Annotated in this window: 148 protein-coding genes, 5 tRNA genes and 1 pseudogene (1 of these 154 running past the window's edge); 68 read left to right on the top strand and 86 right to left on the bottom strand. The window is 69.2% G+C overall.

The features are described from left to right. Positions 1-100, top strand: a pseudogene (locus tag ABZ027_RS06345) (IS481 family transposase); the annotation flags it as partial. 191 nt (positions 101-291) lie between these two features. Here ABZ027_RS06345 and ABZ027_RS06340 read toward each other — a convergent pair. Next, positions 292-1,272, bottom strand: coding sequence for an NAD(P)H-quinone oxidoreductase (locus tag ABZ027_RS06340; protein ID WP_356764897.1), 981 nt, complete (start codon positions 1,270-1,272; stop codon positions 292-294). Positions 1,273-1,585: 313 nt separating this feature from the next. On the opposite strand from ABZ027_RS06340, the gene ABZ027_RS06335 reads away from it, so the two are divergent. Both ABZ027_RS06335 and ABZ027_RS06330 read left to right on the top strand, forming a co-directional pair. After that, complete coding sequence (locus tag ABZ027_RS06335; RefSeq protein WP_356764895.1) at positions 1,586-2,653, top strand: ATP-binding cassette domain-containing protein; 1,068 nt, start codon at positions 1,586-1,588, stop codon at positions 2,651-2,653. Continuing rightward, positions 2,650-3,498 carry an ABC transporter permease gene (locus ABZ027_RS06330; protein ID WP_356764893.1) on the top strand — a complete coding sequence of 283 codons (849 nt, stop codon included), beginning with the start codon at positions 2,650-2,652 and terminating at the stop codon, positions 3,496-3,498. Before ABZ027_RS06335 ends, ABZ027_RS06330 begins: the two co-directional genes overlap by 4 nt. Positions 3,499-3,512: 14 nt before the next feature. Here ABZ027_RS06330 and ABZ027_RS06325 read toward each other — a convergent pair whose 3' ends face one another. The 6 genes from ABZ027_RS06325 to pdhA form a co-directional block, all read right to left on the bottom strand. Beyond that, positions 3,513-4,610, bottom strand: coding sequence for a potassium channel family protein (locus tag ABZ027_RS06325; protein WP_356764891.1), 1,098 nt, complete (start codon positions 4,608-4,610; stop codon positions 3,513-3,515). Then, entirely contained in the window at positions 4,607-6,004 is a 1,398-nt protein-coding gene (locus ABZ027_RS06320; protein WP_356764889.1) for a molybdopterin molybdotransferase MoeA, read from the bottom strand. The genes ABZ027_RS06325 and ABZ027_RS06320 overlap by 4 nt, the downstream gene beginning before the upstream one ends. Next, the gene (locus ABZ027_RS06315; RefSeq protein ID WP_356764887.1) at positions 6,001-6,900 is read right to left on the bottom strand and encodes an NTP transferase domain-containing protein; all 900 of its coding nucleotides are present in this window, start codon (positions 6,898-6,900) and stop codon (positions 6,001-6,003) included. The genes ABZ027_RS06320 and ABZ027_RS06315 overlap by 4 nt, the downstream gene beginning before the upstream one ends. A 189-nt stretch (positions 6,901-7,089) precedes the next feature. Next, positions 7,090-8,472: a dihydrolipoamide acetyltransferase family protein gene (locus tag ABZ027_RS06310; RefSeq protein ID WP_356764885.1), complete on the bottom strand. Its 1,383-nt coding sequence runs from the start codon at positions 8,470-8,472 to the stop codon at positions 7,090-7,092. Then, positions 8,472-9,476 carry an alpha-ketoacid dehydrogenase subunit beta gene (locus ABZ027_RS06305; RefSeq protein WP_356764883.1) on the bottom strand — a complete coding sequence of 335 codons (1,005 nt, stop codon included), beginning with the start codon at positions 9,474-9,476 and terminating at the stop codon, positions 8,472-8,474. The genes ABZ027_RS06310 and ABZ027_RS06305 overlap by 1 nt, the downstream gene beginning before the upstream one ends. Beyond that, the gene (pdhA, locus tag ABZ027_RS06300; RefSeq protein WP_356764881.1) at positions 9,473-10,609 is read right to left on the bottom strand and encodes a pyruvate dehydrogenase (acetyl-transferring) E1 component subunit alpha; all 1,137 of its coding nucleotides are present in this window, start codon (positions 10,607-10,609) and stop codon (positions 9,473-9,475) included. Before pdhA ends, ABZ027_RS06305 begins: the two co-directional genes overlap by 4 nt. Positions 10,610-10,798: 189 nt before the next feature. On the opposite strand from pdhA, the gene ABZ027_RS06295 reads away from it, so the two are divergent. After that, entirely contained in the window at positions 10,799-11,284 is a 486-nt protein-coding gene (locus ABZ027_RS06295) for an Lrp/AsnC family transcriptional regulator (protein ID WP_356764927.1), read from the top strand. A 10-nt stretch (positions 11,285-11,294) separates the two neighbouring features. On the opposite strand, the gene ABZ027_RS06290 is transcribed toward ABZ027_RS06295, so the two are convergent. Together ABZ027_RS06290 and ABZ027_RS06285 are read right to left on the bottom strand one after the other, a co-directional pair. After that, positions 11,295-11,885, bottom strand: coding sequence for a TetR/AcrR family transcriptional regulator (locus ABZ027_RS06290; RefSeq protein ID WP_356764879.1), 591 nt, complete (start codon positions 11,883-11,885; stop codon positions 11,295-11,297). Next, positions 11,882-13,408 (bottom strand): 3-hydroxyacyl-CoA dehydrogenase, encoded by a 1,527-nt coding sequence (locus tag ABZ027_RS06285; RefSeq protein ID WP_356764877.1) that lies wholly within the window; start codon positions 13,406-13,408, stop codon positions 11,882-11,884. The genes ABZ027_RS06290 and ABZ027_RS06285 overlap by 4 nt, the downstream gene beginning before the upstream one ends. Before the next feature lie 160 nt (positions 13,409-13,568). Here ABZ027_RS06285 and paaN point away from each other — a divergent pair, with 160 nt between their 5' ends. Beyond that, positions 13,569-15,275, top strand: a complete 1,707-nt coding sequence (gene paaN, locus ABZ027_RS06280) for a phenylacetic acid degradation protein PaaN (protein ID WP_356764875.1) — start codon at positions 13,569-13,571, stop codon at positions 15,273-15,275. Between the two features lie 69 nt (positions 15,276-15,344). Here the strand turns inward: paaN and ABZ027_RS06275 are convergent, their stop codons facing one another. The 3 genes from ABZ027_RS06275 to ABZ027_RS06265 form a co-directional block, all read right to left on the bottom strand. Continuing rightward, a complete protein-coding gene (locus ABZ027_RS06275; RefSeq protein ID WP_356764873.1) occupies positions 15,345-16,133 on the bottom strand; it encodes a TrmH family RNA methyltransferase in 789 nt (262 codons plus the stop codon). A 124-nt stretch (positions 16,134-16,257) separates the two neighbouring features. Then, the gene (locus ABZ027_RS06270) at positions 16,258-17,583 is read right to left on the bottom strand and encodes an HTTM domain-containing protein (RefSeq protein ID WP_356764871.1); all 1,326 of its coding nucleotides are present in this window, start codon (positions 17,581-17,583) and stop codon (positions 16,258-16,260) included. After that, positions 17,580-18,374 (bottom strand): DUF5819 family protein, encoded by a 795-nt coding sequence (locus ABZ027_RS06265; RefSeq protein WP_356764869.1) that lies wholly within the window; start codon positions 18,372-18,374, stop codon positions 17,580-17,582. The genes ABZ027_RS06270 and ABZ027_RS06265 overlap by 4 nt, the downstream gene beginning before the upstream one ends. Positions 18,375-18,678: 304 nt before the next feature. Here ABZ027_RS06265 and paaA point away from each other — a divergent pair, with 304 nt between their 5' ends. From paaA to ABZ027_RS06235, 6 genes are all read left to right on the top strand, one after another. Beyond that, on the top strand, positions 18,679-19,713 hold the full coding sequence (gene paaA / locus ABZ027_RS06260; RefSeq protein ID WP_356764867.1) for a 1,2-phenylacetyl-CoA epoxidase subunit PaaA: 1,035 nt from the start codon (positions 18,679-18,681) through the stop codon (positions 19,711-19,713). Continuing rightward, positions 19,710-19,997, top strand: coding sequence for a 1,2-phenylacetyl-CoA epoxidase subunit PaaB (gene paaB, locus ABZ027_RS06255; RefSeq protein ID WP_356764865.1), 288 nt, complete (start codon positions 19,710-19,712; stop codon positions 19,995-19,997). Before paaA ends, paaB begins: the two co-directional genes overlap by 4 nt. Then, positions 19,994-20,728, top strand: coding sequence for a 1,2-phenylacetyl-CoA epoxidase subunit PaaC (gene paaC / locus ABZ027_RS06250; protein ID WP_356764863.1), 735 nt, complete (start codon positions 19,994-19,996; stop codon positions 20,726-20,728). Before paaB ends, paaC begins: the two co-directional genes overlap by 4 nt. Further along, positions 20,722-21,339: a 1,2-phenylacetyl-CoA epoxidase subunit PaaD gene (paaD, locus tag ABZ027_RS06245; RefSeq protein ID WP_356764861.1), complete on the top strand. Its 618-nt coding sequence runs from the start codon at positions 20,722-20,724 to the stop codon at positions 21,337-21,339. Before paaC ends, paaD begins: the two co-directional genes overlap by 7 nt. Further along, complete coding sequence (locus tag ABZ027_RS06240) at positions 21,339-22,400, top strand: 2Fe-2S iron-sulfur cluster-binding protein (protein WP_356764859.1); 1,062 nt, start codon at positions 21,339-21,341, stop codon at positions 22,398-22,400. Before paaD ends, ABZ027_RS06240 begins: the two co-directional genes overlap by 1 nt. A gap of 122 nt (positions 22,401-22,522) precedes the next feature. After that, positions 22,523-23,656, top strand: a complete 1,134-nt coding sequence (locus ABZ027_RS06235; protein WP_356764857.1) for an acyl-CoA dehydrogenase family protein — start codon at positions 22,523-22,525, stop codon at positions 23,654-23,656. A 50-nt stretch (positions 23,657-23,706) separates the two neighbouring features. Here the strand turns inward: ABZ027_RS06235 and ABZ027_RS06230 are convergent, their stop codons facing one another. From ABZ027_RS06230 to ABZ027_RS06205, 6 genes are all read right to left on the bottom strand, one after another. Continuing rightward, positions 23,707-24,036, bottom strand: a complete 330-nt coding sequence (locus tag ABZ027_RS06230; RefSeq protein WP_356764925.1) for a rhodanese-like domain-containing protein — start codon at positions 24,034-24,036, stop codon at positions 23,707-23,709. Positions 24,037-24,341: 305 nt separating this feature from the next. After that, positions 24,342-25,184 (bottom strand): J domain-containing protein, encoded by an 843-nt coding sequence (locus ABZ027_RS06225; protein WP_356764855.1) that lies wholly within the window; start codon positions 25,182-25,184, stop codon positions 24,342-24,344. Positions 25,185-25,260: 76 nt separating this feature from the next. Next, positions 25,261-26,676, bottom strand: a complete 1,416-nt coding sequence (locus tag ABZ027_RS06220) for a DUF2252 domain-containing protein (protein WP_356764923.1) — start codon at positions 26,674-26,676, stop codon at positions 25,261-25,263. A gap of 454 nt (positions 26,677-27,130) precedes the next feature. Beyond that, complete coding sequence (locus ABZ027_RS06215) at positions 27,131-27,457, bottom strand: hypothetical protein (protein WP_356764853.1); 327 nt, start codon at positions 27,455-27,457, stop codon at positions 27,131-27,133. 469 nt (positions 27,458-27,926) lie between these two features. Next, positions 27,927-28,163 carry a hypothetical protein gene (locus ABZ027_RS06210; protein WP_356764851.1) on the bottom strand — a complete coding sequence of 79 codons (237 nt, stop codon included), beginning with the start codon at positions 28,161-28,163 and terminating at the stop codon, positions 27,927-27,929. A 546-nt stretch (positions 28,164-28,709) separates the two neighbouring features. Further along, positions 28,710-28,793 (bottom strand) — tRNA-Leu (locus ABZ027_RS06205). Positions 28,794-29,193: 400 nt separating this feature from the next. Here ABZ027_RS06205 and ABZ027_RS06200 point away from each other — a divergent pair. From ABZ027_RS06200 to ABZ027_RS06165, 8 genes are all read left to right on the top strand, one after another. Then, complete coding sequence (locus tag ABZ027_RS06200) at positions 29,194-29,370, top strand: hypothetical protein (RefSeq protein WP_356764849.1); 177 nt, start codon at positions 29,194-29,196, stop codon at positions 29,368-29,370. Continuing rightward, positions 29,358-30,221, top strand: a complete 864-nt coding sequence (locus ABZ027_RS06195; RefSeq protein ID WP_356764847.1) for a DUF3662 and FHA domain-containing protein — start codon at positions 29,358-29,360, stop codon at positions 30,219-30,221. The genes ABZ027_RS06200 and ABZ027_RS06195 overlap by 13 nt, the downstream gene beginning before the upstream one ends. A 10-nt stretch (positions 30,222-30,231) precedes the next feature. Next, positions 30,232-30,744, top strand: coding sequence for an FHA domain-containing protein (locus ABZ027_RS06190; RefSeq protein ID WP_356764845.1), 513 nt, complete (start codon positions 30,232-30,234; stop codon positions 30,742-30,744). 98 nt (positions 30,745-30,842) lie between these two features. Further along, positions 30,843-32,417, top strand: a complete 1,575-nt coding sequence (locus ABZ027_RS06185) for a Stp1/IreP family PP2C-type Ser/Thr phosphatase (protein ID WP_356764920.1) — start codon at positions 30,843-30,845, stop codon at positions 32,415-32,417. A gap of 27 nt (positions 32,418-32,444) precedes the next feature. Beyond that, positions 32,445-33,887, top strand: a complete 1,443-nt coding sequence (locus ABZ027_RS06180) for an FtsW/RodA/SpoVE family cell cycle protein (RefSeq protein WP_356764843.1) — start codon at positions 32,445-32,447, stop codon at positions 33,885-33,887. Next, on the top strand, positions 33,884-35,359 hold the full coding sequence (locus ABZ027_RS06175; protein ID WP_356764841.1) for a penicillin-binding transpeptidase domain-containing protein: 1,476 nt from the start codon (positions 33,884-33,886) through the stop codon (positions 35,357-35,359). The genes ABZ027_RS06180 and ABZ027_RS06175 overlap by 4 nt, the downstream gene beginning before the upstream one ends. 171 nt (positions 35,360-35,530) lie before the next feature. Continuing rightward, positions 35,531-37,531 carry a Stk1 family PASTA domain-containing Ser/Thr kinase gene (gene pknB, locus ABZ027_RS06170; protein ID WP_356764839.1) on the top strand — a complete coding sequence of 667 codons (2,001 nt, stop codon included), beginning with the start codon at positions 35,531-35,533 and terminating at the stop codon, positions 37,529-37,531. Positions 37,532-37,748: 217 nt separating this feature from the next. Then, the gene (locus ABZ027_RS06165; RefSeq protein ID WP_356764837.1) at positions 37,749-38,789 is read left to right on the top strand and encodes a restriction endonuclease; all 1,041 of its coding nucleotides are present in this window, start codon (positions 37,749-37,751) and stop codon (positions 38,787-38,789) included. A 3-nt stretch (positions 38,790-38,792) separates the two neighbouring features. Here ABZ027_RS06165 and ABZ027_RS06160 read toward each other — a convergent pair whose 3' ends face one another. From ABZ027_RS06160 to ABZ027_RS06135, 6 genes are read right to left on the bottom strand one after another with little or no spacing between them, the layout of a single operon-like run. Next, positions 38,793-39,557: a class E sortase gene (locus tag ABZ027_RS06160; RefSeq protein ID WP_356764835.1), complete on the bottom strand. Its 765-nt coding sequence runs from the start codon at positions 39,555-39,557 to the stop codon at positions 38,793-38,795. Between the two features lie 6 nt (positions 39,558-39,563). Then, a complete protein-coding gene (locus ABZ027_RS06155; protein ID WP_356764833.1) occupies positions 39,564-40,751 on the bottom strand; it encodes a class E sortase in 1,188 nt (395 codons plus the stop codon). After that, positions 40,748-41,386, bottom strand: a complete 639-nt coding sequence (locus ABZ027_RS06150) for an aminodeoxychorismate/anthranilate synthase component II (RefSeq protein WP_356764831.1) — start codon at positions 41,384-41,386, stop codon at positions 40,748-40,750. The genes ABZ027_RS06155 and ABZ027_RS06150 overlap by 4 nt, the downstream gene beginning before the upstream one ends. Next, positions 41,383-41,580: a hypothetical protein gene (locus tag ABZ027_RS06145; protein ID WP_356764829.1), complete on the bottom strand. Its 198-nt coding sequence runs from the start codon at positions 41,578-41,580 to the stop codon at positions 41,383-41,385. Before ABZ027_RS06145 ends, ABZ027_RS06150 begins: the two co-directional genes overlap by 4 nt. 16 nt (positions 41,581-41,596) lie before the next feature. Continuing rightward, entirely contained in the window at positions 41,597-42,343 is a 747-nt protein-coding gene (locus tag ABZ027_RS06140; protein ID WP_356764827.1) for a class E sortase, read from the bottom strand. A gap of 21 nt (positions 42,344-42,364) precedes the next feature. Further along, complete coding sequence (locus tag ABZ027_RS06135) at positions 42,365-43,144, bottom strand: DUF881 domain-containing protein (protein WP_356764825.1); 780 nt, start codon at positions 43,142-43,144, stop codon at positions 42,365-42,367. A gap of 141 nt (positions 43,145-43,285) precedes the next feature. Between ABZ027_RS06135 and crgA the strand changes: the two genes are divergently transcribed. Then, entirely contained in the window at positions 43,286-43,540 is a 255-nt protein-coding gene (gene crgA, locus ABZ027_RS06130; protein ID WP_030665812.1) for a cell division protein CrgA, read from the top strand. Positions 43,541-43,819: 279 nt separating this feature from the next. On the opposite strand, the gene ABZ027_RS06125 is transcribed toward crgA, so the two are convergent. Together ABZ027_RS06125 and ABZ027_RS06120 are read right to left on the bottom strand one after the other, a co-directional pair. Next, positions 43,820-44,707: a rhomboid family intramembrane serine protease gene (locus ABZ027_RS06125; protein WP_356764822.1), complete on the bottom strand. Its 888-nt coding sequence runs from the start codon at positions 44,705-44,707 to the stop codon at positions 43,820-43,822. 122 nt (positions 44,708-44,829) lie between these two features. Then, a complete protein-coding gene (locus ABZ027_RS06120) occupies positions 44,830-45,363 on the bottom strand; it encodes a peptidylprolyl isomerase (protein WP_356764820.1) in 534 nt (177 codons plus the stop codon). Between the two features lie 371 nt (positions 45,364-45,734). Here ABZ027_RS06120 and ABZ027_RS06115 point away from each other — a divergent pair, with 371 nt between their 5' ends. Next, positions 45,735-46,448 carry a DUF5324 family protein gene (locus ABZ027_RS06115; protein ID WP_356764818.1) on the top strand — a complete coding sequence of 238 codons (714 nt, stop codon included), beginning with the start codon at positions 45,735-45,737 and terminating at the stop codon, positions 46,446-46,448. 190 nt (positions 46,449-46,638) lie between these two features. Here the strand turns inward: ABZ027_RS06115 and ABZ027_RS06110 are convergent. Continuing rightward, a tRNA-Ala gene (locus tag ABZ027_RS06110) sits at positions 46,639-46,711 on the bottom strand. A gap of 179 nt (positions 46,712-46,890) precedes the next feature. On the opposite strand from ABZ027_RS06110, the gene ABZ027_RS06105 reads away from it, so the two are divergent. Both ABZ027_RS06105 and ABZ027_RS06100 read left to right on the top strand, forming a co-directional pair. After that, a complete protein-coding gene (locus ABZ027_RS06105; protein ID WP_356764816.1) occupies positions 46,891-47,439 on the top strand; it encodes a DNA-binding protein in 549 nt (182 codons plus the stop codon). A 198-nt stretch (positions 47,440-47,637) separates the two neighbouring features. Beyond that, complete coding sequence (locus ABZ027_RS06100) at positions 47,638-49,044, top strand: serine/threonine-protein kinase (protein ID WP_356764814.1); 1,407 nt, start codon at positions 47,638-47,640, stop codon at positions 49,042-49,044. 105 nt (positions 49,045-49,149) lie between these two features. Here ABZ027_RS06100 and ABZ027_RS06095 read toward each other — a convergent pair whose 3' ends face one another. Together ABZ027_RS06095 and ABZ027_RS06090 are read right to left on the bottom strand one after the other, a co-directional pair. Further along, positions 49,150-50,430 (bottom strand): hypothetical protein, encoded by a 1,281-nt coding sequence (locus ABZ027_RS06095; protein ID WP_356764812.1) that lies wholly within the window; start codon positions 50,428-50,430, stop codon positions 49,150-49,152. Positions 50,431-50,732: 302 nt separating this feature from the next. Beyond that, positions 50,733-50,861, bottom strand: a complete 129-nt coding sequence (locus ABZ027_RS06090; RefSeq protein WP_003999697.1) for a DLW-39 family protein — start codon at positions 50,859-50,861, stop codon at positions 50,733-50,735. Between the two features lie 338 nt (positions 50,862-51,199). On the opposite strand from ABZ027_RS06090, the gene ABZ027_RS06085 reads away from it, so the two are divergent. Then, the gene (locus ABZ027_RS06085; protein ID WP_356764810.1) at positions 51,200-51,595 is read left to right on the top strand and encodes a DUF6344 domain-containing protein; all 396 of its coding nucleotides are present in this window, start codon (positions 51,200-51,202) and stop codon (positions 51,593-51,595) included. A 408-nt stretch (positions 51,596-52,003) separates the two neighbouring features. On the opposite strand, the gene ABZ027_RS06080 is transcribed toward ABZ027_RS06085, so the two are convergent. The 9 genes from ABZ027_RS06080 to dnaA all read right to left on the bottom strand — a co-directional run bounded on the left by ABZ027_RS06080 (position 52,004) and on the right by dnaA (position 64,938). Beyond that, positions 52,004-52,080, bottom strand: a tRNA-Ile gene (locus tag ABZ027_RS06080). 111 nt (positions 52,081-52,191) lie between these two features. Then, entirely contained in the window at positions 52,192-53,055 is an 864-nt protein-coding gene (locus tag ABZ027_RS06075) for a DUF3566 domain-containing protein (protein WP_356764808.1), read from the bottom strand. A gap of 18 nt (positions 53,056-53,073) precedes the next feature. After that, complete coding sequence (gyrA, locus tag ABZ027_RS06070) at positions 53,074-55,668, bottom strand: DNA gyrase subunit A (RefSeq protein ID WP_356764806.1); 2,595 nt, start codon at positions 55,666-55,668, stop codon at positions 53,074-53,076. 42 nt (positions 55,669-55,710) lie between these two features. Further along, positions 55,711-57,795 carry a DNA topoisomerase (ATP-hydrolyzing) subunit B gene (gene gyrB / locus ABZ027_RS06065; RefSeq protein WP_356764804.1) on the bottom strand — a complete coding sequence of 695 codons (2,085 nt, stop codon included), beginning with the start codon at positions 57,793-57,795 and terminating at the stop codon, positions 55,711-55,713. Positions 57,796-58,156: 361 nt separating this feature from the next. Then, positions 58,157-58,732, bottom strand: coding sequence for a DciA family protein (locus tag ABZ027_RS06060; RefSeq protein WP_356764802.1), 576 nt, complete (start codon positions 58,730-58,732; stop codon positions 58,157-58,159). Next, complete coding sequence (recF, locus tag ABZ027_RS06055) at positions 58,729-59,850, bottom strand: DNA replication/repair protein RecF (protein WP_356764800.1); 1,122 nt, start codon at positions 59,848-59,850, stop codon at positions 58,729-58,731. The genes ABZ027_RS06060 and recF overlap by 4 nt, the downstream gene beginning before the upstream one ends. Before the next feature lie 62 nt (positions 59,851-59,912). Then, the gene (gene gnd / locus ABZ027_RS06050) at positions 59,913-60,788 is read right to left on the bottom strand and encodes a phosphogluconate dehydrogenase (NAD(+)-dependent, decarboxylating) (RefSeq protein WP_356764798.1); all 876 of its coding nucleotides are present in this window, start codon (positions 60,786-60,788) and stop codon (positions 59,913-59,915) included. A 155-nt stretch (positions 60,789-60,943) separates the two neighbouring features. Further along, the gene (dnaN, locus tag ABZ027_RS06045; protein ID WP_356764796.1) at positions 60,944-62,074 is read right to left on the bottom strand and encodes a DNA polymerase III subunit beta; all 1,131 of its coding nucleotides are present in this window, start codon (positions 62,072-62,074) and stop codon (positions 60,944-60,946) included. 857 nt (positions 62,075-62,931) lie between these two features. Then, a complete protein-coding gene (dnaA, locus tag ABZ027_RS06040) occupies positions 62,932-64,938 on the bottom strand; it encodes a chromosomal replication initiator protein DnaA (RefSeq protein ID WP_356764794.1) in 2,007 nt (668 codons plus the stop codon). Between the two features lie 372 nt (positions 64,939-65,310). Here dnaA and rpmH point away from each other — a divergent pair, with 372 nt between their 5' ends. The 9 genes from rpmH to ABZ027_RS05995 all read left to right on the top strand — a co-directional run bounded on the left by rpmH (position 65,311) and on the right by ABZ027_RS05995 (position 72,231). Continuing rightward, complete coding sequence (gene rpmH, locus ABZ027_RS06035; RefSeq protein WP_005482975.1) at positions 65,311-65,448, top strand: 50S ribosomal protein L34; 138 nt, start codon at positions 65,311-65,313, stop codon at positions 65,446-65,448. A 21-nt stretch (positions 65,449-65,469) separates the two neighbouring features. Then, a complete protein-coding gene (gene rnpA, locus ABZ027_RS06030) occupies positions 65,470-65,841 on the top strand; it encodes a ribonuclease P protein component (RefSeq protein ID WP_356764792.1) in 372 nt (123 codons plus the stop codon). Then, positions 65,838-66,191: a membrane protein insertion efficiency factor YidD gene (gene yidD / locus ABZ027_RS06025; RefSeq protein ID WP_356764790.1), complete on the top strand. Its 354-nt coding sequence runs from the start codon at positions 65,838-65,840 to the stop codon at positions 66,189-66,191. Before rnpA ends, yidD begins: the two co-directional genes overlap by 4 nt. 3 nt (positions 66,192-66,194) lie before the next feature. Next, positions 66,195-67,460 (top strand): membrane protein insertase YidC, encoded by a 1,266-nt coding sequence (gene yidC / locus ABZ027_RS06020; RefSeq protein WP_356764788.1) that lies wholly within the window; start codon positions 66,195-66,197, stop codon positions 67,458-67,460. 15 nt (positions 67,461-67,475) lie between these two features. Continuing rightward, entirely contained in the window at positions 67,476-67,988 is a 513-nt protein-coding gene (locus tag ABZ027_RS06015) for a R3H domain-containing nucleic acid-binding protein (RefSeq protein ID WP_356764786.1), read from the top strand. A 123-nt stretch (positions 67,989-68,111) separates the two neighbouring features. Further along, positions 68,112-68,831 (top strand): 16S rRNA (guanine(527)-N(7))-methyltransferase RsmG, encoded by a 720-nt coding sequence (gene rsmG / locus ABZ027_RS06010; protein WP_356764785.1) that lies wholly within the window; start codon positions 68,112-68,114, stop codon positions 68,829-68,831. 290 nt (positions 68,832-69,121) lie between these two features. Further along, positions 69,122-70,195: a ParA family protein gene (locus ABZ027_RS06005; protein WP_356764919.1), complete on the top strand. Its 1,074-nt coding sequence runs from the start codon at positions 69,122-69,124 to the stop codon at positions 70,193-70,195. Beyond that, positions 70,192-71,292, top strand: coding sequence for a ParB/RepB/Spo0J family partition protein (locus tag ABZ027_RS06000; RefSeq protein WP_356764783.1), 1,101 nt, complete (start codon positions 70,192-70,194; stop codon positions 71,290-71,292). The genes ABZ027_RS06005 and ABZ027_RS06000 overlap by 4 nt, the downstream gene beginning before the upstream one ends. Positions 71,293-71,613: 321 nt before the next feature. Next, positions 71,614-72,231, top strand: coding sequence for a GNAT family N-acetyltransferase (locus tag ABZ027_RS05995; protein WP_356764781.1), 618 nt, complete (start codon positions 71,614-71,616; stop codon positions 72,229-72,231). Between the two features lie 52 nt (positions 72,232-72,283). Here ABZ027_RS05995 and trxA read toward each other — a convergent pair whose 3' ends face one another. From trxA to ABZ027_RS05960, 7 genes are all read right to left on the bottom strand, one after another. Continuing rightward, positions 72,284-72,616 carry a thioredoxin gene (gene trxA / locus ABZ027_RS05990; RefSeq protein ID WP_119101956.1) on the bottom strand — a complete coding sequence of 111 codons (333 nt, stop codon included), beginning with the start codon at positions 72,614-72,616 and terminating at the stop codon, positions 72,284-72,286. Positions 72,617-72,655: 39 nt separating this feature from the next. Then, the gene (gene trxB / locus ABZ027_RS05985) at positions 72,656-73,624 is read right to left on the bottom strand and encodes a thioredoxin-disulfide reductase (RefSeq protein WP_356764779.1); all 969 of its coding nucleotides are present in this window, start codon (positions 73,622-73,624) and stop codon (positions 72,656-72,658) included. 192 nt (positions 73,625-73,816) lie between these two features. Further along, positions 73,817-74,749 (bottom strand): hypothetical protein, encoded by a 933-nt coding sequence (locus ABZ027_RS05980; RefSeq protein WP_356764777.1) that lies wholly within the window; start codon positions 74,747-74,749, stop codon positions 73,817-73,819. Beyond that, complete coding sequence (gene sigM, locus ABZ027_RS05975) at positions 74,746-75,471, bottom strand: RNA polymerase sigma factor SigM (protein WP_356764775.1); 726 nt, start codon at positions 75,469-75,471, stop codon at positions 74,746-74,748. Before sigM ends, ABZ027_RS05980 begins: the two co-directional genes overlap by 4 nt. Positions 75,472-75,497: 26 nt before the next feature. Continuing rightward, positions 75,498-77,219 (bottom strand): serine/threonine protein kinase, encoded by a 1,722-nt coding sequence (locus tag ABZ027_RS05970; protein WP_356764773.1) that lies wholly within the window; start codon positions 77,217-77,219, stop codon positions 75,498-75,500. Between the two features lie 118 nt (positions 77,220-77,337). After that, the gene (gene murJ / locus ABZ027_RS05965) at positions 77,338-79,677 is read right to left on the bottom strand and encodes a murein biosynthesis integral membrane protein MurJ (protein WP_356764771.1); all 2,340 of its coding nucleotides are present in this window, start codon (positions 79,675-79,677) and stop codon (positions 77,338-77,340) included. A 44-nt stretch (positions 79,678-79,721) separates the two neighbouring features. Then, positions 79,722-82,082, bottom strand: a complete 2,361-nt coding sequence (locus ABZ027_RS05960) for a DUF6049 family protein (RefSeq protein ID WP_356764769.1) — start codon at positions 82,080-82,082, stop codon at positions 79,722-79,724. A gap of 257 nt (positions 82,083-82,339) precedes the next feature. Between ABZ027_RS05960 and ABZ027_RS05955 the strand changes: the two genes are divergently transcribed. Next, a complete protein-coding gene (locus ABZ027_RS05955; protein ID WP_356764767.1) occupies positions 82,340-83,782 on the top strand; it encodes a CCA tRNA nucleotidyltransferase in 1,443 nt (480 codons plus the stop codon). A gap of 47 nt (positions 83,783-83,829) precedes the next feature. Here the strand turns inward: ABZ027_RS05955 and ABZ027_RS05950 are convergent, their stop codons facing one another. The 3 genes from ABZ027_RS05950 to ABZ027_RS05940 form a co-directional block, all read right to left on the bottom strand. Further along, entirely contained in the window at positions 83,830-85,116 is a 1,287-nt protein-coding gene (locus ABZ027_RS05950; RefSeq protein WP_356764765.1) for an MFS transporter, read from the bottom strand. Between the two features lie 115 nt (positions 85,117-85,231). After that, on the bottom strand, positions 85,232-86,314 hold the full coding sequence (locus tag ABZ027_RS05945) for an inositol-3-phosphate synthase (RefSeq protein ID WP_356764763.1): 1,083 nt from the start codon (positions 86,312-86,314) through the stop codon (positions 85,232-85,234). Between the two features lie 44 nt (positions 86,315-86,358). Then, complete coding sequence (locus tag ABZ027_RS05940) at positions 86,359-87,039, bottom strand: PadR family transcriptional regulator (RefSeq protein WP_356764761.1); 681 nt, start codon at positions 87,037-87,039, stop codon at positions 86,359-86,361. Between the two features lie 375 nt (positions 87,040-87,414). Between ABZ027_RS05940 and ABZ027_RS05935 the strand changes: the two genes are divergently transcribed. Next, positions 87,415-90,090 carry a transglycosylase domain-containing protein gene (locus ABZ027_RS05935; RefSeq protein ID WP_356764759.1) on the top strand — a complete coding sequence of 892 codons (2,676 nt, stop codon included), beginning with the start codon at positions 87,415-87,417 and terminating at the stop codon, positions 90,088-90,090. Positions 90,091-90,475: 385 nt separating this feature from the next. Further along, positions 90,476-92,002, top strand: a complete 1,527-nt coding sequence (locus tag ABZ027_RS05930; protein WP_356764757.1) for a glycosyltransferase 87 family protein — start codon at positions 90,476-90,478, stop codon at positions 92,000-92,002. Positions 92,003-92,090: 88 nt separating this feature from the next. On the opposite strand, the gene ABZ027_RS05925 is transcribed toward ABZ027_RS05930, so the two are convergent. The 3 genes from ABZ027_RS05925 to ABZ027_RS05915 all read right to left on the bottom strand — a co-directional run bounded on the left by ABZ027_RS05925 (position 92,091) and on the right by ABZ027_RS05915 (position 94,808). Next, positions 92,091-93,122, bottom strand: a complete 1,032-nt coding sequence (locus ABZ027_RS05925; RefSeq protein WP_356764755.1) for an alanine racemase — start codon at positions 93,120-93,122, stop codon at positions 92,091-92,093. A 74-nt stretch (positions 93,123-93,196) separates the two neighbouring features. Further along, on the bottom strand, positions 93,197-94,318 hold the full coding sequence (femX, locus tag ABZ027_RS05920; RefSeq protein ID WP_356764753.1) for a peptidoglycan bridge formation glycyltransferase FemX: 1,122 nt from the start codon (positions 94,316-94,318) through the stop codon (positions 93,197-93,199). 178 nt (positions 94,319-94,496) lie between these two features. Next, positions 94,497-94,808 carry a hypothetical protein gene (locus ABZ027_RS05915; RefSeq protein ID WP_356764751.1) on the bottom strand — a complete coding sequence of 104 codons (312 nt, stop codon included), beginning with the start codon at positions 94,806-94,808 and terminating at the stop codon, positions 94,497-94,499. A 266-nt stretch (positions 94,809-95,074) separates the two neighbouring features. Between ABZ027_RS05915 and rpsF the strand changes: the two genes are divergently transcribed. The 4 genes from rpsF to rplI all read left to right on the top strand — a co-directional run bounded on the left by rpsF (position 95,075) and on the right by rplI (position 96,794). Next, positions 95,075-95,365, top strand: coding sequence for a 30S ribosomal protein S6 (gene rpsF, locus ABZ027_RS05910; protein WP_005482942.1), 291 nt, complete (start codon positions 95,075-95,077; stop codon positions 95,363-95,365). 76 nt (positions 95,366-95,441) lie between these two features. Beyond that, positions 95,442-96,035, top strand: a complete 594-nt coding sequence (locus ABZ027_RS05905) for a single-stranded DNA-binding protein (protein WP_356764749.1) — start codon at positions 95,442-95,444, stop codon at positions 96,033-96,035. Positions 96,036-96,092: 57 nt separating this feature from the next. Further along, entirely contained in the window at positions 96,093-96,329 is a 237-nt protein-coding gene (gene rpsR / locus ABZ027_RS05900) for a 30S ribosomal protein S18 (protein WP_003949403.1), read from the top strand. An 18-nt stretch (positions 96,330-96,347) separates the two neighbouring features. Further along, positions 96,348-96,794, top strand: coding sequence for a 50S ribosomal protein L9 (gene rplI / locus ABZ027_RS05895; RefSeq protein WP_356764747.1), 447 nt, complete (start codon positions 96,348-96,350; stop codon positions 96,792-96,794). Between the two features lie 117 nt (positions 96,795-96,911). Here rplI and ABZ027_RS05890 read toward each other — a convergent pair whose 3' ends face one another. Next, positions 96,912-98,249, bottom strand: coding sequence for an MATE family efflux transporter (locus ABZ027_RS05890; RefSeq protein ID WP_356764745.1), 1,338 nt, complete (start codon positions 98,247-98,249; stop codon positions 96,912-96,914). A gap of 462 nt (positions 98,250-98,711) precedes the next feature. On the opposite strand from ABZ027_RS05890, the gene dnaB reads away from it, so the two are divergent. From dnaB to ABZ027_RS05875, 3 genes are all read left to right on the top strand, one after another. After that, the gene (gene dnaB / locus ABZ027_RS05885; protein WP_356764743.1) at positions 98,712-100,190 is read left to right on the top strand and encodes a replicative DNA helicase; all 1,479 of its coding nucleotides are present in this window, start codon (positions 98,712-98,714) and stop codon (positions 100,188-100,190) included. A 240-nt stretch (positions 100,191-100,430) separates the two neighbouring features. Further along, positions 100,431-101,174, top strand: coding sequence for a dienelactone hydrolase family protein (locus ABZ027_RS05880; RefSeq protein ID WP_356764741.1), 744 nt, complete (start codon positions 100,431-100,433; stop codon positions 101,172-101,174). A 248-nt stretch (positions 101,175-101,422) separates the two neighbouring features. Further along, positions 101,423-102,808 (top strand): serine hydrolase domain-containing protein, encoded by a 1,386-nt coding sequence (locus tag ABZ027_RS05875; RefSeq protein WP_356764739.1) that lies wholly within the window; start codon positions 101,423-101,425, stop codon positions 102,806-102,808. 65 nt (positions 102,809-102,873) lie between these two features. Here ABZ027_RS05875 and ABZ027_RS05870 read toward each other — a convergent pair whose 3' ends face one another. After that, positions 102,874-103,326, bottom strand: a complete 453-nt coding sequence (locus tag ABZ027_RS05870) for a GNAT family N-acetyltransferase (protein WP_356764737.1) — start codon at positions 103,324-103,326, stop codon at positions 102,874-102,876. Positions 103,327-103,461: 135 nt separating this feature from the next. Between ABZ027_RS05870 and ABZ027_RS05865 the strand changes: the two genes are divergently transcribed. Next, positions 103,462-104,670, top strand: coding sequence for an MFS transporter (locus ABZ027_RS05865; protein ID WP_356764735.1), 1,209 nt, complete (start codon positions 103,462-103,464; stop codon positions 104,668-104,670). A gap of 67 nt (positions 104,671-104,737) precedes the next feature. Here the strand turns inward: ABZ027_RS05865 and ABZ027_RS05860 are convergent, their stop codons facing one another. Continuing rightward, on the bottom strand, positions 104,738-105,604 hold the full coding sequence (locus ABZ027_RS05860; protein WP_356764733.1) for a GNAT family N-acetyltransferase: 867 nt from the start codon (positions 105,602-105,604) through the stop codon (positions 104,738-104,740). Positions 105,605-105,799: 195 nt separating this feature from the next. On the opposite strand from ABZ027_RS05860, the gene ABZ027_RS05855 reads away from it, so the two are divergent. Then, positions 105,800-106,432: a haloacid dehalogenase-like hydrolase gene (locus tag ABZ027_RS05855; protein WP_356764731.1), complete on the top strand. Its 633-nt coding sequence runs from the start codon at positions 105,800-105,802 to the stop codon at positions 106,430-106,432. A gap of 418 nt (positions 106,433-106,850) precedes the next feature. Further along, positions 106,851-108,473, top strand: a complete 1,623-nt coding sequence (locus tag ABZ027_RS05850) for a globin domain-containing protein (RefSeq protein ID WP_356764729.1) — start codon at positions 106,851-106,853, stop codon at positions 108,471-108,473. A 50-nt stretch (positions 108,474-108,523) separates the two neighbouring features. Here the strand turns inward: ABZ027_RS05850 and ABZ027_RS05845 are convergent, their stop codons facing one another. From ABZ027_RS05845 to ABZ027_RS05825, 5 genes are all read right to left on the bottom strand, one after another. Then, complete coding sequence (locus ABZ027_RS05845) at positions 108,524-109,006, bottom strand: NUDIX hydrolase (RefSeq protein WP_356764727.1); 483 nt, start codon at positions 109,004-109,006, stop codon at positions 108,524-108,526. 87 nt (positions 109,007-109,093) lie between these two features. Further along, positions 109,094-110,035: a LysR family transcriptional regulator gene (locus ABZ027_RS05840; RefSeq protein WP_356764725.1), complete on the bottom strand. Its 942-nt coding sequence runs from the start codon at positions 110,033-110,035 to the stop codon at positions 109,094-109,096. Positions 110,036-110,263: 228 nt separating this feature from the next. Further along, positions 110,264-111,433: a cystathionine gamma-lyase gene (locus ABZ027_RS05835; RefSeq protein WP_356764723.1), complete on the bottom strand. Its 1,170-nt coding sequence runs from the start codon at positions 111,431-111,433 to the stop codon at positions 110,264-110,266. Beyond that, positions 111,430-111,921, bottom strand: a complete 492-nt coding sequence (locus tag ABZ027_RS05830) for a low molecular weight protein-tyrosine-phosphatase (protein WP_356764721.1) — start codon at positions 111,919-111,921, stop codon at positions 111,430-111,432. Before ABZ027_RS05830 ends, ABZ027_RS05835 begins: the two co-directional genes overlap by 4 nt. A gap of 7 nt (positions 111,922-111,928) precedes the next feature. Then, positions 111,929-112,306 (bottom strand): phage holin family protein, encoded by a 378-nt coding sequence (locus ABZ027_RS05825; protein WP_356764719.1) that lies wholly within the window; start codon positions 112,304-112,306, stop codon positions 111,929-111,931. Between the two features lie 58 nt (positions 112,307-112,364). Between ABZ027_RS05825 and ABZ027_RS05820 the strand changes: the two genes are divergently transcribed. The 4 genes from ABZ027_RS05820 (at position 112,365) to ABZ027_RS05805 (ending at position 114,863) form a co-directional block, all read left to right on the top strand. Beyond that, positions 112,365-112,682 (top strand): cupin domain-containing protein, encoded by a 318-nt coding sequence (locus ABZ027_RS05820; RefSeq protein WP_356764717.1) that lies wholly within the window; start codon positions 112,365-112,367, stop codon positions 112,680-112,682. Between the two features lie 157 nt (positions 112,683-112,839). Beyond that, the gene (locus ABZ027_RS05815) at positions 112,840-113,052 is read left to right on the top strand and encodes a DUF5326 family protein (RefSeq protein WP_003991465.1); all 213 of its coding nucleotides are present in this window, start codon (positions 112,840-112,842) and stop codon (positions 113,050-113,052) included. A 434-nt stretch (positions 113,053-113,486) separates the two neighbouring features. Next, a complete protein-coding gene (locus ABZ027_RS05810) occupies positions 113,487-114,326 on the top strand; it encodes an IclR family transcriptional regulator C-terminal domain-containing protein (protein WP_356764918.1) in 840 nt (279 codons plus the stop codon). Positions 114,327-114,425: 99 nt separating this feature from the next. Next, entirely contained in the window at positions 114,426-114,863 is a 438-nt protein-coding gene (locus tag ABZ027_RS05805) for an SsgA family sporulation/cell division regulator (RefSeq protein WP_356764715.1), read from the top strand. A gap of 90 nt (positions 114,864-114,953) precedes the next feature. Here ABZ027_RS05805 and ABZ027_RS05800 read toward each other — a convergent pair whose 3' ends face one another. Continuing rightward, on the bottom strand, positions 114,954-116,666 hold the full coding sequence (locus ABZ027_RS05800) for a YibE/F family protein (RefSeq protein ID WP_356764713.1): 1,713 nt from the start codon (positions 116,664-116,666) through the stop codon (positions 114,954-114,956). Positions 116,667-116,919: 253 nt separating this feature from the next. On the opposite strand from ABZ027_RS05800, the gene thiC reads away from it, so the two are divergent. After that, entirely contained in the window at positions 116,920-118,704 is a 1,785-nt protein-coding gene (gene thiC, locus ABZ027_RS05795; RefSeq protein ID WP_356764711.1) for a phosphomethylpyrimidine synthase ThiC, read from the top strand. Positions 118,705-118,868: 164 nt separating this feature from the next. On the opposite strand, the gene ABZ027_RS05790 is transcribed toward thiC, so the two are convergent. The 3 genes from ABZ027_RS05790 to ABZ027_RS05780 all read right to left on the bottom strand — a co-directional run bounded on the left by ABZ027_RS05790 (position 118,869) and on the right by ABZ027_RS05780 (position 122,386). Then, a complete protein-coding gene (locus ABZ027_RS05790; protein WP_356764709.1) occupies positions 118,869-119,732 on the bottom strand; it encodes a hypothetical protein in 864 nt (287 codons plus the stop codon). A 193-nt stretch (positions 119,733-119,925) separates the two neighbouring features. Continuing rightward, a complete protein-coding gene (locus tag ABZ027_RS05785) occupies positions 119,926-121,008 on the bottom strand; it encodes a metallophosphoesterase (protein ID WP_356764707.1) in 1,083 nt (360 codons plus the stop codon). Positions 121,009-121,273: 265 nt separating this feature from the next. Beyond that, a complete protein-coding gene (locus ABZ027_RS05780) occupies positions 121,274-122,386 on the bottom strand; it encodes a LacI family DNA-binding transcriptional regulator (RefSeq protein WP_356764705.1) in 1,113 nt (370 codons plus the stop codon). A gap of 452 nt (positions 122,387-122,838) precedes the next feature. Between ABZ027_RS05780 and hisC the strand changes: the two genes are divergently transcribed. From hisC to ABZ027_RS05755, 5 genes are all read left to right on the top strand, one after another. After that, positions 122,839-123,918: a histidinol-phosphate transaminase gene (gene hisC / locus ABZ027_RS05775; protein ID WP_356764703.1), complete on the top strand. Its 1,080-nt coding sequence runs from the start codon at positions 122,839-122,841 to the stop codon at positions 123,916-123,918. 183 nt (positions 123,919-124,101) lie between these two features. Then, entirely contained in the window at positions 124,102-125,610 is a 1,509-nt protein-coding gene (locus ABZ027_RS05770) for a cytochrome ubiquinol oxidase subunit I (RefSeq protein WP_356764701.1), read from the top strand. 20 nt (positions 125,611-125,630) lie between these two features. Then, positions 125,631-126,638 carry a cytochrome d ubiquinol oxidase subunit II gene (gene cydB / locus ABZ027_RS05765; protein WP_356764699.1) on the top strand — a complete coding sequence of 336 codons (1,008 nt, stop codon included), beginning with the start codon at positions 125,631-125,633 and terminating at the stop codon, positions 126,636-126,638. Positions 126,639-126,728: 90 nt separating this feature from the next. After that, on the top strand, positions 126,729-130,220 hold the full coding sequence (cydD, locus tag ABZ027_RS05760; protein WP_356764697.1) for a thiol reductant ABC exporter subunit CydD: 3,492 nt from the start codon (positions 126,729-126,731) through the stop codon (positions 130,218-130,220). A 254-nt stretch (positions 130,221-130,474) separates the two neighbouring features. Further along, the gene (locus ABZ027_RS05755; protein WP_356764695.1) at positions 130,475-131,542 is read left to right on the top strand and encodes a peptidoglycan DD-metalloendopeptidase family protein; all 1,068 of its coding nucleotides are present in this window, start codon (positions 130,475-130,477) and stop codon (positions 131,540-131,542) included. A 102-nt stretch (positions 131,543-131,644) separates the two neighbouring features. Here the strand turns inward: ABZ027_RS05755 and ABZ027_RS05750 are convergent, their stop codons facing one another. From ABZ027_RS05750 to ABZ027_RS05735, 4 genes are all read right to left on the bottom strand, one after another. Next, entirely contained in the window at positions 131,645-132,514 is an 870-nt protein-coding gene (locus tag ABZ027_RS05750; RefSeq protein WP_356764693.1) for a Cof-type HAD-IIB family hydrolase, read from the bottom strand. A gap of 80 nt (positions 132,515-132,594) precedes the next feature. Then, on the bottom strand, positions 132,595-133,506 hold the full coding sequence (locus tag ABZ027_RS05745; protein WP_356764691.1) for an LLM class flavin-dependent oxidoreductase: 912 nt from the start codon (positions 133,504-133,506) through the stop codon (positions 132,595-132,597). A gap of 110 nt (positions 133,507-133,616) precedes the next feature. Beyond that, the gene (locus ABZ027_RS05740) at positions 133,617-134,186 is read right to left on the bottom strand and encodes an RNA 2'-phosphotransferase (protein ID WP_356764689.1); all 570 of its coding nucleotides are present in this window, start codon (positions 134,184-134,186) and stop codon (positions 133,617-133,619) included. A 575-nt stretch (positions 134,187-134,761) separates the two neighbouring features. Beyond that, the gene (locus ABZ027_RS05735) at positions 134,762-136,546 is read right to left on the bottom strand and encodes an SDR family oxidoreductase (RefSeq protein ID WP_356764687.1); all 1,785 of its coding nucleotides are present in this window, start codon (positions 136,544-136,546) and stop codon (positions 134,762-134,764) included. 376 nt (positions 136,547-136,922) lie between these two features. Here ABZ027_RS05735 and ABZ027_RS05730 point away from each other — a divergent pair, with 376 nt between their 5' ends. The 6 genes from ABZ027_RS05730 to ABZ027_RS05705 all read left to right on the top strand — a co-directional run bounded on the left by ABZ027_RS05730 (position 136,923) and on the right by ABZ027_RS05705 (position 141,124). Continuing rightward, positions 136,923-137,900: an ABC transporter ATP-binding protein gene (locus ABZ027_RS05730; RefSeq protein WP_356764916.1), complete on the top strand. Its 978-nt coding sequence runs from the start codon at positions 136,923-136,925 to the stop codon at positions 137,898-137,900. Then, a complete protein-coding gene (locus ABZ027_RS05725) occupies positions 137,890-138,798 on the top strand; it encodes an ABC transporter permease (protein ID WP_356764685.1) in 909 nt (302 codons plus the stop codon). The genes ABZ027_RS05730 and ABZ027_RS05725 overlap by 11 nt, the downstream gene beginning before the upstream one ends. Next, positions 138,795-139,706, top strand: coding sequence for an ABC transporter ATP-binding protein (locus ABZ027_RS05720; protein WP_356764683.1), 912 nt, complete (start codon positions 138,795-138,797; stop codon positions 139,704-139,706). Before ABZ027_RS05725 ends, ABZ027_RS05720 begins: the two co-directional genes overlap by 4 nt. Positions 139,707-139,716: 10 nt before the next feature. Further along, positions 139,717-140,436 (top strand): ABC transporter permease, encoded by a 720-nt coding sequence (locus ABZ027_RS05715; RefSeq protein ID WP_356764681.1) that lies wholly within the window; start codon positions 139,717-139,719, stop codon positions 140,434-140,436. A gap of 94 nt (positions 140,437-140,530) precedes the next feature. Next, a complete protein-coding gene (locus ABZ027_RS05710; protein ID WP_356764679.1) occupies positions 140,531-140,770 on the top strand; it encodes a hypothetical protein in 240 nt (79 codons plus the stop codon). A gap of 269 nt (positions 140,771-141,039) precedes the next feature. Next, a tRNA-Ser gene (locus ABZ027_RS05705) sits at positions 141,040-141,124 on the top strand. 39 nt (positions 141,125-141,163) lie between these two features. Here ABZ027_RS05705 and ABZ027_RS05700 read toward each other — a convergent pair. The 9 genes from ABZ027_RS05700 to ABZ027_RS05660 form a co-directional block, all read right to left on the bottom strand. Then, positions 141,164-141,979 (bottom strand): HAD family hydrolase, encoded by an 816-nt coding sequence (locus tag ABZ027_RS05700; protein WP_356764677.1) that lies wholly within the window; start codon positions 141,977-141,979, stop codon positions 141,164-141,166. Next, on the bottom strand, positions 141,976-143,253 hold the full coding sequence (gene serS / locus ABZ027_RS05695) for a serine--tRNA ligase (protein WP_356764675.1): 1,278 nt from the start codon (positions 143,251-143,253) through the stop codon (positions 141,976-141,978). Before serS ends, ABZ027_RS05700 begins: the two co-directional genes overlap by 4 nt. A gap of 572 nt (positions 143,254-143,825) precedes the next feature. Beyond that, on the bottom strand, positions 143,826-144,758 hold the full coding sequence (pheA, locus tag ABZ027_RS05690; protein ID WP_356764673.1) for a prephenate dehydratase: 933 nt from the start codon (positions 144,756-144,758) through the stop codon (positions 143,826-143,828). A 69-nt stretch (positions 144,759-144,827) separates the two neighbouring features. Further along, positions 144,828-146,165, bottom strand: coding sequence for an iron uptake transporter deferrochelatase/peroxidase subunit (efeB, locus tag ABZ027_RS05685; RefSeq protein WP_356764671.1), 1,338 nt, complete (start codon positions 146,163-146,165; stop codon positions 144,828-144,830). Positions 146,166-146,173: 8 nt separating this feature from the next. After that, positions 146,174-148,144 carry a copper resistance protein CopC gene (locus tag ABZ027_RS05680; RefSeq protein WP_356764669.1) on the bottom strand — a complete coding sequence of 657 codons (1,971 nt, stop codon included), beginning with the start codon at positions 148,142-148,144 and terminating at the stop codon, positions 146,174-146,176. A gap of 13 nt (positions 148,145-148,157) precedes the next feature. Continuing rightward, entirely contained in the window at positions 148,158-148,619 is a 462-nt protein-coding gene (locus ABZ027_RS05675; RefSeq protein ID WP_356764914.1) for a copper chaperone PCu(A)C, read from the bottom strand. Between the two features lie 5 nt (positions 148,620-148,624). Beyond that, positions 148,625-149,278 carry an SCO family protein gene (locus ABZ027_RS05670; RefSeq protein ID WP_356764667.1) on the bottom strand — a complete coding sequence of 218 codons (654 nt, stop codon included), beginning with the start codon at positions 149,276-149,278 and terminating at the stop codon, positions 148,625-148,627. Positions 149,279-149,414: 136 nt separating this feature from the next. After that, entirely contained in the window at positions 149,415-150,143 is a 729-nt protein-coding gene (locus tag ABZ027_RS05665) for a YcnI family protein (RefSeq protein ID WP_356764665.1), read from the bottom strand. Positions 150,144-150,336: 193 nt separating this feature from the next. Beyond that, positions 150,337-151,251 carry a hypothetical protein gene (locus ABZ027_RS05660; protein ID WP_356764663.1) on the bottom strand — a complete coding sequence of 305 codons (915 nt, stop codon included), beginning with the start codon at positions 151,249-151,251 and terminating at the stop codon, positions 150,337-150,339. Between the two features lie 230 nt (positions 151,252-151,481). Here ABZ027_RS05660 and ABZ027_RS05655 point away from each other — a divergent pair, with 230 nt between their 5' ends. Together ABZ027_RS05655 and ABZ027_RS05650 are read left to right on the top strand one after the other, a co-directional pair. Beyond that, positions 151,482-151,928, top strand: a complete 447-nt coding sequence (locus ABZ027_RS05655; protein ID WP_356764661.1) for an ATP-binding protein — start codon at positions 151,482-151,484, stop codon at positions 151,926-151,928. A 224-nt stretch (positions 151,929-152,152) separates the two neighbouring features. Continuing rightward, the gene (locus ABZ027_RS05650) at positions 152,153-152,998 is read left to right on the top strand and encodes a triphosphoribosyl-dephospho-CoA synthase (protein WP_356764659.1); all 846 of its coding nucleotides are present in this window, start codon (positions 152,153-152,155) and stop codon (positions 152,996-152,998) included. Between the two features lie 252 nt (positions 152,999-153,250). On the opposite strand, the gene ABZ027_RS05645 is transcribed toward ABZ027_RS05650, so the two are convergent. The 3 genes from ABZ027_RS05645 to ABZ027_RS05635 form a co-directional block, all read right to left on the bottom strand. Beyond that, positions 153,251-154,651: a PLP-dependent aminotransferase family protein gene (locus ABZ027_RS05645; RefSeq protein ID WP_356764657.1), complete on the bottom strand. Its 1,401-nt coding sequence runs from the start codon at positions 154,649-154,651 to the stop codon at positions 153,251-153,253. 25 nt (positions 154,652-154,676) lie between these two features. Beyond that, positions 154,677-156,179 carry an aminopeptidase P family protein gene (locus tag ABZ027_RS05640; RefSeq protein ID WP_356764655.1) on the bottom strand — a complete coding sequence of 501 codons (1,503 nt, stop codon included), beginning with the start codon at positions 156,177-156,179 and terminating at the stop codon, positions 154,677-154,679. Positions 156,180-156,287: 108 nt separating this feature from the next. Then, positions 156,288-157,901 carry a PP2C family protein-serine/threonine phosphatase gene (locus tag ABZ027_RS05635; protein ID WP_356764912.1) on the bottom strand — a complete coding sequence of 538 codons (1,614 nt, stop codon included), beginning with the start codon at positions 157,899-157,901 and terminating at the stop codon, positions 156,288-156,290. A 492-nt stretch (positions 157,902-158,393) separates the two neighbouring features. Here ABZ027_RS05635 and ABZ027_RS05630 point away from each other — a divergent pair, with 492 nt between their 5' ends. Together ABZ027_RS05630 and ABZ027_RS05625 are read left to right on the top strand one after the other, a co-directional pair. Next, positions 158,394-159,059, top strand: coding sequence for a bifunctional DNA primase/polymerase (locus tag ABZ027_RS05630; RefSeq protein WP_356764653.1), 666 nt, complete (start codon positions 158,394-158,396; stop codon positions 159,057-159,059). Between the two features lie 56 nt (positions 159,060-159,115). Then, entirely contained in the window at positions 159,116-159,778 is a 663-nt protein-coding gene (locus ABZ027_RS05625) for a hypothetical protein (RefSeq protein ID WP_356764651.1), read from the top strand. Positions 159,779-160,023: 245 nt separating this feature from the next. On the opposite strand, the gene ABZ027_RS05620 is transcribed toward ABZ027_RS05625, so the two are convergent. The 3 genes from ABZ027_RS05620 to ABZ027_RS05610 form a co-directional block, all read right to left on the bottom strand. Beyond that, positions 160,024-161,013 carry a DUF5926 family protein gene (locus ABZ027_RS05620; RefSeq protein WP_356764649.1) on the bottom strand — a complete coding sequence of 330 codons (990 nt, stop codon included), beginning with the start codon at positions 161,011-161,013 and terminating at the stop codon, positions 160,024-160,026. A gap of 190 nt (positions 161,014-161,203) precedes the next feature. Beyond that, on the bottom strand, positions 161,204-161,878 hold the full coding sequence (locus ABZ027_RS05615; RefSeq protein ID WP_356764647.1) for an ATP-binding protein: 675 nt from the start codon (positions 161,876-161,878) through the stop codon (positions 161,204-161,206). Positions 161,879-162,016: 138 nt separating this feature from the next. Next, on the bottom strand, positions 162,017-162,844 hold the full coding sequence (locus tag ABZ027_RS05610) for a glycerophosphodiester phosphodiesterase (protein ID WP_356764645.1): 828 nt from the start codon (positions 162,842-162,844) through the stop codon (positions 162,017-162,019). A 256-nt stretch (positions 162,845-163,100) separates the two neighbouring features. Here ABZ027_RS05610 and ABZ027_RS05605 point away from each other — a divergent pair, with 256 nt between their 5' ends. Then, on the top strand, positions 163,101-164,612 hold the full coding sequence (locus ABZ027_RS05605; protein ID WP_356764643.1) for a trypsin-like peptidase domain-containing protein: 1,512 nt from the start codon (positions 163,101-163,103) through the stop codon (positions 164,610-164,612). Between the two features lie 64 nt (positions 164,613-164,676). Continuing rightward, positions 164,677-164,763 (top strand) — tRNA-Ser (locus ABZ027_RS05600). A gap of 116 nt (positions 164,764-164,879) precedes the next feature. Here the strand turns inward: ABZ027_RS05600 and ABZ027_RS05595 are convergent. The 4 genes from ABZ027_RS05595 to ABZ027_RS05580 all read right to left on the bottom strand — a co-directional run. Next, positions 164,880-165,116, bottom strand: a complete 237-nt coding sequence (locus tag ABZ027_RS05595) for a hypothetical protein (RefSeq protein WP_356764641.1) — start codon at positions 165,114-165,116, stop codon at positions 164,880-164,882. 128 nt (positions 165,117-165,244) lie between these two features. Next, entirely contained in the window at positions 165,245-165,784 is a 540-nt protein-coding gene (locus ABZ027_RS05590) for a DinB family protein (RefSeq protein WP_356764639.1), read from the bottom strand. Positions 165,785-165,871: 87 nt separating this feature from the next. Further along, complete coding sequence (locus ABZ027_RS05585; protein WP_356764910.1) at positions 165,872-166,303, bottom strand: hypothetical protein; 432 nt, start codon at positions 166,301-166,303, stop codon at positions 165,872-165,874. 169 nt (positions 166,304-166,472) lie between these two features. After that, positions 166,473-166,829: the end of a bifunctional DNA primase/polymerase gene (locus ABZ027_RS05580; protein WP_356764637.1), read on the bottom strand. It continues 519 nt past the right edge of the window; the window shows 357 of its 876 coding nt (coding positions 520-876); the start codon falls outside the window, past its right edge; the stop codon is at positions 166,473-166,475.

Here is a 166,829-nt window from a genome sequence, read left to right as displayed (position 1 = left end):
AGACTTCCTGCACACCTACAACCACCACCGCTGCCACACCGCACTCGGCGGCCAGCCACCCATCACCCGCGTGAACAACCCTGCGGGTCAATACACCTAGGGCCTGTCGTTTGGATCACGCCGCAGACGCGGGGTCTGGCACGCACATCTGCCGCGTTGTCGTCGGTTGCCGATGCTCCGCATCGACGCCCTCCTCCGCCTTGCAGCTGCACGCGCCAGACCCCGCTCACCGGCATCAACCAGCACCGTCAGTTTCCTGCGGCCTGATCCAAACAACAGGCCCTAGTGACGCTACGGCGTGACGAGCAGGACCTTGCCGATGTGGCCGCTCTCCTCCACCACCCGGTGTGCGGCGGCCGCGTCGCTCATCGGGAGCGCGCGGTCGACGATCGGACGTACCTGACCGGAGCCGAGCAACGGCCACACGTGCTCGCGTACTGCGGCCACGATCGAGGCCTTCTCACCGAGCGGGCGGGCCCTGAGCGAGGTCGCGCTGACGGCGGCCCGCTTGGACAGGAGCGTGGCGATGTTCAGCTCGGCCTTGATGCCGCCCTGCATGCCGATGATCGCGAGCCTGCCGTTGACGGCGAGCGCCCGCACATTGCGGTCGAGGTATTTGGCACCCATGTTGTCGAGGATGACGTCGGCGCCCGCGCCGTCGGTGGCCGCCCTGACCTCTTCCACGAAGTCCTGGTCCCGGTAGTTGACCTGGACGTCGGCGCCCAGCTCGGCGCAGCGGTCCAGCTTCTCCCTGGTGCCCGCGGTCACCACGACTTTGGCACCGACGGCTTTGGCGAGCTGGATCGCCATCGTCCCGATGCCGCTGGAACCGCCGTGCACGAGCAGCGTCTCGCCGGGGCGGAGGTGGGCGACCATGAAGACGTTCGACCAGACCGTGCAGACCACCTCGGGCAGCGCCGCGGCCTGCCCGAGGTCGATGCCCTTCGGCAGGGGCAGCAGCTGGCCGGCGGGGACGGCGACCTTCTCCGCGTAGCCGCCGCCCGCGAGCAGCGCGCACACCTCGTCGCCGACGGACCAGCCGGAGACACCGGGACCGACTTCGGCGATCCGCCCGGAGCATTCCAGACCGGGGTAGGGGGACGAGCCGGGCGGTGGGTCGTAGAAGCCCTGGCGCTGCAGGATGTCGGCGCGGTTGACAGCACTGGCCGTCACCTCGACCAGCACCTCGCCCTCGCCGGGCACAGGATCCGGGACCTCGGCCCACACCAGCGCCTCGGGCCCACCAGGTTCGGGAATCGTGATCGCATGCATGAAGGGGACGCTACCCGCAGGCCCTGGAAGCGACCCTCCGGGTCATCGACGCTTCGGTATCGCTGTGGCTGCTCCTGGTCTGGGGGCCCGTGCCAACCTCCTGGGTCTCCCGGCCGGGACCAGCGTCTCCTGGGTCTCCCGGCCGGGACCAGCGTCTCCTGGGTCTCCCGGCCCGTGCCGACTCCGTCTCCGGTCCGAGGGGGCCTGCGCCCTTCGGCCGATCCGCCACAAAAACCCTGTGCCTGACCGATGAGTTTGCGGGACGGTAAAGGTCTTCCCATGCGTCACCCATGAGCGCGGAAGGACACCCACCATGAGCCAGCACACGTCCAGCCTGGCCATCGAGACCGCCGGCCTGGTGAAGACGTTCGGCGAGACACGGGCCGTCGACGGAGTCGACCTCGCGGTGCCGGCCGGCACGGTCTACGGCGTTCTCGGCCCGAACGGCGCCGGCAAGACGACCACCGTGAAGATGCTCGCCACCCTGCTGCGACCGGACGGCGGTCAGGCCCACGTCTTCGGCCACGACGTCGTGCGCGAGGCCGACGAGGTCCGCGGCCGGGTCAGTCTCACCGGCCAGTACGCGTCGGTGGACGAGGACCTCACCGGCACCGAGAACCTGATCCTGCTGGGCCGCCTGCTCGGCCACGCCAAGAAGGCCGCGCGGGAGCGCTCCGGGCAGCTGCTGGAGGCCTTCGGCCTCACGGACGCGGGCGCGAAGCAGGTCAAGCACTACTCCGGCGGCATGCGACGCCGTATCGACATCGCCGCCTCCATCCTCAACACCCCGGACCTGCTCTTCCTCGACGAGCCGACGACCGGCCTCGACCCGCGCAGCCGCAACCAGGTGTGGGAGATCGTCCGCGCGGTCGTCGCCCAGGGCACCACCGTGCTGCTGACCACGCAGTACCTCGACGAGGCCGACCAACTGGCGTCCCGGATCGCCGTCATCGACCAGGGCAAGGTGATCGCCGAGGGGACCAAGGGCGAACTGAAGGCGTCCGTGGGCTCCGGTTCCGTACATCTGCGACTGCGTGATCCGGCTCAGCGGCCGCAGGCCGAGCAGGTGCTGCGGCTGGCCCTGGACACGGACGTGCAGCTCGAGCCCGACCCGGTGGCGCTGACGGCCCGCGTCGGGGCGGTCGCGGCGAACGGACAGGGCGCGGCCGAGCAGGCCGCCCGGGCGCTCGCCGAGCTGGCTCGCGGCGGGATCGTCGTCGACAACTTCTCCCTGGGCCAGCCGAGCCTGGACGAGGTGTTCCTCGCCCTCACCGGACACGACACCCACGAGACCAGCGGCGTCTCGAAGGACTCCGACGACATCGACGACCCCGACGACCCCGACGGCTCCAACGACTCGAAGGACGAGGTGGCCGCATGAGCACCGCGACGACCACGGAGACCAAGGACCTGGCCCCGGTCAGGGCCGAATCCCTCGCCGCGCTGCTGGTCGCCGGGGAGCGGCCGCCGCGGCCCAGCGCGCTGTCGGCCTCGCTGACCTTCGGCTGGCGGGCCATGCTCAAGATCAAGCACGTGCCGGAGCAGCTCTTCGACGTCACGGCGTTCCCGATCATGATGGTGCTGATGTACACGTATCTCTTCGGGGGCGCCCTGGCCGGGTCCCCGAAGGAGTACATCCAGTTCCTGCTGCCCGGCATCCTGGTGATGTCGGTGGTGATGATCACGATGTACACGGGTGTCTCGGTGAACACCGACATCGAGAAGGGCGTGTTCGACCGCTTCCGGACGCTGCCCATCTGGCGACCGTCGACGATGGTCGGCTATCTCCTCGGCGACGCCCTGCGCTACACCATCGCGTCGGTCGTGATGCTCGCGGTCGGCCTGATCCTCGGCTACCGCCCGGGCGGCGGGGTCGGCGGCGTCCTCGCCGGAATCGCTCTGCTGGTCGTGTTTTCGTTCGCGTTCTCGTGGATCTGGACGATGTTCGGGCTGATGCTGCGCACCGAGAAGTCGGTGATGGGCGTCAGCATGATGGTGATCTTCCCGCTGACGTTCCTGTCCAATGTCTTCGTCGACCCGAAGACCATGCCGGGCTGGCTTCAGGCCTTCGTCAACAACAGCCCGGTGACCCATGTGGCGTCGGCGGTACGCGGTCTGATGGCGGGCGACTGGCCGGCCGACGAGGTCGCCTGGTCGCTGGGCTGGGCGGGCCTGCTTCTGGCGGTCTTCGGGCCGATCACGATGCGGCTGTACAACCGCAAGTGACCGGCCCCGGGCCGTCAGTCCTGGGGAAGCGGGCGGGCGTCGGGGGCGATCTGGCTGCCCGGCGTCGCCCGCACGATAGTGATCAGCCGGTCCGTCAGTTCCAGTGTCCCGACCGCCGGATCGTCGTACCCGAGCACGCGGTGCCCCCGTACGACACTCACCACCAGGTCGTCGGTCTCCCGCGCCCGCTTGCCCACCTCGGCCTTTATGACCGGTCGTTCGATGATGTCGAGCCCGCTGCCCTGCTGGATCAGGTCCTCCATCACCATGCCGGCCGCGGGACTCAGCACGGACAGCCCGAGCAGCCGTCCGGCCGCGCTGGCGCTGGTGATCACCGCGTCGGCGCCGGACTGCTTCAGCAGCGGGGCGTTCTCCTCCTCGCGCACGGCGGCCACGATCTTCGCGCCCTTGTTGAGCTGCCGGGCCGTCAGCGTCACCAGGACCGCCGTGTCATCGCGCTGGGTCGCGATGATGATCTTCCGCGCCTTGTGTACCTCGGCCCGCTTCAGCACCTCGCTGCGGGTGGCGTCCCCGACGACACCCGCGTAGCCCTCCGCGGTCGCGGCGTCGATCGCCTTGCCGCTGGGGTCGACCACCACGACCTGCTCTTTCTTCAGGCCCGTCGCGCAGACGGTCTGGATCGCCGACCGACCCTTGGTTCCGAAGCCGACGACGACGGTGTGGTCGCGCAAGGTGGACCTCCAGCGGGTGAGCCGCCATTCCTCCCGGGTGCGTTCGGTGAGGACTTCGAGCGTGGTGCCGACCAGGATGATCAGGAACAGCACGCGCAGGGGTGTGACGACGAAGATGTTGGTGAGCCTGGCGGCATCACTGACCGGGGTGATGTCGCCGTAGCCGGTGGTGGACAGGGTGACGGTCGCGTAGTACCAGGCGTCCAGGAAGTCGACCGAGCCGTCGGAGTTGTCGTTGTAGCCGTCGCGGTCGACGTAGACGAGCAGAGCGGTCGCCACGAGGACCAGCAGGGCCATCGTCAGCCGTTTGGCCACCTGTCGGAACGGGTGCTCCACCACGGTGCGCGGGAGCTTCACCCGCTGGGTCACGAGATGTTCGTCCGCCTGCCGGGCGATCGCGTCATGGCCCGGAAGTTTCACGTGAAACACACCCCGATCCCAGCACTCGCCCAGGGCAGATCGAGGAGTTCGCTCTCCTGACCGGGGTGCGAGCCGCCGGGCGGTACGACGGCCAGGGCGTCGGCCGCCGCGATACCCCGCAGCATCGCCGGGCCGTTGTAATGCAGCGGCACGGCCCGGTCACCGCGCAGGACCACAGGGATGAGCCGGGTGTCGTACGGGTGCCCGTGCACCTCGTCCTGGAGCGGCAGCGTGTACGACTCCGGGGCGGGCCGCGCCGCGAGAGCCCGCAGCAGCGGCTCGGCGAGGGTGAGCAGGCCGGAGACGGCCGCCAGAGGGTTGCCGGGCAGGCCGACGAGGTGCTGGTTCTCCTTGGTGCGGGCCAGCAGCATGGGGTGACCGGGGCGCACCTTGACGCCGTCCACCAGGAGTTCGGCGTCGATGCGGCGCAGGGTGGGATGGACGTGGTCGACGGGGCCCGCGGCGGTGCCGCCGGTGGTGACGATCAGGTCGGCGTCGCTGGTGGTGATCGCCTTGTGCAGGGCGTCCGCGTGGTCCTCGAGTCGTCGTACGGCGATGACCTCGGCGCCCAGCGCACGCAGCCAGGGCGGGAGCATCGGGCCGAGCGCGTCACGGATCAGCCCGTCGCGCGGAGTGCCCTCGGTGAGCAACTCGTCGCCCAGGACGATGAGCTCGACACGGGGGCGGGGGACGACGGCGAGGGTGTCGTATCCGGCGGCCGCGGCGAGCCCCAGCACCGCCGGCGTCACCAGGGCGCCGGCCGGGAGGAGTTGGTCGCCGCTGCGACACTCCTGGCCACGCGGCCGGATGTCCTGGCCGTGCGCCGCCTCGCGGGTGGGGTGCAGACGGCCCTTGTCGTCGGTACGGCCGTGCTCGCTGCGCAGGACCGCGGTGGTGTCCGGGGGGACGCGGGCCCCGGTGGCGATCCGGACGGCCTCGCCGTCGGTGAGCGGCTCGGGCTCGGCGTGCCCGGCGAGGACGTTGTCGTCCCGGACGTCCCAGGGGCCGGGGCCGGCCACCGCCCAGCCGTCCATCGCGGAGGTGTCGAAGGAGGGCAGGTCGGTGAGGGCGGTGAGCGGCGCGGCCAGAGTGAGGCCGAGGGCCTCGTCGAGGAGGACCGAGACGGGGGCACGGCGTGCGCCACGGGTGGTGCGACCGGCCCTTTCGGCGATCGCGCGGGCCTCGGGCCATGGGGTGGCCCGGTGGCGGGCTCCCGGCTTGCGCCCCGGCGGGTGAGCAGCGCCGTGCGGGTCGCTCACGTGGCCGTCCTCTGTGCCGGGTGCGGGTACCTGACCTCCGGCCGAGGGGCCGTCGTGCTCGTTCACGAGGGCCAGCACCTCCTCGACGTCGAGGTCCTCGGCGTCCTCCCCGGCCCGGGTGGCCCGGGCGGTCATCCGGCGTCCGGGGCCGCGTCGGACGCGGCATCGGACGTGGCGTCGGTCCCCTCGTCGGCCCAGCGCAGGGCGAGGGCGGCTGCCTTGCGGGACGCCTCCGCCACCGCCTCTGGTCCGCCGCCGGCCCGTGCGGCCGCGTAGCCGACCAGGAAGGTGGTCAGCGGGGCCGCGGGCCGCGCCACGCCGTGGGCGGCGTCACGGGCGAGGTCGAGCAGCGCTCCGGTGTCGACGTCGAGGTCGATGCCCAGTTCGTCCTTGACTGCGGTAATCCATTCATCCAACACGTGCCCATGCTCCCTGATGCGTGCCCTGGCGGTGGCGATGTCGTCCCAGGTGTCGCAGTCGAAGGAAGCGACGGGGTCGGGGACGCGGGTGAGGTCGAGCCCGGCGGTCAGCCGGCGCAGCGGAAGCCCGGTGAGGCCGCCGCTCTCGGCGGAGCCGAGTGTGACCGGCATTCCGCCCAGCGTGGTCAGCTCCCGGCGCAGTGCGGAGGTGCGGTACGCGGCCACGAGCGGCTGGTCACGGCCGTCGGTGTCGGTGAGCAGCACGCCCTCGGCGCCGCTGGTCGCCAAGGTGGTCAGCAGTCGCCGTACCGACTCCTCGGTCAGGAACGGCAGGTCGGCGGAGAGGACCAGGACGTGCTGGGCCGTGGTGTGCCGCAGTCCGGCGTAGAGCGCGGCCACCGGTCCGCCGCCGGGCGGCCTCTCGCGTGCCCAGGTCACGGGGCGGGCGGTCGGCCGTGGATCGGCGACGACGACGGTGGTGCGGGCGCCTGCGCAGGCGGCGAGCACCCGGTCGAGCAGTGCGCGTCCGCCCACCCGCATCCCGGGTTTGTCCGCACCACCGAGCCGCCGGGCGGCACCTCCGGCGAGCACGACGGCGTCGAATGCGGTCACCCCCCGAGTATGCGTGCCGCGGCGATCACAGGGAACGCGGGGAGGCAGCGAACCAAGGCTCCGTCAGAACTCGGTCTCGTGGGTCGGGGCGAGGCGCGGACTGCGCCCGGGCACGATCACGGTGCCGTCACAGCGTGCGGAGCAGGACCGCGGTGCCGTCACAGCGTGCGGAGCAGGACCGCGGTGCCGTCACAGCGTGCGCAGCAGGACCGCGGGCTGTTCCACGCAGTCCGCCACGTACCGCAGGAACCCGCCGGCCGTGCCACCGTCGCACACCCGGTGATCGAAGGTGAGCGAGAGCTGGACGACCTGCCGCACCGCCAGCTCGCCCTCGTGCACCCACGGCTTGGGGACGATCCGGCCGACGCCGAGCATGGCCGCCTCCGGGTGGTTGATGATCGGTGTGGAGCCGTCGACGCCGAACACGCCGTAGTTGTTCAGGGTGAAGGTGCCGCCGATGAGTTCCCGGGGCGTGAGGGTCCCGGCGCGGGCCGCCTCGGTGAGCCTCGCGAACTCCGAGGTGAGGGACTCGGCGTCCCGGGTGTGCGCGTCCCGGACCACGGGGACCACCAGACCTCGCTCGGTCTGGGCGGCGAACCCGAGGTGGATCTGGTCGAGCCGGACGACTTCCCTGGCCTCCGTGTCGACCGTGGAGTTGAGCTCGGGCCAACGGGCCAGGGCCGAGGTGCAGATCCGGGCGAGCAGGGCGAGGAGGGAGATCTTCGGACCGTCGGAGGCGTTCATCGCCGTACGCGCCCGCATCAGCTCCGTCGCGTCGGCGTCCACCCAGCAGGTGGCGTCCGGGATCTCCCGTCGGCTACGGGAGAGCTTGTCGGCCACGGCGCCGCGGATGCCCTTGAGGGGGACGCGGGTCCCGGAGGGGGAGGGGGCGGAGGGGGCGGAGGGGGCGGATGCGGGGGTCGCGGCGGGGGCGGGGGTCGGCGCGGGTGCCATGCGTGCGTGCGGCTCTGCCGTCGGGGTGGCAGGGCGGGCCGTGGCGGCCGAGGCCCGCAGCGCGTACTCCACATCCGCTCGCAGGATCAGCCCGTCGGGCCCGGAACCGCTGAGTTCCCGCAGGTCCAGGCCGTTGACACGGGCCAGCCTGCGGACCAGGGGGGAGATCACGGGCACCGGCCCGTCGCCCACGTCGGGCGCACCGACCTGGCCGTCCGCCGCCCCCAAGAAGCCGGTCGGCGCCGCTGCCCGGGCTCCCGGGGCGGGCGTCGGCTGTCCCTGGCGCACCCGGCGTCGCCGCGCGGGTGCCTCGGAGGTGCCGTAGCCCACCAGCACGTTCCCGGAGCCCTCGGTCTGGACGTCGGAGGCCGACTCGCCCACCGCCACGGTGATCAGCGGCGCCCCGACGGGCAGTTCCGTGCCCTCCTCGCCGAAGCGGGCGGTGACCACACCGCCGTAGGGACAGGGCACCTCGACCATCGCCTTGGCCGTCTCGACCTCGACGACCGGCTGGTCGACGGCGACGACCTCACCGACCTCGACCAGCCAGCGCACGATCTCCGCCTCGGTGAGCCCCTCCCCGAGGTCGGGCAGCTTGAACTCCAGCACCTGTGCCATCAGCTCTCGGCCTCCCATTGCAGGCGCCCCACGGCGTCCAGGATCCGGTCCACGCCGGGCAGGTGGTGACGCTCCAGCATCGGCGGCGGGTAGGGGATGTCGAACCCGGCCACGCGCAGCACCGGGGCCTCCAGGTGGTGGAAGCACCGCTCCGTGACGCGGGCCGCGATCTCCCCGCCCGGGCCGCCGAAGCCGCCCGATTCGTGTACGACGACCGCTCGCCCGGTCCGCCGTACCGAGGCGCAGACCGTCTCGTCGTCGAACGGCACCAGGGAGCGCAGGTCGACGACTTCGAGGTCCCAGCCTTCCTCCCGGGCCGCCTCGGCGGCTTCGAGGCAGACGGGCACGGACGGTCCGTACGTGATCAGCGTGGCGCTGTGGCCCGAGCGCCGCACCACCGCGCGGCCGATCGGTTCAACGGTCGCCGGCTCCTCGGGGTTCCAGGAGTCCTTCGACCAGTACAGGCGCTTGGGTTCCAGGAAGACGACCGGGTCGTCGGAGGCGATGGCGGCGCGCAGCAGGCCGTAGGCGTCGGCGACCGTCGCGGGCGTGACGACATGGAGCCCCGGAGTGGCCATGTAGTACGCCTCGGACGAGTCGCTGTGGTGTTCGACGCCGCCGATGCCGCCGCCGTAGGGGACGCGGATGGTGAGCGGGAGCGGCATCGCGCCCCGGGTGCGGTTGCGCATCCGGGAGACATGGCTGATGAGCTGCTCGAACGCGGGGTAGGCGAACGCGTCGAACTGCATCTCCACGACCGGGCGCAGCCCGTACATCGCCATGCCGACCGCCGTGCCGAGGATGCCCGCCTCGGCCAGCGGGGTGTCCGTGCAGCGGGCCTCGCCGAACTCCTCGGCGAGGCCGTCGGTGACCCGGAAGACACCGCCGAGGGTGCCGACGTCCTCGCCCAGGACGTGCACGGTCGGGTCGGCGGCCATCGCGTCGCGCATCGCTCGTGTGAGGGCCTGCGCCATGGTGGCCGGTTTGAGGGCGACGGTGGTCATCGGTGCGGGCCTTCCTGCTCGGCCTCCAGCTCGGCCCGCAACTGGTCGCGCTGCTCGCGCAGTTGCGGGGTGGGCTCGGCGTAGACGTGGTCGAACAGGTCCATGGGGTCCAGCGCCGGGTCCTGGTTCATGCGGGTGCGCAGGTCGGCGGCCATGGTCTCGGCGGCGTCGCGCGTCGCTTGGACGCCGTCCTCGTCGAGGAGGCCGCGTTCGGTCAGCTCGTGTTCCAGGAGGGCGATCGGGTCGTGTCCGCGCCAGGTCTCGACCTCGGTGTCCTGCCGGTAGCGGGTGGCGTCGTCGGCGTTGGTGTGGGCGTCGACGCGGTACGTGATCGCCTCGACCAGCGTGGGACCGCCTCCGGCGCGGGCGTGGCGTACGGCGTCGGCGAGGACCTCGTGCACGGCGGCCACGTCGTTGCCGTCGACCAGGCGGCCGGGCATCCCGTAGCCGACGGCCTTGTGGGCCAGCGACGGGGCAGCGGTCTGCTTGGCGAGCGGTACGGAGATCGCGAAGCCGTTGTTCTGCACCAGGAAGACGACCGGGGCCTGCCAGACGGCGGCGAAGTTCAGTGCCTCGTGGAAGTCGCCCTCGCTGGTGCCGCCGTCGCCGACCATGGCGAGCGCGACCACGTCGTCGCCCTTGAGGCGGGCGGCGTGCGCGAGACCGACGGCGTGCGGCAACTGGGTGGCGAGCGGGGTGCACAGGGGGGCCACGCGATGTTCGCGCGGGTCGTAGCCGGTGTGCCAGTCGCCGCGCAGCAGCGTGAGGGCCTGGACGGGGTCCACACCACGCGCCACCGCGGCCAGGGTGTCGCGGTAGCTGGGGAACAGCCAGTCCCGTTCCTCCAGGACCAGCGCGGCGGCGACCTCGCAGGCCTCCTGGCCGGTGCTGGAGGGGTAGACGGCCAGCCGGCCCTGCTTGGTGAGGGCGGTGGCCTGCGCGTTGTAGCGGCGGCCACGCACCAGCTCGGCGTGCAGCCGGCGCAACAGCCCGGGGTCGGCGTTCTTGGCCGCCTCCGTGCCGAGGACGCGGTACGGCTCGGCGTCGGGCAGCAGCGGCGCGGGGTCCGTGCGGGGCTGCCAGGCGGGCGGCGGCGATGGCCGGTACGCGCCCCGCTGCTCCATGACCGTCATAGCGGCACCTCCTCGTGGGAGCGGCTTCAGACGCGTCACGGATGTGATGCGCCTCACCTACCGATTGTTCGGTCGTCGGCACATTTTGGCTACAGGCACCCCCAGGCTGTGGACAAACGGTTCTCCACAGCCTGTGATGGACGCAGTACGTCCACGACAGGAAGGCGGGGGGACGTGGCATCTGAACAAATGGCCGAGAGCCCGGACGGCAGCGGCCCTCGGCCGTCCCCTCGTCCCCTGGACGCCATCGACCAGGACATCCTGCAGATGCTGCAGGCGGACGGCCGCGCGTCGATACGGTCGGTCGCCGACCGGGTGCATGTCTCGCGGGCCAACGCCTACGCGCGCATCAACCGCCTCATCGAGGACGGCGTCATCCGCGGCTTCGGAGCCCGCGTCGACCACGAACGCGCGGGTCACGGCACCTCGGCGTACGTCACCCTGAAGATCGTCCAGAACTCCTGGCGTGCGGTGCGCGAGCAGCTCAGGCAGCTGCCGGGGGCCTCCCACATCGCGCTGGTCGGCGGCGACTTCGACGTGCTGCTGCTGGTGCACACCTCCGACAACCGGGCGCTGCGCGAGCTGGTGCTCACCCGGCTCCAGGCGATCCCGGAGGTGCTCAGCACCCGCACCCTGCTGGTGTTCGAGGAGGAGGACCTGGAGCCGCAGGGCTGAGCCGGGCCCCTCAGGCTGGTTTGCCCAGTCCCCCGAACACCAGCCGCACCACCGCTTCGGCGACCTCGCGCTCGCTCATGCCCCGCCCGTCCGGCCGGTACCACTCGACGATCGAGTTGATCATCCCGAAGACCAGCCGTGTCGCGAGCCGTACCTCCACGTCGCCGCGCACGTCCCCGTCCGCGGCCGCCGCCTTCAGCAGTTCGGCGACCCGGTGGTCGAAGTCGCGGCGCCGCTCCAGGGCCCACCGCTCGGTGCCGGTGTTGCCGCGCACCCGCAGCAGCAGGGTGACGTACGGCAGCTCGGCTATGAGCACCTCGACCATCCGCCGTACGACGTACTCCAGACGCTCCGCGGCCCGTCCCACGCGGGCCCGCTCCTCGTCGAGGATCTCGAAGAGGCCGTCCAGCGCCCGGTTCACGGCCCGGCGCAGCAGTTCCTCCTTGCCGGTGACGTGGTGGTAGATCGACGACTTGGAGATGCCGGCCGCCTTGGAGAGGTGCTCCATGGAGGTGCCGTCGTAGCCGCGCTCGTTGAAGACCTGGACGGCCACGGACAGCAGCGTCTGGGGGGTGTACGTGTCACGCTTGGCGGCCGTCATGAAGTGCTGCCCTCCCGCTTGTCGGTGGCGTACGCGTGGCGGTACAGCGCCAGGGAGGGCGCGTAACGCCCCGAGGGGTCACGCAGGTGCAGGTCGTCCAGGAGGGCGTAGGCCCAGTTGCGGCCCAGGCGGCGGCTCCACTCGAAGGGGCCCAGGGGGTAGTTGACGCCGAGCCGCATCGCCGTGTCGATGTCCTCCTCGGTGGCCACGCCCTTGGCGACGGCGTCGTGCGCGAGGTCGACGATCCGGGCGACCGTACGGGCGACGATCATGCCGGGGACGTCGCCGATCACGCTGACCTGCTTGCCGAGCGCCTGGAAGAGTCCGGTGGCCTCGGCGAGCGTGCGCGGGGAGGTGTCCTGGGAGGCGGACAGAGCGATCCGGGACGCCCGGCGGTAGTCCAGCGCGAGGTCGAAGTAGACGACGTCCCGGAACTCGACCGAGGTCTGTCCGTCGGCGAGGGCCAGCTGCCCGCCGCCGGGCAGCACCAGGCGGGTGCCGTGGTCCTCCTCGTCCTCGCGGACCTGGATGCCCGCCTCGCGGATCAGCGGGACCAGCTCCGCGGCGGGTCCGAGGTCGCCCTCGACCACCACGTACGCGGGTTGCCGTGCCGCATCCGCGGTGTGCGGCTCGGGGCGCTCGGCGGCCTCGCCCTCATCGGAGTAGTCGTACCAGCCCTGTCCGGTCTTGCGGCCGAGCCGGCCCGACTCGACCAGGCGCTGCTGGGCGAGGGACGGCGTGAAGCGCACGTCCTGGAAGAAGGACTGCCACACCGAGCGGGTGACGGACTCGTTGACGTCCTGACCGATCAGGTCCGTCAGTTCGAAGGCGCCCATCTTGAAGCCGCCGCACTCCCGCAGCACCGCGTCGATGGTGGCGGGGTCGGCGCCCTGGGCCTCGTAGACCGCGAACGCCTCGGCGTAGAAGGGCCGCGCGATGCGGTTGACGATGAAGCCCGGGGTGTCGGCGCAGGCCACCGGGGTCTTGCCCCAGGCGCGGGCCATCTCGTACGCACGTGTGGCCGACGACACGTCCGTGGAGAACCCGGAGACGACCTCGACGAGCGGGAGCAGCGGGGCGGGGTTGAAGAAGTGCAGGCCGACGAAGCGGCCGGGGTTGCGCAGGGCGCCGCCGATGGCCGTCACCGACAGGGAGGAGGTGTTGGTGGCGAGCAGGCAGTCCTCGTCGACGACGGCCTCGAGCTCGCGGAACAGCTCCTGCTTGACGTCCAGCCGTTCCAGAACGGCCTCCATGACCAGGGCGCAGTCGGCGAGGTCGGCGATGCTCCCGGCGGGCAGCAGCCGGGCGCGTGCCGCGTCCCGGTCGGCGGCGCCGAGACGGTCCTTCTCGACGAGCCGGTCGAGGCGCGCGCCGATCGCGTCGGCGGCCTCCCGGGCCCGTCCGGGCATGGCGTCGTACAGCCGTACGGTATGGCCCGCGACCAGTGCGACCTGGGCGATGCCCTGGCCCATGGTGCCGGCGCCGACGACGGCCACGGGGCTGCTGAGGTCGAGTCCTGTCATGTGCGCGATCCTCCCGCACGGGGTTTTCCACAGATGCGGCGGACCCCCTTGTCCCGACCGATCGTTCGGTTACTCTAACTCTGACCGCCTGTTCCCGCCCATGTTTCTGCCCAGGTCATGAGCTCGACGAAGAGTTCAGGAAACGAGGAGTTGGTCCCGCATGGCCGCCGAACTCACCGCGCACGATCTGATCGCCAAGCACCGGCCCACCCTTGACCAGGCGCTGGAAGCGATCCGCACCCGCGCGTACTGGTCCCCGCACCCCGAGCACCCCAAGGCCTACGGAGAGAACGGCAGCCTGGACGCCGCGGCGGGCAAGGCCGCCTTCGACGCCCTCCTCGGCACCCGCCTCGACCTCGGCCAGCCCGGCACGGACGACTGGGTGGGCGGCGAGGTCTCCCCGTACGGCATCGAGCTGGGCGTCACCTACCCGCACGCGGACATCGACGCGCTGCTGCCCGCGATGAAGGCCGGTCAGCGAGCCTGGCGGGACGCGGGCGCGGAGATCCGCGCGGTGGTCTGCCTGGAGATCCTCAAACGGATCAGCGACCGGACGCACGAGTTCGCGCACGCGGTCATGCACACCTCCGGCCAGGCCTTCATGATGGCGCTCCAGGCGGGCGGCCCGCACGCTCAGGACCGCGGTCTGGAAGCGGTGGCGTACGCGTACGTGGAACAGGTCCGCACACCCGACACCGCGGAGTGGACCAAGCCGCAGGGCAAGCGTGACCCGCTGGCGCTCACCAAGCGGTTCACCCCGGTGCCGAGGGGCATCGGCCTGGTCATCGGCTGCAACACCTTCCCCACCTGGAACGGCTACCCGGGCCTGTTCGCCTCCCTCGCCACCGGCAACGCGGTCCTGGTCAAGCCGCACCCGCGCGCGGTGCTGCCGCTGGCGCTCACCGTGCAGGTGGCCCGCCAGGTGCTGGCCGAGGCCGGATTCGACCCGAACCTGGTGGCGCTGGCCGCCGAGCGTCCCGACGAGGGCATCGCGAAGACGCTGGCCACTCGCCCGGAGATCCGGATCATCGACTACACCGGCTCGACGACGTTCGGTGACTGGCTGGAGGCCAACGCCCGCCAGGCGCAGGTGTACACCGAGAAGGCCGGCGTCAACACCGTGCTGGTGGAGTCGACCGGCGACTACAAGGGGATGCTGGCCAACCTGGCGTTCTCCCTGTCGCTCTACAGCGGCCAGATGTGCACCACCCCGCAGAACCTGCTCGTCCCGCGCGACGGCATCCGCACCGACCAGGGCCCGAAGACCTTCGACGAGGTGGTCGCGGACCTGGCCCGCTCCGTCGAGGGCCTCCTGGGCGACGACGCGCGTGCGAACGCCCTGCTCGGCGCCATCGTCAACCCGGATGTGAAGTCCCGTCTGGACGCGGCCTCCGGGCTCGGTGAGGTCGCCCTCGCCTCACGGGAGGTCAGCAACCCGGAGTTCCCGGGCGCGGTCGTCCGCACCCCCGTCATCGTCAAGCTGGACGGGGCGCGCAAGTACTGGGACGGGGCGGACGACGAGCCCGCCTACCTGCGCGAGTGCTTCGGGCCCGTGTCCTTCGCCGTCGCCGTCGACTCCGTTGCCGAGGCGACGGAGCTGCTGCGTCGGACCATCCGCGACAAGGGTGCGATGACGGTGGGCGCGTACACCACCGACGAGGAGGTCGAACGGGCCGTCCAGGAGGTCTGCCTGGAGGAGGCCGCCCAGCTGTCCCTGAACCTCACGGGCGGGGTGTACGTCAACCAGACGGCCGCCTTCTCCGACTTCCACGGCTCCGGCGGCAACCCGGCGGCCAACTCGGCCCTCACCGACGGGGCGTTCGTGGCGAACCGCTTCCGGGTGGTGGAGGTCCGGCGGGAGGCGTAGGGCAGCCGGCTGGTAGAGCATTCCCTGGGCGCCAGGTAGGGCGCCTCGTAGGGCGCCTCGTAGGACACCTCACAGGCGCCGCTCGTGGGGCGCCTGTGAGGAGACGCCGGGTGCGCCCCCGGTGGCGCTCCAGTGGTACAGCGTCATGGCCACACTGGTCGCGAGGTTGTAGCTGGAGACCTGGGGGCGCATCGGCAGTGCCAGCAAGTGGTCGGCCCGGGCGCGTAGTTCGGCCGACAGGCCGCTGCGTTCCGAGCCGAAGGCGAGTACGGCGTCGTCCGGGAGCTTGGTGCCGCGCAGGTCGTCGCCCTCGGGGTCCAGCGCGAACACCGGCCCGGCGGGCAGTTCGTCGACGGTCAGCCGCTCCACCGCGGTCGCGAAGTGCAGCCCTGCTCCACCGCGTACGACCGTGGGATGCCAGGGATCGAGCGTGCCGGTGGTGACCACTCCGGTCGCGCCGAAACCGGCGGCCAGACGGATCACGGCCCCCGCGTTGCCCAGGTTGCGCGGGTTGTCGAGGACCACGACCGGCGCGGTGCGCGGGGTGTGCGCCAGCCTCTCCAGATGCGACGCGCGAGAGGGACGTACGGCCAGGGCGGCCACCGCGGTGGGATGAGGGCGCGGCACCAGGGAGGTGTACGTCGTCTCCGGGACCTCGGTCAGGAGCGCGTCCAGCGTGTCCCGTACGTCGGGGGCCAGCTCGTCGGCCAGGGCGAGCGCGGCGGCCCGGTCGACGGCGACGGCCACCGGCACCTCGGCGCCGAAGCGGACCGCGTGCTTGAGGGCGTGGAAGCCGTCGAGCAGCACGGAGACGTCAGCAACCCGGCGCCACCAGCTCACAGGATCGGGGGCGGTCATGCGTGAAGCCTACGTGCGGAGGATCGAGGGTCCGGAAGGTCTTCGGGTCTTCGGGGTCATCTAGGCCTGCTTGGTCTTCCGGCTCCCGTCGAGTTCCTGAAGTTCTCGGAATCTAGGAGTGCTCCTAGGCTTCCGGGTTCTTCGGGGTCTCCGGAGTCTTCATGGCCTCACCGGTCGCCGAGGTATTCGATGCCTCCGACGCCACCGGTTTCACCAGGTTCACCTCATCCACCGGGGTGCGCTGCTCCGGTACGCCCTTCGGTACCCCCGTCCTCGTACGCCCCCTGACCGCCGACCCCGCCGTGACAGACGGCACCGCCGGCAACCGCTCACGCACGCGCGTCGCCCATCCGCCGAGCCGGTGCAGGAACGACGTCGGCAGGAACACGGCGTCGGCGGCGATCATCGCCAGCGAGAAGAACGGCAGCCCCAGGATCACCGCGATCACGGCATGCTCGATGATCATCGCGGTGAGCAGGACGTTCTTGACCCGTCGGTTGAACAGCGTGAACGGGAACGCGACCTGCACGGCGACCGTCCCGTAGGTCACCAGCATCACCATGATGCCGCTGGCCGACAGCAGGTCGGCGAGGGCGGGCCACGGCGAGAAGTAGTCGAGGTGCAGCGGGTAGTAGGCGGCGGTGCCGTCCTGCCAGCGGGTGCCCTGGATCTTGTACCAGCCGGCCGTCGCGTAGATCAGACAGGCCTCGGCCATGATCACGAGCAGCGCCCCGTTGTGGACGATGTTGCCGACCACGTCGAGCAGGATCCGCGGCTCGCCGGACCTGGCGAACCGCCCCACCGCCCACCACAGGCCCAGCGCGACCCATACGACCCACAGGAGCACCGGCACGGTCGGGTCACCGTCGAGCCGGCCGGCCAGGGTCACCGCGACCAGCGTCAGCCCGAGCCCGCTCCACAGGACCGGACCCACCCGGTCCGTGACACGCTCCCCGAGCGCCCGTGCCGCCCGCGAGAGCCGTGCCCGGCGCTCGTCCAGCGACCACACCTGGCCGCAGCGGGTGAAGACGAGGTAGATGGACATCAGGTGCAGGACGTTGTCGCCGCCGTCCCCCATGAAGATGCTGCGGTTCTGCAGCGACAGCACGCCGACCATGAAGAGCACCGACATCGTGCGGGTGCGCCAGCCCAGCAGGAGCAGGACGCTCGTCAGGACCGAAAGCGCGTAGAGGACCTCGAACCAGAGGCGGCCGTCGGACCACATCAGGGCCGTGAAGGCACCGTTCGTCGAGATCAACTGTTCGGCGAGGTCCCAGCTCCAGGGGCCGTCGGGACCGTACATCTCCTGGCGGTGAGGGAACTCCCGCAGCAGGAACAGCAGCCAGGTCGCACTGAAGCCGATGCGGATCATGGCGGTCTGGTACGGACCGAGGGCGGACTCGGTGACGCGGGCTATGCCGGACGAGACGGAGAGAGCGAACCGGTTCACTTCGCGCCCCCCGCGGCCGTGCCCGCCGTATCCGCCTCGCCTGCCCTGCCCGCCGTATCCGCTGAGTCCGCCGTGTCCGGCGGTGCGGCCGACCACCAGGGCAGCACGCGGTACGTCGGCTTGTCGGAGACCTTCTCGTCGCTCCACGCGGGCGCGGGCACGTTCGTGGTGCGGGAGCGGATCTGGACGAGGTCGACGGCGCCGCCCTTCCCGGCCGCGTTCTCGCGGTCCAGGCGCAGCGACACGATGCGGCGCAGATAGGTCTCGGACAGGGAGCCACGCAGTCCTATCGCACGGTTGTCGGTGTCGTGCGTGGAGACGAAGAAGTCCCAGGCCCGGCGCAGTTCGTTCTGCTGGGTGTGGCTCGGCAGCAGATTGCCGTCGATGGCCCGGCCGTCCTGTGCGGACAGGTCGTACCAGCCGGTGGTCCGTATCCCGCCGTCCGCGGACCGGACCTGTGCGCGGACCTGGACGGCGATGTTCTGCTGCAGCGGGTTCGGCGCGAACAGCTTCCAGTTCTGCTCGAACTCCGGGTAGATCCAGTCGTCGATCGCCTTGCCGTGCTGCTTGGTCAGCGTGTTCGACGGGGCGACGTGCAGGAACACCATGCCGATGTGGACACAGACGGCGACGGCGACGACGGCGAGGGCCACAGAGACCGCGATCTGGTACTTGAGGGAGAGCGCCCCGAGTCCGATCCGGGCGTCGGCACCGGCATCGGCACCGGCGTCCGGGGCGCTGGGCTCGTCCGGCCCGCGCGGGGGCCTCCAGCCTTCGTCGTACGCGTCCATTCCGCCCCGTCTCCCGATCCCCGGTCGTGCTCCGGTTCTGTTCCCGGCCCGCCCGCGCCGGGCACGCGGCTCCCACGACGCTCGCACGGAACGGTACTCAGGGCCGCCCTCCCGGCACAGCCCCCATCGTCCCCACCTCGACGTCACCCCGGTTGTCCACAGACCACGCCGGAGACGCCGTGAGTTGTCCACAGCGGTTGACACCTTACGGCGCCCGTCTCACCATGGAATCGCACGAACCGAACGATCGGTCGGGAGCATGCACCGGCCGGGCACCGGCAGAGTCCAGGTCGAGGGGGACTTCATGGCGACAGCAGCCGCGCATCACACGGCCCAGACGGCCGGAGCACAGACGTACGACGGACAGGGCGGTGTTCGTGAGGATCAGGCCGTCGACGCCGCCGCGTACCAGCGCGCCTTCGACGCCACCGTGGCCGCCGACGAGCGCGTGGAGCCGCGCGACTGGATGCCCGACGCCTACCGCGCGACGCTGGTCCGACAGATCGCGCAGCACGCCCACTCCGAGATCATCGGCATGCAGCCGGAGGCGAACTGGATCACCCGAGCGCCCTCGCTGCGCCGCAAGGCCATCCTGATGGCCAAGGTCCAGGACGAGGCCGGCCATGGGCTGTACCTCTACAGCGCGGCCGAAACCCTCGGCACCGGCCGCGACGAGCTGCTCGACAAGCTGCACACCGGCCGCCAGAAGTACTCCTCGATCTTCAACTACCCCACGCTGACCTGGGCGGACGTCGGCGCGATCGGTTGGCTCGTGGACGGCGCGGCGATCACCAACCAGGTCCCCCTGTGCCGCTGCTCGTACGGCCCGTACGCACGCGCGATGGTCCGCATCTGCAAGGAGGAGTCCTTCCACCAGCGACAGGGGTACGAACTGCTGCTGGCCCTCAGCCGCGGGACGCCGGAGCAGCACGCGATGGCGCAGGACGCGGTGGACCGCTGGTGGTGGCCGTCCCTGATGATGTTCGGCCCGCCCGACGACGAGTCCTCGCACTCCGCCCAGTCGATGGCCTGGAAGATCAAGCGCCACTCGAACGACGAGCTGCGGCAGCGGTTCGTCGACATCTGTGTCCCCCAGGCCGAGTCCCTGGGTCTCACCCTCCCCGACCCGGACCTGCAATGGAACGAGGAGCGGGGGCACCACGACTTCGGCGCCATCGACTGGACGGAGTTCTGGGACGTGCTCAAGGGCAACGGCCCGTGCAACGAACAACGGATCACGCAGCGCAGGCGCGCGCACGACGAGGGCGCCTGGGTACGGGACGCGGCCGCCGCGTACGCGGCCAAGCACAACAGGGGGACGGGAGTGAGCCGAGGATGACCAACACCGACTGGCCTCTGTGGGAGGTCTTCGTGCGCTCCCGCCGCGGCCTCTCGCACACCCACGCCGGCAGCCTGCACGCGCCGGACGCGGAACTCGCCCTGCGCAACGCCCGCGATCTGTACACCCGGCGCGGCGAGGGCATCTCGATCTGGGTCGTCCCCTCGTCCGCGATCACCGCGTCCTCGCCCGACGAGAAGGACCCGTTCTTCGAACCGGCCGCCGACAAGCCCTACCGCCACCCGACGTTCTACGAGATCCCGGAGGGGGTGAAGCACCTGTGACCGCGGCCGAGACGACGACCACCCCCAAATCCGCGGCCGCCCTCGCCCTCGGCGACGACGCCCTGGTGCTCTCGCACCGCCTCGGCGAGTGGGCGGGTCACGCCCCCGTCCTCGAGGAGGAAGTGGCCCTCGCCAACATCGCGCTGGATCTCCTCGGCCAGGCGCGGGTGCTGCTGTCGCTGGTCGGCGACGAGGACGAGCTGGCGTATCTGCGCGAGGAGCGCGCCTTCCGCAACCTCCAGCTGGTGGAACAGCCGAACGGCGACTTCGCCCACACGATCGCCCGCCAGCTGTACTTCTCCACCTACCAACACCTGCTCTACGCCGAACTCGCCACCGGGGGCGGCCCGTTCGCCCCACTGGCCGCCAAGGCCGCCAAGGAGGTCGCCTACCACCGCGATCACGCCGAGCAGTGGACGCTGCGACTCGGCGACGGCACCGACGAGGGTCACGAACGGATGGGGCGGGCGTGCGAGGCGCTGTGGCGCTTCACCGGTGAGATGTTCCAGCCGGTGGAGGGGCTCGAAGTCGACCGGGAGCGGCTGGAGGGGGCCTGGCTCGCCTCCGTCGAGGACGTGCTGCGCCGGGCCACCCTCACGGTCCCGGAGGGCCCGCGGTCCGGGGCGTGGCAGGCCGGCGCGGGCCGGCAGGGGCTGCACACCGAGCCCTTCGGGCGGATGCTCGCCGAGATGCAGCACCTGCACCGCAGTCACCCGGGGGCGTCATGGTGACGCTCACCGCCCTGGAGGCGGAACTCCTGGACGTGGCCGGTTCGGTGCTCGACCCCGAACTGCCCGTGCTCACCCTCAAGGAGCTGGGTGTGCTGCGCGCGGTGCACCTGCGCGGCACCGACGCGGTCGAGGTGGAGCTGACCCCGACGTACACGGGGTGCCCGGCCGTCGAGGCGATGTCCCTCGACATAGAGCGCGCGCTGCACCAGCACGGCATGCGCGAGGTCACCGTGCGCACGGTGCTCGCGCCGGCCTGGTCGACGGACGACATCACCGACGAAGGGCGCCGCAAGCTGCGGGAGTTCGGCATCGCCCCACCTCGGGTACGGCGGGAGTCCGGACCGGTCACGCTCGCGCTCGGGCCGACCCGCACCCACGTCGGCGAAACCGCGGGGACCCGCCAACCCACCACGGCCCACGCGACCGAAGCGACCGAAGCGACCGAAGCGACCGAAGCGACCGAAGCGACCGGGAAGGCTGCCCCGATCCAGTGCCCGCACTGCGGTTGCGCCGACACCGAACTGCTCAGCCGTTTCTCCTCGACGGCGTGCAAGGCGCTGCGGCGCTGCCTTGCCTGCCGTGAACCGTTCGACCACTTCAAGGAGTTGTGATGGCCCGCTTCCACACGCTCCCGGTGGCGGCGGTCGACCGGCTGACCGACGACTCCGTGGCCCTCACCCTCTCCGTGCCGCCGGAGCTGCGCGAGAAGTACCGGCACGCACCGGGCCAGCATCTCGCCCTGCGGCGGATGGCCGACGGCGTCGAGATCCGGCGTACGTACTCGATCTGCTCCCCGGCCCCCGCGACGGACGCCGAGGGTCCACGCACCCTGCGGGTCGGTGTGCGGCTGGTCGAGGGCGGCGCGTTCTCCACCTTCGCGCTCAAGGAGATCGACATCGGCGACGAACTGGAGGTGATGACCCCGGCGGGACGCTTCACGCTCGACCCCGCGCCCGGCCTGTACGCGGCGATCGTCGGCGGCAGCGGCATCACCCCGGTCCTGTCGATCGTGGCGACACTGCTGGCACGCGAGCCCGAGGCCCGGTTCTGTCTGATACGCGGCGACCGGACATCCGCCTCCACCATGTTCCTGGAGGAGGTCGCCGACCTGAAGGACCGCTACCCCGAGCGGCTCCAACTGGTGACGGTGCTCTCCCGGGAGGAACAGCAGGCGGGGCTGCCGTCCGGCCGGCTCGACCGCGAGCGGCTGACCGGACTGCTCCCGGCACTGCTGCCGGTGGAGCAGGTCGCGGGCTGGTTCCTGTGCGGGCCGTTCGGGCTGGTGCAGGGGGCCGAACGGGCACTGCGGGAGCTCGGGGTCGCCCGGACCCGTATCCACGAGGAGATCTTCCACGTGGACCCGGTCGCTCCCACAGCCGCCGTCCCCGCACCCGCGCACAGCACGGTGACCGCCCGGCTCGACGGCCGGGGCGGCACCTGGCCCGTCCAGGACGGCGAGTCACTGCTGGAGACGGTTCTGCGCAACCGGCCCGACGCGCCCTACGCCTGCAAGGGCGGGGTGTGCGGGACGTGCCGGGCGTTTTTGGTCGCCGGCGAGGTGCGGATGGATCGCAACTTCGCGCTGGAGCCGGAGGAGACACAGGAGGGGTATGTGCTGGCATGCCAGTCGCATCCGGTGACGGAGAAGGTGGAGCTGGACTTCGACCGGTAAAAAACCGAAGGCGGCCGACCGTTCCCTTCTTCTAGAACCTGTTCTATCTTGACGCCTCGTCAGACATCTGGGTCGTCGGGCCCGGCCGGTGGGCCGGGGTGCGTGCGGGAGGGGCAGGGACCGTGGACTTCACCTTCACCGAGGAGCAACAGGCGGCGGCCGAGGCGGCACGGGGGGTGTTCGCCGGGGTCGCGCCGGACACGGTGCCCAGTCCGTCCCTCACCGCGGGCGCCGTCGGCGACGACTTCGACCGCGCACTGTGGAGCAGGCTCGCCGAGGCGGATCTACTGAGCCTGACGACGGCCCCGGAGTACGGCGGTGCAGGCCTGGACGCCATCGCGCTCGGTCTGGTGCTGCGCGAGGCCGCCCAGGTGCTGGCGCGGGTGCCACTGCTGGAGCACAGCGCGGCCACGGCAGCCGTACAGGCCCACGGCGGCGAGGAGTTGAGGTCCGCACTGCTGGCGCGGGCGGGCCGGGGAGAGGTCGTGCTGACCGTCGCCGCGAGCGGCCGCACCGGCCACGACCCGGCCGAGCGCGCCGTGACCGCCCGTCAGGAGGGGCCGGAGTGGATCCTCGACGGGGTGCAGACGGCGGTGCCCTGGGCGTACGGCGCGGACCTCGTCGTCGTACCGGCACACACGGCCGCCGACCGTACCGTCCTCGCGCTGGTCCCCCGCCGCCACCCGGGCGTCGTTCTCGCCGAGCAGATCTCCACCACCGGCGAGCGGCTGGCCGAACTGCGCCTGGAATCGGCGCGGATCGCGGCCCGGGAGGTCATCGACGTCGACGGCGCCTGGGAGTGGCTGCGCGATCTGCTGGCCACCGGGACGTGCGCACTGGCACTCGGTCTGGGCGAGCGTGTCCTGCGCATGACCAGCGACTACACCAGCAAACGGGAGCAGTTCGGGTTCCCGGTCGCCACCTTCCAGGCCGTCGCCGTCCAGGCCGCGGACCGCTACATCGACCTACGGGCCATGGAGGCCACGCTGTGGCAAGCGGCATGGCGGCACGGCTCGGGGACCCAGGGGGCGCTGCCCGTCTCCGGTGATGTGGCGGTCGCCAAGGTGTGGGCGGCCGACGGTGTCCGGCGGGTCGTGCAGACGGCGCAGCACCTGCACGGAGGGTTCGGTGCCGACGTCGACTATCCCCTGCACCGCTACCACGCCTGGGCCAAGCACCTCGAACTGTCACTGGGCCCGGCGTCGGCACACGAGGAATCCCTGGGCGACCTGCTGGCAGCCCACCCACTGGGCTGACCGAACACCTCGCGACGCCTGCGTTCAGCGCCCCGAACGCTCCGGATCTCTCACAGGACGAAGCCCGGCCGGCCCTCGTTCGTCACCACGGGCCGGCCCACGGCCGCCCACACCTGCATACCGCCGTCGACGTTCACCGCGTCCACGCCCTGCTGGACGAGGTACATCGCGACCTGCGTAGAACGCCCGCCGGAGCGGCAGATCACATGCACCCGCCCGTCCTGCGGTGCCGCCTCGGTGAACTCGCCGTACCGGGCCACGAACTCACTGATGGGGATGTGCAGCGCCCCGTCGGCATGGCCGGCCTGCCACTCGTCGTCCTCGCGGACGTCCAGCAGGAAGTCGCCGTCCTTGAGGTCCGTGACCTCGACCGTGGGCACACCAGCTCCGAAATGCATGCCCCCGACGCTACCCGACAAAGAAGCCGCCGAAAGAGCCGACCGGATCGCACCCGCGACCTGGCTGGGGCCTGTCGTTTGGATCAGGTCGCAGGGAATTGAGGGTGCCTTGTCAGCGTCGGTGAGCGGGGCGTGGTGCGTTCAGCTGCAAGGCGGATGAGGGCGTCGATGCGGAGCATCGGCAACCGACGACAACGCGGGTGGGGGTCCCTCCCGCTCGAGCGAAGCCGAGAGTGGGGGAGGGCGTGCCACGCCCCGCGTCTGCGGCGTGATCCAAACGACAGGCCCTAGGCCAGGAGCTCCGCCAGCTCCGCCTCGCGCGTCGCCACGTCGGCCAGGAGCTTCTCGGCGATCTCGTCCAGGAGACGGTCCGGGTCGTCCGGCGCCATCCGGAGCATCGAGCCGATCGCGCTCTCCTCCAGGTCCCGCGCGACCACGGCCAGCAGTTCCTTGCGCTGAGCGAGCCATTCGAGGCGGGCGTACAACTCGTCGGCGGGCGTGGGCCCCTGCTCGGGTGGCTTCGGCCCGGCGGCCCACTCCTCCGCCAGCTCCCGCAGCAGCGCCTCGTCCCCGATGGCGTAGGCGCCGTTGACCCGGGTGATGAACTCCTCACGGCGCGTCCGCTCGCTCTCGTCCTGCGCGAGATCCGGGTGCGCCTTGCGGGCCAGGTCGCGGTAGAGCTTGCGGGCCTCGTCGCTGGGGCGGACCCGCTGCGGAGGCCGCACCGGCTGGTCGGTGAGCATCGCCGAAGCCTCCGGGAACAGCCCCTGGCCGTCCATCCAACCGCCGAAGAGTTCCTCGACACCGGGCATCGGCATGACCCTGGCCCGCGCCTCTTCGGCCTTGCGCCGATCCTCGGGGTCTCCGGTACGGGAGGCCCGGGCCTCAGCGATCTGGGCGTCCAGCTCGTCGAGCCGGGTGTACATCGGACCGAGCTTCTGGTGGTGCAGCCGGGAGAAGTTCTCGACCTCGATCCGGAAGGTCTCGACCGCGATCTCGTACTCGATCAGCGCCTGCTCGGCGGCCCGCACAGCCCGCTCCAGCCGTTCCTCGGGCCGGGGCGCACCGCCTTCGGACGCCTGCCGGCCCTCGCCGGCGACACCATCTTGATCAGCTTCCGGGGTCGTCACCCGACCAGCCTAGGCCACGACCGGAGGACACCTCGGAACGCACCACACTCACCCGCCGTCACGCTCTCCTCAGCTCTCACACCCCCTCCTCCGCCGCGATCCGCCCGGACCGCACCGCCGCCACCAGATCCGCGTGGTCCGCCTCGGTGCGGTCGGCGTAGGAGACCGCGAACGCGGCGAACGCCTCGTCCAGTTCCTCGTTCTTGCCGCAGTAACCGGCGATCAGGCGGGGGTCGGCGCTGTGCGCGTGGGCGCGGGCAAGAAGCGCGCCGGTCATGCGGCCGTAGTCGTCGATCTGGTCGGCCGCCAGGGCCGCGGGATCCACACTGCCCTTGCGGTTACGGAACTGCCGTACCTGGAAGGGCCGGCCATCGACCGTCGTCCAGCCCAACAGGATGTCGCTGACGACCTGCATACGCTTCTGCCCGAGGACCACCCGGCGTCCCTCGTGGTCGACCGCGGGCACCTCGAAGCCCGCCGTCACCAGGTGCGGCACCAGCGCCGACGGACGGGCCTCCTTGACCTGGAGGACCAGCGGCTCCCCTCGGTGGTCCAGCAGCAGCACGACGTACGACCGGGTTCCGACGCTGCCCGTGCCGACGACGCGGAAGGCGACATCGTGCACCGCGTGCCGGGCCAGCAGCGGGAGGCGGTCCTCGGAGAGCGTGCTGACGTACTCCTCCAAGGAAGCGGTCACCGCCGCGGCTTCCTCGTCCGGCACGCGCCGCAGCACCGGCGGGGCGTCCACGAAACGGCGCCCGCCGTCCTCGGTCAGCTCAGTCGACTTCGCGGCGAAACGTCCGCTGGTGTTGGCCCGCGCCTTCTCGGACACCCGCTCCAGCGTGCCGAGCAGGTCGTGGGCGTCGGCGTGGGAGACGAGTGCCTCGTCCGCGATGGCGTTCCACGCGTCCAGGACCGGGAGCTTGGCGAGCAGCCGCATGGTGCGACGGTAGGAGCCCGCCGCCCCGTGCGCGGCCCGGCGGCAGGTGTCCTCGTCGGCGCCCGCCTCGCGGCCGGCCAGTACCAGCGAGGCGGCGAGCCGCTTGAGATCCCACTCCCAGGGTCCGTGGACCGTCTCGTCGAAGTCGTTCAGATCGATGACCAGGCCGCCGCGTGCGTCGCCGTACAGGCCGAAATTCGCCGCGTGGGCGTCGCCGCAGATCTGGGCTCGGATCCCGGTCATGGGGGTGCGCGCCAGATCATGGGCCATGAGGCCCGCCGCTCCCCGCAGGAAGGCGAAGGGCGTGGCCGCCATCCTGCCCACCCGTATCGGCGTGAGCTCGGGGATCCGACCGCGGCCGGACTCCTCGACCGCGCTCACCGCGTCGGGACGGGCGCCGTCCAGGTCGAGGGTCGCGTGCACAGCGCGCGGGACTCGGCGCCGCAGCGCCTTCCCCTCCTCCTTGGGTGTCCCCTCAGCGGGCCACCCCGCGAAGCCACGCACCCGAGGGAGCCGACGTGCCCGCCCCGCGTCCGCTTCCACCGGCACCATGCCCGCCGCCGTCTCCGCACCGACCTCGGTCATGCCGACCGCCTCCCCCGCACCGGAACCCGTACACACACTCGCACCCACGGCGCGGCCACGGCCGCAGCCGCAGCCGCACGAACATCAACTCGTGCCGACCGTACAGCCGGTGGCCGAAAACCGTCACACCCTGTGGACAACTCAGCCGATGTGGAGATGGCACCCGCGTCACTATGCCCGCGCTCACCCGCTCCCTCTGCTCCTCCTTCCCATCCAGGACTGACAACCCCGTCGGGTAAGCGCTCCTACCAGGACGGCGATGACGATCGCCCCCGAGTCGATGACGTGCGGAAGCCGGGGGAAGAAAGCGAAGAAGGCGAGTGTCACGACAAGCCCCCCGACGAACGCGGCGACCCCAACCGCCCGCTGTCGCGCCCCCCATCTCTGGTCTCGCCCCTGCTGTTGATCAATCATGAACGGCTCACCTCGTGATGTGATGGCACTGGCTCACTCGGCGCACCCCGTTGACGTGGAGATGCGCACACGCCTTTCCATAACGAGGCAACGTCTGGGGAGAGTTGTTCCGCATCGGATCGATCTTGCACTCGGGGTGAGTTCGTCCCCGGGAGGTCCTGTACGTCTTGTTGTTGGTGTTCGCGTAGGTGAAGTCGATCCGCCAGTTACAGAACCCGCTACCGAGCGCGGCGACGAAAGCGCAGTCCACACCGGCGTTCTGATAGGTGATCTTCTTCCCGCCCCCACGGACGATGTGCGTGAACACGCAACCGGTCGGGACCTTCATTGTCATGCCTCCGACGCTGTACTCGAAGGTTCGGACTGGAGTCGATCCCACGGCGCCGGCCTGCGCCACCGAGGAACTCGTCAGTACGAGCGCGCATGCAGCAGCAAGGGCCATGAACGGCCTGGATCGACAAAGCACAGCCATGCGTGATGCCCTTCCGGGGGAGAATCTCTTCACCCCAAGAGAACTGCGCCGACTCGATCATGTTTCTGTCCGATGGGACCATTCACCGACTTGAGTGATCAAGGGATAGTGCACTGACCAGCTGGTTCGACCACAGCCACAAGATCGGCACTATCACGGCGTACTGTGAGCGAGTTGCTCGCAACAAGGGCCCCGATGCGGTGAACGAGACATGACGACTCCGCTCACTGGCGGCAGTCAGGAGTCCGCTCCGATGCAGCGTTGGGAGAGCGAAGGGGCTCGGCCGCAAGCCGCTCTCGTCCGGGGCATGCTCAGGTTCACGGTGGCACCCCTAGGTGATGGCCCTGTCGTCCGGGGCGTGCTTCCCGTCCCGACCGAACGAGGCGTGGGGAGAGTGGCCGTCTGGAACGGCTACGACATCGGGACCTCGGTGGCCTACGACCTGCCTCTGGTGGACCACCATGGCGACCACATCGCCGCCTCCGCGCTGGCAGCGGCTCTGCGGCAGGGCGTACGGCAGACGGCCGACGATCCACGGACCGCAGCGGGCCACGACCGTGACGGGCACGGCATCCCCGTCGTGGCTGCGGAGAAGTGTTCGGCCTGGCCCACTGGTAGCGCTTGGGCACGTCCTGCCCGGGCTCACAGGAGGACCGTGCGGACTGGCGCTCCGAAGCCGCCTGTACGAACGCCTAGAAGACGCCGGCACCCGCCCCATCCGCAGCATCGCCACCCGACCACCTGTTGCTGGCCTTCCAGCTCGCCCCCGCCAACCGCAAGCGGCCTGGGCCGACTCGATCGCCCTGCACGGCAACCGGCCCCACCGCCGGCCCACCCGCCGCCGCAAGACCAAGCCACTGGCCACCTGAACCCCCCAGGGGGCCACCTCACCCAGCCCTGAGACCTTCCTCACACGCCACCAGTCGCCGGCGGCAAGACAACCAGCCCGCAGGAGAGCAACCGAAGATCCGCACCTGAAAGAAAACGGACCGCCGACGACCTCAAGCCGTCGGCGGTCCACGTGTTTTCCGCCACAAACCAGAAGGGCGGCATCGTGATCACGATGCCGCCCGTTCCGTCGGTGCAACTAGAGCACTCTGTCGGTGCTCCGATGTGCGCGAGGGGGGAGTTGAACCCCCACGCCCTTGCGGGCACTGGAACCTGAATCCAGCGCGTCTGCCTATTCCGCCACCCGCGCATTGGGTGTGTCTTCGGGCTGTTCCCCCTAGGGGCTGGCGCCTTCCGACACGCAGAACATTAGCACGGTGGACGGGGTGGATTCACATCGCTTCCGGCCGGGCAGCCGCCCACCAGCACGGTCGCGCGAACCCACCGAACCGGACGGGCCTCCGACTACGTATCAACAGTGTCGCTTCACGTATCAACCTCGTACCGGTCCCGCCCGTCTCCCCAGGAGCCGGTCCGGGTCCACAGCCCGGTGCGGGACACTGGTCTGCGGCCGCCTCTACGATCCCTTCGCAGGACTACGTCCGAGAAGAGTTCGAAGAGGAGCTCCACAGGGAACCTCGACAGGCGTCGACACCCGTTCGACACCCGTCGACCGGTCCGACAGGGGGAACCAGCCGATTCACCGGCGCGTGGATACGATCAGTAAGCAGTACGAGCAGTACGAGCAGTACGAGCAGTACGAGCAGCAGCCCGAGCGGTACCAGCGGTACCGATCGCGGTATCAGCGGTACCAAGCAGGGAAGTACCCGCTCAGCGGGATGTACAACGGCAGCAGCCACGGAGGAGGTGCCCCATGGGAGTCCTGAAGAAGTTCGAGCAGCGTCTCGAAGGTCTGGTCAACGGCACCTTCGCCAAGGTGTTCAAGTCCGAGGTCCAGCCCGTGGAGATCGCCGGCGCGCTCCAGCGCGAGTGCGACAACAACGCGACCATCTGGAACCGCGACCGGACCGTCGTCCCCAACGACTTCATCGTGGAGCTGAGCACGCCGGACTTCGAGCGGCTCAGCCCCTACTCCGGACAGCTCGGCGACGAGCTGGCCGGCATGGTGCGCGACTACGCCAAACAGCAGCGCTACACCTTCATGGGCCCCATCAAGGTCCACCTCGAGAAGGCGGACGACCTCGACACCGGCCTGTACCGGGTACGCAGCCGTACGCTCGCCTCCTCCACCGACCAGCAGGCTCCCGGCAGCGCCCCGAGCCGCCCGAGCTCCGGCGCACCCGGCGGCTACGGCTACCCGCCGGCCGCGTCACCCGCGGGCGCCCCGCCCATGCCGGCCTCGCCGCCTCCCGGCGGCCGCCCCGGCGGCTACGGCTACCCGCAGCCCGCAGGCGGACAGCGGCCCGCGGCCGCGGCCGCCCCCGCGGCCGGTGGCCGCATGCGCTACTGGATCGAGATCAACGGCACCCGCCATCAGATCTCCCGCGCGACGCTGGTGCTGGGCCGCAGCACCGAGGCCGACGTGCGGATCGACGATCCCGGCGTCTCCCGCCGGCACTGCGAGATCCGGACCGGAACGCCCTCGACGATCCAGGATCTCGGCTCCACCAACGGCATCGTGGTGGACGGGCAGCACACCACCCGCGCTACGCTCCGCGACGGCTCGCGGATCGTCGTGGGCAGCAGCACCATCATTTACCGGCAAGCCGAAGGGTGAAGCGGGGGCAATGTCAGAGCTGACCCTCACGGTCATGCGGCTGGGTTTCCTAGCCGTACTGTGGCTGTTCGTGATCGTGGCCGTGCAGGTCATCCGCAGCGACCTGTTCGGTACGCGTGTCACCCAGCGCGGTTCGCGCCGGGAGAGCGGACGGCCCCAGCAGGCCGCCCGACAGGCCGCGCCCCCGCAGCAGCGCCAGCAGGCCGCCGGGGGCCGGCAGCGTCGTAACGCCCCCACCAAGCTGGTGGTGACCGAAGGCACACTCACCGGCACCACCGTCGCACTCCAGGGCCAGACCATCACCCTGGGCCGGGCCCACGACAGCACCATCGTGCTGGACGACGACTACGCCTCCAGCCGTCATGCCAGGATCTACCCGGACCGCGACGGACAGTGGATCGTCGAGGACCTGGGCTCCACCAACGGCACATACCTCGACCGAACGCGGCTGACGACCCCCACACCGATCGGACCGGGCGCGCCGATCCGCATCGGCAAGACCGTCATCGAGCTGCGGAAGTAGTGCTACATCATGAATAGGCGCGAGCGGAGCGAGCACGCAGCGGCGGCCCCCACCCCGGGCCCCGGCGCGCTCCCGACCGGAGGGTGGGCACCGTGCGGATGTACCCGGAGCCGACGGGCGAGGTGCGCATGAGTCTGTCACTGCGCTTCGCCGCCGGATCGCACAAAGGCATGATCCGGGAGGGCAACGAGGACTCCGGATACGCCGGTCCGCGCCTGCTCGCCATCGCCGACGGCATGGGCGGCGCGGCGGCCGGCGAGGTCGCCTCCTCCGAGGCCATCTCCACCATCGTCGCGCTCGACGACGACGTACCCGGCTCCGACGTCCTCACCTCGCTCGGCACCGCCGTCCAGCGCGCCAACGACCAACTGCGCGCGATGGTCGAGGAGGACCCGCAACTGGAGGGCATGGGCACCACGCTCACCGCGCTCCTGTGGACCGGCCAGCGGCTCGGCCTGGTGCACGTCGGCGACTCGCGCGCCTACCTGCTCCGCGACGGTGTCCTCACCCAGATCACACAGGACCACACCTGGGTGCAGCGCCTCGTGGACGAGGGCCGGATCACCGAGGAAGAGGCCACCACCCACCCGCAGCGCTCCCTGCTGATGCGCGCGCTGGGCAGCGGCGACCACGTCGAACCCGACCTCTCCATCCGCGAGGTCCGCGCCGGCGACCGCTACCTGATCTGCTCCGACGGCCTGTCCGGGGTGGTGTCCCACCAGACCCTCGAGGACACCCTCGCCAGCTACCAGGGCCCCCAGGAAACCGTCCAGAACCTGATCGAGCTCGCACTGCGCGGCGGCGGCCCCGACAACATCACGGTCATCATCGCCGACGTCCTCGACCTCGACACCGGGGACACCCTCGCCGGGCACCTGTCCGACACCCCGGTCGTCGTCGGCGCGGTCGCCGAGAACCAGAACCACCTGAGCGACAACGGCATCATGCAGACCCCGGCGGGCCGCGCCTCCGGGCTCGGCCGCCAGGTGCCCGGGCAGGGCGGTTCAGGCGGCGAGTTCGGCCCGCCCGGCTCCGCCGACACCACCGGCTACGTTCCCGACGGCAGCTTCGGCGACTACGGCGACGACGACTTCGTCAAGCACCGCAAGAGCCGCAGGTGGCTGAAGAGATCCGTCTACCTCGTGCTCGCGCTCGGCGTCATCGGCGGCGGCCTCTACGGCGGCTGGCGCTGGACCCAGACCCAGTACTACGTCGGCACCAACGGCGAGCACGTCGCGCTGTACCAGGGCATCAGCCAGGACCTGGCCTGGATGTCCCTCTCGAAGGTGTCCAAGGACCACCCCGAGATCGAACTCAAGTACCTGCCGCCGTACCAGCAGAAGCTGGTGGAGAGCACGATCGCCGAGGGCGACCTGAAGAGCGCCCAGAAGAAGATCACCGAGCTCTCCGTTCAGGCCTCCGCGTGCCAGAAGCAGTCCCAGCAGCAGTCGGCCGAGAGCCAGCAGAACTCCAAGACCGGCGCGGGCGAGGCCGGGGGCACCACGGGAACCACCCGCACCTCCCTCACGTCCAAGGCGACACCGACACCCAACCCGTCGGGTTCGCAGCCGTCCTCCCCGTCCCCGTCCACGACCGCACCCGCTGCTCCCAGCCCCGGCCCCACTCTCTCGGAGGAAGAGCAGAAGGTCGTCTCGCAGTGCGGTACGCAGTAGGCAAGCCGTGAGAGGCCCCGACACACGATGAGCAGTACAACCAACCCGTCGACGCACCACACGTCCACGATCGGCTCGATCGGAACGCCGAGCCGGCGCAACACCGAGCTCGCCCTCCTGGTGTTCGCCGTCCTCATCCCGGTCTTCGCGTACGCCAACGTGGGACTGGCGATCAACGACGAGGTGCCGCCCGGACTGCTGAGCTACGGCCTCGGTCTCGGCCTGCTCGCAGGCGTCGGTCACCTCGTCGTCCGGAAGTTCGCGCCGTACGCCGATCCGCTGATGCTGCCTCTGGCGACCCTGTTGAACGGGCTCGGTCTGGTCATCATCTGGAGACTGGACCAGTCGAAACGGCTGCAGGCGAGCGACGACTTCGTCGCGGCCGCACCCCGCCAGCTCCTGTACTCCGCGATGGGCGTCACCCTGCTGGTCGTCGTCCTGATCTTCCTCAAGGACCACCGCGTCCTGCAGCGCTACACCTACATCTCCATGGCCGGCGCGCTGTTCCTGCTGGTTCTGCCGCTGGTCCCCGGGCTCGGCGCGAACATCTACGGCGCCAAGATCTGGATCAGGATCCCCGGCCTCGGCACGCTCCAGCCCGGCGAGTTCGCGAAGATCGCCCTGGCGGTGTTCTTCGCCGGCTACCTCATGGTCAAGAGAGACGCCCTGGCCCTGGCCAGCCGCCGCTTCATGGGCCTGTACCTGCCCCGCGGCCGCGACCTCGGTCCGATTCTCGTCGTCTGGGTCATCTCGATCCTCGTCCTGGTCTTCGAGACCGACCTCGGAACATCCCTGCTGTTCTTCGGGATGTTCATCATCATGCTGTACGTCGCCACCGAGCGGACCAGCTGGATCGTCTTCGGTCTGCTGATGTCGGCCGCCGGCGCCGTCGGCGTCGCCTCCTTCGAATCGCACGTCCAGCAGCGCGTCCAGGCCTGGCTCGACCCGATGCACGAGTACACGCTCAGTCGACAGGGCGTCTTGGGCCACACCGAGCAGTCCATGCAAGCCCTCTGGGCCTTCGGCTCCGGCGGCACCCTTGGCACCGGCCTCGGTCAGGGCAACTCCGACCTCATCGGCTTCGCCGCCAACTCCGACTTCATCCTCGCCACCTTCGGCGAGGAACTGGGCCTGGCCGGCGTCATGGCGATCATGCTGCTCTACGGCCTGATCGTGGAACGCGGCGTGCGCACCGCGCTCGCGGCCCGCGACCCGTTCGGCAAGCTGCTGGCCGTCGGTCTGTCCGGCGCCTTCGCCCTCCAGGTCTTCGTGGTGGCCGGCGGTGTCATGGGCCTCATCCCGCTGACCGGCATGACCCTGCCGTTCGTCGCATACGGCGGCTCCTCCGTCATCGCCAACTGGGCCTTGATCGGCATCCTGCTGCGCATCAGCGACACCGCACGCCGCCCGGCGCCGGCCCCCGCCCCCAGCCCCGACGCCGAGATGACCCAGGTGGTCCGCCCGTCATGAACAAGCCCCTGCGCCGGATCGCGATCTTCTGCGGACTCCTCGTCCTGGCACTGCTCGCCCGCGACAACTGGATCCAGTACGTCCAGGCCGACACCCTGCGTGAGGACCCCGACAACCGCCGCGTCGCCATCGCGCGCTACGCCTCACCCCGCGGCAACATCATCGTCGGCGGCAGCCCCATCACCGGGTACACGACGACGTCGAAGGGCGACTTCAAGTACAAGCGCACGTACAAGAACGGCGCGATGTGGGCGCCGGTCACCGGCTTCGTCTCCCAGGCCTACGGCGCCAACCAGCTCGAGAACATCGAGGACGGCATCCTCACCGGCAACGACGACCGGCTGTTCTTCCGCAACACCCTCGACATGATCACCGGCAAGGAGAGGGAGGGCGGCAACGTCGTCACCACCCTCAACGCCGCCGCGCAGAAGGCCGCGTACAACGGGCTCAAGGGGCGCGGGAAGGGCGCCGTCGCCGCGATCGAACCGTCCACGGGCAAGATCCTGGCGCTGGCCTCGTACCCGTCGTACGACCCCTCCACGATCGCCGGCGGCGGCGAGTCGGACGCCGAGGCCTGGAAGAAGCTGGACAAGAAGAACAACCCCAACGACCCGATGCTGAACCGGGCGCTGCGCGAGGTCTACCCGCCCGGCTCCACCTTCAAGGTCGTCACCGCGGCCGCCGCCCTGGAGAACGGCCTCTACGACAACGCGGACGTCAAGACGAACTCGCCGCTGCCGTGGATCATGCCGGGCACCACGACCCCGCTGAAGAACGAGGGGAACATCCCCTGCAAGAACGCCACCCTGCGGGAGGCGCTGCGGGTGTCCTGCAACAGCGTCTTCGGCAAGGTCGGAGCCGACCTCGGCAACGACAAGATGCTGGCGGAGGCCAAGAAGTTCGGCTTCGACGCCGAACAGTTCACACCGGTCCGCTCCAGCGCCTCGGTCTTCTCCGACGACATGAACGAGTCGCAGACCGCGCTGTCCTCCATCGGCCAGTACAACACCGCCGCGACCCCGCTGCAGATGGCCATGGTCGCCTCGGCCGTCGCGAACGACGGCACCCTGATGAAGCCGTACATGGTGGACAAGCTCCAGGCCCCCAGCCTCGACCCCGTCGAGTCGACCGAGCCGGAGAAGCTGAGCCAGCCCCTGTCGCCGAAGAACGCCCAGATCCTCCAGTCGATGATGGAGACCGTCGTCAAGGACGGCACCGGCACGAAAGCGCAGATCGGCGGCGGTGTCACCGTGGGCGGCAAGACCGGCACCGCCCAGCACGGCGAGAACAACAGCAAGAACCCCTACGCCTGGTTCCTCTCGTACGCCAAGCTCGCCGACGGCAGCTCACCGGTCGCCGTGGCCGTGGTGGTCGAGGACGACGCCGCCGTCCGTGACGACATCTCCGGCGGTGGCCTCGCGGCGCCCATCGCGAAGAGCGTGATGGAGGCGGTCATCAACAGCAAGAAGTGACCCCGCTCACGTCCCCTTCACATCGGTGCACGTTGCGATACCGGTCCTGTATCGGGTGACGGGCTTGGCCAGGTCACACAGAGCCAGACGGGTACGGTAGGCCCGGACGGCAGCCTCCGGCCCGCACGAGCCGTGCGAGCCGGGACCGACGGAGAGGGCTGGTAGCAAGCTATGGAAGAGCCGCGTCGCCTCGGCGGCCGGTACGAGCTGGGCCAGGTGCTCGGCCGTGGTGGCATGGCGGAGGTATACCTCGCCATGGACACGCGCCTCGGTCGCACCGTGGCGGTGAAGACGCTGCGAGCGGACCTCGCACGCGACCCGTCCTTCCAGGCCCGGTTCCGCCGGGAGGCCCAGTCGGCCGCCTCGCTCAACCATCCCGCGATCGTCGCGGTCTACGACACGGGCGAGGACTACATCGACGGGGTCTCGATCCCGTACATCGTCATGGAGTACGTCGACGGCTCCACCCTGCGTGAGCTACTCCACAGCGGCCGCAAGCTGCTGCCGGAGCGCACGCTGGAGATGACCATCGGCATCCTCCAGGCCCTGGAGTACTCCCACCGCGCCGGCATCGTCCACCGCGACATCAAGCCCGCCAACGTCATGCTGACGCGCAACGGCCAGGTCAAGGTGATGGACTTCGGCATCGCCCGCGCCATGGGCGACTCCGGCATGACGATGACCCAGACATCCGCGGTCATCGGCACCGCCCAGTACCTCTCCCCGGAGCAGGCCAAGGGCGAGCAGGTCGACGCGCGGTCCGACCTCTACTCCACGGGCTGTCTGCTCTACGAGCTCCTCACGGTCCGCCCGCCGTTCGTCGGCGACTCCCCGGTGGCGGTCGCGTACCAGCACGTCCGGGAAGAGCCCCAGGCCCCGTCCGTGTTCGATCCCGAGCTCACGCCCGAGATGGACGCCATCGTCCTGAAGGCGCTGGTCAAGGACCCGAACTATCGCTACCAGTCGGCCGACGAGATGCGCCTCGACATCGAGGCCTGCCTCGACGGCCAGCCGGTCGCGGCCACCGCCGCGATGGGCTCCGTGGGCTACGGCGGCTACCCCGACGACCAGCCGACGACCGCCCTGCGCTCCGACGCGGGCGCCGGGGCGACGACCATGCTCCCCCCGATGAACCCGGACGACGGCGGCTACGGCTACGACGACCGCCCCGACCGACGCCGCCAGAAGAAGTCGAACACGTCGACGATTCTGCTGGTGGTGGCGGGGGTTCTGGTACTCGTCGGCGCGATTCTGATCGGGAAGTGGATCTTCGCGGGCGAAGGGGTGGCCAACGACACCACCACCGTCCCTGACTTCGTGAGCCACAACAGAACCGAGGCCGACGGGCTGGCGAAGAACGCAGAACTCAAGGTCGTGTACACGGAGAAGCCCTGCGAGAACCAGAGCAAGGGCAAGGTCTGCACACAGGACCCGGACTCCGGCAAGACGGTCAAGAAGGAGTCCACCGTCAACCTGGTGGTCTCCACCGGGGCGCCGAAGGTCGCGGTGCCGAATGTCATCGACAAGGACGTCGATACCGCGACGCAGCTACTCGAAGACAAGGGCTTCAAGGTCGAGACAAAACAGACGGAGTCCTCCCAGGAACCGAACACCGTCCTCAGCCAGGACCCTGACCCCGCCACAGAGCTGGAGAAGGGCTCGACCATCACCCTGGAGATCGCCAAGGCCGAGGAGAAGGCCACCGTCCCGGACGTCCTGGGCCAGTCCTGTGACGCCGCCAAGGCACAGATGACGGCGAACAACCTCCAGGGCAACTGCACCGACGTGGAGACCCAGGACCAGAACCAGGTCGGCAAGGTCATCGAGACCACGCCGTCGGCGGGCTCGCAGGCCGACAAGAACTCCACGGTGGAGATGAAGGTCGGCAAGGCAGCCCCGAAGAAGACACAGGTTCCCAGCGTCGTCGGCCAGACGGTCGGACAGGCCAAGCAGACCCTGCAAGCGGCCGGCTTCACCAACATCCAGTTCGCCAACGGAAGCAACCAGAGCGACACCGCCTTCGTGACCCAGCAGGACCCACAGGGCAACACCGAGATCGACGACGACCCGGCAAGCACCGCGGTCACGCTGACGACCATCGGCGGCGACGGCGGCAATGGCGGCAACGGTGGCAACGGCGGCGGAGGATTCTTCGGCGGCGGCACCGGATAGCGGCCCACACGGAGGACGGACACCACGTCCCCCTGGCACGAGCGAAGCCCCAGCACCTGTTCGCAGAGTGCTGGGGCTTTCTCGTGGTCGCACCTCAACGGACAGGTGTACCCGCATCGATCGTGTCTTCCTATCCGACGACTCGTTGATCGGTTGGGGTGGGGTGTCGGAGCTCTGCCCTGGCCGCACGGCCACGCCACGAACGGACGGGCAGAACGTGATCAACGAATCGGCGCTGCTGGAATCCAAGAGCCTGCGCGGCAGCGTGCTGGAGCGCACGGACGTACTCGACAAGGTCAAATCGCTGTCACTGCTGCCGGACGGGATGCATGTGACTACGGCGATGGTGGCGACGTACTTCGACGTCACCATCGAAGTCATCCGGCAGCTCACCAAGCGCCACCGCGAAGAGCTGGACGTCAACGGCATGACGGTTCTACGAGGCTCTGACCTGCAGAAATTCGAGAGTGACAACGTGTCACTCTCACTGGGTAGTTATCCACAAGCTCGCCGGAGCCTCACCATCTACTCCCGGCGCGCGGTACTCAACATCGCCATGCTCCTCCGCGACAGCGAAGTCGCCCGTCAGGTACGCCGGTACCTCCTCGACATGGAATACCTGGCGCGCGCACAGCCTGTGGAAAACCCCGTCGCCACAGACACCAGCTCCCTCCACGAACACATCGACCAGCGCCTCACCCACATCCTCGGCAAGACCGTCGTCCCGATGTTCAACGCCCTGATCGAAACGTCAGGTGAACACCGCCGCGAACTCATCGAGCTCCGCCAGGACATCGAGGACGTCGAACGCAAGCTGTGCTGGCACCACAGCCGCCTCCGGACCCTGGAAGGAGAAGCCCCCACAGACGCCGTGAGGGCCCAGCTCAAGGCCATGACGTGGAAGGCGTTCGAGCGCCATGTGGCCGACCTGCTGCAGCGTGACGGCTGTACGGACGTCGTCGTTCGACAGGCCCGCACCGACAGGGGCATCGACATCACGGGACACACCGCCGATGGCCGGACCCTCGCCGTGCAGTGCAAGAACCGCGCCGGTCGCTCGTCCGTCCCCAGTGCCGACATGCAGAAGTTCGCCGGCGCGGCACGTGCCGTGGGCCGTGCGGACGTCGCCCTGTTCGTCGCCACCTGCAACTTCAGCAGCGAAGCCCAGGCGATCGCCGACCTGAGCGGAGTCATCACGGTGAACCGCGACGAGGTGGAGGCCTGGAGCGCCGGTGTGCGGCTCAAGGCACTGCGCTGAGTATCAGCCCAGTTCCTTCGGCAGCGTCCGCTCGCTGTCCACCTTCTGCACCCGCTCCAACTCCCCCCACACCACGTACCGGTACCGGGACGTGAACACCGGCGTGCACGTCGTCAGGGTGATGTAGTGGCCCGGCTTTTTCTTCCCGGACTCCTTGGGGACCTTCGACAGGACCTTGACGTTGTACTTCGAGGTCTCGGGGAGGATCGCGAAGACCTTGTAGACGTACCACTCGGTCTTCGTCTCGAAGACGATCGGGTCGCCCTTCTTCACCTTGTCGATGTTGTGGAACTTCGCGCCGTGGCCGTCCCGGTGCGCGGCGAGCGAGAAGTTGCCGTCCTTGCCGGTGGTCGGCAGCGCGGACTTGACCGGGTCGGTGTAGTAACCGGCCACACCGTCGTTCAGGATCTTCGACGAGGTGCCCTTCTCGACCAGGACCTCACCGTTCTTCATGGCCGGCACGTGCAGGAAGCCGATGCCGTCCTTGGTGTCCAGCGCACCGGGCCCGGTGTCCTTGTGGGCCGCCCAGTTGTCCCGGACCCTGTCGCCCTGCCGGTCCGCCTTGCGGTCGGCGACGACGTTGGTCCACCACAGGGAGTAGACGACGAACAGGCCGAGCACCAGGCCGGCCGTGATGAGGAGCTCGCCGAAGACACTGACCGCCGTCGCTATACGGCCGGGGCGGCGACGTGCCTCGGGAGGCGCGGACGCGGGCGCGCCGGTGTGCTCTTCGTGCTCGGTGTCGTCGGTGGTCGCTGCCACGTTCATCTGCCCTTACTGGACGAGCGCATCCGGCTTGCCCTTGCTGCGCGGCCGTTCCTCGACCATCTTGCCCCAGACGATCATCCGGTACTTGCTGGTGAACTCCGGCGTGCACGTGGTGAGCGTGATGTACCGGCCGGGCCCGGTGAAGCCGGAACCCTTGGGGACGGGGTCGATGACGCTGGTGTTGCTCGGAGGCGTCACCGGCAGGATCGACGCCATCTTGTAGACGTAGTACTTGTCCTGCGTCTCCACGACGATCGGATCACCCGCCGTGAGCCGGTTGATGTACCGGAACGGCTCGCCGTGCGTGTTGCGGTGACCCGCGAGCGCGAAGTTGCCGGTCTTCGCGTCGGGCATCGCCGTCTTCAGCGCGCCCTCGCCGTAGTGACCGACCATGCCCCGGTCGAGCACCTTCTTGTTGCTGACGCCCTCCGCGATCGGCACGACCACGTCGAGCTTGGGGATGTGCAGGATGGCGAAGCCCTGCCCGGGTGCGAAGGCGCCCGGGTTGCGCTTGCCGCTCGCCCAGTCGTCCTGGAGGCTGCTCGTCTCCTTGTCCGCCTGCGCGTGCGCCCGGACGTTCGTCCACCACAACTGGTAGCTGACGAACAGCAGCATCAGCACACCGGTGGTGATGAACACCTCGCCGATCGCCCGGCTGGCGACGACGCCGGGACTCGCCTTGCGCGCCCGCGCCTGCCTGCGCGCCTCCACCCGGGAGAGCGGTTGGCCCCCCTCCGCCGTCGGCGCCGATTCGGACTCCGACTCCGGATCCTGCTCAGGCGACGAGCCGCCGTGACGCCCGTGGCGGCGCTTGGCGGCCTTTCTGCGGGCCGCACGGCCACCCGGGGTGGATCCAGTGGCGGGTGATGCGGATGAGGCGCCAGACGCGGATATGGACTCGCCGCCGACCGCGCTCGTCGGCGGCTCAGGTATCCGCAGAGCCACCGTCTCGTCATCGAGCGGCGGCACATACGGAGCGGGATCCGCGACGGGCTCGTAAGACAGCGGGTCGACTGCGGGCTCGAAAGACACCGGATCGTAAGGCGGCTGGTCGGCCGCGGGCTCGAAAGACAGCGGATCGAGTGGCGGATCGTACGCCGCCGCCTCGACCGGGGTCTCGTACGGCACCGAGCCGTAGGACTCGTACGGCGCGCCACCGTACGAGTCCTCACGCTCGGGGCGCAGCGCAGTCACGCCGTGGCCCTGCCCACCACCGGGGCGAGCCCCACCGACCTCGCCACCGCGCCGTGGTCGCCGCACTCCACCAGCCAGTTGGCCAGCATCTGGTGTCCGTGCTCCGTCAACACCGACTCGGGATGGAACTGCACGCCCTCGACAGGAAGTTCCCGGTGGCGCAGGCCCATGACGATGCCGTCGTGCGTGCGGGCGGTGATCTCAAGCTCCGCCGGGACAGTCGCGGGCTCGGCGGCGAGGGAGTGGTAGCGGGTTGCCGTGAAGGGCGTGGGCAGGCCGGCGAAGACACCTCGCCCCTCGTGCTCGACCAGCGAGGTCTTGCCGTGCAGCAGCTCGGGCGCGCGGTCCACCACGCCGCCGTACGCCACCTGCATCGACTGCATGCCGAGGCAGACGCCGAAGACGGGCACGCCGGTGGAGGCGCAGTGCCGCACCATCTCGACGCAGACACCGGCCTCCTCGGGAGTACCGGGGCCCGGCGACAGCAGGACACCGTCGAAGCCGTCCTGGGCGTGCGCCGTCGACACCTCGTCATTACGCAGCACCTCGCACTCGGCGCCGAGCTGGTACAGGTACTGGACCAGGTTGAAGACGAAGCTGTCGTAGTTGTCGACGACGAGAATCCGCGCAGTCACTGGTTGTCCACCGTCACATCGTTGAAGGGAAGCAGCGGTTCCGCCCACGGAAAGACATACTGGAACAGGACGTAGACCACGGCCACGACCAGCACGAGTGAGATCAACGCCCTCACCCACGCGTTCCCCGGCAGATGCCGCCAGATCCAGCCGTACATGCCGTCCCTTCCGTCGCACCACGGCACCAGACTCACGCCGTACCGCACCAGACTAACGGCGTAGAGCCCGAGGTTTCCCTGCCTCCACAGGCTGTGTGGAGTCCAGATGCGCCCAGACGATCAGCCGGTGGCTGTGCCCCCACTCCGGATCGCAGGTGGTCAGCGTGAGGTAACGACCTGGACGCGCATACCCCGACTTACGTGGCACAGGGTCGATCACCTCGACGTCCGAGGGAACGGTTTTGTAAGGACCTTTGTCGATCCGATACGTGAACCAGGTCACCCCGTCCGTCAGCACCACCGCGTCACCGCGACGCAGCTCGGGAAAGTCCTTGAAAGGATCGCCGTACGTGCGTCGATGGCCGGCGACCGCGAAGTTGCCCTTCTGCCCCAGCCGCGCGGTGTTCGCGTAGTGACCGAGCCCCTTCTTCAGGGTGCTGGTGGCCGTGTTCTCCAGGACCGGCTTGTTCCACGTGAAACCAAGCCGCGGGATGTACATGATCGCGAAGGGCTTCCCGCCCTTGTACGCCGTCGGCGGCGCAGGGGGCTCCAAGGCGCCGGATCCCTCAGATGTACCGGGGGTGGCCGCCCTATCGGTCGGAGTGGTCGTGTGGGGCGACGTCGTCACCGGCGGACGCACGCTGCCCCGCGACCACTGCTCCTGCAGCTGGTCGATCTGGTCATCCATGACGTGGTCGGCCTTCACGCCGGTCCAGAACAGCACATAGGCGACGAACAGCACGATCAGTGCGCCAAGGGTGATGCAGAGCTCGCTGAAAGTTCTGACGATCACCCGCACCGACACAGAGCCCCCCGGCGGCTACTCCACAGGCTTCGCGTACTGCAGATCCACTGTGCCCGAGTAGCCGGGCAGAGTCACCCGTCCGTCCTCTTCGACTTTCCATCCGAGCCCGTAGACGTTGACGTACACCATGTAGTTCTGGATCGCCGCGGACGCGGTCAGCGCCTTCTGCAGCTTCTCCGGGTCACCGACCGCCGTGATCTTGTACGGCGGCGAGTAGACGCGGCCCTGGAGGATCAGGGTGTTCCCCACGCAGCGCACGGCGCTGGTGGAGATCAGCCGTTGGTCCATGACCTTGATGCCCCGGGCGCCGCCCTGCCACAGGGCGTTCACCACCGCCTGAAGGTCCTGCTGGTGGATGACCAGGTAGTCGGGCTGCGGCTCGGGATAGCCCGGGAGCTTGGCGGTGGCGTCCGGCGGGGCGTCATTGAGGGTGACCGAGAGCCCCTTGCCCGTCAGTTTCTCGGTGCCCGCGCTCTTCTCCAGGGCGGACAGCTTGTCGTCCTGGGCCTTGGTGCTGCCGTCATCCCGCTCGGCGAGCGACTCGATGTCGTTACGCAGGGCCGCGTTGGACTCGTCGAGCTCGCCGTTCTTGCCGCTGCGCTCATGGATGAGGTCCGACAGCTTCAGCAAGGACGTGTCCGTCCGGATATTGGTGCCCTTGGCCGTGTTGAAACTGGTGAAGAAAATGAGCCCCGCGAGAGCGAAGACGCCCGCCGTGAGCACCCGCACCCCCCGGAAACCTCGTCGTCGGGCAGGACTGGGTCCCGTCCCGGGGAAGTCGGCAGAATTGCTCAACGTACCCTTATCTCCTTCGGCACCGCGGAAGCACTACGCTAACGGACGCCCGGGGGAGCACTCAGTGTCCCCTTGTACGCTGCCTCGGAGCCAGCCCCGTACCCTGCGCGGCCACGCAGCGCATCGACAGGAGAGACCCTCGTGCCGAAGTCACGTATCCGCAAGAAGGCCGACTACACGCCGCCGCCGGCGAAGCAGGCGACCGCCATCAAGCTGACCAACCGGGCCTGGGTGGCGCCGGTGATGCTGGCCATGTTCCTCATCGGCCTGGCCTGGATCGTCGTCTTCTACGTGACCGACGGTTCGCTGCCCATCGACCAGCTCGGCAACTGGAACATCGTGGTGGGCTTCGGGTTCATCGCCGCCGGATTCGGCGTCTCGACCCAGTGGAAGTAACGGCCACAGGCAGGTGAACGCACCTCTGCCCAGGGCTATCCACTGAGTTATCCACAGCCACTGTCCACACGGTGGGGAAAAGAAACGACGATCTGTGGATAACTCATCGGGTGTTGACGCCGGTGTGACTGACTGACCGGTATTCGAAAACGTGTTCACACCTCTCTGACCTGCAGAAACACCGGTCAACCGCAGAGGATGCGCGCGTTCCTGCACGGTATGCACAAGATCCGACACTCACTGTGGACAACCGGCCGCTCAGCTGCCTGGAGAGTCGGCTCAGGTGAGCTGGGCCGACCTCAGCACGGTCATGATGACGATCACGACCAGGACCAGCGCGCAGGTGCCGTACTGGACCAGGGCGCGGCGCTCGCGTGGGGTGTTGATCATGGCGTAGCCCGTGATGACACCGGCGACGAGGCCACCGATGTGGGCCTGCCAGGAGATGTTGAAGCCAGGGTTGAAGGTGAAGATCAGGTTGATCACCAGCAGGGCGATGATCGGCCGCATGTCGTAGTTGCGCCGCCGTACGAGAACGGCGGTGGCGCCGAAGAGGCCGAAGATGGCGCCGGAGGCGCCGAGTGTGGCTGTGCTGGGGGATGCGAGCAGATAGGCGAGGGCGCTGCCCGCGAGGCCGGAGATGAAGTAGACCGCGAGATAGCGGGCCCGGCCGAGGGCTGCTTCCAGCGGGCCGCCGAGCCACCACAGGCTGAGCATGTTGAACCCGATGTGCCAGTACTCCTGGTGCGTGAACATCGAGGTCACCAGTCGGTACCACTCGCCGTCGGCGACGCCCATGGTCGGCGTGTACGGTGCCGGAGGCCAGGCGCCGACGAGCACCAGGTCGTTCAGCAGCGACGGGGAGACCTTGACGGCGATGAACACCGCGAGGTTGATGCCGATCAGGATCTTGGTGAACAGGCGGGGGTCGGCCGCGATGGTGCCACCGGCGAGGGTGCGGGGCTGGGAGGCCGTGGGGGCGTGTCCTGTGCCGGAGCCGTTGCGGACGCAGTCGGGGCACTGGAAGCCGACGGAGGCGCTGACCATGCACTCCGGGCAGATCGGGCGCTCGCAGCGAGTGCAGCGGATGCCGGTCTCACGGTTCGGATGCCGGTAGCAGCCGGGCACGCTCTGCGCGCCTTGTGAACTGCTTGCCGCCTGGTCCATGACATCCCCTAAGTCGTCGTCCGCACATGCACCACCCCGCCCATCCTTACGGATGAGCGGGGCGATTGGTTCCCTTCGCGCAGGCCGGGGAGGTACGGGCCGGCTGCGCGGGTCCCGTGGTCTCAGCCCTGGCGGGTCTCGACGACGACCGATTCGATGACGACGTCCTGGACCGGGCGGTCGTTGGGACGGGTCGTCGCGACGGCGGCGATGGCGTCCACGACCTTCTGGCCGGCCGGGTCGGTGATCTCGCCGAAGATGGTGTGCTTGCGGTTCAGCCAGGCCGTGGGGGAGACGGTGATGAAGAACTGCGAGCCGTTGGTGCCCGGGCCGGCGTTGGCCATGGCCAGCAGGTACGGCTTGTTGAAGGAGAGGTCGGGGTGGAACTCGTCCTCGAACTCGTATCCCGGGCCGCCGATGCCGGTGCCCAGGGGGTCACCGCCCTGGATCATGAAGCCGCTGATGACGCGGTGGAAGATCGTGCCGTCGTAGAGCTTCTTGGTGGACTTCTCTCCGGTGGCCGGGTGGGTCCACTCGCGCTCGCCCTGGGCGAGCTCGACGAAGTTCCGGACCGTTTTCGGGGCGTGGTTCGGCAGAAGCCGGACCTCGATGTCGCCGTGGTTCGTCTTCAGGGTGGCGTAGAGCTGCTCGGCCACGATCTGCCTTCCGTTGTCTTCCTGTGCCCCACCGATCCTTGCATGGTTCGCGCGTTGCGTCGCCTGGCACCCGCCCGTGCGTCCGGCTTCGGCGGTTTCGCTTACAGAAATCCGGTCGAGTGGTTACGGGGCGGGGGCGAGGCGTGGCGATCCGTGGCATTGTCGGCATTGTCGGCGACACGTTCTTGTTGCCTGTGTTCGTCCTCTAGTACACGTGATCGGCCCTTGAGTACTTCTTGATCGGGTATGGCACGAAGTCAGCGACCATGACCCGGATGCCTGCCCGCACATGACCAGGCTCGTCCGAACATGCATGATCCGTAAAAGGGTGGAAAGTCGAAATACCGTACGCCACCGAGGAGGAGGATCCCGTGACCCGCATCGACAGCGTGCGCGCCGCGACCGGCTCGGCGAAGGACAGCGTGCTGCACGCCGCGGAAGTGGTGGCGCCCTACGCCGACACGGCCAAGGACAGGACCGCGCACTACGCACACGAGGCACGCGTACGGCTCGCGCCGAAGGTGACGCAGGCCGCCGAACAGGCTCGCGTCCAGTACGACGCTCATCTCGCGCCGCGTCTGGACCAGGCCCGCTCGCAGGCTCTCGCCCATGTCCCGCCGAAGGTCGACCAGGCCGCCCATGAGGCTGCCTCACGTACCCGGAAGGTCGCCAAACAGGCCGCTGACTACTCCCTGCCGAAGATCGGGCTGGCGGTGGCCGCGGCGGGGCCGGTCCGGAACGAGGCTGCCGCACGCAGTACCGCCGCGCTGGCCGCTCTGCGCGGTCAGGTCTCGCCGAAGCAGATTCAGAAGCTGGTCCGCAAGCAGGAGCGGCGCGCGCGGGCAGGACGGCTCGCCAAGGCGCTGGCGGTCGCGGGCCTCGTGGCAGGCGGCGCCTTCGCCGCCTGGAAGTGGTGGGACAAGCAGGCCAACCCTGACTGGTTGGTCGAGCCGCCCGCCGCGACGGAGGTCCCCGAGGCGTCCCGGCTGAACTCGGTGGACGGTAGCGGCAAGTCCGTACTCGACCCCGAGGTGCAGGCCAAGGAGGCTGAGGAGGAGGGCGCACACCGCGACGAAGGGCAGTGACGATTTCACCGACGTCCGTGCCGTGGGGCAGGAGACCGTGTGGTCTCCTGCCCCACGGCACGTTGTGCCGGGCGGACGGTTTCACGTGAAACACGAGCCGTTTCGGCGGCCGACCGACGCGCCCCGAGCACCACACCGCGCACAGAAGATCCCTCCAACCACGTTCCCGCAGGTTGGAGGGATCTTGTAGTGGAGCCTAGGGGAGTCGAACCCCTGACATCTGCCATGCAAAGACAGCGCTCTACCAACTGAGCTAAGGCCCCAAAGGTGAACAACCACCGGAACAATCACGTACCGGTAGGTGCCGCAGACCAGAGTACCGGGTCACCCCGGTGATTCCACAAAAGGATTGGGGTCCCGGCGAACAAACACTCTCCGTAAGATGCTCCGCGTGGTTCGCTACCGCGAACCGCGGTTTTTGGGGAAGCGATGGGGAGACGCAATGGACGCCGCACAGCAGGAAGCGACCGCGAGAGCGCGGGAACTGCAGCGGAACTGGTACGGGGAGCCGCTGGGGGCACTCTTCCGTAAGCTCATCGACGATCTTGGCCTCAACCAGGCTCGTCTCGCGGGGGTACTGGGACTGTCAGCGCCGATGCTGTCCCAGCTGATGAGCGGTCAGCGGGCGAAGATCGGCAATCCCGCGGTGGTCCAGCGGGTGCAGCTGCTGCAGGACCTGGCGGGGCAGGTCGCGGACGGCAGCGTCAGTGCGGCCGAGGCGACCGAGCGCATGGAAGAGATCAAGAAGTCGCAGGGGGGCTCGGTGCTCAACAACACCACACAGACGACGAACAGTTCGGGGGCGCCCACGGTCAAGCGGGTGGTCCGCGAGATCCAGTCGCTGCTGCGCTCGGTGGCAGCCGCGGGAGACATCATCGAGGCGGCTGACACCCTCACCTCGACCCACCCGGAACTGGCGGAGTTCCTCCGGGTGTACGGCGCCGGCCGCACCTCCGACGCTGTCACGCACTACCAGTCCCACCAGAGCTGAGCCCGCGGCCCGGTCGCCGAAGGGGGTTCGGCGACCGGGCCGACGGCCCAGGAGGCACGAGGGGGTCGTGTCTCGTCGGGGGAGACACGTGGGGGCGTGTTCATTCACCGAAGACGGCCCGGAGGGGTCGTTTCGCTCATCGAGGGGGAAGCAAGGGGAGGTAAGGGGGATCCGAAGGGGGAGGAGCGACGCACGGCCATGGGTGAGGTCTTCGCCGGACGGTACGAACTGGTCGATCCGATCGGACGCGGAGGGGTCGGCGCGGTGTGGCGCGCCTGGGACCATCGCCGCCGACGTTATGTGGCCGCCAAGGTCCTGCAACAGCGGGACGCGCACGCCCTGTTGCGCTTCGTGCGCGAGCAGGCGCTCAGGATCGACCACCCCCATGTGCTCGCGCCCGCCAGCTGGGCGGCCGATGACGACAAGGTCCTGTTCACCATGGATCTGGTCGCCGGCGGCTCTTTGGTCCACCTCGTCGGTGACTACGGTCCGCTGCCTGCGTCCTTCGTCTGTACCCTGCTCGACCAGCTCCTGGCCGGGCTTGCCGCGGTGCACTCGGAAGGCGTGGTCCACCGCGACATCAAGCCCGCGAACATCCTGCTCGAAGCGACCGGAACGAGTCGTCCCCGACTACGCCTGTCGGACTTCGGTATCGCGATGCGCCTGGGCGAACCCCGTCTGACGGAGACCAACCTCGTGGTCGGGACGCCCGGTTACATCGCACCCGAGCAGATGCTGGGCGCGGACCCGGACTTCCCCGCGGATCTGTTCGCGGTCGGACTGGTCGCGCTGTATCTCCTGGAGGGTGCCAAGCCGGACGCCAAGGCCCTCGTTGAGTACTTCGCGGCCCATGGCACCCCGAGCGCGCCCAAGGGCGTCCCAGAGCCGCTCTGGCAGGTCGTCGCCTCGATGCTGCAACCGGATCCCCAGGCCCGCTTTCGCACCGCCACGGGGGCCCGTAAGGCGCTCGCGTCCGCGGCGGAGCTTCTGCCGGAACCGGGGCCCGACGACGAACAGATCGAGATCTTCGATCAACTCGGGTCCCTGCCAACGGGTTTCGCCCCTGATGGGCCCCTCAAACAGGCACCGGGCGTGGACACGGCCAGCACAGGCTCAAGGACCGCCGGCACCGACCCGGGCAACGCTCACGGCCTCGGCCGTAGCGACGCCCCGGAGTCGGACGCCAGCGCTCAGCCGATCACCATGTCGGACACCGGCAGCTTCCATCTGCCCCCGCCTCAACCCACGACGTCCTCCTCCCGAACAGGCGCCCCACCCGCTCCACAACCGCATCCCGCACCCCCTCAACCCCACTCCCCCCACGACCAGACCCACGTGCTCTCCTCCCCTCGGCCGCCTGCTCCCCGGTACCCAGCCCACTCCCCAACAACGGCTCTGCACCAGCGCGTTGACGTCTCCACTGTCGCGTACACCGCTCAGGCCCAGCAGGTTCCCACTGCTGCGCGGGACACCGCGCATTTCACGCAACCGCGTCATCGAGCCGCCCGCCGCCGCTCCGGCCCACCGGCCAAGGTGGCGATCCCGCTCCTGCTTCTCGCGCTGGCCTGCTACGCCGCGGGTTTCTGGGCTCTCACTCGTATCTGACCCCGTATCCCACGCCGCTGAGCCGCGGCCCGAGCTCCGTCCGCCCTGCGGGACCGCGGAACGCCCCGCGGGGGCTTGTCACCGCCGCCCCCCCTGAGGCCCGGCCTACTGGGCTCCAGCTCTCCGCCGCCCCAGCACCGTCCACACCCCGAGCCCCATCAGCAGCGCGGTCCCCGTGCCGATCCCACCCGCCGCGAGGAGCCTCATCGCGGTGTCATCGTCCGTCGAGGTCGGGCCCTGCGCGGCCGCCGTGTCCCGGTCTCGCGCCGTGACGCCGAAGACGCCCCGTGGATCGGGCTCCCCCGCGTATCCGGGGCCGACCGTGGACGTGCCCGTGACCCGCACGCGCAGGGTCAGGTCGTAGGGCCCCTCGCCGAATCTGTCGGCCATCTGCTCCGAGAGGTGCACGGCGAGGTAGTACGAGCCCGCGAACCGCATCCGGCTGACCCGGTCGGAGACGTCGTACCGGTTGGTGTACTCGACCGGCGGCAACGGTTGGAGTTCCGCCGCGCGCTGGCTGCCGTCGTAGACCACGCTCGCGTCGTCGACGAGACCGCGCACGGGGTTGTAGAGGGACACCACCAGCGCCCTGGCCACCAGGCCGTTGTCGGCGTCGGAACTGCCCAGCTCGGCGGTGGCGTAGAGCTGCTGCCCCCAGTCCACGGGCACCGCGTAGTACAACGTCTGCCCGGGCAGGATGTCGTCGCGCCAGACTCCCTGTCCCAAGGGCGTCGCCCGGGCGAAGCCCGAGGAACCCCGTCGCGACGTGGCCTCACCGGTCACAGGGGTGGGCGGGGCGGAGTTCCAGTCCTCGGGCGCGCTCGTCGCACCGTCGTTCTTCAGGGCAGGCTCCGACGCCGTGGCGAGTTCCAGTCCCCAGGTGTCCGACGAGGACCCCGCTCGGTGAACGCGCTCGACGAGTACGTAGTACGCCCCGGCGTCCTTGCACCGGGACCCGGCTCGGGAGGTGTCCCGTGCCCCCAGAGCGGTCAGGGGGCGGGGCCGACGGTCGGTACCGACGCTGGCGGTGTCGATGGAGCAGAAGTGGCTGTCGGCGTCCTGCACCGACACCTTGATGCCGTCCGTCGCGGAGACCGTCGTACCGGAGCCGGGGACGGCGGTGACCGACACATACACGGTCGAGGAGGCGTCGAGGTCGAGGCGGTAGTAGACCGTGCCGTCGACGGGGAGGGAGCTCCGGTACGTCGAACCGGGAGCCAGGGCAGTGGCGTTGCCGGTGTCGGACGAGCCGGCGACGGACCGGCCGTTCGCGTCGAAGCCGTAGGAGTCCCATGGTCCGGCCGCATGCGCGGGCAGGGCGGACACCACCGCGGTCAGGCACAGCGCCGCACCCACGGCGGCAGCCGGCCTGAGGACGGCGGTCACTCGCCGGGCAACCGCGTGCGGAGGAGTATGCGGACGACCGTCACTGTGCCGTCTCCACCCCGTACGCCGCCCCATGACGTGCCACCCCACTCGTCGTTGCCCGGGCCCTTCGACCGTGTGACCGTCGCCCATCCTGCCCCTTCGGACGGGGCACCATCCGCTTAATCCGTACGGGCGTCCGAAACAACCCGGCGGCGGCGTGCGCGGTGGCGCGCCGAGCGCTGCCACAGGATTCGAGCCCGCGCAACACAAAACCCCGACCGCGAACGCGGCCGGGGTCTCTGTTCAGAATCGGTCGGTACTCACGAACCCGTGGGCACGGAGTCAGTCGCCTCCGTCCACAGATCCTGCTCGGCGCGATCCGCCTGGATCTGGCGGTACACGAGGAGCCCGCCGATGGCGGCCAGTGCGACCAGGAGAAGCTTCTTCACCGCGCGACCTCGTCTTTCCTTGACGTAGGGGACCTCTGGCGCCCGACTATACACACCGACCGAGACCAATCGGTGACCTGCGTGGGGCCTCAACTGCCGCGCAGAACATGGCAGTACAAGTGGACCATCACCCTCCGATCAGAGGGTGATCACACCCGTACAGACAGTGACTAATCGGCGCTTTCTGTCTGTATCGCCTCTTTCTCGTCCTTCTTGCACCCATCCGAGTGGTGTTCATCCGAAGATCGACGCGCCACGGGCGTCAGTCCACCACTTCTTCGCCCCCATACACATCATGAGGGAAGTACGCAAATCGCCCAACCCGAAAGTGAGGGGCCATGGCCCAGAACAAGGTCATGAACCTGTGGACCGCCTTCGTCACCGCCTTGCTCGCACTGTGCGCCGCGCTCGGACTCATCACGACCACCGCCGCCGCGGCCGTACCGCAGACCGAGCCGACCCGCAACAGCACGACGGAGCGGGCGACACCCACGGTGACGACTCCTGGGTACTTGCCCTGGTCCTACGCCAAGGATCTGCCCCCCACGATGAAACAGCGCATCCGAGCCGAGGCCCACGGCAAGACTCCCAGTTGCCGCCACCGGCCGCTCACGGACATCGAAGCGGCGGTTGCGGCGGCCGGCGCGACACCTGATACGGCAGCGGACGCCACCGACACGACCTGCGAGTCCGTCGCCGCCCCGGACGAGCCCGCCACGCCCCTCCAGCGCTGACAGCGCGGAGACCGCTCGCATACCGACAGCTCTGACTGTTCTGACAGCTCTGATTGTTCTCACAGCACCGTCCGCGCGGTACCCGAGGTACTCCGCGGCCCACAGCTGCTGTGTGCTGCCTTCTCTCTCACGTCCCTGACGGCACGGCGAACTTGCGTACACGCCCTGGAGAAGGAAACCCGAGACCCCCAGCCGGACATGGCTGGGGGTCTTTCTCTTCCCTGAGCCGAACCTCGGAGTCTCCGTACGGACTCGTCGACGGCACCTCTGCGCGGCCTCCCCCGCGGATCCCCTGCGGACCCCCTGCGGACCCTCGCTGAACCTGAGCCTGAGCCTGACGGCACGGCGGTCGGTGTCAGCCGTACACGTCGAAGGCCCCCAACCGTGATCGATTGGGGGCCTTCGTGCTGGTGGGGCTAACAGGATTTGAACCTGTGGCCTCATCCTTATCAGGGATGCGCTCTAACCAACTGAGCTATAGCCCCGCCGCGCTCTGCGGTGTGTGTCCCGCGCGCTGACCCCTGAAGATTAGCGCACGACGTGGGCAGTCCCAAAATCGGTTCCCGGGGGACGGTCACCGGGGGTTGGGGGTGTGGTCACTCGTCCTCGGCCAGCGTCAGCTCGACGCCCCCGACGAAGCCGGCGGAGAGGTTGTAGATGAACGCGCCGAGGGTCGCGAGTGCCGTCGCGAGAACGACGTCGATGACCGCGATGATCGCCGCGAACAGCAGGACGTTGGGCAACGACAGGAATGACTGCAGGTCGAAGCCGTTCGACTCGTTCGAGCCTGTCGCCTCCGAGATCGTGCCGCCGACCGTCGAGAACACGCCCATCGCGTCCATGACCATCCACAGCACCGCGGCCGCCACGATCGTGCAGATGCCCAGCGCGATGGAGAGCAGGAAGCTGACCTTCATCACGGACCACGGGTCGGCCTTGGCCACACGCAGACGGGCCTTGCGGGTACGGGGCGTGGTGCTCGCGCCGGTGCGCGGGCGCCGTACCCCGGCGGCCTGCGCCTGCGTCGCGTAGGCCTGCGGCGGGCGGTACGGCTCGGCGGGCTGCTGCGGCTGCCGTTCCCCGGGCAGCGGAGAGGCCGCGGCCGGTGGCGTGGGCTGGACCGGCGGCTGAGCCTGGGTGCCCGGAGCGGCCGAAGCCTGGCTCGCGGCGGTGGTCTGCCGCTGGGCCTGCGGACCTCGGGTGTCCGTCACAGTTCCCCCCTGGGATCCATGCGTGTCGGGCGAGCGCGACTCGGTCCCGGGAGACTTGATCGCCTGCAGGTTGGTCGTATGCGGGTCTGTCGCGCGGGCGTCCGTCGTGCGCGCATCCCCCGTGCGCGGATTCGCCGTGCGCGATCCTGTCGCGTTCGCGGCGGAGCCACGGCCGCCGCCGCCCGTCTCCGAACCGGTGGAAGAACCGGTAGAGGCTTTGGACGATCCGGCGCCCGTGGCTCCGCTCACGATGACTCTCTCCTCGTGCTACTCGGTCGAGGGCACCTCGCCCTCGTCCGTGCCGGTGGTCGCGGCATCCTCGGCGGTCTCGTCGACGACGATGTCGCCGTCGACCTCCTCCGCCTCGCGTCCCGCCTCGGCGTTACGTGCGATGCCCACAACGGCATCGCGCTTGCCCAGGTTGATCAGTTGGACGCCCATGGTGTCACGGCCCGTCTCCCTGACTTCGCTGACTCGCGTACGAATCACACCGCCGGACAGCGTGATGGCGAGGATCTCGTCGGCCTCCTCGACCACCAGCGCACCGACGAGAGATCCACGGTCCTCGACGATCTTGGCGGCCTTGATGCCGAGGCCGCCGCGACCCTGGACGCGGTACTCGTCGACGGCGGTCCGCTTCGCATACCCGCCGTCCGTAGCAGTGAACACGAACGTACCGGGTCGAACAACATTCATCGAGAGCAGTTGATCGCCCTCGCGGAAACTCATGCCCTTGACACCCGAGGTGGCACGGCCCATGGGGCGCAGTGCTTCGTCCGTTGCCGTGAACCGGATCGACTGGGCCTTTTTGCTGATCAGCAGCAGATCGTCCTCGGCCGAGACCAGTTCCGCTCCGATCAGTTCGTCGTCCGAACCGTCCTCCGTCTCACGGAGGTTGATCGCGATGACGCCGCCCGCGCGCGGTGAATCGTAATCTTTCAGAGGCGTCTTCTTCACCAGACCGCCCTTGGTGGCCAGCACCAGGTACGGGGCGACCTCGTACGTCCGGATCGCGAGGATCTCGGCGATCGCCTCGTCCGGCTGGAAGGCCAGCAGGTTGGCGACATGCTGGCCACGCGCGTCCCGCCCGGCGTCCGGCAGTTCGTACGCCTTCGCCCGGTACACCCGGCCCTTGTTGGTGAAGAACAGCAGCCAGTGGTGCGTGGTCGAGACGAAGAAGTGGTCGACGATGTCGTCTTCCTTGAGCTTCGCGCCTCGTACGCCCTTGCCGCCCCGCTTCTGGGCGCGGTAGTCGTCCGTCTTGGTGCGCTTGACGTAGCCGCCGCGCGTGACGGTGACGACGATGTCCTCCTCGGCGATCAGGTCCTCGATGGACATGTCGCCGTCGTAGGGCATCAGCATCGTCTTGCGGTCGTCGCCGTACTTCTCGACGATCGCGGCGAGTTCCTCGCTGACGATGCCGCGCTGGCGCACCGGGGACGCGAGGATCTCGTTGTACTCGTTGATCTTCGCCTGGAGTTCGTCGTGCTCCTGGACGATCTTCTGACGCTCCAGGGCGGCCAGTCGACGCAGCTGCATCTCCAGGATCGCGTTGGCCTGGATCTCGTCGATCTCCAGCAGGCCCATCAGGCCCGTGCGCGCGATCTCGACGGTGTCGCTGCGCCGGATCAGCGCGATGACCTCGTCGATGGCGTCCAGGGCCTTCAGCAGGCCGCGCAGGATGTGCGCCCGCTCCTCGGCCTTGCGCAGCCTGAAACGCGTACGGCGGACGATGACCTCGATCTGGTGCGTCACCCAGTGGCGGATGAACGCGTCGAGCGACAGCGTGCGCGGAACGCCGTCGACCAGCGCCAGCATGTTCGCGCCGAAGTTGGACTGCAGGTCGGTGTGCTTGTACAGGTTGTTCAGCACGACCTTGGCGACCGCGTCCCGCTTGAGCACGATGACCAGACGCTGGCCCGTACGGGAGCTGGTCTCGTCCCGGACGTCCGCGATGCCGCCGATCTTGCCGTCCTTCACCAGGTCGGCGATCTTCTGCGCGAGGTTGTCGGGGTTGGTCTGGTAGGGCAGTTCCGTGACCACCAGGCACTGGCGGTTCTGGATCTCCTCGACCTCGACGACGGCGCGCATGGTGATCGAGCCGCGGCCCGTGCGGTAGGCCTCCTCGATGCCCTTGCGGCCCACCACCAGCGCGCCGGTGGGGAAGTCGGGGCCCTTGATGCGCTCGATCAGCGCGTCCAGGAGCTCCTCGTGCGAGGCCTCCGGGTTCTCCAGGTACCACTGGGCGCCGGCCGCCACCTCGCGCAGGTTGTGCGGCGGGATGTTGGTCGCCATGCCGACCGCGATACCGGCGGAGCCGTTGATCAGCAGGTTCGGGAAGCGGGCCGGCAGGACCGTCGGCTCCTGGGAGCGGCCGTCGTAGTTGTCCGTGAAGTCGACGGTCTCCTCGTCGATGTCACGGACCATCTCCATCGACAGCGGCGCCATCTTGCACTCGGTGTAGCGCATGGCCGCCGCCGGGTCGTTGCCCGGCGAGCCGAAGTTGCCGTTGGAGTCCACCAGCGGCATCCGCATCGACCACGGCTGCGCGAGGCGGACCAGCGCGTCGTAGATCGAGGAGTCGCCGTGCGGGTGGTAGTTGCCCATGACGTCGCCGACGACACGGGCGCACTTGTAGAAGCCGCGCTCGGGGCGGTAGCCGCCGTCGTACATGGCGTACAGGACGCGGCGGTGGACGGGCTTGAGACCGTCCCGGACGTCGGGCAGCGCACGCGAGACGATGACGGACATCGCGTAGTCGAGGTACGAACGCTGCATCTCCGTCTCGAGCCCCACGGGCTCGACACGCTGGGCGATGACGCCGCCCTCTTCGGAGGTGACGGGAGTGTTCTCGTCGGCCATTGCTGGTGGGGATCCTTCCTGGTGCGGTCAGCTGAGACCGACTCAGATGTCGAGGAAGCGGACGTCCTTGGCGTTGCGCTGGATGAACTGGCGGCGCGCCTCGACGTCCTCGCCCATCAGGACCGAGAACAGGTCGTCGGCCTGGGCGGCGTCATCGAGGGTGACCTGGCCGAGGACGCGGTGCTCCTGGTCCATGGTCGTGATGCGCAGTTCCTCGGCGTTCATCTCGCCGAGACCCTTGAAGCGCTGGATCGAGTCCTCGCGGATGCGCTTGCCGCGCTGGCGGCCCATCTCGATCAGCGCGTCGCGCTCCCGGTCGGAGTACGCGTACTCGGCGTCCTCCCGGCCCCACTTGATCTTGTAGAGCGGGGGACGGGAGAGGAACACGTGACCGGCCTCGACCAGCGGGCGCATGAAGCGGAACAGGAAGGTCAGCAGCAGGGTGTTGATGTGCTGGCCGTCGACGTCGGCGTCCGCCATCAGGATGATCTTGTGATAGCGCAGCCGCTCGATGTCGAAGTCCTCATGGACTCCGGTACCGAAGGCGGAGATCAGCGCCTGGATCTCCTGGTTCTGCAGGATCTTGTCGATCCGCGCCTTCTCCACGTTGAGGATCTTGCCGCGGATCGGAAGGATCGCCTGGTACTGCGGGTTGCGGCCGGACTTGGCCGAGCCGCCGGCGGAGTCTCCCTCGACGATGAAGATCTCGCACTTGATGGGGTCGTTCGACTGGCAGTCGGAGAGCTTGCCCGGCAGCGACGCCGACTCCAGCAGGCCCTTGCGACGGGTGAGGTCGCGGGCCTTGCGTGCGGCGACCCGCGCCGTGGCAGCCTGGATGCCCTTGCGGACGATGTCCGCCGCCTCGACCGGGTTGCGGTCCAGCCAGTCGTTGAGGTGCTCGTAGACCGCCTTCTGGACGAAGGTCTTCGCCTCCGTGTTGCCCAGCTTGGTCTTGGTCTGGCCCTCGAACTGCGGTTCGCTGAGCTTCACCGAGATGATCGCGGTCAGACCCTCGCGGATGTCGTCACCCGTGAGGTTGTCGTCCTTGTCACGCAGCAGCTTCTTCTCGCGCGCGTACTTGTTGATCAGGTTGGTGAGCGCCGAGCGGAAGCCCTCTTCGTGCGTACCGCCCTCGTGCGTGTGGATGATGTTGGCGAAGGAGTACACACCCTCGCTGTAACCGCTGTTCCACTGCATGGCGACTTCGAGGGACAGGCTCTTGTCCTTGTCCTCGGCCTCGAGGTCGATCACCGTCGGGTGCACCGCTTCGCCCTTGCGGGAGTTGAGGTACTTCACGAAGTCGACGATGCCGCCTTCGTAGTGGTACGTGACGGCCTTGACCTCGTCCTTCTCGTCGGCGCCCGCCTCGTCCGCCCCGGCGGTGGCCTTCGCCGACTCGCGCTCGTCAGTGAGTTTGATCGTCAAACCCTTGTTGAGGAACGCCATTTCCTGGAAACGCCGCGAGAGCGTCTCGAAGGAGTAGTCCGTGGTCTCGAAGATGTCCGCGTCGGCCCAGAAGGTGACCGACGTGCCGGTCTTCTCGATGGCCTCGTGCTTGACGAGCGGCGCGGTGGGGACGCCCATCTTGTAGTCCTGCGTCCAGCGGTGGCCGTCGGTCCTGACCTCCACGGCGACCTTCGAGGACAGCGCGTTCACGACGGAGACACCCACGCCGTGCAGACCGCCGGAGACCGCGTAGCCGCCGCCGCCGAACTTGCCGCCCGCGTGCAGCACGGTCAGCACGACCTCGAGGGCCGGTTTGCCCTCGGAGGCGACGATGCCGACCGGGATGCCGCGGCCGTTGTCGACGACGCGGACGCCGCCGTCGGCGAGGATCGTCACGTCGATGGTGTCCGCGTGGCCGGCCAGCGCCTCGTCGACCGAGTTGTCGACGACCTCGTACACGAGGTGGTGCAGGCCGCGCTCTCCGGTCGAGCCGATGTACATACCGGGTCGCTTGCGGACCGCGTCCAGACCCTCGAGGACGGTGATGGCGCTGGCGTCGTACGAGGCGGTGACCTCGTGATTCGAGGTGTTGGCCTCGCCGTTGGCGCCGGCGTCGGTGGACGGGATGTTCTCGTTGGGGTTGCCGGAATCGGCCACGAAGCGCCCTTTCTGGCACAGCACGAGCCAGGCTCGTCGGCGGGTTGCCGGAGCGGCTGCGGCATGTTGCGTTGGTAAGCCTTGATCAGCGTTGCTCAGCTTGTCCCGACGGTCCCCACGTTTGGGGCGGGATTAGCTCCCAGTCTACCGGTAGCGCCGACACTGATGGGGGTTTGCCGGTACCTGAGTCCTCATGTGGCGCCCTGAACCGGCGTCTGCCGGGTCCCCATATACGGAGCGGGGCTCCAAGAGGCTCACAGCGGCACTCAGCGCTTTCGGCTGTCAACCCTTTGCTACTTGGGAGTCAGGTCGATGTTCGCAACCGCGTTCGGGTACCCGACGGGCGCTCCGAGGACGCCACCGATCACCGAAGATGTGAGACAGGTCACCCGTAGGTGTCGCCGGGACCGGTACTTCCGGGGGCCCGCAAGGGGCCGTAGCGACGAGGGGGACCACCGGGACCGTTCACCTTGATCAACTTCACCGCGCCATGGCCGAGATCCTCGTTAAGGCGGGCGACCAGCGTCGGCGCGAGCAGGCGCAGGTTCGTCGCCCAGGCCGTGGAGTCACACCGCACGACGAGGGTCCTCTCGTCCTCGTCGTACTTCTCCGGCTCACAGTGCTTGGCGACGTCCTCGCCGACGATCTGCGGCCAGCGGCCCATCACACCGCCCACCGCGGCCGGCGCCTCCCAACCCCGCTCGGTGATCAGCCGGTTGATGGCGGCGCCGAAGGCCATGGGGTCGCGCCGGTCGGCACGCGCGCCGGAGCGCAGCCCGCCCCGCCGCGCCTGCTTCTTCTGCTGAGCCGCGTCGCCACGCGCGCGTGCCTGCTCCTTCGCCGCCCTGAGCGCCACCCGCGCGAGGTCGACCCCGGAGGGCTCTGCCCCCTTGCCCTCGCTCGGGCCGGAGGCCTCGGCCGCGGGGCGCGCGGGCCGGGGCAGCGGCTCGTCGGTGCTCATACGCGCTCCACCGCCCCGTCGGACACGGCGAACCGCGTCCCCGCCAGGACGTGCGGCACGTCGTCGTCGACCGCCGCCGTCACCAGGACCTGCTCGCCGGGCGCGACCAGTTCGGCCAGGCGTTCGCGACGACGGGTGTCCAGCTCGGCGAAGACGTCGTCGAGGACCAGCACCGGCTCGTTGCCCTCGGCCCTCAGGAGGTCGTACGACGCCAGGCGCAGCGCCAGCGCGTACGACCACGACTCGCCGTGCGAGGCGTACCCCTTGGCCGGCAACTGACCGAGTTTCAGGAGCAGATCGTCCCGATGGGGCCCCACGAGGGTGACACCCCGCTCGATCTCCTGCTTGCGGGCCTCGGCGAGCGCCGCCATCAACTGCTCGTACAGGTCTTCCCGCGTATGGGCCTCACCCGGCGCCGACGGCTTGTAGTCGAGGGCGACCGGGCCGCCGCCGGGTGCCAGTTGTTCGTAGGCCTTGTCGGCGAGCGGCTGGATCGCGGCGATCAGATCCAGCCGCTGGGCGAGCAGTTCGGCGCCCACCCGGGCGAGGTGCTGGTCCCAGACGTCGAGCGTGGACAGGTCCATGGAGCGGCCGCCGTGCCGCCGGGCGAGCGCGGCCGACTTCAGCAGGGTGTTGCGCTGCTTGAGAACCCGCTCGTAGTCGGAACGGACGCCGGCGATGCGCGGGGAGCGCGCGGTGATCAACTCGTCGAGGAAGCGGCGGCGTTCACCGGGGTCGCCCTTGACCAGGGCGAGGTCCTCGGGCGCGAACAGCACGGTCCGCACGATCCCGAGCACATCACGCGGCCGGACCTGCGAGGACCTGTTGATACGGGCACGGTTGGCCTTGCCGGGGTTGAGCTCCAGCTCGACCAGCTGCTGCCGCTCGCCCTGCTTGACCTGGGCGCGGACGACAGCACGGTCGGCGCCCACGCGGACCAGCGGGGCGTCGGAGGAGACGCGGTGGCTGCCCAGGGTTGCGAGGTAGCCCACCGCCTCGACCAGGTTCGTCTTGCCCTGCCCGTTCGGGCCGACGAAGGCGGTGACGCCCGGGTCGAGCGGGACCTCGACCCGGGCGTACGAGCGGAAATCGGCCAGCGACAGATGCGTGACGTGCATGGTCGTTCACCGACCTCCCCCGGGATGGTGGACCGCTGAGCGGCCCTGTGGACTACGTCGGATTACTTCGTCTCGACCGCGTGGCCACCGAACTGGTTGCGCAGCGCGGCGATCATCTTCATCTGCGGAGAGTCCTCCTGGCGCGAGGAGAACCGCGCGAAGAGGGAGGCCGTGATCGCGGGCAGCGGCACGGCGTTGTCGATGGCGGCTTCCACGGTCCAGCGGCCTTCACCGGAGTCCTGTGCGAAACCCCGCAGCCTGTCCAGGTGCTCGTCCTCGTCGAGGGCGTTCACCGCGAGGTCCAGCAGCCAGGAACGGATGACCGTGCCCTCCTGCCAGGAGCGGAAGACCTCCCGGACGTCGGTCACGGAGTGGACCTTCTCCAGCAGTTCCCAGCCCTCGGCGTAGGCCTGCATCATCGCGTACTCGATGCCGTTGTGGACCATCTTCGCGAAGTGGCCCGCGCCGACCTTGCCGGCGTGCACGGCGCCGACGTCGCCCTCGGGCTTCAGCGCGTCGAAGATCGGCTGCACCTTGGCGACGTTCTGCACGTCACCGCCGTACATCAGCGCGTAGCCGTTCTCCAGCCCCCAGACGCCACCGGAGACGCCGCAGTCGACGAAGCCGATGCCCTTGGCCGCCAGCTCCTCGGCGTGCTTCTCGTCGTCCGTCCAGCGGGAGTTCCCGCCGTCCACGACGACATCACCGGGCTCCAGCAGCTCGGCGAGCTCGTCGACGGTCGACTGGGTCGGGCCGCCGGCCGGGACCATCACCCAGATCACACGCGGGCCCTCGAGCTTTCCCACAAGCTCAGAGAGGCTGTGGACATCGGCGAGGTCCGGGTTGCGGTCGTATCCGATGACGGTGTGACCTGCGCGGCGTATCCGCTCGCGCATGTTGCCGCCCATCTTGCCGAGGCCGACGAGACCGAGCTCCATCAGTGGTTCCTTAGGTTTTGCGAGTGGCGTGACGGCACACACGTGCCGCGGCACGTTCGTACCTGCGTCCGAGCCTAAACCCGGACGCTCGCTCACACCTGTGGGCATACGCGCTCAAACGTACGCCCGACCTGCGGGTTCTCCGACGGGCCTGATCAGCCGCTCAGGCGCACCGGCATGATCAGGTACTTGTAGGCCTCGTCCGCCTCGGCGTCCAGGGCGGGCTTGCCGCTCAGCAGCGCGGGCTTCGTGGACGTCGTGAAGGAGAGCTGGGCCACCGGGGAGTCGATGGCGCTCAGGCCGTCCAGCAGGAAGGTCGGGTTGAAGGCGATGGAGACGTCGTCGCCCTCCAGCTGGGCGTCGACACGTTCCACAGCCTGTGCGTCGTCGCTGGAGCCCGCCTCCAGGATCAGCACGCCCTGCTCGAAGCTGAGCCGCACCGGCGTGTTCCGCTCGGCGACCAGGGCGACACGCTTGACGGCCTCCACGAAGGGGGCGGTCTCGATCACGGCGACGGAGTTGAACTCCGTCGGGAACAGCGAACGGTACTTCGGGAGGTCGCCCTCCAGCAGGCGGGTCGTCGTACGACGGCCGGCGCCCTCGAAACCGATCAGGCCCTCGCCCGCGCCGGAACCGGACAGCGCCAGGATGACGCTGTCGCCGCTCGTGAGGGCCTTGGCCGTGTCCAGGAGCGTCTTGGCGGGCACCAGGGCCACCGCGGAGGCCTCCGGGTTCTCCGGCTTCCACAGGAACTCGCGGACGGCGAAGCGGTAGCGGTCGGTGGACGCCAGGGTGACCGTGTCGCCCTCGATCTCGATGCGCACACCGGTCAGGACGGGCAGCGTGTCGTCGCGTCCGGCGGCGATGGCGACCTGGGCCGCGGCGGCGGCGAAGACCTCACCGGGGACGGTGCCCGTGGCGTTCGGCATCTGCGGCAGGGCCGGGTACTCCTCCACAGGCAGGGTGTGGAGTGTGAATCGCGAGGAGCCGCAGACCACCGTCGCCCGTACACCGTCTGTGGAAATCTCCACCGGTCGGTTGGGGAGGGCGCGGGAGATGTCGGCCAGCAGTCGGCCCGAGACGAGGACCGTGCCTTCTTCGTCGACCTCCGCCTCCACGGAGACCCGCGCCGAGACCTCGTAGTCGAAGCTGGACAGGCTCAGCTGGCCCTCCTCGGCCTTCAGCAGAAGGCCGGCGAGGACAGGCGCCGGCGGACGGGCCGGGAGGCTGCGAGCCGCCCAGGCGACTGCCTCCGCGAGTACGTCGCGTTCCACCCGGATCTTCACTGTTGCCGCCTCCTGCTGTTGCCGGCGCTTCTCGCCCTGCCTGGCTTCGTCGTCTGTCGCGGTGTCGTCGGTCCCTGTGACGGGGAGGACACCGGGGAACAGTCTGACGCACGGCACTGACAGTAGGTGCCTCTCGGGGTCAAGTCGTGACGAGGGGCAGTCGGGAGCCGGACAGCGAGTTGTGCACAGGACCCCCTTCGAAACGGATTCCCAGCTCTCTCTAGTTGGGAGTAGTAGTAGGGGCTGTGGATACCGTGGATAACCTCGTTTATGCAGGTCAGCCGGGAAATTTTGTCCACGGGGCCTGTGGGCGGAGACGGTGGACAACCGGGCCTGTCTGTGGAGAACGGAAAGTTCTGCACACTCCATGCACAGCCTGAGGGGAGTTCTCCCCAGCGCCGTCCCCAGCTTTACCCGGCTTTCCCACAGCCCAACCCGGCACCTTCGTGTGACGCCTTTCACTCGACTCGGTGATCAGGCGCGTCGGGTTGCCGAACAGTGGACAGTCATGTGGAGAAGCACCGGATCACTGGGGACAACTGTCCTCAACCTGTGGGTTGTCGGTGGACAACTCGATGCACAGGCTGTGGATCACCGCTTCGTCCACAGCCTGTGGAGATCGTTCGTCCACCAATCCACAACCACCTGACCTGGTCCGATGGTCTGCCGACGGATACCGCTGTGGACACGATCTGGACAACTCCCCAGTCCCCAGGGTGTGGACGCGAAAAAGTCGCCAGATCTGTGGAGAGAGACCGTAACCCGGCAGGTAATCGAACAGAGGCGAGAGCGCGACATGAAGAAGGGCGTCCCCGGAAGAGTTCCGGGGACGCCCTCAGCGACGGTCTCTGCGGCGGTCAGCCGTTCTTGATGCGGTTCGTCAGCTCGGTCACCTGGTTGTAGATGGAGCGCCGCTCGGCCATCAGATTGCGGATCTTGCGGTCCGCGTGCATGACGGTCGTGTGGTCGCGGCCGCCGAACAGCGCGCCGATCTTCGGCAGGGAGAGGTCCGTGAGCTCTCGGCACAGGTACATGGCGATCTGGCGGGCCGTGACGAGCGCGCGGCCGCGCGAGGTACCGCACAGGTCCTCGACGGTGAGCCCGAAGTAGTCGGCGGTCGCGCTCATGATCGCCGTGGAGGTGATCTCGGGGGCCGAGTCCTCGCCGCCGGGAATCAGGTCCTTGAGGACGATCTCGGTGAGGCCGAGGTCCACCGGCTGCCGGTTGAGCGACGCGAAGGCCGTCACCCGGATCAGCGCGCCCTCCAGCTCGCGGATGTTGCGCGAGATGCGGGACGCGATGAACTCCAGGACCTCGGGCGGGGCGTTGAGCTGTTCCTGGACCGCCTTCTTGCGCAGGATCGCGATGCGGGTCTCCAGCTCGGGCGGCTGGACGTCGGTGATCAGTCCCCACTCGAAACGGTTCCGCAGCCTGTCCTCCAGGGTCACCAGCTGCTTGGGCGGCCGGTCGCTGGAGAGCACGATCTGCTTGTTGGCGTTGTGGAGCGTGTTGAAGGTGTGGAAGAACTCCTCCTGCGTCGACTCCTTGTCCGCGAGGAACTGGATGTCGTCGACGAGCAGGATGTCCATCTCGCGGTAGCGCTTGCGGAAGCTGTCGCCCTTGCCGTCGCGGATCGAGTTGATGAACTCGTTGGTGAACTCCTCCGAGCTCACATAGCGCACCCGGGTGCCCGGGTAGAGGCTCCGCGCGTAGTGCCCGATGGCGTGCAGCAAGTGCGTTTTGCCGAGCCCCGACTCCCCGTAGATGAAGAGCGGGTTGTACGCCTTGGCCGGCGCCTCGGCGACGGCCACCGCTGCCGCGTGTGCGAAGCGGTTGGAGGCGCCGATGACGAACGTGTCGAAGAGGTACTTCGGATTCAGGCGCGCGGTCGGCTCGCCGGGGCCGGTCGCCGGCGCGGGCTGCGCGGCCAGCGGGCCGGGGGCGCCGTTGGCGGGCAGCGAGGAACCGACCGGGCCGCCGCGATGGACGCGTCCGGAGCCGGACGGGCCGTCCGACCGGTCCCGGCGGCCGTCGCGGGGGTCGTAGTCGCCGCGCGGTTGGTCGTACTCCGACCGCTGGTCGTAGTCGGGGCGCTGGTCGTACTCCGGGCGCTGCCCGTCGTACGCGGAGCGCTCCGTGGGCTGCTGGCGGTAGTCCTGGGAGTACGAGTCCTGTGAGGGGGGTCCGTAGGACTCCTGTGACGGGGGTCGGTAGGCGTCCTGCGGCGGGGGCCCATAGGAGTCCTGCGGCGGCGACGCGTACGGGTCGCGCTCCGGGAAGCCGAGGCGCTGCTGCTGCCAGCTGTACTCGTCCTGCGGCGGGCGCGGCCAGGAGCCGGGCTCGGGACGCTGGTACTCGGAGGGGTAAGCGGGGCGGGCGGTCGGGAGCTGGTCCGGCCGAGGCGCGTGGGGCGAGTGGGAGGGGTGGTCGCGGTCGGCCTGAGGTCCGGGGCGCTGCTCGGAGCGGCCCGGCATGTGGTCGTCGGCGCGGTGGCGGCCGTATCCGCCCTCGTACTGGGCGGCGGGGGGCTCGGGGTCCTCGTAGCGCGACGGGGGCCGGGGCGCCGCCGGTGTGGGCGCGGGCTCGCCCGCGGAGTCGTCGACGGTGATCGCGATCCGGATCGGTCGGCCGCATTCGCGGCTCAGCGTCTCACTGACCACGGGCGCGAGGCGCCCTTCGAGCACACCTTTCGCAAATTCGTTCGGTACGGCGAGCAGGGCGGTGTCCGCCACCAGGGCCAGGGGCTGGCAGCGCCGGATCCAGTGTTCGTCCTTGGTCTCGACACCCTGCCCTCTGCCTTCGCCGAGAAGTTGTTCCAGTACTCGTGGCCACACTGCGGCAAGATCGGCAGGTACATCAGCCACAGGGCACGCTCTCTCATGGGTCCCACGAACGTGTGGTTCGGGACGGGTCGGGATTCATATGGGGTGGGGCACAGGCAAGGGAACGAATCGGAGTTCAGCCACGGTAGTCAGGGCGACGGGTACGGTTCAAGTTGTTGTCCCCAGGCTGTGGATAGTGTCTCCCGGTGCCCCCTGGTTTGACCGGATGGCGTAGCCGCGCGTACCGTAACCAGGTCGAGTTGTCGATGGCTGCTGCCGCCTGCCTCCGATGGGCACAGATCATTTGGGTGATCGGTCAGCGGTGCACTCGGGCGTAACGCGAGCTACTCGTGGGCGCACGGTGACAGCCAGGACGGCACCCCGAAAACCCCGATTTATCTCTGGAGCCCCCGAGTGAGCAAGCGCACCTTCCAGCCGAACAACCGTCGTCGCGCCAAGACCCACGGCTTCCGCCTGCGGATGCGCACCCGTGCCGGCCGCGCGATTCTCGCGAACCGCCGCAGCAAGGGTCGCGCCAGCCTGTCCGCCTGATCCCGATCAGGTCATGACGTCGTGCTGCCTACCGAGCATCGGCTGAGGCGGCGCGAGGACTTCGCGACCGCGGTACGGCGGGGTCGTCGGGCTGGACGCCCGACTCTCGTCGTCCACTTTCGTAGCGGTGCCACGGACCCGCACGCGCCTGGGGAGAGCGCTTCCCCGACGCGTGCGGGTTTCGTCGTCAGCAAGGCCGTGGGCGGTGCGGTGGTGCGTAACAAGGTGAAGCGCAGGCTTCGTCATCTGATGCGCGATCGAGTCGCCCTGCTGCCCCCCGGTAGCCTGGTAGTCGTACGAGCGTTGCCCGGCGCGGGTGACGCCGACCACGCACTACTGGCCCGAGACCTGGACGCCGCCATCGAGCGGCTGCTGGGAGGGGGCGCGCGATGAAGTACCCGCTGCTGGCGCTGATCAAGCTGTACCAGTGGACCATCAGTCCGTTGCTCGGGCCGGTGTGCAAGTACTACCCGTCGTGCTCCCACTACGGCTACCAGGCCATCGACCGCCATGGTGCGGTCAAGGGAACGGCACTCACGGCCTGGCGCATCCTGCGATGCAATCCGTGGTCGCTGGGCGGTGTGGACCATGTCCCGCCGCGCAAGCGTCCGCGGTGGCACGAAATGCTGCGTAACGCCTGGCGTGCACGCAGGGGCGGGCCCTCCTCCGCCGAACCGGCCACCGAGGGGCAGGCTCCCGCGAGCCCGGCCGCAGAGACCCCGTCCCATGCCCAAGGAGCATGATTAGTGGACACGATTGCCAGCTTCTTCAGCTTCATCACGACACCTGTCTCCTGGGTCATCGTCCAGTTCCACACGGTGTACGGGTCCATTTTCGGCCCTGACACAGGGTGGGCCTGGGGCCTGTCCATCGTGTCGCTGGTGATCCTGATCCGCATCTGCCTGATCCCGCTCTTCGTGAAGCAGATCAAGGCGACCCGGGCCATGCAGACGCTGCAGCCCGAGATGAAGAAGATCCAGGAGCGCTACAAGAACGACAAGCAGCGTCAGTCCGAAGAGATGATGAAGCTGTACAAGGAGACGGGCACCAACCCGCTCTCCTCGTGCCTTCCCATCTTGGCGCAGTCCCCGTTCTTCTTTGCCCTGTACCACGTGCTCAACGGCATCGCGAACAACGACACCATCGGTGTCATCAACACGAGCCTGCTGCAGAGCGCTCAGAAGGCGCACATCTTCGGTGCGCCGCTGGCCGCGAAGTTCACCGACAGCGCGGCGGACGTCACCGCGCTCGACGCGTCGCTGACCACTGTCCGCATCGTGACCGCGGTCATGATCGTCATGATGTCGGCGTCGCAGTTCTACACACAGCGTCAGCTGATGACGAAGAACGTCGACACCACGGTGAAGACGCCGTTCATGCAGCAGCAGAAGATGCTGATGTACGTCTTCCCGGTCATGTTCGCCGTCTTCGGCATCAACTTCCCGGTCGGTGTTCTCGTCTACTGGCTGACCACCAACGTGTGGACCATGGGCCAGCAGATGTACGTCATCCACAACAACCCGACCCCGGGTTCCAAGGCCCAGGCCTCGTACCTGGAGCGTCTCTACAAGCACGTCACGCACCACGGCAAGACGCGCAGCCGGGGTGAGAAGGCCATCGTCAAGGCCATCGTCGCCAAGGGACGCGACCGCAACGAGTTCGAGCGCAAGTTCATCAACGGCCTGAACAAGGCGGGCTTCACGGCTCAGGCGGACGGCACGGTGGTGAAGGGCGTTGCCCAGGCCGAGGCTGCCCAGACCGAGGACGGCACGTCGACGAGCGCCGCCGCTCCGAAGAGGCAGCAGCCCAAGCGGCAGAGCAAGTCCCAGCGCCAGTCCGGAGCCACGAAGGCCGCCGGCGAGACCACGTCGCTGAGCAAGTCCGACGAACCCGAGGACACCAAGCCCGCCGCCAAGAACGCCCCGCAGAAGCCTGGTGGCGGCACCCGCAGCAAGGCCCAGTCCGGACAGCGCAAGGGCCCGCAGCGGCCCAAGTCCCCGTCCAAGAAGTAAGAAGGAGTCCATCCCGTGACGGAAGGCACCACCTCCGCCGCTGCCGAGGGTGCAGACACCCTGACCCGCCTGGAGCAGGAGGGCGAGATCGCGGCGGACTACCTCGAGGGTCTGCTGGACATCGCCGATCTCGACGGCGACATCGACATGGACGTCGAGGCCGACCGAGCCGCTGTCTCGATCATCAGCGACACGAGTGGCCGTGACCTGCAGAAGCTGGTGGGTCGTGACGGCGAGGTGCTGGAAGCCCTGCAGGAGCTCACGCGCCTGGCTGTGCACAGGGAGACCGGTGACCGGAGCCGGCTGATGCTGGACATCGCGGGCTACCGTGCCATGAAGCGCGCCGAGCTGTCCGAGCTGGGCGCCAAGACGGCCGCCGAGGTCAGGAGCTCGGGCGAGCCCGTGAAGATGAAGCCGATGACGCCGTTCGAGCGCAAGGTCGTGCACGACGCGGTCAAGGCCGCCGGCCTGCGCAGCGAGTCCGAGGGCGAGGAGCCACAGCGCTTCGTCGTTGTGCTTCCCGCCTGATCGGTCCGTACGTTTTCCGGCCCCGTCTGTTGCGCAGGCGGGGCCGGACTTTGTCAGCCTGATAGTTCTGGTGGTTCTGGAGTCGGCGCCGGTGCGCCGTGCCGTACGGAAGGACGGTCCCCCGTGACGGAGGCAGCGGAGCTTCCCCCCGCGCCCGAGCAGGCGCGCGAGGTCTTCGGTGATCGCTTCGCAGACGCGGTCCGCTACGCGGAGCTGCTCGCCGAGGCGGGTGTGCAGCGCGGTCTCATCGGGCCGCGTGAGGTGCCCCGCCTGTGGGAGCGGCATCTGCTGAACTGCGCGGTGCTCGCGGAGGTCGTACCCGAGGGCGTGACCGTGTGCGATGTCGGCTCTGGCGCCGGACTGCCCGGGATTCCCCTGGCGCTGGTCCGGGAGGACCTGAAGATCACACTCCTGGAGCCGTTGCTGCGGCGCACCAACTTCCTGACCGAGGTCGTCGAGCTGCTGGGACTGGACCATGTGACGGTCCTCCGCGGGCGGGCCGAAGAGGTCATGGGCACCATCACGCCGGTCCACGTGGTGACGGCACGGGCCGTGGCCCCCTTGGACCGTCTCGCGACCTGGGGCATTCCGCTGCTACGCCCGTACGGTGAGATGCTCGCGCTCAAGGGCGACACTGCCGAGGAGGAGCTCAAGAGCGCGGCGACGGCATTGAGCAAGCTGGGTGCCGTCGAGACGTCGATCCTGCATGTTGGGGAGGGCACGGTCGACCCACTGTCCACGGTGGTGCGCGTGGAAGTCGGCGAGAGCCCGGGGGGTGTGCGGTTCGCGGCCAAGCGAGCCAAAGCGGCCCGCACGGGACGAGCGCGTCGGCGTCGCGGATAACTGCTTGGGAGTTCCGGGCGCTGATCCTTCCTGGCGGCGGGACGTGTACTCCACACAAGCTGCCAAACCTACGCATGCGGAGTGTCGCGGCAGTTCGGCTCTCTTCGCTGTGCATCGTGTTTCACGTGAAACGTCGCTCACTGCTGCACGGCATCATCAGTCGGGGCCGGGCCGCGGCCGAACCCCGCGACCGGAAGCCTCTCGGTTCACTCCGGGAGGGTGCGGAGTTGTCCACAGAGGTGGATTTCTCCACAGAACAACAGGCCTCACTGGTTCACGACCCGGGAGACATGGGAGGCTCTGTTCATTGCGAGCCTGAAGTCGAGGAGAGTGAATCCTTGCGGTCCAACGCCAACATTGCGGGACCGATGACCGATCCGGTCCCCGGTCCCCGTACCGAGTCGATGGGGGAAGATGTTTCACGTGAAACACCGCCTCCGATGGACGACACTCCGATCGGTCGTGCTGCCCAACTGGCAGTAGAGGCTCTGGGCCGTGCCGGCGAAGGTCTGCCGCGTCCCGAGCAGACCAGAGTCATGGTGGTCGCCAACCAGAAGGGCGGGGTGGGCAAGACGACCACGACCGTCAATCTTGCCGCTTCGCTGGCTCTGCACGGTGGCCGTGTGCTCGTGGTCGACCTCGACCCACAGGGCAACGCCTCCACCGCGCTGGGTATCGACCACCACGCCGAAGTCCCGTCCATTTACGACGTGCTGGTCGACAGCAGGCCACTCTCCGACGTCGTCCAGCCGGTCCCCGATGTCGAGGGGCTCTTCTGTGCACCCGCCACCATCGATCTCGCCGGTGCGGAGATCGAGCTGGTGTCTCTGGTGGCTCGCGAGAGTCGGCTGCAGCGAGCGATCCAGGCGTACGAGCAGCCGTTGGACTACATCCTCATCGACTGCCCGCCCTCGCTCGGTCTGCTGACCGTCAACGCGCTGGTCGCGGGCCAGGAGGTCCTCATCCCGATCCAGTGCGAGTACTACGCATTGGAGGGCCTGGGCCAACTGCTGCGCAACGTCGACCTGGTGCGGGGGCACCTCAACCCCGCCCTGCATGTGTCGACCATCCTGCTCACCATGTACGACGGCCGGACGCGCCTCGCGTCCCAGGTCGCGGACGAGGTGCGCACCCACTTCGGCGACGAGGTGCTGCGGACGAGCATTCCCCGCTCGGTCCGTATCTCCGAGGCGCCGAGCTACGGGCAGACGGTCCTGACCTACGATCCAGGATCTAGTGGTGCACTGTCCTATCTTGAGGCGGCACGAGAAATCGCGCTGAAGGGTGTCGGTGTCTCCTACGACGCGACACACGCGCACATCGGCGCACAGAACGACCCGAGCATGGTGGAGGGGATCCAGTGAGCGAGCGACGGAGGGGGTTGGGCCGTGGTCTCGGCGCACTGATCCCCGCTGCACCGACAGAGAAGCAGGTGGCTCAGGCTGCGATGGGGAGCGCTGCTTCGGCCTCCCCGGCAGCGGTGCCGGTACTGACCACGGACCGCGGGGTGGCCGCAGCCAAGGTGGCCACGCTGCCGGCCGTGTCACATGAAACCGAGGAGTCATCGGCGAGCACTCCCGCGGAGTTGCCGGCGGCTCCCGTGGGCGCTCACTTTGCTGAACTCCCCCTCGACTTCATCACGCCGAACCCGCGACAGCCGCGTGAGGTCTTCGACGAGGACGCGCTTCAGGAGCTGGTCACTTCCATCAAGGAGGTCGGTCTCCTCCAGCCTGTCGTCGTACGACAGCTTGGTCCCGCGCGTTACGAGCTCATCATGGGCGAGCGGCGCTGGCGGGCGTGCCGTGAGGCGGGGCTGGAAGCGATCCCGGCGATCGTCCGGGCCACCGATGACGAGAAGCTTCTCCTGGACGCCCTCCTGGAGAACCTGCACCGGGCGCAGCTGAACCCGCTGGAGGAGGCTGCCGCCTACGACCAGCTGCTGAAGGACTTCCACTGCACGCACGACCAGCTGGCGGACCGCATCGGTCGCTCCCGCCCGCAGGTCTCCAACACGCTGCGTCTGCTGAAGCTCTCGTCGGCGGTCCAGAAGCGGGTGGCTGCCGGGGTGCTGTCGGCGGGACATGCCAGGGCGCTGCTCTCCGTCGAGGACTCGGAGGAGCAGGATCGGCTGGCCCATCGAATCGTTGCTGAGGGACTCTCGGTGCGAGCTGTCGAGGAGATCGTGACCTTGATGGGCTCGCGGCCGCAGAAGGCCCAGAGGTCCAAGGGGCCGCGGGCCGGTGCGCTGGTCTCGCCGGCGCTGTCCGACCTTGCGACCCGCCTCTCGGATCGCTTCGAGACGCGAGTGAAGGTCGACCTCGGCCAGAAGAAGGGCAAGATCACCGTGGAGTTCGCCTCCATGGAGGACCTGGAGCGGATCCTCAGCAGCCTTGCTCCTGGAGAGGGACCGGTTCTTCAGAAGAGCCTTCTGGACGGTGACTCCGAGGACTCGGAGGACTGATTCTCAGGCCGCGGAGTGACAAGGCGTGGTCGGCAGGGCGGGCTGTGTCCCATGTGTACGGGACACGGCCCGCCCTTTGCTTTCAGGCGGTATCGGTGAAATCGCATCGTCGGTACGATGCGTTCGGGTATGGCCCATCCGATCGGCAGCACGTCTGAGGGGAGAGACGGGGGCTATGCGAACGGTCAGCCGCACCGGACTGGTGAGCGCGGGCCTTGGGCTGGGCGCGGTCGGCGGTTTCGTCGGCAGCCTGCTCAGGGAACGGAGCGCTCTGACTGCCGCCCGCGACGCGGCGGGCGAAGGAAGCGAGGAACAGCCTTTATGGGGCGCCGGCTCGTACCGCTCACGCTGGACAACCTTCAGGACCTCCCCAAGCGCTGTCGCGCGTGTGTCTTCTGGGAGTTGGATCCAGTCAGCGGCCAAGCAGCGATAAAGGCGGGAACGCCCGCGCTGGAGAAGGAAGCCTGGATTTCCGCCGTCCTGCTGGACTGGGGTTCCTGCGGAAGGGTCGTGTATGTGGACGATGTGCCGGTGGGCTTCGTGCTCTACGCCCCTCCGGCCTATGTCCCCCGCTCGACGGCTTTCCCCACGAGCCCGGTCTCGCCCGACGCGGTGCAGCTGATGACGTCGTTCATCATGCCGGGGTATCAGGGGCAGGGCCTTGGGCGTGTGATGGTGCAGACGGTGGCCAAGGATCTGTTGCGGCGGGGCTTCAAGGCGATTGAGGCGTTCGGCGACGCGCGTTGGAAGGAACCTGCCTGTCTGTTGCCCGCAGACCACCTTCTGGCGGTGGGTTTCAAGACGGTTCGGCCGCATCCCACGTACCCGCGCCTGCGACTGGAGTTGCGGACCACCCTCTCCTGGAAAGAGGACGTGGAGATGGCGCTGGACCGGTTGCTGGGGGCAGTTCAGAAGGAACCGGCACTGCGCCCGCTCTAACAGGATGGGGCCGGCCCTGCCGGGCCGGCCCCATCCTGTTTCACGTGAAACTTCACTCGGCGATGAAGTCCTCAAGGTCGCGAACGATCGCGGCCTTCGGCTTGGCGCCGACGATGGTCTTGGCGACCTCGCCACCCTGGTAGACGTTCAGCGTCGGAATGGACATGACGCCGTACTTGGCGGCCGTACCCGGGTTCTCGTCGATGTTCAGCTTGACGACCTCGATCTTGTCGCCGTACTCGGTGGCGATCGCCTCGAGGGACGGCGCGATCTGGCGGCACGGACCGCACCAGGCGGCCCAGAAGTCCACCAGAACAGGCTTGTCGCTCTTGAGGACGTCCTGCTCGAAGGAGTCGTCAGTCACATTCTTCAGGGTGCCGGCCACGGCGGGCTCCTTAACTGGTTGTGCGTGGGGTGGGTTGGGTCAGACAGAGGTCTTCTCGGGCTCGGCCTTCTCTCCGTCCGCGAGGGCGGCGAGGTACCGCTCGGCGTCGAGGGCGGCCGAGCAGCCGGTGCCGGCGGCGGTGATGGCCTGACGGTAGGTGTGGTCGACGACGTCACCTGCGCCGAAGACACCGGTCAGGTTCGTCCGAGTGGAGGGCGCCTCTACCTTCAGGTAACCCTCCTCGTCCAGCTCCAGCTGTCCCTTGAAGAGTTCGGTGCGCGGGTCGTGGCCGATCGCGATGAACAGGCCGGTCACCGCGAGGTCCGAGAACTCGCCGGTCTTGAGGTTGCGCAGCTTCAGACCGGCCAGCTTCTGGTCGCCCTGTACCTCGGCGACCTCACTGTCCCAGACGAACTTGATCTTCGGGTCCGCGAAGGCGCGTTCCTGCATCGCCTTGGAGGCGCGCAGGGTGTCCCGGCGGTGGACGATGGTCACGGACTTGGCGAAGCGTGAGAGGAAAGTGGCTTCCTCCATCGCGGTGTCGCCGCCACCGATCACGGCGATGTCCTGGTCCTTGAAGAAGAAGCCGTCACACGTGGCGCACCACGAGACGCCGCGACCCGACAGAGCGTCCTCGTTCGGCAGACCGAGCTTGCGGTGCTGCGAACCAGTGGTGACGATGACGGCCTTGGCCTTGTGAACGGTGCCGGCGGTGTCGGTGACGGTTTTGATGTCACCACTCAGGTCGACGGCGACGACGTCGTCCGGGATGAGCTCGGCTCCGAAGCGCTCGGCCTGGCCACGCATGTTGTCCATGAGCTCGGGGCCCATGATGCCGTCCTGGAAGCCCGGGAAGTTCTCCACCTCAGTGGTGTTCATCAGCGCACCACCCGCGGTGACGGCGCCCTCGAACACCAGCGGCTTCAGCGACGCGCGCGCGGTGTAGAGCGCCGCCGTGTAGCCGGCCGGCCCGGAGCCGATGATGATCACGTTACGGACGTCGGTCACGGATTGATTCCTCGTCTCTGGACAGCGTCGTAGAACCGGGGGAGCTCCTCTCAGAACTCTCACCCCACCCAACGGATCCTAAGGGTCGCGCATTCCCGCTGTGTCCGGGCACACGGAGAGACGTCACCGCTCGGGGTACCACGGGAGCCGAGAGGCGAAGCGTGTGCCTTCACGACTGAGTGCAGGACTCGCTCAGGACCGCGCGTAGGACTGCTTCAGCAGGACCTTGGCCTTGCCGACGGTCGGGTCTGCCACACAGGCCGTGTCCATGATGTAGGCCATCACGCGGGAGGTGTCGGACGTGTCGGGGAGCACCACGAGCAGGGCGTCCGTTCCCTTGTAGGTCCCCGGCTCGCTCGCGAGTGCAGAGTCGCTACGGCCGATGCCCTTCTGGACGCAGCCAGGCACCGGGATCGGGTCCTGAAGGATCTTGGGCTCGTTGCCCGGGACGGACTCCGCGCCCAGGGTGTGCGGCGAGCGGGATCCGCTTCCTCCGCTCCGGCGCGTGGCCAGCAGATCGGTGACCTGCTTCTCCAGCTTGCCCTCAGCGAAGGTGTCCGCAGAGGTGGAGTGCTGCCCACCCGCCTCGGGGCCGGACGGCTTGCCGTCGTTCATGGACGACAGCAGCACGGAGCCGAATCCCAGGGCGGCGGCCGTGAACACGGCCCCAAGAACGACCCCCCTGCGTCGGCTGCCCTTCTTACGCTTACGCCCCGGCCCGGTCGTCGAGACATGGGCGCGGCCCGAGGGACGGTCTGCTGTCGCCGATGTTTCACGTGAAACACGCGCGCTGCCGTCCGAGACCGTGGAGGAGTCGAGCTGGATTGTGGCGGCGACGGGCGGCTGCGGCTCCACAGCTTCGGGCGCCGTGGCGTGCAACAGGGCCTCCGCGGCGAGAGCGGCATCGATCCGGCTGGCGACGTCTGCGGGCATGCGTGGGGGGCCCGGCAGGGTTCCGAGCAACCCGCGGATTTCCTCCAGCGAGGCGTTGACGTCCGCGCAGAGTTCACACTCGTCCAGGTGCCGTCGTACGTCCGCGGCCCGTGACGGTTCGAGCAGGCCTTCGGTGAGGTCGGAGATCTCCGCGACGTCCGGGTGCCCGGCCGTCTCTGTCGTGGATGTCACGCTCGCCCACCTCCGCCCTTCACCGCGGCTGAATCGCTTGGCCCTGCGTCCGGGGGACCTGCCTCACGCGGTCCCGCTGCGGGTGGGACGGATGTCCCCTGCGTCCGGTTCCGCCCCGCGCCCGCCTGTCTGCCGTCGCCGGTGTTTTCCGGCCGCAGATGGGTGAGGAGGGGGAGGAGCCTGGCCCGGCCTCGGGCACAGCGACTCTTCACCGTCCCGGTCGGCACATCGAGCATGCCGGCGGCTTCCGCGACCGGATAGCCCTGCATGTCCACGAGGACGAGTGCGGCGCGCTGGTCGGGCGGAAGGGTGCCCAGTGCTTCCAACAGCTGACGGTGGAGATCGTTGCGCTCCGCGGGTGCCGAGGCCGACTCGTGCGGCTCCAGCAGCTGCTCCAGGCGCTCGGTGTCATCGACCGGCGACGTCTTGCGGGAGGCCGCCTTACGAGCGCGGTCCAGACACGCGTTCACCGTGATCCGGTGCAGCCAGGTGGTGACGGCCGACTGGCCCCGGAAGGTGTGGGCGGCCCGGTACGCCGACACGAGGGCGTCCTGGACGGCGTCAGCGGCCTCCTCGCGGTCACCCAGCGTCCGCAGGGCGACGGCCCAGAGCCGGTCGCGGTGTCGCCGCACGATCTCGCCGAAGGCCTCTGGATCGCCTTCTACGTGGAGGGCCAGGAGGTCCTGATCGCTCGTGTCGCCGTACGCGGTGTCATCTGCCATCGGGCCCCCTTCCCCTTGGCTACTGCTCAGCCAGTGAACTTCACGTCGGTGATGGCCTGCTTGTAGCCGGGATAGCTGTACGCGCTCGGATCCGCAGCCGAGTACGGCACAGCGGTGAGCCAGACGAGCACGTACTGCGTCTTCACCGGCTTGGTGACCTTCACCGTGGCCATCGTGCCGTTCGTGCTGACGTGGCCGATCTCCTTCATCGAGTCCAACGAGGGCGGCGTCAGCGAGTCGGCGGCGTACAGCTTGGCCGTCGTGTGGTTGCCGGAGTAGCGCAGCCCGATGTTGGCGCCGGAGAGCTCTTGCGCCGAACCCAGGTCGTAGACGATGCCCACACCTGGCTTGTAGGGCGCGAGGGGCGGCCCCTGCCGGAAGGTGCTCGTCTTCCAGTACGTCGACGTTTTGCCGTCGAAGGTCTTGTCCACGTCGCCCGGGTGCTGGGCGTCGCCCTTCGCCACGAACTCGCTGGCGCGCTCGATGCTCAGTGTCTTGACCGGCTTGGGAGCCGTGCTGTTCTTGTCGTTCCCGTCGGTCGGCTGCGTGTTGCCGGTGTCGTCGGGCTTGTCACTCTGGTCCATCAGCGCGTCCGCCAGCTGCCAACTGCCCAGGCCCAGCGCGGCGATGAGGAGGGCCGAGACGGCCCACTTCAACGCCCTGCCGGTACGGGTCTGCAGCGGGGGCGGCGGCGCGGGGACCGACTGGGTGGCACCCAGGTGCGCGGACGGGCGGCCGTAGGTGCCCTGCTGGTACGTCGTGCGCTGGTAGTCCGGCGGGGAGGTGAACGTGGGCTCCGGCGGACGGATGCGGGGCATCTCGGCGATCGCCTTGACCAGTTCCTCGGGCGTGGTGCACGGGGACTCGTGGCGGGAGGCGGTGGCGCCGTCGTTGGCCAGCGCCCGCATGGAGAGCTCGGACAGGCCGCGGTGGACACCCGCGCGCACCTGGTCCGGAGCGATGAGCCCGATGTCCTTGGGCAGGCCCGACAGACCGTAGGCATCGCTCTCGTACGGCCAGCGCTGGGTGAGCGCCGCGTACAGCAGGGCGCCGATCGCCTCCGTGTCGGTACGTTGCGGGGTCTCGGAACTGATGCCGCGCAGCGCCGCGTTCACGGCGAGGCCGCGGATGCGCCATTGACCGGTCGAGGTGCGCAGGACGGCGTTCGGGTTCAGCCGAAGGTGCGCCAGGCCCTCCCGGTGGGCGGCGGCCATGGCCGAGGAGATCTGGCTGACCATCTGGGAGGCGTCGTACACCTCCAGCGGGCCGGGGGCCAGCAGCGTGGACAGCTCGGTGGCGTCGGGAAGCCATTCGTGGACGACGTAGACGAGGTCGTTCTCCTCGACGGCGTCGAGGACCTGGACGAAGCGCGGATCGCCCAGCAGCGCGGAGGAGCGGGCCGCGGCCAGCACCGAGCGGGCCCGCGAGTGGTCCGCGGGCAAGAGGTGGACGCCGACGGCACGCCGCAGCTTCTCGTCCACGGCACGCCAACTGCTGAATCCGTCCAGACGGGTGACGCACTCCTCCAGGCGGTAGCGTCTGGCGAGCTTGTGACCGCTGTGCAGCTCCGGCGCTGAGGCCTTCCTGGGACTCTCGGTCCCGCCACTCCCCTGTGCCTCGACGTCTTCCGTGTCCCGCTCCCGGTTCTTGGCCACCCCGTCGGCCGTGGACTGGTCCGCCTTGGCGGTCAGCGGCTCGTCACCGCTGTTGTCTGCCACGTCGACGGCAGCCGTGCTCCGTTCCGCCACCGTCGTCCCTGCCTCCCCATCCATTGCGCGTCGTGTGACGCCGAAACCAATTGTGCCCACAGTCCGCTGCCATGCACGACACACGGTGGCGGACGATGGTTGTGCGCGAACCCCTGCGTCAGCGCCCCAGGCGGCCTCGCACCATGCCGACCAGCGAATTCAGCTCCTCGATGCGCATGCGGCGAGCGGCGACGAAGAAGACCCCGAGCAATACCGCGCCGCCTGCGATCAGGGCCGCGAAGGAGCCGAGGACGCCCTGCCCGAGCGAATGGGCGATGCCGTAGCAGGCAGCGCCGCTGAGCAGGGCAGCCGGCACCGAGGCGATGCCCAGTCTGGCGTACGTGCGCAGCACGCGATTGCCGTCCAGGTCGCCACCCAGCCGCTTCCGGAGTCGGTTCCAGGCGACACCGACACCGATCGCGTAGGCGAGACCGTACGAGGCGGACATGCCCACCACGGCCCAGCGGGGTGGCAGTACGACGTAACACAGTGCGGAGGCGGTCGCGTTGACCACGGCGACGATCACCGTGTTGTAGAAGGGAGTACGGGTGTCCTCGTAGGCGTAGAACGCGCGCAGGACGACGTACTGCACCGAGTACGGGATCAAGCCGAGGGCGAAGGCCATCAGCATGTACCCCATGTTGGTGGCCTCGCTGATGCCCGAGGAGCCGAAGATCAGCGTGCACATCGGGATGCCGAGCGCGAGGAAGCCGAAGGCGATCGGAACGATGGCGACGGCCGTGGTCCGCAGGCCCTGGGAGATGTCGTCGCGGACGGCTCCGGGGTCGTCCTCCGCCGCGGAGCGGGAGATGCGGGGCAGCAGGGCGGCCATCAGGGACACGGTGATGATGGCCTGCGGCAGGCCCCAGATCAGCTGGGCGTTGGCGTAGGCGGCGAAGCCGGTGCCGTCGACCGGGGAGTCGGTGCCCGCGGCGGTGGACAGCTGGGAGACGACGATCGCGCCGGCCTGGTTGGCGAGGACGAACAGGACCGTCCACTTGGCGAGCGTGACGGCCTTGCCGAGGCCGTGGCCCTTCCAGTCGAAGCGCAGCCGCAGCCGGAAGCCGGTCTCACGCAGGTACGGGATCATCGCCAGTGCCTGCACCACGAGACCGAGCAGGACGCCGATGCCGAGGAGACGCTGGCCCTCCGGCGGAATGGTCGTGACCTTCATGCCGGAGTCGGCCGCGGTGCCGTAGACCCACATGAACATGCCCAGCGTCACGATGATGACGATGTTGTTCAGGACGGGCGTCCACATCATCGCGCCGAACTTCCCGCGGGCGTTGAGGATCTGTCCCATCACCACGTGGACGCCCATGAAGAAGATCGAGGGCAGGAAGTAGCTGACGAAGGTGACGCCGACCTCGTTGGCCGCCGGGTCGCTGGCCACCGAGTCGGACAGCAACCGGATCAGGAACGGCGCGCCGAGGACCGCGAGGACGGTCAGTGCGCCGAGGGCCACCATCACGAGGGTCAGCAGCCGGTTGGCGTACGCCTCACCGCCGTCCTCGTCCTCCTTCATGGCGCGCACCAGCTGTGGCACGAAGACGGAGTTGAGGCCGCCGCCGACGGTCAGGATGTAGATCATCGTGGGCAGCTGGTAGGCGACCTGGAAGGTGTCGCCCAGCATGCCGACGCCGAGGGCGGAGACGATCAGCGCGGAGCGGATGAAGCCGGTGAGGCGGGAGACCATCGTGCCCGCCGCCATGACGGCGCTCGACTTCAGCAGTCCCGTGGCCCGGCCGCTCTTCTTCGCCGCGGGAGCGGCGGAAGCCGGTGCGGGCGCCGGTGCGGGCGCCGGTGCGGGTGCCGGGGCCGCCGGAGCGGGCACCTCAGGGGCGGGAGGGGTGGGTGCTGCCTGGTACTGGCCCTGAGGTGTCGCTGCCGGGTACTGGCCGAGGACGGGCGGTGTCGCTGCCGGGTACTGGCCCGCGTGCGGGGCCGGGGACGGGCCGGGCACCGGCGGGGGCTCGTACGGCGACTGGCCGCCGCCCTGCTGCTGGTCGCGGAAGAGGTGCGCGAAGGCATCCGGCTCGTGGTGCTCCTGGCCGGCCTGGCTCACCAGGTCGTCGACACCTACGAACTGGGTGGTGCGGGGGTCGTCGCCGTACGGCAGGTACTGGGTCGGGCCCTCCGGCTCGGGCGCCGGGGTCTGCGCCCACACGTTCGGGTCAGGGGCGTACGGCGACTGGGGAGGCTGGGCGTACAGGGGCTGCTGGGGCTGGTACGTGCCCGGGGCCGGCGGGGGGTGGGCGGCACGGTCGTAGAGCGCCTCGGCGACCGGATCCTGGGCGTAGATGTCCTGTGCCCGGTAGGGGTCCTGGTCGTAGGCGTCCTGGAGGTACATGTCGGCGGGGGACTGCGGCGGGACCTGGCCGTCCTGGGGCGGCGGGCCCTCGGGGTCGCCCGAGCCGCCCGCGGCCTGGCCGCGGTCACCGTCGTACGGCGCGTTCATGGTTACCCCACCTCATCGTCCCGGGCCCACCGGCCACGACATCCTCAACGGTCCACTCTCTCACTCGCGCCGGAAGGGTCGGCGCTTTCCGCTGCGGTGTCCGGTGCCGGGTCACTCGGCTGCTGCGGGTCGTCTGCCCGGGCCTGAGTGCCGGACTCTCCCTTGAGACGGTCATCGCCGCCGTCGGGGTTCTCCGGGACGGCGACGGCCTCGCCCGTCTCCTCGGGGCCGTCCTCCTCGGTCTCACGGGCGGCCGCCCGCTTGCGCTGGGTGTACATCCGGAAGCCGGCGAGAACGAGCAGGAGGAAACCGCCGCCGATGACCAGCATCACAGTGGCGGTGAACTCCGTGACCTTCACATCGAACCTGACGGGGTCCCCGTACATCTGCCCGTCTTCCGTGTACAGCTGGGCGACCACCCTTGCCTGACCGTTGGCCTTGGCCGTTGTGGGGAACTTCACCGTCTGGCTGTGGCCGCCGGAGACCTCGATGGGCTGCTCGTAGTAGGAGTCGTCGCCGATCTCCAGGCGCTTGGGGCTCAGTGAGGTGAGCCGCAGCACGAGGTGGTCCGCGCCCTGCACCAGGTTGTTCTGCACGGTCACCGGGATCGTGGCGCTGCGTCCGGAGAGCTTGGTCTCGGACTTGTCGATCAGCTTGACCTGATCGGTCAGCTCGTCCACGTACGCCTCGACGTCGTTGCGGAAGGAACTCGCCTCGGTGTTCCGGCCGCGCCAGGAGGTGGACATCTCGCGGTTCACGGCCCGCCCGAAGGGGGTCACCACCCGGGACTGGTCGCTGAGGATCACCTTGAAGTTGTCGAGCTTGTCCTGGGTGGTCGCGATCTCCATGAAGGCCGACCGAGGCAGCTCCTGCTTGCGCAGCGAGGAGGGGTACCTGGATGTCGACGGCACGGTCGTGGTGGCCGCCGGGTCCGGCTTGGCGGCGGCCGCCGCGGTGAGCTCCTGGGGCTCGGACCAGTTGCCGCCCTGCAGAGCGGTCAGAGCCTGAGCCATCGCCTGGGCCTGCGGCGCGGACGGCATGCGCTGGGGCGCGACGACGACGCTGCGCTGCTTGTGCGTCTGCAGGTCGAGGGCGAGGCTCTGAGCGAGGAAATCCTGCACGGCGCGCGTGGAGGCGGAGGCCTTCGTCAGGTCGCCCTGGAACGCTGTCGACAGCCGCGCGTCCGCGACGACCGCCGTGGTGCCGCCGCCGATGGGGCGGGCGGCCGAGGGCGTGTACGACAGGTTTCCCGTCTCCTGCAGGCTGTCGCTGCGAGCGATCACCTTGTCGGCGCCGGCGGAGGTGGCGACCTTCACGATCGATGGGTCCACCGCGCCCTCCACCGGCCAGGCGAAGTCGGTGCTGGGTGTCACATGGAGCACGGTCCGCACCGTGGTGGCGGCGACATCGGTGGCCTCGTTGAGATGGCTGAGGGAGCCGGTGACGCTTGTGCCGTTGTGTGCGAGGGAGGCGAGATCGGGGTCGGCGAAGGGGAGCGCGACGACCTCCTTGGCCGCTACGGCCTCCTGGAGCTCGGCGAGCCACTGCTTCGCGACCGCCTGATAGGTGCCTGCCCGCGTCGTGTCACCCGACCTGACCCGGTAGGTGCGGGTCATCGCGTCGACGGACGCCAGCAGGTCCGGGTCGATCACCCAGGTGACGTCGAGATCCTTGCCCAGTGACAGGAGCTGATCGAGGCGGCCGCCCGGGGAGATCTCCTTGGCGAGGTCGTCGTTGAGGAAGACCGGCGTCTGCTGCTCGTTCGACCCCGTCTCCGCAGTCATGTGGGTGGTGGAGATCAGGGGCCACAGGTACGTCGTCTTGGTCCTGGTGGCGGCCTCGTCGGACTGCCACGGCAGGAATGTCCGCTCCATGCCGAGGACCTGATCCCAGGGCTGCGCGGGCGTCTCTCCGGAGAGCGAGACGGCGAATTGGTAGACGCCGCTGTCGCCGAGGTCCAGTTCGTCGACCGGAACCGAGATGGAGAAGGGCTCGGCGACGCCCGGCGTCAGTTTGGAGAACTTCTCGATGTACTTGCCGCCGACCTCCGAGTCGGTGGCGGCCTGGATGTCGCTGCTGTTCTTGGCGGCGTTGTCGATGGCCGAGCGGGTGGTCAGCTCGGGTCCCACCCGTAGTCCCACGTGGGCGTCCGTGACGGCCTGCTTGCCGGTGTTGGTCACCGTGCCCGACACCGTGACCGTGTCGCCGTCCGTGGGGGCGCTGGGAGTGAGTGTGTCGAGGGACACGGAGACGGTGCCCGAGTCGGCGCCCAGCGCGGGCGTGGCGGCGGGCAGCTGCAGCAGTCCGGCCAGCAGGGGCGCCCCGGCGAGCAGAGCTCCGGTGCGCCGCAGCCAGCGGCGGGCAGGTGAGGCACTGGCCCCCTGGAAGTCTGCCGCCTCGGCCACGCGCTCGCCCGTCCCTCGTCGTCGTCAGTGGTCGTCGGAATGTGCGTCCACGCATGGTAACGATGCGCGCTGAGGGGAAGTGCCGCGGACTGCGCCACAAGATCGGCCAGGGACGCCGTGCTGTCCCGAATGTGCACGTATCCGTGGGGTCGCTTCCGTGCAGTTGGAGGGCAGGCCGTGCGCAGGGTCGGGTGGAGGGTCTGTGCGCATTTAATGGAGGCGCTCGCGGTCGCCCGGGCCACGTACCCTTTTCTGTTGTGCCGAACGCCAACGAAGACACCTCCAGTGCCCTGAGTCAGGTGCAGCACCGCGCGGTGAGTGAACTGCTGCGGGTTGCCCCTGTCGCCGACGATCTCGCCCGCCGCTTCCAGGAGGCCGGGTTCTCGCTCGCCCTGGTCGGCGGCTCGGTCCGGGACGCGTTGCTCGGCCGGCTCGGCAACGACCTGGACTTCACGACTGACGCTCGCCCCGAGGACGTACTGAAGATCGTGCGGCCGTGGGCGGACGCCGTGTGGGAGGTCGGGATCGCCTTCGGCACGGTCGGGGCGCAGAAGGACGGCTACCAGATCGAGGTGACCACGTACCGGTCGGAGGCGTACGACCGAACCTCACGCAAGCCGGAGGTGAGGTACGGCGACTCCATCGAGGAGGACCTGGTCCGTCGCGACTTCACCGTGAACGCGATGGCCGTCGCGCTGCCGGAGAAGAAGTTCATCGATCCCCACGGCGGGCGGGACGACCTCGCGGCGCGGCTGCTGCGTACTCCGGGCACCCCCGAGGAGTCCTTCTCGGACGACCCGCTGCGGATGATGCGGGCCGCACGCTTCGCGGCGCAGCTCGACTTCGAGGTCGCCCCTGAGGTCGTCACGGCCATGAAGGAGATGGCCGGGCGCATCGAGATCGTCTCGGCCGAGCGGGTCAGGGACGAACTGAACAAGCTGATCCTGTCCACGCACCCGCGCAAGGGCCTGACGCTGCTGGTGGATACCGGGCTCGCCCACTACGTGCTGCCCGAGCTTCCGGCGCTGCGCCTGGAGAGCGATGAGCATCACCGGCACAAGGACGTCTACGAGCACACGTTGATCGTCCTTGAGCAGGCCATCGCTCTGGAAGAGAGCGGCGCCGATCTGACCCTCCGCCTGGCCGCGCTGCTGCACGACATCGGCAAGCCGCGAACTCGTCGTTTCGAGAAGGACGGCAGGGTTTCCTTCCACCACCACGAGGTGGTGGGGGCGAAGATGACCAAGAAGCGCATGACCGCGCTGAAGTACTCCAACGACCTGGTGAAGGAGGTCTCGCGTCTCGTTGAACTTCACCTGCGCTTCCATGGCTACGGCACAGGTGAATGGACGGACTCCGCGGTCCGCCGCTATGTCCGTGACGCCGGCCCTCTGCTCGACCGCCTCCACAAACTGACCCGCTCGGACTGCACGACGCGCAACAAGCGCAAGGCCGCCGCGCTCTCGCGGGCTTATGACAGCCTGGAGCAGCGGATCACTCAGCTACAGGAGCAGGAGGAGCTGGACGCGATCCGTCCGGACCTCGACGGCAACCAGATCATGGAGATCCTGGGCATCAGCCCGGGCCCGGCCATCGGCCGCGCGTACCAGCACATGCTGGAGCTCCGGCTGGAGAACGGGCCCATGAAGCACGACGAGGCGGTGGCCGCGCTCAAGGAGTGGTGGGCCGCGCAGAGCTGAGGCCGTGAAACGGGTCATGTTTCACGTGAAACATGACCCGCGGCTTGCTAGGGCGGTGAGCTCGAACGCGTCGAGGGGCCCTGTTTCACGTGAAACACGGCTCCGACCACCCCGTAGACAACGGCGACCGTGACCACCAGCGGCACCGAGCGGCCATCTGGCGGGAGCATCAGAGCGGCGACGCCCGCGGCACCCACGAAGGCGACGTTGAAGAGCACGTCGTAGACGGAGAAGATCCTGCCCCGAAAGCCGTCGTCCACCGAGGACTGCACGATCGTGTCCGTTGCGATCTTCGCGCCCTGGGTGATCAGCCCCAGGACGAATGCTGCGACAAGCATGGGGGCTGTGGTGAAGGGGAGGCCGAGAGCGGGCTCCAGAACCGCGGCAGCAGCGGCACAGATGACGATCCATCGCGCGGGTCCGTACCGGCCCGCCGCCCAGGGCGTCACGACCGCGGCGGCGAAGAAACCGGCGCCGGAGAAACCCAGTGCCAGCCCCAGTAGGGCGAGACCGTCTTCGGGATCGGACGTCAGGGTGTATCGGCAGAGCATCAGCACCATGACCAGCAGGGCGCCGTAGCAGAACCGCATCAACGACATCGTGCCGAGCGCCCATGCGGCCTGCCTGCGCTCAGGAGCAGTGAGATGGCGCACCCCTGCCGCCAGGTCGCGGGCGGTACCGGTGAGAGCTGTCGACAGACGAGGCTGTACCAATTCAGGGTCGGGCCCCAGCAGTTCCGGTGCCATGCGTAATGAGGCGAGAGCTCCGCACAGATACAGCCCGGCTCCCAGGAGCACCACCGCCGCGTCGGAATCCGCGACCGCCAGCCGTACGACGAAGGCGAGACCGCCGCCAACGGTCGCGGCGAGTGTGCCGGCGGTCGGGGAGAGGGAGTTGGCGATCACCAGTCGCTCGGGGTCCACGACCCGGGGCAGCGCGGCGGACAGGCCGGCCAGGACGAAGCGGTTCACCGCGGTGACGCACAGCGCGGAGACGTAGAAGAGCCAGTCGGGAACATCGCTGACGATCAGGACGGCTGTGGCCGACGCCATCAGGGCGCGCACCAGGTTGCCGTACAGAAAGACCTGGCGACGGCGCCAGCGGTCCAGGAGGACGCCGGCGAAGGGGCCCACCAGGGAGTACGGGAGCAGCAGGATCGCCATCGCGGAGGCGATGGCGGTGGCCGAGGTCTGCTTCTCCGGTGAGAAGACGACGTAGGCGGCGAGTGCGATCTGGTAGACACCGTCGGCGCCCTGGGAGAGCAGGCGCACGACGAGCAGTCGTCGGAAGTTCCGGAGGCGGAGCAGGACGCGCAGATCACGCACGACGGGCATGGGGCACAGCCTCACATACGGAGAGGGTCCCCCGGGCAGTACCCACCCGGGGGACCCTCAACAGCTCTGGCAGGAGCGGTTCAGCTGTCTTGCTGGCGCGCAGCGCCTCGTCTCGCTAGCGCTCGACTTCGCCCTTGATGAACTTCTCGACGTTGTCGTAGGCCTCGTCGTCGAAGTACTGGACCGGCGGGGACTTCATGAAGTACGAGGACGCCGAGAGGATCGGGCCGCCGATGCCACGGTCCTTGGCGATCTTCGCGGCGCGCAGCGCGTCGATGATGACGCCGGCGGAGTTCGGGGAGTCCCAGACCTCGAGCTTGTACTCCAGGTTCAGCGGGACGTCACCGAAGGCACGGCCCTCGAGACGGACGTACGCCCACTTGCGGTCGTCGAGCCAGGCCACGTAGTCCGAGGGACCGATGTGGACGTTCTTCGCGCCCATGTCACGGTCGGGGATCTGCGAGGTGACGGCCTGCGTCTTCGAGATCTTCTTCGACTCGAGGCGGTCGCGCTCCAGCATGTTCTTGAAGTCCATGTTGCCGCCCACGTTGAGCTGCATGGTGCGCTCAAGACGGACACCGCGGTCCTCGAACAGCTTTGCCATGACGCGGTGGGTGATCGTGGCGCCGACCTGCGACTTGATGTCGTCGCCGACGATCGGGACACCCGCCTCGGTGAACTTGTCGGCCCATTCCTTGGTGCCGGCGATGAAGACAGGGAGGGCGTTGACGAAGGCGACCTTGGCGTCGATGGCGCACTGGGCGTAGAACTTCGCCGCGTCCTCGGAGCCGACGGGCAGGTAGCAGACGAGGACATCGACTTCCCTGTCCTTGAGGACCTGGACGACGTCCACCGGGGCCTCGGCGGACTCCTCGATGGTCTCGCGGTAGTACTTGCCGAGGCCGTCGAGCGTGTGGCCACGCTGGACCGTGATGCCCTTGTTCGGGACGTCGCAGATCTTGATGGTGTTGTTCTCGCTGGCCCCGATGGCGTCCGAGAGGTCGAGGCCGACCTTCTTCGCGTCGACGTCGAACGCGGCGACGAACTGGACGTCACCGACGTGGTAGTCGCCGAACTGGACGTGCATCAGGCCGGGGACCTTCGACGCCGGGTCGGCGTCCTTGTAGTACTCGACTCCCTGCACCAACGACGCGGCACAGTTGCCCACGCCGACGATGGCTACGCGCACCGAACCCATTCCGGTTGCTCCCTGTGTGTACGAGTGAGGCCCTGGCAGGGGCCTCACATGGTGGTGTCGCCGGGCGTATCCGGACCGGGGGTGTCCCCCGTCCGGGGCAGAACGCCCGGCGCTCCCTCTGTGGTGTCACGAGCGGGCTCTCCATGGCCGGGGCCCTTGAGGTCACGGCCCGCCCGCTCGCTCTCGATGAGCTCGTTCAGCCAGCGCACTTCGCGCTCCACGGACTCCATCCCGTGGCGCTGCAGCTCAAGCGTGTAGTCGTCGAGGCGATCCCGGGTGCGCGCCAGGGAGGCGCTCATCTTCTCCAGGCGTTCCTCGAGCCGACTGCGACGGCCCTCAAGGACGCGCATGCGCACATCACGAGAGGTCTGCCCGAAGAAGGCGAAGCGAGCAGCGAAGTGCTCGTCCTCGTACGCGTCGGGCCCGGTCTGCGAGAGGAGCTCCTCGAAGTGCTCCTTACCTTCCGCCGTCAACCGATAGACGATTTTCGCCCGACGCCCTGCGAGTGGTGCGGCGAGGGCGTCCTCGGAGGTGTGCCCCGGCTCCTCGATCAACCAGCCGTTGGCGACCAGGGTCTTGAGGCAGGGGTACAAGGTCCCGTAGCTGAACGCACGGAACACCCCCAGCGAGGTGTTGAGTCGCTTGCGCAGCTCATAGCCATGCATCGGGGACTCGCGGAGCAGGCCGAGTACGGCGAACTCAAGGATCCCGGAACGCCGGCTCATGGTCGCCTCCTCCCTGTCGCGGTCGGGCCGTGACGGACTTTATGCCGAGCTGATGTATCGACTCGATACATCACGACGATAGAACGGCCTTACGGATGCGACAAGTGGGGGGATGGTGAACGGGATCACATCACTGATTCACGGGGAGTGAGTTGCCTGAATTCGGGTGGACTTCGGAACCAGGCAGGTTTTCAGGGTGCGTAGTCTGTGCGCCATGCACACCACCGGGAACCAAGTGACGCCAGGGGGGCGTCGTTGTCCTCGGTGCAGTACGGGTGAATGCGAGACCGACCACATCCGTACTTCGGGGGGACCGGAAACCAGCCGCCGTTTCCAGGCGCGCAAGGGTGCGCCTGCCCGAGGAGTAGTCGTTCCATGAGCGAGCACCGTCGCAAACCGCCGCAGCCGCAGGGAGGCGGACGTGCCGCGGCCCGACGCGGCCAGTCCGGCTCGTCCCCAGGCCGCCGCGCGGCACCGCGAGGCGCCAACGGATCTCCGTCCGGCTCCTATGGGACCAGTTCCCACGAGTCGGATCCCAATGGTCCGGGAGGTGAGCGTCCGTACGGCGGCCGCGCCGAGTCCCGTCGGGCCACACAGAGAAGTGGCGGCGGCCGGCGCAGAGCGGCCGAACCCGGCGGACGCGGTGGCCCCAACGGGCCCGGTCGTGGCCGCGCGGCCGCTTCCGACCGGAAGCGGATCATCGACTACCCGCGCGCCGGCAAGTACGGCGCGGCGCGCTGGGTGCCGTCGTGGAAGCTGGTCACCGGGCTGTTCATCGGGTTCTTCGGCAGCATGGTGGCCGTCGCGGGCATCGGGTACGCCATGGTCACGGTCCCGAACCTTGCCGACACCGCGAGGGCCCAGAACAACGTCTACTACTGGTCCGACAAGTCCGAAATGGTCGCCACGGGCGGTGAGACGAACCGTCAGGAGATCAACCTCGCGCAGATCCCCAAGGCGATGCAGAACGCCGTGATCTCGCAGGAGAACAAGACCTTCTACACCGACAGCGGCATCGACCCCAAGGGCATCGCCCGCGCCGTGCTCAACATGGCCAGGGGCGGTGAGACGCAGGGTGGCTCCACCATCACCCAGCAGTACGTGAAGAACGCGATGCTCGACGACCAGTCGCAGACCCTCTCGCGCAAGTTCAAGGAGATCTTCGTCTCGGTCAAGGTGGGCTCCACCGTGTCCAAGGACAAGATCATGGAGGGCTACCTGAACTCCGCGTACTACGGTCGCGGGGCCTACGGCATCCAGGCGGCCGCGCGAGCCTACTTCGACAAGAACGCCGACAAGCTGAACCCGGGCGAGTGCGCCTTCCTGTCGGCGATGCTCAAGGGCGCCACGTACTACGACCCCGCAGGAGCGACCAGCTTCGACCCGGCCGCCACCCCGGACGCCAACAAGAAGCGGGCCCTGCGGCAGATGCAGAACACCCTCGACAAGATGGTCCAGTACGGGCATCTGGACGCCGCGACGCGCGCCAAGTACACCGACCTCCCCGTGGTGAAGAACCCGCGCTCGAACAACGCGCTGAGTGGCCAGGTCGGCTATCTGGTCGACCTGGCCAACGCCTCACTGGTCCGGAACAGCGCCAAGACGGGAATCACCGAGCGGAGGCTGCGGGAGGGCGGCCTGTCGATCTACACGACCTTCGACAAGAAGAAGGTCAACGAGCTGAAAACCGCGGTCGAGAACGTTCAGAAGAAGAACATCAAGCCCAAGGAGCGCCCGGACACGGACAAATACGTCCAGTTCGGTGGCGCTTCCGTGGACCCGGAGACCGGCGCCATCAAGGCCATCTACGGCGGTGAGGACGCCACGAAGCACTTCACCAACAACGCCGATGTGACCGGTGCCCAGGTCGGCTCGACGTTCAAGCCGTTCGTGCTCGCGGCGGCGATGAAGTGGGGCGTCCGGGACAAGGACCTCCCGGAGAACCAGGCCCAGGACGAGCGGACCAAGGTCAACCCGCAGAGCCTGTACAGCGGCCAGAACGATCTCAAGATCAAGAACTACGACGGATCGATCTGGAAGAACGAGAACGGCAAGGAGTGGCTCCAGGAGAACGACGGCAAGCAGTCGTACGGCTCTCCCCCGGGCTACCAGATCAACCTCCGTGAGGCCATGAGGGAGTCCGTGAACTCCGCCTTCGTGCAGCTGGGCATGGACGTCGGGCTGGACAAGGTGAAGGAGTCGGCGGAGGACGCGGGTCTCCTGCCGGGCAGCCTGACCGGGACCGGCTACCCGTCCTTCTCCATCGGCATCTCCGACCCGAGCGCGATCCGTATGGCGGGCGCGTACGCCACCTTCGCGGCCAGTGGACAGCAGCGGGAGCCCTTCTCCGTCCTGAAGGTCACGGGCAAGGACGGCGCGGTCTACACCCACGAGGACGAGACAAGGCAAGCGTTCGAGGCAGACGTCGCCGACAACGTGACGGACGTGCTCAAGACCGTGGTCAAGTCCGGCACAGGTACCAACGCCCAGCTGAGCGACCGTCAGGTGGCGGGCAAGACGGGTACCACCGACGGCAACAAGTCCGCCTGGTTCGTGGGCTACACCCCACAGCTGTCCACGTCGATCAGCATGTTCCGCTACGACGACAACGAGAAGAGCAAGAACCGCACGTTCCTGAAGATGTACGGCACGGGTGGGCAGGAGAAGATCCACGGCGCCTCGTTCCCGTCCGAGATCTGGCACGACTACATGGAGCAGGCGCTGAAGGGCACGAAGCCGCTGCCCTTCCCGACGCCGACGCCCATCGGCAAGGTCATCAACGACCTTCCGAGCCCCACTCCGACCCCCACCGTCAGCGACACCCCGACGGCGAGCCCGACACCGAGCCCGACGCCCAGTGAGTCGGAGGCCTCCCCGACGCCGACGCCGAGCGAGTCCTGCCAGTTCGAGTGGCAGTGCACCGGCGAGACGGACGACCCGGTCACCGGCGGCACCGACGGGGGCGTGACGTCCTCACCCTCGGCCACGGAGTCGCAGGGCAACACCAGGGGCAACGGCAACGGAGGCCTCTTCGGAGGCCCGGCGGGCTGATCCCGGCCGGACCGGAGTACGGCCTCCGTCCGGGTAGTTGAAGTCAAGGGTGGCCGCCACGCATTCACCGCGTGGCGGCCACCCTTGATTCATTTCAGGGGGTGGGCAGGGGCGCCCGGACCGTTGGATCGACAAGCTGGCGTCACCGACAAGCTGATGTGACGGACGAGCCGACCGGGTGTGCGAGCCCACCGGCCGGACAAACCGAACGGGCGTGCTATCCGGCCGACCGGACGAGCCCGTCGACTGGACGACCCCACCCGCCGGCCAAGCTGTCCAGACCCGCCCTGCCCTGGCCGGCCCGCGCGCTCCCGCCGTCGTGGAACAGGACGGGCCAGGCATCCCTCCCCGGACCCCGCACCGGTCCTCAGGCGCATACGGCAGGATGTGCGACATGCCCAGCGCAGAATCGACGCAAGCGAGCGTGCACGAGCCGGAGCCGGTACGGCCGACGAAGGAGGACGCGGTCGCCGCGGCCGGGAGTGAGCTGATCGGCGGCCCCCTCGGTCGGCGCGCTCTGCTCGGTGCGTCCTATTGGACTCCCGTCCGGGTGATCGCGCTGGTGGCGATCGGCATGTTCGTCCTCGGCCTGGTCCAGAAGGCACCCTGCTACAACGGCGCCTGGTTCTTCGGCGCCAGTTCGCAGTACACGCACGCCTGCTACTCCGACATCCCGCACCTGTACCAGGGGCGTGGTTTCGCCGACGGGCTCGTCCCCTACTTCGACAAGCTGCCCGGCGACATGCAGTACCTCGAATACCCGGTGCTCACCGGTGTCTTCATGGAGGTCGCCTCGTGGCTGACACCCGGCAGCGGCACCATCCAGGACCAGGAGCAGTGGTACTGGATGGTCAACGCCGGGATGCTGCTGGCGTGCGCCGCCGTCATCGCCGTATGCGTGACCCGTACGCATGCCCGGCGCCCCTGGGACGGCCTGCTGGTCGCCCTGGCGCCGGCCTTCGCCCTGACCGCCACCATCAACTGGGACCTCCTGGCGGTCGCTCTGACGGCCGCCGCGATGCTGATGTGGTCACGGGGCCGATCCCTCGCCTTCGGCGTCCTGCTGGGCCTCGCCACGGCCGCCAAGCTCTATCCGTTCCTGCTGCTCGGCCCCCTGCTGCTGCTGTGCTGGCGCGCGGGCAAATGGCGGCAGTTCGGCACGGCCCTGGCGGGGGCGGTGGTCGCCTGGCTGGTGGTGAACCTGCCGGTGATGATCTTCGCCTTCGACGGCTGGTCGAAGTTCTACACGTTCAGCCAGGAGCGGGGCGTCGACTTCGGTTCCTTCTGGCTGATCTGGGCGCAGAACTCGAACGACCCGCCCAGCACCGACTCCGTCAACACCATGGCCACACTGCTGATGCTGCTGTGCTGCGCCGGCGTCGCGGCCCTGGCCCTGACCGCTCCGCGCCGTCCACGCTTCGCCCAGCTGGCCTTCCTGATCGTCGCGGCCTTCATCCTCACCAACAAGGTGTACTCACCGCAGTACGTCCTGTGGCTGGTGCCGCTGGCCGCCCTGGCCCGGCCGAAGTGGCGGGACTTCCTGATCTGGCAGGCCTGCGAGGTGGCCTACTTCCTGGGGATCTGGATGTATCTCGCGTACACCAGCAGCGGAGACGCTCACAAGGGCCTGCCGACCGACGGCTACCACTGGGCCATCGCGCTGCACCTGCTGGGCACGCTGTACCTGTGTGTGATGGTCGTGCGTGACATCCTCATGCCCGAGCGGGACGTGGTGCGTCTGGCCGGCGACGACGACCCCTCGGGCGGCGTCCTCGACGGTGCGGAGGACGTCTTCGTCCTGGGTCCTTCCGCGCATCCGCCGCGGCACGCGGCCCACTTCGACGGGCCTCAGGTGGAATGGGGCAGCGGAGCCGGGTCGCCCACGCCGCCTTCCACAGAGAGTTCGCCCTGAGCGAACGCCGTGCAGGCCGGCTCGGATCGCCCATGGGGAAGGCCGTACACGAACCTCCGTGTACGGCCTTCCGGTTGTCCGGGAGCGCTCAGCGGTCGACGATCCGGTCGAACTGCGTGGTGGTGTGCCGCAGATGGGCCACGAGCTCGTCGCCCACCTTCGGCTCCGCGGCGTCGGTTGGCACGAACAGGATCGACACCTGCATGTGCGGAGGCTCGGCGAACCAGCGCTGCTTGCCGCCCCAGACGAACGGAGAAAGGTTCCGGTTGACTGTCGCGAGGCCGGCGCGGGCGACGCCCTTGGCCCGCGGCATGACGCCGTGCAGCGCCTTGGGGGCCTCCAGCCCCACCCCGTGCGACGTTCCGCCCGCCACGACCACCAGGAAGCCGTCGGAGGCGGCCTTCTGCTGCCGGTAGCCGAAGCGGTCGCCCTTGGCCACGCGCGTGACGTCCAGGACGGCACCGCGGTACTCGGTGGCCTCGTGGTCGCCCAGCCACAGGCGGGTACCGATACGGGCGCGGAAGCGGGTCTGCGGGAACTGCTGCTGGAGCCGGGCGAGGTCCTCGGCCTTGAGGTGGCTGACGAACATCGTGTGCAGCGGCAGCCGGGCCGCGCGCAGCCGGTCCATCCAGCCGATGACCTCCTCGACGGCGTCCGAGCCGTCGGTGCGGTCCAGCGGCAGGTGGATGGCGAAGCCCTCCAGGCGGACGTTCTCTATGGCCGAGTGCAGCTGGGGCAGGTCCTGCTCGCTGATGCCGTGGCGCTTCATCGAGGACATCACCTCGATGACCACCCGCGCGCCCACCAGGCCGTAGACCCCGTCGATGGAGGACACCGAGCGGATGACCCGGTCGGGCAGCGGTACCGGCTCCTCGCCGCGCCGGTACGGCGTCAGCACCAGCAGGTCACCGCCGAACCAGTCCCTGATCCGGGCGGCCTCGTACGTCGTGCCCACGGCGAGGACGTCAGAGCCGAGGCGTGTGGCCTCCTCCGCCAGTCGCTCGTGACCGAAGCCGTAGCCGTTGCCCTTGCAGACGGGTACGAGCCCCGGGAACTGCTCCTGCACGTGCTTGTGGTGCGCCCGCCAGCGCGCGGTGTCGACGTAGAGCGTGAGCGCCATGGCCGGACCTGGAACCTTTCTCGGGGCTGCGGTGTATCAGAGGTATGGAAGGTGTGGAAGCGAGGAACGCGACGTCAGCGGCGCGACATGTAGATGTCGAGGGCCTTGTGGAGCAGCTTGTTCAGCGGGAAGTCCCACTCGCCGAGGTACTCCGCGGCCTGGCCGCCCGTGCCCACCTTGAACTGGATCAGACCGAACAGGTGGTCGGTCTCGTCCAGCGAGTCGGAGATGCCCCGCAGGTCGTAGACGGTCGCACCGAGCGCGTAGGCGTCGCGGAGCATCCGCCACTGCATCGCGTTCGAGGGCCGGACCTCGCGGCCGATGTTGTCGGAGGCGCCATAGGAGTACCAGACGTGCCCGCCGACGATCAGCATCGTCGCCGCCGACAGGTTCACGCCGTTGTGCCGGGCGAAGTACAGCCGCATGCGGTTGGGGTCCTCGCTGTTGAGGGCCGTCCACATGCGCTGGAAGTACGACAGCGGGCGCGGCCGGAAGTGGTCGCGCACGGCGGTGATCTCGTACAGCCGCTGCCATTCCTCCAGGTCGTGGTAGCCGCCCTGGACGACCTCGACACCCGCCTTCTCGGCCTTCTTGATGTTGCGGCGCCACAGCTGGTTGAAGTTCTTGTGGACCTCTTCCAGGGAACGGTTCGCCAGCGGAACCTGATAGACGTAGCGGGGCTGTACGTCTCCGAAGCCGGCGCCCCCGTCCTCGCCCTGCTGCCAGCCCATACGGCGCAGCTTGTCCGCCACCTCGAAGGCGCGCGGCTCGATGAAGTCGGCCTCGATGTCCCGCAGTCGCTTCACATCAGGGCTCTGGATGCCGGCCTTGATGGAGGGGGCCTCCCAGCGCCGGATGATGACCGGCGGGCCCATCTTCACGGAGAACGCGCCCTGTTGCTTGAGGTGCGCGAGCATCGGTTCCAGCCACTCGGTCAGATTTGGCGCGAACCAGTTGATGACCGGGCCCTCGGGCAGGTAGGCGAGATAGCGCTTGATCTTGGGCAGCTGCCGATAGAGGACGAGCCCCGCGCCGACCATGTCGCCGGTACGGTCGTCGAACCAGCCGAGGCTCTCGGAACGCCACTCCGCCTTGACATCTGCCCAGGCCGGAACCTGCATGTGGCTCGCCGACGGCAGGCTCTGGATGTATGCCAGATGCTGCTCGCGACTGATCGTCCTCAGGGTCAGGCTCATTCGGGGCGCTCCTCGGGCTGGTGTGTCCCCATGGATACAGGGGCTCCGGCTCTCGCGGCGAAGCCTACTGCGCTTGAGGAGCGCCCCGACTGGGCATACGGCACCTTCGCCCCGGCCTGTGAGCCGCCGGGCGTACCGCGGTGCCTTATGGGAGGTGTGGAGTGTGCCGTCCGTGGCGTCAGAAGACCCCGCCGAAGAGACCGCCGTGCGCCATGCCGAGGAAGAAGCCGACCCCGGATGCGCCGAGGCCGAGGATCAGTCCGAAGCGTTCCCGGGTCGTGACCGAGATCCACTGCCCGTACGCACCGGTGAGGATGCCCACCAGACCGGTCCAGGAGCTGAGCAGGTGCAGGTTGTCGAACATCGCCGTGACGAACGAAGTGATACCCAGTACCAGGGTCACCGCGAGCAGGGTGTCCTGAAGAGGGTGGGACTTGCCGTCCGTGGCGAACAGTCCTCCGACGGTGTTGGGTCGCAATGCTTGTGCCATGGGGCACCTCCTGCGAAAGGCGGCGCATCGTAGCGCCATACACACCCGATGTGTACAGATTGACGGTCCAGGCGGCCGGATTTCAACCGTTAGCCGGTCTGCGGGTAGGCTGTACCGTCTGCACCGGTGTCTGCCCACGTCCTGGCCTGAGGACTCCTCCGAGGAACCCTCGATTGTCAGTGGCGGCCGATACCGTTGCGTACGCATCACGACCCTCCTGCCACGGAACGACCGTGGCCGCTGAGTCCAAAGGAGGTGGGTTCCACATGCGTCACTACGAGGTGATGGTCATCCTCGACCCCGATCTGGAGGAGCGCGCTGTCGCCCCCCTGATCGAGAACTTCCTCTCCGTCGTCCGTGAGGGCAACGGAAAGGTCGAGAAGGTCGACACCTGGGGCCGTCGTCGGCTCTCGTACGAGATCAAGAAGAAGCCCGAGGGCATCTACTCGGTCATCGACCTGCAGGCCGAGCCTGCGGTCGTCAAGGAGCTCGACCGCCAGATGAACCTGAACGAGTCGGTCCTCCGGACCAAGGTCCTCCGCCCCGAGACCCACTGAGCTCTCCCGCTCAGCTGATTCCGGGATTCGAGTAGCAGCACTAGCAGCCAGCAGCAAACCCGCCGAGAGGTTCCCCATGGCAGGCGAGACCGTCATCACGGTCGTCGGCAATCTTGTCGACGACCCCGAGCTGCGCTTCACCCCCTCTGGTGCGGCGGTCGCGAAGTTCCGTGTCGCGTCCACTCCCCGCACCTTCGACCGTCAGACCAACGAGTGGAAGGACGGCGAGAGCCTGTTCCTGACCTGCTCGGTCTGGCGTCAGGCGGCGGAGAACGTCGCTGAGTCGCTCCAGCGAGGCATGCGCGTCATCGTGCAGGGCCGGCTGAAGCAGCGGTCCTACGAGGACCGCGAGGGCGTCAAGCGCACGGTCTACGAACTGGACGTCGAGGAAGTCGGCGCCAGCCTGCGCAACGCCACGGCCAAGGTCACCAAGACCACCGGCCGCGGTGGGCAGGGCCAGGGCGGTTACGGCGGCGGTGGCAGTGGCGCCCAGGGTGGTGGCAGCTGGGGCGGAGGCTCCGGCGGCGGCCAGCAGGGTGGCGGCGCAGCTCCCGCCGACGACCCGTGGGCGACCGGCGCTCCTGCCGGTGGCAACCAGGGCGGTGGCGGCGGCTGGGGTGGAAACTCCGGCGGCAGCGGCGGCGGCTACTCGGACGAGCCCCCCTTCTAGGCCCTCGGGCCCAGGGTGGGTCGTACCCACACTTCTTGATCACACAGGAGATACACCATGGCGAAGCCGCCTGTGCGCAAGCCGAAGAAGAAGGTCTGCGCTTTCTGCAAGGACAAGGTCACGTACGTGGACTACAAGGACACGAACATGCTGCGGAAGTTCATTTCCGACCGCGGCAAGATCCGTGCCCGCCGCGTGACCGGCAACTGCACGCAGCACCAGCGTGACGTCGCCACGGCCGTGAAGAACAGCCGTGAGATGGCGCTGCTGCCCTACACCTCCACCGCGCGATAAGGGAAGGGTGACTGACAGATGAAGATCATCCTCACCCACGAGGTCTCCGGCCTCGGTGCCGCGGGCGACGTCGTCGACGTCAAGGACGGTTACGCTCGCAACTACCTGATCCCGCGGAAGTTCGCTATCCGCTGGACCAAGGGTGGCGAGAAGGACGTCGAGCAGATTCGTCGTGCTCGCAAGATCCACGAGATCCAGACCATCGAGCAGGCCAACTCCGTGAAGGCCCAGCTCGAGGGTGTCAAGGTCCGTCTGGCCGTCCGCTCCGGCGACGCCGGTCGTCTCTTCGGTTCCGTCACCCCGGCCGACATCGCTTCCGCGATCAAGGCTTCCGGTGGCCCCGAGGTCGACAAGCGCCGCATTGAGCTGGGCACGCCGATCAAGACGCTGGGCGCCCACGAGACGTCGGTGCGTCTGCACCCCGAGGTTGCCGCCAAGGTCAACATCGAGGTCGTCTCGGCCTGATCGCCGTATGTCGGCTGAACAGCCGAGAAGGGGCCGCATCCGTCAGGGTGCGGCCCCTTCTGCATGCTGAGGTGTCCGGGCCTGCCCTACACGCAGGTCATGTTTCACGTGAAACGGTCAGCGCACGGCGCCCGTCACCAGCCAGCGCCCTGAGCGGGAACGAAGCCAGAGGGTCAGCATCCGGACCGTCATCATCAGCGTCATCGCTCCCCAGACGGCTGTGAGGCCGCCGCCCACCGCAGGGACGAGCAGGGCTACGGGGGTGAAGACCACCAGGGTGAGAACCATCGCCCACGCGAGATACGGCCCGTCGCCCGCTCCCATCAGGACCCCGTCGAGGACGAAGACGATCCCGCAGATCGGCTGGGAGAGCGCCACCATGAGAAGGGCCGGCAGGGCCGCGTCAGTGACGATCGGGTCACTGGTGAACAGAGGCAGGAAGAGTGGTCGCGCGATGACCACCAGCAGACCGAGCACGACGCCGGCCGCGATGCCCCACTCCACCATGCGGCGGCAGACGGCCCGGGCACCTTGGGGGTCGTCGGCGCCCAGATGGCGCCCGATGATGGCCTGCCCAGCGATCGCGATCGCGTCGAGGGCGAAGGCCATCAGACTCCACAGGGACAGGATGATCTGGTGTGCCGCGATATCGGCGTCGCCGAGGCGGGCCGCGACAGCCGTGGCGATCATCAGGATCGCTCGCAGGGAGAGCGTGCGAACCAGCAAGGGAACACCGGCTTGAGCGGAGGCGCGAATCCCGGCGGCGTCGGGGCGGAGGGAGGCTCCGTGCTGACGGGCGCCGCGGACGACGACCACCAGGTAGGCGGCGGCCATGCCGCACTGGGCGATGACGGTGCCCCATGCGGAACCCGCGATGCCGAGGTCGGCGCCATATACGAGGCCCACGTTGAGGGCGGCGTTGGCAAGGAAACCCGCGATGGCGACGTAGAGAGGTGTCCGTGTGTCCTGCAGTCCGCGCAGGACACCGGTCGCGGCCAGGACAACCAGCATGGCCGGTATGCCGAAGGACGAGATCCGCAGGTAGGTCGTCGCGTACGGGGCCGCGGTGTCGGAGGCGCCGAAGAGTTCCACGATCGCCGGCGCCGCGGGCAGGACGACCGCGATGACCATGGCACCGAGCAGCAGCGCGAGCCAGATGCCGTCCATGCCCTGACGGATCGCGGCTGCGCGATCGCCCGCGCCGACGCGCCGGGCGACGGCGGCTGTGGTGGCGTAAGCGAGGAAGACGAAGATGCTGACAGCTGTCGTGAGGAGAGCCGAGGCGACACCGAGTCCGGCGAGTTGTGCCGTGCCCAGATGGCCGACGATGGCGCTGTCGGCAAGGACGAAAAGCGGCTCGGCGACGAGTGCGCCGAAGGCCGGAACGGCCAGAGCGACGATCTCTCGATCGTGCCGTCGCCGGGCAGCCCTGACGGGCGCGGGAGCCTGTGTCATGGGCATCAATCTAATCATCCACAGGTAAGAGATACAACACGTTACTGACCCTTACTTCAGTGACGTTGGCGCCCACGCTGCGATGTGACTTCAGATGATCTTGGTCCGACTGGGGAAGTTTTTCTTCTACACAGCCAGTGGACGGTAAACATGCAGCTCAGAGCGGTTGTCGCGGGGTGGGTTGAAGCTTGTTCACAGGCCTGTCCACCGGGTCGTGCACAGGTTTTGTGGAGTTCTCCACAGCATCTGGGCCGTCGTCCACATGGCCTGTGGATAACCAGATTGGCTGACGGTGCCCGCGGGCCTACGGTGGTCCGGCGCCCACTCCGTCCGTCGGCCTGAAAGTCATCACAGAACCGACGCGCCAGCACCGGAGTTGGGCCTCTCACTTGTCAGTGCCGTGCCGTAGAAAAGAGGGGCACGGCAGAGGTCCGCTTGCGCGGACGGGAGGAGGTGGCTCGGGTGAGCATTTCCGAGCCCTTGGACGATCCTTGGGCCGACAGTGGTCCCAGTGATCGTCTGCCTTCTTCCCGTAGACGCGGCAACGGAACCCGGGGCCGGGACGAGCAACACGACCGCGGCGGGGAGAACGGGGCCTGGGACGGCGGTGGTTCGGCCTTCGAACGTGTGCCGCCGCAGGACCTCGATGCCGAGCAGTCCGTCCTCGGCGGCATGCTCCTGTCCAAGGACGCCATCGCCGACGTCGTGGAGATCCTGAAGGGCCACGACTTCTACAAACCCGCCCACGAGACCGTCTACCAGGCGATCCTCGATGTCTACGCCAAGGGCGAGCCGGCCGACCCCATCACGATCGCCGCCGAGCTCACCAAGCGCGGTGAGATCAACAAGGTCGGCGGCGCATCGTACCTGCACACTCTCGTCCAGACCGTGCCGACGGCGGCCAACGCCGAGTACTACGCGGAGATCGTCCACGAACGGGCGGTGCTGCGCCGCCTAGTCGAGGCCGGTACCCGCATCACGCAGATGGGATACGCGGCAGAGGACGACGTCGACGAGATCGTCAACCGCGCCCAGGCGGAGATCTACGCGGTCACCGAGCAGCGCACCAGCGAGGACTATCTGCCGCTCGGCGACATCATGGAGGGTGCCCTCGACGAGATCGAGGCGATCGGTTCACGCAGTGGCGAGATGACCGGCGTGCCCACCGGCTTCACCGACCTCGACTCGCTCACCAACGGCCTGCACCCGGGCCAGATGATCGTCATCGCGGCCCGCCCCGCCATGGGCAAGTCCACGCTCGCGCTCGACTTCGCCCGTGCGGCGTCGATCAAGAACAACCTGCCCAGCGTCATCTTCTCCCTCGAAATGGGGCGCAATGAGATCGCCATGCGTCTGCTGTCGGCCGAGGCGAGAGTCGCGCTGCACCACATGCGTTCCGGCACCATGACGGACGATGACTGGACCCGCCTGGCACGCCGGATGCCCGAGGTGTCGTCCGCTCCGCTCTACATCGACGACTCCCCGAACCTGTCGATGATGGAGATTCGCGCGAAGTGCCGTCGGCTGAAGCAGCGCAACGACATCAAGCTCGTGATCATCGACTACCTCCAGCTGATGCAGGCCGGTGGTTCGAAGCGTTCCGAGAGCCGTCAGCAGGAGGTCTCGGACATGTCCCGTAACCTCAAGCTCCTGGCCAAGGAACTCGAGGTCCCGGTGATCGCGCTCTCGCAGCTCAACCGTGGCCCAGAGCAGCGCACGGACAAGAAGCCGATGGTGTCCGACCTGCGTGAGTCCGGCTCCATCGAGCAGGACGCGGACATGGTGATCCTGCTGCACCGTGAGGACGCCTACGAGAAGGAGTCGCCGCGCGCCGGCGAGGCGGACATCATCGTGGGCAAGCACCGTAACGGCCCTACGGCCACGATCACGGTCGCCTTCCAGGGCCACTACTCCCGGTTCGTGGACATGGCGCAGACCTGATCCGGGTCCTGATCCGACTGGGGTGGCCGGCGTCGGTTCCTCTCCGGCGGGCTACACTGTGCGGCCATGAATACCGGGACGGCATCGCGCCACACACGGATGGGTGACCCGGTGCTTCTCTGAGCGCCGTACGGGCCGGTGTGGGCCCCCCGTTTGATCTACGTGCATGCGCTGCTGCGCGGGCTCCGCCTCCGTCGTGTTGATCGCAAGCTCAACACATCAACCACGACAGGAGAGTTCATGCCCACCAAGACGCTGCTGATTCCCACCACGGACGGCCAGGCCGACGCCTTCGCAGCCTTCCCCGACCGCGCCGAGCGGCATCCGGGGGTGCTCATGTACGCGGATGGTTTCGGTATCCGGCCGGTGCTGCGGGAGATGGCCCGCCAACTGGCCGGGCACGGCTACTACGTGCTCGTCCCCAACTCCTTCTACCGGCACGGACCGACACCGGTGATCGAACTTCCCGAGTACATCGGTGAAGAGGCTCGGCCCGCGGTCTTCGCCCAGCTGATGCCCCTGATCGAGGCGCACACCGCCGAACATGTCCTGAGCGATGCCGAGGCCTACCTCAGGTTCCTCACCGCCCAGCCGGAGGTCGGCGCGGGACCGGTCGCGGTGACCGGCTACTGCATAGGTGGCCTCTACGCGATGCGCACCGCTGCCGCCCACCCCGGCCAGGTGGCGGCCGTCGCCGGATTCCACAGCCCCGTGAGCGCCGACGGACCCGAAAGGGACCGGCTCCTCGAAAGGATCACCGCCGAGATCCACCTCGGCCACGCCGAAACCGATATGACGCCCGAGGCTCTCGGCGAGCTCAACCAGGCCCTGGACACAGCCGGTGTCAGCTATACCTCCGAGATCTACCCCGGCACCCTCCACGGCTTCACCATGTCCGACACCGACGCCTTCAACCCCGCCGCACTGCAGCACCACTGGGACCGCCTGCTCCCTCTCCTCGACCGCACACTGGCCAAGAGCTGAGGCCACGGCTCCGAAACCAAACCTGAAGGGCGGCGGCTGCCTCGCTGTCTTCCCGGGTAGGTGTGACGAGCTGTTATTCGCCACCTGAGGCAGTCTCAGCGCAGGGCTCTTCCTGTTCGGCAATGCCCGCGAGGAGCCCCATGAGCCGTGCCAACCTCGGCAAGGTCGTCCTGCTGCCCTGACGGTGAAGCCCAGAGGCAGACCAAATGAAGTCGACGCACGCGGGGCCCACGGGGTGGACTGGTGGCATGACGACACCTCAGGAAGAGCTGCTGCCCGGTACACGCCGTGCCTTGCTGCACCGGATCGCCGTGGCTCAGGCCGAAGGGCGATCCCCCTCACTGGTCGCCACAGTGGTGCGGGGCGGGCGAGCCGTGTGGCACGGCTCGCGGACCTCGGTGGACGGACACGGCCCCGACGAGGACGTGCAGTACCGGATCGGTTCGATCACCAAGACGTTCACTGCTGTTCTCGTCCTGCGGCTGCGCGACCAAGGCGTGCTGGACCTCAGCGACCCGTTGGAGAAGCATCTGCCGGGCACCGGGGCGGGTGAGGCCACGGTTGCCGAACTTCTTTCCCACACGGGTGGGTTGGCGGCCGAGTCGCCCGCGCCATGGTGGGAACGCACCCCGGGGACCCTGCGGCAGAAGCTCACCGACGTCCTGGGCGAGCAGCCCTTCCGGCACCCGATCGGGCGCCGCTTCCACTACTCCAATCCGGGCTACACGTTGTTGGGAGCGCTCGTCGAAAAGCTGCGTGGGGCTCCATGGGAGGAGGTATTGAGGCGCGAAGTGCTCGAACCTCTGAACCTCCGCCGCACGAGTGTGCAGCCGCAGGCGCCCCATGCCGGCGGTTGGGCGGTGCATCCCTGGGCGGATGCGATGCTCCCGGAGCCGACTGAGGACCTGGGCCGGATGGCACCGGCCGGTCAACTGTGGTCGACGACAGGTGATTTGGCGCTCTTCGCTGCCTTCCTCACCAAGGGGGACGACCGGGTGCTCGGCGCGCGGAGCGTGGAGGAGATGCGCACTCCGGCAGCACCGACGGAGGTCGTGGATCTCGTGGACGGTGCCACCTACGGGCTTGGCTTGCAGATCCAGCACCGGGACGGCCGAGTGCTCGTGGGGCACTCGGGTTCGCTGCCGGGGTTTCTGGCCAACCTCACCATCAGCGTGACGGACGATGTCGCGGCGGTTGTCCTGGCCAATTGCACCTCCGGGCCACTGCTGGCCGGCGTGGGGGCCGATCTCGTTCGGATCGTCGCCGAGGCTGAGCCGCGGATTCCCGATCCGTGGCAACCCCTGGTCGAAGTCGACGCGTCGGTCATGGAATTGGTCGGCCAGTGGTACTGGGGGACCCATGCCTTCGGTCTGCGACTGATGGCCGACGGACTCGTCTCACTGGAGCCGCTGTCCGGCAACGGCCGCCGTTCGCGGCTCCGTGCCAACGGCGACGGCACCTGGACCGGCCTGGAGGGCTACTACGCCGGAGAGCTCCTGAAGGTCGTACGGCGGCCGGACGGATCCGTGAGCCACCTCGACCTCGGGTCGTTCGTGTTCACGCGTCAGCCGTACGAGGAGGGGCCCTCCGTGCCGGGTGGGGTGGACCCCGAGGGGTGGCGGGGGATCGGTTAGACGCCCTCGCGCATGGGGGTCTGTTTCACGTGAAACAGACCCCCATGTCAGCAGTGGCGCCGATCTCACAGGTGGAGCTTGAAACCAACGTGTGAGGCCGTGAAGCCGAGCCGTTCGTAGAAGCGGTGGGCGTCCGACCGCGTGTTGTCCGAGGTCAGTTGAACCAGTTGGCAGTCCTGGCGGCGGGATTCGTCGATGGCCCACTCGATGAGCCGCGTGCCCAGGCCGCTGCCACGCTCATCGGCGTGGATGCGTACACCTTCGATGATCGACCTGGTGGAGCCGCGCCGGGACAGTCCGGGGATGACCGTGAGCTGAAGCGTGCCGACGACGCGGCCTTCGCGTACGGCGACGACCAGGTGCTGGTGAGGGTCGGACGACAGACGCTCCAGAGCCGCCAGGTACGGGGTCAGGTCATCTGGTGATTCCCGTTGGGCGCCCAGAGGGTCGTCAGCGAGCATCGCGACGATCGCGGGCACGTCGACCCTCGTGGCGGCCCGTATCTCAAGATCTTCCATGGGCGCACCCTAGGTGCGGGGCGTCACCGCGGGACAGCCCGCCTCCGAAGTACATTCGTTTGCAGGTAAAGCGCGTCTGCAACTATTGTGTCTGTGCATTACGTGCTCTTGCAATCGTTTGGAAGGGGTCCCTCCATGCCGCTCGCGTTTCTTGCCCTCGCGATCGGAGCCTTCGGAATCGGAACCACCGAGTTCGTGATCATGGGCTTGCTGCCGGAGGTCGCGGGCGGTTTCGGTGTCTCCATCCCCACCGCCGGTTTTCTGGTGACCGGCTACGCCGTCGGTGTCATGCTCGGCGCCCCGCTGATGACCGTGCTGGGCACGAAGGTCTCCCGCAAGCGGATGCTGATGCTGCTGATGGGTCTGTTCATCCTCGGCAATCTGCTCTCCGCCCTTGCCCCGGTATTCGCCGTCATGCTGATCGGCCGTGTGGTGGCCTCGCTCGCCCACGGGGCGTTCTTCGGTATCGGCTCGGTTGTCGCGGCCGACCTGGTCGCACCCGACAAGAAGGCCGGCGCCATCGCGATGATGTTCACCGGTCTGACCGTGGCCAACGTGGTCGGTGTTCCGCTCGGCACGCTCGTCGGGCAGTCCGCCGGCTGGCGCGTCACCTTCGGGCTGGTCGCGGCCCTGGGGATCGTCGGCCTGTTCGGTGTCGCCCAGCTCGTTCCCGACATACCCAAGGCGGAGGGCGTGCACCTGCGGCATGAACTGGCCGCATTCAAGAACGCGCAGGTACTGCTCGCGATGGCGATGACCGTCCTCGGTTTCGGTGGAGTCTTCGCGGCCATCACCTACATCGCGCCGATGATGACCCAAGTCACCGGCTTCGCGGACGGCTCGGTCACCTGGCTGCTGGTGCTCTTCGGCCTCGGCATGGTCGGCGGAAACCTCATCGGCGGAACGTACGCGGACCGGGCTCTGATGCCGATGCTGTACGTCTCCCTGGGTGGACTTGCCGTCGTACTCGCGCTCTTCAGCCTCACCGCCCACCACAAGGTCCTGGCGGCCGTCACCATCGTGCTGATCGGTGCTCTGGGCTTCGCCACCGTGCCGCCCTTGCAGAAGCGTGTCCTCGATCAGGCGCACGGAGCCCCGACGCTGGCCTCGGCCGTGAACATCGGTGCCTTCAACCTCGGTAACGCGCTCTCCGCCTGGCTCGGCGGCCTCGTCATCTCGGCCGGGCTCGGCTACACCGCCCCCACCTGGGTCGGCGCCGCCCTGGCCGTGAGCGCTCTGCTGCTCGCGCTGCTCTCGGCCGCTCTGGAGCGCCGCGGCAGCAGGCCCAGCGCGGTGGTCCGGCAGGGTGCGCCGACGGACCAGCCCGCCGCCGCCCGCCACTGATCCGTGCAGGCCACCGCGCGCCGGTTCCTGGAACCTCCGGGGACCGGCGTCGTTCTGTCGGCGTGTCTCAGCCTGCCGCCACTGTCAGCGGGGCGAACCGCCGGCTCCAGTCACCGGGCAGTTCCGCGACGCCGTACGCCATGACCGCGTTGAAGGCCGCGGACACCAGGCCCCGCTCCTTCGCCCATGCCAACAGCTCTTCGTGCCGTACGTCGATGTCCGTGCGCAGTGGGCGGTCGGAGTGGGCGGCGAGGGAAGCGAGCAAGGCCTGTGCGGTCCGGGTGTCGCGGGCGATCAGCGGGCCGACGACATGGGTGTCCATGTTGGGCCACGCGCCCGCGTACCCGATGACCCGCCCGTTCTTCTCGGCAACGCGCAACTGGTCGGCGAAGGCGGGCAGACGGGTGATGATGTGGGTGCGGTCGGCGCCGAACACTTCCTCATCGAGTCGGAGGATGCTGGTGAGGTCTTCGGCGGTGGCCGGGCGGGTGGCGATCCCGGGGTGCGTCCCGTCCGGTGTGAAGTGGCCCTTCAGCATCTCGGCCCGGCCGATGACCTTGAACCCGAGTTCTTCGTAGAGCGGGCGGCCGTTCGGCGTAGCGTGCAGGGTCAGCGGTGTGGTGCCCATGGCCGAGACGACGTGCTGCATGAGTCGGCGCCCGACGCCCTGGCGGGCATGCCGTTCGGCGACCAGAACCATTCCGATGGCAGCGAGGTCGGGTCGGTCCTGCAGACCGTACTCGGTGACGACGCACGCGGCGACGAGCCCGCCTCCGGGGTCATCGATGCCATAGCCCTTCCCGGCGGTGAGGAGGAGGCCCCACTTGTGTTCCTCGCGTGGCCACCCCCGGTCCTCGGACAAGTCGGCGCACGCGCTGTGATCACGAAGCGTCAGACGGCGGATGGGCAGAGCGCTGGAGGAAGGAGTCGGCACGCACGTCAGGCTGTCCGAGGTGTGCCCTCGACGTCTACCTGTTTCCGCAGGGACGTATGAGCTTTTGGCCATGTCGTAGCCAACCCCACAGTGTCGTAAGAGGCGCTGGGTGTTTCACGTGAAACATCGACGAACGGAGTCTGTCCGCAGACAGACGACCGAGAAGCGGAAAATGCGCCCCGCTAGCCTCAGGGCATGGCGAGACTGCATCTCTTCGACCTCGATGGCACGTTGTTGCACGGATCCACGGCACCGGTGGAGATTTCCCGGCAACTCGGTCTGGAAGCCGAGACCGTGGCGCTCGACCAAGCCATGGGGGCGGGCCTGATCGGGCCTCGCGAGTATGCGGCGGAGGTGTACGCATTGTGGGCCGACCTCACCGAGGCTCATGTGGCGGCGGCCTTCGACGGCGCACCGTGGTTGGCCCGGATCCGCGAGGTCTGGGCGGAGATCAGAGAAGTGGGTGACTACTGTGCCGTGGTCTCACTCTCCCCGTCCTTCTTCGTGGAACGACTCATCGGCTGGGGTGCGCACGCGGCGCACGGTTCTCTTTTTCCCGCAGTGCCCTTCAAGGAACCGGTGGATCCTGCCGGAGCCCTCAGCGCGGCGGCCAAGGTGCGGATCGCCGACCGGCTGTGCGAGGAATTCGCTGTCGCGCGGGCCGACTGCGTCGCGTACGGCGACTCGCAATCTGACAGGGACCTGTTCGGAATGGTGCCGGTCTCCGTCGCGGTCAATGCGGACCGTCATCTGTCCGGCCTCGCAACCCACTCCTACATGGGGAGGGATCTGTGGGAAGCATATGAATTGGTACGGCACGCCCGATAATTGATGGAATTGATGGTTCGCTCGCCACTCAATTCGTGGTGGAGGAGGCGGGACTTGTGTGCAGACCGTCGGCCGGTATGGTCGACTCCGGTTCGGGTCGGGGTGAGGTGTACATCCTGTGCATCCTGTGCGGACCCGGAGCAAGGCATTGCAGCTTAGCGGGACGGAGTGATTGAAGACCCGTATTTCCGGTTATGCGACCGGGGCGCGCCTACCGCGGTGGGAGGCTGCGGTGAGAGTCCTGCGGGCAATGTCACACTCTCGCCTTACTTGTCCGTACGGGACCGGAACACGGGTTGAATGTGGCCGCATCGGCTGCGGCAGCGAACGGGGAAGCACGCCGTCTGTGGGGGAAAGCAGGCACTTTCACCGAGGAAGTGCGCAGACCGACCGAAAGATGTTCGAGGCGAGGCACACCATGGACGCTCCGACCACCACGTCGGCCGACAACGGCACGTCCAGCGGCGGAGGCGGCTGGTTCACGCCGCACAAGCAGCCGACGTCGCCCGGCGGTGAACGGGAGGCGGCAGAGGGCAGCCGCCTTGCGGCGATGCGCCCGGTGGGCAGGACCACGGCAGGAACCGGCACGACCCCCCAAGCGGAGGGATCCAGCCAGTCCGCAACGGACGACGCGCAGCGGCCACCCGCGCCGACCGCTGAACCTTCCGACCCGGCAGCGGACGACCTGCCGCCGCCCCTGACAGTCCCGGAACCGGCCCTGACGGGCGCCGTCGGCTCACCGCCGGCCGCACGCGAGGCCCCCTCGACAGCGCCCCCCGCTTTCACCTCCGCCGCCGCTGTCACCGCCTCGACCCCGGCGCCGCCCGCCAACGCCGGGCCCGCGGTGGCCCCGCCCACCGAAGCCGAACTCACCGAAGAACCACCCGCCGGTCGGCGTGTCCCGGTCCAGCGTCCGGCCCCGGCCGAGGACGCCTCTCCGGACGCCGTCCTCATCCGCAGGACCATGGCCGAGATCGGCCCGGTCGCCGACAAGGTCACGTCGTACTTCTACGCACTCCTCTTCGTGCGACACCCCGACCTCCGACCGCTGTTCCCGGCGGCGATGGACGCCCAGCGGGACCGCCTGCTGAAGGCCCTGCTCACTGCGGCCGAGCACATCGACAACTCGAAGGTCCTCGTCGACTACCTGCAGAACCTCGGCCGCGGCCACCGCAAGTACGGCACTCGGGCCGAGCACTATCCGGCGGTCGGCGAATGCCTGATCGGCGCCCTGAGCAAGTACGCCTCCCGGTGGGACGCGGAGACTGAAGCCGCCTGGGTCCGTGCGTACACGACCATCTCGCAGGTCATGATCGACGCGGCGGCCGCGGACGAACTGCGTGCTCCGGCCTGGTGGCACGCCGAGGTCGTCTCACACGATCTGAGAACGCCGGATGTCGCGGTCGTCACCGTCCGCCCCGACCAGCCCTACCCCTTCCTCGCCGGCCAGTACGCGAGCCTGGAGACCCCGTGGTGGCCACGGATCTGGCGACACTACTCCTTCGCCTGCGCACCCCGCTCGGACGGTCTGCTGTCGTTCCACGTGAAGGCCGTCCCGGCGGGCTGGGTCTCCAACGCCCTGGTGCACCGCGCCCGTCCCGGTGACATCGTCCGGCTCGGCCCGCCGGCAGGTTCGATGACCGTGGACCACACCTCCGACAGCGGACTGCTCTGCCTGGGCGGCGGCACCGGCATCGCGCCCATCAAGGCGCTGGTGGAGGACCTGGCCGAGCACGGGGAGCGTCGACCGGTCGAGGTGTTCTACGGCGCTCGTACCAACCACGACCTCTACGACATCGACACGATGCTCAGGCTTCAGCAGAACCACCACTGGCTCTCGGTCCGCGCGGTCGTCGACCAGCAGGCGCATCTCCAGCTCCCCGACGCCATACGCGAGTACGGTCCGTGGAACGAGTACGACGTCTATGTGTCGGGACCGCCCGGCATGATCCGCAGCGGGGTGAGCGCCCTCAAAGACATCGGCGTCCCGTTCGAGCGCATACGCCATGACTCGTTGGAGGAGCTCGTCGCCGCTCAGTGAGCCCGGCCGCGGTCAGTCAGGTCCGAACCGTCAGCTGAGGCCGACGCCTGTCACCCCAGGTCAGGTGCGTGCATGGCGCGTACGCCTTCGATGTTGCCGTCCAGGTAGTGCCGCAGGGACAGCGGCACGAGATGGACGGATGCGATGCCGATCCGGGTGAAGGGCACCCGCACGATCTCGTACTCGCCGATGGGCTCGTCCACCTCAGGACCGTGGCGCAGAGCGGGATCCATCGATTCCAGATGGCAGACGAAGAAGTGCTGCACCTTCACGCCGGTGGCACCGCCGTCCTCGCCGATGTGCTCGACCGTGTCGACGAAGCACGGCACCACGTCGGTGACCTTGGCGCCGAGTTCCTCGTACACCTCGCGGTGGAGGGCGTCGACGACGGTCGGGTCGTCCGGCTCGACCCCGCCGCCGGGAGTGAGCCAGTAGGGATCCGTACCAGGCTTGGTGCGCTTGATCAGGATCAGGTCGTCACCGTCCAGCAGGACGGCGCGTGCGGTGCGCTTGACCACGGGTCGGACGGTCATGGGAGGAATGTGGCCCCGTTGGTTCCACGTGAAACATCGCGAGATGTCACCGGGTGAATCCAGCCTGTCACCAGCGGAAATCGAGGCTCAGCACCAGTCGCCGGCAGTACGGAGAAGCCACTCGTGTGCCCGTGCGATATGCGGCATCACGAGCGTTCCGGTTCGGACCGACAGGAAGTACGTGCGTAGCGGTGGCACCGCGGGATCGTGCAGCGCGACGACGTCACCGCGCCGCAGAGCGGTGGCGCACAGATAGCGGGGCAGCACGGCGAGCCCGGCGCCCGCGGCCGCGCACGCCAGGGCCGCACGCAGGTCCGGGACGATCACGGTGCCGGGGGCGGCGGGGCGGGAGTCGAAGACGGAGGCCCAGTAGCGGGAGACGAAAGGTAACGACTCGTGGACCTCGACGACCGGGACGCTCTCCAGCGCGTGTGCCCCCTTGAGTGCCAGAACGTTCTCCAGCGCTCGTGTGCCTCTGCGGCGGGGTTTCCCGGAGCCGAGCAGTTCGACCCACCGTGGAGCGGCGACCAGGACGTGTTCCTCGTCGCAGAGCGGAGTCGCCGTGAGCAGACCGCCGCGCGGACGGGCCGTACTGATGGCCAGATCATGATGTCCGGCGGCCAGCCCCTCCAAGGCTTCCTCGGCGTTCCCGAAGGAGGTGCGCAGCGCGAAACCCTGGCCGTCCTCGCCGGTCAACGCGGTGAGCGCCGGTAACGCCCGCTCGGCGGTGAACTCGGGAGGTCCGACGAGATGCAGGGTGCGCAGGGAGGACTCGTCGTCGAGACCGGTCTCGGCGATCTCCACCAGGGCGTCGAGGTGCGGAGCCGCCTTGTGGGCGAGTTCGTCGCCGATGGTCGTCGGAGTCACTCCGCGGGCCTGCCGCAGGAACAGGGGGCGCCCCACTTGCCGCTCCAGCGTGCGGATCTGCGAGGTGACAGCTGGCTGGGACAGTCCGAGCAGAGCGGCGGCGCGGGTGAAGGAACCGGCCCGGTGCACCGTCACAAAGGTGCGCAGCAAGGCCAGATCCATGGCGAACGCCCTCCCCTTCCCCTTCTCCCCCTCTGAGGCAGGGCCCAACTATAAATATGTCGATAGGCCTCTGTCGCTACTGTGATTGGACACTGACACAGAGTCAACTAGCCTTGGTCGGGTGGTTCTTCGCGCGCAGAACCAGGGACGGTCCGAGCCACGAGGGGGGAGGCTCGGACCGTCCGTTGTAGGTGGGTGTATGACGCGAACGGGGCGGGTGCGGCGTGGTCAGGGTGCCGAGGCATCCAACGCACGCAGCACATCGGCCACCAGGTCCTCAGGATCCTCGGCGCCGACCGAGAAACGGATGAAGCCCTCCGCCACGGCGTCGCCGCCCCACCGCCCACGCCGCTCGGCCGTAGACCGTACCCCGCCGAAACTGGTCGCCTCGTCCACCAGCCGCAGCGATTCGAGGAAACGGTCGGCGCGCGCGCGAGTGGCCAGCGTGAAGGAGACAACGCAGCCGTAGCGGCGCATCTGTCGCGAGGCGACCTGGTGCGAGGGGTCCTCCGGCAGCCCGGGATAACGCAGCCCGGTCACCTCGGGTCGCTCCCGCAGTGCCTCGGCGAGCGCCAGAGCGGTCGCGTTCTGCCGGTCGACCCGCAGGTGCAGCGTGGCGATCGAACGGTGCGCGAGCCAGGCCTCCATGGGTCCCGCGATCGCCCCGACGATCTTCCGCCAACGGCGTACGGCGGCCATGGTCTCGGCGTCGCGACCGGTGACGTATCCCAGGAGTACATCGCCGTGGCCGGTCAGCTGCTTGGTGCCGCTGGCCACGGAGAAGTCGGCGCCCAGCTCCAGTGGGCGCTGCCCCAGCGGTGTCGCGAGCGTGTTGTCGACCGCCACCAGGGCGCCGCGCGCGTGTGCCGCTTTGACGAGCCGTCGGATGTCGCACACGTCGAGCCCGGGATTCGACGGGCTCTCGATCCACAGCAGCTTCGCGCCGTCGAGGACATCGAGTTGAGCGTCGTTGCCGGTCGGCGCGGTCCGCACCTCGATGCCGTACGCCTCCAACTGGGCGCGCACCAGCGGCAGCGCCTGGTAACCGTCGTCGGGCAGGACAACCGCGTCCCCCGCGCGCAGCTGTGAGAACAGCACCGACGAGATGGCGGCCATCCCGGAGGCGAAGACGAGCGTCTCGACGCCGTCCTGCCCGGGAGCCTCCAGACCGCCGATCGCGCGCTCCAGCAGGGTCCAGGTGGGGTTGTCGTCGCGGCCGTAGCCGTACGGACCCGTCACCTCACCCGGCAGATGGAAGTGCGCGGCGAACACGGGGCCGGGCAGGCTCGGCTCGTGCTTGACCGGCTCGGGCAGCCCGGCCCGTACCGCGCGCGTGCCGTCCCCGGCGCCCGGAGAACCCGTCGCGCCGATCTCGTCGCCCTTGCCGGAGCCGCTCATGCTGCCCGCCCCTCCGCGTCCTCGCGTACCGCCGCGAGCAGCCCTTCGCTCGCCGCCTCCACCATCTCGAGGCACTCCTCGAAGCCGTCCATGTCCCCGTAATAGGGGTCGGGCACATCGAGGTCGGCGCCCGCGGCGGGATCGTAGGAACGCAGCAGCCGTACCTTGTCCGCGTCCTTCGGGGTGGGTGCGAGGCGGCGCAGTGCCCCGAGGTGGCCGGAGTCGAGGGCGATGACGAGGTCGAGGTGGGAGAACCAGGAGGGCTGGAACTGCCGGGCGGTGTGTGTGCCGTCGTAGCCGTTGTCCACCAGAACGGTCACGGTACGCGGGTCGGCACCGTCACCCTCGTGCCAGCCGCCCGTTCCGGCGCTGTCGATCTCCACCAGGCTGTCGAGCCCGGCCTCCCGCACGCGGGCACGGAAGACCGACTCTGCCATCGGGGAACGGCAGATGTTGCCGGTGCAGACGAAGCAGACGCGGTAGGTCATGGTGTGTTCAGTCCTCGTCGGGCAGGACGACGTGGAGCGCCCACGACACGATCGAGATGATCAGGCCGCCCAGGACGGCCGTCCAGAAGCCCTCCACGTGGAAGCTGAGGTCGAGCTTGTCGGCCAGCCACGAGGTGAGCAGCAACATCAGGGCGTTGACCACCAGGGTGATCAGGCCGAGGGTCAGGATGAACAGCGGGAAGGTGAGTACCTTCACGATGGGCTTGACCAGGAAGTTCACCAGGCCGAAGACCAGGGCGACGAGTATCAGTGTCCAGATCTTCCTGCCGGTGCTGTCACCTGTCAGGGTGATCTTGTCCAGCAGCCAGACGGCGACCGCCAGGGCGCCCGCGTTGGCGATCGTCTTGACTACAAAATTTCTCATGTGTCTGATCGTGGCAGACGAGATCGGTTACGAGTACGGGCAGGGGCGGACTAAGTAGATGAAGGCATTCCGGTTGGATGAACTGGAGGCGGAGCGCGCCGCCAACGACGGCGCGTACCTGCAGTTTCTGCGGGAGCGGAACATGTCGGTCGGGCTGTACGCCCTCGACGCGGGCGAGCGCGACCCCCAGCAACCGCACAACCAGGACGAGGTGTACTTCGTCGTCAGCGGTCGCGCGGCGATCACCGTCGGCATGGAGACCACCGAGGTGGCGCGGGGCAGCGTGGTGTACGTACCGGCCGGTGTCGCACACAAGTTCCACCACATCAGCGAGGACCTCAGGGTGCTGGTGGTGTTCTCTCCGCCCGAGAGGTGACCCGCGACGTCGGGGTTCCCTAGGGGATCAGTCAGGGGCGGACAAGGGATGCGAGGCGCCCGCCGGCCACTTCCTCGCCCTAGCATCGAGTGCAGGACATTGGAAGATCCGGCACCCAGAGCGCCGGGCGTGGACAGGTATCGGAGAGGTTGGGGCGATGCGAGAGATCTTCGCGGGACTGCCGTGGTGGGTCAAGTGGGTGGCGGTGCCGGTCATCGCCCTGGTCGTGTTCGGTGGGCTGATCGCCAGCGTCGTCGGATTCGTCATCGGACTGCTGTTCAAGGTGCTGGTCTTCGTGGCGCTGGTCGGCGGACTGATCTACGTCGTACGGAAGTTCACCTCCAGTTCCTCGTCACGCAGCGACTGGTGATCGCCCGGTGCGACCGGGCCGTCTCGGGCGACGAATGAGAGGTTCACGCAGGGCAACCGGCGATCGGTAACAGGAATCACCGGTTCCCTCGCGCGAGGGAAGTTTCCCGGGCAGGCCGTCTGTGAGCGACGAGGGGCGATTAGAGTCCGGACGCGTCGCGGGGGACGACCCCCCGTGAGCGGCGTACCAGCCCTCCCGTGTTCCCCAGCACGGACCGCCCCCTCGCGCTTCGGGAGTGCCCCTTGGCCACGGTCGACACCGCCCACACACACACCTCGGGACCCCCCGCTGAGGCCCGGGTCGCTCTCCCGGCTCCGGAGTCCCGGATCCGCCCGCCTGAGCAACCCGCGGCGCCGACGGGACGGCCGCGCTCGTCGACGACATCCACCGAGCGGCCCGTGCTGCCCGCGCTGCCCGCGCAGCCACGCTCGCCGATGCCCCCTCCCGGGCAGCGGCAGACGCGTCCCACGCAGCGGCAGACGCCTCCCGCGCAGCGGCACGCGACGGAATCCTCAGCGGCACCGCACTCCGCGACCCTGATCGGGTCGGTGCAGCGCGCCATGCGCCTGCTGGAGGCCGTCGCCGAGCACCAACATGGAGCGCCCGCCAAGCAACTGGCCCGCGAGACGGGTCTGGCCCTCCCCACCGCGTACCACCTGCTGCGCACTCTCGTGCACGAGGGCTATCTGTCCCGGGACAAGGGAATGTTCTTCCTCGGTGAGGCGGCCGAGCGACTGGGCAGCAGCGGCGCGCGGCAGAAACGTCGCAGCACCGTCGTCGACACGCTCGCCGACTGGCGTGACGCCCTCGGGGCCCCCGTGTACTACGCCATGTACCGCGACGGCGAGATCGAGGTCGTGTGCGTCTCCGACGCCCCCGGCAATCCGGCGGTCGAGGAATGGGCCGACTTCCGTGAGACCGGGCACGCGCACGCCATCGGCCAGTGCCTGCTGGCCCAACTGGACGAGGACGCCCGCCGCGACCACCTCGACCGGTATCCCGTGCAGTCCATCACTCCGTACACGGTGCGTGACAGCCACACGCTGCTACGGCGGCTCGAACGCCTGCGACGCATGGACGCGGTGACGGAGCGCCAGGAGTACGCGCTGGGCACGGTGTGCTCGGCGATTCCGATCACTGTGGGCACGACAGCCGCGACCATGGCCATTTCTCTCCCCGCGCACCAGGCCGATCGTCTGCCCGCGGCGACGCGGCAGTTGCAGAACGCAGTGGGGCGGCTTCTCGGGTCGCTCGCGCTCTCTATCAGTATCTGAAAACTCACTCCTTGTGATCTACCGTACACGTTCAGCAAGATGCCAGCAGTGTCAGAGGGATCATTCCCGGCCAGACGACGTCACACGACGGGGTAGGCGATGCGAGAGTCCGTACAGGCAGAGGTCATGATGAGCTTTCTCGTGTCCGAGGAGTTGTCCTTCCGCATCCCGGTGGAGCTGCGCTACGAGACCTGCGATCCGTATGCCGTCCGGCTGACCTTTCATTTGCCCGGCGATGCCCCGGTGACCTGGGCCTTCGGTCGTGAGCTGCTGATCGACGGAGTGGGGCGCCCGTGCGGGGAGGGCGATGTACGGGTCGCGCCCGCGGACGCCGACACGCTGGGTGACGTACTGATCCGGCTTCAGGTCGGCAGTGACCAGGCCCTGTTCCGCTCGTCCACGGCACCGCTGGTGGCGTTCCTCGACCGCACCGACAAGCTGGTGCCGCTGGGCCAGGAGGGCGCACTCGCCGACTTCGACGCCCACCTCGACGAGGCGCTGGACCGCATCCTGGCGGAGGAGCAGAGCACGGGCTGAAACGCTACGGCACGCAGGAACGCTTCTGTTCGGGTGATGCCAGGGAGTGCGACGCAGGAGGTGCGACCGAGTCCTGCCGAGCCTGCCCCGTCAGTGCTTGCGTCGACGCCCCTTCCCGCCGCGTGCCGGAGCGGGGCGGTCGACCGCCGGCACGGGTCCCGTCCCTGTGACTCCCGCCCCTGCCGCAGCGGCGGACGACGCCGTTTCCGGCCGGTCGGCCGAGACCACCAGGGCCGCGAGGGCCGTGGTGACCGGCACCGAGGCGACCAGGCCGATCGAGCCCACCAGAGTGCGCACGATCTCCTCGGCGACCAACTCGCTGTTGGCGACCGCCCCCACACTGCTCTGGGCGATCGAGAAGAGCAGCAGCAGCGGCAGGGCGGCGCCCGCGTAGGCGAGGACGAGTGTGTTGACAACGGACGCGATGTGGTCGCGGCCGATGCGGATGCCCGCGCGGTACAGGCCGCGCCAGCCCATCGATGGGTTGGCCTCGTGCAGTTCCCAGACCGCCGACGTCTGGGTGACCGTCACGTCGTCCAGGACACCGAGCGAACCGATGATGACGCCGGCGAGCAGCAGACCGCTCATGTCGATCGACGGGTACAGGCCGTGGATCAGTCCGGTGTTGTCGTCTGTGTTGCCGGTGAGCGCGGCCCAGCCGATGAACTGCGATCCCAGGACGCCGATCAGGAACAGCGAGATCAGGGTTCCGAGCACTGCCACGGAGGTCCTGGCCGACAGTCCGTGGCACAGGTACAGCGCGATCAGCATGATGGCGCTCGCCCCGATCACCGCCACGAGCAGAGGGTTCGAGCCCTGCAGGATCGCGGGCAGGATGAAGAAGTTCAGGATCATGAAGCTGATGGCCAGCGCGACCAGTGCCATGACGCCGCGCAGTCGGCCCACCACCACGACGGCGATGGCGAAGATCCCTGCGAGCAGCGCCATCGGGAGCCTGCGGTTCACGTCGGTGACCGAGTACTGAAGGTCTTTCGGCGCGGACGGCTCGTACGCGACCACGACCTTCTCGCCCTCGTGCAACTGCCGAGACTGGTCCGGCTGCACGACCTCCGTGAACGTACGGCCCTTGTCCTTGCCGGAGTCGACCCGGATTGTGGCCCGCTTGCAGGTGCCGTTCGCCTGTTGCTGGGCGGAGGAGCCCCCAGCGGTGGGAGTGCCGCCCGTCGGGGCGCCCCCGGAGGCGTTCACCGACTTGCAGCTGAGGCTCACGACCTTGGTGACCGTCGCCTGCTGTGTCTGCCGGTCGAAGCCGACGCCGGTTCGCTCGTGAGCGGGCGCGCCCCCGGGCCACAACACCACGAGCCCGATCAGCACCGCGGCCCCGAACGGGATCAGGATGGCGGCGATGACCTTGCGCAGGTGCTGGGAGACGGGGGCGGCCGGACCATGACTGTGGCTGTGACCGTGTGAGTTCCCGGGCCCGCCGCCCCCGGGGTCCGGTCCCGGACCGTCACCGTCACCGGGCCCGTGGCCATGACCGCCACCGTGCCCGCCGCCTCCGCCCGGCCCGGGCCGAGGACCGGGGCCGCCACCGGAACCGTGCGCGTTTCCCGGTCCGCCACCGGAACCGTGCCCATACGCCGGCCCGTCACCGGGTCCGTATCCGTCACCGGGCTCTTGCCCAGCACGAGGCCCTTGCCCAGCACGAGGCCCTTGCCCAGCACCAGGCCCCTGCTCAGCACCGGCCCACTGTCCGCTACCAGAGCCATGGTCGCCGTCTCCGCGACCGAACCCGCGGCGCGGCTCAGGCGGTGGGTACCCAGGCTGATCTGTCGTGGTCACCGACCGATCATCGCAAGAACGACAGGGGCCCTCTGTTCAGCGCGCCCGAATTGACGCTAGCGTGGAGCCACCTTTGAACACGCGGGAGCTCGGAGCACCGGGCTGAGAGGGCGCTGACCTCCGTCCCAGCCATGTTTCACATGAAACATCGCCACCTGTGAGTGATGTTGCACACGAAACGTCGGCAGACGGAAGCGGCTGCGTCGACCGCCGAACCTGTTACCGGGTAATGCCGGCGTAGGGAGTAGGTCACATGACCAACGAGGACACACGCACGCCTGCCTCCGTTCAGGACGAAGAGTCCCAGGAGGCCGGGAAGTCCATCGGCTGGCACAAGGCGTACGTCGAGGGTTCACGCCCCGATCTGCGGGTGCCGGTCCGACAGGTGCACCTCACCAACGGGCAGTCGGTCACCCTGTACGACACGTCCGGCCCGTACACCGATCCGCTGGTCGAGACCGATGTCCGCAGGGGCCTGTCGCCCCTCCGAGAAAACTGGATCGTCGGTCGCGGCGACACCGAGGAGTACGCGGGCCGCCCCGCCCGCCCCGAAGACGACGGGATCAAGCACACCTCACCTCGAGGGGGCCTGCGCAATCTCGACGCGGTCTTCCCAGGACGGCCCCGCCTGCCGCGCCGCAGTCGCGACGGGAACGCGGTCACTCAACTCGCGTACGCCCGCAGGGGCGAGATCACGCCCGAGATGGAGTACGTGGCCCTCCGAGAGAACGTTTCCCCCGAGGTGGTCCGGGAGGAGATCGCGGCAGGCAGGGCCGTACTCCCCGCCAACGTCAACCACCCGGAGATCGAGCCGATGATCATCGGCAAGCGGTTCCTGGTGAAGGTCAACGCCAACATCGGCAACTCCGCGGTCACGTCCTCCATCGAGGAGGAGGTCGAGAAGATGACCTGGGCGACCCGCTGGGGCGCCGACACGGTCATGGACCTGTCCACCGGTCGCAACATCCACACCACCCGCGAGTGGGTGCTGCGCAACTCCCCCGTTCCCATCGGCACGGTGCCGCTCTACCAGGCCCTGGAGAAGGTCGACGGCAGGGCCGAGGAGCTGACCTGGGAGATCTACAAGGACACGGTCGTCGAACAGGCGGAGCAGGGCGTCGACTACATGACGGTCCATGCGGGCGTGCGCCTGCCGTACGTACCGCTTACGGCGAACCGCAAGACCGGCATCGTCTCCCGCGGCGGGTCGATCATGGCCGCGTGGTGCCTCGCGCATCACAAGGAGAGCTTCCTGTACGAGAATTTCGAGGAACTCTGCGAGATCCTCGCCGCCTACGACGTCACGTACTCGCTCGGCGACGGCCTGCGGCCCGGTTCCATCGCGGACGCCAACGACGAGGCGCAGTTCGCGGAGCTGCGCACGCTCGGGGAACTCAACAGGATCGCCAAGCGTTTCAACGTACAGACCATGATCGAAGGCCCGGGACATGTCCCGATGCACAAGATCAAGGAGAACATCGACCTTCAGCAGGAGATCTGTGATGAAGCTCCGTTCTATACGCTCGGCCCGCTGACGACGGACGTCGCGCCGGCGTACGACCACATCACCTCCGGTATCGGTGCCGCGATGATCGCCTGGTGGGGCACGGCCATGCTCTGCTACGTCACGCCCAAGGAGCACTTGGGCCTGCCCAACCGGGACGACGTCAAGACCGGCGTCATCACCTACAAGATCGCCGCCCACGCAGCCGACCTCGCCAAGGGGCACCCAGGTGCGCAGGAGTGGGACGACGCCCTGTCCGACGCCCGCTTCGAGTTCCGCTGGGAGGACCAGTTCAACCTCGCCCTGGACCCGGACACGGCACGGGAGTTCCACGATGAGACGCTGCCGGCCGAGCCGGCGAAGACGGCTCACTTCTGCTCCATGTGCGGACCGAAGTTCTGCTCGATGAAGATCTCCCAGGACATTCGCCGCCGCCACGGCGGAAGTTCGGAGGAGATCGAGGAGGGCATGGCCCAGAAGTCCAAGGAGTTCGCGGCAGCGGGCAACCGCGTGTATCTGCCGATCGCGGACTGATCCGGCAGTCCTTCCGCCCGGCACAGGCCCCGTTCCTGACCGGCCCCCGTGGACATGGACGTGGGCCGGACAGGGGGCTCGATGCCGACGGAAGGCCCCGACGCCGGGCATCGGCTTGCGCTCCCCTGGGTGGGGGCGCAAGCCGTGAGGGCGGAGCCCGACTGCTACTCGGGCTTGTGGTCCGGCCCGCCGAAGTCCGGGCTGGTGTAGTCCGGGCTCGTGAAGCTCGGGCGCGAGCCGCCGGCGCCTTCGTCCGGGCTGCTGAAACCGGGTCGGCCGTAGCCCAGGTGCGGCATGCGGCTGGTCGGTGCCGGTGGTTCCGTGTGGCGCAGAGCGGCGGTGCCGGGGTCAGCGAGTGCCTCTCGCAGAAACGGCATGATGCCGCGCTCCAACAGTGCCTCGCGCCAGTCTTCCCTGGCCCGGGTCACTTCCGCGCTCATCTCGCCGTACGCACCGGCCGCGAGCGCGGGCCTGTTGCGCAGGGCGGTGAGGAGCAGTCCGACGGCGGCGACGAGGATCGCGGCCGCGGTCACGGCGCCGAACACCCATCCGGTGGTGAGCATGGTCTGGGCGAACGCCGGCTCGGGGTCGAGCATCTTCAGGATGTAACCCACGAGCAGGAAGATCGCCGCGGCGGTTCCGGCCAGGACGGGTGCCAGGACAGCGACGACGGCGATGGCGCCCGCGCCGGTGGTCTCGGCGACCTCTCCCATGGTGGCGGCGAGCCCCATCGTGCCGGTGCCCGGATCCGCGGATCCGGTTTCGCGGTTGGACGACGGGGTGGACGGCGCCGGGTGGCGCAGTTCCTCGCGGACCTTCACGTAGTGCTGGTACTCGGTCGCCGCGGCCGCCGTGATGAGTGCGGTGGCGTTGAGCGCCATGGTGCGCAGCTGTTCCGGGTTGAGCCGTTGTCCGACCTCGGCCAGTTCCGGTCGGTGTGGTGCGGAGCGCAGCACCTCATCGAGGATCCGCTCGTAATCCTGGCGGTCCTCGCTCAGCAGGTGCTGCGGAACGCTGTTCATGTGCATCCCCCGATGCTCCGTAGGGCTTGGGGCTCGCACGCTGACGAGCCGTCGGGCAGAAACGGAGGGGAGCCTGCTACGGATAAGCCGATGGTAGAGCGATGACGGCACGGCGTGACAGGGGGTTTACCGAAAATGCCCTGTGGCCAGTGCCGTCGTCGGTCGGACCTCCGTGGGGGAGCGCCTGCCCTGTGAACGTTCAGATATCCAACGGCAGTTGCTGGACCAGCAGCTTTCCGGCCATGGTCACGCCACCGTCCATCGCGATGGCGAGTCCCTCGGCGTAGAGATGCGCCCCCTCGACCACGGGACCTGAGCTGTCGTCGCCGTCCTCGGAGCCGACCTGGCCCAGGAGGTACGGGATGGGGCTGTGGCCGTGGACGATCCGGGTGCCGCCGTACGTGTCGAGCAGGGAACGCACATGGTCGGGGCCGCCTTCGTCGCGGAAGGAGAAGCGCCTGGTGAACTTGCGGAACAGGTCCCACACCTCGTCCGCGTCATTGCGCGTGATCGTCTCGCGAACGGTGTCGTTGACTGCTTCGATCGAGTCGCCGTAGTCGAGGTAGGCCGTGGTGTCGGAGTGCACGAGCAGATGGCCGTCGACCTCCTCCATGGCGTCGAGGCGGGCCATCCACTGCAGATGGTGGTCCTGGAGACGGTCCATGTCGGTCTTCTGACCGCCGTTGAGCAGCCAGGCCGCCTGGAAGGTGGCGGTGCCCGCGCCGGAGTTGACGGGGGTGTCGCCGAACCGCTTGGCACCGAGCAGCAGCAGCTCGTGGTTTCCCATGAGCGCCTTGCAGTAGCCGCCTGCCGCGGCGGCCTCGGCGGACAGCCGCATCACGAGGTCGATGACGCCGATGCCGTCCGGGCCGCGGTCGGTGAAGTCGCCGAGGAACCACAGCCGGGCGGTGCCCGCGCACCAGTTGCCCGCGGCGTCCAGGAGCCCCTTCTCCTGGAGGGCGCCCACCAACTCGTCGAGGTAACCGTGCACGTCTCCGACGACGAACAGCGGGCCGGGGCCGGCCGTCGGCTGCGAGGCCGGGAGGGGCTCGGGATCGACGGGCGTCTGAAGCGTGTCTTCCCGGTTGATGACCGGCAGGTCGCGCTCCGTGGGGGTGTAGCCCTCCGGGTGCTGCAGCGGTTCCTCGACCGGGCTGACCGTGTCACCGGCGTGCACGCCCTGCGGGTACGGACCGGTCTCATGGACGTACGCGGGCACCCGGAAGTCGCGCAACGTCGCCGTCCGCTCCACCTCGGGTCCCTGACCGGCCCCCTGAGTCATCAGACCCCTCCACCATCGCGCCGCACCTGCACCGCATCGGACTGCCTGGTCGCAGCGGCCCGCGGTGTCGTGCGCCCATCATAGGAACGCGGATCGCGCCGTGTGATGACCCAGGGGTGGTGAATCCAAGCAAGACTCCAGTTCATCGCGGCTTTCGCCCCGATTGCGCAGGTCTTCGACCGCCCTGTGACCAACGTCGCTGCGGTGGCGACGGCCCTTGTCCCGCCGCGCGGAACGCGCTTGCCATCCCCCGAACGTCGCGGCGCTACTTCTCCTCGGGTGACCGCGGCGGGCTGACCGTCGTCCGCGGCGGACGTCGCTGGGACGAGGTACGCACGATCAGCTCCGTCGGTATCACCTGCTCGACCGGCTGGTCGGACGCGACCCCCTCGATGGCGTCGATGAGGAGCTGGACGACGGCCGTGCCGATATGGCGCGGCTTCAGCGAGAGCGTGGTGATGGGGGGCTCGGTGTTGGCGTACACGGCGGATTCGCTGCAACACACCAGAAGCAGGTCGTCCGGTACGCGCAGCCCGTAGCGGCGGGCCGCGGCGAGCAGGTCGGTGCCGTTCGGGTCGAAGAGACCGTAGACGGCGTCGGGGCGGTCGGGGCGGGCGAGCAGCCGGTCGGCGGCGACGGCGCCCGCGCACGGATCGTGCGCGGGATAGGCCTCGTACACCGGATCCTGGCCCACGCGCTCGCACCAGCGCAGGTAAGCGGTGGTCGACAGATGGGTGTACGTGTCCGTGGTGGTTCCGGTCAGCAGACCGATCCGGCGGGCGCCGGCGTCGGCCAGGTGGTCGAGGATGCCGAGTACGGCGGCCTCGTGGTCGTTGTCGACCCAGGCGGTGACCGGGAGCGGGCCGGCCGGGCGACCGTCGGAGACGACCGGTAATCCCTGCCGGACCAGCTCGCTGACGACCGGGTCCTGGTCGGAGGGGTCGATGACGACCGTGCCGTCGAGGGCGACGTTCGACCACACGTCGTGTCGGGAGGTCGCGGGGAGGATGACGAGGGCGTAGCCGCGGGCGAGTGCGGCCGAGGTGGCGGCCCGTGCCATCTCCGCGAAGTACGCGAACTCGGTGAAGGTGAAAGGTTCATCCCCGTATGTCGTCACGGTCAGACCGATCAGTCCGGACTTGCCGGTACGGAGTGTGCGGGCGGCCGCCGACGGCCGGTACCCCAGCCGGTCGGCGACCTCGCGGACATGGCGTCGGGTGGCGTCCGGGAGCCTGCCCTTCCCGTTGAGGGCGTCGGAGACGGTCGTGATGGACACTCCGGCGGCGGCGGCGACGTCTCTGATGCCCGCTCGCCCCGGCCGACTGCCTCGCCGTGAGGTTTCCGCGCGGCTCACCTGGTGCTTCCCTGCTGCTGTCATGGCGAGCCGATAGTAGGGCTCATGCGGTGGGGTAGGGCGGACGCATATGCACGCGTTGACAGGCACGTTTCTGCAAGGGAGTAGTGGGTCAATTGCCTTGGAAACTAAGGTAGTTGAGTGATCCAGAAGTAGGACGTGACTTGTCGGCGCGCGTCGGCCTGCCAAGTATCTGATGTTTCGAAGCGGTCTCAACTCACCTTTACGGGGGACGCGCGCCACGGCGCGAGCTACCGGCGCGTAGATATATGTAGCAGCGCCCCTGGATTCGTATGCCTTCGTACGGTGATGCCCTTGATGGCGGTTACGACGTCGGCCATCGACGCCCGAGGTGAGGGCCGTCGGCGGACGAGGTCGCCGCGCACCTGTACGCAGCGGACCCGAATCCTCATAAGGTGAGGAGCATGGGAAGCCGGTGGTGCTGACGTCCGCCGGTGGTCACGAGGAGGACTGTGGTGAGCGAGACGAGCCCCAAGCTGCGTGCCGAGCTGGAGGGTATCCCCACCTATGTGCCGGGCAAGCCCGCCGCGGCCGGCGGCCCGGTCGCCTACAAGTTGTCCTCCAACGAGAACCCGTATCCGCCCCTGCCCGGCGTGCTGGAAACCGTGGCGGCCGCCGTCTCGTCGTTCAACCGCTACCCGGACATGGCCTGCACGGGCCTGATGAACGAACTCTCCGAGCGCTTCGCCGTTCCCCTGTCCGACCTGGCCACCGGTACCGGCTCGGTCGGGGTCGCGCAACAGCTGATCCAGGCGACCGCGGGGCCCGGCGACGAGGTGATCTACGCCTGGCGGTCCTTCGAGGCCTACCCGATCATCACGCGGATCAGTGGGGCCACGCCGGTGCAGGTGCCGCTGACGTCGGGCGATGTGCACGACCTGGACGCCATGGCGGACGCGATCACCGAGCGGACACGGCTGATCTTCGTCTGCAACCCCAACAACCCCACGGGCACGGTCGTACGGCGGGCCGAGCTGGAACGGTTCCTCGATCGGGTGCCCGGTGATGTGCTGGTCGTGCTGGACGAGGCGTACCGCGAGTTCATCCGCGACACCGAGGTGCCGGACGGCGTGGAGTTGTACCGCCGGCGGCCGAACGTCTGCGTTCTGCGCACGTTCTCCAAGGCGTACGGCCTCGCCGGCCTGCGTGTCGGCTTCGCGATCGCCCATGAGCCGGTGGCGGCGGCGCTCCGCAAGACCGCGGTGCCCTTCGGCGTGAGCCGGATCGCGCAGGACGCCGCGATCGCCTCGCTGCGGGCCGAGGACGAACTGCTCGGCCGGGTGGGCTCGCTGGTGTGCGAGCGCACCCGCGTGGTCGATGCGTTGCGGGCCCAGGGCTGGACGGTGCCGGAGACCCAGGCCAACTTCGTGTGGCTGCGGCTGGGGGAACGCACGGTCGAGTTCGCGCAGGTGTGCGAGCAGTCGGGGGTGATGGTCCGGCCGTTCGCGGGCGAGGGCGTGCGGGTCACGGTCGGCGAGACCGAGGCGAACGACATCTTCCTCAAGGCGGCGGAAGGGTTCCGCAAGGAGCTCTAGCCAGGCCTGCGACAGGGGGGTTTCCCGCGAGGGGGGACCCCCCTTCGAGTATCAAAAGTCCGTGCGTCATAATTGCTTGTGAATGTGAACGCATTCACAAAGCTGTCCCGATTGGTCGAGTGATGTGTGTAACAAACGGGACAAAGGGCCGCTGTACCTCGGCGACGTAAGGAGAGTGACGACGTGGAACTGGCTCTGGCGCCGGAGACCCTGGCGCGTTGGCAGTTCGGGATCACCACCGTCTACCACTTCCTTTTCGTCCCGCTGACGATCTCGCTGGCCGCTCTGACGGCCGGACTGCAGACCGCGTGGGTGCGCACGGAGAAGGAGAAGTACCTCAGGGCCACCAAGTTCTGGGGCAAGCTCTTTCTGATCAACATCGCGATGGGTGTGGTCACCGGCATCGTGCAGGAGTTCCAGTTCGGCATGAACTGGTCCGACTACTCACGCTTCGTCGGCGACGTCTTCGGCGCCCCGCTCGCCTTCGAGGCCTTGATCGCCTTCTTCTTCGAGTCCACCTTCATCGGCCTGTGGATCTTCGGCTGGGACAAGCTGCCCAAGAGGATCCATCTGGCGTGCATCTGGATGGTCTCGATCGGCACGATCCTGTCGGCGTACTTCATCCTGGCGGCCAACTCCTGGATGCAACACCCGGTCGGCTACCGGATCAACGAGGCGAAGGGACGAGCCGAGCTCACCGACTTCTGGCAGGTACTGACCCAGAACACCGCGCTCGCCCAGGCCTTCCACACCCTCTCCGCGGCCTTCCTCACCGGCGGCGCCTTCATGGTCGGCATCTCCGCCTTCCATCTGCTGCGCAAGAAGCACATCCGCGAGATGAAGACCTCGTTGCGCCTCGGCCTGGTGACCGTCGCCATCGGCGGCCTGCTCACCGCGGTCAGTGGGGACGTGCTCGGGAAGATCATGTTCGAGCAGCAGCCGATGAAGATGGCCGCCGCCGAGGCGCTGTGGGACGGCGAGGCACCCGCACCCTTCTCCGTCTTCGCCTACGGCGACGTCGACGCCGGCCACAACAAGGTCGCCGTAGAGATCCCGGGCCTGCTGTCCTTCCTCGCGAACGACGACTTCAGCTCGTACGTGCCGGGGATCAACGACGTCAACAAGTCCGAGCAGGAGAAGTTCGGTCCCGGTGACTACCGGCCCAACATCCCGGTCGCCTACTGGGGCTTCCGCTGGATGATCGGCTTCGGTATGGCGTCCTTCGCCATCGGGCTGGCCGGACTCTGGCTGACCCGCAAGAAGTTCCTGTTGCCGCAGCACCTCAGGGTCGGCGACGACGAGGTCCCGCATCTTGTCCTCCTCGGGAAGAAGGCGCTCGGCCCGAAGCTCACCACGTGGTACTGGCGCATAGCGATCTGGACCCTGGCCTTCCCGCTGATCGCCAACTCCTGGGGCTGGATCTTCACCGAGATGGGCCGCCAGCCGTGGGTCGTCTACGGCGTCCTGCAGACCCGGGACGCGGTCTCCCCCGGTGTCTCCCAGGGTGAGGTCCTCACCTCGATGATCGTCTTCACCAGCCTCTACGCCATCCTCGCCGTCGTCGAGGTCAAGCTGCTGGTGAAGTACGTGAAGGCCGGCCCGCCCGAACTCACCGAGGCTGACCTCAACCCGCCCACGAAGATCGGCGGCGACTCCCAGGACGCCGACAAGCCGATGGCCTTCTCCTACTAGGCCGAGGGAGCTGCACAGCCATGGAACTTCACGACGTCTGGTTCGTACTCATCGCCGTCCTGTGGACCGGCTACTTCTTCCTGGAGGGCTTCGACTTCGGGGTTGGTGTCCTCACCAAGCTGCTTGCCCGCGACCGGACCGAGAAGCGGGTGCTGATCAACACCATCGGCCCTGTCTGGGACGGTAACGAGGTGTGGCTGCTGACGGCCGGCGGTGCGACCTTCGCCGCCTTCCCCGAGTGGTACGCCACGCTCTTCTCCGGGTTCTACCTCCCACTCCTGCTGATCCTGGTCTGTCTGATCGTCCGGGGCGTCGCCTTCGAGTACCGGGTGAAGCGGCCCGAGGAGAACTGGCAGCGCAACTGGGAGACAGCGATCTTCTGGACGTCACTGATCCCGGCTTTTCTGTGGGGTGTGGCCTTCGGCAACATCGTGCGGGGCGTCAAGATCGACCGGAACTTCGACTACGTCGGCACCGTCTGGGACCTGCTCAACCCGTACGCGCTGCTCGGTGGGCTGGTGACCCTGACGCTGTTCACCTTCCACGGCGCGGTGTTCACAGCACTCAAGACCGTCGGGGACATCCGGGTGCGGGCGCGGAAGATGGCGTCGGTGATCGGTCTGGTCGCGGCGGTCCTGGCGCTGCTCTTCCTGCTGTGGACGCAGATCGACGGCGGGGACGGCAAGAGTCTGGTCGCCCTCGTCGTGGCGGTCGGCGCACTGGTCGCCGCCCTCGTGGCCAACCAGGCCGGGCGTGAGGGATGGTCGTTCGCGCTGTCCGGTGTCACCATCGTGGCCGCCGTGGCGATGCTGTTCCTGACGCTCTTCCCGAACGTCATGCCGTCCTCGCTCAATGAGGACTGGAACCTCACGGTCACGAACGCCTCGTCCAGCCCGTACACCCTGAAGATCATGACGTGGTGTGCGGCGATCGCCACGCCGATCGTCATGCTCTATCAGGGCTGGACCTACTGGGTGTTCCGCAAGCGGATCGGCACGCAGCACATCGCCGCCGACACCGCTCACTGAGTCCGACCGGGGGTGCGGGCGCCGTGGTTACCTGTTGTTTCATGTGAAACACGGTGGACGGCACCCCCTGGACCGAAGGGCATGTTTCACGTGAAACCGATCGATCCGCGTCTGATCCGGTACGCCCGCACCACTCGGCTCTTTCTGGCGGCGGTCGTCGGCCTGGGTGCCGTCGGTGCGGGACTGGTCATCGCGCAGGCGATGCTCATCGCCGAAGTGGTAGTGGGAGCTTTCCAGCACGGCATGTCCGTCGCCGGCCTCCGCACCCCCCTGCTGCTGTTGGTGGCCGTCGCGGCCGGTCGTGCCCTGGTCTCCTGGCTCACCGAACTCGCCGCGCACCGTGCGAGTGCGGCAGTGAAGTCGGAGCTGCGGGGGCGGCTGCTGGAGCGCGCTGTCTCACTGGGGCCCGGGTGGCTGAGCGGACAACGGACTGGATCACTGGTCGCGCTCGCCACGCGGGGGGTCGACGCCCTCGACGACTACTTCTCCCGCTATCTGCCGCAGTTGGGCCTGGCGGTGGTCGTGCCGGTGGCGGTGCTGCTGCGGATCGTCACCGAAGACTGGGTGTCCGCCGCCATCATCGTCGGGACCCTGCCACTCATTCCGGTCTTCATGGTGCTGATCGGCTGGGCCACACAGTCCCGAATGGATCGTCAGTGGCGGCTGCTGTCCCGGCTGTCCGGACACTTCCTGGACGTGGTGGCCGGCCTGCCGACTCTGAAGGTGTTCGGGCGGGCCAAGGCGCAGGCGGATTCCATCCGGCGCATCACCGGGGAGTACCGGCAGGCGACCATGCGGACGCTGCGGATCGCCTTCCTCTCTTCCTTCGCGCTGGAGTTGCTGTCGACGCTGTCCGTGGCCCTGGTCGCCGTGACCATCGGCATGCGGCTCGTGCACGGGGACATGGACCTGTACATCGGCCTGGTCATCCTGGTGCTCGCGCCCGAGGCGTATCTGCCGCTGCGGCAGGTGGGAGCGCAGTATCACGCGGCGGCTGAGGGGCTGGCCGCCGCTGAGGAGATCTTCTCGGTGCTCGAGACGCCGGTGCCGACCTCGGGCCGCGGCGCCGTGCCGGCGGGTGCCCTGACCTTCGAAGGGGTCACCGTCCGGTATGCCGACAGGTCGGCGGACGCGGTGACGGACGTGACCTTCGCCGTCGAGCCCGGGGAGACCGTCGCGCTCGTCGGGCCGAGCGGTGCGGGCAAGTCGACGCTGCTCAACGTGCTGCTGGGGTTTGTGCGGCCCAGCGAGGGCCGGGTCCTGATCGGGGGAGTGGATCTCGCCGAGGCCGATCTGGGGCAATGGCACTCACGGATCACATGGGTGCCACAGCGACCGCACCTGTTCGCCGGGACGATCGGCGAGAACGTGCGCCTCGCTCGTCCGGACGCCGATGACACCGCCGTACGGCGTGCCCTGGCCGACGCCGGTGCCCTGGAGTTCGTCGACGCGTTGCCGCTGGGCGCCGACACGGCGCTGGGCGAGGACGGGGCCGGGCTGTCCGCAGGCCAGCGGCAACGCCTCGCCCTGGCCCGCGCGTTTCTCGCCGACCGGCCGGTGCTGCTGCTCGACGAACCGACGGCGGCACTCGACGGGGCGACAGAGGCCGAGGTCGTGGAGGCGGTGCGGCGACTGTCCGAGGGACGGACCGTGCTGCTGGTGGTCCACCGGCCGGCGCTGCTCAGGGTGGCGGACCGGGTGGTACGGCTGACGGAGCCTCGTTCCCCCGTTCAGGTGCAGGGCGCGGCCCGGACGCCCGAGGCGGCTTCGACCGAGACGGGAGCCATTGCCGCTGCGGTAGGGCCCGAGACTGTCGTGCCGGTCTGCCAGGCTCAAGGCGTCCTCGCCCGCGTGCGCGCCCTGTCCGGCGCCCGGCGCGGACAGTTCGCTCTCGCCCTGATGCTGGGCAGTCTCGCGCTCGGTAGCGCCGTGGGCCTCATGGCCACCTCCGGGTGGCTCATCTCGCGGGCCTCACAGCAGCCGCCGGTGCTGTATCTGATGGTGGCCGTGACGGGGACGCGGGCCTTCGGGATCGGACGGGCGGTCTTCCGCTACGCCGAGCGTCTCGTGTCGCACGACGCCGTGCTGCGCATGCTGGCCGACACCCGCGTCAGCGTGTACCGGCGTCTGGAGCGGCTGGCGCCCGCCGGACTGCGGCGCACCCGGCGAGGCGACCTGCTGTCCCGGCTCGTCACTGACGTGGACGCCTTGCAGGACTACTGGTTGCGCTGGTTGCTGCCCGCCGGTGCCGCCGTCGTGGTGTCCGCCGCGTCCGTCGGCTTCACCGCCTGGCTGCTGCCGGAGGCCGGGGCCGCTCTCGCCGTCGGACTGCTGGCCGCCGGGGCGGGTGTCCCGCTGGTCACCGGTGCCGTCGCGCGACGGGCCGAGCGCAGGCTGGCCCCCGCGAGGGGAACCCTGGCCACCCGGGTGACCGACCTGCTCAGCGGGACGGCCGAGCTGACCGTCGCCGGTGCGCTGCCCGGGCGGACCACCGAGGCGCGACGGGCCGACGGGACGCTCACCCGGATCGCCTCGCGCATGGCCGCCGCCACCGCGCTCGGTGACGGACTCACCGCGCTGATCTCCGGCCTGACCGTCGTCGCGAGCGCGCTCGTGGGCGCCCAGGCGGTCGCCGACGGGCGGTTGGGCGGCGTGGCCATGGCGGTCGTCGTCCTGACCCCGCTGGCCGCCTTCGAGGCGGTCCTCGGGCTGCCGCTCGCCGTGCAGTACCGCCAGCGGGTGCGCAAGAGCGCTGAGCGTGTGTACGAGGTGCTGGACGCGCCCGAGCCGGTACGGGAGCCGGAGCGCCCCCGGCAGGCACCCGCGTCCCCATTCCCTGTCGTCGTGAAGGGCCTGACCGCCCGGCACGCCGGGCAGGACCGGGACGCTCTCGCCGGAGTCGACCTCGCTCTGGAGGAGGGACGCCGGATCGCCGTGGTCGGGCCGTCCGGGTGCGGCAAGACGACGCTCGCACAGGTGCTGCTGCGGTTCCTGGACGCCCAGGCGGGCTCGTACACCCTGGGCGGCGTGGACGCCTACGCGCTGGACGGTGACGACGTACGGCGGCTCGTCGGCCTGTGCGCGCAGGACGCGCACCTCTTCGACAGCTCGGTGCGCGAGAACCTCCTGCTCGCCAGGAAGGACGCCGGCGAGGACGAAGTCCGGGAAGCGCTGCGTCGGGTTCGGCTGCTCGACTGGGCCGACGCTCTGCCCGACGGTCTGGACACGCTGATCGGCGAGCACGGAGCACGGCTGTCGGGCGGCCAGCGGCAGCGGTTGGCGCTGGCCCGGGCGCTGCTGGCCGACTTCCCCGTCCTCGTGCTCGACGAGCCCGCCGAGCATCTTGACCTGCCGACGGCCGACGCGCTCACCTCCGACTTGCTGGCCGCCACTGAGGGCCGGACGACCCTGCTCATCACCCACCGGCTGGCCGGCCTGACGGCCGTCGACGAGGTGATCGTGCTGGAGGAGGGGCGTGTGGTGCAGCGGGGGGCCTACGCGGAACTGGCGGCGGCGCATGGTCCGTTGCGGGGGATGGCGGAGCGGGAGGCGGCGGCGGACCGCCTGGTGGGAGCGCGGTAGGAGCAGACCCGTCGGCGGGATGCCATCTGCCGGCAAGGCCGGTGTGCGAGGGACAGCCGATTCGGTTCGACGAACCGTCACAATGACGAACCGTCACAATGACGAACGGGCACAAGGACGAGGCACGACGGGCGCAAGGACGGGGCACGACGGGCGGTGTGGCAGGCTCCGCACTGAGCCATCTGCCGCAACCGGTCCCCCGGCCGCAGGACTTGAACAGGACGCGCTCCCGTTGCCGGGACACGATCGCTGATATGCGCTCACCTCGTCGTCATCCGCTGCTCGTTCCGGCGCTGCTGTGCGCGTTCGCGGTGCTGGCGGCCCGTCCCATCTACGCCGCCGACGGCGAAGGGGAGGGTGGGCAGGATGCCGCGGCGTTGGGGCTCAGCGCGCAGGTGGCCCAGCTCTACGAGGACGCGGCCCTCGCCACCCAGCGGTACGAGGCGGGCCGCCGCGAGGCCGACACTAGACGGGTGCAGGTGCAGCGGGCCGAGGCCCTTCTCGAGCGTGAGCGGCGGGAGATCGCCGTGCTCCATGAGGACCTGGGACGGATCGCACGGGCCCAGTACCGCAGTGGCGGTGGGATGCCGCTGGCAGCGCAGATCATCCTGGCCGACAGCCCCGACGACCTGATGCGCGGTCAGCACGTCTTCTCCCAGTCGCAGCTCACGGTCGACAACGCGATCGACAAGAGCCGCCGGGCCGAGAGCCGACTGACCGCGGACGAGCAGAAAGCGGCGGCTGCCTGGCAGGACCTTGAGCGGCGGAGCTCCGAACTCGCCGACCTGAAGAAGGACATCGAGCGGAAGCTGGAGCAGGCGCGGTGGCAGTTGCAGGGGCAGGCCGACGCCTCCGTCGCGGCGGGTTCCTGCCGCGGGGCTGTCCGGCTGGACCAGCCGTCGGCGGCCGTCACGAGCGCGTGGGTCGCCCCGGTGGAGTCGTACCAGCTGTCCGCCGGTTTCGGCAGTGGTGGTGCCCGGTGGGCCAGACGGCACACCGGGCAGGACTTCGCGGTGCCGATCGGCACGCCCGTCCGGGCGGTGGGCGCCGGGCGCGTGGTGAAGGTGTCGTGCGGCGGCGCCTTCGGCATCGAGGTGGTCGTCAAGCACGCGGGCGGCTACTACACCCAGTACGCCCATCTCGCCGCCGTCACTGTCGACCAGGGCGATCAGGTGAGCCCCGGCCGGTGGATCGGACAGTCGGGCACGACCGGCAACTCCAGCGGCCCGCATCTGCACTTCGAGGTGCGGGTCACGCCGGAGATGGGGTCGGCGGTGGATCCGGTGCCGTGGTTGTCGGCGCGAGGCGTACCGGTGGGATGAGGGCCGCACGGGCTCCGGGGTCAATCGGGGCCTGATGGGGGCCGGTGAGTTCCTGGTGGGGCCCAGTGTGGGCGCCCGACCGTCTCCGGCTCTGCGTCCGCTCTATCCTCGCTCCGCCAGCAGCCGCTCGATCACGACGGCCACCCCGTCGTCGTTGTTGGCGACGGTCCGTCCGGAGGCCGCAGCGATCACATCCGGGTGTGCGTTGCCCATCGCGTACGACCGGCCCGCCCACGTGAGCATCTCGACGTCGTTCGGCATGTCCCCGAAGGCGACGACTTCCTCGTGTGAGATCCCGCGCTCGGCGCAGCACAGGGCGAGCGTGCTGGCCTTGGAGACCTCGGGGCCGCTGATCTCCAGCAGGGCGCTGGGGCTGGAGCGGGTCACGTTCGCGCGCTCACCGATGGCGAGGCGGGCGAGGGTGAGAAAGGCGTCCGGGTCGACGGTGGGGTGGTACGCGAGGATCTTGAGGACGGGTTCGTCGGCACCGGGGGCGTCCGGCGCCAACAACTCCTCGGCCGGTGCGAGGAAGTCGGGAATCTCCATGTGAAGCTTCGGATAGTCGGGCTCCTGGTAGAAGCCGTACGTCTGCTCCACCGCGCACACCGTGCCGGGCGCCGCCTCGCGCAGCAGCCGTACGGCGGCCAGCGCGTTCTTCCGGGGCAGCTCCCGCACCTTCACGAACCGGTGGGCACCCGGGCCGCCGTGCAGATCGACCACGGCCGCGCCATTGCCGCAGATCGCCAGGCCGTGGCCGTGGACATGGTCGCTGACGACATCCATCCAGCGGGCCGGGCGGCCGGTGACGAAGAAGACCTCGATGCCCGCCTCCTCGGCGGCGGCGAGGGCCGCGACGGTGCGCGGCGAGACCGACTTGTCGTCGCGCAGCAGGGTGCCGTCCAGATCGGTGGCGATCAGTCGCGGCGGAACGGCGGCGGCCGGGGTTTCGGGCTGTCGAGTCGCTGAGGTCACCAGGCCATTCTCCAGCAGATCACCCGCACGTCCGTGCGGAGACCGCACAGGATCGAAGCCACCGCCTCTCACCTGCACCGTCACCGCAACTGGGCGGGCGCTTCCATGGCGATCTGCTCGAAGACCTTCTCGTCGACGGCGAAGTCCGATTCGGAGATGGGCCAGTGGATCACGATCTCGGTGAACCCCAGATCCTGGTGCCGGCCTGCGAAGTCCACGAACGCGTCGAGGGACTGGAGTGGACGGTCGCGGTCCGGGGTGAAGCCGGTCAGCAGGACCCTGTCCAGCTCGCGCACGTCCCGCCCGACCGCGGCACACGCGTCGGCCAGCTTCTCCGTCTGCCCACGAAGGGCCTGAACCGACTGCTCAGGAGTGCCGTTCTCGTACAGCTTGGGGTCGCCGGTGGTCACCCAGGCCTGCCCGTACCGAGCGGCGAGCTCGAGTCCACGCGGCCCGGTCGCGGCCACCGCGAACGGCAGCCGGGGGCGCTGGAGGCAGCCGGGGATGTTGCGCGCCTCGTGCGCCGAGTAGTGGTCGCCCTCGTACGACACTCCCTTGGGGCCGTCCTCGGTCAGCAGCCGGTCGAGGAGCGACACGAACTCGGCAAAGCGATCGGCTCGCTCCCGCGGGGTCCACGGTTCCTGTCCGAGCACCGTGGCGTCGAAGCCGGTGCCGCCCGCGCCGATACCGAGCGTGACTCGCCCGTCGGAGATGTCGTCCAGGGAGATCAGCTCCTTGGCGAGGGTCACCGGGTGCCGGAAGTTCGGCGAGGTCACGAGCGTTCCGAGGCGCAGAGTGTCGGTGGCACCCGCGGCGGCGGTCAGCGTCGGGACGGCACCGAACCAGGGCCCGTCGCGGAAACTGCGCCAGGACAGGTGGTCGTAGGTGTAGGCGGTGTGGAAGCCGAGCTGCTCAGCGCGCTGCCATGCCGAACGGCCGCCCTCGTGCCAACGACGGTACGGAAGGATCACGGTGCTCAGACGCAGACTCATGGTTCGAGCGTATGCGGACGAGCGAGTTCCACATAAAACGGTCACACACGGTCATCGCGCGCGTTCGCTGAGCCAAGGGGCGGGCTTGATCATCGACTGCGCGCGAGCCGTCAGTGCGGCTCGGGAAACCGCAGGTACTGCGGGGGCACGGCCTTCGTCAGCCACACTCCGTTGGCGCTGACCTGGAAGGCAAGGCCGTCCCGGTGCATGGCGCCCGCGTCCACCGACAGCACGACGGGTCGGCCGCGGCGGGCTCCGACGCGGGTCGCGGTCTCCCGGTCGGGCGAGAGATGCACGTCGTGCCGGTTCATGGGCCGCAGTCCCTCCCTACGGATCGCGTCCAGAGGGCGGTTCGTCGTCCCGTGGTAGAGAAACGGCGGCGGGATCGCCGGTGCCAGCCCGAGGTCGATGTCGATGCTGTGACCCTGGCTGGCGCGGATCCGGGTGCCGTCCACCGCGAAGCGCTGCTTGTCGTTGGCGGCGACCACGTGGTCCAGCTCGTCCCGGCCGAACGGGAAACCGTGCGCCGTGGCCGCGGCGATCAGTTCGTCGATCTCGACCCATCCGCCCTCGTCGAGGACGAGCCCGATCCGTTCCGGCTGGTGCCGAAGGTGCTTCGAGAGGTACTTGGACACCTTCACGGTCCGTCTCTCGATCCTCTCCTTCTCGTTCTTGTTCATCCCACGAGCGTGCCGGGAGAGATCTGAATCACGCGAATGATTTTGCTCCCGATGTTTGATCCACAGCCAAGTGTGGTTATCCACAGGGGAATTGGCGATTCTGTGGACAACTGGCCTTGAAGCAAGGCGGCTTCGTCAAGGTCAACTAACGGGCGGTGGCTTGGAGCGATCAGGTCCAAGGCCGGGGCCCGCACCTCTTGTTCGGCGGTCAGCCGCATGACATCAGTGGCGCGCTCCGCGCCAACCAGCGCCTCTATGGCCCGGATTGGCTCCCTCGGCATCGTCAGGAAACTCGTCCGATCCTCAGGTGGCGGGGCTGCTTCCGCTCCTGGTGCACCACAGGTGCAGCACCACGAACAGGCATGTAATCCAGGCGAGTTCGATGTCCACCGCCTGCTGCGAGAGGGGCGCAGTCGTCGTAAGAGTGAGGCCGTCACGGCCGCGTCCGCAGGTCGGAAGGTGTGGCCTGCCACAACGCAGCCGAAACGTCCTCGATGGTGAACTCCAGTGCGCGGGAGGCGACGTGTGAGACCTGGCCCCTCAACTCCCTGCAGTGGACCCCCGATCACGGTGCCTCACAGCGGCGGATCCACCCGTGCGACAGCCCTCAACACCCCCGGCATGAAGCGGGACATGAGGCGGCCTCCCCGGGCTTCTGGCGTCACCGGGACCACCGCCTCGTTGCGCACCACCGCCCGCAGGATCGCATCGGCGACCTTCTCCGGCGGGTAGTTGCGCCGCCCGTACAGACGCGCGGCACGCTGCTGGCGCCGCTTCTCCTCGGCGGCGTCCACGCCCGCGAACCGCGCGGTGGAGGTGATGTTGGTGTTGACGATGCCGGGGCAGATCGCGCTCACCCCGATGCCCTGGCCGGCCAGTTCCGCGCGCAGGCACTCGCTGAGCATCAGCACCGCCGCCTTGGAAGTGCTGTAGGCGGGCAGCACTTTGGAGGGCAAGTACGCCGCCGCCGACGCGGTGTTGACGATGTGTCCGCCCTGCCCGCGCTCGGCCATCTGCCTGCCGAAGAGCCGGCAGCCGTGGATCACGCCCCACAGGTTGACGTCGAGAACCTTCCTCCAGTCCTCGGAGGTGGTGTCGAAGAAGGAGCCGGACAGGCCGATACCGGCGTTGTTCACCAGGACGTCCACCACGCCGTACTCGGCGGCGACCTTCGCGGCGAGTTCCTCCATGGCCTGCTCGTCCGAGACGTCGACCGTCTCCGCCCAGGCCTCGGAGGCGCCGAGCAGCCGGGACAACTCGGCGGTCCGGAGCGCTGCCTCCGCGTCCCGGTCGACAGCCAGCACGCGCGCGCCGGACTCGGCGAACGCGAGCGCGGTGGCTCGCCCGATGCCGCTGCCCGCGCCGGTGACCAGGACGAGTTGCCCACCGAATCGCTCGGCGTACGCGCCCATCGCCTTTCTGGCAGTCGGTCCTCCGCGTTCCACCGACGTCACGAACTCGGTGATCCAGGCCGTCAGTTGGTCGGGACGGGTACGAGGGATCCAGTGCTTCGCCGGCAGCACCCGACGGGTCAACTGCGGAGCCCACCGCTCCAGTTCGTCGTAGAGCCGCTCCGACAGGAACGCGTCTCCCAGGGGCGTGATGAGCTGCACGGGGGCGTGCGCGTAGGCGTCCGGGCGCGGACGGCGCAACCGGGCGCGGACGTTGTCGCGGTACAGCCATGCCCCGTGCACCGCGTCCACCGGCAGCGACGGGGTCGGGTAGCCGCCGCCGGGGACCTTCTCGACGCGCTCCAGGATGCGGGGCCAGCGCTTGCCGAGCGGGCCGCGCCAGGCCAGCTCCGGCAGCCCGGGCGTGTGCAGAAGGTACACGTACCAGGACTTGGCGCCCTGGCCGAGCAGCTGGCCGACCCGGCGCGGAGTGGGGCGCGTGAGGCGCTCGTTGATCCAGTGGCCGAAGTGGTCGAGGGAGGGGCCGGACATCGAGGTGAACGAGGCGATCCGGCCCTTGGCTCGTTCGACCGTGACGAACTCCCAGGACTGCACCGAGCCCCAGTCGTGCCCCACCAGGTGCACCGGCCGGTCCGGGCTCACCGCGTCCGCGACGGCCAGGAAGTCGTCCGTCAGCTTCTCCAGCGTGAACCCACCGCGCAGCGGCTTCGGGGCAGTGGACCGGCCGTGTCCGCGGACGTCGTAGAGCACGACGTGGAAGCGCTCGGCGAGCCGGGGCGCGACTTCGGACCACACCTCCTTGCTGTCCGGATAGCCGTGCACCAGGACGACCGTCGGCGCCGAGCGGTCCCCCAGCTCGGCGACGCACAACTCGACCCCGCCGGTCCGTACCCGGTGCTCGCGCGCGCCGTGCGCCCCGGTCGATCCCGCCTGCGAAAGGCCCGTCACATGTCCTCCGCCCAGTGCCCCGGTCTCCCACGCTCGAACGAGCTCGCGCGGACCCGACGCGGACCGTGCGGTCCCCGGACCAGGCGAAAGGCAGGCCCGCCGTAGTCATGCCACCGCCCCACCCGTCCACCTCGGCCGCACGTCGATGCGGTACGTGCCCGTAACCTGACACCGGCGAATGTGACAGTCGTCGAAGGCCCGGTCAATAGGCCCTCCCCGGGGCTGTGGACAACCGGGCGGATGTGGACAACCCGGCCCCGGGATAGGCGACCTCAGCGTGACCCCTAGGGCCCCGTACGACTCCAGGTTGATACGAAGACAGCTCTGCGGAGTGACGACCGGCGTGGCCCGCGTCACTAGGGTCGAAGACGTGACTGTGATCGCGACCGAAAGCCTGAGCAAGCGGTTCCCCCGGGTGACCGCGCTTGACCGGCTCTCCGTGGACGTCGGGCCCGGTGTGACCGGACTCGTCGGAGCCAACGGAGCCGGCAAGTCCACACTGATCAAGATCCTGCTGGGTCTGTCCCCCGCCACCGAGGGCCGCGCCAAGGTGCTCGGCCTCGATGTCGCCACCAAAGGCGCCGACATCCGCGAGCGGGTCGGCTACATGCCGGAACACGACTGCCTGCCGCCGGACGTCTCGGCCACCGAGTTCGTCGTCCACATGGCGCGCATGTCCGGCCTGCCGCCGACCGCCGCGCGCGAGCGCACCGCGGACACGCTGCGCCACGTCGGCCTGTACGAGGAGCGCTACCGCCCCATCGGCGGCTACTCCACCGGCATGAAACAGCGCGTGAAACTCGCGCAGGCCCTGGTCCACGACCCGCAGCTGGTCTTCCTGGACGAGCCGACCAACGGCCTCGACCCCGTCGGCCGGGACGAGATGCTCGGCCTCATCCGCCGCATCCACACCGACTTCGGCATCTCGGTCCTGGTCACCTCCCACCTGCTGGGCGAGCTGGAACGCACCTGCGACCACGTGGTCGTCGTCGACGGCGGCAAGCTTCTGCGCTCCAGCTCCACCACCGACTTCACGCAGACCACCACGACCCTCGCGATCGAGGTCACCGACACCGACGAGCACCCCGACGGCACCCGCGCGGTGCGCGAGGCGCTCCACGCACGCGGGGTCGAGGTCGTCGACAGCGGCGGTGGCCTGCCCGGCGCCGGCCATGTGCTGCTGCTCACCGCACAGGGCGAGGAGACATACGACCTGATCCGCGACGTGGTCGCCGACCTCGGCCTCGGCCTGGTGCGCATGGAACAGCGTCGGCACCACATATCGGAAGTCTTCACGGACAGCGACGAACAGCGTGACACGGAGCGGAAGGAGGCGGTCGGCCATGGCAACTGAGCACCCCGTAGCAACACCCTCAGGTGACCAGACCCGCATCCACAACATCGGCTACCGCGCCTACGACGGCCCGCGCCTCGGCCGCGCCTACGCCCGCCGCTCCCTCTACTCGCAGTCCCTGCGCGGCGCCTACGGCCTCGGCCGCTCGGTCAAGTCCAAGGTGCTGCCGATGCTGCTGTTCGTGGTGATGTGCGTGCCCGCGGCCATCATGGTGGCCGTCGCGGTCGCCACGAAGGCCAAGGAACTGCCCCTCGACTACACGCGCTACGCGATCGTCATGCAGGCCGTCATCAGCCTGTACGTCGCCTCGCAGGCACCCCAGTCCGTCTCGCGGGACCTGCGCTTCAAGACCGTACCGCTGTACTTCTCGAGGCCCATCGAGACCGCCGACTACGTGCGCGCGAAGTTCGCGGCGCTGGCCTCGGCGCTGTTCGTCCTCACCGCCGCCCCGCTGCTGGTGCTTTATGTGGGCGCCCTGCTGGCCAAACTCGACTTCGCGGACCAGACCGAGGGATTCGCTCAGGGACTGGTCTCCGTGGCACTGCTCTCGCTCCTGTTCGCCGGCCTCGGCCTGGTCATCGCGTCGGTCACTCCCCGCCGCGGCTTCGGGATCGCGGCCGTGATCGCGGTCCTGACCATCTCCTACGGCGCCGTCTCCACGCTCCAGGCCATCGCCCAGGCGCAGAACAGCACCGGATCCATCGCCTGGATGGGCCTCTTCTCGCCCATCACGCTCATCGACGGAGTGCAGTCCGCGTTCCTGGGCGCCAGTTCCGCGTTCCCCGGAGGAGTTGGCCCGACGAACGGGGAGGGCGTGATCTACGTCCTCGCCACCCTCGGCATGATCGCCGCCTGCTACGGCCTCCTGCTGCGTCGCTACCGAAAGGTCGGACTGTGACCACGCTCAACATCGACCACGTCTCGCGCTGGTTCGGCAACGTGGTCGCCGTCAACGACATCACCATGACCGTCGGACCCGGTGTCACAGGTCTCCTCGGCCCCAACGGCGCCGGCAAGTCCACCCTCATCAACATGATGGGCGGCTTTCTGGCCCCTTCCACCGGCACCGTCACCCTCGACGGACAGCAGGTGTGGCGCAACGAGGCGATCTACCAGCACATCGGTATCGTCCCCGAGCGCGAGGCCATGTACGACTTCCTCACGGGACGCGAATTCGTCGTCGCCAACGCGGAGTTGCACGGCCTGGGCGCCAAGGCCGCCCAGAAGGCGCTGGCCACGGTCGAGATGGAGTACGCGCAGGACCGCAAGATCTCGACGTACTCCAAGGGCATGCGGCAGCGCGTGAAGATGGCGAGCGCCCTCGTCCACGACCCGTCGCTGCTCCTGCTGGACGAGCCCTTCAACGGCATGGACCCGCGTCAGCGCATGCAGCTCATGGACCTGCTGCGGCGCATGGGCGACGAGGGCCGCACGGTGCTGTTCTCGTCCCACATCCTCGAAGAGGTCGAGCAGTTGGCCTGGCACATCGAGGTCGTGGTCGCCGGTCGGCACGCGGCCAGCGGTGACTTCCGCAAGATCCGCCGCCTGATGACCGACCGCCCGCACCGCTACCTGGTGCGCTCCAGTGACGACCGGGCCCTCGCGGCCGCGCTGATCTCCGACCCGTCGACCTCCGGCATCGAAGTCGACCTCGCCGAGGGCGCGTTGCGTATCCAGGCCGTCGACTTCGGCCGGTTCACGGCCCTGCTGCCGAGGGTCGCGAGGGACCACGGCATCCGGCTGCTCGCGGTCTCGCCGTCCGACGAGTCCCTCGAGTCCGTCTTCTCGTATCTCGTCGCGGCGTAGGAGGCCCAAGATGTACGACCCCACAGTCGCCCGACTCACCTATCGGGCCCTGCTCGGCCGGCGCCGGGCCCTCATCCTGGGCGCCCTGCCGCTGCTGCTCATCGTCCTGTCGGTCGTGGTGCGCGCCCTGGCGGGCGCCGACGACCAGACCGCGTCCGACCTGCTCGGCGGGCTCGCGCTCGCCACCATGGTGCCGATCATCGGAGTGATCGCGGGCACCGGGGCGATCGGACCCGAGATCGACGACGGCTCCGTGGTCTACCTGTTGTCCAAGCCGATCAAACGGCCGACGATCATCTTCACCAAGCTCATCGTCGCGATAGCCGTGACGATGGTGTTCTCGGCGGTGCCCACCCTGATCGCGGGCTTCATCCTCAACGGCAACGGCCAACAGATCGCCGTCGCCTACACGGTGGCCGCTCTGGTCGCCTCCATCGCCTACGCGGCGCTCTTCCTGCTGCTCGGCACCGTGTCGCGGCACGCCGTGGTGTTCGGACTGGTCTACGCGCTGGTCTGGGAGGCCCTGTTCGGCTCCCTGGTGGCCGGGGCTCGCACGCTCAGCGTCCAGCAGTGGTCGCTGGCGGTGGCCCACAAGGTCGCCGGCGGGGACCTGGTGACCTCGGACGTCGGACTGACGACGGCGACCGTTCTACTGGTCGTCGTCACCGTGGCCGCGACCTGGTACGCGGGGCAGAAGCTCCGGTCGCTGACGCTCGCGGGCGAGGAGTAGGCGCTCCGCAGTGTTGACATCGGCTTCACCTCTGTCCGGGCACACTGTGCGAACGGGGGACAAACGGGGGCGGTACAGGGCCAGGAGGACGGGGATGGCAGGCGAGACGCAGGGGTACGACGACCGCGGACGGGACGGGGACGAGATCTGGGACGATCTCGTCCTGGACGAGGACTTCATACGGTCCGCCGAGACGTCCGAACCGTCCGCGCGGGCGCGGATGCTCGCCGCGCGCTGGCGTACCGAGAAGCCCGAGCCGCAGCCCTGGCGTTCCGACGAGCCGCCCGCGGGATGGTTCTTCAGCAAGCGCCGGCGCAGGTGGCGCCGCCGGTGAGGGAGTTCGGGGCCACCCGTTAATCAGTGGCGCCGAACTCGGCGTACCGGCACAGTGGTTATGTCCAGGACGCCGGGATCGAGCCGGCGCCACACACCGGGGAGGAGCAGGACGATGTCCATGCACGGCAGTACGTCCAGCTCCCACCAGGGCAGCCCGTGGCGGACTCCGGAGTAGTTACCCCTCCGTCGAGTCCGCCCCGTACGGGGAGCTGCCCGGGGCGGCCGCTTCGAGCACGCGGATCCCACTTCGCGTGAGGCCGCCCACCCGGAGGATTGGCCGAGTGGTAAGGCACTGGCTTGCTAAGCCATGGTCGGGGGTGACCCCGCGCACGTTCGATTCGTGCATCCTCCGCACGACCGAGGTGCTTCCGCCCGGCGGGAGCACCTCCGTTCAGCCCAGCAACCGCTCCAGCACCACCGCGATCCCGTCCTCGTCGTGGGAGGACGTCACCTCGTTCGCGACCGCCTTGAGTTCCTCGTGGGCGTTGGCCATGGCCACGCCGTACGAGGACCAGGCGAACATCGGGATGTCGTTGGGCATGTCACCGAAGGCGATCGTGTCCGCCGCCTTCATCCCCAGGCGGCGGGCCGCCAGGGACAGCCCCGTCGCCTTGGAGAGGCCGAGGGGGAGAAGCTCGACGATGCCCTCACCGGCCATCGCGACCGTCACGAAGCCGCCCGCGGCCTGGCGGGAGGCCTCCGCGAGCTGGTCGTCCGTGAGCGACGGATGCTGAATGTAGATCTTGTTCAGGGGGGCGGTCCACAGGTCGGACGCGTCCGTGAACGGTGTCGCGGGAAGCCTGCCGGTGACCGAATACCCGGGTCCCACCAGCACCTCGCCGTCCAGCCCGTCACGGCTCGCCGCGAGATACAGCGGACCGACCTCCGCCTCGATCTTCGCCAGCGCCACGCCTGCCAGCTGCCGGTCCAGGGTCACAGAGGTCAGCAGGCGGTGCTCACCGGCGTGGTACACCTGTGCGCCCTGGCCGCAGACCGCGAGGCCGTCGTAGCCGAGGTCGTCGAGGATGTGCCGGGTCCACGGGACCCCGCGGCCCGTGACGACGATGTGCGCGGCGCCCGCCGCGGTGGCCGCGGCGAGTGCCTCACGGGTGCGGGGCGCGACCGAGTCGTCGGAACGCAGCAGCGTTCCGTCGAGGTCGGTCGCGATCAGGCGGTAGGGAAAACTCTCGGCAGCCGACGTACTCACTTGGCGACCGGCTCCAGGACCTCACGGCCGCCCAGGTACGGACGCAGCACCTCCGGCACCCGCACGGAACCGTCGGCCTGCTGGTGGTTCTCCAGGATCGCCACGATCGTGCGCGGTACGGCGCACAGCGTGCCGTTGAGCGTCGCCAGCGGCTTGACCTGCTTGCCGTCACGGACCCGGATGGACAGCCGACGGGACTGGAACTCGGTGCAGTCCGAGGTCGAGGTCAGCTCTCGGTACTTGCCCTGGGTCGGGATCCACGCCTCGCAGTCGAACTTGCGGGCGGCCGAGGAGCCGAGGTCGGCGGAGGCGACGTCGATGACCCGGAACGGCAGCTCCAGGGACGTCAGCCACTGCTTCTCCCACTCCAGCAGGCGCTGATGCTCGGCCTGCGAGTCCGCCGGGTCGACGTACGAGAACATTTCGACCTTGTCGAACTGGTGCACGCGGAAGATGCCCCGGGTGTCCTTGCCGTGCGAGCCGGCCTCACGGCGGAAGCAGGGCGAGAAGCCCGCGTACCGCAGCGGGAGCCGGTCGGCGTCGATGATCTCGTCCATGTGGTACGCGGCGAGCGGGACCTCGGAGGTGCCGACCAGGTAGAGGTCGTCCTTGTCGAGGTGGTAGACGTCCTGGGCCGCCTGGCCGAGGAAGCCGGTGCCGGCCATCGACTGCGGGCGGACCAGCGCGGGCGTCAGCATCGGCGTGAAGCCGGCCGCCGTGGCCTGCCCGATCGCCGCGTTCACGAGCGCGAGTTCGAGGAGCGCGCCGACACCCGTCAGGAAGTAGAAACGCGAGCCGGACACCTTGGCACCGCGCTCGACGTCGATCGCGCCGAGGATGTGGCCGAGTTCCAGGTGGTCCTTGGGGTCGAAGCCCTCCGCGCCGAAGTCACGGATGGTGCCGTGCGTCTCCAGCGTGACGAAGTCCTCCTCGCCGCCCACCGGCACCTCGGGGTGCACGAGGTTGCTGAGTCGCAGGAGCAGCTCCTGGGTCTCGGCGTCGGCCGTGTCGCGCTCGGCGTCGGCGGCCTTGACGTCGGCGGCGAGCTGGCTCGCCTTCTTCAGCAGCTCCGCCTTCTCGTCCGGGGTGGCCCTAGGGATGAGCTTGCCGAGCGCCTTCTGCTCGGCACGCAGCTCGTCGAAGCGGACGCCGGACGACCTGCGCCGCTCGTCGGCGGACAGGAGGGAGTCGACGAGCGCGACGTCCTCTCCACGGGCACGCTGGGAGGCGCGCGCACGGTCGGGGTCCTCACGGAGCAGGCGAAGGTCAATCACGCGCTCAAGGCTACCGGTGCCGGGTGACGGCTCACGACTCACTATTCCGAGGCGCGCCGAATCACCGCTTACGTTCCGTTATGAGCGAATTGCCGATCGTGTCAATAAAAGGCGTCTCGCTCCCTGGGACGAAGGAGGCGGCAGGCGTCGGGTTGACTCGATTCCCTTGTGTGGAGCGGAACTTGGGGATGCGTTCATCCACAAGGATCCACAGCTCCGAAAAGTTATCCACAGGGTGTGAGAAAGATCTGTGGATGCCGGAAGTGATCATTCCGAAAGGGGCTCCCGGGGCGAAGGATTCCCGAGTCAAACCACCTTCACGCCCACTTTCGGGTGGAAATGGGCACCCCAGAGGGGGGAGTAAAGGAAACGGGTGGGCGAAGGGTGACCTACGGGAGTGTGGACGAACTTGGGCGCCACAGGGCGATTTGTCGACTAGATACCACTTCGTTGTCGACTTGTCCCCAGGTCGAGAAGCTGGCCTGTGGATAACTCCTGTGGATAACTAAAATATGCAGGTAGGAGCGATTGGAACCATCCCAGAAACGTCCCAGAAACCTCCCGGAAACGCCCTAGAAACGCCCGTCCTGACAGCGCGCCACCCAGTCCGCCGCCGCGACGAACTCCTCGTCGGAGGTGCCGATGTACGGCTGCCGCACGTCCGCCACCTCGGCGTCCGCACGCGGGTACGACCCGAGGAACCGCACCTGGAGGCAGATCCGCTTGAGCCCCATCAGAGCCTCGGCGACCCGGCGGTCGGAGATGTGCCCCTCGGCGTCGACGCAGAAGCAGTAGTTGCCGATGCCGGCGCCGGTGGGCCGGGACTGCAGCAGCATCAGGTTGATGCCGCGGGTCGCGAACTCGCCGAGCAGGTCGCGCAGACCGCCGGGGTGGTCGTCGCGTTGCCACAGCACGACGGACGTCTTGTCGGCGCCGGTCGGCGCGGCGGGCCGGGCGGGGCGGCCGACCAGCACGAACCGGGTCTGGGCGTTCTCCGCGTCGTGGATCCCGCTCTCCAGGGCCGTCAGGCCGTATCGGGCGGCCGCGAACTCGCCCGCGAAGGCGGCGTCGTACTGGCCCTCCTGGACGAGGCGGGCGGCGTCCGCGTTCGACGCGGCCGACTCCCACTGGGCGTCCGGGAGATTCTTCTTGAGCCAGTTGCGTACCTGGGGCTGGGCGGCCGGGTGCGCGGAGACCGTCTTGATGTCCGACAACTCGGTGCCGGGCCGGACCAGCAGCGCGAAGGTGATCGACAGCAGCACCTCGCGGTAGATCATCAGCGGCGCGCCCGCGACCAGTTCGTCGAGCGTCGTGGTGATTCCGCCCTCGACGGAGTTCTCGATCGGCACGAACGCGGCCTCGGCCTCACCGCCGCGGACCGCGTCGAGCGCCGACTGCACGGACACGTACGGGATCAGTTCCCGCGTCGCCGCTTCCGGAAGAGTGCGCAGGGCGACTTCGGTGAAGGTGCCCTCAGGACCGAGATACGCATAGCTCGCTGGCATGACCTCACCCTAATGGGCCTTGTGAAACCCGGCGTAACCTTTCTGGCCCTGCCCCTCTCAGGGGTGACCTCACCCCTCCAGGAGCCGCTGTCCCACGTATTCCCCCCGGGCTGCCCCGCCGGGCACCGCGAACAGGCCGCTGGCCTCGTGGCGGATGAACTGCGACAGGGCGTCCCCGCGGTCGAGCTTGCGCTGGACCGGGACGAAGCCGCGCACCGGGTCGGCCTGCCAGCAGATGAAGAGGAGGCCCGCGTCGGGGGCTCCGTCCGCGTCGAAGCCGTCGTGGTACGAGAAGGGTCGGCGCAGCATCGCGGCGCCGCCGTTCTGGTCGGGGCGCGTGATGCGGGCGTGCGCGTTGATCGGGACGACCAGGTTGCCCTGGGCGTCGGTCTTCTCCAGGTCCATCGCGGTCGTCTCGGTGCCTCCGGACAGTGCCGACCCGTCGGACTTGCGGCGCCCGATCACGTGCTCCTGGGCCCGGACCGAGAGCTTCTCCCAGTCGTCCAGGAGCATGCGGATCCGGCGTACGACGGCGTAGGAGCCGTTCGCCATCCAGGTGGGCGTGCCGGACTCGGGCACGAAGATCCGCTGGTCGAAGTCGGGCTCGGCGGGCTTCGGATTGCGGGTCCCGTCCATCTGACCCATCAGGTTGCGGGCCGTCATGGGGTGCGAGGTGGCGCCGGGCGAGCGGTTGAAGCCGTTCATCTGCCAGCGGAGCCGGGCCGCGCTGCCGGCGTCCTTCTGGACGGCGCGCAGGGCGTGGAACGCGACCAGGGCGTCGTCGGCGCCGATCTGCACCCACAGGTCGCCGTCGCTGCGCTTCTTGTCGAGGTGGTCCGAGGAGAAGTCGGGCAGCGGGTCCAGGGAGACCGGTCGCTGCTTCTCCAGTCCCGTCCGACCGAAGAAGCTGTGGCCGAAGCCGAAGGTGATCGTCAGGGAGGATGGACCGGCGTCCCGGGCCACGTCCGTGTCGTCCTGGAGCGCGGGCTCGCCCGCCATCAGCCGCTCGGCCGTTCGTGACCAGCGGCGCAGCAGCGCGGCGGCCTCCTTGCGGCCCGCGCCCGCCGCCAGGTCGAAGGCGACGAGATGACCGCGGGCCTGCAGGCCCTGAGTGATCCCGGGCTGATGTTTCCCGTGAAACATCGCCTGGCCGCTGCCCAGGGAGGCCAGCGGCGTGGCCCCGGCGGGCCTGGCGGTGTACCCCACGGCCCCGCCGACCGCACCGAGGACGAGCCCGGTGGCACCGGCGGTCCCGAGCAGCTTCCGCCGCGTGACGCCGGCCGCCGAGGGCGCGGCCGGCTCGGAGGCCGCCTCCTCCGGCGCGGGCGCACCGGCCTGAGCAGGGGCTTGAGCACCGGCCTTGGTACGGGCCCGGTCACGGGCCTGGGGAATGGACTGGTCAGACATGTCGCGGGTCAGCCGATCTGCGCGTTCTTGGAGATGGTCGTCTGGTCGATGTCGGAGGTCCGCACGGTCACCGCGATCTTCCAGTCGCCCGCCACGGGGATCTGCACCCCGTTCGCCGACCAGTGGCCGGTGGTGATGTGGTCGGGCACCACGGGCAGCGGCCCGATGTCCTTGGCCTCCAGGGTGAAGGCGACCTTGACCTCGGGGATGTCGAAGGCACGTCCGTTGGGCCGCTGGACGTAGACGTGCATCTCGTTGCCGCCCACCCGCGCGGGGTCGAGGTCGACCGTCACGACGCCCTTGCCGTCCTCGCCGCCGGTGTCGAACGACATGTCCAGGGTCAGCGCGCCGGACGAGGAGGCCGAGGAGGAGGACGAGGACGTGGCGGCCGCCGCCTTGGCATCCTCCTCCGTGCGCCCGGGTTCGGTCTGCGTCAGCACGGTGGTGACGGCGAGCAGGACGACGGCGACCCCGGCCTCGGCGAGCACGGAGCGGCGCAGCCCGAACCGGTTCGGGTCGGCGTCCCGCGCCCGCTTCTCCCGCGCCGCGTCCACCGCGGCCCGCTGCCGGGCGAGCTGTGCGTCCCGCTTGGAGCCACCGCCGGTCGCACCGTCCCCGTCCGAGCCGCCACCGCTCTTCGCACCGTCCTCCGTCGAGGCACCCCCGCCCTTGGCCCCGCCGCCCTTGGCGTCACCGGCGGCGGCGTTGGCGGTGACCCGCTGCTTCTGCGGCTTGTCCCGCTGGACCACCGTGTCCGCCAGCCGTGCCGTCCACCGCCGCGAGAGGAACCCGACGCCGACGAGCAACGCCACGAGCCCGATCTTGACGAGCAGCAGTTGCCCGTACCGGGTGCCGGTGAACGCCGACCACGAGCCGAGCTGGCGCCACGACTGGTAGACGCCGGTCGCGATCAGCGCGACCACGCTGCCGAAGGCGACCTGCGAGAACCGGCGTACGGCGACCGTGTCGACGGGCCGCTCCGAGGGCGCCCGGTACAGCGCGACGAGCAGTGCGGTGAGCCCGCCGAGCCAGGTCGCCACGGCCAGCAGGTGGACGACGTCGACGGGCATCGCGAGGCCGGCCTGGAGGCCGACGGAGGCGTGCTCGGACATCGCCCAGCTCGCGGCGATTCCGGCCGCCACGACGGTCCCGCCGATCGCCAGCCCGAAGGTCAGATCGCGCTTCTCCTCGTCCTCCCGCTTCTCGTACGCCCCGAAGAGCACCGCGATGAACAGTGCCGCCGCGGCGAGCAGCAGCAGCCGGGAGACCAGCGCGGCACCCGTCTTGGTCTGCAGCACCTGTCCGAGCAGGTCGAGGTCGAAGATGTCGCCGACCTTCCCCGAGCCGGTGTAGGAGCCCCGCAGGAGCAGCAGGAAGAGGGTGGCGGAGGTGAGCGCCAGCCATCCGGAGACGACGAGCCGCTGCATGGCCCGTACGCCGGCGCCGCGCGGCCAGCAGGCGAGCACGAAGGCGGCGCCGCCGGCCAGCACGATGAAACCGGCGTACGACAGGTAGCGGCCGAACCCGTACAGCCAGCCGACCACTCCGCCGCCCGCCGTGCCGCCCGACACCGCGACCGAGGTGGAGGAAGGCGCGCCGACCGAGAAGGTGTAGGCGCCGGAGACGGGATGGCTGTCCGCGGACACGACCTGGTAGGCGACGGTGTACGTGCCGTCGGGCAGTCCGCTGTGCAGTCGCACCGAGTAGGTCGTGCCGCTCACGTTGGACGGCTTGCCGTCCTGCACGGGCTTGCCCTTGGGGTCCAGCACGCGCAACGAGTCGGCGGACAGCGAGACCTGCTCGGAGAAGGTCAGTGAGACCTGGGTGGGTGCCTTGTCGACCACCACCCCCTGCTGGGGGTCGCTGCCGGTCAGCGCGGCGTGCGCGGAGGCCGGAGCGGCCGTGGCGAGGAGCATTCCGGTGGCGGCCAGGAGCATCAGCACCAGGGTCCGGACGCGGGGGGCGATGGTCTGCGTCAAGGGGTTCCCTCCCTCAGTGTCCGGTCGTCGGTGTGTAGGTCGCCGACTTCACCGGCATCTTGACGACGACCGGGGCGGACTTGGTGAAGTGCAGCTCGACCGAGAGGGTCTGGCCCTGCTTCGGCTTGCGCTTCAGCTTCTCGAACATCAGATGGTTGCCACCGCTTTTGAACACGAGTTGACCATGCGCGGGGACGGGAAGGTCCTGGACCTCCCGCATCGAGCCGCCGACCGTCTCGTGCACGGTGACCTGGCCGGCCTGGTCGCTGGTGACCGAGGTCAGCTCGTCCTTCGTGGAGCTGTCGTTGACTATCGTCAGGAAGCCGGCCGCCATGTCGTCGGACACCGGCTGCGGCATGTAGGCGTCGGCGACGGACAGACCGTCCCCGCTGTCGGAGTCCGCGCCGCACCCGGCGAGGACGAGCGACAGGGCCAGGGCCCCGCCCGCTGCGGCGGTCAGGGAGGGACGCCTCACACGCCTCACGGGTTCTCACCCTTGATGATCTTGGGGAGGTCCTTGGTGTAGTCGTCGACGGTGGCGTCCTCGCCGTACAGCACATAACCGGCGTCGGTCTTCGGGGAGAACGCGACGACCTGGGTGCCGTGCACGGAGACGAGTTTGCCGTTCTTGTCCTTGTGCGTCGGCTCGATGGAGATGCCGAGGGTGCGGGCGCTCGCCTGGATGGTGGCGAAGTCGCCGGTCAGGCCGACGAACTCGGAGTCGATGCCGTTGAGCCACTTGCCGAGCTCGGCCGGGGTGTCACGCGCGGGGTCCGTGGTCACGAACACCACCCGCAGGTCGTCCTGTTCGGCCTTGGGCAGCTGCTTCTTGGCGACGGCGATGTTGTTCATCGTCAGGGGGCAGACGTCGGGGCAGTGGGTGTAGCCGAAGTAGACCAGGGTCGGTTTGCCCGCGGTCTCCTTGCGGAGGTCGTACTTCTTTCCCTGGGCGTCGGTGAGTACCAGGTCCGGCTTCTTGAACGGCTGGTCCAGCACGGTGGCAGCCTTGTCCGAGCCGGACTCCTCGGAGACCACGGAAACGGGTGAGCTGCTGTCGTCACCGCTGCCGCACGCGGAGAGGGTCAGGGTGGCGGCGGCGAGCAGCGAGGCCACCGCGAGCGTCTTCTTGCGCATAGAAAAATGTCCCAGATGTGATGGTGCCGATGTCCACCGGGGTCGTACCCGCGGACCTCCGCGCGGTTTCACGGGGTTCCACGAGGTGGGCCTACGCGTAGGGGTACGACCCCGGTGCACGGTCGGGCGAGCGATCTCAGGCGTCGGTGCGCCGACGTCCGGCGAGCACGCCGTAGGCCACGCCCAGCGCGCCGACGACGATGCCGACCACGCCGAGGACGCGGGCGGTGGTGTCACTGCTGTCGGCAGGGGCGGCGGTCTCGGCGGCGGCGGACTTGGTGTCGTCGGAGGCCTCCTCGGCCGCCGCCGAGCCGTGGTGGCCGTCCTCGGAGGCGGCGGACAGCGTGAGCACGGGAGCCGGCGTCTCGGGCTCCTCGTCGCCCTCCTTCTGCTCCTCGATCCAGCGCACGACCTCCTTGTTGGAGTACGTCTGGATGGCCTTGAAGACCAATTGGTCCGCGTCCTCGGGCAGCGCGCCGACGGAGAGCGGGAACTTCTCGAAGAAGCCGGCCTTGATCCCGGCGCCGGTGGCGGTCCAGGTGACCTTGCTGACCGCCTCGGTGATCTGCTCGCCGTGTGCCTCGACGGGCTTGGCGAGCTTGGACTTGGTGACCTTGACGTCCCAGCCCGGTACCGGCTCCGGCATGACGGAGGCCAGCGGGTGGTCGGTGGGGAAATTGACCTCCAGCTTGGTGGTGGAGGCGTTGTCGCGCTCGTTGGGGACCTTGAAGTCGATGACCGCGTAACCGCCCTTGGCCGCGACCCCTTCGGGCTGCACGCTGACGTGCGCGAACGCGGGCGAGGACAGGACGACGACGGCGGTGGCGGTGAGCGCGCCGACGGCGGCGAGACGAGAGGCCTTCATGGAGGGCACTCCACTTCGGTGAGGTTCCGGTGATGAGGAGGGGTACGCGTGCGGGCGCTCACTGGGGAGCGCGGGCACACGCGCGTGCCGCACGACGGCGGCCCTCCCCACGGACGTACGGGCGTACAGACACGTACCGATGTACGGCGCTGTACGGGATGTACCGAGTGTGGAGTGTGCGGGGCGCGTCGCGTCAGGCGGCGAGGGAGAGCGCGACGGCGGCCGGTGGGCCCCGTCTGATCACCGTGTGCTGGAGCGCGGCAGGCCGGGGCCCCGGCGGCGCGTGGGAAGGGGTGCGCGGCGGTCGCGGGCCGGCCTCGGGCGCGCCCGGCAGTCCGGCTCGCAGGGCGCGCACCAGCGCGAGCGCCCCGCGCAGGGACCGTACGCGCGCCCCGTCGGCGACCGAGTGCGCCGACACCGCCGACAGTTCTGCGAGCCGTAGCAGGGCCAGGTCTCCACGGCGCAGCAGCCAACCGGCGGCGAGGGCGGCGAGGACGTGGCCCAGCAGCATCGGCAGGGACGGCAGCAGCGACATGGAGGAGCTCGCTGCCGTGGACGCGGCGTCAGCGGCGTCCGCGGGGTGGCCCACGGCGTCGGCGCCGGTGCCGCCCGTCGTGACCGGGTGGATCCGGGCGTCGGCGAGGATCCGATGGGCCTGGGCGGGGCTGAGTGCCGCGGCGGTGGTCCCGCACACGAGCCGAGCGGCCCGCTCGACCAGCGAGGCGTCCGACATCGACGCCATCGACCTCACGGAGGTCATCGAACCCATCGAACTCATGGACGAGGCTGACGTCGAAGCCGCCGACGCGGTGGCCGTGACCGCCGCCGCGCCGTGCTGGCCCAGTCCGAACAGCACGTGCAGCACGGTCTGTCCGACGGCGAGCAGCGCCGCGATCCCGGGCAGGGACCGCTCACGTCCGGCGAGCGGCACCGCGACCAGGGCGACCCCCAGGAATCCCGCGCCCACCGTCCACAGCGGAAGCGTGGTGCAGGAGGCGAGGGCGTGACCCGCGGCGGCCAGCACGACGCAGACCGCGGCGAACACCGCGGCCCGCAGGACCCGGAGATCTGCTCCGGGGCGCGCCGTGCGCGGGTGGGGGGCAGTCATGGCGGGCTCATCATCGCACTGGCCTCACGGACGCCATGCGGCAGGTCCACAAGATGACGTACGGGCGGTACGACCGGAAGTCCTCCTGTGTCATGAACTGCCCCACATACACCGCCCGTCACCCCAGGTACATCCCCCGAATGAGCGGCATCACGTCATCGATGTGCTTACACCCCGGACCTCGCGGCAATACGTAACGGTATGTCGAGCCGCAGCCAGGAGGCTGGAGCATGAGCATCTGGTGGTCACTCCATTTGCGGCGTGAGGCTGCGAGCGTTCCGCTCGCCCGTCGTCTGCTGCTCGGCACCATGGAGACCGCGGGTGTCGATCCCGACGTCTCCTACGACCTGTCCGTCGCCCTCAGCGAGGCCTGTGCCAACGCGGTCGAGCACGGTGGGGACATCGGGTACGGCGACTCCTCGGGGGCGTTCCGCGTCACCGCCTACCTCGACGGCGAGAAGTGCCGTATCGAGGTCGCCGACTCGGGCCCCGGCTTCACCCGTCCCCAGCCCGTCCGGCTCGCCCCCAGCGGGGCCGAGAACGGCCGCGGGCTGTGCCTCATCCAGGAACTCGCCGACCACGTCCAGATCGGCAACAAGCCCGGACGGCGCGGTGCGGTGGTCCGCTTCGACAAGATCCTCAAGTGGAGGAAGGACGCGCCGCTGATGGCTGTCTGACGCCCGCATTCTCAGTCTGCGCACAGGAACGGCCCAGGTTCCTGACGGTTGCCGCCCCTAGGTTCATGGACATGACGGGAAACCACAGAGTCACCTCGATCACCCGGCGCCGCGCTCTCGTGGTGACTGGCGGCACGCCCCCGACCGGTGCCCCGAGTGGCGCTCCCACGGGCGCCCCGCCGAGCGGCAGCGCCTCCCCGTCGGCCTCGGTGTCCTCGTAGCGCATGCGCAGCCGTGAGGACGACACGCTGGCCCATGCCGCCGTGGACGCGCTGACCGCACAACTGGCCCTGGCTCCCAAGCCGGGCCTGCCCGATCCGCGTGACCTCGCCGCCCGGGCCGGACACCGGGACCACGACTCCCTGCGCTGGTCGGCCAAGGCGCTCGCGCCCGGCCTCGCGGCGATGGCCGCCGCCGCCCGCCGCACCGGCGAACCCACACCCCAGCTCCGTACCGAACTGGGCGCGATCGGCAGGTGCGCCGAACACTCGGTGGGCCTCGCCGGCGGCGGCCACCGGGGCGCCCTGTGGACGCTCGGCCTGCTGGTCGCGGCGGCCGCCCTCGACCCCGGTGCCGGGGCGCGGGAGGTGACCGCGGCCGCCAAGCGGATCGCCGCGCACCCCGACCGACGGGCACCGCGGCGGCCCTCGCGCGGCTCGTCGATCTCGGCGAAGTACGGGGCGGCCGGCGCGCGCGGTGAGGCACGGGCCGGATTCCCGCACGTACGGCGGGCGTTGGACGCCCTCGCGGCAGCGCGCACCGCCGGCGCCACGGAGGACCAGGCCCGCCTGGACGCCCTCCTGACCGTGATGTCCACCCTTCAGGACACCGAACTCCTGTACGTCACGGGCCCCGGCGGCCTGCGTCACGTCCAGGCGGGCGCCCGTGCGGTCCTGGAGGCGGGCGGTACGGCGACCGAGGCGGGCCGCGCGGCCCTGCACGGCCTCGACGCGGACCTCCACACGCGTGCGTGGAGCCCTCGCGGCAGCGCCGGTCTGCTGGCGGGGGCGATGTTCCTGGACGGACTCGCGGTGACGGTCGGTGCCCGGGGGCGGGTGGCCGTGGGCTAGGGGAGTTTCGAAAGGCCTGTGCGGTGTGGTGCGGGGCCTTCGAAACACCCCCCTGGTGAGGGGCTCGCCGAACAGCCGGTCCGCACGGGCCTGTTCACGAGGACCGACGGCCGTCAGCTCGCGAGGACGGGCCGTTCCAGCTCCGCCCGGCGATGGGCCCGGCGTGTCGCCGGGCCCATCGCGTAGTACGCCGCCGGCGTCACCCCGCCCGACAGCAGCCACCCCGGGGTCCTCCACTCCACAGAGCGCCTTTCACTGCCCCCATTCCAGGACCTTCCCGAACACCTCCAGCGCCTGCGGGTACACCCGCTCCCCGGGCGTCCCGTACCCCACGACCAGCCCCTGCGGCCGTCCCTCGATGCCAGGCGTGTGCCAGTGCTCCCCGAGATGCCCCACCATGAGCCCCGCCGCCTCTGCCCGCTCCAGCACCGCCGCCTCGTCGTCGACGTCCACGAGCGCGTGCAGCCCGGCCGCGATCCCACGTACGCGCCGCCGCGCCCCCGGGAGATCCAGCAGGTCCTGCCGGCCCGACCGGCCCGAAAGGCCCGACTGCTCCAGTCGGGCCAGGAGTCGGTCCCGGCGGCGCCGGTACCGCAGTCGGCAGGCCCGCACATGCCGGTCGTAGGCATGGCCGTCGATCAGCTCGGCCAGCGCCAACTGGCCGATGGACTCGGTGTGGTGGTCGCTGTGCAGCTTGGCGTCGGCCACCGCGTCCACCAGGTGCGGCGGCAGCACCATCCAGCCGAGCCGCAACGCGGGCCCCAGCGTCTTGGAGACGGTGCCCAGGTACGCCACGTGCCCCGGCGCCATCCCCTGGAGCGCGCCGACGGGCTGCCGGTCGTAACGGAACTCCCCGTCGTAGTCGTCCTCGACGACCAACGCTCCACGCGCGCGGGCCCAGTCGGTGAGCGCCCGCCGGCGTTCCGGGTGCAGCGTCACGCCGGTCGGGTACTGGTGCGCGGGTGTGACGACCACGGCGGCCACCCGCCCCAAGTCCTCCACCACGCAGCCCCGTTCGTCCACCCGGACCGGCACCACGCGTCCCCCGCCCCGCCGCACCACCTCCCGGTGGAAGGGCATCCCGGGGTCCTCCATGGCGACCCGGGCCCCGTCCAGCACGCGGGTGAGCAGCGCCAGCCCCTGCACAGCCCCGGAGGTGACCACGATCCGCTCCGGTGGCGCGACCACCCCGCGCACCCGCCCCAGGTACCCCGACAACGCCGTCCGCAGCTCGATCCGGCCGCGCGGATCGCCGTAGCCGTACGCCGACGAGGGCGCCGTCGCGACGGCCCGCCGCACGGCCCGTGACCAGGCGGCCACCGGGAACGCCCCGGTGTCCGGGCTGCCGGGCCGCAGATCGAACCGAGGCACCCGCGCCCGTGCGGCCGGCTGCCGCGGCTCGGCGGTGGCGGAGGGCAGCGGTGCGACCTGCGTACCGGCTCCCTGCCGAGCGGTCAGATAGCCCTCGGCGACGAGCTGGTCGTAGGCCGCCTTGACGGTCCCCCGGGAGACCCCCAGCTCCTCCGCGAGCCGCCGGGTGGCAGGCAACCGCGCCCCGGGCGCCAGCCGCCCGTCGCGAACGGCGTCACGCAGGGCACGTTCGAGCCCGGCGCGACGCCCTTCGCCGGGGTCGGCCTCCAGGTGCAGGTCCACACCAGCACGCCCGGGGCGCGGATCGTCAGCTCTTCTTCAGGGCCGCCATCCACGCCTCGACCTCATCGGACCGGCGAGGCAGCCCGGCCGACAGATTCCGGTTCCCGTCCTCGGTCACCAGGATGTCGTCCTCGATCCGCACCCCGATCCCCCGGTACTCCTCGGGCACGGTCAGGTCGTCGGCCTGGAAGTACAGACCGGGCTCGACCGTCAGCACCATTCCCGGCTCCAGCGTGCCGTCCACATACGACTCCACACGCGCGGCGGCGCAGTCGTGGACGTCCATGCCGAGCATGTGCCCGGTGCCGTGCAGGGTCCACCGGCGCTGCAATCCCAGCTCCAGCACCCGCTCGACGGGCCCTTCGACGAGCCCCCACTCCACGAGCCGCTCGGTCAGCACCCGCTGGGCCGCGTCATGGAAGTCCCGGTACTTCCCGCCGGGCCGCACCGCCGCGATACCGGCCTCCTGGGCCTCGTACACCGCGTCGTAGATCTTCTTCTGGATCTCGCTGTACCGGCCGTTGACCGGCAGTGTGCGCGTGACGTCCGCGGTGTAGTACGTGTGCGTCTCGACGCCCGCGTCCAGCAGCAGCAGGTCACCGGAGCGCACGGGCCCGTCGTTGCGCACCCAGTGCAGGGTGCAGGCGTGCGGACCGGCGGCGCAGATGGAGCCGTAGCCGACGTCGTTGCCCTCCACCCGCGCGCGGAGGAAGAACGTGCCCTCGATGTACCGCTCGGAGGTCGCCTCCGCCTTGTCGAGCACCCGGACGACGTCCTCGAAACCGCGGACCGTCGAGTCGACCGCCTTCTGCAGCTCACCGATCTCGAACTCGTCCTTGACCAGCCGTGCCTCGGACAGGAAGACCCGCAGTTCCTCGTCGCGCTCGGCGGTGACCTTGTCCGTCAGCGCGGCCTCGATCCCGGCGTCGTGACCGCGCACGACCCGGACCGGGCCGGTGGCCTCGCGCAGCCGGTCCGCCAGTTCGCGGACGTCGGAGGCGGGGATGCCGTACAGCTCCTGGGCCTCGGTCAGGGAGTGGCGGCGGCCGACCCACAGCTCCCCCTGGCCGGACAGCCAGAACTCGCCGTTCTCGCGGTCGGAGCGCGGCAGGAGGTAGATCGTCGCCTTGTGGCCGTCGGCGGTGGGCTCCAGGACGAGGACACCGTCCTCGGTCTGGTTGCCGGTGAGGTACGCGTACTCGACCGAGGCCCGGAAGGGGTACTCCGTGTCGTTCGAGCGGGTCTTCAGCTTGCCCGCGGGGACGACCAGGCGCTCGCCGGGGAAGCGCGCGGAGAGCGCGGCACGGCGGGCGGCGGTCTCGGTGGCCTGGGCGATCGGCTGCAGGTCGTGCAGCTCCGTGTCGGCCCAGCCGGTCTGCATGTTCTGTGCCAGCTCGTCGGACACGCCCGGGTACAGTCCGTTCTTCCGCTGCTTGATCGGCTTTTCCGACTCGTCCGGCTCTTCCGGGACCGCTGCGGTAGCAGCGACATCCGAAGCTGCCGGGGTGAGCTCGTCGGCCACGGTCATCCTCCTAGATACGGCACTGGACCCCCTCCATCGTACGGTCGTACGGAAGGGGGCCCAGGGCCGAAGGGCCTGTTACCGACGCCGGGCCCATCGGTTGCGCGCGGGCCCCTACTCGAAGTGAGCGGCGAGCAGGACCACGTCCTCCGCGCTGTCCGCCTCGTCCAGCCCGTCCGGCAGAACGGCCCGCAGGACGTGGTCGACGACGGTGTCCGGGTCGTGCCGCAGCGCCTTGGGAACCGCGGCCGCCGCCGCGTGCAGCCGCGCGAAGGCGCGGTCGGTGGGGTCGCCGGTGCGGTGCAGCAGACCGTCGGTGTACAGCAGAACCGTCTCGCCGGCCTCCGCCTGGATCTCCACGCTCGGTGCCTCCCAGCAGGCGAGCATGCCCAGCGGCGCCGACACCGAGGTCTCCACGAACTCCGTGCGCCGCTCACCGATCAGCAGCGGCGGGCTGTGCCCGGCACCGGCAAGGGTGATCTTGCGCAGAGCGGGTTCGCAGTAGGCGAAGAGGGCGGTGGCGGAGCGGGCGGGCTCGGTGAGCCGCAGCAGCAGCTCCAGATCGGACAGCACCGCGACCGGGTCCTCGCCCTCCATCACCGCGTACGCCCGCAGGGACGCCCGCAGCCGGCCCATCGCGGCGACCGCGCTGGGCCCGGAACCCGTCACCGACCCGACGGCGAGCCCGAGCGCGGCGTCCGGCAGCGGCAGCGCGTCGTACCAGTCGCCGCCGCCGCGCGGGCCGCTGCGGTGCCGGGCGGCGAGCCGCACTCCGGCGACGCGGGGGAGCCGGGACGGCAGCAGTTCCTCGGCGATCGTCGCCAGGCACGCGCGAGTGCGCTCGACCTCGACCAGTCGGGCCAGGTGCTCGCCCGCGTAACGGGCGTACAGACCGACGAGGTGACGCTGGCGCTCGGTCGGTTGGGCGGCCTCGTCGTAGAGCCACACGGCGGCACCGAGGCGGCGGGCGCCCCCGCCCAGGGTGCAGTGGCCGATGACGTCGGTGGTGCGGTCGGTCGGTTCGGCGGGGCCTTCGACGGGGCCCTCGGCGGTCAGGGGAAGCGCGTAGCTGGCCGCGTATCCGAGGCGGGCGGCCACTTCGCGGTGCCGGGGGTCGAGTCCGTCCGCGGCGAACAGGTCGGGTTCGGCGATCTCGCCCTCGCCGCCCGGCAGTCCGTCGAGGATGCGGCCGTACGCCAGTGAACTGCGCGGCACGGTCTCGATGTGGCCGACGTCGGCGCGGCCGAGGCCCAGGCCGATGGTCGTGTCGGGGCCGAGTCCGTCGCCCGGTTCCAGGACGGCCAGTCCGCGGCGGGCACCCACCAAGGCGGCGCCGGCGCTCAGGAGTTCCTGGAGTGCGTCGGCGAGCACGCTCGTGCGTGCCAGTCGTTCGGTGAGTTCGTGCAGCGTGGTGAGGTCCGAGACCCAGCCGGCCAGACGGTCCTGGAGCAGGGCGCCCGGTGCGGTGGGTGAGAAAACCGCGGCGGCGCCAGAGGTGACCGCAGAGGCGTCAGAGGCGCCCGAGGCGGCAGGCGCGGGCGCGACAGTGTGTGCGGGCGAGGGAACGGTTGAATCGATTCCAGCCACTTTCGAAGGGTGAGGGGCGGTCATGGTCTCCGGCCTTCCGACCGGTGCGTATTGCTCAAAAGCATCGCAAACCCCCATGTCATTCTGCGCCGCTAGCAGTGTCTCCACATGTACACGCACTCGTGAGGGGATGTCCAGCATTGTCCTGCCGGGATTACTGGTGTCCGTAGGCCACCAGTGCACCATGTGCCGAATGGTAAACTTGGCTTAAAAATGCCCCAGGTAAGGGCCTATTGAGGTCGACTGGGCTTGCTCCACAGAGCGTCACACCGGTCGTGATGGGTACGTACTCGGAGAAGGCCAGGGGTGGTTGGGATTCACCCGGAACCTGGCGACGGACCCGGGCGTCTTAGCCATCGACGATCGAGCCCCATCCTCCCGTGGCGGAGGCGAAGAGATACCCGCGCGACAGCAAACGCCATACTTCGCCACCCCCACGCCAGCCCATGCTTTTGGTAGACCGCAGTATGGGCGCGGCTGCCGCGGACGCAGCCGACGTTCGACCCATAGGGGTTCCCCTTGTTTCCAACAGGGGTGTGATGCGCCAACAGGTACGCACAGTGAAGTGATCGACACATGTTGTGATGTGGTCCACGGTGTTGCCAGCGGTGCAACGGAAAGGAACGAGCGCTCATGCGCGAGATCCTCGGAAAGCGACGCAGGCTCCTGTCCCAGCGCAGCGACGGGAGGCCTGAGTTGATCAGCGCAGCCCTGACCTTCGCCACGGAATGGCAGTGGCCCGTACTCCCCGGTGTGGCGCCGGACCCGCAGGGTCGGGCCCGCTGCGGCTGCCCCGACCCCGAGTGCACGGTGCCCGGTGCCCACCCCTTCGACCCCGGCCTCCTCGCGGCCACCACCGACGAGCGCATGGTGCGCTGGTGGTGGGCCAACCGGCCCGCCGCCCCCATCGTCATGGCCACCGGTGACAAGGCGCCCTGCGCGGTCAGCCTGCCGGCGCTCCCGGCTGCCGACGCGCTCGGCGAGCTCGACCGCACGGGCATACGCCTGGGGCCGGTCGTCGCCGCGCCCACCCGCTGGGCGATCCTCGTGAAGCCTTACTCCCTGGAGCAGTTGGGCGAACTGCTGTACGCCCAGGACCACGTCCCCGGCTCTCTCCGCTTCCACGGCGAGGGCGGCTACCTCGCCCTGCCCCCTTCGGAGACCGGCCAGGGTGAGATCCGCTGGGAACGCGCCCCACTGCCCGGCTCGTCCTCCCCCTGGTTGCCCGACGTGGAGGCCGTGGTGGACGCGGTGGTCGAGGCCCTCACTCGTACGGGTGTGAGCGCACCCGACTTGTAGGGGTGTCGGGCGCGGCCCTGACCGACCGGTCGCCGCCGCTCGTTATCTTCCGGTACATGAACTGTCGTCTGCTCGCCCTCGCGGGCGTCGCGGTATGCGCGGTCGCGCTGCCGTTGGCCGTGGCGTCCGCGGGACAGGTGGGCGACGAGCGGCGCCCCTCCGCGCGCGGTGCCGCAGGCCCTCCCGCACCCACTCACACGCGCGGCGCCGCAGGTCCTTCCGCGTCCACCGACGCTCGCGGCGCGGCGCTTCCTTCCGCATCGGCTGGAACGCGTGATGCCCTACGCGCTCCCGCGCGCGCCGATGCCAAGATCCGCTCCGCCGAGCCCACCGGTTCCCCGCGGCTGCTCGGCCTGGGACTGGCCACGGCGGCCCGCTGCGGTCCCGAACTCACCTCTCCCGACGGTGTCGAGGCACAGACCTGTGTGTTGACGCAGGGTGAGGACAACTGGGCGCGCACCTACTACCGCAACGTGACCGGCGAGTCGCTGCACGTGGTGCTGAGCATGATGGGACCCGGCGGCCGGACCGTGCAGATGCGCTGTGCGGTGGCCGCCGAGGACGACCCCGGAATGTGCGAGACACCTCGGAAACGCACCCGGGGAGATGTGGACGGATTCACGGCCGTCGCGGAGTTCGCGGAGGCCGCGGCGAAGGGCGGGCGCGGACCGCTGCTGCTGCGTTCCGGGAGCAACTCCGGTACGTCTACGGGCAGTTGACGCGCGATTCCATTCCGTAAAGGGAGTCCGCGCACAGAAAGGCCCGGTTGCTGGCGACGGGGGATGCACCAGCAACCGGGCTACTCGAACGGTAACAAGTAATCGGCGGTTCGCAAATTCGATCCCGCCTTTTCCTCGGCTATTCGGACACCGACTGGCTTGTCCTGAGCGGGAGTTGAGCCCCGAGCCACCGAAGCGGGCGCGATCGCGTGCGGCTGACCGGTGAGCCAGCCGCACGGATTTCGTCAACTCAGCGTGACCTGCCGGTTGGTCAGTCCGCCGCGCGCGCGGCGTTCGTCGGCGGTCAGTGGCGCGTCCGTCGCCAGGGCGGCGGAGAGGCGCTCGGCGAACTCGGTGGCGGGCTTCTCGATGTCCTCCGCCGTGACGTCGCTCGGCAGGTCCCAGACCGGCACGATGAGCCCGTGAGCGCGGAAGGAACCCACGAGTCGGGTGCCCTCGCCGAGGTTCGACCGGCCCGCCGCGTGCAGTCGCGCGAGAGCGTCCAGAAGCTGCTCCTCGGGGTGCGGCATGACCCAGCGCAGGTGGTTCTTCTCCGGGGTCTCGCACCAGTACGCCGCGTCCACGCCGGTCAGCCGCACGGTCGGGACGGCGGCGGCGTTGGCCCGCTCCAGGGAGGCGGCCACCTCCGGCGTCGCGTTCTCCGCGTCCGGGACCCAGAACTCGAAGCCCGCGTGCACAACTGGCTCGAACGCGCCTTCGGGGTCGAGCAGGTCCTGCAGTCGTGGACCGTCGGCCGGGGCGCGGCGGCCTTCCACCGGAGTGCCCGGGTCCGCCGTGAGGGCGCGCTGCAGGGTGTCGGCGAGGTCGCGGCTGATGTCACCCGACGCCGTGTCGTTCTGCAGGCCGAGCAGCACCGAACCGTCGTCACGGCGCAGGGCGGGCCAGGCCATCGGCAGAACCGTCGCCAGCGTGACCGACGGGACGCCTTCGGGGAGGCCGTCCTTCAGCGTCAACGCGACCGTCGAGGCCGGCACCAGCTCGCGCAGGGCCACCCAGTCGCACTCGCCCGACAGTCCCTCGAAGGGCCGGTGCACCAGCTCGGTCGCGGCGTGCGCGGCCGCCCGGCCGTGGCAGGCCTTGTAGCGGCGGCCACTGCCGCACGGGCAGGGCTCGCGGGCACCGACGACCGGAACGGGCCCGTCAGCGCCGGCGGCGCGGGCCCCGTCGGTGGGCTGTGGCCGTTTGGCCTTCGTCTGGGGGCGCTTCTTGGCCATGGTGGGTGTCTCCCGGTTACGGCTCGTCTGGTACGGGCGCGAGCCTAGCCGTTCACGGCGTCACGGACGGGAGCCTGTGGACAACGGGGCGCACGTGCCTCCGTCGAGCCCCGGCCGCGTCTTCGCCCTGTCAGCCCACCGAGCCTTCACCCCGGCGACCGGTCGGGCCACCCGGAGCCGTCGCTCCTGGTCAGTCCAGGTCGTCGAACGCGTCCGCGAAGTCCAGACCGGGCACCGATGACACCGGGGGCCCCAGGGGGGCGCCTCCCGCTCGGGCGAAGTCGCGAGCCGGGGAGCGGGTGGTGAAGTCGTCGTGGCGGTGCCCGGCGTCCGGATCGTGAACGTCGACATGGACCACGACCCACACCGTGACCTCGCCCCGGCTCCCGTCGCGTACGCCCCAGTCGTCCGCCAGCGCGGTGATGATGTTCAGCCCGCGGCCGCCGTGCGCGGTGACCGAGGGCGTGGCCGGAGCGGGGCGGGTGGGCCCACCGCCGTCCGTGACCTCGACCGTGAGCCTGCCCAGGGGGTCCACCCGCCAGGCGACGCGGACATCGCCGTCCCCGGCGAGGGAGTCGCCCAGCGGCCGACCGTGCCTGCACGCGTTACTCAAGAGTTCGGAGAGGATCAGTACGGCGTCGTCGATGACCGATTCCGACACACCGCCCCCGCGTAGCTGCGCCCGCATGCGGTGCCGCGCCTCGCCCACGCCCGCAGGGCCATGGGGTACGGCCATGCTCGACGACGTGGGCACCTCCTGTGCCACCACCAACGCCACCCCCGAGACCTCCTTTGCCCCACGCCACGGTGTGGATGCCCCATTGGCCTGAACCGGAAACCGGCCAATCCAGGTCCGATGACGCATTCGCACACTTCGAACACGGAACGAACGCGCCGGAGCACTCCCTGTAGTGGTCTGCCCGGATTTCGTCGTATTGGCCGAGCTGGAGGATGGCGTCAGGGGAGTGGCTGGGTCAAGGGCTTCTTCACAGGTCTTGACCACTCAGCGGCCGAGGCGGTGCAGTACCGCCGCCGGACGGTTGGTGATGATGGCGTCGACACCCAGGTCGAGGCAGAGGTCGACGTCCTCCGGCTCGTTCACGGTCCACACGTGCACCTGGTGGCCGGCCCGCTTCAGACGCTCGATGTACGCGGGATGGTTGCGCACGATCCGGATCGACGGGCCCGCGATCCGGACACCGGCGGGCAGCCGCCCGTCGCGCAGCCGGGGCGAGACGAACTGCATCAGATAGACCGTCGGCAGTGTCGGAGAGGCGGCCCGCACCCGGTGCAGGGAACGCGCCGAGAAGCTCATGACCCGTACCGGCGAGTCCCCGCAGGAGTCGGGGGCGTCGAGCCCGAAGCGCTTCAGCAGGAGCATCAGCCGCTCCTCGACCTGCCCCGCCCACCGGGTGGGGTGTTTGGTCTCGATGGCCAGCTCCACCCGTCGTCCGGAGTCCGCCACCAGCTCAAGGAGCCGCTCCAGGGTCAGCACCGAGGTCTCCTCACGGTCCTCCGGACGGAACTCCCAGTCGGGCTCCTCGTCGCGGGTGCGCCAGAAGTCCCGCGTCCGGCGCGAGCCGAAGTCCAGCGCGGCGAGGTCGGCGAGCTCCAGCGCGGAGACGGCTCCGCGGCCGTTGGACGTACGGTTGACGCGACGGTCGTGGACGCAGACCAGATGGCCGTCCGCGGTCAGGCGTACATCGCATTCGAGGGCGTCGGCACCGTCCTCGATCGCCTTCCTGTACGCGGCCAGCGTGTGTTCGGGGGCCTCCTCGGAGGCTCCGCGGTGGGCGACGACCTGAGTGCGGTGCTGTCGTACGTGGGTCACCGCGTCATGGTGCCACCGCCTGCGGGTACGCGTGCGAACGGAGGCCTCGGAATTGCGTCCCATATGTCCGAGGTGGCCTATATAAAGAGTGATCCCGGACGCACAGGCACCGCTTATGGTGCTCTGACGGCCCGTGGGAAAAGCTGACGGCATACAAATACACATGCACAGCTGCATCGCGCCGGACCGTTGAGTTACGTGACGAGCGTGACCGAGTGCGACCGAAAACAACAGCCGTGGACCGAGGAGACAAGCTGTGAGCACCGAGAACGAGGGCACCGCGGTACCCCCGGCCCCGTCCGCACCCCCTGTGCCGGTGGCTGCTCCCGCTGCGTCCGCGCCCCAGGAGCACCCCGCTCCCACTGAGGGCGCCCCGACGACTCCGATCCCTCCGGTGCCGTCGGAGAACCACGGCGGTCAGGAGCACACACCGCCGCATGCCGGCCAGACGCCCGGGTACCCCGCGGCGAGCACCGGCGGCGCTCCCCAGGGGCCCTACGGCCAGCCCCAGGGGCAGCAGCCCCAAGGCTCCGCCCCGCAGGGCGACTGGCCGCCGCCGGCACCGCCGACCGTCCCGTCGTACGCCGGCGGCTCCGGTGGCGGGGGTTCCGACTGGGGTGCCTCCTACCAGCAGCCCGCGCCGAAGCCCCGCAGCGGTCGTGGCGGGCTGGTCGCCGGGATCCTGGTGGCCGCGCTGGTGGCGGGCGGCCTGGGCGGCGGTCTCGGTTACACCCTGGCCAAGGACAACGACACCAGCTCCTCGACCACCGTCTCCGCCTCCGACAGCGGCGGCACCGTCAAGCGTGACCCCGGCACGGTCGCCGGCGTGGCCGCCAAGGCGCTGCCCAGCACCGTCACCATCGAGGCCGAGAGCAGCAGCGGCGAGGGCGGCACCGGCACCGGCTTCGTGTTCGACACCGAGGGCCACATCGTCACGAACAACCACGTGGTGGCGGACGCGGTCGACGGTGGCAAGGTCACGGCGACCTTCCCGACCGGCAAGAAGTTCGACGCGGAGGTCGTCGGCCACGCCCAGGGCTACGACGTGGCGGTCATCAAGCTCAAGAACGCGCCGTCGGACCTCAAGCCGCTGACGCTCGGCAACTCCGACAAGGTCGCCGTCGGCGACTCCACGATCGCCATCGGCGCCCCGTTCGGACTGTCCAACACGGTCACGACGGGCATCATCAGCGCCAAGAACCGCCCCGTGGCCTCCAGCGACGGCAGCGGCTCCAACGCCTCCTACATGAGCGCCCTGCAGACGGACGCCTCGATCAACCCGGGCAACTCCGGCGGCCCGCTGCTCGACGCCCAGGGCAACGTCATCGGAATCAACTCCGCGATCCAGTCCAGCAGCGGCGGCGGCCTCGGCGGCACCACCCAGTCCGGCTCGATCGGCCTCGGCTTCGCCATCCCGATCAACCAGGCCAGGTACGTCGCCCAGCAACTGATCCAGACCGGCAAGCCGGTCTACGCGAAGATCGGCGCGTCGGTCTCCCTGGAGGACGGCACGGGTGGCGCCCAGATCACCGAGAAGGGCGCCAGCGGCTCCGAGGCGGTCGAGGCGGGCGGCCCCGCCGCCAAGGCCGGCCTCAAGCCCGGCGACGTCATCACCAAGCTCGACGACCACGTGATCGACTCCGGCCCCACCCTGATCGGCGAGATCTGGACCCACAAGCCCGGCGACAAGGTCACGGTCACCTACGAGCGCGGCGGCAAGAGCCACACCGTGGACCTCACCCTGGGCTCCCGCCAGGGCGACAGCTGACACCCACCCGCCCGCACCGACCCGTTACTCTTGTCCCCGCGCCGCCGATCAGTCGGCGACGCGGGGTGGGTTGCCCGAGCGGCCTAAGGGAACGGTCTTGAAAACCGTCGTGGCAGCGATGTCACCGTGGGTTCAAATCCCACACCCACCGCAGCAGGTCAGAAGCGTTGCAGGTCAGAAGGGGTGCCACTCTCCGGAGGGGCACCCCTTTTGTATGCACCCTGGCTCGCCGCCGCGAAGGGTGTACGGCCCCTGACCGACGGCGGATCAATAGCCGCCGCCGTACTTACCTGACCCCGGCAGCGGGACATAGATATATGGGTCGGAGTCAGACGGTGGGTTGGAGTCGGACGGTGTCGGCCATGTCCAGTTGTCCAGGTCGACGAAGTCGAACATGAACCACCACAGCAGGACGAGCAGCAGGGCAACGAGCGCCAGCAGCAGCAGGCCCATGACCCCCAGTCGGCTGATCTCCGCCACCGTCTCCTTGTCGAGTTGGAACATCAGACCTCACCCCCGTGCGTCCCTTCACTGTGAGGGACGGCCTAGTGACTGTTCCCGCTCGGCGGCCGTTGAAGCTGCGCAACAGGCTCCAGGCGCCGGCTTCGGTGGTCGGTCACTGGGCGGCCTGGTCAGGCGGCCGTCGGGGCCCCGGTCGCCGACCTCAGCAGCCGCAGTTGGCCGATCTCCGCCGCGTTCTTCATCAGTTCGGCGTTGGCCCAGGCGAGCATGTCGGCGAGAGTGTGTTCCGGGTCGTCCGGCCAGGGGAAGGGGGCCGTGCTGTCCAGGTCGGGGTCGGTGAGGCCGGCGAGGCGGGTCAACCAGAACGTGCGCAGGTCGCGCAGCCAGTCCACGGTCGGCTTTCCGGGGCCGGGCCACGTGACGTCGGTGCGGTCCCGGGGCGGGCGGCCCTCCAGGTGGTCGAGGGTCACGCTCCACCACCAGCCGATGTGCCAGCTCAGCCAGCCGACGGTGGGCACGGGCACGGGGTCGGGCTCGGTCTCCGCCCAGTCCGGTACCCAGGTGCCCTCGGCGGTTTGGTGGACCGTCCAGCAGTGGGGCACCGGTTCCCACAGGAAGTCCTCGGTATCCAGCCGGTCCAGGTGGTATTCGAACAGGGACCAGGTCAGGTCGAACTGCCGGCGCAGCAGATCGGATCGGGAGACGGTCACCGACCGACCTTGGCACACCGCCGCGTGTCCTGGGAAAGGGATTTCTACGGCTGCGATCCGGGAGGGGGCTTCAGCCCGAGGAGCATGTCAAAGCTCGTTGTCCGAGGCCAGCTCCTCCCAGGCGAGTTCCCGCAGCGTGGGTTCGGCGTCGCAGTCGTACGGCACCCGGGGCGTGGACTGGAACCAGATGACGGTGAGGGTGGAGCGGTGCAGGAGCGGGTCGCTGCCCGGGGCCAGCGCCGTGGAGTGGAACACCCCGACGCACGCCACCGACGGCAGCACCTCCACGGGGCCGAACGCCCCGGTGTACTGGTCGGGACGCTCACGCGGCGGCGGCACCAGATGCGTGGGCGCGGCCGGGAACGCCCGCTGGGCCGACCGTACGAGGCCCTGGATCCGCCCGTCGTTCACAGGCTTGCAGGGATAGTGCTCCGGCATCCCGCCGTACGTCGAGGAGAGCCGCAGCTCGGCAAGGTCGAGTGAACGGCCGGATGTCAGGACCACGCGGCTGAGGGACATGGTCGGCGCTGCGGGGCGGCGGCGGTGCATGGTGGTGCTCCTGTGTTCTTCACGCTCAAGTCCCCCATGAGCAATGGGCCTTCAGGCAAAGGGCCTTCAGGCAAAGGGCCTTCAGGCAAGGCGTCCGAGCGACGAAGCCCTTCTCCGAAGCCTTCGTTCGAAGTCGACCTCATGACCGGTGCCCCGACATCCGTGCCGCCGACGCGATCGTCGCCCGTGCCTCGCGTTCGCTGAGCCCCGTGTCCACGGCCGCGTCGACGAGCGGGCCGATGAGGGCGGGGCCGATGCCGTTCTCGTAGGCGCGGCAGGCGGCCCAGAACAGGCGGGTGTTGCGCTGGCCCGCGTGCGCGCCGAGGACGAACTGGACCAGACCCTGGCCGTGGCCGCCGGTGGACTGCGTGGACTGGGGCGTGGGGTGGTGGGTTCGGGGCGGGGGCAGCAGGAGCCGCAGGAGCTCGGGTGGGCAGGCCGCGGGGGCGAGGTGGGCGGTGCCGGGGACGGTGGTGTACTCGCCGTGGTCGGTGCG

This window comes from Streptomyces sp. NPDC006332 (assembly GCF_040612855.1).
Taxonomy (GTDB): Bacteria; Actinomycetota; Actinomycetes; order Streptomycetales; family Streptomycetaceae; genus Streptomyces.
This window is presented reverse-complemented; position numbering and strand designations above follow the sequence as displayed.

What these genes read in the sequence shown, in the direction of transcription:
- paaD (WP_356764861.1), top strand. Translation starts at nt 20,722, where the DNA reads ATGGTGACGCTCACCGCCCTGGAGGCGGAACTCCTGGACGTGGCCGGT.
- ABZ027_RS05930 (WP_356764757.1), top strand. Translation starts at nt 90,476, where the DNA reads ATGTGCGACATGCCCAGCGCAGAATCGACGCAAGCGAGCGTGCACGAG.
- ABZ027_RS05790 (WP_356764709.1), bottom strand. Translation starts at nt 119,732, where the DNA reads ATGCACATGAACAGCGTTCCGCAGCACCTGCTGAGCGAGGACCGCCAG.
- ABZ027_RS05820 (WP_356764717.1), top strand. Translation starts at nt 112,365, where the DNA reads ATGAAGGCATTCCGGTTGGATGAACTGGAGGCGGAGCGCGCCGCCAAC.
- ABZ027_RS05805 (WP_356764715.1), top strand. Translation starts at nt 114,426, where the DNA reads ATGCGAGAGTCCGTACAGGCAGAGGTCATGATGAGCTTTCTCGTGTCC.
- ABZ027_RS05745 (WP_356764691.1), bottom strand. Translation starts at nt 133,506, where the DNA reads ATGAGTCTGCGTCTGAGCACCGTGATCCTTCCGTACCGTCGTTGGCAC.
- ABZ027_RS06305 (WP_356764883.1), bottom strand. Translation starts at nt 9,476, where the DNA reads ATGACCACCGTCGCCCTCAAACCGGCCACCATGGCGCAGGCCCTCACA.
- ABZ027_RS06105 (WP_356764816.1), top strand. Translation starts at nt 46,891, where the DNA reads ATGGACGCCGCACAGCAGGAAGCGACCGCGAGAGCGCGGGAACTGCAG.
- ABZ027_RS05935 (WP_356764759.1), top strand. Translation starts at nt 87,415, where the DNA reads ATGAGCGAGCACCGTCGCAAACCGCCGCAGCCGCAGGGAGGCGGACGT.
- ABZ027_RS05635 (WP_356764912.1), bottom strand. Translation starts at nt 157,901, where the DNA reads ATGCTGGACATCCCCTCACGAGTGCGTGTACATGTGGAGACACTGCTA.
- rpsF (WP_005482942.1), top strand. Translation starts at nt 95,075, where the DNA reads ATGCGTCACTACGAGGTGATGGTCATCCTCGACCCCGATCTGGAGGAG.
- ABZ027_RS05665 (WP_356764665.1), bottom strand. Translation starts at nt 150,143, where the DNA reads ATGAAGGCCTCTCGTCTCGCCGCCGTCGGCGCGCTCACCGCCACCGCC.
- ABZ027_RS05715 (WP_356764681.1), top strand. Translation starts at nt 139,717, where the DNA reads ATGTACGACCCCACAGTCGCCCGACTCACCTATCGGGCCCTGCTCGGC.
- ABZ027_RS06265 (WP_356764869.1), bottom strand. Translation starts at nt 18,374, where the DNA reads ATGGACGCGTACGACGAAGGCTGGAGGCCCCCGCGCGGGCCGGACGAG.
- thiC (WP_356764711.1), top strand. Translation starts at nt 116,920, where the DNA reads ATGACCAACGAGGACACACGCACGCCTGCCTCCGTTCAGGACGAAGAG.
- ABZ027_RS05660 (WP_356764663.1), bottom strand. Translation starts at nt 151,251, where the DNA reads ATGACTGCCCCCCACCCGCGCACGGCGCGCCCCGGAGCAGATCTCCGG.
- ABZ027_RS05950 (WP_356764765.1), bottom strand. Translation starts at nt 85,116, where the DNA reads ATGCCCGTCGTGCGTGATCTGCGCGTCCTGCTCCGCCTCCGGAACTTC.
- ABZ027_RS05890 (WP_356764745.1), bottom strand. Translation starts at nt 98,249, where the DNA reads ATGACACAGGCTCCCGCGCCCGTCAGGGCTGCCCGGCGACGGCACGAT.
- ABZ027_RS05875 (WP_356764739.1), top strand. Translation starts at nt 101,423, where the DNA reads ATGACGACACCTCAGGAAGAGCTGCTGCCCGGTACACGCCGTGCCTTG.
- ABZ027_RS05835 (WP_356764723.1), bottom strand. Translation starts at nt 111,433, where the DNA reads ATGAGCGGCTCCGGCAAGGGCGACGAGATCGGCGCGACGGGTTCTCCG.
- ABZ027_RS06285 (WP_356764877.1), bottom strand. Translation starts at nt 13,408, where the DNA reads ATGACAGGACTCGACCTCAGCAGCCCCGTGGCCGTCGTCGGCGCCGGC.
- ABZ027_RS05710 (WP_356764679.1), top strand. Translation starts at nt 140,531, where the DNA reads ATGGCAGGCGAGACGCAGGGGTACGACGACCGCGGACGGGACGGGGAC.
- ABZ027_RS05670 (WP_356764667.1), bottom strand. Translation starts at nt 149,278, where the DNA reads ATGCGCAAGAAGACGCTCGCGGTGGCCTCGCTGCTCGCCGCCGCCACC.
- ABZ027_RS05870 (WP_356764737.1), bottom strand. Translation starts at nt 103,326, where the DNA reads ATGGAAGATCTTGAGATACGGGCCGCCACGAGGGTCGACGTGCCCGCG.
- ABZ027_RS05940 (WP_356764761.1), bottom strand. Translation starts at nt 87,039, where the DNA reads ATGAGCCGGCGTTCCGGGATCCTTGAGTTCGCCGTACTCGGCCTGCTC.
- ABZ027_RS06175 (WP_356764841.1), top strand. Translation starts at nt 33,884, where the DNA reads ATGAACAAGCCCCTGCGCCGGATCGCGATCTTCTGCGGACTCCTCGTC.
- sigM (WP_356764775.1), bottom strand. Translation starts at nt 75,471, where the DNA reads ATGGCAGATGACACCGCGTACGGCGACACGAGCGATCAGGACCTCCTG.
- ABZ027_RS05740 (WP_356764689.1), bottom strand. Translation starts at nt 134,186, where the DNA reads ATGAACAAGAACGAGAAGGAGAGGATCGAGAGACGGACCGTGAAGGTG.
- ABZ027_RS06320 (WP_356764889.1), bottom strand. Translation starts at nt 6,004, where the DNA reads ATGACCGCCCGGGCCACCCGGGCCGGGGAGGACGCCGAGGACCTCGAC.
- paaA (WP_356764867.1), top strand. Translation starts at nt 18,679, where the DNA reads ATGGCGACAGCAGCCGCGCATCACACGGCCCAGACGGCCGGAGCACAG.
- rplI (WP_356764747.1), top strand. Translation starts at nt 96,348, where the DNA reads ATGAAGATCATCCTCACCCACGAGGTCTCCGGCCTCGGTGCCGCGGGC.
- cydB (WP_356764699.1), top strand. Translation starts at nt 125,631, where the DNA reads ATGGAACTTCACGACGTCTGGTTCGTACTCATCGCCGTCCTGTGGACC.
- ABZ027_RS06005 (WP_356764919.1), top strand. Translation starts at nt 69,122, where the DNA reads ATGGGAGGCTCTGTTCATTGCGAGCCTGAAGTCGAGGAGAGTGAATCC.
- ABZ027_RS05640 (WP_356764655.1), bottom strand. Translation starts at nt 156,179, where the DNA reads ATGACCGTGGCCGACGAGCTCACCCCGGCAGCTTCGGATGTCGCTGCT.
- ABZ027_RS06185 (WP_356764920.1), top strand. Translation starts at nt 30,843, where the DNA reads ATGTACCCGGAGCCGACGGGCGAGGTGCGCATGAGTCTGTCACTGCGC.
- ABZ027_RS05655 (WP_356764661.1), top strand. Translation starts at nt 151,482, where the DNA reads ATGAGCATCTGGTGGTCACTCCATTTGCGGCGTGAGGCTGCGAGCGTT.
- ABZ027_RS05855 (WP_356764731.1), top strand. Translation starts at nt 105,800, where the DNA reads ATGGCGAGACTGCATCTCTTCGACCTCGATGGCACGTTGTTGCACGGA.
- pheA (WP_356764673.1), bottom strand. Translation starts at nt 144,758, where the DNA reads ATGCCAGCGAGCTATGCGTATCTCGGTCCTGAGGGCACCTTCACCGAA.
- ABZ027_RS05850 (WP_356764729.1), top strand. Translation starts at nt 106,851, where the DNA reads ATGGACGCTCCGACCACCACGTCGGCCGACAACGGCACGTCCAGCGGC.
- ABZ027_RS05915 (WP_356764751.1), bottom strand. Translation starts at nt 94,808, where the DNA reads ATGGCACAAGCATTGCGACCCAACACCGTCGGAGGACTGTTCGCCACG.
- ABZ027_RS06100 (WP_356764814.1), top strand. Translation starts at nt 47,638, where the DNA reads ATGGGTGAGGTCTTCGCCGGACGGTACGAACTGGTCGATCCGATCGGA.
- ABZ027_RS05630 (WP_356764653.1), top strand. Translation starts at nt 158,394, where the DNA reads ATGCGCGAGATCCTCGGAAAGCGACGCAGGCTCCTGTCCCAGCGCAGC.
- ABZ027_RS06295 (WP_356764927.1), top strand. Translation starts at nt 10,799, where the DNA reads ATGGCCGAGAGCCCGGACGGCAGCGGCCCTCGGCCGTCCCCTCGTCCC.
- ABZ027_RS05830 (WP_356764721.1), bottom strand. Translation starts at nt 111,921, where the DNA reads ATGACCTACCGCGTCTGCTTCGTCTGCACCGGCAACATCTGCCGTTCC.
- yidD (WP_356764790.1), top strand. Translation starts at nt 65,838, where the DNA reads ATGAAGTACCCGCTGCTGGCGCTGATCAAGCTGTACCAGTGGACCATC.
- ABZ027_RS06330 (WP_356764893.1), top strand. Translation starts at nt 2,650, where the DNA reads ATGAGCACCGCGACGACCACGGAGACCAAGGACCTGGCCCCGGTCAGG.
- ABZ027_RS06310 (WP_356764885.1), bottom strand. Translation starts at nt 8,472, where the DNA reads ATGGCACAGGTGCTGGAGTTCAAGCTGCCCGACCTCGGGGAGGGGCTC.
- pdhA (WP_356764881.1), bottom strand. Translation starts at nt 10,609, where the DNA reads ATGACGGTCATGGAGCAGCGGGGCGCGTACCGGCCATCGCCGCCGCCC.
- ABZ027_RS05880 (WP_356764741.1), top strand. Translation starts at nt 100,431, where the DNA reads ATGCCCACCAAGACGCTGCTGATTCCCACCACGGACGGCCAGGCCGAC.
- ABZ027_RS05925 (WP_356764755.1), bottom strand. Translation starts at nt 93,122, where the DNA reads ATGGCGCTCACGCTCTACGTCGACACCGCGCGCTGGCGGGCGCACCAC.
- femX (WP_356764753.1), bottom strand. Translation starts at nt 94,318, where the DNA reads ATGAGCCTGACCCTGAGGACGATCAGTCGCGAGCAGCATCTGGCATAC.
- ABZ027_RS05615 (WP_356764647.1), bottom strand. Translation starts at nt 161,878, where the DNA reads ATGCGTCATCGGACCTGGATTGGCCGGTTTCCGGTTCAGGCCAATGGG.
- paaB (WP_356764865.1), top strand. Translation starts at nt 19,710, where the DNA reads ATGACCAACACCGACTGGCCTCTGTGGGAGGTCTTCGTGCGCTCCCGC.
- ABZ027_RS05810 (WP_356764918.1), top strand. Translation starts at nt 113,487, where the DNA reads ATGCCCCCTCCCGGGCAGCGGCAGACGCGTCCCACGCAGCGGCAGACG.
- ABZ027_RS05755 (WP_356764695.1), top strand. Translation starts at nt 130,475, where the DNA reads ATGCGCTCACCTCGTCGTCATCCGCTGCTCGTTCCGGCGCTGCTGTGC.
- ABZ027_RS06160 (WP_356764835.1), bottom strand. Translation starts at nt 39,557, where the DNA reads ATGAACGTGGCAGCGACCACCGACGACACCGAGCACGAAGAGCACACC.
- recF (WP_356764800.1), bottom strand. Translation starts at nt 59,850, where the DNA reads ATGCACGTCACGCATCTGTCGCTGGCCGATTTCCGCTCGTACGCCCGG.
- ABZ027_RS05995 (WP_356764781.1), top strand. Translation starts at nt 71,614, where the DNA reads ATGGGGCGCCGGCTCGTACCGCTCACGCTGGACAACCTTCAGGACCTC.
- ABZ027_RS05780 (WP_356764705.1), bottom strand. Translation starts at nt 122,386, where the DNA reads ATGACAGCAGCAGGGAAGCACCAGGTGAGCCGCGCGGAAACCTCACGG.
- ABZ027_RS05825 (WP_356764719.1), bottom strand. Translation starts at nt 112,306, where the DNA reads ATGAGAAATTTTGTAGTCAAGACGATCGCCAACGCGGGCGCCCTGGCG.
- ABZ027_RS06340 (WP_356764897.1), bottom strand. Translation starts at nt 1,272, where the DNA reads ATGCATGCGATCACGATTCCCGAACCTGGTGGGCCCGAGGCGCTGGTG.
- rpsR (WP_003949403.1), top strand. Translation starts at nt 96,093, where the DNA reads ATGGCGAAGCCGCCTGTGCGCAAGCCGAAGAAGAAGGTCTGCGCTTTC.
- ABZ027_RS05725 (WP_356764685.1), top strand. Translation starts at nt 137,890, where the DNA reads ATGGCAACTGAGCACCCCGTAGCAACACCCTCAGGTGACCAGACCCGC.
- ABZ027_RS05845 (WP_356764727.1), bottom strand. Translation starts at nt 109,006, where the DNA reads ATGACCGTCCGACCCGTGGTCAAGCGCACCGCACGCGCCGTCCTGCTG.
- ABZ027_RS06060 (WP_356764802.1), bottom strand. Translation starts at nt 58,732, where the DNA reads ATGAGCACCGACGAGCCGCTGCCCCGGCCCGCGCGCCCCGCGGCCGAG.
- ABZ027_RS05815 (WP_003991465.1), top strand. Translation starts at nt 112,840, where the DNA reads ATGCGAGAGATCTTCGCGGGACTGCCGTGGTGGGTCAAGTGGGTGGCG.
- ABZ027_RS06240 (WP_356764859.1), top strand. Translation starts at nt 21,339, where the DNA reads ATGGCCCGCTTCCACACGCTCCCGGTGGCGGCGGTCGACCGGCTGACC.
- ABZ027_RS06290 (WP_356764879.1), bottom strand. Translation starts at nt 11,885, where the DNA reads ATGACGGCCGCCAAGCGTGACACGTACACCCCCCAGACGCTGCTGTCC.
- ABZ027_RS05785 (WP_356764707.1), bottom strand. Translation starts at nt 121,008, where the DNA reads ATGACTCAGGGGGCCGGTCAGGGACCCGAGGTGGAGCGGACGGCGACG.
- ABZ027_RS06335 (WP_356764895.1), top strand. Translation starts at nt 1,586, where the DNA reads ATGAGCCAGCACACGTCCAGCCTGGCCATCGAGACCGCCGGCCTGGTG.
- ABZ027_RS05650 (WP_356764659.1), top strand. Translation starts at nt 152,153, where the DNA reads ATGCGCAGCCGTGAGGACGACACGCTGGCCCATGCCGCCGTGGACGCG.
- ABZ027_RS05945 (WP_356764763.1), bottom strand. Translation starts at nt 86,314, where the DNA reads ATGGGTTCGGTGCGCGTAGCCATCGTCGGCGTGGGCAACTGTGCCGCG.
- ABZ027_RS06220 (WP_356764923.1), bottom strand. Translation starts at nt 26,676, where the DNA reads ATGGTGCCGGTGGAAGCGGACGCGGGGCGGGCACGTCGGCTCCCTCGG.
- gnd (WP_356764798.1), bottom strand. Translation starts at nt 60,788, where the DNA reads ATGGAGCTCGGTCTCGTCGGCCTCGGCAAGATGGGCGGCAACATGCGC.
- ABZ027_RS06085 (WP_356764810.1), top strand. Translation starts at nt 51,200, where the DNA reads ATGGCCCAGAACAAGGTCATGAACCTGTGGACCGCCTTCGTCACCGCC.
- pknB (WP_356764839.1), top strand. Translation starts at nt 35,531, where the DNA reads ATGGAAGAGCCGCGTCGCCTCGGCGGCCGGTACGAGCTGGGCCAGGTG.
- ABZ027_RS05625 (WP_356764651.1), top strand. Translation starts at nt 159,116, where the DNA reads ATGAACTGTCGTCTGCTCGCCCTCGCGGGCGTCGCGGTATGCGCGGTC.
- ABZ027_RS06215 (WP_356764853.1), bottom strand. Translation starts at nt 27,457, where the DNA reads ATGACAATGAAGGTCCCGACCGGTTGCGTGTTCACGCACATCGTCCGT.
- murJ (WP_356764771.1), bottom strand. Translation starts at nt 79,677, where the DNA reads ATGAACGCGCCGTACGACGGTGACCGCGGCCAGGCCGCGGGCGGCTCG.
- ABZ027_RS05585 (WP_356764910.1), bottom strand. Translation starts at nt 166,303, where the DNA reads ATGTCCCTCAGCCGCGTGGTCCTGACATCCGGCCGTTCACTCGACCTT.
- efeB (WP_356764671.1), bottom strand. Translation starts at nt 146,165, where the DNA reads ATGTCTGACCAGTCCATTCCCCAGGCCCGTGACCGGGCCCGTACCAAG.
- ABZ027_RS06125 (WP_356764822.1), bottom strand. Translation starts at nt 44,707, where the DNA reads ATGGACCAGGCGGCAAGCAGTTCACAAGGCGCGCAGAGCGTGCCCGGC.
- ABZ027_RS05865 (WP_356764735.1), top strand. Translation starts at nt 103,462, where the DNA reads ATGCCGCTCGCGTTTCTTGCCCTCGCGATCGGAGCCTTCGGAATCGGA.
- ABZ027_RS05905 (WP_356764749.1), top strand. Translation starts at nt 95,442, where the DNA reads ATGGCAGGCGAGACCGTCATCACGGTCGTCGGCAATCTTGTCGACGAC.
- ABZ027_RS06195 (WP_356764847.1), top strand. Translation starts at nt 29,358, where the DNA reads ATGGGAGTCCTGAAGAAGTTCGAGCAGCGTCTCGAAGGTCTGGTCAAC.
- ABZ027_RS05840 (WP_356764725.1), bottom strand. Translation starts at nt 110,035, where the DNA reads ATGGATCTGGCCTTGCTGCGCACCTTTGTGACGGTGCACCGGGCCGGT.
- ABZ027_RS05595 (WP_356764641.1), bottom strand. Translation starts at nt 165,116, where the DNA reads ATGTTCCAACTCGACAAGGAGACGGTGGCGGAGATCAGCCGACTGGGG.
- ABZ027_RS05620 (WP_356764649.1), bottom strand. Translation starts at nt 161,013, where the DNA reads ATGGCCAAGAAGCGCCCCCAGACGAAGGCCAAACGGCCACAGCCCACC.
- gyrA (WP_356764806.1), bottom strand. Translation starts at nt 55,668, where the DNA reads ATGGCCGACGAGAACACTCCCGTCACCTCCGAAGAGGGCGGCGTCATC.
- paaN (WP_356764875.1), top strand. Translation starts at nt 13,569, where the DNA reads ATGGCCGCCGAACTCACCGCGCACGATCTGATCGCCAAGCACCGGCCC.
- ABZ027_RS06275 (WP_356764873.1), bottom strand. Translation starts at nt 16,133, where the DNA reads ATGACCGCCCCCGATCCTGTGAGCTGGTGGCGCCGGGTTGCTGACGTC.
- ABZ027_RS06180 (WP_356764843.1), top strand. Translation starts at nt 32,445, where the DNA reads ATGAGCAGTACAACCAACCCGTCGACGCACCACACGTCCACGATCGGC.
- ABZ027_RS06190 (WP_356764845.1), top strand. Translation starts at nt 30,232, where the DNA reads ATGTCAGAGCTGACCCTCACGGTCATGCGGCTGGGTTTCCTAGCCGTA.